Source organism: Streptomyces sp. So13.3, assembly GCF_005860785.2.
GTDB classification, from domain to species: Bacteria; Actinomycetota; Actinomycetes; order Streptomycetales; family Streptomycetaceae; genus Actinacidiphila; species Actinacidiphila fildesensis.
Genome location: NZ_CP048835.1, coordinates 4350072 through 4579073 on the forward strand (window position 1 = coordinate 4350072; position 229002 = coordinate 4579073).

General features: G+C 71.4%; 197 protein-coding genes, 2 tRNA genes, 4 pseudogenes and 1 riboswitch (2 of these 204 running past the window's edge). Of the genes and pseudogenes, 98 read left to right on the top strand and 105 right to left on the bottom strand.

Going from position 1 to position 229002, the window contains the following annotated elements:
- A protein-coding gene (locus C8250_RS19520; RefSeq protein ID WP_138354727.1) for an AlkA N-terminal domain-containing protein crosses the window boundary here: on the top strand, positions 1-925 show its 3' portion. Its footprint begins 557 nt before the window's first position; the window shows 925 of its 1482 coding nt (coding positions 558-1482); its start codon lies beyond the left edge, outside the window; the stop codon is at positions 923-925.
- On the top strand, positions 925-1425 hold the full coding sequence (locus tag C8250_RS19525) for a methylated-DNA--[protein]-cysteine S-methyltransferase (RefSeq protein ID WP_138354728.1): 501 nt from the start codon (positions 925-927) through the stop codon (positions 1423-1425). The genes C8250_RS19520 and C8250_RS19525 overlap by 1 nt, the downstream gene beginning before the upstream one ends.
- A 35-nt stretch (positions 1426-1460) precedes the next feature.
- Here C8250_RS19525 and C8250_RS19530 read toward each other — a convergent pair whose 3' ends face one another.
- Positions 1461-2993, bottom strand: a complete 1533-nt coding sequence (locus C8250_RS19530; protein WP_232485721.1) for a PLP-dependent aminotransferase family protein — start codon at positions 2991-2993, stop codon at positions 1461-1463.
- A 119-nt stretch (positions 2994-3112) separates the two neighbouring features.
- On the opposite strand from C8250_RS19530, the gene C8250_RS19535 reads away from it, so the two are divergent.
- A complete protein-coding gene (locus tag C8250_RS19535; RefSeq protein ID WP_187144906.1) occupies positions 3113-3274 on the top strand; it encodes a hypothetical protein in 162 nt (53 codons plus the stop codon).
- 168 nt (positions 3275-3442) lie between these two features.
- Here the strand turns inward: C8250_RS19535 and C8250_RS19540 are convergent, their stop codons facing one another.
- The 3 genes from C8250_RS19540 to C8250_RS19550 all read right to left on the bottom strand — a co-directional run bounded on the left by C8250_RS19540 (position 3443) and on the right by C8250_RS19550 (position 7341).
- Positions 3443-5695, bottom strand: a complete 2253-nt coding sequence (locus C8250_RS19540; RefSeq protein ID WP_138354729.1) for an MMPL family transporter — start codon at positions 5693-5695, stop codon at positions 3443-3445.
- 167 nt (positions 5696-5862) lie between these two features.
- A complete protein-coding gene (locus tag C8250_RS19545; RefSeq protein WP_138354730.1) occupies positions 5863-6459 on the bottom strand; it encodes a TetR/AcrR family transcriptional regulator in 597 nt (198 codons plus the stop codon).
- A 186-nt stretch (positions 6460-6645) separates the two neighbouring features.
- On the bottom strand, positions 6646-7341 hold the full coding sequence (locus C8250_RS19550; protein WP_138354731.1) for an alpha/beta fold hydrolase: 696 nt from the start codon (positions 7339-7341) through the stop codon (positions 6646-6648).
- A gap of 180 nt (positions 7342-7521) precedes the next feature.
- Here C8250_RS19550 and C8250_RS19555 point away from each other — a divergent pair, with 180 nt between their 5' ends.
- Positions 7522-8556 (top strand): LacI family DNA-binding transcriptional regulator, encoded by a 1035-nt coding sequence (locus C8250_RS19555; protein WP_164294391.1) that lies wholly within the window; start codon positions 7522-7524, stop codon positions 8554-8556.
- 121 nt (positions 8557-8677) lie between these two features.
- On the opposite strand, the gene C8250_RS19560 is transcribed toward C8250_RS19555, so the two are convergent.
- The 7 genes from C8250_RS19560 to galU all read right to left on the bottom strand — a co-directional run bounded on the left by C8250_RS19560 (position 8678) and on the right by galU (position 13905).
- Positions 8678-8751 (bottom strand) — tRNA-Ala (locus tag C8250_RS19560).
- A 71-nt stretch (positions 8752-8822) separates the two neighbouring features.
- Positions 8823-9869, bottom strand: coding sequence for a gephyrin-like molybdotransferase receptor GlpR (glpR, locus tag C8250_RS19565; protein ID WP_138354733.1), 1047 nt, complete (start codon positions 9867-9869; stop codon positions 8823-8825).
- 117 nt (positions 9870-9986) lie between these two features.
- Positions 9987-10607: a GNAT family protein gene (locus C8250_RS19570; RefSeq protein ID WP_187145295.1), complete on the bottom strand. Its 621-nt coding sequence runs from the start codon at positions 10605-10607 to the stop codon at positions 9987-9989.
- Positions 10604-11110, bottom strand: coding sequence for a MogA/MoaB family molybdenum cofactor biosynthesis protein (locus tag C8250_RS19575; RefSeq protein WP_138354734.1), 507 nt, complete (start codon positions 11108-11110; stop codon positions 10604-10606). The genes C8250_RS19570 and C8250_RS19575 overlap by 4 nt, the downstream gene beginning before the upstream one ends.
- Positions 11107-11589 (bottom strand): cyclic pyranopterin monophosphate synthase MoaC, encoded by a 483-nt coding sequence (moaC, locus tag C8250_RS19580; protein ID WP_138354735.1) that lies wholly within the window; start codon positions 11587-11589, stop codon positions 11107-11109. The genes C8250_RS19575 and moaC overlap by 4 nt, the downstream gene beginning before the upstream one ends.
- A 118-nt stretch (positions 11590-11707) precedes the next feature.
- On the bottom strand, positions 11708-12991 hold the full coding sequence (glp, locus tag C8250_RS19585) for a gephyrin-like molybdotransferase Glp (RefSeq protein ID WP_138354736.1): 1284 nt from the start codon (positions 12989-12991) through the stop codon (positions 11708-11710).
- Positions 12992-12996: 5 nt separating this feature from the next.
- Positions 12997-13905, bottom strand: a complete 909-nt coding sequence (gene galU / locus C8250_RS19590) for a UTP--glucose-1-phosphate uridylyltransferase GalU (RefSeq protein ID WP_138354737.1) — start codon at positions 13903-13905, stop codon at positions 12997-12999.
- 81 nt (positions 13906-13986) lie between these two features.
- On the opposite strand from galU, the gene C8250_RS19595 reads away from it, so the two are divergent.
- The gene (locus C8250_RS19595) at positions 13987-14580 is read left to right on the top strand and encodes a 5-formyltetrahydrofolate cyclo-ligase (protein ID WP_138354738.1); all 594 of its coding nucleotides are present in this window, start codon (positions 13987-13989) and stop codon (positions 14578-14580) included.
- Between the two features lie 7 nt (positions 14581-14587).
- Here the strand turns inward: C8250_RS19595 and C8250_RS19600 are convergent, their stop codons facing one another.
- Positions 14588-17290: a penicillin acylase family protein gene (locus C8250_RS19600; protein ID WP_138354739.1), complete on the bottom strand. Its 2703-nt coding sequence runs from the start codon at positions 17288-17290 to the stop codon at positions 14588-14590.
- 215 nt (positions 17291-17505) lie between these two features.
- On the opposite strand from C8250_RS19600, the gene C8250_RS19605 reads away from it, so the two are divergent.
- The 6 genes from C8250_RS19605 (at position 17506) to mscL (ending at position 23200) form a co-directional block, all read left to right on the top strand.
- Positions 17506-18963, top strand: coding sequence for a potassium/proton antiporter (locus C8250_RS19605; RefSeq protein ID WP_232485723.1), 1458 nt, complete (start codon positions 17506-17508; stop codon positions 18961-18963).
- 240 nt (positions 18964-19203) lie between these two features.
- Entirely contained in the window at positions 19204-20499 is a 1296-nt protein-coding gene (locus C8250_RS19610; protein ID WP_244809209.1) for an MFS transporter, read from the top strand.
- Between the two features lie 66 nt (positions 20500-20565).
- Complete coding sequence (locus C8250_RS19615; RefSeq protein WP_138354742.1) at positions 20566-20880, top strand: FmdB family zinc ribbon protein; 315 nt, start codon at positions 20566-20568, stop codon at positions 20878-20880.
- 116 nt (positions 20881-20996) lie between these two features.
- Entirely contained in the window at positions 20997-21845 is an 849-nt protein-coding gene (locus C8250_RS19620) for an S-methyl-5'-thioadenosine phosphorylase (protein WP_138354743.1), read from the top strand.
- 332 nt (positions 21846-22177) lie between these two features.
- Positions 22178-22642: a hypothetical protein gene (locus C8250_RS19625; RefSeq protein WP_307811553.1), complete on the top strand. Its 465-nt coding sequence runs from the start codon at positions 22178-22180 to the stop codon at positions 22640-22642.
- 102 nt (positions 22643-22744) lie between these two features.
- Entirely contained in the window at positions 22745-23200 is a 456-nt protein-coding gene (gene mscL, locus C8250_RS19630; protein ID WP_138354745.1) for a large conductance mechanosensitive channel protein MscL, read from the top strand.
- Between the two features lie 10 nt (positions 23201-23210).
- Here the strand turns inward: mscL and C8250_RS19635 are convergent, their stop codons facing one another.
- Both C8250_RS19635 and C8250_RS19640 read right to left on the bottom strand, forming a co-directional pair.
- Positions 23211-23423 (bottom strand): hypothetical protein, encoded by a 213-nt coding sequence (locus C8250_RS19635; protein WP_138354746.1) that lies wholly within the window; start codon positions 23421-23423, stop codon positions 23211-23213.
- Positions 23424-23501: 78 nt separating this feature from the next.
- A pseudogene (locus C8250_RS19640) lies at positions 23502-23852 on the bottom strand (hypothetical protein).
- 111 nt (positions 23853-23963) lie between these two features.
- On the opposite strand from C8250_RS19640, the gene C8250_RS19645 reads away from it, so the two are divergent.
- Positions 23964-25124, top strand: a complete 1161-nt coding sequence (locus tag C8250_RS19645) for a PLP-dependent cysteine synthase family protein (protein ID WP_138354747.1) — start codon at positions 23964-23966, stop codon at positions 25122-25124.
- A gap of 27 nt (positions 25125-25151) precedes the next feature.
- Here the strand turns inward: C8250_RS19645 and C8250_RS19650 are convergent, their stop codons facing one another.
- Complete coding sequence (locus tag C8250_RS19650; RefSeq protein WP_138354748.1) at positions 25152-25604, bottom strand: group III truncated hemoglobin; 453 nt, start codon at positions 25602-25604, stop codon at positions 25152-25154.
- A 109-nt stretch (positions 25605-25713) separates the two neighbouring features.
- On the opposite strand from C8250_RS19650, the gene C8250_RS19655 reads away from it, so the two are divergent.
- Together C8250_RS19655 and C8250_RS19660 are read left to right on the top strand one after the other, a co-directional pair.
- On the top strand, positions 25714-26889 hold the full coding sequence (locus C8250_RS19655) for a low temperature requirement protein A (RefSeq protein WP_138354749.1): 1176 nt from the start codon (positions 25714-25716) through the stop codon (positions 26887-26889).
- Positions 26890-27027: 138 nt separating this feature from the next.
- Entirely contained in the window at positions 27028-27789 is a 762-nt protein-coding gene (locus C8250_RS19660; protein ID WP_138354750.1) for a VC0807 family protein, read from the top strand.
- 38 nt (positions 27790-27827) lie between these two features.
- Here C8250_RS19660 and C8250_RS19665 read toward each other — a convergent pair whose 3' ends face one another.
- From C8250_RS19665 to C8250_RS19685, 5 genes are all read right to left on the bottom strand, one after another.
- Positions 27828-28622, bottom strand: a complete 795-nt coding sequence (locus C8250_RS19665) for a VIT family protein (protein WP_138354751.1) — start codon at positions 28620-28622, stop codon at positions 27828-27830.
- A 36-nt stretch (positions 28623-28658) separates the two neighbouring features.
- Complete coding sequence (locus C8250_RS19670; RefSeq protein WP_138354752.1) at positions 28659-30719, bottom strand: fructose-specific PTS transporter subunit EIIC; 2061 nt, start codon at positions 30717-30719, stop codon at positions 28659-28661.
- 145 nt (positions 30720-30864) lie between these two features.
- Positions 30865-31809: a 1-phosphofructokinase gene (pfkB, locus tag C8250_RS19675; protein ID WP_138354753.1), complete on the bottom strand. Its 945-nt coding sequence runs from the start codon at positions 31807-31809 to the stop codon at positions 30865-30867.
- On the bottom strand, positions 31806-32567 hold the full coding sequence (locus tag C8250_RS19680) for a DeoR/GlpR family DNA-binding transcription regulator (protein ID WP_138354773.1): 762 nt from the start codon (positions 32565-32567) through the stop codon (positions 31806-31808). The genes pfkB and C8250_RS19680 overlap by 4 nt, the downstream gene beginning before the upstream one ends.
- A gap of 239 nt (positions 32568-32806) precedes the next feature.
- Entirely contained in the window at positions 32807-33802 is a 996-nt protein-coding gene (locus C8250_RS19685; protein ID WP_138354754.1) for a sigma-70 family RNA polymerase sigma factor, read from the bottom strand.
- A 514-nt stretch (positions 33803-34316) separates the two neighbouring features.
- On the opposite strand from C8250_RS19685, the gene C8250_RS19690 reads away from it, so the two are divergent.
- Positions 34317-35486 (top strand): questin oxidase family protein, encoded by a 1170-nt coding sequence (locus C8250_RS19690; RefSeq protein ID WP_138354755.1) that lies wholly within the window; start codon positions 34317-34319, stop codon positions 35484-35486.
- 138 nt (positions 35487-35624) lie between these two features.
- Positions 35625-36248, top strand: coding sequence for a hypothetical protein (locus C8250_RS19695; protein ID WP_164294369.1), 624 nt, complete (start codon positions 35625-35627; stop codon positions 36246-36248).
- Between the two features lie 162 nt (positions 36249-36410).
- On the opposite strand, the gene C8250_RS19700 is transcribed toward C8250_RS19695, so the two are convergent.
- Both C8250_RS19700 and C8250_RS19705 read right to left on the bottom strand, forming a co-directional pair.
- The gene (locus C8250_RS19700; protein WP_138354757.1) at positions 36411-37937 is read right to left on the bottom strand and encodes an MFS transporter; all 1527 of its coding nucleotides are present in this window, start codon (positions 37935-37937) and stop codon (positions 36411-36413) included.
- Between the two features lie 57 nt (positions 37938-37994).
- Positions 37995-38639 carry a TetR/AcrR family transcriptional regulator gene (locus C8250_RS19705; protein ID WP_138354758.1) on the bottom strand — a complete coding sequence of 215 codons (645 nt, stop codon included), beginning with the start codon at positions 38637-38639 and terminating at the stop codon, positions 37995-37997.
- A gap of 225 nt (positions 38640-38864) precedes the next feature.
- Here C8250_RS19705 and C8250_RS19710 point away from each other — a divergent pair, with 225 nt between their 5' ends.
- Positions 38865-39347: a MarR family transcriptional regulator gene (locus C8250_RS19710; protein WP_138354759.1), complete on the top strand. Its 483-nt coding sequence runs from the start codon at positions 38865-38867 to the stop codon at positions 39345-39347.
- Between the two features lie 83 nt (positions 39348-39430).
- Here the strand turns inward: C8250_RS19710 and C8250_RS19715 are convergent, their stop codons facing one another.
- Positions 39431-39847, bottom strand: coding sequence for an organic hydroperoxide resistance protein (locus C8250_RS19715; protein ID WP_138354760.1), 417 nt, complete (start codon positions 39845-39847; stop codon positions 39431-39433).
- A gap of 106 nt (positions 39848-39953) precedes the next feature.
- Here C8250_RS19715 and C8250_RS19720 point away from each other — a divergent pair, with 106 nt between their 5' ends.
- The 5 genes from C8250_RS19720 to C8250_RS19740 all read left to right on the top strand — a co-directional run bounded on the left by C8250_RS19720 (position 39954) and on the right by C8250_RS19740 (position 47860).
- Entirely contained in the window at positions 39954-40439 is a 486-nt protein-coding gene (locus C8250_RS19720; protein ID WP_138354761.1) for a MarR family transcriptional regulator, read from the top strand.
- A 108-nt stretch (positions 40440-40547) separates the two neighbouring features.
- A tRNA-Arg gene (locus C8250_RS19725) sits at positions 40548-40620 on the top strand.
- Positions 40621-40828: 208 nt separating this feature from the next.
- Complete coding sequence (locus tag C8250_RS19730) at positions 40829-43123, top strand: right-handed parallel beta-helix repeat-containing protein (protein WP_138354762.1); 2295 nt, start codon at positions 40829-40831, stop codon at positions 43121-43123.
- Positions 43124-43195: 72 nt separating this feature from the next.
- Positions 43196-45505 carry a right-handed parallel beta-helix repeat-containing protein gene (locus C8250_RS19735; RefSeq protein WP_138354763.1) on the top strand — a complete coding sequence of 770 codons (2310 nt, stop codon included), beginning with the start codon at positions 43196-43198 and terminating at the stop codon, positions 45503-45505.
- 3 nt (positions 45506-45508) lie between these two features.
- Positions 45509-47860 carry a right-handed parallel beta-helix repeat-containing protein gene (locus C8250_RS19740; RefSeq protein ID WP_138354764.1) on the top strand — a complete coding sequence of 784 codons (2352 nt, stop codon included), beginning with the start codon at positions 45509-45511 and terminating at the stop codon, positions 47858-47860.
- A gap of 129 nt (positions 47861-47989) precedes the next feature.
- Here C8250_RS19740 and C8250_RS19745 read toward each other — a convergent pair whose 3' ends face one another.
- From C8250_RS19745 to C8250_RS19760, 4 genes are all read right to left on the bottom strand, one after another.
- Complete coding sequence (locus tag C8250_RS19745) at positions 47990-48424, bottom strand: PRC-barrel domain-containing protein (RefSeq protein WP_138359353.1); 435 nt, start codon at positions 48422-48424, stop codon at positions 47990-47992.
- Complete coding sequence (locus C8250_RS19750; protein ID WP_138359351.1) at positions 48424-49035, bottom strand: PRC-barrel domain-containing protein; 612 nt, start codon at positions 49033-49035, stop codon at positions 48424-48426. Before C8250_RS19750 ends, C8250_RS19745 begins: the two co-directional genes overlap by 1 nt.
- Positions 49032-49187: a hypothetical protein gene (locus tag C8250_RS19755; protein ID WP_187144907.1), complete on the bottom strand. Its 156-nt coding sequence runs from the start codon at positions 49185-49187 to the stop codon at positions 49032-49034. The genes C8250_RS19750 and C8250_RS19755 overlap by 4 nt, the downstream gene beginning before the upstream one ends.
- A 130-nt stretch (positions 49188-49317) precedes the next feature.
- Complete coding sequence (locus C8250_RS19760) at positions 49318-49722, bottom strand: hypothetical protein (protein ID WP_187144908.1); 405 nt, start codon at positions 49720-49722, stop codon at positions 49318-49320.
- Between the two features lie 138 nt (positions 49723-49860).
- On the opposite strand from C8250_RS19760, the gene C8250_RS19765 reads away from it, so the two are divergent.
- Genes C8250_RS19765 through C8250_RS19775 form a run of 3 tightly spaced genes read left to right on the top strand, consistent with a single transcriptional unit; the run spans position 49861 to position 52644 of the window.
- On the top strand, positions 49861-50196 hold the full coding sequence (locus C8250_RS19765; RefSeq protein ID WP_138359349.1) for a heavy-metal-associated domain-containing protein: 336 nt from the start codon (positions 49861-49863) through the stop codon (positions 50194-50196).
- Positions 50193-50339, top strand: coding sequence for a hypothetical protein (locus C8250_RS19770; protein ID WP_164294349.1), 147 nt, complete (start codon positions 50193-50195; stop codon positions 50337-50339). Before C8250_RS19765 ends, C8250_RS19770 begins: the two co-directional genes overlap by 4 nt.
- 58 nt (positions 50340-50397) lie before the next feature.
- Positions 50398-52644 carry a heavy metal translocating P-type ATPase gene (locus tag C8250_RS19775; RefSeq protein WP_187145297.1) on the top strand — a complete coding sequence of 749 codons (2247 nt, stop codon included), beginning with the start codon at positions 50398-50400 and terminating at the stop codon, positions 52642-52644.
- Positions 52645-52706: 62 nt separating this feature from the next.
- On the opposite strand, the gene C8250_RS19780 is transcribed toward C8250_RS19775, so the two are convergent.
- Entirely contained in the window at positions 52707-53120 is a 414-nt protein-coding gene (locus tag C8250_RS19780) for an SsgA family sporulation/cell division regulator (protein WP_138359345.1), read from the bottom strand.
- Between the two features lie 148 nt (positions 53121-53268).
- On the opposite strand from C8250_RS19780, the gene C8250_RS19785 reads away from it, so the two are divergent.
- Both C8250_RS19785 and C8250_RS19790 read left to right on the top strand, forming a co-directional pair.
- Positions 53269-54492 carry a winged helix DNA-binding domain-containing protein gene (locus C8250_RS19785; protein ID WP_138359343.1) on the top strand — a complete coding sequence of 408 codons (1224 nt, stop codon included), beginning with the start codon at positions 53269-53271 and terminating at the stop codon, positions 54490-54492.
- 105 nt (positions 54493-54597) lie between these two features.
- Complete coding sequence (locus tag C8250_RS19790; protein ID WP_138359341.1) at positions 54598-55287, top strand: rhomboid-like protein; 690 nt, start codon at positions 54598-54600, stop codon at positions 55285-55287.
- Here the strand turns inward: C8250_RS19790 and C8250_RS19795 are convergent.
- Complete coding sequence (locus tag C8250_RS19795) at positions 55271-56575, bottom strand: D-alanyl-D-alanine carboxypeptidase (RefSeq protein WP_187144909.1); 1305 nt, start codon at positions 56573-56575, stop codon at positions 55271-55273. The genes C8250_RS19790 and C8250_RS19795 overlap by 17 nt on opposite strands.
- A gap of 1252 nt (positions 56576-57827) precedes the next feature.
- Between C8250_RS19795 and C8250_RS19800 the strand changes: the two genes are divergently transcribed.
- From C8250_RS19800 to C8250_RS19810, 3 genes are all read left to right on the top strand, one after another.
- Positions 57828-58541, top strand: coding sequence for a GPP34 family phosphoprotein (locus C8250_RS19800; protein ID WP_138353593.1), 714 nt, complete (start codon positions 57828-57830; stop codon positions 58539-58541).
- Positions 58542-58932: 391 nt separating this feature from the next.
- The gene (locus C8250_RS19805; protein ID WP_138353592.1) at positions 58933-59790 is read left to right on the top strand and encodes a helix-turn-helix transcriptional regulator; all 858 of its coding nucleotides are present in this window, start codon (positions 58933-58935) and stop codon (positions 59788-59790) included.
- 208 nt (positions 59791-59998) lie between these two features.
- Positions 59999-60208 carry a DUF397 domain-containing protein gene (locus C8250_RS19810; protein ID WP_138353591.1) on the top strand — a complete coding sequence of 70 codons (210 nt, stop codon included), beginning with the start codon at positions 59999-60001 and terminating at the stop codon, positions 60206-60208.
- Positions 60209-60320: 112 nt separating this feature from the next.
- On the opposite strand, the gene C8250_RS19815 is transcribed toward C8250_RS19810, so the two are convergent.
- Entirely contained in the window at positions 60321-61160 is an 840-nt protein-coding gene (locus C8250_RS19815) for a hypothetical protein (protein ID WP_138353590.1), read from the bottom strand.
- A 173-nt stretch (positions 61161-61333) separates the two neighbouring features.
- On the opposite strand from C8250_RS19815, the gene C8250_RS19820 reads away from it, so the two are divergent.
- The 3 genes from C8250_RS19820 (at position 61334) to C8250_RS19830 (ending at position 65592) form a co-directional block, all read left to right on the top strand.
- Positions 61334-62575: a PLP-dependent aminotransferase family protein gene (locus C8250_RS19820; protein WP_138353589.1), complete on the top strand. Its 1242-nt coding sequence runs from the start codon at positions 61334-61336 to the stop codon at positions 62573-62575.
- 266 nt (positions 62576-62841) lie between these two features.
- Complete coding sequence (locus C8250_RS19825; RefSeq protein ID WP_138353588.1) at positions 62842-63624, top strand: SDR family oxidoreductase; 783 nt, start codon at positions 62842-62844, stop codon at positions 63622-63624.
- A 387-nt stretch (positions 63625-64011) separates the two neighbouring features.
- Entirely contained in the window at positions 64012-65592 is a 1581-nt protein-coding gene (locus C8250_RS19830) for a sodium:solute symporter family protein (RefSeq protein ID WP_138353587.1), read from the top strand.
- Positions 65593-65639: 47 nt separating this feature from the next.
- Here the strand turns inward: C8250_RS19830 and C8250_RS19835 are convergent, their stop codons facing one another.
- The 3 genes from C8250_RS19835 to C8250_RS19845 form a co-directional block, all read right to left on the bottom strand.
- Complete coding sequence (locus C8250_RS19835) at positions 65640-66743, bottom strand: ADP-ribosylglycohydrolase family protein (protein WP_138353586.1); 1104 nt, start codon at positions 66741-66743, stop codon at positions 65640-65642.
- 210 nt (positions 66744-66953) lie between these two features.
- Entirely contained in the window at positions 66954-69548 is a 2595-nt protein-coding gene (locus C8250_RS19840) for a bifunctional FO biosynthesis protein CofGH (protein WP_138353585.1), read from the bottom strand.
- Positions 69549-69660: 112 nt separating this feature from the next.
- Complete coding sequence (locus tag C8250_RS19845) at positions 69661-70485, bottom strand: TIGR03619 family F420-dependent LLM class oxidoreductase (protein ID WP_138353584.1); 825 nt, start codon at positions 70483-70485, stop codon at positions 69661-69663.
- A 164-nt stretch (positions 70486-70649) separates the two neighbouring features.
- On the opposite strand from C8250_RS19845, the gene C8250_RS19850 reads away from it, so the two are divergent.
- Entirely contained in the window at positions 70650-72209 is a 1560-nt protein-coding gene (locus tag C8250_RS19850; RefSeq protein ID WP_138353583.1) for a CehA/McbA family metallohydrolase, read from the top strand.
- Between the two features lie 439 nt (positions 72210-72648).
- On the opposite strand, the gene C8250_RS19855 is transcribed toward C8250_RS19850, so the two are convergent.
- The 4 genes from C8250_RS19855 to C8250_RS19870 all read right to left on the bottom strand — a co-directional run bounded on the left by C8250_RS19855 (position 72649) and on the right by C8250_RS19870 (position 77538).
- Positions 72649-74388, bottom strand: a complete 1740-nt coding sequence (locus C8250_RS19855; RefSeq protein ID WP_138353582.1) for a D-aminoacylase — start codon at positions 74386-74388, stop codon at positions 72649-72651.
- Positions 74389-74532: 144 nt separating this feature from the next.
- Entirely contained in the window at positions 74533-75660 is a 1128-nt protein-coding gene (locus C8250_RS19860; RefSeq protein WP_138353581.1) for an LLM class flavin-dependent oxidoreductase, read from the bottom strand.
- A gap of 104 nt (positions 75661-75764) precedes the next feature.
- Positions 75765-76547: a glucose 1-dehydrogenase gene (locus tag C8250_RS19865; RefSeq protein ID WP_138353580.1), complete on the bottom strand. Its 783-nt coding sequence runs from the start codon at positions 76545-76547 to the stop codon at positions 75765-75767.
- Positions 76548-76629: 82 nt separating this feature from the next.
- A complete protein-coding gene (locus C8250_RS19870) occupies positions 76630-77538 on the bottom strand; it encodes a TIGR03619 family F420-dependent LLM class oxidoreductase (RefSeq protein ID WP_232485324.1) in 909 nt (302 codons plus the stop codon).
- Positions 77539-77837: 299 nt separating this feature from the next.
- Between C8250_RS19870 and C8250_RS19875 the strand changes: the two genes are divergently transcribed.
- Positions 77838-79268 carry an FG-GAP and VCBS repeat-containing protein gene (locus C8250_RS19875; RefSeq protein ID WP_187144910.1) on the top strand — a complete coding sequence of 477 codons (1431 nt, stop codon included), beginning with the start codon at positions 77838-77840 and terminating at the stop codon, positions 79266-79268.
- Positions 79269-79331: 63 nt separating this feature from the next.
- Here C8250_RS19875 and C8250_RS19880 read toward each other — a convergent pair whose 3' ends face one another.
- Together C8250_RS19880 and C8250_RS19885 are read right to left on the bottom strand one after the other, a co-directional pair.
- Entirely contained in the window at positions 79332-80549 is a 1218-nt protein-coding gene (locus C8250_RS19880; protein WP_138353577.1) for an amidohydrolase family protein, read from the bottom strand.
- 76 nt (positions 80550-80625) lie between these two features.
- Entirely contained in the window at positions 80626-81291 is a 666-nt protein-coding gene (locus C8250_RS19885; RefSeq protein WP_232485314.1) for an AMP-binding protein, read from the bottom strand.
- Between the two features lie 499 nt (positions 81292-81790).
- Between C8250_RS19885 and C8250_RS19890 the strand changes: the two genes are divergently transcribed.
- Both C8250_RS19890 and C8250_RS19895 read left to right on the top strand, forming a co-directional pair.
- The gene (locus C8250_RS19890) at positions 81791-84721 is read left to right on the top strand and encodes a BTAD domain-containing putative transcriptional regulator (protein ID WP_138353575.1); all 2931 of its coding nucleotides are present in this window, start codon (positions 81791-81793) and stop codon (positions 84719-84721) included.
- Between the two features lie 152 nt (positions 84722-84873).
- On the top strand, positions 84874-85038 hold the full coding sequence (locus C8250_RS19895; protein WP_164294336.1) for a hypothetical protein: 165 nt from the start codon (positions 84874-84876) through the stop codon (positions 85036-85038).
- Positions 85039-85465: 427 nt separating this feature from the next.
- Here C8250_RS19895 and C8250_RS19900 read toward each other — a convergent pair whose 3' ends face one another.
- Positions 85466-87040 (bottom strand): FadD3 family acyl-CoA ligase, encoded by a 1575-nt coding sequence (locus C8250_RS19900; RefSeq protein WP_138353574.1) that lies wholly within the window; start codon positions 87038-87040, stop codon positions 85466-85468.
- Positions 87041-87186: 146 nt separating this feature from the next.
- Here C8250_RS19900 and C8250_RS19905 point away from each other — a divergent pair, with 146 nt between their 5' ends.
- The 3 genes from C8250_RS19905 to C8250_RS19915 are packed head-to-tail and all read left to right on the top strand — an operon-like array spanning position 87187 to position 89607.
- A complete protein-coding gene (locus tag C8250_RS19905; RefSeq protein WP_138353573.1) occupies positions 87187-88338 on the top strand; it encodes a lipid-transfer protein in 1152 nt (383 codons plus the stop codon).
- Between the two features lie 13 nt (positions 88339-88351).
- Positions 88352-88846 (top strand): OB-fold domain-containing protein, encoded by a 495-nt coding sequence (locus C8250_RS19910; protein WP_138353572.1) that lies wholly within the window; start codon positions 88352-88354, stop codon positions 88844-88846.
- On the top strand, positions 88843-89607 hold the full coding sequence (locus C8250_RS19915; RefSeq protein WP_138353571.1) for an enoyl-CoA hydratase/isomerase family protein: 765 nt from the start codon (positions 88843-88845) through the stop codon (positions 89605-89607). Before C8250_RS19910 ends, C8250_RS19915 begins: the two co-directional genes overlap by 4 nt.
- Positions 89608-89626: 19 nt before the next feature.
- On the opposite strand, the gene C8250_RS19920 is transcribed toward C8250_RS19915, so the two are convergent.
- Entirely contained in the window at positions 89627-90226 is a 600-nt protein-coding gene (locus tag C8250_RS19920) for a hypothetical protein (RefSeq protein ID WP_187144912.1), read from the bottom strand.
- Positions 90227-90273: 47 nt separating this feature from the next.
- The gene (locus C8250_RS19925) at positions 90274-90825 is read right to left on the bottom strand and encodes a hypothetical protein (protein ID WP_138353569.1); all 552 of its coding nucleotides are present in this window, start codon (positions 90823-90825) and stop codon (positions 90274-90276) included.
- A gap of 131 nt (positions 90826-90956) precedes the next feature.
- Here C8250_RS19925 and C8250_RS19930 point away from each other — a divergent pair, with 131 nt between their 5' ends.
- A complete protein-coding gene (locus C8250_RS19930; RefSeq protein ID WP_187144913.1) occupies positions 90957-91553 on the top strand; it encodes a hypothetical protein in 597 nt (198 codons plus the stop codon).
- A gap of 157 nt (positions 91554-91710) precedes the next feature.
- On the opposite strand, the gene C8250_RS19935 is transcribed toward C8250_RS19930, so the two are convergent.
- Positions 91711-94218, bottom strand: coding sequence for a serine/threonine-protein kinase (locus C8250_RS19935; RefSeq protein ID WP_138353568.1), 2508 nt, complete (start codon positions 94216-94218; stop codon positions 91711-91713).
- A gap of 674 nt (positions 94219-94892) precedes the next feature.
- On the opposite strand from C8250_RS19935, the gene C8250_RS19940 reads away from it, so the two are divergent.
- Complete coding sequence (locus tag C8250_RS19940) at positions 94893-95540, top strand: TetR family transcriptional regulator (RefSeq protein ID WP_138353567.1); 648 nt, start codon at positions 94893-94895, stop codon at positions 95538-95540.
- A gap of 164 nt (positions 95541-95704) precedes the next feature.
- Here the strand turns inward: C8250_RS19940 and C8250_RS19945 are convergent, their stop codons facing one another.
- Both C8250_RS19945 and C8250_RS19950 read right to left on the bottom strand, forming a co-directional pair.
- A complete protein-coding gene (locus C8250_RS19945; protein ID WP_232485315.1) occupies positions 95705-96211 on the bottom strand; it encodes a nitroreductase family deazaflavin-dependent oxidoreductase in 507 nt (168 codons plus the stop codon).
- Positions 96208-97485, bottom strand: a complete 1278-nt coding sequence (locus C8250_RS19950; protein ID WP_138353566.1) for an acyl-CoA dehydrogenase family protein — start codon at positions 97483-97485, stop codon at positions 96208-96210. The genes C8250_RS19945 and C8250_RS19950 overlap by 4 nt, the downstream gene beginning before the upstream one ends.
- 107 nt (positions 97486-97592) lie before the next feature.
- Between C8250_RS19950 and C8250_RS19955 the strand changes: the two genes are divergently transcribed.
- From C8250_RS19955 to C8250_RS44860, 5 genes and pseudogenes are all read left to right on the top strand, one after another.
- The gene (locus tag C8250_RS19955) at positions 97593-97871 is read left to right on the top strand and encodes a hypothetical protein (protein ID WP_138353565.1); all 279 of its coding nucleotides are present in this window, start codon (positions 97593-97595) and stop codon (positions 97869-97871) included.
- Between the two features lie 88 nt (positions 97872-97959).
- Positions 97960-99129 carry an acetyl-CoA acetyltransferase gene (locus C8250_RS19960; RefSeq protein WP_138353564.1) on the top strand — a complete coding sequence of 390 codons (1170 nt, stop codon included), beginning with the start codon at positions 97960-97962 and terminating at the stop codon, positions 99127-99129.
- 197 nt (positions 99130-99326) lie between these two features.
- Positions 99327-100226, top strand: a complete 900-nt coding sequence (locus C8250_RS19965) for a trypsin-like serine protease (protein WP_244809211.1) — start codon at positions 99327-99329, stop codon at positions 100224-100226.
- A 67-nt stretch (positions 100227-100293) separates the two neighbouring features.
- Positions 100294-100413, top strand: a pseudogene (locus C8250_RS44855) (NADP oxidoreductase); the annotation flags it as partial.
- Between the two features lie 98 nt (positions 100414-100511).
- Positions 100512-100841 carry a hypothetical protein gene (locus tag C8250_RS44860; protein WP_346268808.1) on the top strand — a complete coding sequence of 110 codons (330 nt, stop codon included), beginning with the start codon at positions 100512-100514 and terminating at the stop codon, positions 100839-100841.
- Here C8250_RS44860 and C8250_RS19975 read toward each other — a convergent pair.
- Both C8250_RS19975 and C8250_RS19980 read right to left on the bottom strand, forming a co-directional pair.
- Positions 100835-101314 carry a Zn-ribbon domain-containing OB-fold protein gene (locus tag C8250_RS19975; protein ID WP_138353563.1) on the bottom strand — a complete coding sequence of 160 codons (480 nt, stop codon included), beginning with the start codon at positions 101312-101314 and terminating at the stop codon, positions 100835-100837. The two genes, C8250_RS44860 and C8250_RS19975, sit on opposite strands and share 7 nt — an antisense overlap.
- Positions 101311-101763: a DoxX family protein gene (locus C8250_RS19980; RefSeq protein WP_138353562.1), complete on the bottom strand. Its 453-nt coding sequence runs from the start codon at positions 101761-101763 to the stop codon at positions 101311-101313. The genes C8250_RS19975 and C8250_RS19980 overlap by 4 nt, the downstream gene beginning before the upstream one ends.
- Positions 101764-101947: 184 nt before the next feature.
- Here C8250_RS19980 and C8250_RS19985 point away from each other — a divergent pair.
- The 4 genes and pseudogenes from C8250_RS19985 to C8250_RS20000 all read left to right on the top strand — a co-directional run bounded on the left by C8250_RS19985 (position 101948) and on the right by C8250_RS20000 (position 107452).
- A pseudogene (locus tag C8250_RS19985) lies at positions 101948-103220 on the top strand (NAD(P)/FAD-dependent oxidoreductase).
- A 260-nt stretch (positions 103221-103480) separates the two neighbouring features.
- Entirely contained in the window at positions 103481-105658 is a 2178-nt protein-coding gene (locus tag C8250_RS19990) for an acetate--CoA ligase family protein (protein ID WP_138353560.1), read from the top strand.
- 109 nt (positions 105659-105767) lie between these two features.
- Positions 105768-106613: an enoyl-CoA hydratase-related protein gene (locus C8250_RS19995; RefSeq protein ID WP_138353559.1), complete on the top strand. Its 846-nt coding sequence runs from the start codon at positions 105768-105770 to the stop codon at positions 106611-106613.
- A gap of 206 nt (positions 106614-106819) precedes the next feature.
- Positions 106820-107452 (top strand): flavin reductase family protein, encoded by a 633-nt coding sequence (locus tag C8250_RS20000; protein WP_232485316.1) that lies wholly within the window; start codon positions 106820-106822, stop codon positions 107450-107452.
- 71 nt (positions 107453-107523) lie between these two features.
- On the opposite strand, the gene C8250_RS20005 is transcribed toward C8250_RS20000, so the two are convergent.
- The gene (locus tag C8250_RS20005; protein ID WP_138353600.1) at positions 107524-108816 is read right to left on the bottom strand and encodes an MFS transporter; all 1293 of its coding nucleotides are present in this window, start codon (positions 108814-108816) and stop codon (positions 107524-107526) included.
- A gap of 166 nt (positions 108817-108982) precedes the next feature.
- Between C8250_RS20005 and C8250_RS20010 the strand changes: the two genes are divergently transcribed.
- A complete protein-coding gene (locus tag C8250_RS20010; protein WP_138353558.1) occupies positions 108983-110092 on the top strand; it encodes a helix-turn-helix domain-containing protein in 1110 nt (369 codons plus the stop codon).
- Positions 110093-110202: 110 nt separating this feature from the next.
- Here the strand turns inward: C8250_RS20010 and C8250_RS20015 are convergent, their stop codons facing one another.
- The 4 genes from C8250_RS20015 to C8250_RS20030 are packed head-to-tail and all read right to left on the bottom strand — an operon-like array spanning position 110203 to position 114883.
- Positions 110203-111270: a Zn-dependent alcohol dehydrogenase gene (locus C8250_RS20015; RefSeq protein ID WP_138353557.1), complete on the bottom strand. Its 1068-nt coding sequence runs from the start codon at positions 111268-111270 to the stop codon at positions 110203-110205.
- 32 nt (positions 111271-111302) lie between these two features.
- The gene (locus tag C8250_RS20020) at positions 111303-112781 is read right to left on the bottom strand and encodes an aldehyde dehydrogenase family protein (protein ID WP_138353556.1); all 1479 of its coding nucleotides are present in this window, start codon (positions 112779-112781) and stop codon (positions 111303-111305) included.
- Positions 112778-113920 (bottom strand): acyl-CoA dehydrogenase family protein, encoded by a 1143-nt coding sequence (locus tag C8250_RS20025; RefSeq protein WP_138353555.1) that lies wholly within the window; start codon positions 113918-113920, stop codon positions 112778-112780. Before C8250_RS20025 ends, C8250_RS20020 begins: the two co-directional genes overlap by 4 nt.
- A gap of 54 nt (positions 113921-113974) precedes the next feature.
- Complete coding sequence (locus C8250_RS20030; protein WP_138353554.1) at positions 113975-114883, bottom strand: SDR family oxidoreductase; 909 nt, start codon at positions 114881-114883, stop codon at positions 113975-113977.
- A gap of 90 nt (positions 114884-114973) precedes the next feature.
- On the opposite strand from C8250_RS20030, the gene C8250_RS20035 reads away from it, so the two are divergent.
- Positions 114974-115900 carry a cyclase family protein gene (locus C8250_RS20035; protein ID WP_138353553.1) on the top strand — a complete coding sequence of 309 codons (927 nt, stop codon included), beginning with the start codon at positions 114974-114976 and terminating at the stop codon, positions 115898-115900.
- Positions 115901-116098: 198 nt separating this feature from the next.
- On the opposite strand, the pseudogene C8250_RS20040 reads toward C8250_RS20035, so the two are convergent.
- From C8250_RS20040 to C8250_RS20055, 4 genes and pseudogenes are all read right to left on the bottom strand, one after another.
- Positions 116099-116506 (bottom strand): annotated as a pseudogene (locus C8250_RS20040) (ATP-binding protein); the annotation flags it as partial.
- 374 nt (positions 116507-116880) lie between these two features.
- On the bottom strand, positions 116881-118002 hold the full coding sequence (locus C8250_RS20045) for an acyl-CoA dehydrogenase family protein (RefSeq protein ID WP_138353552.1): 1122 nt from the start codon (positions 118000-118002) through the stop codon (positions 116881-116883).
- 30 nt (positions 118003-118032) lie between these two features.
- The gene (locus tag C8250_RS20050; protein WP_138353551.1) at positions 118033-119199 is read right to left on the bottom strand and encodes an acyl-CoA dehydrogenase; all 1167 of its coding nucleotides are present in this window, start codon (positions 119197-119199) and stop codon (positions 118033-118035) included.
- Between the two features lie 7 nt (positions 119200-119206).
- Positions 119207-120472 carry an amidohydrolase family protein gene (locus C8250_RS20055; protein WP_244809213.1) on the bottom strand — a complete coding sequence of 422 codons (1266 nt, stop codon included), beginning with the start codon at positions 120470-120472 and terminating at the stop codon, positions 119207-119209.
- Between the two features lie 164 nt (positions 120473-120636).
- On the opposite strand from C8250_RS20055, the gene C8250_RS20060 reads away from it, so the two are divergent.
- Positions 120637-122313: an AMP-binding protein gene (locus tag C8250_RS20060; RefSeq protein ID WP_138353550.1), complete on the top strand. Its 1677-nt coding sequence runs from the start codon at positions 120637-120639 to the stop codon at positions 122311-122313.
- A gap of 236 nt (positions 122314-122549) precedes the next feature.
- Positions 122550-123755: a tetratricopeptide repeat protein gene (locus C8250_RS20065; RefSeq protein WP_187144914.1), complete on the top strand. Its 1206-nt coding sequence runs from the start codon at positions 122550-122552 to the stop codon at positions 123753-123755.
- Between the two features lie 76 nt (positions 123756-123831).
- Here C8250_RS20065 and C8250_RS20070 read toward each other — a convergent pair whose 3' ends face one another.
- Entirely contained in the window at positions 123832-124203 is a 372-nt protein-coding gene (locus C8250_RS20070; protein ID WP_138353549.1) for an STAS domain-containing protein, read from the bottom strand.
- Between the two features lie 312 nt (positions 124204-124515).
- On the opposite strand from C8250_RS20070, the gene C8250_RS20075 reads away from it, so the two are divergent.
- Complete coding sequence (locus C8250_RS20075) at positions 124516-125073, top strand: sigma-70 family RNA polymerase sigma factor (RefSeq protein ID WP_138353548.1); 558 nt, start codon at positions 124516-124518, stop codon at positions 125071-125073.
- Entirely contained in the window at positions 125070-126203 is a 1134-nt protein-coding gene (locus C8250_RS20080; RefSeq protein ID WP_138353547.1) for a maleylpyruvate isomerase family mycothiol-dependent enzyme, read from the top strand. Before C8250_RS20075 ends, C8250_RS20080 begins: the two co-directional genes overlap by 4 nt.
- A gap of 24 nt (positions 126204-126227) precedes the next feature.
- Here C8250_RS20080 and C8250_RS20085 read toward each other — a convergent pair whose 3' ends face one another.
- The 4 genes from C8250_RS20085 to C8250_RS20100 all read right to left on the bottom strand — a co-directional run bounded on the left by C8250_RS20085 (position 126228) and on the right by C8250_RS20100 (position 130160).
- The gene (locus tag C8250_RS20085; RefSeq protein ID WP_138353546.1) at positions 126228-127898 is read right to left on the bottom strand and encodes a hypothetical protein; all 1671 of its coding nucleotides are present in this window, start codon (positions 127896-127898) and stop codon (positions 126228-126230) included.
- Between the two features lie 164 nt (positions 127899-128062).
- Entirely contained in the window at positions 128063-129013 is a 951-nt protein-coding gene (locus C8250_RS20090) for a glycosyltransferase family 2 protein (RefSeq protein ID WP_138353545.1), read from the bottom strand.
- Complete coding sequence (locus C8250_RS20095; RefSeq protein ID WP_138353544.1) at positions 129010-129747, bottom strand: glycosyltransferase family 2 protein; 738 nt, start codon at positions 129745-129747, stop codon at positions 129010-129012. Before C8250_RS20095 ends, C8250_RS20090 begins: the two co-directional genes overlap by 4 nt.
- Positions 129744-130160, bottom strand: a complete 417-nt coding sequence (locus C8250_RS20100; protein WP_198357789.1) for a DUF2304 domain-containing protein — start codon at positions 130158-130160, stop codon at positions 129744-129746. Before C8250_RS20100 ends, C8250_RS20095 begins: the two co-directional genes overlap by 4 nt.
- Before the next feature lie 307 nt (positions 130161-130467).
- On the opposite strand from C8250_RS20100, the gene C8250_RS20105 reads away from it, so the two are divergent.
- Positions 130468-131793, top strand: coding sequence for a hypothetical protein (locus C8250_RS20105; protein WP_138353542.1), 1326 nt, complete (start codon positions 130468-130470; stop codon positions 131791-131793).
- Between the two features lie 128 nt (positions 131794-131921).
- Positions 131922-133532 (top strand): N,N-dimethylformamidase beta subunit family domain-containing protein, encoded by a 1611-nt coding sequence (locus C8250_RS20110; RefSeq protein ID WP_138353541.1) that lies wholly within the window; start codon positions 131922-131924, stop codon positions 133530-133532.
- 114 nt (positions 133533-133646) lie between these two features.
- On the opposite strand, the gene rfbD is transcribed toward C8250_RS20110, so the two are convergent.
- The gene (gene rfbD / locus C8250_RS20115) at positions 133647-134564 is read right to left on the bottom strand and encodes a dTDP-4-dehydrorhamnose reductase (RefSeq protein WP_138353540.1); all 918 of its coding nucleotides are present in this window, start codon (positions 134562-134564) and stop codon (positions 133647-133649) included.
- Complete coding sequence (gene rfbB, locus C8250_RS20120; protein WP_138353539.1) at positions 134561-135547, bottom strand: dTDP-glucose 4,6-dehydratase; 987 nt, start codon at positions 135545-135547, stop codon at positions 134561-134563. Before rfbB ends, rfbD begins: the two co-directional genes overlap by 4 nt.
- A 139-nt stretch (positions 135548-135686) precedes the next feature.
- Between rfbB and rfbA the strand changes: the two genes are divergently transcribed.
- Complete coding sequence (gene rfbA / locus C8250_RS20125) at positions 135687-136568, top strand: glucose-1-phosphate thymidylyltransferase RfbA (RefSeq protein ID WP_138353538.1); 882 nt, start codon at positions 135687-135689, stop codon at positions 136566-136568.
- Positions 136565-137167, top strand: coding sequence for a dTDP-4-dehydrorhamnose 3,5-epimerase (gene rfbC / locus C8250_RS20130; RefSeq protein ID WP_138353537.1), 603 nt, complete (start codon positions 136565-136567; stop codon positions 137165-137167). Before rfbA ends, rfbC begins: the two co-directional genes overlap by 4 nt.
- Positions 137168-137202: 35 nt before the next feature.
- Here the strand turns inward: rfbC and purU are convergent, their stop codons facing one another.
- Entirely contained in the window at positions 137203-138060 is an 858-nt protein-coding gene (gene purU, locus C8250_RS20135) for a formyltetrahydrofolate deformylase (RefSeq protein ID WP_244809215.1), read from the bottom strand.
- A 43-nt stretch (positions 138061-138103) separates the two neighbouring features.
- The gene (locus C8250_RS20140; RefSeq protein ID WP_187145299.1) at positions 138104-138550 is read right to left on the bottom strand and encodes a hypothetical protein; all 447 of its coding nucleotides are present in this window, start codon (positions 138548-138550) and stop codon (positions 138104-138106) included.
- 193 nt (positions 138551-138743) lie between these two features.
- Here C8250_RS20140 and C8250_RS20145 point away from each other — a divergent pair, with 193 nt between their 5' ends.
- The gene (locus C8250_RS20145; RefSeq protein ID WP_244809217.1) at positions 138744-139967 is read left to right on the top strand and encodes an ABC transporter substrate-binding protein; all 1224 of its coding nucleotides are present in this window, start codon (positions 138744-138746) and stop codon (positions 139965-139967) included.
- 34 nt (positions 139968-140001) lie between these two features.
- Here C8250_RS20145 and C8250_RS20150 read toward each other — a convergent pair whose 3' ends face one another.
- Positions 140002-141432, bottom strand: a complete 1431-nt coding sequence (locus C8250_RS20150) for a hypothetical protein (protein WP_138353533.1) — start codon at positions 141430-141432, stop codon at positions 140002-140004.
- Positions 141433-141705: 273 nt separating this feature from the next.
- The gene (locus C8250_RS20155) at positions 141706-143088 is read right to left on the bottom strand and encodes a transcriptional regulator (protein WP_138353532.1); all 1383 of its coding nucleotides are present in this window, start codon (positions 143086-143088) and stop codon (positions 141706-141708) included.
- Between the two features lie 282 nt (positions 143089-143370).
- Here C8250_RS20155 and C8250_RS20160 point away from each other — a divergent pair, with 282 nt between their 5' ends.
- The 3 genes from C8250_RS20160 to C8250_RS20170 all read left to right on the top strand — a co-directional run bounded on the left by C8250_RS20160 (position 143371) and on the right by C8250_RS20170 (position 146530).
- A complete protein-coding gene (locus tag C8250_RS20160; protein ID WP_138353531.1) occupies positions 143371-144027 on the top strand; it encodes a bifunctional DNA primase/polymerase in 657 nt (218 codons plus the stop codon).
- Between the two features lie 167 nt (positions 144028-144194).
- Complete coding sequence (locus C8250_RS20165; RefSeq protein ID WP_232485333.1) at positions 144195-144932, top strand: ABC transporter ATP-binding protein; 738 nt, start codon at positions 144195-144197, stop codon at positions 144930-144932.
- Positions 144929-146530 carry a transporter gene (locus C8250_RS20170; protein ID WP_138353529.1) on the top strand — a complete coding sequence of 534 codons (1602 nt, stop codon included), beginning with the start codon at positions 144929-144931 and terminating at the stop codon, positions 146528-146530. Before C8250_RS20165 ends, C8250_RS20170 begins: the two co-directional genes overlap by 4 nt.
- A 72-nt stretch (positions 146531-146602) precedes the next feature.
- Here C8250_RS20170 and C8250_RS20175 read toward each other — a convergent pair whose 3' ends face one another.
- The 10 genes from C8250_RS20175 to C8250_RS20220 all read right to left on the bottom strand — a co-directional run bounded on the left by C8250_RS20175 (position 146603) and on the right by C8250_RS20220 (position 155975).
- A complete protein-coding gene (locus tag C8250_RS20175; RefSeq protein WP_138353528.1) occupies positions 146603-149584 on the bottom strand; it encodes a BTAD domain-containing putative transcriptional regulator in 2982 nt (993 codons plus the stop codon).
- Between the two features lie 55 nt (positions 149585-149639).
- Positions 149640-150098: a pilus assembly protein TadG-related protein gene (locus tag C8250_RS20180; RefSeq protein WP_244809219.1), complete on the bottom strand. Its 459-nt coding sequence runs from the start codon at positions 150096-150098 to the stop codon at positions 149640-149642.
- Positions 150095-150532: a TadE/TadG family type IV pilus assembly protein gene (locus tag C8250_RS20185; protein WP_138353527.1), complete on the bottom strand. Its 438-nt coding sequence runs from the start codon at positions 150530-150532 to the stop codon at positions 150095-150097. The genes C8250_RS20180 and C8250_RS20185 overlap by 4 nt, the downstream gene beginning before the upstream one ends.
- Before the next feature lie 8 nt (positions 150533-150540).
- The gene (locus C8250_RS20190; protein WP_138353526.1) at positions 150541-151020 is read right to left on the bottom strand and encodes a TadE family protein; all 480 of its coding nucleotides are present in this window, start codon (positions 151018-151020) and stop codon (positions 150541-150543) included.
- Positions 151021-151028: 8 nt separating this feature from the next.
- Complete coding sequence (locus C8250_RS20195; RefSeq protein WP_138353525.1) at positions 151029-151277, bottom strand: hypothetical protein; 249 nt, start codon at positions 151275-151277, stop codon at positions 151029-151031.
- Between the two features lie 92 nt (positions 151278-151369).
- A complete protein-coding gene (locus C8250_RS20200; RefSeq protein ID WP_187144915.1) occupies positions 151370-152275 on the bottom strand; it encodes a type II secretion system F family protein in 906 nt (301 codons plus the stop codon).
- Positions 152272-153162 (bottom strand): type II secretion system F family protein, encoded by an 891-nt coding sequence (locus C8250_RS20205; protein WP_138353597.1) that lies wholly within the window; start codon positions 153160-153162, stop codon positions 152272-152274. The genes C8250_RS20200 and C8250_RS20205 overlap by 4 nt, the downstream gene beginning before the upstream one ends.
- A complete protein-coding gene (locus C8250_RS20210; RefSeq protein WP_138353524.1) occupies positions 153162-154469 on the bottom strand; it encodes an ATPase, T2SS/T4P/T4SS family in 1308 nt (435 codons plus the stop codon). The genes C8250_RS20205 and C8250_RS20210 overlap by 1 nt, the downstream gene beginning before the upstream one ends.
- A 13-nt stretch (positions 154470-154482) precedes the next feature.
- Complete coding sequence (locus C8250_RS20215) at positions 154483-155283, bottom strand: hypothetical protein (RefSeq protein WP_138353523.1); 801 nt, start codon at positions 155281-155283, stop codon at positions 154483-154485.
- A gap of 8 nt (positions 155284-155291) precedes the next feature.
- On the bottom strand, positions 155292-155975 hold the full coding sequence (locus C8250_RS20220; protein ID WP_244809221.1) for a hypothetical protein: 684 nt from the start codon (positions 155973-155975) through the stop codon (positions 155292-155294).
- Between the two features lie 398 nt (positions 155976-156373).
- On the opposite strand from C8250_RS20220, the gene C8250_RS20225 reads away from it, so the two are divergent.
- Genes C8250_RS20225 through C8250_RS20235 form a run of 3 tightly spaced genes read left to right on the top strand, consistent with a single transcriptional unit; the run spans position 156374 to position 158822 of the window.
- Positions 156374-157033, top strand: a complete 660-nt coding sequence (locus C8250_RS20225) for a hypothetical protein (RefSeq protein WP_138353521.1) — start codon at positions 156374-156376, stop codon at positions 157031-157033.
- Entirely contained in the window at positions 157018-158043 is a 1026-nt protein-coding gene (locus C8250_RS20230) for a hypothetical protein (protein WP_138353520.1), read from the top strand. Before C8250_RS20225 ends, C8250_RS20230 begins: the two co-directional genes overlap by 16 nt.
- Before the next feature lie 56 nt (positions 158044-158099).
- Complete coding sequence (locus C8250_RS20235) at positions 158100-158822, top strand: hypothetical protein (protein ID WP_244809222.1); 723 nt, start codon at positions 158100-158102, stop codon at positions 158820-158822.
- Positions 158823-158857: 35 nt separating this feature from the next.
- Here C8250_RS20235 and C8250_RS20240 read toward each other — a convergent pair whose 3' ends face one another.
- Positions 158858-159862, bottom strand: coding sequence for a hypothetical protein (locus tag C8250_RS20240; protein WP_138353519.1), 1005 nt, complete (start codon positions 159860-159862; stop codon positions 158858-158860).
- Between the two features lie 181 nt (positions 159863-160043).
- Here C8250_RS20240 and C8250_RS20245 point away from each other — a divergent pair, with 181 nt between their 5' ends.
- The gene (locus C8250_RS20245) at positions 160044-164606 is read left to right on the top strand and encodes an FtsK/SpoIIIE domain-containing protein (RefSeq protein WP_138353518.1); all 4563 of its coding nucleotides are present in this window, start codon (positions 160044-160046) and stop codon (positions 164604-164606) included.
- 80 nt (positions 164607-164686) lie between these two features.
- On the opposite strand, the gene C8250_RS20250 is transcribed toward C8250_RS20245, so the two are convergent.
- A complete protein-coding gene (locus C8250_RS20250) occupies positions 164687-166939 on the bottom strand; it encodes a serine/threonine-protein kinase (protein ID WP_138353517.1) in 2253 nt (750 codons plus the stop codon).
- A 373-nt stretch (positions 166940-167312) separates the two neighbouring features.
- On the opposite strand from C8250_RS20250, the gene C8250_RS20255 reads away from it, so the two are divergent.
- The 4 genes from C8250_RS20255 to C8250_RS20270 all read left to right on the top strand — a co-directional run bounded on the left by C8250_RS20255 (position 167313) and on the right by C8250_RS20270 (position 170640).
- Positions 167313-167612: a hypothetical protein gene (locus C8250_RS20255; RefSeq protein WP_187144916.1), complete on the top strand. Its 300-nt coding sequence runs from the start codon at positions 167313-167315 to the stop codon at positions 167610-167612.
- Positions 167609-168952: a putative T7SS-secreted protein gene (locus C8250_RS20260; RefSeq protein ID WP_138353516.1), complete on the top strand. Its 1344-nt coding sequence runs from the start codon at positions 167609-167611 to the stop codon at positions 168950-168952. The genes C8250_RS20255 and C8250_RS20260 overlap by 4 nt, the downstream gene beginning before the upstream one ends.
- Before the next feature lie 109 nt (positions 168953-169061).
- Positions 169062-169955: a hypothetical protein gene (locus C8250_RS20265; RefSeq protein ID WP_138353515.1), complete on the top strand. Its 894-nt coding sequence runs from the start codon at positions 169062-169064 to the stop codon at positions 169953-169955.
- A gap of 13 nt (positions 169956-169968) precedes the next feature.
- Positions 169969-170640, top strand: a complete 672-nt coding sequence (locus C8250_RS20270; RefSeq protein WP_138353514.1) for a hypothetical protein — start codon at positions 169969-169971, stop codon at positions 170638-170640.
- A 16-nt stretch (positions 170641-170656) separates the two neighbouring features.
- Here C8250_RS20270 and C8250_RS20275 read toward each other — a convergent pair whose 3' ends face one another.
- Together C8250_RS20275 and C8250_RS20280 are read right to left on the bottom strand one after the other, a co-directional pair.
- Entirely contained in the window at positions 170657-171535 is an 879-nt protein-coding gene (locus C8250_RS20275) for an alpha/beta hydrolase (RefSeq protein WP_138353513.1), read from the bottom strand.
- A 312-nt stretch (positions 171536-171847) separates the two neighbouring features.
- On the bottom strand, positions 171848-172540 hold the full coding sequence (locus tag C8250_RS20280) for a metal-dependent transcriptional regulator (protein ID WP_138353512.1): 693 nt from the start codon (positions 172538-172540) through the stop codon (positions 171848-171850).
- A gap of 117 nt (positions 172541-172657) precedes the next feature.
- Between C8250_RS20280 and C8250_RS20285 the strand changes: the two genes are divergently transcribed.
- The gene (locus C8250_RS20285; protein ID WP_138353511.1) at positions 172658-173419 is read left to right on the top strand and encodes an SIS domain-containing protein; all 762 of its coding nucleotides are present in this window, start codon (positions 172658-172660) and stop codon (positions 173417-173419) included.
- A gap of 116 nt (positions 173420-173535) precedes the next feature.
- Here C8250_RS20285 and C8250_RS20290 read toward each other — a convergent pair whose 3' ends face one another.
- Positions 173536-174879 carry a PAS domain-containing protein gene (locus C8250_RS20290; protein ID WP_274599400.1) on the bottom strand — a complete coding sequence of 448 codons (1344 nt, stop codon included), beginning with the start codon at positions 174877-174879 and terminating at the stop codon, positions 173536-173538.
- A gap of 355 nt (positions 174880-175234) precedes the next feature.
- Complete coding sequence (gene pdxH / locus C8250_RS20295) at positions 175235-175876, bottom strand: pyridoxamine 5'-phosphate oxidase (protein WP_187145300.1); 642 nt, start codon at positions 175874-175876, stop codon at positions 175235-175237.
- Between the two features lie 393 nt (positions 175877-176269).
- Here pdxH and C8250_RS20300 point away from each other — a divergent pair, with 393 nt between their 5' ends.
- On the top strand, positions 176270-177370 hold the full coding sequence (locus C8250_RS20300) for a citrate synthase 2 (protein WP_138353509.1): 1101 nt from the start codon (positions 176270-176272) through the stop codon (positions 177368-177370).
- A 139-nt stretch (positions 177371-177509) separates the two neighbouring features.
- Here C8250_RS20300 and C8250_RS20305 read toward each other — a convergent pair whose 3' ends face one another.
- Positions 177510-180392 (bottom strand): FAD-binding and (Fe-S)-binding domain-containing protein, encoded by a 2883-nt coding sequence (locus C8250_RS20305; RefSeq protein ID WP_138353508.1) that lies wholly within the window; start codon positions 180390-180392, stop codon positions 177510-177512.
- A gap of 67 nt (positions 180393-180459) precedes the next feature.
- Between C8250_RS20305 and serC the strand changes: the two genes are divergently transcribed.
- Positions 180460-181578, top strand: a complete 1119-nt coding sequence (gene serC, locus C8250_RS20310; protein ID WP_138353507.1) for a phosphoserine transaminase — start codon at positions 180460-180462, stop codon at positions 181576-181578.
- Between the two features lie 57 nt (positions 181579-181635).
- On the opposite strand, the gene C8250_RS20315 is transcribed toward serC, so the two are convergent.
- Positions 181636-182664: a hypothetical protein gene (locus C8250_RS20315; RefSeq protein ID WP_138353506.1), complete on the bottom strand. Its 1029-nt coding sequence runs from the start codon at positions 182662-182664 to the stop codon at positions 181636-181638.
- A gap of 94 nt (positions 182665-182758) precedes the next feature.
- Between C8250_RS20315 and C8250_RS20320 the strand changes: the two genes are divergently transcribed.
- On the top strand, positions 182759-183430 hold the full coding sequence (locus C8250_RS20320; protein WP_232485338.1) for a GDSL-type esterase/lipase family protein: 672 nt from the start codon (positions 182759-182761) through the stop codon (positions 183428-183430).
- Positions 183431-183513: 83 nt separating this feature from the next.
- Positions 183514-184509, top strand: coding sequence for an aldo/keto reductase (locus C8250_RS20325; RefSeq protein ID WP_138353504.1), 996 nt, complete (start codon positions 183514-183516; stop codon positions 184507-184509).
- Between the two features lie 189 nt (positions 184510-184698).
- Here C8250_RS20325 and thpR read toward each other — a convergent pair whose 3' ends face one another.
- The 3 genes from thpR to C8250_RS20340 form a co-directional block, all read right to left on the bottom strand.
- A complete protein-coding gene (gene thpR / locus C8250_RS20330; RefSeq protein ID WP_138353503.1) occupies positions 184699-185244 on the bottom strand; it encodes an RNA 2',3'-cyclic phosphodiesterase in 546 nt (181 codons plus the stop codon).
- 10 nt (positions 185245-185254) lie between these two features.
- The gene (locus tag C8250_RS20335; RefSeq protein WP_187144918.1) at positions 185255-186538 is read right to left on the bottom strand and encodes an MFS transporter; all 1284 of its coding nucleotides are present in this window, start codon (positions 186536-186538) and stop codon (positions 185255-185257) included.
- Between the two features lie 198 nt (positions 186539-186736).
- Positions 186737-187177, bottom strand: a complete 441-nt coding sequence (locus C8250_RS20340) for a MarR family transcriptional regulator (protein WP_138353501.1) — start codon at positions 187175-187177, stop codon at positions 186737-186739.
- A 101-nt stretch (positions 187178-187278) separates the two neighbouring features.
- Between C8250_RS20340 and C8250_RS20345 the strand changes: the two genes are divergently transcribed.
- A complete protein-coding gene (locus C8250_RS20345) occupies positions 187279-187467 on the top strand; it encodes a ribbon-helix-helix protein, CopG family (protein ID WP_138353500.1) in 189 nt (62 codons plus the stop codon).
- Positions 187468-187538: 71 nt separating this feature from the next.
- Here C8250_RS20345 and C8250_RS20350 read toward each other — a convergent pair whose 3' ends face one another.
- On the bottom strand, positions 187539-188993 hold the full coding sequence (locus C8250_RS20350; RefSeq protein ID WP_138353499.1) for an NCS2 family permease: 1455 nt from the start codon (positions 188991-188993) through the stop codon (positions 187539-187541).
- A gap of 163 nt (positions 188994-189156) precedes the next feature.
- Between C8250_RS20350 and C8250_RS20355 the strand changes: the two genes are divergently transcribed.
- Entirely contained in the window at positions 189157-189441 is a 285-nt protein-coding gene (locus tag C8250_RS20355; RefSeq protein WP_138353498.1) for a DUF2530 domain-containing protein, read from the top strand.
- Positions 189442-189527: 86 nt separating this feature from the next.
- On the top strand, positions 189528-191921 hold the full coding sequence (locus tag C8250_RS20360) for an HAD-IC family P-type ATPase (protein WP_138353497.1): 2394 nt from the start codon (positions 189528-189530) through the stop codon (positions 191919-191921).
- A 48-nt stretch (positions 191922-191969) separates the two neighbouring features.
- Here the strand turns inward: C8250_RS20360 and C8250_RS20365 are convergent, their stop codons facing one another.
- A complete protein-coding gene (locus tag C8250_RS20365; protein WP_164295951.1) occupies positions 191970-192137 on the bottom strand; it encodes a hypothetical protein in 168 nt (55 codons plus the stop codon).
- A 62-nt stretch (positions 192138-192199) separates the two neighbouring features.
- The gene (locus tag C8250_RS20370) at positions 192200-193630 is read right to left on the bottom strand and encodes an MFS transporter (protein ID WP_138353496.1); all 1431 of its coding nucleotides are present in this window, start codon (positions 193628-193630) and stop codon (positions 192200-192202) included.
- A 120-nt stretch (positions 193631-193750) separates the two neighbouring features.
- Here C8250_RS20370 and C8250_RS20375 point away from each other — a divergent pair, with 120 nt between their 5' ends.
- Positions 193751-194215: a MarR family transcriptional regulator gene (locus C8250_RS20375; protein ID WP_138353495.1), complete on the top strand. Its 465-nt coding sequence runs from the start codon at positions 193751-193753 to the stop codon at positions 194213-194215.
- Positions 194216-194237: 22 nt separating this feature from the next.
- On the opposite strand, the gene C8250_RS20380 is transcribed toward C8250_RS20375, so the two are convergent.
- Both C8250_RS20380 and C8250_RS20385 read right to left on the bottom strand, forming a co-directional pair.
- Positions 194238-197414, bottom strand: coding sequence for a molecular chaperone Hsp90 (locus tag C8250_RS20380; protein ID WP_138353494.1), 3177 nt, complete (start codon positions 197412-197414; stop codon positions 194238-194240).
- An 856-nt stretch (positions 197415-198270) separates the two neighbouring features.
- Complete coding sequence (locus tag C8250_RS20385; protein WP_138358926.1) at positions 198271-199164, bottom strand: DUF3027 domain-containing protein; 894 nt, start codon at positions 199162-199164, stop codon at positions 198271-198273.
- Positions 199165-199391: 227 nt separating this feature from the next.
- On the opposite strand from C8250_RS20385, the gene C8250_RS20390 reads away from it, so the two are divergent.
- From C8250_RS20390 to C8250_RS20405, 4 genes are all read left to right on the top strand, one after another.
- Entirely contained in the window at positions 199392-200822 is a 1431-nt protein-coding gene (locus tag C8250_RS20390) for an MFS transporter (protein WP_138358924.1), read from the top strand.
- 143 nt (positions 200823-200965) lie between these two features.
- Positions 200966-201457 carry a hypothetical protein gene (locus tag C8250_RS20395; RefSeq protein WP_138358922.1) on the top strand — a complete coding sequence of 164 codons (492 nt, stop codon included), beginning with the start codon at positions 200966-200968 and terminating at the stop codon, positions 201455-201457.
- Between the two features lie 13 nt (positions 201458-201470).
- Positions 201471-202133: a futalosine hydrolase gene (locus tag C8250_RS20400; RefSeq protein WP_138358920.1), complete on the top strand. Its 663-nt coding sequence runs from the start codon at positions 201471-201473 to the stop codon at positions 202131-202133.
- Between the two features lies 1 nt (position 202134).
- Complete coding sequence (locus tag C8250_RS20405; RefSeq protein WP_138358918.1) at positions 202135-202971, top strand: 1,4-dihydroxy-6-naphthoate synthase; 837 nt, start codon at positions 202135-202137, stop codon at positions 202969-202971.
- Between the two features lie 199 nt (positions 202972-203170).
- Here the strand turns inward: C8250_RS20405 and C8250_RS44480 are convergent, their stop codons facing one another.
- Entirely contained in the window at positions 203171-203554 is a 384-nt protein-coding gene (locus C8250_RS44480) for a cold-shock protein (protein ID WP_138358916.1), read from the bottom strand.
- Positions 203555-203721: 167 nt separating this feature from the next.
- Here C8250_RS44480 and C8250_RS20415 point away from each other — a divergent pair, with 167 nt between their 5' ends.
- Positions 203722-204018: a hypothetical protein gene (locus C8250_RS20415; RefSeq protein ID WP_138358914.1), complete on the top strand. Its 297-nt coding sequence runs from the start codon at positions 203722-203724 to the stop codon at positions 204016-204018.
- Here the strand turns inward: C8250_RS20415 and C8250_RS20420 are convergent.
- Positions 203997-204638, bottom strand: a complete 642-nt coding sequence (locus C8250_RS20420) for a haloacid dehalogenase-like hydrolase (protein WP_138358912.1) — start codon at positions 204636-204638, stop codon at positions 203997-203999. The genes C8250_RS20415 and C8250_RS20420 overlap by 22 nt on opposite strands.
- A gap of 223 nt (positions 204639-204861) precedes the next feature.
- Here C8250_RS20420 and C8250_RS20425 point away from each other — a divergent pair, with 223 nt between their 5' ends.
- Both C8250_RS20425 and C8250_RS20430 read left to right on the top strand, forming a co-directional pair.
- Entirely contained in the window at positions 204862-205734 is an 873-nt protein-coding gene (locus C8250_RS20425) for a hypothetical protein (protein ID WP_187144919.1), read from the top strand.
- 532 nt (positions 205735-206266) lie between these two features.
- Complete coding sequence (locus C8250_RS20430) at positions 206267-208807, top strand: helicase-associated domain-containing protein (RefSeq protein ID WP_138358906.1); 2541 nt, start codon at positions 206267-206269, stop codon at positions 208805-208807.
- Between the two features lie 16 nt (positions 208808-208823).
- On the opposite strand, the gene C8250_RS20435 is transcribed toward C8250_RS20430, so the two are convergent.
- A complete protein-coding gene (locus C8250_RS20435; RefSeq protein WP_187144920.1) occupies positions 208824-209570 on the bottom strand; it encodes a VanZ family protein in 747 nt (248 codons plus the stop codon).
- Positions 209571-209701: 131 nt separating this feature from the next.
- Between C8250_RS20435 and C8250_RS20440 the strand changes: the two genes are divergently transcribed.
- Entirely contained in the window at positions 209702-211342 is a 1641-nt protein-coding gene (locus C8250_RS20440; protein ID WP_138358904.1) for a DNA repair helicase XPB, read from the top strand.
- A gap of 136 nt (positions 211343-211478) precedes the next feature.
- Here C8250_RS20440 and C8250_RS20445 read toward each other — a convergent pair whose 3' ends face one another.
- Positions 211479-212564: a glycosyltransferase 87 family protein gene (locus C8250_RS20445; RefSeq protein WP_138358930.1), complete on the bottom strand. Its 1086-nt coding sequence runs from the start codon at positions 212562-212564 to the stop codon at positions 211479-211481.
- 193 nt (positions 212565-212757) lie between these two features.
- Positions 212758-212928, bottom strand: a complete 171-nt coding sequence (locus tag C8250_RS20450) for a hypothetical protein (RefSeq protein ID WP_187144921.1) — start codon at positions 212926-212928, stop codon at positions 212758-212760.
- 287 nt (positions 212929-213215) lie between these two features.
- Between C8250_RS20450 and C8250_RS20455 the strand changes: the two genes are divergently transcribed.
- The 3 genes from C8250_RS20455 (at position 213216) to C8250_RS20465 (ending at position 218063) form a co-directional block, all read left to right on the top strand.
- Complete coding sequence (locus C8250_RS20455) at positions 213216-215357, top strand: AAA family ATPase (RefSeq protein ID WP_244809226.1); 2142 nt, start codon at positions 213216-213218, stop codon at positions 215355-215357.
- Positions 215358-215473: 116 nt separating this feature from the next.
- Positions 215474-216181 carry a response regulator transcription factor gene (locus C8250_RS20460; RefSeq protein ID WP_138358902.1) on the top strand — a complete coding sequence of 236 codons (708 nt, stop codon included), beginning with the start codon at positions 215474-215476 and terminating at the stop codon, positions 216179-216181.
- The gene (locus C8250_RS20465; protein WP_164295833.1) at positions 216171-218063 is read left to right on the top strand and encodes a HAMP domain-containing sensor histidine kinase; all 1893 of its coding nucleotides are present in this window, start codon (positions 216171-216173) and stop codon (positions 218061-218063) included. Before C8250_RS20460 ends, C8250_RS20465 begins: the two co-directional genes overlap by 11 nt.
- A gap of 396 nt (positions 218064-218459) precedes the next feature.
- Here C8250_RS20465 and C8250_RS20470 read toward each other — a convergent pair whose 3' ends face one another.
- Positions 218460-219176, bottom strand: coding sequence for a copper homeostasis protein CutC (locus C8250_RS20470; protein WP_138355911.1), 717 nt, complete (start codon positions 219174-219176; stop codon positions 218460-218462).
- 60 nt (positions 219177-219236) lie between these two features.
- On the opposite strand from C8250_RS20470, the gene C8250_RS20475 reads away from it, so the two are divergent.
- Positions 219237-219971: a hypothetical protein gene (locus C8250_RS20475; protein ID WP_138355910.1), complete on the top strand. Its 735-nt coding sequence runs from the start codon at positions 219237-219239 to the stop codon at positions 219969-219971.
- 107 nt (positions 219972-220078) lie between these two features.
- Positions 220079-221323, top strand: a complete 1245-nt coding sequence (locus tag C8250_RS20480) for a Cmx/CmrA family chloramphenicol efflux MFS transporter (protein ID WP_138355909.1) — start codon at positions 220079-220081, stop codon at positions 221321-221323.
- Positions 221324-221389: 66 nt separating this feature from the next.
- Here the strand turns inward: C8250_RS20480 and C8250_RS20485 are convergent, their stop codons facing one another.
- Positions 221390-221680 (bottom strand): DUF4031 domain-containing protein, encoded by a 291-nt coding sequence (locus tag C8250_RS20485; protein ID WP_138355908.1) that lies wholly within the window; start codon positions 221678-221680, stop codon positions 221390-221392.
- A 67-nt stretch (positions 221681-221747) separates the two neighbouring features.
- Positions 221748-222092, bottom strand: coding sequence for a hypothetical protein (locus C8250_RS20490; RefSeq protein ID WP_138355907.1), 345 nt, complete (start codon positions 222090-222092; stop codon positions 221748-221750).
- A 141-nt stretch (positions 222093-222233) separates the two neighbouring features.
- Between C8250_RS20490 and C8250_RS20495 the strand changes: the two genes are divergently transcribed.
- Both C8250_RS20495 and murQ read left to right on the top strand, forming a co-directional pair.
- The gene (locus tag C8250_RS20495; RefSeq protein WP_138355924.1) at positions 222234-223130 is read left to right on the top strand and encodes a MurR/RpiR family transcriptional regulator; all 897 of its coding nucleotides are present in this window, start codon (positions 222234-222236) and stop codon (positions 223128-223130) included.
- Between the two features lie 128 nt (positions 223131-223258).
- Positions 223259-224200 (top strand): N-acetylmuramic acid 6-phosphate etherase, encoded by a 942-nt coding sequence (gene murQ, locus C8250_RS20500; RefSeq protein ID WP_138355906.1) that lies wholly within the window; start codon positions 223259-223261, stop codon positions 224198-224200.
- A gap of 147 nt (positions 224201-224347) precedes the next feature.
- Here murQ and groL read toward each other — a convergent pair whose 3' ends face one another.
- The 4 genes from groL to thrC all read right to left on the bottom strand — a co-directional run bounded on the left by groL (position 224348) and on the right by thrC (position 228544).
- Positions 224348-225976: a chaperonin GroEL gene (gene groL, locus C8250_RS20505; protein WP_138355905.1), complete on the bottom strand. Its 1629-nt coding sequence runs from the start codon at positions 225974-225976 to the stop codon at positions 224348-224350.
- A gap of 351 nt (positions 225977-226327) precedes the next feature.
- Complete coding sequence (locus C8250_RS20510) at positions 226328-226531, bottom strand: cold-shock protein (protein ID WP_009339379.1); 204 nt, start codon at positions 226529-226531, stop codon at positions 226328-226330.
- A 418-nt stretch (positions 226532-226949) separates the two neighbouring features.
- Entirely contained in the window at positions 226950-227225 is a 276-nt protein-coding gene (locus tag C8250_RS20515; RefSeq protein WP_138355904.1) for a ubiquitin-like small modifier protein 1, read from the bottom strand.
- Complete coding sequence (gene thrC, locus C8250_RS20520) at positions 227222-228544, bottom strand: threonine synthase (RefSeq protein ID WP_138355903.1); 1323 nt, start codon at positions 228542-228544, stop codon at positions 227222-227224. Before thrC ends, C8250_RS20515 begins: the two co-directional genes overlap by 4 nt.
- Positions 228538-228679: riboswitch (SAM riboswitch) on the bottom strand. Its footprint overlaps the gene before it by 7 nt.
- 195 nt (positions 228680-228874) lie before the next feature.
- Here thrC and C8250_RS20525 point away from each other — a divergent pair.
- On the top strand, positions 228875-229002 hold the start of the coding sequence (locus C8250_RS20525; protein ID WP_138355902.1) for a glucosyl-3-phosphoglycerate synthase. It continues 853 nt past the right edge of the window; 128 of the gene's 981 nt are visible here — the first part of the coding sequence; the start codon lies at positions 228875-228877; its stop codon lies beyond the right edge, outside the window.

Here is a 229002-nt window from a genome sequence, read left to right on the forward strand (position 1 = left end):
CGCCAAGGGCCGCCCGGCCGCCACACCCGGCGAACTGTCGCTGCGGCTGCCCTTCCGGGCCCCGCTGTGCCCGGACAACCTCTTCGGACATCTGGCGGCGACGGCGGTGCCTGGCGTCGAGGAGTGGCGCGACGGCGCGTACCGCCGCACCCTGCGGCTGCCGCACGGCCCCGGCATCGTCAGCCTGCGCCCGCAGCCCGATCACATCGCGTGCCGGCTGCGCCTGACGGACCTGCGCGATCTGGCGCACGCCATCAGCCGCTGCCGGTGGACGCTGGACCTCGACGCGGACCCGGTCGCGGTCGACGCGCAGCTGGGCAAGGACCCGGTGCTGGCACCGCTGGTCGCCAAGGCACCGGGCCGCCGGGTGCCGAGGGTCGCGGACGGGCCGGAGTTCGCGGTGCGCGCGGTGCTCGGCCAGCAGATCTCGACGGCCGCCGCGCGGACGCACGCCGGACGGCTGGTGACGGCGTACGGCGAGCCCGTCGAGGACCCGGCGGGGGGGCTGACCCATCTGTTCCCCGACCCGGCGGCACTGGCCGCCCTCGACCCGGCGGCGCTCGCCATGCCGCGGACCCGCCGCACCACCCTCACCACACTGGTCACCGCCCTGGCCGGTGGCGAACTCGACCTCGACGTCGGCAGCGACTGGCAGCGCGCCCGCGCGCAGCTCTCCGCGCTGCCGGGGTTCGGCCCGTGGACCGTCGAGTCGATCGCGATGCGCGCGCTCGGCGACCCGGACGCGTTCCTGGCGAGCGACCTCGGAATCCGCTTCGCCGCGAAGGAGTTGGGACTGCCCACCACCCCCGCCGCCCTCACCCGCCATGCCGCCGCCTGGGCGCCGTGGCGCGCCTACGCCGTCCAGTACCTGTGGGCGACCGGCGACCACGCCATCAACACCTTCCCCGTGAACGGAGCCGCGTGATGTCCACCCGCACCCACACCGTGACCGATTCCCCCTGCGGCCCGCTGACCCTCGTCGCCCTCGACGGAACCCTCTGCGGCCTGTACATGACGCAGCAGCGGCACCTCCCCGCCGAGGAGACCTTCGGCGACCGCGACGACTCCGCCTTCGGCGCCGTCGAGGAGCAGCTCACCGCCTACTTCGCCGGGGAGCTGACCGACTTCGACGTCCCCTTGACGCTGCTGGGCACTCCGTTCCAGCAGCGCGTCTGGTCCGCCCTGCGGGACATCCCGTACGGCGAGACCCGCTCCTACGGGCAGCTCGCCGACCTCCTCGGCAACGCCGGCGCCTCCCGCGCGGTCGGGCTCGCCAACGGCAAGAACCCGATCGGCATCATCGTCCCCTGCCACCGCGTCGTCGGCGCCGACGGCTCCCTGACCGGCTACGGGGGCGGCCTCGACCGCAAGCGCTACCTCCTCGCCTTCGAGAACGGCACCCACGAGCCGACGGCGCTGTTCTGACCCCGGACGCCCGCCGACTCGGGCGGCGGGGCCGGTCAGGCCATCCAGTGCGGGCGGCTCACCGCCGACGCCAGCGGCCGGCCCGCCGCGTCGTCCATCGCCAGCGCGACCCGCTGGACGGCCTCGTCCAGCGTGCCGCCCGGCAGCGTGAACGGCAGCCGCAGCCGGTGCTCGAACGTCCCCGGCTCCGCGCCGAAGCGTGATCCGCCCTCGATCCGCACCCCGTACCCGGCGGCCCGTTCCGCCAGCGCCGTGGCGACCGGCTCGCCGAGGTCCACCCACAGGGACAGGCCGCCCGGCGGGAGCCGCCAGCTCCACTCGGGGATGTCGCGGACGAGTGCGGCGACCAGCGCGGCACGCCGGTCGCGCGCCTCGGCGACGCGGGCCGCGACGAGTTCGTCCATGCGGCGCAGCAGCGGCAGCGCGACGAGCTGGTCGATCACCGAACCCGCCATGTCCATCGACACCCGGAGGCCGGCGAGTTCCGTCACGAGACGCGGCGTGGCACGCAGCCAGCCGATCCGCAGCCCGCCCCAGTGGCTCTTGCTCATCGAGCCGATGGTGATGACGTGATCGGCGCCGCCGCGTGCCGCGTGGGAGGCGAACGGCGCGGGCGGCGGCACGTCGATCGCGAGGTCGGTGATGGTCTCGTCGGCGACGAGCCACGTCGACGACCGCTGGGTGGCGCGGATCAGTTCGGCCCGCTGTGCGGGCGGCATGAGATTGCCGGTCGGGTTGTGGAAGTCCGGGATCATGTAGGCGAGGCGCGGCACCGCCTGGCGCAGGGTCGCCTCGATGATCTCCATGTCCCAGCCGTCGTCCGAGACGGCGACGGGCACGGTACGCAGCCGCGCGCGGCGGATGGAGTCGAGGGCGTTGGTGTAGGTGGGGTTCTCCACCAGCACCCGGTCGCCGGGACCGCAGAGCATCCCGACGGCCAGCCCCAGCGCCTGGAGGGCGCCGGAGGTGATGAGGATCTGGTCCGGCCGCGTCCTCAGTCCGCGGCGGGTGTACCGGTCGGCGACGGCGGCGCGCAGCTCCGGCAGGCCGTAGGGGTGGTATCCGGGGGTGTTCGCGTGCTGCGCCAGGAGCGGCGCGATCTCGGCGAGCGCGTCGGTCAGCACGTCCGAGGGCAGTCCGCCGACGGCGTTGGAGAGGTCGATCGCGCTCTCCGGCCGGGAGAGCCGGTCGAGTCCGGTGTGCCGGTGGCCTTCCGGAAGCACCGTCCAGGTCCCGGACCCGCGCCGGCTCTGGGCGTAGCCGCTCTCGCGCAGCAGGTCGTAGGCGGCGGTCACGGTGGCGCGGCTCAGCCCGAGGGTCGTCGCGAGCTCGCGTTCCGCGGGCAGTTTGACGCGCAGCGAGATGCGTCCGTCCAGGACGAGGGCGCGGATCGCCTGCGCCAGGCCCCGGTACACGGGCCGGTCCCCGGCCGCGGGACCCGTCAGATCGGGGAGCAGCGCGGCCAACTGCCTGCTGCCCAGCGGTATGCCGGAAGGCGCGTTCGTGGGCGAGCCCGGCGCCGACGCCTGCGGTGTGCCCGCACTCTGGACGGTCCCCATGTCTGCCATGCCAATCTCCCGCGAATGGCCCTGCCCCGCAGGCCAATTCCCCCCAAGAATCGTTCAAGTGGCCCGCCGTGGCAAGGGCGGTACAGGCCCGGAACACGATGACGAGGGGGAATGTCCGGATGTCGAGGATCCTCACCGACAGCTATGAGCGGGAGCTCCAGCACCGGCACGAGCAGCGCAACACCACCGGTACGGGCGGGTCGTTCCCCGGGTCGTTCCGCCGCTGGATCGGCCAGGTCGGCCTCCTGGTGCGGGCCAGGAGACAGCCGCGCGGCACGTAGCCGGCGGCACAGTGCCCGGGGGACACGGGGCTCCGCGGGTACGACACAGGGCCCGGCGATTCGCCGGGCCCTGTCCTGCGCGCCATCCCCCCGTCCCCACGGGGCGGGCGCGTCATGGGGCCGCCGTCGAGCTCTCCGCCAACCGGCGGCCCCAGCTGGTGTGCCGCGTCAGACGCGGCTCGGCTCCGGTGCCCGCTCGGGCGCGGAACCGGCGGCCTGCGCCGCCAGGTTCTTCTGGAGCTGCTCGCCCTCGACATCGACGTTGGGCAGGGCCCGGTCGAGCCAGCGCGGCAGCCACCAGGCGGCCTTGCCGAGCAGGGCGAGGACCGCCGGGACGACGGCCATACGTACCACGAACGCGTCGAACGCGACGGCGATGGCGAGACCGAAGCCCATCATCTTGATCATCGATTCCGACGAGCCGATGAAGCCCGCGAAGACGCTGATCATGATGACCGCGGCCGCGGCGACCACCCGGGCGCCGTGCGTGAAGCCGGTGACGATCGCCTGTCCCGGCTTCTCGCCGTGCACGTACGCCTCACGCATCCGGGTGACGAGGAAGACCTCGTAGTCCATCGCGAGACCGAACACCACACCGATCATGAAGATCGGCATCATGCTCATGATCGGCCCGGTCTGCTCGACCCCGAGCAGGCTCGCGAGCCAGCCCCACTGGAAGACCGCGACGACGGCGCCGAGGGCCGCGACCACCGAGAGCAGGAAGCCGAGGGCCGCCTTCAGCGGTACCAGCACCGAGCGGAAGACCACCATCAGCAGCAGGAACGCCAGGCCGACGACGAGCGCCAGGTACGGCAGCAGCGCGTCGTTGAGCTTCTGCGACACATCGATGTTCATGGCCGTCGTGCCGGTGACCAGCGTCACGGCGCCCGTCTCGGACTTCAGCCCGGCCGCCTGGCCGCGGATGGTGTGGACCAGGTCCTCGGTCTCCAGGCCACTGGGCTTGGACTTCGGGACGACCGTCAGCATCGCGGTGTCGCCGGCCTTGTTGAACGCGGGCTCGGTGACCTTCTCGACGTCTCCCATCCCGGAGATGGTCCGGGAGATCTTGTCGAGAGCGGCCTTCGGGTCGTCGCTGTGCGCGGCGTCCACGGCGATCATCAGCGGGCCGTTGAAGCCGGGGCCGAAGCCGTCCGACAGCAGGTCGTACGCCTTGCGCTGCGTGGTGCTGACGGGCTGCGACCCGTCGTCCGGCAGGCCGAGCTCCAGGCTGGCCGCCGGGATGGCGATCGCGCCCAGGCCGAGCACACCCACCACCAGCACCCAGATCGGGCGGCGCAGGACGAACCTGGCCCAGCGGGTGCCCATGTTGGGCTTCTTCGCGGCGGAACCGGCCCCACCCGTGACGCCGTCGGAGGCGTCGTCCTTGATCCCCTTGAGGCCCTTGCGCACCTTGCGGCCGAGCACCCGGTGCTTGGCGAAGCCGAGCAGCGCCGGGATCAGGGTGAGAGCGATGAGGACCGCGATGGCGACCGTGCCGGCCGCCGCGAGGCCCATCTTGGTGAGCATCGGGATGTTGACGACGGCGAGGCCCGCGAGGGCGATCAGCACCGTGAGGCCCGCGAAGACCACCGCGGATCCGGCGGTGCCCACGGCCCGACCGGCAGCGTCCTCCGGTTCCCGGCCCTCGGTGAGTTCGTGCCGGAAGCGCGAGACGATGAAGAGCGCGTAGTCGATACCGACCGCGAGGCCGATCATCATCGCGAGGGTGGACGTGGAGCTGCCCAGGTCCAGGACGTTGGCGAGCGCGGTGATCGACGAGACACCGATGCCCACGCCGATGAGCGCGGTCAGCAGCGGCAGTCCCGCGGCGACCAGCGACCCGAAGGTGACCAGCAGAACGACCGCGGAGATACCGATACCGATGATCTCGGTGGCGCCGGTCTCGGGCATCGCCTGCAGCGCGTCACCGCCGATCTCGACGGTGAGCCCGGCGTCACGGCCGTGCTGCGCGGCGTCCTTGAGCGCCTCGCGGTCCGCGTCGGTCAGCTCCATCGAGGTGAGCTTGTACTTCACGGACGCGTAGGCGGTGCTGCCGTCCTTGCTGACGGCCTTCGACTCGAAGGGGTCGGCGACGGAGCTGACCTGCTTGCCGGTCTTCAGCTCCTTGACGACGTTCTCGACGGCGGCCTTCGGCGCGCCGACGTCCACCTTCTGCCCACCGGGGGCCGTGAACACCACCCGCGCGGAGGCACCGTTGGCGCTGGCGTCCGGGAAGCGCTGCTCCATCAGGTCGAAAGCCTTCTGGGCCTCCGTGCCGGGTATCGAGAAACTGCTCGACGTGGAAGTGGAGGCCGAGGCGGCGCCGACTCCGGCGAGTACCAGCAGAGCCACCCATGTGAGGGCCACATACCAGCGTCGCCTGAAGGCGAACCGGCCGAGTTTGTAAAGGAAAGTAGCCACGAGTCGCGGCGCTCCCGTCAGGTCGAGGAAAAAAGGGCGTACGGTGCCTGCCCGACGACGAGAGCGGCGTGTCAGGTGGGGCCTTGTTCCGGTGTGATCTTGTGCCGGTGGGGTCTTGTTCCGGTGGATCGGGCGGTGGGATCAGGCGATTGATCCCACCGGTCGGATCAGGTCAGACGCAGGGCGGGGAGTACCACCGCGTCGATGTATCGGAAGGCGAATTCGGGGTCGGGTTCGACTCCCTCGATCAGCGGCCGCCCCATCGCGGCGCCGATCAGCATGTGCGGTACGAAATGCCTGGCGGGTACGTCGGCCGCCAGTTCGCCACGTTCCACGGCACGTTGCAACATGCCGTCGAAGGCGGCCATTTCCGGTTCGATGAGCAGTTGCCGCAACGCCTGGAAGAGGTCCGGATTCTGATGTGCGGCCTGTCCGAGCGCCCGCATCAGTTCGTTGTCCCGCTTCGAGTCGCCCGTCGCGTCATGGCACCGCACCAGTTCGCGCAGGTCGCCCCGCACCGATCCGGTGTCGATGTCCTCGATCCGCACCGGCTTGGTGTGCCGCAGCGCGGTCGCCACCAGTTCGGGCTTGCCCTTCCACTGGCGGTAGAGCGTGGCCTTGCTGGAGCGGGTGCGCGAGGCGATCGCGTCCATGGTGAGCGCCTCGTAGCCCACCTCCCGCAGCATCTCGACCACCGCGGCGTAGAGCTCCTGCTCGCGTTCGGGCGTGAGCCTGGTGCGGCGTGCCGGGGCATCCGTCGACATCCTCGGCCTCCATCCAAACGAAACGGTTTCGTACAGCTGACTCCTAGAGAGTAGAACACCACCCATCGAAACGGAAACGTTTCGATGGGTGGTGTGGGTCACGTTGTCCGGCTTTACGGCCGGCGGACCGCCCCTTACGCCCGGTTTGCCGCCCGCCGCGCCAAGACCGGAGGGACTTCGGACGGCTCAGATCCAGCCGTCCAGCGAACGGAAGAACCCGTCGAAGTCGTCGCGGTGGATGGTGTGGCCGGCGCCCACGACCGTACGGATCCCGAAGCCGCGCTCGCTGAGCAGCCCCGCGTCGTCCGGGCCGATCAGGAAGCTGTTCTCGGCGAGCTGCACGAGCGACGGGACGGCGGGCTTCTGCGGCAGATAGCCGGTCAGCGGCCGGCCGCCCAGGAAGGCGGCGGAGTCGGTGTCCCACAGCGCCAGGGTGGCGAGTTCCACCTCGATGTCCGCCTCCTCCCAGCGCGGGTTCAGGCCGGCGATCTGCTCCCGTGTGGCCCGGGCGAAGTGGACGAAGATCGCCGGGTCGACCTGCTGAGCGGGGTCCGCCGAGGCCCAGGCCGGGTCGGAGTAGACGGCCCGCGCCGGCGCGAGGCGCTCGGCGGCGAGCGACAGCGCCAGCCCGCCCAGCGAGTGCCCGACCGCCAGCTCCGCGCCGCCCGGCAGCGTCTCGACGAGGTCCTCGGCGAACAGCTCGGGGCTGTACTCGCCGCGCGGGCTCTCACCGTGACCGCGCAGGTCCACGGCGATGACGCGGTAGCCCCGGTCCGCGAGCGCGGGACCGACCCGGCGCCAGGTGCGGTGGTCGGACATGATGCCGTGGACCAGGAGCGCGATCCGGTCGCCGGTGCCCCACTCGCGGGTGTTGAGCTTCATGGTGTTGATGCCTCTCCTGCTGTTGGGGTGCTGCCGGACTGCCGGGGGCTCCGACGGAGGGTTCGGTCCCATCTTCGGGCGCGGGGCGGTGACACCTGTCGCATGACACGTGTAACTATATGTGTAGCATCCACCCCGAACTCTCGGCCAGACCGGATCTCTGAAAAGATGCCGAGCGGAATGACACAGTCACCCGAGCCCACGAGCCCCCCGGCCACGCCGACCAGCACCGATGTCGCGCGCCTCGCCGGTGTGTCCCGCGCCACCGTCTCGTACGTCCTGAACGCCCAGGCCGCGGGCCGCGTCAGCACGCGGACCCAGGACCGGGTGCGCGCCGCCGCGGAAGAGCTCGGCTATGTGCCGCACGCCGCAGCCCGCACCCTGCGGGCCGGGCACTCCGGCCTCGTCCTGCTGACCACCCCGGCCACCCCGATCCCCAGGATCGGCGCGCTCTTCGGCGACTTCCTGATGGAACTGCAGGGCGCTCTGCACCAGCTCGGCTACACCAGCGTCTGGCACGGCCCCGTCGCGGGCGCCGGCGAGCAGGCCGCGCGCGCCTGGGCGGAACTGCGCCCGGCCGCCGTCCTCGCCCTGCCGGGCACCGGCCTGACCCCGTCCGCCGTCGAGCTGCTCAAGCGCTCGGGCACCCGCGCCGTGCTCACCCTCGGCATGCAGCCGGTGGCGGGCGCGCACGCCCTGCTCCTCGACCAGGAGATGCTCGGCGCCCGCGCCGGCACCCATCTGCTGGAGCGCGGCCGCCGCCGGATCGGCGTCATCATGCCGACCGAGTCGGGCCTCGACCTCTTCAGCGTTCCCCGCCTCGCCGGCGTCCGGGCGGCCGCCACCCTCGAGACCGGCACCCACGTCGAGCCGCTCACGCTGGACTGCACCGAGGAATCGGCGGCCGAACTCGCCGCCCGCTGGCCCCGGCTCGGCCTCGACTCCCTCTTCGCGTACAACGACGAGTACGCGATGCTCGTGATGCGCGCCTTCCAGGACGCCGGCCTGGCCATCCCCGGCGACCTCGCGATCGTCGGCGCCGACGACCTCCTCCTGGCCCGCCTGCTGCGCCCGCGCCTCACCAGCGTGCACTTCGACACCATCCCCACCGCCCGCATCGTGGGCCTGGTCGACCGCGCCATCCGCGAGCCGGAAACGGCCCCGGAGACCCACCAGTTGACCCGTGTCGTCGTAGCGGCCCGCGACTCCGGCTGACCCCCACCCGCCCCACGAACGCGCCCCACGGACCCGCCCAGCCGCCCCGCAGGACCCCGGAATCACCCCGAACACCAAAAAGCCCCTGGCGGGTTTCCCCGCCAGGGGCTTTGAGCTGCGGTGGACCTGTGGGGATTTGAACCCCAGACCCCCTCGATGCGAACGAGGTGCGCTACCAGACTGCGCCACAGGCCCTTGCAACGAGGAAAACGATAGCACCCTCTCGGGGGTGGTTGTTAACGAGATCCTCGCTGGTCACCGATCGCTCACTCGTTGGCGGCGCGCGGCCGGTCCGGGTCGGCGTACTGGTCGAACAAGGGGGTGCGGGAACGGTCGCGGGAGCGGCGGCCGGTGGTGGGGCGCGGGAGCTCGCGCTGCGGCTCCGGCTCGGGGGCCGCGGCCGGGGCCGGCGTGGCCTGCGGGTGGCCCGGCGTGGTGCCGGAGCGGGCCGAGCTCCAGTTGCCCGGCGCGGTGAAGTCGATGCCGCCCGGGGTGCGGGGCGCGACCGGCGCCGTGACGTACGTGGGCAGCGGCACCGGTACGGGGTCCCAGCCGTCGTCGGGGGCCGCGTGCTGCTCGCGCTGCTGCTGGTCCACCCACTCCGCGTGATCGGTCTGCTCGACCAGGGCCCGCCGGTCCGCGGTGCGCGGCGAGGTGGCGGGCTCGGGCTCGTCGTCGAGGTCCGGCTCGTCGGCCGCCTGGGGGCGCGGGCGGTCGCGCAGCCGCACGGCGGCGTCGGCGGCCCGGCGCTGGTCGATCTTGACCTCGAAGCGGCGGCGCTCCTGGCGGCGCAGATGGCCGATGTAGAGGGTCAGCAGCGCGGCGGGCGCCGCCGGCGCCCACAGGAACGCGAGGCCGCCCACGGCGGCGACGATCGCGCCGACGGTGAAGGCCAGGAAGAGGAGCGTGGTGGTGCGGCGACGGCGCGCGAGGACCTTGGCCCGGGGGTTGTGCACCGGGCCGGGACGCTGCGCCTTCTGATGCGCGGGGACGGGGTGGTGCGCCGGGGCGGACTGCTGGGCCGGAACGGCCGCCGGGGCGGGTTTGATCTCGGTCGCGGGCACGGCGAGGCCCCGGACGTCCACCACGTCGTCGACGGAGTCCGGTGCATCGGCGGGCTGATCGCTCTCATCGCGCGCTTTCGCGACGCGACGCTCCATCCCCGCCCTTCCGGACAGCAGCCGGATGGCGGTGCTGAAGCGTTCCGTCGGACGCGCTTCGTTGAGCTCATCCTGCCTACGGAGCCACATCGGCACCAAGTAGGCAGCCCAGGCCCCGACGATGACTGCGTAGATGAGGCCACTACTGCTCACGGATTACACGGTAGGTGCCACGGAGACACGCCATACGCAATTCCGCACGGTGTGTCGCACGATCTGGCTGATATGCCGAGATTTTTTTGTGATTGGGTTCATTTTCGAACATTTATTTTATTTCTGCGGCGTTCCCGGCCTGGCCTGCCGCCATCGGTTGAGCAGCCCCTCCGGCACTTCCTCCGCCGTCAACGCGAACACCAAGTGGTCACGCCACGCACCGTCGATGTGGAGATAGCGCGGGCGCGGACCCTCTTCGCGAAATCCGAGTTTTTCCACCACCCGTCGACTGGGGGTGTTCTCCGGCCGGATGCACACCTCGACCCGGTGCAGCCCGACATGGCGGAAACAGTGGTCGACGGCGAGCGCGACGGAGGTCGGCATGACGCCGCGTCCGGCGACCGACCGGTCGACCCAGTAGCCGACATGGGCGGAGCACATCGAGCCCCAGGTGACGCCGGCGACGGTCAACTGACCGGCCAGCCGCCCCTGGTACTCGATGACGAAGGGCAGCATGCGGCCCGCGTTCGCCTCCGACCGCAGATGGCGCACCATCTGACGGTACGTGGGGCGCTGGATGACATGGCCGGGCGGCGCGGGCGGCACGGTGGCCTCCCACGGCCGCAGCCAGTCGCGGTTGCGGCGGTTGACCTCGCGCCAGGAGCGCTGGTCGCGCATCCGGATCGGGCGGAGGGTGATGTCACCGTCCACCAGCTCGGCCGGCCAGGACGCGTTCAGCTCGCCCCTCTTTTCTGGCCGGTGGGCCCGGATTGCGGGTGGTCGCCGCCGCGGATCTGGTCGACGGCGTGGACGAGGAGCGGGGCGAGCACGTCCAGGCCGTCCTTGACGCCACCGGTCGAGCCCGGAAGGTTCACCACCAGGGTGCCGCCGGCGACGCCCGCGACGCCACGGGACAGCACCGCGGTGGGCACCTTCTCCCGCCCGGCGGCACGGATCGCCTCGGCGATGCCGGGGATCTCGTAGTCCAGCACCTCGCGGGTGACCTCCGGAGTGCGGTCGGTGGGCGAGATCCCGGTCCCACCGGTGGTCACGACGACGTCGTAGGAGGCCACCACTGCGTCGCGCAGGGCCTGCCCGACGGGCTCCCCGTCCGGGACCACCCGCGGGCCGTCGGTCTCGAAGCCGAGAGCCCGCAGCGCAGCGACGATCAGCGGTCCGCCGCGGTCCTCGTAGACACCCGCGGCGGCGCGGTTCGACGCGGTGACCGCCAGCGCCCTCATGGCCGCTGCCAGTCGCCGGACTTGCCGCCGGTCTTCGTCTCGACCCGCACGTCGGTGATGACGGCGGCCTTGTCCACGGCCTTGACCATGTCGATGACGGTCAGGGCCGCGACGGTGACGGCGGTGAGCGCCTCCATCTCGACCCCGGTGCGGTCGGTGGTCCGCACGGTCGCGGCGATCTCCACGGCCTCGTCGGTGACGGCGAGGTCGAGCGTCACCCCGGACAGCGCGAGCGGATGGCAGAGCGGGATCAGGTCCGGCGTCCGCTTGGCGCCCATGATGCCCGCGATGCGCGCGGTGGCGAGGGCGTCGCCCTTGGGAACGCCCTCACCGCGCAGCAGCTCGATCACGCGCGGGGCGACGAGTACCCGGCCGGTGGCGCGGGCCGTGCGGGCGGTGACGTCCTTGCCGGAGACGTCCACCATCCGGGCCGCACCGGCCTCGTCGATGTGGGTGAGGTGCTCTTGCGCGCTGCTCATCGTTCTCCCGGTCCGGTCCTCTGGGCAGCCACCGTACCGGGAGGGCGGATCAAAAGGGCCGCAGGGCCTTCAACGGGAGGGCCCGGTCGATACCGCACGGGACCTTTTTCACCACGCCCTAGTCCAGCCGGATCACGTCGACCTCCGCGCCCTTCTCCACGGAGGTGGTGTCCTCCGGGACGACGATCAGCGCGTTGGCGTGCGCGAGCGATCTGACCAGGTGGGACGCGGAGCCGCCGACGGGGGTCACCGTGCCGTTCGCGTACTTGCCGCGGAGGAACTGGCGCTTGCCCTCGGGCGACGACTCGATCGCCGTGTCGCAGAGCGCGCGCACGACCTCGCGGTGCACGGCGCCGGCGCCCATCAGCGTGCGGATCGCGGGGCGTACGAAGAGCTCGAAGGAGACATACGCGCTGACCGGGTTGCCGGGCAGGGCCAGCAGCGGGATGCGGTCGGGGCCGATCCGGCCGAAGCCCTGGGGCTTGCCGGGCTGCATGGCGAGCTTGCGGAAGTCGACACGGCTCTCGTCGTCCTCGATCGAGGCGAGCGCCTCCTTGACGACGTCGTACGCGCCGACGCTCACCCCACCGCTGGTGACGATGATGTCGGCCCGGATGAGCTGGTCCTCGATGGTGGCACGCAGTGTCTCGACGTCATCGGCGACGGCGCCCACCCGGTACGCGATGGCGCCCGCGTCCCGCGCGGCGGCGGTCAGCGCGAAGCTGTTGGAGTCATGGATCCGGCCGGGGCTGAGCTCCTCGCCGGGCTGTACGAGCTCGCTGCCGGTCGACATCACCACGACCCGGGGGCGCGGGCGCACCCGGACGCTGCCGCGGCCGATGGCGGCGAGCAGCCCGATCTGCGGCGGGCCGAGGATCGTGCCGGCGGCCAGCGCCAGCTCCCCCGCGGCGACGTCGCTGCCGCGGGCCCTGACGTACTGGCGCGCCTCGACGGGACGGTGGACCCGGACCTCGCCGCTGGCGCCGGCCGGGTCGGAGCTGTGCGACCGCATGGTGGTGGCCGGTCCGCCGCCGGTGCCGGCGTCGGTCCACTCCACGGGGACGACGGCCTCCGCGCCGGGCGGCAGCGGGGCGCCGGTCATGATGCGGGCGGCCTGGCCGGGGCCGACGGTGGGCAGATGGTCGCTGCCCGCCGCGACATCCCCGATGACGGTCAGGACCGCCGGGTGCGCGTCGGTGGCCCCGTCCGTGTCCGCGGTGCGGACCGCGTAGCCGTCCATCGCGCTGTTGTCGAAGGGCGGCAGCGCGACGGGGACGGTGACGTCCTCGACGAGGACGCAGCCCTGGGCGTCGAGGAGTTGCAGCTCGATCGATTCCAGCGGGGACAACTGCCCGAGGATGTTGTCGAGGTGCTCGGAGACAGACCAGATTCGGTCAGCCACGGTGCTCAATCTTGCATCTCCTCAGTCACGTACGAGCGGAGCCAGGTCCGGAAGTCCGGGCCCAGGTCTTCACGTTCGCACGCGAGTCTGACAATGGCACGCAGATAGTCGGCGCGGTCGCCGGTGTCGTAGCGGCGCCCGGTGAAGACCACGCCGTGGACCGGGCCGCCGTCGTCGTCGCGGTGGGACATCTCCCGCAGCGCGTCGGTGAGCTGGATCTCCCCGCCGCGGCCGGGCGGCGTCTTCTTGATCGCGTCGAACACCGCCGGGTCCAGCACGTACCGGCCGATGATCGCGTACGAGGACGGTGCCTCGTTCGTCGCGGGCTTCTCGACCAGGTCCGTCACCCGCACCACGTCGTCCTCGGCGGTGGGCACGATCGCCGCGCAGCCGTACAGGTGGATCTGCGCCGGGTCGACCTCCATCAGCGCGATGACGCTGCCGCCGAACCGCTCCTGGATGTCGATCATGCGTGACAGCAGCGGGTCCCGCGGGTCGATCAGGTCGTCACCCAGCAGCACCGCGAAGGGCTGGTCCCCCACATGCGGCTCCGCGCACAGCACCGCGTGCCCCAGACCCTTCGGGTCCCCCTGTCGCACGTAGTGCATCGTGGCCAGGTCGCTGGACTCCCGCACCCGCGCCAGCCGCGACTCGTCGCCCTTGCGGGTCAGCGCCTCTTCCAGCTCGTAGTTCCGGTCGAAGTGGTCCTCGAGCGCGCGCTTGTTCCGCCCGGTGATCATCAGCACGTCACTGAGGTTCGCCGCCCGCGCCTCCTCCACCACGTACTGGATCGCCGGCTTGTCGACGACCGGCAGCATCTCCTTGGGCGTGGCCTTGGTGGCCGGCAGGAACCGGGTACCGAGACCCGCCGCCGGGATGACGGCCTTGGTGATCCGAGTACGTGCTTGAGTCATGCCGTGCACCATAACCGCTGCGCGTGAGGTGAAGATGAAGTTCCGGTTGATAACGGCTGATAGGCGGCGGTAGTGCGGGGTATGAGCGACAACCACGGCACCAAGGGGGCGCTGCGCGCCGAGTTGCTGGGCGTCCGGCGCGGACGGACGCCGCAGGAGCGCGCGGCGGCGGCCCGCTCGCTGGCCGACCGGGTGGCTGACCTGCCCGAGGTCCGGGCGGCGGGCACCGTCGCCGCCTATGTGTCGATGGGCACGGAACCCGGCACCCGCGACCTGATCGACGCGCTGCGTGCCGCCGGCACCCGTGTGCTGCTTCCCGTACTGATGGCCGATAACGACCTGGACTGGGCGGAGTACGAGGGACCGCAGGCGCTGGAGCGCACGGACCGGGGGCTGTTCGAGCCGACCGGCGCGCGCCTGGGACCCGACGCGGTGACGCGGGCCCGGGTGGTGCTGCTGCCGGGGCTCGCGGTGGACGGGCGCGGGCTGCGGCTGGGCCGCGGCGGGGGCTCGTACGACCGCGTGCTGGCGCGGCTGGAGCGGGCGGGCGGGCGGCCGGCCCTCATGGTGCTGCTCTACGCGAACGAGGTGGTCGCCCGGGTCCCGAGGGAACCGCACGACCACCCCGTGCACTTCGCGGTCACCCCCGAGGGGATCCACCGCTTCACCCCCTGAAAGGGGGTTACGGCGTGAGCGCCATCTTGTCGTCCGTCGCGCCGTCCACCGTGGGTCTGGAGAAGACCCACGGCAGGAGCTCGCCCTTGGCCCACAGCGCCGTCTGGTCGGAGTAGTGCGCGTTGTACGCGTGCCCCGAGGCGCCGGTGAGGTTGATCCAGCGGGACTTGTCGAAGTCGTCGAGGTTGACGATCATGCGCATCGACGGCACCCAGACGACGTCGTAGCCACCGGCCGCGTTCCAGCCCGTCGCGTTGACGGCCGCCTCGCCGCCGCCGAGCTGCCACGGGCCGCGGTTGAGCAGCCACTTCACCACGGCGGGGCCGCCGGTGCCCAGCGTCTGGTTCTTGAGTTCCAGCTTGTGCAGCCGGCCCCAGCTCCAGGTGTCGATGTCCTTGCCGAGCTTGGCGGTCAGCTCGTACCGCGCGTCCTGCATCGCCTGCCGGAGCAGCTGGTCCCGCGTGGTGTGCGCGGACGGCGCCGAGGTCTTGTCGAAGAACGCGGTCGGCGACATCGTCCACCAGGCGTTCTTCTCGTCCGGAAGGATCTTGCGGACCACCTCGAACCAGCGGTCGCCGCCGTCCGGCTGCGCCTGGTCGGCTTCGCGCTCACCGCACTCGTTGACGGTCTCGCTCTTGCCGTTGAGGTCGTCGACCGGGCCCGACCGGTCGACGGCCGGGACGCGCAGGCACTGGTCCTCGGGGCGCAGCTCCTTGGGCAGCTTGTTGCCGAAGGCGAGCTTGAGGGTGTTGCGCCAGACCGCGTTGAAGTAGGCGGCGGCCGCGGAGTCGGCGTCCTGGTTGAAGTCCCAGCCCTCCAGCAGCTGCTGGGCGTCGCGGACGTAGGAGTCCTTGACGTCGACCTTGAGCAGATAGGGCACCAGCAGCTTCGCGATCTCGCTGCTGCTGTCGGACTGCATGGACTGCATGTCGTCCATGGAGACCTTGCCGCCGTCCTTGATCTTGGACGCGATGAGGTCGTTGATGCGCTGGCTGCGGGCGCCGTAGCCCCAGTCCTTGGTCAGCATCGGGCCGTACTTGTCCTCGTCGATCACGGCCTGGTTGGCGGTGACGATGTAGCCGCGCGCCGGGTCCTCCTCCCAGGGCATGGACTTGAACGGGATGTACGTGTCCCAGCGGTAGCGCGAGTCCCAGCCGGGCGCGGGGTAGCGGCCGTCGCCGTTGGCGCGCACCGGGATCCTGCCCGGGGCCTGGTAGCCGATGTGGCCCTGCTTGTCGGCGTAGATCAGGTTCTGTGACGGGACCTCGAAGTCGGCCGCCGCGGCCCGGAACTGGGTGAAGTCCTGCGCCTTGTCGATCTCGAAGACCGCGTCCATGCTCTTGCCGGGGTCGAGTGCGGTCCACCGCAGGGCGACCGCGTAACCGCCGCTGCGGTCCGGGGCGGCGTCCTGGACGGGCGCGCTCTCGCCGACCTTGAGCAGTTCGTCGGAGCGGTCGGAGATGATCGGGCCGTTGTTGGTGGTGCGCACGACGATGTCGCGGTCGGCGCCGCCGGCGACCTTGATGGTCTCCTTGCGGGTCGTGAACGGCTTCTGCTTGCCGTCGTAGAGGTAGCTGTCCGCGGTGACCTTCTCCAGGTACAGGTCGGTCACGTCGGCGCCGAGGTTGGTCATCCCCCAGGCGATGTTCTGGTTGTGGCCGATGACGACACCGGGCATTCCGGAGAACGTGTAGCCGGCCACGTCGAACGGACAGGCCGTGCCGACGCTGCGGCAGTGCAGCCCCATCTGGTACCAGAGGGACGGCATCTGCGGTGCCAGGTGCGGGTCGTTGGCCAGCATCGGCTTGCCGGTGGTCGTGTACTTGCCGGAGACGACCCAGGAGTTGGAGCCGATGCCGTTGCCGGACGGGCCGAGCAGGTTGGGCATCTGGTCGATGATCTCGGAGAGCCCGGAGAGCTGGCTGTTCAGGGCGCCGGCGGCGATCGGGGTACCCCCGGCACCGGCCGGTGTGTACTTCTTGGTGATCGGGTCGAGCTTGCCGCCGTCGACGATCGGCTGGTGCCGCTGGTACGGGTAGCCGGGGTAGAGCGACTCGATCTGGCTGCTGTCGAGCCGGCTCGTCATGAGCGCCCGGTCGATCTCCTCCTGCATGTTGCCGCGCAGGTCCCAGGCCATGGCCTTGAGCCAGGCGACGGAGTCGACCGGGGTCCACTGCTCGGGCTTGTAGTCGTTGGAGAACGACAGGGCCGCGTACTCGACGGACAGGCTCGCACCGCTGTGATCCTTCAGATACGCGTTGACGCCGTCCGAATAGGCCTGCAGGTACTTCTTGGTCGTCGCGTCGAGCTTGGTGTCGTACTCCTTCTGCGCGATGCCGCGCCAGCCGAGCGTGCGGAGGAACGCGTCGGTCTCCACCTGTCCGGAGCCGAACATCTCCGACAGCCGGCCCGCGGTGAGGTGGCGTCGGACGTCCATCTCGTAGAACCGGTCCTGCGCCTGGACGAAGCCCTGGGCCCGGAACAGGTCCTCGGAGGTGTCCGCGTAGATCTGCGGGATGCCGTTGCCGTCACGCTCCACGTCGACCGGCGCGGTCAGGCCCTTGAGTTTCAGCGAACCGGTGGTCTCGGGGAACGAGGCCCGCACGGTGCTGACGCTCCAGTACGACCCGTATCCGATGCCCCCCACCAGCAGGACCACGAACGCGATCACAAAGAGGCGAAGGCGGCGGGACTTCTTCTTGGCGGGCATCTCTGTCCTTCGAGGGGCAGGGTGGACCGGGTGCTCTTGGTGCTGGATTGGTGCTGGAGCAACCATAGGCGCAGCGATCGGGGCACCCCTACGCGGAGTCATCGTTGACCGCGGAAGTTCAAGTACCGGTAAAATGTTAGGCAAGGCAATGAACTTCTCCCTGGCCTTCGAGGAAGGACCGCGCCCTGACTGTCCACCGTCTCAATGAACTCCTGTTGATCGGCGCCCTCGTGCTGCTCATCGCGGTGGTCGCCGTGCGACTGGCGTCCCGCAGCGGCCTGCCCACTCTGCTCATCTACCTCGGCATCGGCGTCGCGATCGGCCAGGACGGCCCGTTCGGCTTCACCTTCGACGACGTCCAGCTGACCCAGGTCCTGGGATATGCGGCACTTGTGGTGATTCTTGCCGAAGGTGGACTCGGCACGAAGTGGCAGGAGATCAAACCGGTGGTGCCCGCCGCCGCCGTGCTCTCGACGTTCGGCCTCATGCTGAGCGTCTTCATCACGGCGGGTGCGGCCCACTATCTGGTGGGGCTGGACTGGCGGCAGGCGCTCATCATCGGAGCGGTGGTGTCGTCCACGGACGCGGCGGCGGTGTTCTCGGTCCTGCGCAACGTGCCGCTGCCGAAACGAATCACCGGAGTTCTGGAAGCGGAATCCGGCTTCAACGACGCCCCGGTCGTCATCCTCGTGGTCGCCTTCTCCACCGCGGGACCCGTCGACCACTGGTACGTGCTCGTCGCGGAGATCGCCATGGAGCTGGCGATCGGCGCCGCGATCGGACTGACGGTCGGCTGGCTCGGCGCCTACGCGTTGCGGCACATCGCCCTGCCCGCCTCCGGCCTCTACCCGATCGCGGTGATGGCCATCGCGGTCTTCGCCTACGCCGCCGGCGCGACGGCGCACGGCTCCGGATTCCTCGCCGTCTACATCGCCTCCCTGATACTGGGCAACGCGAAACTGCCGCACCGGCCGGCCACCCGGGGCTTCGCCGAAGGGCTCGGCTGGATCGCGCAGATCGGCCTCTTCGTCCTGCTCGGACTGCTCGTCACCCCGCACGAACTCGGCGACGACATCCTGCCCGCACTGGTCATCGGCCTGATCCTGACCGCGGTGGCCAGACCGCTGTCGGTGACCGCGAGCCTGGCGCCGTTCAGCATCCCCTGGCGCGAGCAGGCGCTGATGTCCTGGGCCGGGCTGCGCGGCGCCGTGCCCATCGTGCTGGCCACCATCCCGATGGTCGCGGGCGTGCCCAACAGCCGCCGGATATTCAACATCGTCTTCATTCTGGTGATCGTCTACACGCTGGTGCAGGGCCCGACGCTGCCGTGGCTCGCCCGGCGGCTGCGCCTCGGCGTCCGCGACGGGGCGGCCGACCTGGGCATCGAGTCGGCGCCGCTGGAACGGCTGCGCGGCCACCTCCTCTCGGTGTCCATCCCGGAGGAGTCCCGGATGCACGGCGTGGAGGTCAACGAGCTGCGGCTGCCTGCCGGGGCGGCCGTCACGCTCGTCGTACGGGACGGGGCCAGCTTCGTACCGCTGCCGAACACGGTGCTGCGGCGCGGCGACGAGCTGCTGGTCGTCGCCACCGATCCGGTGCGGGACGCGGCGGAGCGGCGGCTGCGCGCGATCGGGAAGGGCGGCAAGCTCGCGAACTGGCTGGGCGAGGGGTGAGCGAGCTGGGGTGAGCGAGGTCTCAGGGGGAAATGGGTGGCACTCGGGGCGAATGGCACTGAGTGCCGCTAAGCTGGGCCGGTACGTCTTGACCACGTACGTGTTGAGTACACAGACCTCTGTCTGACGCAGAGCTGGCGCGACGGGACGACCACAGTCGTCCCGTGTCTTGCGCGAGCGGACAGCTCTCGGCGCCATCCGTGACGGATGCCGCTACCAGACAGCACAAAGGACCAAGCCGTGGCATCCACGGTGAACCAGCCGGACAGCCCCGCCACCAAGCGGCCCGGTTACGGACAACTTCTGCGCACACCCCGCGCCTGGACGTTCCTGCTGCCCGGGTTCGCGGCCCGGCAGCCCTTCGCGATGCTCACCATCGGCATCGTGCTGCTCGTCCAGAACACCACCGGCTCCTACGGCACGGCGGGCGCCGTCGCCGCGGTGACCGGTGTCTCCATGGCGATCTTCGCCCCGCAGAACGGCAAGCTCGCCGACCGTTTCGGACAGAGCGCCGTCCTGTTGCCGGGCGTCCTCGTGCACACGGCCTCCGTCATCCTGCTGACCGTGCTGGCCCTGTCGCACGCCCCCCTGTGGGCGCTGTTCGCGGCCGCCGTGCCGGCCGGCGCCTCGGTGCCGCAGATCGGACCGATGGTCCGGGCCCGCTGGGCGGCCAAGCTGGACGGTTCGCCCCTGATGTCGACCGCCGCGGCCTTCGAGTCCGTGACGGACGAGTTCACCTTCGTCATCGGCCCAGTGCTGGCCACCGCGCTGTGCACGGGAGTGCACCCGGCGGCCGGCCTGATCGCCGAGGCCACCCTCACCCTGGTCGGCGGCCTGTTCTTCGCCGCCCAGCGCAGCACCGCACCGGCGCCCAACAGGACCGTCGACGGCGTCCGCGCGAAGCACACCTCGGCGCTGACCATCCCGGGCGTCAGGGCGCTGGCCGTGGCCTTCCTCGGCATCGGCGCGGTCTTCGGCGGCATGCAGGTCGGCCTGACGTCCTTCACCGAGGAGATCGGCCGCCAGGGCATCGCGGGGCTGCTGTACGGCACCTTCGCGGCGGGCAACATGCTGGCCGGAGTCGTCTGCGGGGCCATCGCCTGGCGCCGCAGCCCGCAGGGCCGGCTGCTGATCGCGTACGCGGCGCTCGCACTGGCCTGCTCCGCGCTGTGGGCCGTGCACTCGGTGCCGCTGCTCGGCGCGCTCGGCCTGCTCATCGGGCTGTGCATCGCCCCCGCCCTGATCACCGGCTACACCCTGGTCGAATCCCTGGTGCCGGCCACCTCCCGCACCGAGGCCTTCACCTGGCTGACCGGCTCGGTCGCGCTCGGCCAGGCCATCGCGGTCACGGCCGCCGGCCAGCTGGCCGACCGGGTCAGCGCGAGCGCCGCCTTCGTGGTGCCGCTGGCCGGTACGGCGCTGGCTCTGGCCACCCTCGTGGCGCTGCGCAAGCGGCTCAAACCACGCTCCGAGGGACGGATCGTCCAGGGTTCGACACGTGGGATGAGTCACCGCGTGCCGGTCACGGTGGACTGACGCGGCGGAATGCTGCACTATTGAATGTCGTTAGCACTCATCGAGTGAGAGTGCCAGGAGGATCAAGTGCCGACGTACCAGTACCAGTGCACCGAGTGCGGCGAGGGCCTCGAGGCGGTGCAGAAGTTCAGCGATGACGCTCTGACCGTTTGCCCGACCTGCAGCGGACGCCTGCGCAAGATCTTCTCGGCGGTCGGGGTCGTGTTCAAGGGTTCCGGTTTCTACCGGACCGACAGCCGTGGCTCGTCCTCGGCGAGCACCCCCGCGGCCAAGAGCAGCTCGGATGCGAAGCCTTCGACGACGTCCGCGCCGTCCTCGGCATCGTCCGGCAGCTCCTCATCCGGTTCGAGCAGCTCTTCCAGCGGGTCTTCCGCAGCCTGATCGCTGTGCACGTGTGAGCCCGCGAGCGAGTCGCAAGGCTTACGCGTCGATGACGGACCCCGCCGATCCAGTCGGCGGGGTCCTCGTCGTATCCGGCCGCCGTTAGGGTGATCCGCATGGTGGAGATGAGCGGTGCGCGAGCCGATATCGGCGTCATTGGCGGGTCCGGTTTCTACTCGTTCCTCGAGGATGTGACCGAGATCACGGTCGAGACCCCCCACGGTCCGCCGAGCGACTCGCTCTTCCTCGGCGAAGTGGCCGGCCGGCGGGTGGCATTCCTGCCGCGGCACGGCCGCAAGCACCACTTGCCGCCGCACAAGATCAACTACCGGGCCAACCTGTGGGCGCTGCGCTCGGTCGGCGCGCGCCAGGTGCTCGGCCCGTGCGCGGTGGGCGGACTGCGCGCGGAGTTCGGCCCCGGCACCCTGCTGGTGCCCGACCAGCTCGTGGACCGCACGAAGTCCCGCGTCCAGACGTACTTCGACGGTGAGGTGCTGCCGGACGGCAGGCAGCCGAACGTCGTGCATGTCTCGCTGGCCGACCCGTACTGCCCGGTGGGCCGCCAGGTCGCGGTGGACACCGCGCGGGCGGGCGGCTGGGACGCGGTCGACGGCGGGACGCTGGTCGTCGTCGAGGGGCCCCGGTTCTCGACCCGGGCGGAGTCCCGGTGGCATGCGGCGCAGGGCTGGTCGGTGGTCGGCATGACCGGGCACCCCGAGGCGATCCTCGCGCGGGAACTCGGGCTCTGCTACACGTCCCTGACGCTGGTGACGGACCTGGACGCGGGCGCCGAGACGGGCGAGGGGGTCTCCCACGAGGAGGTCCTGGAGGTCTTCGCGGCGAACGTCGGCCGGATGCGGACCGTGCTGTTCGACGTGGTCGGCGGGCTGCCGCCGATCGCGGAGCGGAACTGCCTGTGCGTGGACCCGTGGGGCGGCCAGGACCCGGGGATCACGCTGCCGTAGGGCTGTGGAGCTGTGGGTGCGCGGGTTCGCGGATCTGCGGGTTCGGGATTTTCACCCGCGCGGGTGACGGAGTTTTCCACAACTGGTGAGTAATCCACAGGCCCGAGAGGGCCGTCAGCCGGGTGCGGGATCGTAGGGATCCCAGTCGCAGAGATCCCTAAGAGGCGGTGGTCGCCGTGCCCGCATTTCCCAATCCCTCTCCCTCTCCCGCCGCATCCCCTTCTCCTGCTCCCACTCCCCCGGATTCCTACGCGCTCCCGCGCTGCGTCGTGCCGTCCTTCCAGCCGATCCGGGCCGGTGGCGGGCGCGGGCGGATCCGGCTGTGGAGGCCGGTGCACCGCAGGCGCCGGGCCGTGGCCGCGGGGCTGGCGATGGCCGCCGCCGCGCTGGCGGCCTCCGCCCCGCGCGCGGACTCCCAGGCACCACGCGGTGAACCACACGTACCCCCGGCGGCGACTGCCGCACAGGACGCCCGGGGCGCGCGGGCCATAGCATCCGGTCGCGATGCGACAGCAGCTCAGGACGTGCGCGACGCCCCGGACACGGTGCGGGCGCCGGTGCGGATCGCGGACGCGGCGGCGGTGCGGCTGTTACGGCCCGGCGACCGGGTGGACGTGCTGGCCGCCGACCGGGTGGTGGCCGTTGCGGCGCCGGTGGTGTCCGTGCCGGCGGACGGCGGCGAGGCGGCCGGACGCATCGGTGAGGGCGCGCTGATCGTGCTGGCGGTGCCGCGCCGGACGGCTGCTGCGATCATCGGCGCGGCAGCGTCAACTCCCCTGGCGGTGACGCTGTGTTGACTCACTCTTTCGTGTGTACGGATTGGACACCTCACTCCCGGAATGCCATAGGTTGCGGGCCTTGCTGTGCCGTCACCTGTGTGCGGGGAAAGAGAGAATTCAATGAGCGACGAGAAGACCGGGGTCCTGGGCGGCTTCAAGGAATTCCTGATGCGCGGGAACGTGATCGACCTGGCCGTCGCCGTCGTCATCGGTGCCGCGTTCACCAGCGTCGTGAGCTCCGTGGTCAAGGGCGTCATCAATCCCCTGGTCGGTGCGTTCGGCACCAAGGATCTGGAGCACTACCGGTCGTGCCTCAAGGGCCCGTGCGTGGTGAACGACGCGGGCGACGCGGTGAGCGGTATTCCGATCCTGTGGGGCTCGGTGCTCAGCGCGGTCCTCACGTTCGTGATCACTGCCGCGGTGGTCTATTTCCTGATGGTGCTGCCGATGTCCCGCTACCTGGCGAAGAAGGCGGCGCGGGCCCGGCAGGAGGCCGTGGTGCACGCGGAGGCGGAGGCCGCCGAGGTGGCGCTGCTGCGCGAGATCCGCGACGTCATGGTGTCCCAGCGCAGCTGAGCCACCTGGATCAGATGTGGTGCGGGGGCTTCTCGTCGAGGAAGCGGGCGAGGTCGTCGTTCCCGCCGCCCGACGGGCGCTCGCCCCAGCCCCCGTCCGTGTCGTCGGACGACTGCCGGCTGAGCGGGTCGTCGAAGACCAGCGCGGCGGCGGGGTCGCGCCGCGGCTTCCCGGGCCGTGCTTCGGGCCGGGGGTCGGACTCGGGTGCGGGAGCGGTGCTCATGCCTCCAGGGTACGGCCGCGGGCCTGCCGGGCGGCTCCGCGTCCTCGCGCGCACCGGGCCGCCCCGCGCGGTCCTACGTCATCGGTCCTTCGGGCCGAGCAGCCAGATACCGGGCACCACCAGGAAGGACACCCCGAGGAAGCCGGCGCACCACCAGGCGATGGACGTGTCGCCCCGCATCCACTCATTGACGGCGATGGACAGCGCTCACAGCTGGCCGATGACGACCGTGATCGCCGGCGCCGGCCGGGCGGAGAGCTTGGCGGAGCGCTCCGGGTCCTGGTCGGTGCCGGCGCCGGGACCGGGGCCGGTGTGGCGCACCCGGGGGTCGCCGTAGCCGCTGGTCGGGCGGATCCGGGGGGAGCGCTCGCGCACCGGCCGGTTCAGCCGTGGCCGGTCGCTGCCGGGGTGGTAGGGCGCGTTGGCCACCTGATCGTTCCGCGAAGGTCACCGGCCGCGGCGGCCCAACGGCCCCCAAGCGTCAGCGGGGAGAAACCCCAAGCGCCGGTTTGGGACACCCCGCCAGCTATACCTGGGGCCATGGAACTCGACATCGACCGGCGTGACCCGGTGTACCGGAACTGGCTCAAGGACGCCGTCGGCAAGGTGCAGGCCGACGCCAACCGGTCCGCCGACACCCATCTGCTGTCGGTGCCGCTGCCGGCCGAGTGGGGCATCGACCTGTATCTGAAGGACGAGTCGACGCACCCGACCGGCTCGCTCAAGCACCGGCTGGCCCGCTCGCTGTTCCTGTACGGGCTGTGCAACGGCTGGATCCGCCCCGGGAAGCCGGTCATCGAGGCGTCCAGCGGCTCGACGGCGGTCTCCGAGGCGTACTTCGCGAAGCTGATCGGGGTGCCGTTCATCGCCGTGATGGCGAAGAGCACCGTGCGCTCCAAGATCGACCTGATCGAGTTCCACGGCGGCCGATGTCATCTCGTCGACGACCCCTGCGAGGTCTATGAGGTGGCGGTGCGGCTCGCGGCCGAATCGGGCGGCCACTACATGGACCAGTTCACGTACGCCGAGCGCGCCACCGACTGGCGCGGCAACAACAACATCGCCGACTCGATCTTCCGGCAGCTGGCGCTGGAGCGGCACCCCGTACCGGCCTGGATCGTCGCGACCGCCGGCACCGGCGGAACGTCCGCCACCATCGCCCGCTTCGTCCACTACACCCAGCAGGACACCGGGGTCTGTGTCGCCGACCCGGAGAACTCCGCGTTCTTCCCCAGCTGGCAGTCGGACGACCCGGACGTCGTCACCGACCGCGGCTCCCGCATCGAGGGCATCGGCCGCCAGCGGGTGGAGCCGAGCTTCGTCCCCGGGGCGATCGACCGCATGATGCGGGTGCCGGACGCCGCGTCCGTCGCCTGTATCCGCGTGCTGGAACGGCTGCTGGGACGCAAGGCCGGCGCCTCCACCGGCACCGGCCTGTGGGCCGCCTTCCGGATCATCTCCGACATGCGGGCGGCCGGCGAACAGGGCAGCGTGGTGGGGCTGTTGTGCGACCCCGGCGAGCGGTACCTGGAGAAGTACTACTCGGACGAGTGGCTGGCCGCGCAGGGCATCGACATCGCCCCGTTCACCGCGCGGATCGAGCACTTCCTCACGACGGGCGAACTCAGCACCGTCGCGCCCAGCACCGTCGCGCCCAGCACCGTCACGCCCGTCAGCGAGCACGCCGCGCAGGCCGTCTGACGCTCAGCGGGCCGGGGACCGGCGCCGTCAGGCCTCCGTGCGGAGCCGCACGGAGGCGAGCGGCACGAAGCCGGGGCCGGATCCCTCGGTGGAGGCGTCGGTCCCCGACAGCCGGCGCAGCATCGACAGGGCTATCCGTTCGCCCTGCGCCTTGGCGTGGTCCGCGTTGGGGCCCGCGTACAGCCCGTCGACGGAGGCGCGCCACAGCTGGACCCAGCGGCCGAAGTGCTCGGCGGTCATCGGCCGGGTGTCGTGCAGGGCGGCGTGCGGGGCGAAGGCGTTGCCGCTGTAGTCGGCCGTCCGGAGCAGGGCGCGTTCCCAGAAGTCGGTGATCCTGGGGAGGTGGTCCTCGAGGTCGAGGCCCGCGATCTCGGTGAAGTACGGGCCGATCAGCCGGTCGGCGAGCGCCGCCTCGTAGAAGCGGCGCAGCAGCGTGCCGAGGTCGGCGCGGTCGGCGATGTCGGGCTTGGCAGTGACCATGGTCCTTCCAGGGTCCGTGTGGGGCGGACCGGCCGCCAGGGCCGAAAGACCCGGATACGGCAGCGTGCCATGGTGTTCCTCGCGCGGGTTCTGCCGCAAGGTGGCCTCCATGAGCAACCCCGCCGGCGCCGCGTTCCGCCGTATGACCGCCCGCAGCCGTGACGAGGCGCACCGGGCCTCGACCCCGCTCGAGCTCTTTTTCGACCTCTGCTTCGTGGTCGCCGTCGCCCAGGCGGGCGCCCGGCTGGTGCACGCGCTGGCCGCGGGCCATCCCGGCAACGGGGTCGTCGGCTATCTGCTGGTGTTCTTCGGCATCTGGTGGGCCTGGATGAACTTCTCCTGGTTCGCTTCCGCCTACGACACGGACGACGTGCTGTACCGGATCACCACGCTGGTGCAGATCACCGGCGTCCTCATCTTCGCCGCCGGCGTGCCGCGCGCCTTCGACGACAACGACTGGACGATCTCGGTGATCGGCTACTCGGTGATGCGGCTGGCGCTGGCCTCGCAGTGGCTGCGGGCCGCGCGCGGTGAGACCGGTGACGCGCGCAGCTGCGCGCTGCGGTACGCGTTCGGCGTCACCGTCTGCCAGTTCGGGTGGATCGGGCTGCTCTTCCTGCCCGACGGTGCGAAGGTGTGGGCGTTCCTCGGCCTGATCGTCGTCGAGCTGTCGGTGCCGCTGTTCGCCGAGCGCCGCCACCAGACGCCCTGGCACCCGCAGCACATCGCCGAGCGGTACGGCCTGTTCACCATCATCGTGCTCGGCGAGTCGATCGCGGCGGCGACCGTCGCCGTGCAGTCCGCGCTCGACGAGCACGAGGCGGTGGCCGAGCTGCTGCCGATCGCGGGCGGCGGGCTGCTGATCGTCTTCGCGGCCTGGTGGATCTACTTCGCCGTGCCCATCGAGGAGCACCTGGTCTCCAACCGCGAGGCGATCCCCTGGGGTTACGGCCACTACATCGTGTTCGTCTCCGCCGCGGCGATCGGCGCCGGCCTCGAAGTGGCCGTGGAGCAGAGCGTCGGGAAGGCGGAGATCTCGGTACGGGCCGCCTCCGCCGCGGTGACCGTGCCGACCGCCGTCCTGTTCTTCACCGTCTGGCTGCTGCACTCCCGGCACTACAAGAGCGGCCTCGCCCAGCAACTCGTCCTGCCGGTCGCCTCGTTGCTGGTCCTGGCCTGCACGTTCGCCGGGGAATCGGCGGTGCTACTGGCCGGGGTGGTGTCGGCGCTGACCGTCGCGGTCGGGGTCACGCTGGCGCGTCGCAGTGTCTCCCCACAGGTCTGATCAAGGATGGGCAAAGTCCTTCCCACCGCATTCCCACGACCGTACGATCTGCCCCGACGACCAGCCTGACCAGGCAATACGGCGTTACGGCGGCGGGGCGCCACGGCGCCGCGGTGTCACGTCAAGGGGGAGCCGGAAATGATCAAGACGGATACGGCGGGCGGGCCGGGCCGCGGCAGAGCGATGCTGCTGAGCTGGGGCCCGACGGTGCTGTTCAGCATCATCCTGCCGTGGGTCACCTACGGGATGCTGACGGACCACGGTGTCGCGCAGGTTCCCGCACTGCTGATCATCTCCGGCTGGCCGGTGGTGGAGATGGTGGTGTACTTCGCGATCCACCGCCGCCTGGACGAGTTCAGCATCATGATCCTCGGAACGCTGCTGCTGAGCGCGGTCAGCGCGCTGGCCTACAACAGCACCAAGATGGTGTTCATCAAGGACTCGGCGCTGACCGGACTGCTCGGACTGGCCTTCCTGCTCAGCCTGTTCGCGAAGCGGCCGCTGATCTTCTACTTCGGCCGCAAGTTCGCGACCGACGGCACCGACGCGGGCGTCACGGCCTGGAACGGCCTGTGGGACAAGTACGCGGGCTTCCGCGCCACCCAGCGCATGCTGACGGTGGTGTGGGGCGTCACCTTCCTCGTGGAGTCCGGCATCCGCATCGCCCTGACGTACGTGCTCTCCACCGACACGATGGTGGGCGTCTCCGGCGTGCTGCCGTTCGTGTTCACCGCTGGGCTGGTCTTCTACACGATCCGCACCGGCAGGAAGGGCGAGGCCCGGCGGGTGGCCGCGGAAGCGGCGGAGGCCGCGGCGGCTCCGGCCGACGCCCCGGCGGCTCCGGCCGGCTCCGTCGGTCCGGCAGCTCCGGCAGCTCCGGCAGCTCCGGCCGAAGCCTGATGGCCCCGCCACGGGTCTCATCGCATGGGAGAATCGCGTCAGAGACCCGTGGCACCGAGCAGTGATCCGGCCGCGTACGTGACGGCCATCGCCGTCGCCCCGCCCGCCATGTTCCGCAGGACGGCGGGGCGGGCCGGCGCGCTGCCCAGCCGCGCGCTCTCCCACCCGCACAGCGCGAGCGCGATCAGCACCGCCACCACCGTGACGGACAGCCGCAGCGGCGGAGGCAGCAGCACGATCGCCAGCAGGGGCAGGAGCGCCCCCGCGGTGAACGCGGCGAAGCTCGCGGCCGCCGCGTGCCACGGGTTGGTCAGTTCGTCGGGGTTGATGCCGAGCTCGACCCGGGCGTGCGCGCCGAGGGCGTCGCGTTCGGTGAGCTGCTCCGCGACCTCGCGGGCGAGTTCCCGGGTCAGCCCGCGGTCCTCCAGCAGACCGGTGAGCTCGGCGAGTTCCGCCTTCGGCTCGGTGGCCAGCTCCTCGCGCTCCATGGCCAGGGCGGCCTGCTCGGAGTCGCGCTGGGTGCTGACCGAGACGTACTCCCCCGCCGCCATCGACAGGGATCCGGCCAGCAGTCCGGCCAGCCCGGCGGTCAGGATCGCCGAACGGGAGTCGGTGGCCCCGGCCACGCCGACGACCAGCCCGGCCGTCGACACGACTCCGTCGTTGGCGCCCAGCACCCCCGCCCGCAGCCAGTTCAGCCGGCTCGCGAGCCCGCCCGCGTGGTGCGGCTCACCGTGCTCCACCTCGCTGTGCTCCACCTCGCCCTGCTCCACGGGGCCGGCGCCGCCGTCCCGCTCACCGCTGTCCTCGCCGTTCTGCCCGCCGTCACTCATGCCGCGAGGGTCTCATTCCTGACCGCCCGCGGGCGGTCAGGCCGCGACCGGTGTCCTGGCGTCGTCCGGCACCGGCGGCGCCGCCTCGGGCGCGGCGGGCCTGCGCAGCCCCTTCAGCAGGACGACGAGGGCCGCGGTGACGACCGTGCCCGCCGCGACGGCGACCAGGTACAGCCACGGGTTGCCGATCAGCGGCACCACGAAGATGCCGCCGTGCGGGGCGCGCAGCGTGCAGCCGAAGGCCATCGACAGGGCGCCGGTGACCGCGCCGCCGACCATCGCCGACGGGATGACCCGTAGCGGGTCGGCCGCGGCGAACGGGATCGCGCCCTCGGTGATGAACGAAGCGCCGAGCACCCAGGCCGCCTTGCCGTTCTCGCGTTCCGTACGGGTGAAGAGCCGCCCCCGGACGGTCGTCGCCAGCGCCAGGCCCAGCGGCGGCACCATGCCCGCCGCCATCACGCACGCCATGACCTTGAGGCTGCCGTCGTTCGGGTCGGCCAGACCTCCCACGGCGAAGGCGTACGCGACCTTGTTCAGCGGACCACCCATGTCGAAGCACATCATCAGGCCGAGGACGACGCCGAGGATGATCGCGTTCGAGCCCGTCAGGCCGTTCAGCCAGTCGGTGAGCTGCTTCTGGAGCCAGGCGATCGGCTTGCCGACCACCAGGAACATCAGGAAGCCCACCACCGCCGAGGAGATCAGTGGGATCACCACGACCGGCATGATGCCGCGCAGCACCGGTGGGATCGCGATCCGCTGGATCGCCATGACGACGGTGCCCGCGAGCAGACCGGCCACCAGGCCGCCCAGGAAACCCGCGTTGATCGTCAGCGCGATGGCACCGCCGACGATGCCGGGGACCAGCCCCGGCCGGTCCACCATCCCGAACGCGATGTATCCGGCCAGGATCGGGACGAGGAACGTGAACGCGGTGTCGCCGATCTGGAAGAGCAGCGCCGCCCAGCTCGCGCCCTCGTTCCAGAGGAAGTGATCGGTGACGGAGGGCGCGGCGTTGATCTCGTAGCCGCCGATCGCGAAGGCGAGCGCGATCAGCAGCCCGCCGGCGGCGACGAACGGCACCATGTAACTGACGCCGGTCATCAGCCACTTGCGCAGCCGCGTGCCGAAGCCTTCGGCGGACTCGTCGGGTTCGCCGGCCGTTCCGAACGGCGCATCGCTGCCGTCGGCGCCCGCCGGGTGTGCCGCGGCCGTCACCTCGCCGCGTTCCGCCCTGCCGCGCGCCTCGGCGATGAGCTCCGGTGCGCGGCTGATACCCGCCTTCACCCCGACGTCCACCGTCGGCTTCCCCGCGAAGCGCTCCTTGTCGCGGACCTCCACGTCATGGGCGAGGATCACCGCGTCCGCGGCCTCGATCGCCGCCTTCGGCAACTTCTTGAAGCCGGCCGAGCCTTGGGTCTCCACGGTGATCTGCACACCGGCGTCCCGGGCGGCGTTCTCCAGGGACTCCGCCGCCATGTACGTGTGCGCGATGTCCGTCGGGCACGACGTCACCGCCACGACGCGGAACGGCCGCTCCTGCGGAACGCCTTCGGCTGCGGTTTCCGGTGCGGCTTCCGATGCGGTGACGGCCTGGGTGGCCGGGGTGGCCGGCGGTATGACCTCCGGCTCCGCGGTCGCGGGCTCCGCTACCGGCCCGCCCGCGATCAGGGCCGCGGCCGTCGCCGGGTCTTCGGCCGTGCGCAGGGCCGCGGTGAACTCCGGGTCCATGAGGCGGCGGGCGAGGGCCGACAGGATCGTCAGGTGGTCGGTGTCGGCACCGGCCGGTGCCGCGATGAGGAAGACGAGGTCGGCCGGGCCGTCCGGGGCGCCGAAGTCGATACGGGTGGCGCTGCGGCCGAACGCGAGGGTCGGCTCGGCGACATGCGCGCTGCGGCAGTGCGGGATCCCGATGCCGCCGTCGAGACCGGTCGGCATCTGGGCCTCGCGCGCGGCCACATCCGCGAGGAACCCCTCCAGATCGGTGACGCGTCCGGCGGCCACCATCCGCTCGGCGAGCGAACGTGCCGCCGCTTCCTTGCTGTCGGCGGCCAGGTCGAGATCGACCAGCTCCGCGGTGATCATGGCACTCATCGCGCGGCTCCATTGCTCGCGTCCCCGCCCGGCGGGCGGAACGGACTGTGGGTGGAACGGGGTGCTGCGGCCACCGGGCAGGTCGGCTGCCCGGCGCCCGTCATACGGACGCCCGTTATGAAGGCGTCCGTAATGCCGGCGCCCCTCATGCCGGTTCCCGCAGCAGCCGGGAGAGGGGAACGTCCGCGGTCACGGTGACCGCCGACGGGTCGAGATCCGCCGGCGCCGGCATGACGCTGCCCGGCAGCTGCACGGCGGCCGCCCCATGGGCGACGGCCGAGGCGAGGGCCGCCTCCCCGTCGCCGCCCGCGCCGAGGAACCCCGCCAACGAGGCGTCCCCGGCCCCGACGTTGCTGCGGACCACCGCGACCCGCGCCTGCCCGAAGTACGTACCGGAGTCGTCGACGAGCAGCTGGCCGTCCGCGCCGAGGCTGGCCAGCACCGCCCGCGCGCCCAGGGCGCGCAGTTCTCCCGCCGCCTTCACCACGTCGCCGACCGTCGTGAGCGGCCGGCCGACGGCCGCGGCCAGTTCCTCCGCGTTGGGCTTGACGACATCGGGGCGCATCGCGAGCGCGGCGAGCAGCGAGGGACCCGAGGTGTCGAGGGCGACGCGGGCGCCGGCCCGGTGCGCGCGGGCGACGAGTTCGGCGTACCACTCGGGCGGCAGCCCGCGCGGGAGGCTGCCGCAGCAGGCGATCCAGCGGGCGTCGGCGGACCGGGTGCCGACCGCGTCGAGCAGTGCCTCCGACTCGGCGGCGGTGAGCGTGGGTCCGGCCGCGTTGAGCTTGGTCAGGGTCCCGTCCGGCTCGGCGACCGAGACGTTGACCCGGGTCGAGCCGGCGATGCCGACTCCCGCGACCTCGATGCCCTGCTCCCCCAACAGCCGGCCGAGCAGCGCACCTTCGGGACCGCCGATCGGCAGCACGGCGACCGTGCGCCGCCCGGCGGCGGCCACCGCGCGCGAGACGTTGACGCCCTTGCCGCCGGGGTCGACCCGGTCGGCGGTGGCCCGCAGCACGGCCCCGCGCTCGAGCGCGGGGATCTCGTACGTACGGTCCAGGCTCGGATTCGGCGTGACGGTGACGATCATGCGCGTACTACTTCCGTGCCCGCGCTCTCGATCGCGCGGGCTGCTTCGGGGCTGAGTCCCTGGTCGGTGATGAGCAGGTCGACATGGGAGAGGTCTCCGAAGCGTGCGAAGTTCCGCTGTCCGTACTTCGAGGAGTCGGCGAGCAGCACGACGCGCCGCGCGGCGGCGATCATCGCCCGCTTCACGGCGGCTTCGGCGAGGTCGGGGGTGGTGAGCCCGCCCTCGGCGGAGAAGCCGTTCGCGGCGAGGAACAGCACGTCGGCGTGGATCTCGCTGTAGGCGCGCAGCGCCCACGCGTCCACCGCGGCGCGGGTGCGGTGCCGGAGCCGGCCGCCGACGAGGTGCAGGGTGAGGTCCGGGTACTCCGACAGGCGCGCGGCGATCGGCAGGGCGTGCGTCACGACGGTGAGCCGTGAGTCGAGCGGGAGGACGGCGGCGAGCCGGGCCGCGGTGCTGCCCGCGTCCATGACGACGCTGCCCTCGGCGGGCAGTTCGGCCAGCGCGGCGCGCGCGATCCGGTCCTTCTCGTCGGCCGCCGTCGCCTCGCGCTCGGCGAGGTCGGGCTCGAAGTCGAGGCGCCCGGCCGGTATGGCCCCGCCGTGCACGCGCTGGATCAGTCCGGCCCGGTCGAGTGCCTTGAGATCGCGGCGGATCGTCTCCGGCGTGACGTCGAACTCCTCGGCCAGCGAGGGGACGTCGACGCTTCCGAGATCGCGGGCCCGCCGCAGGATCTCTTGCTGCCGCTCCGGGGCGTACATGTGGTTTTGCCTCCGCCTCATGCCCGAGTGTGTTGCTATGCCGTCACCGTACGCACGGTTCGACCGAAAGTAAAAACAAACAGGCATGCGGCGGATTCATTCGGACATAGGCGGGACGTCATGGCCAGGAAGGGGGCGATGGATCCCGGACCGGGTCCGGACATGGCCGAACCCCGGCGCGGGGGGGGGTTGCGCCGAGGTTCGGGTTCAGGGGCGGCGGGGACGGACCCCGCCGCGGGTCAGGCGGCCTCGTACTCCAGGCCCGTGTCGCGGGCCATGCGCTTGAGGTCTGCCAGGGCGTGCTTCTCGATCTGCCGGATGCGCTCACGCGTCAGGCCGTGCTGCTTGCCGACCTCGGTCAGCGTCCGCTCGCGGCCGTCCTCGATACCGTACCGGGACCGGATGATCGAAGCCGTGCGTTCGTCGAGTCGGCCGATGAGCTCTTCGAGCTCCTCTCGGCGCAGCATGACGAGGACGGACTGCTCGGGAGAGGCGGCGGCGCCGTCCTCCACGAGATCCCCGAACTCGGTCTCGCCGTCCGCGTCCACGGACATGTTCAGGCTGACCGGGTCACGGGCCCAGTCGAGCACGTCATGCACGCGGGACGGCGTCGAGTCCAGCTCGGCGGCGATCTCCTCGTGCTCCGGGTCGCGCCCGTGCTCACGGTTGAACTCCCGCTGCACACGCCGGATCCGGCCCAGCTCCTCCACCAGGTGGACGGGGAGCCGGATGGTGCGGGACTGGTCGGCGATGGAGCGCGTGATGGCCTGGCGGATCCACCAGGTCGCGTACGTGGAGAACTTGAAGCCCTTGGCGTAGTCGAACTTCTCGACGGCGCGCACCAGGCCCGCGTTCCCCTCCTGGATGAGGTCGAGCAGCGGAAGACCGCTGCGCGGGTAGCGGCGGGCGACCGCTACGACGAGGCGCAGATTGGAGCGGATGAAGACGTCCTTGGCGCGGTCGCCGATGGCGACCAGCGCCTCCAGCTCCTCGCGATCGGCACCAGCCCCGGCACCTTCGACGAGCTGGGAGTCACCGGAGAGTATGCGCTCGGCGTAGACGCCGGCCTCGATCTCCCGGGACAGTTCGACTTCCTGCGCAGCGTCGAGCAGCGGCGTACGAGCGATCTCGTCGAGGTACATACCGACGAGGTCGCGGTCTGCGGCTTCCCCGCCAACGGCGCGGACGCTGCTGCTCCCGCCTGCGGAACGACGGGCGACGGCACGGGTTGCCATGCGTGCTCCCTTGCGAAGGTTCGGTCGGGTGTCGGTTGGAGCGGGACTCTTGATGCTGCCCTTCGGCTGCCCGCTCTGATCTGGATAACGACTGGAATCCGGACACAATTCCCCTGTCGATCACTGATTTTCGCGATCTTGCAGTATCCTGTGCCGCCACACAGCGAGGCGCAGCGCTGTGGGTGGCCGGGAAGCCCAGGTCAGGGCCGGTCGCGGGGCGATCCGGGGCCTTGGCGGACTTCCACGGCCGCTGTGCCCGTGAGACGCCGCTCACATCCGTGGCCCGTGACCGGCATCCGGTGTCGGCATCCACTGGCACCGTCCGCCGTCACTGTCCGCTGTCGGGTCCCGCGCCCGGGCTTCGCCGCCCGTGGCTGCTCTCCTACCCACAAGACGGCCCGTACCGCATATTGGTTGCCCAAACAGGCGAAGAAGCCCTGAATGACCCTGGTCCCCGGGACCTAGGTCCCCAGCCCGTTACGCCCCAATGGCACCCCGGCCTACCGTCGGCCCCATGGAACCCAGGCGTACGACCGACACGACCGGCGTCCTCGACGAGGCCCTCCAGCGACTGCACTCCACCGGCCCGGAATTCAACGGCTGGCTGACGAACCACGGCCCGATGGCCGTCGAGGCCCTGGTCCGGGGCGGCCACGCCGCCGAGGTCCACCGCTGGCTGGACTACTACCGCACCAAACTGGAGGATCCGCCGCGCCCCACCGAGCCGATCACCGCCGGCGGCTGGCAGGAGGCGCTCGGCGATCCGCGCAGGACCGCCGACTGGACGGAGTACTTCGTCCGCGAGACGAGCGAACGCCCGTGGCGCGACGTGCTGGCGCAGTGGTGGCCGCGGCTGCTTCCCGGGATCGCCGCCGGCGCCACCCATCCGGTGATCCGCGTCGGTCACGCCGTCCGCACCCTGCTCGCCGATGAGGCGGACAGGTCAGGCGCGGCAGGCAGGCCAGGCGGGGCAGGCGGGTCAGGCGGGTCAGGCGGGTCAGGCAGCAACGGGCAAGCGGTCGCGGCCGACGGCCCCCGGCTCGCCGAACTCGCCCACGGGCTCGGTTATTGGGCGGCCCGCAGCCTCCCGACACCCGGCCTCGCGCCGCTGTCCGGCACGGCCGCCCCGGCCGAGGCCCTGGACGGCGTCCCGCCGATAGCCGGCCAGGGGTCGGGGTACCGGGACGGCATCGCCCTGCTCGCCGACACCCCTGGCTGGACGGCGGCCAGCGCCTCGCTCCGCGCGCCCGCCACCCCGGACGAGGCCCGGGACCTGCTCGCCGAGCTGGTCAGGGCGGCCACGTACCGCTACGCCGCCTACGGCCACCAGAACCCGGTCATGCTGGTGCACGCCGCGACAGCGCCCAACGCCGTGCTGCGCACCCTCCCCGCGCTGCCGTCCGAACTGTGGGTGCCGAGCCTGGGCGCGGCCTGGGCGGCCGGCGCGGCCGTGACCGCGCTCTACTCGCCCACCGCGCCCACTCCCGCCGCCGGACTGCCCGAGCCCCCGGCCGGATCCGTGGCCGAGGCCTCCGAGGAACTCTTCGCGCGGGCGGTCCGGCACGGCGACGAGCACACGGTGAAGTTCGCCGACACCGCACTCGACGTGGCCGCCGCCACCGGCAGTACGGTCGCTCTCGTGGCAGCCGTCCGGGCGACCGAGCTGATCGAGCCCGCCCTGTAACGGACCCCACGACCCCAGGACCCCATGCGCGGGCATGGCGGGGGTTCTCCGGAGTCCACTCCGGGCGCCCCCGCCTTTCGTTTACGCTCGACGGCGCCCAGCTCTCGCGCCCGATCAGCTGAACGGAAGCCACCCACCATGCTCGTACGCCGCCTCCTGATCGGATCGGCCGTCCTGGCCGGCACCGTCACCCTCGCCGCCTGCGGTTCCGGGGACGGCGGCGGCACGAAGCCCACTTCTCCCGCCTCCACCCCGGCCTCCGCCACCGCCGCCGCTCCCGTTCCCGTCACCGGCGGCGCGCCCTGGCCCGCGCCCGCGGACGCCTCCGCCCGCGCCAAGGTGGCCGGACTGCCGATGCTGGGCGCCGAGGGCCAGGTGCTGCACATCCACAGCCACGTGGACGTACTGGTCAACGGCAGGTCCCTGGTGGTGCCCGCCGACATCGGCATCGACCTGGAGCAGCAGAAGATCAGCCCACTGCACACCCACGACACGACCGGCATCGTCCACATCGAGTCGCCGGTGCAGGCCGACTTCACCCTCGGCCAGTTCATGACCGAGTGGAACGTGCCGCTCACCAAGGACCGGCTCGGCCCTCTGAGGACCGGCGGCGGCAAGGAGCTGCACGTCTACGTCAACGGCAAGGAGCAGAGCGGCGATCCGGCCGCCGTCAAGCTCACCGCGCACGCGGAGATCGCCATCGTCTACGGCAAGCCCGGCACGGAGGTGCCGTCGGCCTACGCCTTCCCCGCGGGCGTCTGACCGTCGGAGAACCCTTGACGGCGCCCCTTTGACGGCGACCGTTCGACAGCCGACACAGGAAGGGCCCCGCCTCCGGTTGTCCGGAGACGGGGCCCTTCCTGGTTCCGCGTACTGACTTACTGCGTACTACTGACTACTGCTGACCACGGGTGTGGATCCTGATCAGTGAACGATGACCGGGATCGGCAGGCCCTCGGCCATCTCGTCCTCCAGGCTCTGGCCCGAGACCTCGCTGCCGGGGACGCCCGTGTTGATGAACGTCGCCGCGATGAGGGCCGCGAGCACCAGTGCGCCGAAGGCCCACCAGATCGCCGTGGAGAAGCCGTGCACGGCCGCCTCGTTCGCGAAGCCCACCTTGCCGAGCTTCCCGGCGGAGGCCAGGTTGGACGCGGCCCACGTGGTGGTGGCGCTGGCGGCGATGGTGTTCAGCAGCGCGGTGCCGATGGAGCCACCGACCTGCTGCGAGGTGTTGACCATCGCGGAAGCGATTCCGGAGTCGCGCGGCTGGACGCCGTGCGTCGCCAGGCTCATGGCCGGCATGAAGGCCGAACCCATGCCGAGACCCATCAGGACCAGGCCCGGCAGAACGATGCCCGCGTAGTTCGGGGTGGTCGAGATCTGGGTGAGGATCAGCATGCCGACGGAGGCGACCAGGAAGCCCGGTGCCATCAGCATGCGTGGCGGCACACGGAGCATGAGCCGGGTGCCGACCTGCGTGGAACCGACGATCATGCCCGCGACCATGGGCAGGAACGCGAACCCGGACTTCATCGCCGAGTAGCCCAGGATGTTCTGCAGGTAGAACGTCAGGAACAGGAACAGACCGAACATGCCGATGATCGCGATACCGAGCGACAGGTAGACGCCGCCACGGTTGCGGTCGGAGATGACGCGCAGCGGGAGCAGTGGCGCCTTCGCGCGGCTCTCGTAGAACACGAACGCCGCGAGCAGCACGACGGACGCGATCAGCAGGGCGATCGTCTTGGTGGAGCTCCAGCCGTCCTCGGCCGCGACGGTGAAGCCGTAGACCAGGGAGACCAGACCCAGGGTGGAAAGGATCACGCCGGGGATGTCGAGGCGGTTCGGGTTACGCGAACCGGCCGGCTCGTGCACCACCAGGTAGGCGCCGATGGCGGCGACGACCGCGAAGGCGATGTTGACGAAGAGCGTCCAGCGCCAGTTCAGGAACTCGGTGAGGACACCGCCGAGGATCAGACCCACAGCGGCACCGGCACCGGCGATGGCACCGTAGACACCGAACGCCTTGGCACGTTCCTTGGCATCGGTGAACAGCACCGCGAGCAGCGACAGGGCGGCCGGCGCGAGCAGTGCGCCGAACGCACCCTGCAGGGCGCGGGCGCCGAGCAGCATGCCGGTGTTGACGGCCGCGCCACCGATCGCGGAGGCGGCGGCGAAGCCGAGCAGACCGACGATGAAGGCGTTCTTACGGCCGAACAGGTCGGAGATACGGCCACCGAAGAGCAGCAGTCCACCGAACGCGAGGCTGTAGGCCGTGATGACCCACTGCTTGTTGGCGTCGGAGATGCCGAGGTCCGTCTGGGCGGAGGGAAGGGCGATGTTCACGATGGTCGCGTCGAGCACGACCATCAGCTGAGCGATCGCGATGAATATGAGTGCTTTCCAGCGCCGGGGATCCGGCTGCAGTGTCTTGTCGGGCATAGCAGGCATAGCTGTACTCACTAAGGGTGCGGAGGGGCAGGAAATGGGGACGTTTGTGGGAATTCGTCAGCGCTGCTGCTGCAGGTCCTCCAACGTCACGGCGGCGCCCGGTAGCGCCGACCACGCCGGGGCGCGCAGCCCATCGAGGAAGATCTGCAGGTGACGGTGCACGAACCGGTCCATGTCCATGCACGCCTTACCGGGCAGCGGTCGCGTGAGCTGCGTGATCGCAACCATCAGGTCACCGACGGCGATGTCGGTGCGGAGTTGGCCAGAGGTTCGCGCTCTGTCCATTATGTCCTCGATCGAGCGATTCAGCCGGTCACGAGCCGCGAAGATCGCCGGATCGTTCCCGTCGAAGGCCTCGGAGAGCATCGGGCACAGCGCGCCGACCCGGTCCTCCGCCGATTCGAAGACGAAGCGCCGCAGGGCCTCGAAGGCGTCGGGCTCCTGTGCGACCGCGGCCTCGGTCCGCTCGGTGATCCGCGCCATCACCGACAGGACCACCTCCCGGACGAGTTCGGCCCGGTCCGCGAAGTGCCGGTAGAGCGTGGCGTTGCCGACTCCGGCGCGGCGCGCGACCTCGTCCAGCGGGACCTCGGCCCCGTGCTCGACGAAGGCTTCGCGCGCGGCGGCGACGATCCGCTCCCGGTTGCGCGAGGCATCTGCCCGCAACCGGGGGGATCGCGATTTCACGGCGCTGCCGACCACCGGACACTCCTTCTGGCGAAAGGGGAAGGTGAAGCGGGGAATCAGTCCCCGCTTCGCTCTGACACCAGACTAAACGGGGAGATGGTCCCCGGATATTTCGGGTCCCCTGTGTGACCTGCGACACATTCCGGATCAACGTCCGCGACCAGGCGGCGAACGGCCGGTCGCGAGCCGTCCGGAGCGCTTTCCCGCACTTTCATTGAATCTTCAAGAAGTGGACATAGGATGGACAGCATGAAATGGCTGACGGAAGAAGAGCAGGCCTCCTGGCGCGCGTATGTGCACGCCACGACGCTCCTGGAGGACCACCTCGACCGGCAGCTGCAGCGCGACGCCGGCATGCCGCACATGTACTACGCGCTGCTGACCACGCTCTCCGACGCCCCCACCCGCCGGATGCGGATGACCGAACTGGCGCAGCAGACGAAGATCACCCGCTCCCGGCTCTCGCACGCCGTCACCCGGCTGGAGAAGAACGGCTGGATCGCCCGCGAGGACTGCCCCTCCGACCGTCGAGGTCAGATGGCCGTGCTCACCGACGAAGGGTACGCGGTGCTGGTGCGGACCGCGCCAGGACACGTCACGGCCGTCCGCTCGGCGATCTTCGACCGGCTCACCCCCGAGCAGGTCCAGCAGCTGGGCGAGATCTCCCGCATCATCGCCGAGGGCCTGCAACCGGAAGGCGCCGACCTGCCCTGGCTGCGGTGAGCCAAGGCGGATCGGCGCCTGTCGGAAAGCCAGGAGCGGGTCCGTGGGAACCGCTCGGTCATGCAACCGGCTGACTACGCCACCTACTCCACGACGATCTCGACGGTGATGTTCCCGCGGGTCGCCTTCGAGTACGGGCACACACCGTGCGCCTGCTCGACCAGCTTGCGGCCGATCTCGCCCTCCAGCTCCGCGGGCAGCTCCACGCGCAGCGTGACGGCGAGCTCGAAGCCGCCGTTCGCGGCATCGGCGCCTATGCCTACCTCGGCGGTCACCGAAACGTCCTTGGTGTCGACCTTCGCCTCACGCCCCACTAGCCCGAGCGCGCTGGAGAAGCACGCCGCGTAGCCGGCCGCGAAGAGCTGCTCGGGGTTGGTGCCCTTGCCGTTCCCGCCCAGGGCCGGCGGCATGGCCAGCTGCAGGTCCAGCTGACCGTCCGAGCTCACGGCCCGGCCGTCGCGTCCATTGGCCGTGGCCACAGCGGTGTACAGCGCACTCATCGGAACCATCCCTCTCCACACTTCACGGCCCGGTTGCCCCGGGCCGCGCTCAGCACTACTAGAGCACACAACTCAATTGTGCACAACTAAAGGGTACGCTGGTTACATGAGGACGACCGAAACGGCACCCGCCGAATACCTGCGACTGGACAACCAGATCTGCTTCGCGCTGCACGCGGCGTCCAGAGCGTTCGGCAGCCTCTACCGGACGGCGCTGCGCGACCTCGCCCTGACCTACCCCCAGTACCTGGTGATGCTGGTCCTGTGGGAACACGGCGAGCTGCCCGTCAAGAAGATCGGCGAGCATCTGCGCCTCGACTCCGGCACCCTCTCCCCGCTCCTGAAGCGCCTGGAGGCCGCAGGCCTGGTCCAGCGCGAGCGCAGCGCCCTCGACGAGCGCTCGGTCACCGTCCGCCTCACCACCGCGGGCGACGCCCTGCGCGAGCGCGCCCAGCGGGTCCCGGAACAGATCGCGACGGCCACCGGCCTCACCCTCACCGACCTGACCGACCTGCGCACCCGCCTCCACCACCTGACCACCACCCTGGACGCGGCCACCCCGGACCCGGCGGCCGACCCCACCCCCGAGTAACCCGGCCGCCCGACATCGCGGCCGCCCGACATCGCGGCCGTCCGACACCGCGGCCGCCGGGACCCGCCAGCGCCGGGCGCCCCGAATCCGCTAACCTGTCCTCACCCCGCCCCAGTAGCTCAGGGGATAGAGCACAGCTCTCCTAAAGCTGGTGTCGCAGGTTCGAATCCTGCCTGGGGCACACCATCCGCGAGGCCCTCCCGTCAGCACTGACGGGAGGGCCTTTCGCGTGGGCGGCGAAGTGGTCGGGATACCAATGGTGCCTGTGTGAATCGTGTGAAATGATCCGGCTCGGCTGACTGCCGAGGGTGGGGACTCCCGCCGAGTCGGCCGACGGGACATCCCGTTCACGCCCTTGGGGGGGCACTATCAAGACTCGTATCGGCGCCGTGACCGGCGCCGCACTCCTCGCCGCGCTCGCGATCCCTGCCGTAGGGCAGGTCAGCGCGAACGCGGCGACCACCGATCTCTATGTCAACAACGCCGCCGGCGCCCACTGCACGAACGGCGGCACCGGCACGCAGGCCGCACCCTTCTGCACCGTCCAGGCCGCGGCGGACGTCTCGCTGCCGGGCCAGACGGTGCACATCTCGCGGGGTGACTATCCGCAGAAGCTGAAGCTCACCAGGTCCGGCACCGCGGACGCGCCGATCACCTTCGTGCACACGACGGTCGACCGGGACGACTCCGACGACCGGGTGTCCATCGGCAACCCTGACGCTCCGACACCCGAGAACGGGCTGCTGGTCGCGGGGGCTCAGCACATCCGGGTCCAGAACCTGTCCATCACCGGCACCCTCGAGCCGATCCTCTTCGACCACGCGACCGACGTCTCGGTGACCCGGGCGAACACGTGGGGCGGCTATGAGGGCACCGCCGCGGTGCGCGTCAGCACCGGCTCCAGCAAGGTGACCATCGCGGGATCCCAGCTCGGTGGCAGCGACGGCCCCGGCGTCCTGGTCGACGAGGGCGCGACCGGCACGGTCGTCAGCACCAATCAGGTCGACACCCGGATCGTGGCGCTGGGCTCGCCCGGCACCGTCGTCGTCGGCAACACGGTGCAGTCGCACTGCAACGACGGGATCACCCTCGCCGGCGCCTCGACCGACGCGGTTGTCGAGAACAACGTGATCGACACGGGCGACACCGCCGACTACCCGACCAAGCCCTGCAAGGCAGGTGACTCGGACACCGGGCTGACCATCTCGGCGGCGGCAGCGCCGACCGCGAAGGTCGACTACAACGTCATCAGCCCGACCAGCGGCGGCCCGGCCTACGACTGGGCCGGCACGACGTACAAGGACCGGGCCGCCTTCACGACCGCGACCGGCCAGGGCACCCACGACTTCGTCGCCGATCCCACCATGCCGTACGACGGCAAGTCCCCGCAGATCGCCCCCTGGGTGGACTCGGCGGACGAGAACGCGCCCGGCGTCATCGACCTGGACGCCTGGGGCTGGCCGACGCTGGACGACCCGGTCGTGCCGAACACCGGTACCGGAAGCGGATTCCACGACCGCGGCGCGATGGAGTTCCAGAACTTCGGCGGCGTCTACACCCCGGCCGGCCCGACCCGCGTGCTCGACACCCGCGAGGGCGTCGGCACCGGCGGCGTCAAGGCGCCGGTCCACACCGGTTCCTCGGTCGACCTGCAGCTCGCCGGTGTCGCGGGCCTTCCGGCCACCGGCGTCCAGGCGGTGACGCTCAACGTCACCGTGGCCAAGCCCTCCAGCGGCGGATTCCTGACGGTGTTCCCGCACGGCGCGCAGCGCCCGACCGCGTCCAACCTCAACTGGACGCCGGGGACGACCATCGCCAACCTCGTCACGGTCCCCGTGGTCGACGGCAAGGTCTCCTTCTACGCCGGCGGCACCGCGGGCGCCGTCGATGTGATCGCCGACCTGGCCGGCTACTACAGCGCCAAGGGCAGCGTCTTCACCTCGGCAGGCCCGTCCCGGGTGCTCGACACCCGTGACGGCACCGGCACCGGCGGCGTCAAGGCCCCGGTCGCGCAGGGCGGCGCCGTCGACCTCCAGGTGGCCGGCGTCAAGGGCGTACCCGCGCAGGGCGTCACCGCGGTCACCCTGAACGTCACCGTGACGAACCCGGTCGGCGGCGGTTTCCTGACCGTCTACCCGCACGGCCAGGAGCGTCCGACCGCGTCGAACGTCAACTGGACCCCGGGCACGACCATCGCCAACCTCGTCACGGTCCCGGTGATCGACGGCAAGGTCTCGTTCTACGCCGGCGGTCCCACCGGAAGCGTCGACGTGATCGCCGATGTGGCCGGCTACTACAGCGCCAAGGGGTACAACACCTACCGGCCCGTCGGCCCCTGGCGGATCATGGACACCCGCTCCGACCAGTACGAGGAAGGCGAGCTGATCCGCAAGGCGGGGACCGTCGCCCCCGGCGCCACCCTGACCCTGTCGGCGCTGCCCGTTCCCGCCACCTCCGTCGTACTGAACGTCACCGTCACGCAGCCCGCGGCCGGCGGCTTCCTGACGGCCTACCCGGCCGGCGCGCAGCGTCCGCTTGCGTCGAACATCAACTGGACCCCGGGCCAGACGATTCCGAACCAGGTCGTCGTCCCGGTCGGGGCCAACGGCAAGGTCTCGTTCTACAACGGCAGCAAGGGTGCGGTGCACCTGGTGATCGACGTCTTCGGCTACCAGGCCCTCTAGGTCCTGCCGCGCTGATGCGGCCCCACCGCCTCCGGGCGGTGGGGCCGCTTTCGGCACTTCATCTCTTCGCCCATGGGGGGCATCATCAAGACGCGAACAGGCATGCTCAGCGCTGCCGTACTTCTCGGAGCCATCGCACTGCCGGCCGCCGGAGCACCGGGCGCCGCAGCCGTCCCGGCCAACATCTACGTGGACAACGCGGCCGCGGCCCACTGCTCGAACGCCGGCACCGGACTGCAGGACCAGCCGTTCTGCACCGTCCAGGCCGCGGCCGACGCCTCGCTGCCGGGCCAGACGGTGCACATCGCGACGGGGACGTACCCCGAGCAGGTCAGCATCACGAAGTCCGGTACGGCCGCGGCCCCGATCACCTTCACCGGCGATGTCTCCGAGTGGGGATCGATACAGGACGCCGCGATCATCGGCAGCTACGAAGCGACCGGGGGGACGGCGCGGGCGCTGTCCGTCACCAACGCCGAGCACATCAGGATCAAGGACCTCAACTTCGACGCCGTCGACGAAGGCGTGCACGTCGAGGGCTCCAAGGACGTCTCCGTCATCAACGGCACGGTGGCCGGGGCCCAGTCGGTCGCGCTGCGCGTGACCGGAGCGTCCGAGGACGTCACGCTCGGGAAGTTCAACCTCTGGGCCAACTCCGGCGCCGGCGTCGCTGTCGAGGCCGGTGCCCGGCGCACCGTGGTGACCGGGAACAGCCTCAACGCGAACGTCAGGGGCATTTCGGTCACGGACGCGCCGAACACGGTCATCGTGGGCAACTCGGTCTACAGCCACTGCCAGGACGGCATCGTGCTGGCCGGTACGTCGCCGAACGCGACGATCGAGAACAACGTCGTCACGACGGACAACTATTCGGGAACCTCGGACGGCTGCGCCGCGACCACCCGGGTCATGGTCGAGGCCGCATCCGTGCCCGGTACCAAGACCGACTACAACGTCATCAACACGTCCAACGGCGAGCAGGCCTACAACTGGTCGGGTACCAAGTACGCCAACCGTGCGGCGTTCACCACCGCCACCGGACAGGGAGCACGGGACGTCTTCGCCGACCCGACCGTCCCCAACGAGGGCGACCGGCACGCCAAGCCGCTCCCGACGGTCGACTCGGCCGACGAGAACGCCCCGGGGATGCTCACCACCGACGTCTACAGGACAGCCGCGCTCGACGACCCGATCACGCCCAACACGGGTACGGGGTCGGGCTACCGGGACCGCGGTGCGGAGGAGATGGGGAACCTCGGCAGCGTGTACACGCCTGCCGGGCCGACCCGTGTCCTGGACACCCGTGACGGCACCGGCGCTCCCAAGGGGCTGCTGAACTCGTGGATGGACGTTCAGCTGGGCGGCAAGGCCGGCGTCCCGGCGGCCGGGGTCACCGCGGTGACCCTGAACGTCACCGTGACCGGTTCGACCGGCGCGGGCTATCTGAAAGTGTTCGCGGCCGGGACGGGGTCCTTGTCGTCGGTCCTCAACTGGACCGCGGGCGAGACCATCGCGAACCTGGTCACCGTGCCGGTCAGCGAGGACGGCAAGGTCACGTTCGAGTACTTCGGCGCCGGCATGGGCGCCCACGTGATCGCCGACGTGGAGGGCTACTACAGCGCCAAGGGCAGCGTCTTCCATGAGACCAGCCCGGCACGCGCCCTGGACACCCGCGACGGCACCGGCGCCCCCAAGGGCGCCGTCAAGGCCGGCGGCACGGTGAACCTGCAGGTGACGGGCGCCAAGGGCGTACCGGCCAGTGGCGTGACGGCCGTGACCCTGAACGTCACGGTGACCGGCTCCACCGGTCAGGGGTTCCTCACGGTGTATCCGCACGGCCAGGCCCGCCCGACGGCGTCGAACATCAACTGGCCGGCCGGGAAGACCATCGCCAACCTGGTGACGGTCCCGGTCGTGGACGGCAAGGTCGCGCTCTACGTCGCGGGCGGCGGCAACACCACCCAGGTCATCGCCGACGTGGCCGGCTACTTCGACGCCACCGGGCACAACACCTACCGGAGCTACTTCACCGAGCGGCTCATGGACACCCGGGAGCCGACCACCGACGGCTGCACGGACAAGACGCGCCCGGCGTCCGCCATCCCCGCCGGCGGCACCCTCGAAATTACCAACTGCCTGCCCTGGGTCACGGGCCTGACGCTCAACGTCACCGTCACCCAGCCCGGCGCCGGCGGCTTCCTGACGGTGTACCCGTCGGGCCAGGCCCGTCCGCTCGCGTCCAACCTGAACTGGAACGCCGGGGAGACCATCCCCAACGCGGTCGTGGTGAAGGTGGGCAAGGGCGGCAAGGTCGCCTTCTACAACGGCAGCACGAAGCCGATCCACCTCGTGGTCGACCAATTCGGCTACCAGGCGGTCTGAGCCATGCCATACCTTTCAGCTCCTGGAGACCCCATCAAGACACGCGTAGGCGCCCTGACCGGCGCTCTCCTGCTCGGCGCGGTCGCGCTGCCCGCCCTCGGTACCGGGGGCGCGGCGGCGGCCGTCGTGAATCTGTACGTCAACAACGCAGCCGGTGCGCACTGCTCCAACGCCGGTCAGGGCACGCCGGCGCAGCCGTACTGCACCATCTCGGCCGCCGCCGCGAAGGTGCTGCCCGGCGAGACGGTGCATGTCGCCGAGGGCGACTACCCGGAGCAGGTCACCGTCACCCGCTCGGGCACGGCCGAGGCCCCGATCACCTTCACAGGAATGGGCGGGCCCGGCCAGTACCGCGACAACCCCACCACCGTGGGCGGCGGCCTGGGCAGCTCGAAGGCCCATGCGTTCCTGCTCTCCGGTGCGGAGCACATCCGGATTCTTGAGATGACGTTGTCCGCCAAGCAGGAGGCGGTACTGGTCAATGGCGGCTCCGACATCACGATCTCCCGCAACCAGCTCGCGGGCGGCCTGGCGGCGGGTGACGTAGCCAGCTGGCCCACTGTCCGGATCGCGGGGGCCGCATCATCGGTGCGGATCCTCCGGAACAACGAAATAACCAGGGACGGATTCGCCAAGATGGACCCCGGGGTCCAGGGCACGGTCATCGCCGGCAATCTGATCTTCAGCACCCACCTCACCGGCATTGTGGCCGACGCCGCACCCGGCACCGTGATCGTCGCCAACACCATCTCCGCCGGGTGCCAGGACGCGATCGGGCTGGCCGGTGCATCCACCGGCGCGGTCGTCGAGAACAACGTGATCACGCATTCCGACACGGGCGAACAGCCCTGTGCGGGGGGCGGCACGGTCGCCGGTCTGCGCGTGGACACCGCGGCGACGAGCGGTACGAAGGTCGCCTACAACGCCTTCGACTCGAAGGACGACGGTCCCGCCTACAGTTGGGCCGACACGACGTACGACAACGTGTCCGCTTTCACCGCCGCCACGGGCCAGGGCGACCACGACCTCATCGGCGACGTCACGCTGGAGACCTGGGTGGGCGACTCCGGCGGAACGCCTTCCCCGCTCATCGACTCGGCGGACGAGAACGCGCCGGGTATGCCCACCACGGACCGTGTCGGGACCCGCGCCGTCGACGACCCGTGGGTCGCCGACACCGGCACCGGCTCCGGCCACCGGGATCGCGGGGCGATGGAACAGGACAACTTCGGTACGCGCTACACACCGATCGGCCCGGTCCGGGTCCTCGACACCCGTGACGGCACCGGCACCACCGGGGGTACCGTCCCGGCGGGCGGCACCGTCGAACTGCCGGTCGCCGGCCAGCACGGTGTGCCGGCGGACGGCGTCACGGCGGTGACCATGAACGTGACGGTCACCGAGCCGGTCGCGGGCGGCTTCCTCACCGTGTACCCGCACGGTGATGACCGGCCGACGGCGTCGAACCTGAACTGGACCCCGGGCCAGACGATTCCGAACCTGGTGACCGTGCAGGTGAAGGACGGCAAGGTGTCGTTCTACAACGGCAGCGCGGGAACCGTGCACGTGCTCGCCGACCTGCTCGGCTACTTCAGCACCACCGGAAGCGGCTTCACGCCGACCACGCCGTCCCGACTCCTCGACACCCGGTCCGCGGTGGGCGCCCCCAAGGGCCCGCTGGGATCCGGTGCCACGGTTGACCTGCAGGTGGCCGGCGTCAAGGGCATCCCGGCCAGTGGCCTGACCGCAGTGACCTTGAACGTCACCGCGACCGAGCCCAAGAGCGGTGGCTTCCTGACGGTGTACCCGCACGGCACCGACCGTCCGACCGCTTCGAGCCTCAACTGGTCGAAGGGGCAGACGATCCCGAACCTGGTGACCGTTCCGGTCAAGGACGGCAAGGTGTCGTTCTACAACCACAGCGACGGTGTACAGGTGCTCGCGGACGTGACCGGCTACTTCACCGCGTCCGGCGGCGACAAGTTCCACGCCGTAGCACCGCACCGGGTGATCGACACCCGGGCACCGTGGTTCGCGGACGGTGTCGGTGAATGGATACCGGCCGCGCCGGTCGGCGGCCATCAGACCCAGGGCGTCCGGGACGTCGCTTACTCGAACGCTGAGGCAGTGTCCTTGAACGTCACGGTGACACAGGGCACCCAGATCGGCTTCATGACGGTCTACCCGCGGGACTCCGCCCGTCCGACCGTCTCCAACCTGAACTGGACGGCCGGGCAGACCATCGCGAATCAGGTGGTCGTCGCGAACAACGAAGCGGGCATGAACAGCTTCTACAACGCGAGTGCGGGCAGCGTCGAGCTCATCGCCGACCTCAACGGCTACTACGCCCCCTGATCCCCGGGAGCACACCACCGCGGCCCGGTCCCCGCTTCGGCGGGGGCCGGGCCGCGGTGCGTCGCGGGGGGGGGTGCGTCGCGGCGGGCGGGGGTGCGTCGCGGGCGGGGTGCGTCGCGGGCGGGGTGGTCAGGGTTCGCGGAGGATCAGGGCGTAGGGGCCGAGGCCCAGGACGCGTTTGCCGGGGTGGTCGCCGGTCGTGGTGCGGATGGTGAGGAGCGCGCCGGTGTCGGCGTCGAAGTCGACGTCGGAGACGGTGCCGAGGGCCTCGCCGCGTTCGTCGAGGACGCGTTTGCCCGGCAGGGAACGGTGCTTGTCGGCGAGAGGGGCCAGTTCGCCCGAGGGGGTGCCGAGGGTGGCGCCGGAGCGGACGATGACGGCGTCGGGTCCGATGGCGTGGATGTGCTCCCAGACGAGGGTGTCGCCGGAGCCGTCGGTCTTCTTGAGCCGCAGGGCCACGACGGAGGCCGTCGCCGGGTCGACGACGAAACCGTCGACGATGCCGACCGTGCGGGCCTCGGTGGCGCTGACCACCTGGCGGCCGGCCGTTTCCGAGAAGAGCATCAGACCTCCGTCCTGCGGCGGGCGCGGTACGCCTGGACCGCCGCCGCGAACCCGGGAAGGTCGTCGGCGACGAACTCGGCCGCGGCCGCCGGGATGACCAGTGCCTCACCGGAGACCGCGGTGGTCTCGGAGAGCGGGATGAACACCTTGCGCCCCTGCCGGTCGAGGGCGTCCGAGGAGGCGATCTCGTAGCCCACGACGTGGGCCGTGGTGCCCTCGACGACCTCGACGACGACGTCGGAGATCCTGCCCAGGTCGGTGCCACCGTCGGTCAGCACCCGCGAGCCGAGTACGTCGCCGCGGCCGGCGGAGCCGCGTTCCAGGACGTCGGCCCTGCTCTCGAAGACGCTCTCGTCCTTGATCATCACGGCGTCGTGGCCGAGCCCGTGCACCCCCGACCACGGCAGGCTGTGCCGCAGCGGTCCGGAGAGCAGGCCGCGGCCGCTCAGGGTGAAGCCGGCGATCCGGCCGGCCGTGCCGTCGAAGACGAGGTCCTTGACCTGCGCGACAGCCGCACCGGCCAGTGTCACGACCGGCCGCTTGGTGATCTCCGAGGCGAGCATCATCGCGGAAGAGGAAGCGGGCCCGGGCTCGTGCGTCGGCGCGGTCATTTCACGCGTCCCTTCCCGGCCCGCCGGCCGATGGCGCCGCGGCGTACCGCGATCACCCCACCGCTGCGGCGCCGTGCCTGCACGCCCGCCGCCGATCCGGCCAGTACCAGCAGGACCGCCACCACGACGACGATCCAGATCCACCAGTCCATCGCGCACCACTCCCCGCAGAATCGGCAGAATCCGTAGCCCTCTCCTCCCCTTCCCCGATCCCCCTCTCCCACTCGCGGGGAGCGGAGAAGAGGAGGGGAGATGAGGGACCTGGGTGGCGACGACCCGCGGTCAGCTGCCGAGCGCGTGCGGCGCGCGGTGCTTGCGCGGCTGCTGCAGCGGCATCTCCGGGGCGGAGGTCCGCGCCGGGTGGGCGTTGTCGGTGCGCTGCTGCTCGACCCGGGCGGCGAGGGCGTCGCGCTCGGCGGCCGCCACGGCCGCGTCGTTGCGCGCCTCCTTGAGCTTTACCGCCTTGCGGCGGCGCAGCGCGGCGCCTTCGCCCGCCATCAGCAGGCTCAGGCAGCCGACCAGGGCCAGGGCGAGGCCGGCGCAGAAGATGGAGAGCGAGTTCATCGTGATGAGGTCATGGCCCAGCAGGGCGACCGTGTAGTCGGGCCCGCCGCCCAGGTTGCCCGCGATCAATAGTCCCGTGAGTGTTCCGGTCGCGGCGAGCAGCACCAATCCCAGGAACAGCATCCGAGTCACCTCCGGTTGTCGAACGGTGGCCGAACGTGGCCGAATCCGTCGCTGCGGCGCCTACCCGGTGAGCGGCGGGCCTAACGACGCGCGGGGGCCACAGCGGGTCCGGCTTCGCTTAATACCCTGGGGGGGTATATGGTGGTCACCAGTGGACGGCGACAGCCGTCACCGCACGAGACGCATGAGGAGAACGCCATGTCCTGCTGCTCCCCCGAGGGAACCTGCCACACCGACGGCGCGACCGACGAGTCGCAGGCCGCGGGCACCGTCGTGTACTCCGTCTCGGGCATGACCTGCGGCCACTGCGAGTCCGCGGTGACCAAGGAGCTCGCGACCGTCTCCGGCGTGACCGTCGTCAAGGTCGACGTCGCCACCGGGCTGGTCACCCTCGCGTCCGAGCAGCCGCTGGACGACGAGACGATCCGTGCCGCCGTCGACGAGGCGGGCTACGAACTGGTCGGCCGGGCGTGACCGCACCGGTCAGGCTGGGCGGCTATCTGCTGATCCTGCTGGTCGTCCTCGGCGCCGCGTTCGGCCTCGGCCGCGCGGTGCGGGGGGACGGCGGCGGACCGGCCGCCCCGGAACCGCGCCCGGCCTCGCACCAGGGCATGTAGGGCATGTCGGCCCTGTTCGAAGGACCGGCCCTGATCGAAGGAGTGGAGTGAAGTGGCGATGACCACGGCGGCTGCCGGCCGACAGGTGGAGCTGGAGATCGGTGGCATGACCTGCGCCTCCTGCGCGGCACGCATCGAGAAGAAGCTCAACCGGATGGACGGCGTCACCGCGACCGTCAACTACGCGACCGAGAAGGCCAAGGTCAGCTTTGACGGCGGCGTCGCCGTGGACGACCTCATCGCCACCGTCGAGGCGACCGGCTACAGCGCCGTGCTGCCCGCCCCTCCCGCTTCCGCCGGATCCGGTCCCGAGCAGTCCGCGCCCGACGAGCTCACGTCTTTGCGGCAGCGGCTGCTCACCGCGGTCGTGCTGGCCGTGCCGGTGATCGCGATGGCGATGGTGCCGGCGCTGCAGTTCGACAACTGGCAGTGGCTCTCGCTCACGCTCACCGCGCCCGTCGTCGTGTACGCGGCCTGGCCGTTCCACCGGGCCGCCTGGACGAATCTGCGGCACGGTGCCGCGACCATGGACACGCTGATCTCGGTGGGCACGCTCGCCGCGTTCGGCTGGTCGCTGTGGGCGCTCTTCTTCGGCACGGCCGGCATGACCGGGATGAAGCACCCCTTCGAGTTCACGATCTCCCGCGGTGACGGCAGCGGCAACATCTACCTGGAGGCCGCCGCCGGGGTGACCGCGTTCATCCTGGCCGGCCGGTACTTCGAGGCCCGCTCCAAGCGGAAGGCCGGAGCGGCGCTCACGGCGCTGCTGCAGCTGGGGGCCAAGGACGTCGCCGTACTGCGGGACGGACGCGAAGTGCGCGTCCCCACCGGCGAGCTGACGGTCGGTGATCGGTTCGTCGTCCGCCCCGGCGAGAAGATCGCCACCGACGGCACCGTCCGCGAGGGCAACTCCGCCGTCGACGCCTCCATGCTGACGGGCGAGTCCGTACCGGTGGAGGTCGCCCCCGGCGACGGTGTCACCGGCGCCACGGTGAACGCGGGCGGCCGGATCGTGGTCGAAGCCACCCGGGTCGGCGCCGACACCCAACTCGCCCGGATGGCACGGCTCGTCGAGGACGCGCAGAACGGCAAGGCCGCCGTGCAGCGGCTGGCCGACCGGATCTCGGCGGTCTTCGTGCCCGTCGTGATCGCGCTCGCCGTCGCGACCCTCGGCTACTGGCTCGGCGTGGGCGAGGGCGCCTCCGCGGCCTTCACCGCCGCCGTCGCCGTACTGATCATCGCCTGCCCGTGCGCGCTGGGACTGGCGACGCCCACCGCCCTCATGGTCGGTACCGGACGCGGCGCCCAGCTCGGCATCCTCATCAAGGGCCCGGAGGTCCTGGAGTCCACCCGCGCGGTGGACACCATCGTCCTCGACAAGACCGGCACGGTGACCACCGGCGTCATGACGCTCACCGAGGTGCACGTCGCCGAGGGCGAGGACGAGAAGACCGTGCTGCGGCTGGCCGGCGCCCTGGAGCACGCCTCCGAGCACCCCATCGCCCGGGCCGTCGCGACGGCCGCCGAGGAGCGCACGGGCGGCCCGCTGCCGGTGCCCGAGGACTTCGCCAACGTCCCGGGGCTCGGGGTGCAGGGCGTCGTCGAAGGACACGCGGTGCTGGTCGGCCGCGAGAAGCTGCTGACCGAGTGGACCGCGTTCCTGCCCGCGGACCTGGTGGCCGCGAAGGCCGCGGCCGAGGCCAAGGGCCGTACGGCGGTGGCCGTCGGCTGGGACGGGGCGGCCCGCGGGATCCTCGTCGTCGCCGACGCCGTCAAGCCGACGAGCGCGGAGGCCGTGACGCGGCTGCGCGCCCTCGGCCTCACCCCGATGCTGCTGACCGGCGACAACGAGGCGGTGGCGCGGGCGGTGGCCGAGGAGGTCGGGATCGCCGCCGACGATGTCATCGCCGAGGTCATGCCCGAGGACAAACTGGCCGTCATCAAGCGGCTGCAGGCCGAAGGCCGTTCCGTCGCGATGGTCGGCGACGGCGTGAACGACGCCGCCGCGCTCGCCCAGGCCGATCTGGGCCTGGCGATGGGCACCGGGACCGACGCCGCCATCGAGGCGGGCGATCTGACCCTCGTACGGGGCGACCTGCGGGTCGCGGCCGACGCCATCCGGCTGTCGCGCCGGACCCTCGGCACGATCAAGGTGAATCTCTTCTGGGCCTTCGGCTACAACGTGGCCGCCCTGCCGCTCGCCGCGGCCGGGCTGCTCAACCCGATGATCGCGGGCGCCGCCATGGCCTTCTCGTCCGTCTTCGTCGTCGGCAACAGCCTGCGCCTGCGCAGCTTCAAGGCCTGACTTCAAGGCCTGACTTCAGGGCCTGACTTCAGGGCCTGACTTCAGGGCCTGATCCAGCGCGCCTACTCGTCCGCGAGGAGCGCCGCCAGGTCGGCTTCCAGGTCGATGTGGCGGAGCTCGTCGCCGGGCGGGACGGCCGTGTACGAGCGGGTGAGGAAGTCCTGGACGTCCTCGGTGTCGAGCTGGAGCAGGGCGATGCCCTCCGGCGAGGAGAGTTCGATCATCGTCCGCCGCTTCCCGCACGGCCAGACGTGCACGTCGCCCTCGCCCGACGGCATCCGGAGCCCGGCCGCCAGCAGATCGCGGGCGAACGTCCAGGTGACGTCCAGGCCGTCGAGCGTCGCCGATGCCGGGAACGACATCCGCGCGGCCAGCGGGTCGTCGCACTGGTAGATCAGAGTCGCGGCGATGACGCGGTCCCCGGCCGGGGACGCGCAGAGCCGGGCCCGGAGGGTCTGGTCGATGACGGTCAGCATGAGGTGTCCCTCTCCCGCTGGGTAGTGTCCACTCCTCTCCAAGACAGGGAAATCGGGCCGGGGATTACGTGACTTCGGTCCCGATCGCTGTGATGTGCGCCACGTGCCGCTCGGGGCCGCTGTCAGAGGTGCGTGTGAGCATGGGGACATGACGGGCGACGGGGCGGTGCGGCGGATCGGCGGGGACGAGCGGCGGGCGCGGCTGGGGGTGCGGCATCTCCTGGCGCCGGGGCTGCGCGCGAAGTCCGCGGAGCAGGTCACCCGGTCGCTGGTGGCGCTGCACGCGACGGACGCGGCGACGGTCTATCTCTCCACGGCGGCCCGGCTCACCGAGCCCGGCTTCACGGATGTGGAACGGGCGCTGTACGAGGACGGTTCGCTGGTGCGGCTGCTGGCGATGCGGCGGACGATGTTCGTCGTCACTCTGGACTCCGCACCGGTGGTGTACGCGGCGGCGGCCCGCGCGATCGCCGTGAAGGAACGGGCCGGGTTGCTCAAGCACCTCGCGGAGGGCGGCGGCTGGGACGGCGCCTGGCTGTCGGAGGTCGAGGAGGCCGTGGTCGCCGCGCTGGCGGTGCACGGCGAGTCGACCGCCGCGCAGCTGGGCGGGTACGAACCGCGGCTGCGCGAGCAGGTGGTCATCGCGGCCGGAAAACCGTACGAGACCCGGCAGAACGTGGCGAGCCGCATCATCCGGGTGCTCGCGGCGGAGGGCAGGATCACCCGGCGCAGACCGGTGGGGTCGTGGACGAGCAGTCAGTTCCGGTGGGCGGTGGCCGAGCCGCTCTCCGAACCGCCCGCCGCCGAGGCGAAGGCCGCGCTGGCCCGTGACTGGCTGGCGGCGTACGGCCCCGGCACCGAGGCCGACCTCAAGTGGTGGACGGGCTGGACGCTGACGGACGTGCGCAAGGCACTGGCCGCGGTCGGCGCCCAGCAGGTCGCGCTGGACGAGGGCACCGGCTACGTACTCCCCGGCGATGTGGAACCCGCGCCGGCCGCCGCGCCGTGGGCCGCCCTGCTGCCGGGTCTCGACCCGACGCCGATGGGCTGGCAGCAGCGGGGCTGGTTCCTGCCGGACGAACACCGGCCCGCGCTCTTCGACAAGACCGGGAACGTCGGACCGACGGTGTGGTGGGACGGGCAGGTCGTCGGCGGATGGGCGCAGCGCCCGGACGGGGAGATCGTGTGGCGGCTGCTGCCCGGCCCCGGAAAGGGGTCGGGAAAGGGCGCGGGGAAGAGCTCGGGCAAGGGGCCCGGCAAGGAGGCGGTGGCGGCGATCGAGGCCGAGGCGGCTCGGCTCGGCGACTGGCTGGGGGATGTTCGGGTCACCCCGCGGTTCCGTACGCCGCTGGAGCGGAAACTGTCGGCCTGAGCGGACCGCGGGGGCCATGCGTGGCCCGGTGCCTTGCTGCCGTCCGGGGCGCGCCGGGAGTCATCAGAAGCCACTTATCGGACACATTCCGAGCACAATCCGAGCGTGGACACTTCCTGGCGGTCGCGCCTCACGTCGCTCCTGCGCGCCGTACGGTCCTACATCCGGAGCGCCCCCGGCACCTACATCTGGCTGGCCATCCTGTTCGTGACGACCGTCGTCATGCGCCATGTCTCGCCCTCCCAGCTGGACGAGCTGCTCGGCGAGCGGTCGACGAACCTGCACAACCTGTCGGAGGAACCGGTCAGGGCGCTGATCCGGAGCGCGCTGTGGATCAGCGGCGGCGGCTGGCTGTTCTACGCGTTCCTCTACACCGTCTTCCACGCCACCGCCGAGCGCTGGCTCGGCACCCTGCGCTGGCTGACCGTCGTCCTCATCGGCCATGTCGTGGCGACGTACATCAGCGAGGGCGTGCTGCTCTGGGCGATCCACCACGGCCGGGCGCCCGAGACCTCGGTCGACACCCTGGACGTGGGCGTGAGCTACGGCCTGGCGGTCGTCGAGGCCGTCCTGACGTACTTCCTCGTCCTCCGCTGGCGGTTCTTCTACGGCTTCTGCGTCCTGGGCTTCTACGGTCTCGCCCTGGTCCACGGCCGCACGTTCACCGACGTCGGCCACTTCACCGCCGTGCTGCTCGGCTTCGCCTGCTACCCGCTGACACGAGGGCGGCCGGGTCACCTGGACCCGGCCGCCGTCTTCTCCCGTGCCGTCCGGCTGATCAGCCGAGACGGATGAGCTTGTCCCCGAAGGACGGCTCCTTGAGGTCCGACTGCAGTGCCACCGGCACCTTGGTCTCGCCCGTACCGCTGCCGAGGCTCAGCGTGCCGACCTCGGTCCCGGCCTTCGCCGAGTGCGGAACGCCGGACGTGCCGGCCGCCAGCTTCAGATCGGACTTCAGGCCCGACCAGCCGATCGCCGTCAGATCCTTGGTGGCGACCACCGGGGTCTTCCCGCCGAGACCGTCGTCCACATAGCCGACGACGTCGCCCTTCTTCACCACCACGGCCGAGGCGAGCGCGGCGCGCGCGCCCCTGACCAGCGTGTCGCTGGTGGACAGGGCGTACTTCAGCATGTCGTTGGGCGTCGAGCCCTTGCGCTGCTGCAGCACCACACCGAGGATCAGCCGCGGCTTGCCGTCGATGGTCTTCTGCGCCGCCCACATCAGGGCGCCGGCCGCCGGGGTGCTGGAGCCGGTCTTGATGCCGATGACGCCCGGGGTGTCCGTCAGCAGCCCGTTGTTGTTGTAGATCCTGGACACGCCGGGGATGTCGGCGTTCTCCATGGCCACCACGGAGCGGAAGACCTCGTTCTTCATGACCGTCCGCGCCAGCATCAGCTGGTCGACCGCCGTGCTCTTCGTCGTCTCCTCGAACCCGCTCGCCCCGGTGTACGTGGTGTTCTTCATGCCGAGGTCGGTGGCGGCCTTCTGCATCTTGACGACGAAAGCTTCCTGCGTGCCGGAGTCCCAGCGGGCCAGCGCGCGGGCGATGTTGTTGCCGGACGGAATCAGCAGCAGCTCCAGCATCTGCCGCTCGGTGAACTCCTGGCCGAGCTTGACCAGCACCCTGGACTCGTCGACCGACGCCGCCTCGTCCGCGGCGGTCTGGTCGATCTTGATCTTCGGGCCGGTCTCCTTCCCCTTGAGCGGGTGGTCGCGGAGGATCAGGTACGCGGTCATCACCTTCGTGACGCTCGCGATCGGCACCGGGGTCTGCGCGCCGCGCACACCCATGTTCCCGACGCCTTCGACCTCGACGACCGACTGGCCCATCACGGGCCACGGCAGCGACAGCGGACCACCCTGGAAGGTGTACGAGGACGCCGAGGTCAGCGTCAGCGCCGGGGCCGGCAGCGGACGGAGCGACTGCGCGACCGCGACGGCGATCAGCAGCAGCACCACCAGCGGCGTCCAGATCTTGAACCGCCTGACCACCGTCCGCAGCTTCGTCTGGGGCGGCGGCGGAGTGTTCGTCAGCTCCGCCAGCAGCTTCAGCGGCTGCGCGGGCGCCGGCGGCAACGGCATCTGCCGGTGCCCTGCGGGCGCCTCGGGCTGCGCGTCGGGCTGCGCGTCGGGAGCCTGGCTGACGGCCCCGGCGCCGGCTGCCGGGGCCGAAGGGGTCGATGGGGCAGCGGGGGCGGACGGGGCTGCCGGGACGGCGGCTGCAGGGGCGGCCGGGCGCACCGGACGCTCCACCTCCGGCCATGCGAGGGCGTACGGCGACGCTGACTGCTCCTGTGAGACCCGCGGGGCTCCGCGGGGGATTCCGTGCGCGGGGCGGCCGGCACGCCCGCCGGGGCGCTCCTGGCGGCTTTCCACTCCGGCTTGCGGTCGGCAGGCTCGGCGGCGGGCGCGTGGACCGGCCCGGCCACCGGCTCCTGCGCCGGTTCTTCCACCGGTTCTTCCGCCGGCGCCTCCGCGGAAGCATCCCGGGGCTCGTCCTCGGGCTCGGACGCCGGCTCGTCCCGGGGCTCGTCCTCGGGCGTGGCAGGCGCTCGGGGTGCGTCGGACGCTTCGGACGCGTCCTCAGCACCCACCGGCCTTGCGTCCTCGGGCTCGTCGGCCGCCGGCTCCGGTTCCGCAAGCGAATTCTCGGGAGCGTCCACGGCCGGAGAGACGGGCGCATCGGCAGGCGCTGCGTCATCCGTCCCGTCGTGCGCGTCCTCGGGGACCGTAGGTTCCGCGATGGCGTCGTCCGGACCGGGTACGTCGTCCGGCGTATCCGGACCAGTGCCGGATGCAGACGCGCCCGACTGGCGCGGCAGGCTCCCGCGGCCGCTGTCCGCGTCCTCGCCACCGGCCCCGCCGGGGGTTCCGGAGGACACCGGGTGATCTTCAGGACGGGGGTCCGTGCCGGAGCCCGGGTCGTCGGACAGGCCGCCGTGCTCCTCGCGCACGGCTTCAGGCACCACATTCGGCCCACGGAACACCGTCAGCCTCGGATCAAGCGCCTTCTTGTCGGCCGCCACCCCCGACGACTCCTGCTGCTGCTCCCTGCCGGGGGACTCGCCCGCCACGCAGACCTCCTCCACACATCGCGAGGGGCGGTCCCGTGCACGACGCACGACGCCCCATCTCACTCCACCAGTTTCCAGTTCCCGGCCTGGAAGCCCCTAACAGACCCGCCGGAACCATTCGCGGCCCGTCTGCGACACCACCGCTCACCCCCTAGACGAGAACGACATACCAGTCGGTTCCATCCCGAACACTCCAGGCGCTCTCGACAGATGAATGTGAGAGGCGTCACCCTGTCATTCATCCACGCGGGGAGGCATGGATGGGCAAGAGCCGCAGAACGATTCCGGAAGAGCTGTTGCTGCTCGCTCTGGACCCGACGACCGGGACCACAGCGCAGCCGCAGTCGCTCGACCTCGGCCTCGCCGGGGCACAGCTCGTCGAGCTGGCCCTGGCTGGACGGATAGCCCCTGATGGGGATCGTATCGCCGTGGTACACCCACGGCCGACAGGAGATCCGACACTGGACTCCGCGCTCGAGCTGCTGCGCCGTCGTGGCAGTCCGGTTCGCGCTGTCCACTGGATCGGCGGGCCCCGCCTGGGGCTGCGCCAGACGTATCTCGCGCATCTGGAGCGGTGCGGCATGGTGCATGCCGTAGCGGGACAGATGTGCGGGGTGCTGCCGACGACTCGCTACCAGGCGAGCGACAGCGAGGTCAGCCGGGACATCAGAGCCCGGCTCGACAACGCGATCCGCACCGGCGTCCCGCCGGACCCGCGGACCGCGGCTCTCGCTGCCCTCGCCCACGCGGTGGGCCTCGGCAAGCACCTGTATCCGGGGAACGAGGGCCGGTCATCGCGATCGCGCCTGCGGGACCTGATCAGATACGACCCGATGGGCGGTCTCGTCGCGCACGCCGTCATGGACGTGCAGAACGGCGCCGCGGCACAGCCGAAGCGGGCTCCCGTGCAGGGACGGCCCGCGGCGGTGGGGTCGGCCGGGCACAACAGCATGGCCCGGGCCGGAGCGCGATAGCGGCGCCCCGGAGCAGTGCGCGGGGCGAAGTTCGCAGTTCGCGGTACCCGGCAGATGAGCAGCACGCAGACAGCAGGGACGGCAGGCAAGGGCACGGTGTCCGGCGGCAGGGACCGGACACCGAAGGCCCGCCGTCCTCAGCGACCCTCCCCCGGCCCTCGGGCCCGGGGAAATCCAGGGAGCCGCTACGACGCGCGGGGTGGGGCACCGGTCAACGCCGGTCCCCCACCCCGCGCGTTGCGTTTGCGCAGTTCGTACGACCAATCGCCAGCGCGGTGATGACCGGTAGTGGCAGGCTGCTGACCAGCAGTACGCACGCGGTAGGAAAAGCGTCACAAGTGCGGCAGAGAAGAAGTACGAGAAGTAGTCCGGAGCCGGAGGTGCACCACCCGTGGCGGCCAACGTTAATCCCACCGTCAGGCGACGCCGACTTGGATCGGAGTTGCGCAAACTCCGCGAGACCAAGGGGATGACCGCGGAGGAGGTGGCGGCCCGGCTGCTGGTCTCGCAGTCCAAGATCAGCAGGCTGGAGAACGGCCGCCGCAGCATCAGCCAGCGCGATGTCCGCGACCTGTGCGGCGTGTACGGCGTCGAGGACCAGAGAATCGTCGATTCCCTCATGCACATGGCGAAGGAATCCCGTCAGCAGGGCTGGTGGCACGCGTTCGGCGATGTGCCGTACAGCGTCTACATCGGCCTGGAGACCGAAGCGGAATCACTCCGGGTGTACGACTCGCTCGTAGTTCCGGGCCTTCTGCAGACCCGCAACTACGCCGAGGCGGTCATCGAGGGCACGCTGCCCGAGGCCACCCCCGAGCAGGTCGACAAGCGCATCGACATCCGGCTGCGGCGCCAGGAGCGGATCACCGACCCGGCCTCTCCGCTGCGGTTCTGGGTCGTCATGGACGAATCCGCGCTGCGCCGGGTGGTCGGCAGCAAGGACGTCATGCGCGAACAGCTCGAGTACCTCGTGCAGATGGGCTCACAGGCGCACGTCACCGTTCAGGTACTCCCGTACGAAGCCGGCGCACACCCCGGCATGTCGGGAAACTTCGCGATTCTCGAATTCCCGGACGCGACCGATTCCAGTGTGGTGTACATCGAAGGCGTGACCTCCGACCTGTATCTGGAGAAGCCGGTCGATGTCCACGGATACAGCGTGATGTACGAGCATCTCCGTGCACAGGCACTGAGTGCCGAAGCGAGCCGTCAGTTCATCGCGGACGCCGCGAAGGAATACGCGCGCTGAGGCGAGTTGAGGGTCGGCGAACCGTCAACACAGCTCTCCGACCCACCCTGGACTGGGAAAGGCGGGAGAGTACACCCCCGTCGGCTCAATACGGAAGAGTCACATGGAATATGCCATCCGGTCGAGTGAATAGACCCTGCGGTGGGTGATGTTGGCGAGTAGCTTCAGTCGCGTCAGAGCTGCACAACCAGAAAAGCTCGGAGCGATCATGGCAATTCAGCTGGGCAACACCAAGGCGTGGACCAAGTCCTCGCGTTCTCAGGGGAACGGCGCATGCGTGGAGGTGGCCTCACCCACCCTCAGCGCTGTCGCCGTCCGTGACTCCAAGGATCCCTACGGTCCGACCCTCGACTTCTCGCCGGAGTCCTGGGCAGCCTTCGTCACCGACGTCGGCCGGGGTTCGTACGACCTCGACTGACCCGGTGGGAGCAGCAGAACCGATCAGCAGTGCCGAAGAGCCCTCTCGTCCGGCCCGCCGTCCTGGCCGAGAGGGCCCACTGCGGGCCGTGAGAGGCCCGCACCCGGCTCCGCTAGCGGAGCCGGTCCACGTAGGTGTCCGTGCCGGGGACGGTGGGGACGAAGGGCGCTACCAGCTCGACGCGGCCCAGGCCGGAGGCGGCGACCTCGTCGTCCAGGCCGGTGAAATGGGCGTCCCACGCCTCGCGGGGATCCTGTTGCAGGAACCAGAGCAGCGTCAGACGGGTGTCGACCCCCTCGACCTGCTTCACGTACGTCATCCTGTCGCCGGGCAGCGGCGTCGGCTTGAAGATCGTCACCATCGCGGCCGGTGAGCCCGCGAGGCGCTTGGGCAGGTGCCGGGAGCGCAGCCACTCCAGCAGTTCCTCGCGCTGCTCGGCCGATTCGGCGTCGATGACCTCCACGACCAGCCCGGCGTAAGGGTGGTCGAGCGCGTGGAAGTCCCGGGGGCCGGCGGCGCCGTCGCGGTAGACGGTGGCGGAGTGGTCCTGGAAGGCCGTGAAGACATGGGTGCGGTCCTGGTAGACCCGGCCGTCCCGGTTGAGGCGCTTGTTGATGCCGACGGTCCACTTCATGTGGTCGTCGTAGCGGCCGGCGGTGACCCAGTAGGTGGAGATGTAGCAGCCCGCGGTGACGGGCTGGGCGACGGCGGACTTCTCCGGGTAGCGGAGCAGCTGCAGATCGCGGGTGGCGACCCAGCGGCGCCCGGCGTACATCCAGGGCATGGCCATCGCGCCCGCGATGAAGTGATCGTCCTCGTACCACCTGTTGTAGGCGTACTCATGGCCCGGCAGGGGTTCCACCATGGTGATCAGGGCGTGCCCGACCCGCACCCCGTACGGCCCGACGGAGGCCAGCTCCGCGTACACCTCGCTGCGCGTCTCATCTGTCATGCCTACAGGTGTAGCTGACGATACGTCAGATGGGGAGGGGTCGGTCGCGACCGCGCGACGGATCCGGCCGCGCGGGCTTGCCTGCCGAGCGGCACGCCGTCGCGAACCGTGCTCCTGTTTCGTATGTTGGTCAAATAGGTGGACACGCCACCGATTATTCGTAGGCTGCGCGCATGACGCGAATGCATCGAGCGAACCGAGCCGACGTCCCCGCCCTGGCCGCCCGCGCCGCTTCGGTCGGCGCGTCGCCGGTACGCGAGATCCTCGCGCTCACCGCGCGCCCCGAAGTGATCTCCTTCGCGGGCGGACTGCCGGCCCCCGAGCTCTTCGACGCCGAGGGGATCCGCGCCGCCTACGACCAAGTGCTCGCCGAGGCGCCCCAGCGCGTGCTCCAGTACTCCACCACCGAGGGCGACCCGGCGCTGCGCGGCGCCGTCGCCGCCCGGCTCGGGGCGCGCGGGCTCCCGACCGACGCGGACGACCTGCTCGTCACCGCCGGCTCCCAGCAGGGCCTGGCGCTCCTCGCCACCGCGCTGCTGGAGCCGGGCGACACCGTCCTCGTCGAGGACCCCACCTATCTGGCCGCGCTGCAGTGCTTCGGCTTCACGGGGGCGCGGGTGCTGCCGGTGCCGTCCGACGAGGACGGGATCGATCCCGCCGCACTGGAGGAACTCGTCGTCCGCGAGCGGCCGAAACTGCTCTACCTGATCCCGAACTTCCAGAACCCCACCGGGCGTACGCTCCCGCTCGCCCGCCGGCAGGCGGTCGCCGAGGTCGCCGCACGGCACGGGCTGTGGATCGTCGAGGACGACCCGTACGGCGAGCTGCGGTTCGACGGGGAGCCCGTGCCGTGGATCGCCTCCCTGGAGGCGGCCGCCGACCGCACCGTCCTGCTGGGCTCGTTCTCCAAGATCATGGCGCCGGGCATGCGGCTCGGCTGGCTGCGGGCGCCGGAGGCGCTGCGGCGTGCCTGCGTCATCGCCAAGCAGGCCGCGGACCTGCACTCGTCCACCGTCGACCAGGCCGCGGCGGCGCGCTATCTCGCCGACCGCGACCTCGACGCCCATCTCCACCGCGTGCGCGGCGCGTACCGCCTGCGGCGCGACGCCCTGCTGGCCGGCCTGCCGGCCGCGCTCCCGGCGGGCAGCGCCTGGAACCGGCCCGACGGCGGGATGTTCCTGTGGGTCCGGCTGCCGGACGGCTTCGACGCCACCGCCCTGCTGCCGGTCGCCGTCGCGCACGATGTCGCGTACGTCCCCGGTGCCCCCTTCTACGCCGGCCCCGGCGACCCGGCCACCCTGCGCATGTCCTTCACGACGCACACCCCCACCGAGATCACGGAGGGCCTGCGGCGCCTCGCCAATTCCCTGACCGAAACGTCGGCACCTACGGTGCGCCGACCCGTCCGAACGTGAGGTGACCGGGGCCGGCTGGGGGCGCCCCCGGCCGGAGGTTGAGGGGAGGGGTTACTCGAAATGCTGCCGAGCTATTTGTGGGCCGCTGGGGGCGCCCCCGGCCGAAGGTTGGGGGACAGTAAACAGTCGATGTCGAAGCCCCGCCCCGGAGGACCCCGGCACCGGCACCCGCCCGGCGCGAGGGTGGCGTTCTGGTCGACATGGCCCTAACCTGACGATCCGTCAGAACTGCTCGGGTCAGAACTGGAACCGCGCCGGAGGCACGCATGTTGCTGTCAGGAAAGACCGTGGTCGTATCCGGGGTCGGCGCCGGGCTCGGGCAGCGCGTGGCCGTCACCGCCGCGCGCGACGGCGCGAACGTGGTGCTCGGGGCGCGGACCGAGGCGCAGCTCGCGAAAGTGGCGGAGGAGATCGACCCCGAAGGGTCGAAGGTGGCGTGGCTCTCCACCGACATCGCCGAAGGCGACCAGTGCGAGGCGCTCGCGGCGCTGGCGGTCGAGCGGTTCGGCGGGATCGACGCGGTTGTGCATGTCGCCGCCATGGACGGCTACTTCGGCGGTCTGGAGGACGCGGACTTCGCCTCGTGGCAGCGGGTCCTGGACGTCAATCTGCTCGGCACCCTGCGGCTCACCAAGGCGTGCCTGCCGGCACTGAAGGCGCACGGCGGTTCGGTGGTGATCATCGGGACGCAGTCCGCGGTGGCGGCGCCCTCGCAGGTGCGGCAGGCGGCGTACGCGGCGTCCAAGGGCGCTCTGACGTCGGCCATGTACTCGGTGGCGCGCGAGCTGGGCCCGTACCGGATCCGGGTGAACACGGTGCTGCCCGGCTGGATGTGGGGCCCGCCGGTGCAGGCGTTCGTCCAGTTCTCGGCACACACCGAAGGCGTGTCCGAGGACGAGGTGCTGGGCCGGCTCACCGAGCGGATGGCGCTCCCGGAGCTGGCGACGGACGGGGACGTGGCGGAGGCCGCGGTCTTCCTGGCCTCCGACCGGGCTCGTGCGATCACCGGGCAGTCGCTGCTGGTGAACGCCGGCGAGCTGATGCGGTAGCACTCGGCGGCAACGCGGCCCGGCGTCCCTCCAGGACGCGGCGGACACGCAGCGGCAATCGGCGCGACCGGCCCCCTCCTCTCTCTACCGCGCGGGATCCCGTTCCCGCGCGGTACTTCGTCATGCCCCGCAGGACGTCCAGCGAAGTGCCCGCTCATCGTGTGTTCGCGGTCACGGTCACGACAATGCCAAGGAAGGTCAAGAACGAGTAAAATCGTTCGGCTTTCTGATTTCTGTTCAGACTCTTGAACGCGGAGACCCTTGACCGACCGCCCTGACAGGGGGTTCAATCCCGGAAGTCCCCACTCCCGCACGGGGGCACCCGCCGCAGCGAACGTCACAGCGAAGTGCGTTTCACGTTCACAAGGCGGACCCCCTGGAGGGGACATGAACAATCTCGACTGGGCCGTACTCATCGCCTACTTCGGCGTGATGATCGCGATCGGAGTCTGGTCGCACAAGCGCATCGACGATGTCGGCGACTACTTCACCGCCGGCGGCAAGATGCCCTGGTGGCTGGCGGGCATCTCGCACCACATGTCCGGTTACAGCGCGGTGATGTTCACCGGATACGCGGGCATCGCCTACAAGTACGGGGTGACGTCCTACGTCACCTGGTCCTTCCCGATCGCGATCGGGATCGCCATCGGCGCCAACCTGTTCGCGCCCCGGATCAGCCGGCTGCGCTCCCGGCTGCATGTCGCCTCGCCGCTCGAATACCTCAAGAACCGGTACAACCTCACCACCCAGCAGGCGCTCGCCTGGTCCGGTGTGCTGCTGAAGATCGTCGACGTGGGCGCCAAGTGGGCGGCCATCGCGACCCTGCTGTCGGTGTTCACCGGCGTCACGATCACCCAGGGCATCGTCATCACCGGCGCGATCACCGCCGTCTACTGCACCGTCGGCGGTCTGTGGGCCGACGCGCTCACCGAACTGGGGCAGTTCGTCATCCAGCTGCTGGCCGGTCTCGCCATGCTGGTGGCCGCCCTCAGCAAGATCGGCGGCATCAGCGGGATCTGGAACGTCTGGGACGACCCGAAGCTGCAGGGGCACACCAGCGGCACCGCGGGGCCGTACACGCTGATCTTCCTGCTGGCGTATCTGTTCATCAAGACCTTCGAGTACAACGGCGGCATGTGGAACCAGGCCCAGCGCTACATGGCCACCGCCAACGCCAAGGAGGCCGTCCGCTCGGCCCGGCTCTCCGCCGCCCTGTGGTTCATCTGGCCGCTGGTGCTCTTCTTCCCGATGTGGGTCTCCCCGCTGCTGGTGACCGCCAAGAAGCCCGACGGGTCGGACTCGTACGGCCTGATGGTCGAGCAACTGCTGCCGCACGGACTGCTGGGACTGGTCGTCGTCGGCTTCTTCTCGCACACCATGGCCATGTGCTCCTCCGACGCCAACGCCATCGCGGCCGTCGTCACGCGCGACATCGCCCCGGCGTTCTCCAAGACGGCACGGGCCTGGACCCAGCGCGCCGGACTGATCGCCGCGCGGCTCACCACGCTCGCCTTCCTCGGCCTGTCCATGGCGATCGCCACCCAGGTCAACTCGCCCACCTTCAAGGACATCATCACCATCGTCATCAAGTGGGTGGCGGGACTGATGGGGCCGATCGCCATCCCCTTCATGCTCGGCCTGCTGCGACCGTTCCGTAAGTCCGGGCCGACCGCCGCGCTCACCAGCTGGGCGATGGGTCTCCTGGCGTTCTACCTGCTCAACTACCCGGTCAATGACGCGATCGACGGCGGGGTGAACCTGGAGTACCAGATCTCGGTACCGCTCGCCGTCTCGCTCGTCCTGTACATCGTCATCGGCTTCATCAAGCCGGAGGACACCCCGGAGCGGGACGCGCTGCTGGAGAAGATCAACACGGACGGTGGCGGCGACAGCGGTTCCGCCGCGGCCGCGGCCGTCCCGGAGCCGGCCAAGCCGCAGGACACGGCGGCGGTCCCCGCCAACGACTGAGGCGGCGGCTACGAAACGTAAGGGCCGGTCCTCCAGGGGACCGGTCCTTACGCGTTCGGGTAGCGCTCCAGCCAGGACGGTGACGACCCGGCCGGGCCGTGCAGCGCCGGGGCCTGTGTCATCTCCATCGCGAAGTCGTCGGCGAGCTGCAGGATCGTGCCGCGCCCCTCCAGCTCCGCTATCCACGACGGCGGCAGCGCCGTCTCGCCGTGCTGCGCGCCCAGCAGGTTGCCGCAGACCGAACCGGTCGAGTCGCTGTCCCCGCCGTGGTTCACCGCCAGCAGCAGGCCGTGCCGGACGTCCTCGGCGACGAGCGCGCAGTACACGCCGATCGCCAGCGCCTCCTCCGCCGTCCAGCCCTCCCCCAGCGACTCCACGCGCTCCGGTGACGGCATCCCCTGCCGGACGGCGCCCAGCGCCCGCTGCAGGGCGTCCGTGGTCTCCTGGTGGTCGGGGCGCGAGCCGAGCAGCGCCAGCGCGTGCTGCACGGCGCCGTCGAGCGCGTCGCCGCGCGCCAGCCCGTGCACGATGACGGCGAACGCACCCGCGGCCAGCTGCCCGGTGGGGTGGCCGTGGGTCTGCGCCGCGCACTCGACCGCGAGCTGGAACACCAGCCCCGGCTCCCAGCCGACCAGCAGCCCGAACGGCGCCGAGCGCATCACCGTGCCACAGCCCTTGGAGTCGGGGTTCTTCGGATGCTCGACGGTGCCCATCCGGTCGTCTCCGAGCCCGTTCAGGCACGCCCGGCCGGGCGCGCGGCGCGCGTACAGCCACTCCTCGCGCGCCAGCCAGCCGGTGTCCTTGCGGCGCTCGTCGGGCCCCCAGTCGCTCTGGGTGGCCGCCCAGCGCAGATAGGCGCGGTGCACGTCGGTGGGCGGATGCCAGGCGCCGCTGTCGCGCCGCACCTGGGCCCGTATCAAGCCTTCCGTGGTGAAAAGGGTCATCTGGGTGTCGTCGGTGACCGTGCCCCGGCGGCCGAACGCCGGCACGAAGTCCGTGACGCCGTCCGGGCCGTGCTCCGCCCGGATCGCCTTCAGCGAGTCGAACTCGATGCCCGCGCCCAGCGCGTCGCCGATCGCCCCGCCGAGCAGGCAGCCGCGTACGCGGCTGCGGAAATCCTGCTGCTGCGCCCGTCCCCAAACCGCCGTCAAAGCGAGCCCCTTCGGTCAGCAGCTGTCAGTCGCAGCACGATAGTCGACATTGCCGCTCACGTCCCGTGTCCCCGACGGCACAGGGGGTGCACCGGCCAGGGCTCGTCGCACGCCCCCACGGCCCGTCGCACGCCCCCTGTCCGTACGCCGTCCGCCCCCATCACGGATGCCGTCCGTCCCCTCCACCGCCGTCCCCTCCACCGCCGTCCCCTACGCGTCGAGCACCGGCAGCAACTCCGGCAGATGGCCGTCGGAGGCGAGGCCCGCCGCCTGGCGCTCCGCGGAGACCTCGCCGTACAGGGTGGTGCGCTGACGGGCCGGCCGGCCGGCCGATTCCGCGATGGCGACCAGGTCCTGGATCGACCGGTAGGAGCCGTAACTGGAGCCGGCCATCCGGGAGATGGTCTCCTCCATCAACGTGCCGCCCAGGTCGTTCGCCCCGGAGCGCAGCATCTCCGCCGCGCCCTCCGCGCCCAGCTTGACCCAACTCGTCTGGATGTTGGGGATATGGGTGTGCAGCAGCAGCCGGGCCATCGCCGTGACCGCCCGGTTGTCCCGCAGCGTCGGGCCGGGGCGGGCGATACCGGCCAGGTAGACGGGCGCGTTGGTGTGGATGAAGGGCAGCGTCACGAACTCCGTGAAGCCGCCGGTCTCCTGCTGGATCTCGGCGAGCAGCCGCAGATGGCCCAGCCAGTGGTGCGGCTGGTCCACATGCCCGTACATCATCGTGGAGGACGAGCGCAGGCCCAGCGAGTGCGCGGCCTTCACGACCTCCACCCACGTCGCCGTCGGCAGCTTGCCCTTGGTGAGGACCCAGCGCACCTCGTCGTCCAGGATCTCGGCGGCCGTGCCGGGGATCGAGTCGAGCCCGGCCTCCTGGGCCGCCGCCAGCCAGTCGCGGATCGACATGCCCGTACGCGTCGCCCCGTTGGCGACCTCCATCGGCGAGAAGGCGTGCACGTGCATGCCCGGCACGCGCTCCTTCACCGCCCGCGCGATGTCGAAGTACGCGGTGCCCGGCAGGTCCGGGTGGATACCGCCCTGCATGCACACCTCGGTCGCGCCGACCTCCCACGCCTGCTCGGCGCGGTCGGCGACCTGCGACAGGGACAGCGTGTACGCGTCCGCGTCGGTGCGGCGCTGCGCGAAGGCGCAGAACCGGCAGCCGGTGTAGCAGACGTTGGTGAAGTTGATGTTCCTGGTGACGATGTACGTGACCTCGTCGCCGACCGTGTCGCGCCGCACGTCGTCCGCGATCCGGCACAGCGCGTCCAGCGCCGGGCCGTCCGCGTGCAGCAGCGCGAGCGCCTGCTCGTCGGTGAGCTTCGTCGGATCGTCCGCGGCCGTCGCGAGCGCGGACCGTACGTCCCCGTCGACGCGGTCCGGCACCATGCCGGGCGCCGCCTGCTCGCGCAGCGACTCCCAGTCGCCGTACACGTCGTCGAAGTCGTCCCTGCGGTCGCCGGTGCGCCCGGTGGTGTCGATCGTCGCGTGCAGGTCGGTGCGGCCGGTGGCCGTGAACGCCTCGTCCGGCTCCTGCCAGAGCAGCCCGACGGGCTTCGCGTCCTCGTCCGCCAGCGCCGTTTCGGGGTCCGCGAGGGCCCGGACGTGCGGCAGCAGCCGCGGGTCGAGCCACGGCTCGCCGCGCTGGATGAACTCGGGGTAGATCGTGAGCCGCTCGCGCAGCGTGAACCCGGCGGCGGCGGTCCTCTCGGCCAGCTCGTCGATGTTCGGCCACGGGCGCTCGGGGTTGACGTGGTCGGGGGTCAGCGGGGACACCCCGCCCCAGTCGTCGATCCCCGCGTCGATGAATCGCGCGTACTCCCCGTCCACCAGGTTCGGCGGCGCCTGGACGCGGGCCGCCGGGCCGAGGAGCAGCCGGGCGACCGCGATCGCCGCCGCCAGCTCCTCCAGCTCCGCGTCCGGCATGCCGCGCATCGCCGTGTCCGGCTTGGCGCGGAAGTTCTGGATGATCACTTCCTGGATGCCGTGGTACTGGCGGGCGATCTTCCGTATCGCGAACAGTGATTCGGCGCGCTCCGCGTATGTCTCCCCGATCCCGATCAGAATGCCGGTGGTGAACGGGACGTTGGAGCGGCCGGCGTCCTCGAGGACCCGCAGCCGTACGGCCGGGTCCTTGTCGGGCGAGCCGTAGTGCGGGCCGCCGGGCTCGGACCAGAGCCGGGTCGCCGTCGTCTCCAGCATCATGCCCATCGACGGCGCGACCGGCTTGAGACGCTGCAGGTCCTGCCACGACAGAACGCCGGGGTTCAGGTGCGGCAGCAGTCCAGTCTCCTCCAGCACCCGGATCGCCATCGCGCGCACATACGCGAGCGTGTCGTCGTACCCGTGCGCGTCCAGCCACTCCCGCGCCTCGGGCCAGCGCTCCTCCGGACGGTCCCCGAGCGTGAACAGGGCCTCCTTGCAGCCCATTTCCGCGCCCTTGCGCGCGATGTCGAGGACCTCGTCGGGAGACAGGTACATCCCGTGCCCCTCGCGGCGCAGCTTGCCGGGCACCGTCACGAAGGTGCAGTAATGGCACTTGTCACGGCACAGCCGGGTCAGCGGGATGAAGACCTTCCGCGAGTACGTGATCACCCCGGGACGGCCGGCCGTCTCCAGGCCCGCGTCACGCACCCGGGCCGCGGTCGCGGACAGGTCCACCAGGTCGTCACCACGTGCCTGCAGCAGCACCGCCGCCTCGGCGGTGTCCAGCGCGACTCCGTCGCGGGCACGCTTCAGCGCGCGCCGCATGCCGTTGGTAGTGGGGGTCGGCTCCTCGGGGCGGGACAGGCTCATGGTCATCTCCCGAGCATAGGTCGCTGCCCGGCACGCGGGGTCATGGCATTTGCTATGGCGTTGGCCACCCGGGGGGCGGTGTGGGTCGCAGGGACCGCGCGTGGTCGTACGGCGCGGGTCACAGGAACCGCGCGTAGTCGTCCAGCACGCGCAGCACCTCGTCCTCGCCGGCCGGTGGCAGCTGGACCACGCACTCCTCGATGCCCAGCTCACCGAAGTGCGCGAGCTTTCCCTCGGTCGGGCGCACCGCCGACGGAACGATCTGCGGCCCGCCCGGTCCGCGGCCCGCCCCGTCCCATACTTCCCGCAGCCGCGGCAGCGCGTCGGCGAGGCCGCCGCCCCCGATCGGCATCCAGCCGTCCGCGTAGTCCGCGATGTGTCCGAACAGTTTCGGCCCGGCGGCCCCGCCGACCAGCGTCCGCAGCGGACCCACCGGCTTCGGATGGGCCTGGCTCGCCGCCACCGACGCGAACTCCCCCGCGTACGCCGTCGGCTCGGGCGCCCACAGCGCCCGCATCACCCGCATCCGGTCCCGTACGAGATCGCGCCGGCGCGCCCACTCCACTCCGTGGTCCGCCGCCTCCTCCACGTTCCAGCCGAAACCCACCCCGAGCGTGAACCGCCCGCCCGAGAGGTGGTCGAGCGTCGCGATCTGCTTCGCCAGCACGATCGGATCGTGCTGCGCGACCAGCGTGATGGCGGTCCCCAGCGCGATCCGCCGGGTGACCGCCGCGGCGGCCGCGAGCGCGGTGAACGGGTCGAGCGTCCGCCCGTACTCGCGCGGCAGCGGCTCCCCCATCTGCGCCGGCGTGGTCCTGGCCACCGGAATGTGCGTGTGCTCCGGCAGGAACAGCCCGGCGAACCCGCGCTGCTCCAGTTCCTCGGCGAGGCGCACGGGGCCGATGGTCTCGTCGGTCAGGAAGATCGTGGTGTTGATCCGCACGGGCAACCTCCGGTTGAGGGTGGAGTCGAACTTCGTTCAGCTACGTGTGCGTTTGCATGCGATCCGGTCATCCGCCGGCCGCTCGCCGTTCCGGCCTCCGACGCTCCGGAGTAGAACAGTTCGCTGCGGAACCTCCCACCCCTCTCGCCCAGGAGGCACGACGGATGGAACGACGCGAAGTTCTCAAGTTCACAGCGCTCGCGGGAGCCACCGGAGTGTTTACGCTGGCTCCTGTGAGCTTCGCTGGAGCCGAGCCCGCGGGCGCGGGTGCGCAGGACAGCGCCCCCGCGGCCGAGGAGACCCGTACCGTCACCGGGCATCTGCCCACGGGTGTGGCGGACTTCGTCTACCTGCCCGTGAACGTGCCGCACGGCGTCCGTGAGATCGCCGTCTCGTACACCTACGACCGGCCGGCCGTGCCCGTCGGAACCGTCGGCAACGCCTGCGACATCGGCATCTTCGACCAGCACGGCACCGCGCTCGGCGGCAAGGGCTTCCGCGGCTGGTCCGGCGGCGCCCGCACCGCATTCACGATCAGCGCCGAGCAGGCCACGCCGGGGTATCTCGCGGGACCGGTCTCTCCCGGCACCTGGAACGTCGTCCTCGGGCCGTACACCGTCGCCCCACAGGGGCTGGACTACTCCGTCACCATCACCCTGCGCTACGGCCCGCGGGGCACCACCCCGGCGCCCACCTACCCGCCGCAGCACGCCAAGGGGCGCGGCCGCGCCTGGTACCGCGGCGACTGCCATCTGCACACCGTCCACTCCGACGGGCAGCGCACCCCGGCCGAGGTCACCGCCGCCGCGCGCGCCGCCGGACTCGACTTCATCAACACCAGCGAGCACAACACCACGTCCGCGCACTCCGTCTACGGGCCGCTCGCCGGCGACGACCTGCTCGTCCTCACCGGCGAGGAGATCACCACCCGCAACGGCCACTACCTGGCCATCGGCACGGACCCCGGCGTCTGGTTCGACTGGCGCTACCGCGCCCGCGACGACGCGTACGCGCGGTTCGCGCGCAAGATCCGCGGGGCGGGCGGCCTGGTGGTGCCGGCCCATCCGTACGGGATCTTCCCCGCCAGCCAGTGGAAGTTCGGCTACGACCAGGCGGACGCCATCGAGGTCTGGAACGGCCCCTGGGGCCCCGACGACGAGCTCTCCCTCAACACCTGGGACAACCTCCTCACGGCGTCCACCCGCGGCGACGGTCACTGGATCCCCGCCATGGGCAACTCGGACGCCCACCGCGAGCCGCAGGTCGTGGGCCTCCCCCAGACGGTCGTCCTCGCGGACGGCCTTGACCGTGCGGCTCTGCTCGCGGGAATCCGCGCGGGGCGCAGCTGGCTCGCGGAGTCGTCCGACGTCCAGCTCGCTTTCACGGCCACCGGGCCGCATGGGGAGCATGCGGGGATCGGGGAGCGGCTGGTGGTGGGGGCGGAGGACGTCGTGACGGTGCGGCTGGAGGTGTCGGGGGTGCCGGGGGTGCCGGTTGGGGGCGGGGTGTTCGGGGCGCAGGTGCGGTTGATGACGGACGAGGGCCAGATGTTCGCCACGCAGCTTGCTCCCTCCGGGGCGGGTTCCGTTGAGTGGCGGACGACGGCGTCGCTGGCGGCGTACGTCCGGGCGGAGGTGCGGCATCCGGTTACTGACGGTGGGGTGAGTGGGCTTCCGGGGGCGGTTGCTGCGCTGACGAATCCGATGTGGCTGGACGTTCGGTAGGGGTCGGGGGCCGGGCCCTCCGGGGGAGGGGTCCGAAATCGTATATTTACGGGCCTGGCGGCCCACAAATACACGGCAGCATTTCGGACCCCTCCCCCTGCGGCCCCGTCCCCCTCACGTCACAACCGGCGCACTGATGTGGGTGCCGATACACGTGCATCGGGTCCGTCCCCCGCCCCTTCACGTCCGCGGGTGCGGGGGCGGGTGCGCCACCGCCTCCGGATCCCTTGCGCCCGCGTCGAGTCTGCGGGCGGGTGCCGACGCTCGTGCATCTATGCCGGTATCGGGCGGGTGGGTGGGGAAAGCCCGCCGCAGGCGCAACGGCGGGCCAGGTGCCGACGCACATGCATCCGTACCGGCAAAGGGCGGGTGGGTGGGGAACCCGCCGCAGGCGCAACGGTGGGGCGGGCGCCGACGTACCGCACCCCGTCAGTGCCCGTTACACCGTGTGGACGGATGCCGTGTCGCGGCCCGACCGCAACACCGTTCCGGGGACGGCGCCGGTGATTTCGTCGTCTCTGATCGTCTCGACGCCGTTGACCCGTACGGAGACGATGCCGATCGCGCGCGAGTCGAGTCGGGGGCTATTGCCCGGGAGGTCGTGGACGAGGGTGGCGATGCCGGCGTCGATGCGGGTGGGGTCGAAGAGGACGAGGTCGGCGTAGTAGCCCTCGGTCACCCGGCCTCGGCCGCGGAGGCCGAAGAGCTGGGCGGGGTCGTCGGTGAGCATGCGGACGGCCTGTTCCAGGGGGACCAGGCGGCGGCCCCGGAGGCAGTCGCCGAGGAAGCGGGTGGTGTAGGGGGCGCCGCACATGCGGTCGAGGTGGGCGCCCGCGTCGGAGCCGCCGAGCATGACGTCCTCGTGTTCCCAGGTGCGGGCGCGGAGCGCCCAGCTGTCCGGGTCGTTGTCGGTGGGCATCGGCCACAGGACGGTCCGCATGTCGTCGTTGGCGCAGATCTCGACGATGGTCTCGAACGCCTCCTGGCCGCGTTCGGCGGCGATGTCCTTGACGACGCGGCCGCTGACGCCGGTGTTGGCCTCGGAGTAGGTGTCGCCGATGACGTAGCGGCCGAAGTTGGCGAGGCGGCGGAAGACGCCGGCTTCGGGGCTGTTGGCGCTGCGGAGCATTTCGGCGCGGACGGCGGGGTCGCGGAGTTTCGCGATGCGTTCGGGGATGGGGAGGTTGAGGATCTCGCCCCAGCCGGGGATGAGGTTGAGGGCGCAGAACGTGCCGAGGGACATGTTCATGGGCGTGAGGATCGGCATGGTGAGGGCGACGATGCGGCCGCCGGCCTTGCGGGCGCGTTCTGAGGCGGCGAGCTGGCGGGGGACGCGGGCCGGGACGGCGGCGTCGATGGTGAGGACGTTCCAGTTGAGGGGGCGTCCGGCGGCGGCGCTCATGTCGACGAAGAGGTCGATCTCCTCGTCCGCGAACTGGTCGAGGCAGCCGGCGACGATCGCCTCGATCTGGGTGCCCTCGTGTTCGCCGACGGCGCGGGACAGGGCGATGAGTTCGTCGCGGCCGGCGTGCCGGGAGGCGACGGGTCGGCCGTCGCCGTCGGAGTGGGTGGAGGACTGGGTGGTGGACAGTCCCCAGCCGCCGGCGGCCATGGATTCGTGGAAGAGCTGGAGCATCTGCTCCAGCTGCTTCCCGGTCGGCTGTCCGCCGACGGCGTCCGGGCCCATGACGTGCCGGCGGAGCGCGCAGTGGCCGACCATGAAGCCGGCGTTGACGGCGATCCGGCCTTCGAGGGCGTCGAGGTACTCGCCGAAGGAGGACCAGGTCCAGTCGACGCCCTCCTCCAGGGCCTTGAGGGACATGCCCTCGACCTTGGACATCATGCGGCGCGTGTAGTCGGCGTCCTCGGGGCGGGCGGGGTTGAGCGGGGCCAGGGTGAAGCCGCAGTTGCCGCCCGCGATGGTGGTGACGCCGTGGTTCATGGACGGGGTGGCGAAGGGGTCCCAGAACAGCTGGGCGTCGTAGTGGGTGTGGGGGTCGACGAAGCCGGGGGTCAGGACGAGGCCGGTGGCGTCCTCTTCGGTCCTGGCGGGCTCCGTGACGGTGCCGGGTTCGGCGATGGTGGCGATCTTGCCGCCGCGCAGACCGACATCGGCGGTGTACGCGGGGGCTCCCGTGCCGTCCACCACGGTGGCGCCCTTGATCAGGTGGTCAAGCATGGTCGATCTCACCTCTCCGGGTTGTGAAGTCGTGCGGGCGTGGTTGCGCCTCCGGTCCGGACAGGTCGGCAGACCGCTGCCGTATGACGCCCTGTCCCGGCCGGAGGCGCGGGGCGGCGGTCCGGGAAGACGCCGCCCCCGCTTCTACTGGCCCGCCGCCTGGCGGAACCGGGTGGTGCGGTGCACCGGGTCCGTGTCGATCTTCGGGATGACGTGCTCACCGATGAGCTTGATCGTGTTCATCGTGTCCTCGTACGAGATCCCGATCGGCAGCCCGAAGGAGAGCTGGTCGGCGCCGGCCTGCTCCCAGCGCTTGCACTGCGCGGTGACCTCGTCCGGGTCGCCGCAGATCATCAGCTCCTCGGCGATGAGGAGTTCGATGATCTCCTCGCTGTACTCGGGGAGCAGTTCCGGCCACTCGGGGATGCCCTCGGGCCGGGGGAAGGTGTCGTGGTAGCGGAAGACCAGCGACTGCAGCCGGTTGAGGCCGCCCTTGGCGGCGATCTCGACGGCCTTGGCGTGCGTCTCCGCGCAGATGGCGGTGGACGTCACCATGACGTTGTCGTTGACGAAGTCGCCGATCGGCTCGGCCTCCTGGATGCCGTTCTTGTACTGCTCCAGCACCCACTCCATGTCGGAGACCTTCTGGACGCTGAAGCCGAGTACGCCGAGGCCCTTCTTGGCGGCCATCGCGTACGAGGAGGGCGATCCGGCGGCGTACCACATGGCCGGGTGCGACTTCCCGTACGGCTTGGGGAAGATCTTGCGCGGCGGCAGTGACCAGTGCTTCCCCTGGAACCCGACGTACTCGTCCTGGAGCCACATCTTGGGGAACTCGGCGATGGTCTCTTCCCAGATCTCCTTGGTGTGGTTCATGTCGGTGATGCCCGGCATGAACCCCAGGATCTCGTGGCTGCCCGCGCCGCGTCCCGAGCCGAACTCGAACCGGCCCTCGGAGAGGTGGTCGAGCATCGCGACCTTCTCGGCGACCTTCACCGGGTGGTTGACGGGGGCGAGCGGGTTGAAGATGCCGGATCCGAGGTGGATGCGCTCGGTGGCGTGGGCGAGGTAGCCGAGGAAGACCTCGTTCGCCGACAGGTGCGAGTACTCCTCCAGGAAGTGGTGCTCGGAGGCCCAGGCGTACTTGAAGCCGGACTTGTCCGCCTGGATGACGTACTCGGTCTCCTCCAGCAGCACCTTGTGCTCCGCCTGGGGGTCGACCGCGGAGCGCGCGACAGGCACATATCCCTGTACAAAGAGCCCGAATTCCAAGGAGGTTCACCGTCCTAAAGTTTTCTGACACTCCGTCAGATACGAACGACTCTGGCACCGCCTCGGCGGAGCGTCAATAGCTGATGATGTGTCAGATTTAGCGACTAGAAGACCGAGACCCCGGCGAGCCAGCCACCGTCGATCACGAACGGCTGCCCCGTGATGTACGACGAGTCATCGCTGGTCAGGAACAGTGCGAGCTTCGCCACCTCGGCCGGCTGACCGATCCGGCCCAGCGGTACGAGCTTCTTGTAGAACTCGTCCAGCGCGGCCGTGGACTCCGCCGGGTCCGCCTCCGGATCGAGCTGGGAGGGGTTGGACATGGGGGTGTCGATGGCGCCGGGGCACATCGCGTTCACCCGGATCCCCTTGGGCGCGCCCTCCATCGCGGCCACCCGCGTCATCCCGACGATCGCGGCCTTCGTGGCGGCGTACGACGTCAGCAGCGCCATACCGGTCAGCGCGGTGTACGAGGCGGTGTTGACGATCGTGCCGCCGCCGGCCGCCTCGATGGCGGGGATCGCCGCCCGCATCCCGAGGAACGCGCCGACCTGGTTGACCTGCACCACCAGCTGGTACTCCTCCAGCGGGGTGCTCGCCAGCTCGTTGAAGCGCAGGATGCCCGCGTTGTTGACCAGGCCGTCGAGCCGGCCGAAGGCCTCCGTCGTCGCGGCGACGGCCGCCGCCCAGTCCTCCTCGCGGCTCACGTCCAGATGGACGTAGCGGGCGCTGTCCCCTATCTCCTTGGCCAGCGCCTCGCCCTGCTCGTCGAGCACATCCGCGAGGACGACGTTCGCCCCCTCGGCGGCGAACAGCCGCGCCTCCTGCTCGCCCTGCCCGCGCGACGCGCCGGTGATCAGCACCACGCGCCCGTCCAGCTTGCCCATGTGTGTCCCCTTACTCGTTGAGGTGCGGAGCGACCTACTCGTCGAGGTGCGGCGCGACCTACTCGTCGAGGTGCGGCGCGACCTACTCGTCGAGGTGCGGCGCGACATCGGAGGCGAACGCCTCCATCTGCTCGATCAGCTCGGCCCTGCTACGGCTGCGGAACCGGACCTGGATCTGCCCGACCCCCATCGCCCGGTACTCCCGCAGGCTCGCCGCGAGCGCGTCCGGCTTGCCGTGCAGCGTGCGCCGCCCGACCTCCCATGCCGGCGCCCCGACGTACAGCGGCTCGGCGATGGTGCCGATCTCGATCGGCGTGGTGACGCCCGCCTGCTCGCGCAGTTCCCGGATCCGGGCGATCTGCTGGGGCAACTTGTCGCGCGGGTCGCCCTGCGGCAGCCACCCGTCGCCCCGGACGGCGGCCCGGCGCACGGCGGCGGGCGACGACCCGCCGACCCAGATCGGCGGCCCGCCCGGCCGGGCGGGGCGGGGGCGCTGCCCGAGGCCGCTGAAGTCGAAGAACTCCCCGTGGTGCTCGGGGAACTCCTCGGCGAACGCCGCCCGCAGCGCGTCGATCGTCTCGTCCAGCACGGGGCCGCGCCGCGCGAAGTCGGCGCCGACCGCGTCGAACTCCTCCGCCACATGACCCGCCCCGACCCCGAGGATCAGCCGGCCTCCGGAGAGGTGGTCGAGCGTCGCGTACGCCTTGGCGGTGACCAGGGGGTGGCGCAGGCCGACGACGGCGACATGGCTGAGCAGCCGGACGTTCGTCGTGACGGCGGCGAGGTAGGCGAGGGTCGCCACCGGGTCGTACCAGGTGGTGCTCATCGCGTCGGCCAGGCGTCGCGGGATCGCGACGTGGTCGCACGAGGCGATGTAGTCGAACCCGGACCGGTCGGCGGCCCGGGCGATCTCGACGAGGTCGGCGGGGCCGGCCTGTCGTTCCCACGGCTCGGCGTACATCGTGCTCAGCGACTGGACGGGCAGTTGCATCCCGTAACGCACGGCGCGGCTCTCCCTTGGTCGACGGGGCGGGCCTGCGGCCCGGGCTTCGCGGCCCATCGTCGTATCTGACGGTGTGTCAGTAAAGGGGTACGCGGGGTTTTCTGGGCCGGCCTGCCGTCGCCGGTGTCACACAACGACCCGTTGCCCACGTCGTACGACAGGCCGCCGCCCGCGTCGTACGGGCGCCCGGCGCCCGCGTCGTACAACCGTCCGCACCTTTCGGCAGTCGGACACGTAACACCATGACCAGAAGGACCAGTACTCACACCAGACAACAGGAGCACCACATGCGGCACCGGATATCACCCATCGCCGCAGCCGTGCTGCTGGCCGGCATCGCGGGCTGCTCCGGCACCGACGCGCCCACCCCCGTGCACACCCCTCCAGCCGCCAAGGCGGCCGGGGGCCCGCGTGCCGACTTCAACGGCGACGGGTACAACGACCTGGCCGTCCGTGTGAACGGTCTCCGCGTCGAACTGGAGACGAAACCCGGCGCGATCGTGGTGACCTACGGCGGAAAGGACGGGCTGGACGCCGCCCGCAGAACCGTCATCGACCAGGACACCGACGGCATTCCCGACGGACATCTCGACGGCGTCATGACCTACGGCGACCTCGACAACGACGGTTACACCGACCTGGTCTTCAGCGATGTCGTCGTGTGGGGCGGCGCCGACGGCCTGTCCGGCGGCACGGCGTTCGACCTGCCCGGCCAGCCGTCCGACTCCTCGGGCGGAGCCGGCGCCCTGGCGGTCGGCGACTTCAACGGCGACGGGAAGGCCGAACTCGCCGCCTTCATCGGCACCAAGAAGAACCCCCGTATCTCGGTCCTCGCGGGCGGCTTCACCCGCAAGGGGCCCCGCTCCGGCACCTACGACCTCGCATTCTCGTCCGTATTCGCGAACGCCGGCGGGCTGGGCCCGCTGGAGACGCACCTCACGGCGGGCGACCTCACCGGCGACCACATCAGCGACCTGATCGTCGGAACCCGTTGGTACACCGACAACGACAAGCCCCCGGGGAACACCTTCTTCCAGGGTTCCCGGCAGGGCCTGGCCGACGTGGAGGGCAAGGACGTCGCCGCGGGGCATGTCACCGCGATCGGGGACATCGACCTTGACGGCTACGGCGACCTCGCCATCGGCGACTCCTCCAGCCACCAGTTCGACGGACAGGAGAGCCGCGCCGGCTTCGTCACCGTCACCTACGGCAGCAAGGACGGCCCCGGCGACGGCCGCCCCGACCAGGTCATCAGCAAGGACACCCCCGGCCTCCCCGGCCCCCCTCCCCGCGGCCCGTTCGCCGACAGCGTCGCCCTCGGCGACGTCAACGGCGACGGCTTCGCCGACCTCGCCATCGGCGACGGGGCGGAGCCCTTCGGGACGACCATCAACGCCGGGAGGGTCATACTCCTGCGCGGCTCGGCGAAGGGCCTCACCACGGCCGGCGGCCAGTACTTCACCCAGGAGACCCCCGGCATCCCCGGCGACAGTGTCGAGCGGGACCGTTTCGGGGAGCGGCTGACCCTCAGCGACCTCAACAACGACGGCAAGGCCGACCTCACCGTCTGCGGCCCGGAGGACGACAGGAACATGGGATCCGCCTGGATCCTCCCCGGCACCGCCGAGGGCCTGCGCGCCACCGGCACCGTGCGCTTCGGGCCCGCCGACTTCGGCCTGAAGGACAAGCGGGCCTACGGCGGGGACCTCATCGGCTGACCCCCCGCTCTCGCGGTGCTGTGCTCCCCGCCCCCCGGGGAGCACGGCACCGCGAGAGACGGATCAGCCCGCCCAGAGGCCGTCCGGGGTGAGGCCGAGGAGGTCGATCGCGTTGCCGCGGACGATGCGGTCGACGACGTCCGGGGCCAGATGCCCCATCTGCGCCTCGCCGACCTCCTTCGACTTGGGCCACGTGGAGTCGGAGTGCGGGTAGTCCGTCTCGTACAGCACGTTGGGCACGCCGATGGCGTCGAGGTTCTTCAGACCGAAGGCGTCGTCGAAGAAGCACCCGTAGACGTGCTCGGCGAACAGCTCGGACGGCGGCCGGAACACCTTGTCGGCCACGCCGCCCCAGGCCCGGTTCTCCTCCCAGACCACGTTCGCGCGCTCCAGGATGTACGGGATCCAGCCGATCTGGCCCTCCGCGTACATGATCCTGAGGTTCGGGAACCGCTCGAACTTGCCCGACATCAGCCAGTCGACCATCGAGAAGCAGCAGTTGGCGAAGGTGATCGTCGAACCCACCGCGGGCGGCGCGTCCGCCGAGGTGGAGGGCATTTTGCTGGACGAGCCGATGTGCATCGCGATGACGGTGCCGGTCTCGTCGCAGGCCCGCAGGAACGGATCCCACGCGTCGGTGTGGATGGAGGGCAGCCCCAGGTGCGGCGGGATCTCCGAGAAACAGACGGCCCGCACACCGCGCGCCGCATTCCTGCGCACCTCGGCCGCCGCCAGCTCCGCGTCCCAGAGCGGGACGAGGGTGAGCGGTATGAGGCGCCCGTGCGCCTCAGGGCCGCACCACTCCTCCACCATCCAGTCGTTGTACGCCCGCACCCCGAGCAGCCCGAGCTCCCGGTCCTTGGCCTCGGTGAACGTCTGGCCGCAGAACCGCGGGAAGGTCGGGAAGCAGAGCGCGGACTGGACGTGGTTGACGTCCATGTCGACCAGCCGCTCGGGCACGCTGAAGGACCCCGGACGCATCTGCTCGTAGGTGATCACCTCGAGCTTGATCTCGTCGCGGGAGTAACCGACGGCGGTGTCGAGGCGGGTCAGCGGCCGGTGCAGATCCTCGTAGATCCACCAGTCGCCGATCGGCCCGTCATCGCCCGGCTGCCCCATGACGGGGGCGAACTTGCCCCCCATGAAGGTCATTTCCTTCAGGGGGGCGCGGACGACGCGCGGGCCGATGTCGTGGTACTTGGACGGGAGCCGGTCCCGCCAGACGTTGGGGGGCTCAACCGTGTGGTCGTCCACCGAGATGATCTTCGGGAAGGTCTCCATGACGACCACGGTAGCGCCGATCTGACGATCCGTCAGCTAAGTGAACGGCCTTCTGTTCACGGCCCACCCCCGCGCGCTACAACGCCACATGCGTAGGAAGCAGAATCCGCCACACCGCGTCCTCCACCCCGTGCACCGCCGCGATCCACCCCACGTTCTCCTCCTCCGTCCCCAGCCGCACCGCCTGCGCCAGTTCCGCCACCACGTCCGCCAGGTCCCCGTGCCCCATCGCCGGCTCCAGCCGGCCGCCCGCCGGCCCGTCGTCCAGGTAGCGCTGGTAGCCCGGCGCGGTGCGCAGGACGCCCACCGGGCGCCAGCTCTCGGCCAGGCTCCACACCGGCTCACCGCCGACGAGGGTGCCGTCCGCCTCCACCACCTGCGTACGGGACCGGTCCACCGCCAGCGCGGTCCAGCCGTCGCCACCCGTCAGTACCGCGGCCGGCGCGCAGCGCTCGACGCAGCGGGCCACCGCCGATGTCACGCCCGGCGCGGGCAGCACGAGCGGTACCGCCGTCATCCCCGCGTAGAGGCAGCCGAAGAACGCCCCCGCGAGATCGGCCCCTTCGGGGTAGGCGAGCAGCACCCGGCTGCCGGGCGGCAGCAACTGCCCCAGCCGCGCGGCCACCGCCCGCGCCCGGCGGTCCAACTCCCGGTAGCTGCACCCGGCGGTGCCCGCCGTGGCGCCGTCGGGGAACGGCAGCACCGGCACCGACTGCGGTGCCCACGCCGCCCGTCGCCGCAACCACGGTCCGGGCAGCCGGTCGACGGCCGCCAGGCCCCTGGCTCCGCTCCGGGGGCGAGATCCGGACCCCGGACCATGGCCGGAACCCGACCCTGACCCTGAACCCGGTCCTGAACCGCTTCCCGAACCGGATCCGGTCCCGGAACCGGATCCGGACCCACCTCTTGTCACCGCCACCGGTACGCATTGTGAACACATGACTGACCTCTCACCTCCCTCGCACCAGGAAACACACCGGCACCACCGAAATTCACACAGCACAATCCGCGGGCAGACACAGACGGAACCTCAAATTCAGCACAACTTTCCCCGTAACGCCGGGTCGGGCCCCAGCACGGGGTGACCCCGGCCCTCCGACACGGCAAACTGGCACGGGACGGGGGGCTGAGCGATCGGCCCCACCCGTCATGCGGACACTGTTCCGGTACGCGATGAACGATAGATATACGCGCGTCGTGCCGATTGACACCGCATCGGCCGGCACGCCTCAGGGGGCAGCATGGACAGCGCGACAGGGCCCGACCGGGGACTGCGGTTCGCAGTTCTCGGTCCGGTACGGGCATGGCGCGACGACCAGCCGATCGTCACCGGGTCGCCGCAGCAGCGGGCGCTCCTGGCCGCGTTGCTGCTGCGCGGCGGCCGGACCGCGACCGCATCCGAACTCCTCGACGCCCTGTGGGGCGAGACGGCACCCACCACCGCGCTGGCCGCGCTGCGCTCGTACGCGTTCCGGCTGCGCAAGGCGCTCGGCGCCGACGCGCTCGTCACCGAATCCGGCGGCTACGCCCTGCATGTGGCGCCCGACGGGCTGGACTTCGCCGCGGCGGAGCGGCTCGCCGCCGAGGCCGAGAAGGCCCGGGGCGCGGGCGACCCGGTCCGGGCCCGCGAGTTGCTCGCGACGGCGCTGGGCATGTGGAACGGCGAACCGCTGGCCGGACTGCCCGGCCCGTACGCGGAGGCCCAGCGCAACCGGCTGGAGGAGTGGCGGCTCACCGTCACCGAGACCCGCCTGGAGTTGGACCTGGAGCTGGCCGCGCACGCCGAGGCCGTCTCCGAACTGACCGCGCTCTCCGCCGAGCAGCCGCTGCGCGAACGGCTGCGCTGCCTGCTGATGCTCGCGCTCTACCGCAGCGGCCGGCAGGCCGAGGCGCTCGGTGTGTACGCCGACACCCGCCGGCTGCTCGCCGACGAGCTGGGCGTCGACCCCTGCGCCGAGCTCAGCGAACTCCACCAGCGGATCCTGGAGGCCGATCCGGGCCTGGCCGCCCCCGCCGGGCCCGGCGCGCACACCGCCGAGGTGGTCCGGCCGGCCCAGCTTCCCGCGACCGTCGCCGACTTCACCGGCCGCGCCGCCTTCGTCCGGGAACTCGGCGCCCAGCTCACCGAGGCCGACAAGGGCGTCATGGCCGTCTCCGCGCTGGCCGGCATCGGCGGCGTCGGCAAGACCACCCTCGCCGTCCATGTCGCCCACGCCGCCCGCGAGGCCTTCCCCGACGGGCAGCTCTACGTCGATCTGCAGGGCACCGACGCCAGGCCCGCGGAACCCGAAGCCGTCCTCGGCTCGTTCCTGCGGGCGCTGGGCCTGTCCGACAGCGCGATCCCCGACTCGCTCGCGGACCGCGCCGCGCTCTACCGCTCCACCCTGGACGGCCGCCGGGTGCTGGCGCTGCTCGACAACGCCCATGACGCCGCCCAGGTCCGGCCGCTGCTGCCCGGCACGCCCGGCTGCGCCGCGCTGATCACCAGCCGGGTCCGGATGGTCGACCTCGCGGGCGCGCATCTCGTCGACCTGGACGTGATGAGCCCCGAGGAGGCGCTGCAGCTCTTCACCCGGATCGTCGGCGAGGAGCGCGTCACCAGCGAGCGCCAGTCCGCGCTCGACGTCGTCGCCGCCTGCGGTTTCCTGCCGCTCGCCATCCGTATCGCCGCCTCCCGGCTGGCCGCGCGCCGCACCTGGACCGTCGCCGTCCTGGCCCGCAAGCTCGCCGACCAGCGCCGCCGCCTCGACGAACTGCGCGCCGGTGACCTGGCCGTCAAGGCCACCTTCGAACTCGGCTACGGCCAGCTCGAACCGCTCCAGGCCCGCGCGTTCCGCCTGCTGTCGCTGCCCGACGGCCCGGACATCTCGCTGGACGCGGCCGCCGCCGTCCTGGACATGGACCCGTACTCGACCGAGGAACTGCTCGAAGCCCTCGTCGACATCAGCCTCATCGAGTCCGCCGCCCCGGCCCGCTACCGCTTCCACGACCTGCTGCGGCTGTACGCCCGCGAGTGCGCCGACCGCGACGAGACCGACGAGGCCCGCTGCCGGGCGCTGTCCCGTCTGCTCGACTTCTACCTCTCCTCCGCCGCGTGCGCGTACGAGCTGGAGAACCCCGGCGACCGCGTCCTCGACCACCTCGCCCCGACCGAACGGACCGGCCTGGCCTTCGGCACCCGCGAAGAGGCCCTGGAATGGCTCTTCTCCGAGGCCCAGGGCCTGCTCGCCGCCGTGCAGCAGGCCGCCGGCGGCGGCTGCGAGGGCCCGATGCGGCGCGCGGTCGACCTGCTGTGGGCGGCCCAGGATCTGATGGAGTCGGGCGTCTACGCGCGGCAGTACGAGCAGGGTGTGCAGGCGCTGGTGACGACGGCGGGCGACTGCGCCGAGCATCTGGTCGAGGGCCGGGCCCGCGTCCTCCTCGGCCAACTCCACCGGCTGTCCGGACAGTTCGTGGCCGCGGACATGGAGGCGCAGCGCTCCTTCATCCTGGGCATGGCCGCCGAGGACCCGCTGACCCGCAGCTACGCCCTCAACCTGCGCGGCGGGATCGCCCTGCAGGGCCACCGCTTCGACGAGTGCGCCGAGTACCACAGCAATGCGCTGGAAGCGTTCCGCGAGGACGGCAACCGGCACGGCGAGGCCGCCGCGCTCAGCAACCTCTCCCGGGCCCAGCTGGAGCTGGGCGACACCGACGCCGCGGTGTCCGCCACCGAGCAGGTCGTGGCGATCTACCGCGGACTGGGCGCCGGCTTCCGGCTCGGCAACGGCCTGTACGCCATGGGCATCGCCCTCACCACGACCGACCGGCTCGACGAGGCGACCGTCTGCCTGACCGAGGCCCTGGGCATCTTCCACGAAGCGCGGCAGCGGTTCTGGGAGGGCATGACGCTCTTCCGGCTCTCCAAGGTCCACCTGGCGGGCGGCCAGTGGCGCCAGTCCGCGTCCCACGCCGAGCAGGCCCTCGTCATCCTCCGCGAGGTCGGCGGCGAATGGCGCACCGCGAACGCCCTCACTGTCCTGGGGCGAGCCCTCGCCGGCTTCGGCCAGACCATCCGCGCCCGCGCCTGCTGGCACGACGCCCTCGGCATCTTCACGGCGCTCGGATCCCCCGAGGCGGACGAGGTCCGACGGCTCATCGACGACCGGTCGTCCCCCGCCGTTGCCATATAATCGCAGGTCACCTCAATCAACGTGCTCGTTTATCTGTTGATTATCTCGGGATGCCAGGATTCCATTCATTGCACGAGCTACCCACCCGGTGGCGCACGGGGGTCGCCACCGGGTGGGTGCAACACAGGACCGACAAAACCTGGGGAGTCCATATGACCACCGAGATCCCGAAGCCAAAGAACGACGGCGGCACGGTCAAGCCGGACAACTGGCACAACGACAGCACGACGGAGCCCATCCCCGACGTCCTCCTCGCCGACGGTGGCCCCGAGACCAAGCCCGACAACTGGCACAACGACTCCGAGCCCGCCAAGTAACAGGCCGGGCCGGCGAATCGGGCCCCGCCCGCTCGGGGGAGCGCCAGGGGTGACCGGGGGGAACCACAAAGCACGGGGAAGCACGGGGGAACGACGGGGGAACGCTCAGGAGCTCGGGGGAGCTCAGGAGCGAACGGGCTCGGGGGAGCCCATGGTCCGGGGGGACCGCACGGGGGAAGCTCAGGGGTTCGGGGGAACTCAGGAGTGCACGGGGCTCGGGGGAGCCCACTGGTGAACGGGTCCGGGGGGACCCGGCACGAATCCGGAGTCCGGGGGGACTCAGCGGAACGATCGGGACCGCACAGGGGGAACGCGAGAGACCGACCATGGCGTGGAGGGGGCGCCGTGGCCGGTCTCTCTTCCTGTGCGGGACCGGCTCTACCGCCGCGAGGGGAGCGGTCGACGTCCGCTTCGCACTTTTGCCCGGCTACGCGGGCGGCGTCCGCGCCGCCCCCCGCAGCTCCGCCTTCATCACTTTGCCGCTCGCGTTCCGCGGCAGTTCCGTCAGGAAGTTCACTTCCCTCGGGACCTTGTAGTTGGCCATTTCGCGGCGGGACCAGGCGATGAGGTCGTCCGCGGAGAGGGTGGAGTCGCGGCGGCGGATGACGTAGGCCTTGCCCACCTCGCCGAGGCGGGGGTCGGGGATGCCGATGACGGCGGCGTCCGTGACGTCGGGGTGGTGGCGCAGGGCCTGTTCTATCTCGGCGGGGTAGGCGTTGAATCCGCCGACGATGAACATGTCCTTGATGCGGTCGGTGATGCGCAGGTTGCCGTCGGCGTCCATGACGCCGACGTCGCCGGTGTGGAGCCAGCCGTCGGCGTCGATCGCGCGTTCCGTCTCGTCGGGGTCCTCGAAATAGCCGCGCATGACGTTGTAGCCGCGGACCAGGACCTCGCCGGGTTCGCCGGGCCCTGCGGACAGGACGCGTACCTCGGTGTCGGGGATGGCGCGCCCCGATGTGGAGGCGATGACTTCGGCGGGGTCGCCCTGGCGGCACATCGTGACCGTGCCGCCGGCCTCGGTGAGGCCGTACGCCGTCAGGACGGTGGCGATCTTCAGCTCGGAGCGCAGCCGTTCCACGAGTTCGAGCGGGACGACGGCGGCGCCGGTGACGACGAGGCGCAACGCGCTCAGGTCGTGTTTGGCGCGGGCCGGGTGGTCGAGGATCGACTGGTGGAGGGTGGGCGGGCCGGGGAGGACGCTGATGCGTTCCGCGGCGATGTTGGCGAGCGCGGTGTCGACGTTGAAGACGGGCTGCGGCACCATCGTGGCGCCGCGCATGAGGCAGGCGATGATGCCCGCCTTGTAGCCGAAGGTGTGGAAGAACGGGTTGATGATCAGGTAGCGGTCGCCCTCGGTGAGGCCGGCCAGTTCGCTCCAGACGCTGTAGACGCGCAGCGTCTGGGCGTGGCTGATGACGGCGCCCTTGGGGTGGCCCGTGGTCCCGGAGGTGAACGTGATGTCCGAGGGGTCGTCCGGGCGCAGCGAGTCCGCCCGGCGGCGCACCGCCTCGCGGGAGACCGTCCCGCCGCCCGCCAGGAAGTCCCGCCAGGTGCGGTAGCCCTCGGGGGCGGTGTCGGAGAGGACGACGACCTCTTGCAGGTGCGGCAGTTCGGCGTCGGCGCGGCGCAGCGAGGCCACGTAGGACGTGCCGAGGAAGGTGCCGGTGACGAAGAGCAGTCTGGCGCGGGTCCGTTCCAGGACGTAGGCCGCCTCGGCGCCCTTGAAGCGGGTGTTGAGGGGGACGAGGACGCCGCCCGCGGACACGGCGCCGAGCGCCGCGACGATCCAGTCGAGCGTGTTGGGCGCCCAGATGGCGACACGGTCGCCGGCTTCGACGCCCGCCGCGATCGTGGCGGCGGCGGCCCGCTCGACGCGCTCACCCAGCTCCGCGTAGCTGATGCGGGTCCGGCCGTCGACGACCGCCTCGCGGTCGCCGTACTGTCGTACCGCCGCTCGTACCAGCCCCGGGATGCTGCCCCAGTCCAGGTCACCGCGCATGATGCTCCCCTCAACGGGCTTACCGACTGCCTGACCACCGCTACCGGAATACCCGGATACCTCTGACCCACCACTACCTGACTACCCGTCAGATTAGCGGTACCCTGACTGGCTGTCAGCAGTGATGACCATGCCGGGAGGTGTCCGTGAGCGCTGCCCTGAAGGACGCGACAGCGATCGTGGGAATAGGCCAGACCCCGTTCGCCAAGAACCTTGTGGAGTCCGAACGCGCCCTGGCCTGCCGCGCGATCATCGCGGCACTCGACGACGCCGGGATAGCACCCGCCGAGGTCGACGGCTTCGCCTCCTACACGATGGAGGAGACCGACGAGGTCGAGGTGGCGAAGTCCATCGGCGCCGGGGACGTCACCTTCTTCTCCAAGGTCGGGTACGGCGGTGGCGGCTCCTGCGCGACGGTGGCGCACCTCGCGGCGGCCGTCGCCACCGGGCAGGCGACCGTGGGCGTGGCCTGGCGGTCCCGCAAACGCGGCAGCGGCAAGCGCCCCTGGACCAACACCGCGGTCCAGCTCCCCACCCCCGGCCAGTGGACCCGGCCCTTCGGGCTGCTGCGTCCCGCCGACGAGATCGGGATGCTCGCCCGCCGCTACATGCACGAGTTCGGCGCGACCCGCGATCACCTGTTCAACGTCGCCCTCGCCTGCCGTAACCGCGCCAACCAGAACCCGGCCGCGATGATGTATGAGCGCCCGCTGACCCGCGAGATGTACATGACGTCCCGCTGGATCAGTGAACCGCTCTGCCTCTTCGACAACTGCCTGGAGACCGACGGGGCGCTGGCCTGCGTCGTCGTCAGCGCCGAGCGCGCCCGCGACTGCCGCCGCAAGCCCGTCTACGTGCACTCCGCCGCCCAGGGCCTGCCCGCCCAGCACCACGGCATGGTCAACTACTGGAACGACGACCCGCTGACCGGCCCGTCCTGGGCCACCGCGCGCCATCTGTGGAAGAACTCCGACCTCACCCCTGAGGACGTCGATGTCGCCCAGATCTACGACGCGTTCACCCCGCTCATCCCGCTCTCCCTGGAGGGCTACGGCTTCTGCGGCCGCGGCGAGGGCGCCGCGTTCACCGAGGGCGGCGCCCTGGAGATCGGTGGCCGGCTCCCCATCAACACCGGCGGCGGCGGGCTCAGCGAGGCGTACGTCCACGGCTTCAACCTCATCAACGAGGGCGTCAAGCAACTGCGCGGCGACTCCACCGCCCAGGTCCCCGACGCCGCGACCTGCCTGGTCACGGCGGGCGAGGGCGTACCGACATCCGCGCTGCTGCTGCGAAGCTGAGGAGCTGACCGCCATGACCGCCCTGCCCACCGAGCCCGCCAGGACCGTCGAGTCCGCCACCGCCACGACCGGCGACGGCCTGCTGCTGCCCGTGCCCGACGACGACGGCGCGCCCTTCTGGGAGTACGCCCGCCGTGGCGAGCTGCGCGTCCAGGCGTGCGCCGCCTGCGGCGTCCTGCGCTTCCCGCCGCGCCCCTGCTGCCCGCACTGCCAGTCCTTCGACAGCGAGTGGCGGCGGATGAGCGGCCGCGGCCGCATCTGGTCGTACGTCTTCCCGCACCCGCCGCTGCTGCCCGCCTACGCGGAACAGGCGCCGTACAACGCGATCGTCGTGGAGCTGCTGGACGCCCCGCGGATCCGTCTGGTCGGCAACCTCGTCACGTCGGCCGACGCCCCGCTCGACTCCGTCGATCCGTCGAGGCTCCGCATCGGCGCCGGGGTGAAGGTCGCCTTCCACGCGATGGCGGACGGAGTCACCGTGCCGCGCTGGCTGCTGGAGCGGCCATGAGCGTCACCTGTACGTCGAAGGACGGCGTCGCCGTCGTCACCCTGGACCGCCCGCGGCGCCTCAACGCGATCGACCTCGACACCGTCACCGAACTCACCGCCTTGTGGCGGGAGTTCCGGATGACCGACGACGTCCGCGCGATCGTCCTCACCGGCGCCGGCGACAAGGCGTTCTGCACCGGGATCGACCGCTCCGTCGACGTCCCGCAGCCGCCGTCCCCGTATTCCATCGACGATCCGCTGCTGCGCCTCGGCCCCAAGTCCAACGACCTGTGGAAGCCGGTCGTCGCGGCCGTCAACGGCATGGCCTGCGGCGGCGCCTTCTATCTCCTGGGCGAGGCCGAGTTCGTCATCGCCGCCGAGCACGCCACCTTCTTCGACCCGCACACGACGTACGGCATGGTCAGCGCCTACGAGTCCGTCCTCATGGCGCAGCGCATGCCGTACGGCGAGGTCATGCGGATGTCGCTGATGGGCACGGCGGAGCGGGTCGGCGCGCGACGGGCCCACGAGACCGGTCTCGTGTCGGAGGTCGTCCCGGCGGACGAGCTGCTCGACGCGGCCCTGCGCGCCGCCGCCGTCATCGCCTCCTACCCGACGGAAGCGGTCCAGGGCACGGTCCGCGCCGTCTGGTCCGCCCGCGAGGCGGCCCGCGCGCACGCACTGGCGCAGGCCCCGCACCTCATCGCGCTCGGGAACCTGCCGCCGGAACGTCAGGCGGGACTGTTCACGTCGCGCAGCGGAGAGTTCCGGGTGCGCTGACGGTCACCCACCCATGAGCTCAGCTGCGGTTGGCGCTCGCGATGACGCAGTCGGTCCACTCCCCGCTCGCGACGCCCGAGTCGAGCGTCCCGATGGCGTCGACCGTCTTCGTCGAGCGGGCCTTCACCAGGGTGCGGGCCAGGGTGGAGCTGCCGATCTGCACGCCCTGCGCGTTCTTCAGGCGCACCACGGCGGAGAAGTAGTACGACTTGGTGCCCCGGCTGTTGTCGATCCGCAGCTGCGACGTGGGCCGCGCGGCGCTGGAACCGGAGCCGTGGCACTGCACGACGGACACCTGGTCGATCGCGGCCGGCAGCCCCGTCGGACTGGCCGAACCGGAGGACGTCGGCGAGCTGGTGCTCCGGCGGTAGGTGCTGGTGGACTGCGGTCGCGGGCTGTACGTCGAATCAGAAGTGGAACCGGAACTCGAGCCCGAGCCGGAACTGGAACCGGAGCCGGAGTTCGAGCTCGAGGAACTGCTGCTGCTGTGACTACTGCTGCAACCGCCCCCCTTGCTGTGGCTCTTGCTCTTGCTCTTGCTCTTGCTCCCGCTGAAACCGGTGAGCGAAAGAACGACGACGGCGAGTACCGCGACAAGGCGCAGTTGACGGAGCTGCAAGGCTGACCATCCCCAGTGGTTGGCAGGAGCGCGTCAGGCTAGCAGCCTCATCGCCCCGCCCGGAGCGCCGCGATCCGCGGCGCCCGGCTCTTCGGCGAGTCCAGGCTGAAGCTGCGGGCGTCGCCCAACTGGTCACGGACGAATGCCTCCGCCGACGCGACGGCGGCCCGCAGTTCCGCGTCCCGCGGCACCCACGGCTGCCGGACGAGCTCCTGCGCCTCCGTGTCGAACTCCCACAGCCCGACCAGCCGCCCCCGGTCCACGATCATGTGCGCGGGCGAGTCCGACAGGGCGCCCAGCGCCTTCGGCCCGGTGAGGTCCGGGCGCCGCGCGTCCGCCGGATCGACCAGCCGCCCGAAGTCGCGGTGCAGCAGATGGATCCCGTCGATGCCCGCGACCAGCGCGTACGAGGGGTCCTTCGGCACGGTGAACCGCGCGTACTCCGCCGCCGTCCCCTCCGTCCACAGCAGGCCGGGCTCGACCTGCGGTCCCGGCCCGCGCGTGGAGCCCCAGATACGGCCCGGACCCGCCCACGGACCGCGCCCACCCGGTACGCCCCAACGTCCCGGCCGCGTCGTCCGCAGCCACCGACCCGTCAAGACCCTGACGGTGCGACCACCAAGCGCGCGGCTTCCCGATGTCCATGCGGCAGCGTCTGCCCCGCGTGGCGAGCTCACGCCGACCGGCATAGCGTGGGCCACACGGGGGCGCCGAGATTGGACGACGCACGATGATCCGCAACGTCTTCGGGTCCCTCATCGCCCTCATCGGAGCGGCGGCCGCCGTCTGGAGCCCCTTCCGTGCCTGGTACGACGGCCGTCACGGCTCCGAGATCCGCATCGAAGACCTCTTCGACGGGATCACCACCGACCGGGCCGCCGTCATGGGCTCCCTGTTCCTCCCCCTGCTCTTCGCCACCCTGATCACCCTCCTGGGGATCCTGCTGCGCTCCCGGCTCCTCGTCGCCTTCTCCGGTGTCCTGGTCCTCGGCTTCACCATCCTGTGGATGGTCCGCCAGGGACTGGCCGCCGGCTCCCTCACCGCGGGCGGCAACGGCCTCGGCATCGGCGTGGCGAACGCCCTCGGCGGCGGCATCCTGCTCCTGATCGGCGCCGCCACCATGTCCGGCCGCCACCACCCGCACTACGGCACCCCACCGCCCCACCCCATCGACACCGTCGCCCCCGTCGAGCCCGTGGAAACTCCCCCCACCTGGCCGACCCCGCCCGAGACCCCACCCGAACCGGCCGAACCCCCACTCGAGGACACCCGGACAGCAACCTGGATCCCACCGGAGCACCGACCGACACCGGAACGTCCGGACTAGGACGGCAGGGGTTGGAACGCGAGGTGCCCGGGGCCGGAGGGGTGGGGGTTCGAAATGCTGCCGAGCTATTTGTGGGCCGCCAGGCCCGTAAATAGTCGATTTCGAACCGCCGCCCCGCAGGACCCGGGCACCGGAACCACGAACAAACCCGCAACCGCTAAGGCCGCCTCGCAGCAGCGCCCGTTCCCTTCACCGCGTCCAGTGCGTAGACGCAGCGGTCCTTGCTGCACGCGTACACGACCCCGTCCGCCGCCACCGGCGACCCCGTGATCTCGCCGCCCGTTTCGAGCTTCCAGCGCAGCTGGCCGCCCCCGGCGTCCACCGTGTACAGGCAGTGGTCCTTCGAGCCGAAGTGGACGCGTCCGTCCGCCACGACCGGCGATCCGACGATCTCGCCCTGGGCGGCGAAGCGCCACTTCGGATTGCCGGTGACGGCGTCGAGCGTGTAGAGCGCGCTGCCCGCGCCCAGGAGCACGTCGCCGCCGGCGACGAGCACCGGTTCGAGGGACTGCCGGGGCTCCGTGGCGACGCGCCAGCGGTCGCGGCCGGTGTGCGGGTCGAGGGCGTAGACCGTGCCGAGGTGGTCGGCGATGTAGATGCCGCCGCCCGCCGCGCCGGCGCCCGGAACGTGGGCCGGCGGCCCGAACATGACGGCGGGGGCGTCGAAGCGCCAGCGCTCCGCCCCGGACCTGGCGTCGAGGGCGAGGACACGCGTGCCCGCGGTGACGTAGACGATGCCGTCGGCCACGACCGGCCGCGTCGGGACGCTGCCGGTCGCGCCGGGGACGCCGGACGCCCCGACCGGGTAGGACCAGCGCTCGGCGCCGGACCCGGCGTCGATGGCGTAGAAGCGGCCGCCGCCCTGGAAGTAGACGGTGCCGGCGGCGATCGAGGGCCCCGACTCGGGGGACTCGAACTCGGTCTGCGCGCCGCCGCGCTCCCAGCGCAGCAGTCCGCGGTCGGCGTCCCAGGCCTGGACGCCGCCGCCCCGCGTGCCGGTGACGACCGTGCCGTGTTCGGCGCGCAGCGAGTAGATCCAGCCCTCGACGCCGGTGCGCCAGAGGTCGCCGCCGTCGGCCGTGTCGAGGGCGTAGAGGCTCGGTCCGTCGGAGGCGTGGATGCGGCCGTCGGCGACGGCCATCGTCCAGGCGACGTCGCGGGTCTTGAACTGCCGCCGCCCGCTGGCGATGTCGAGCGCGTGCACCTCGAAGGAGGTGACGTACAGGCGCCCGTCGGAGACGACGGGCGTGCCCCACACGTCGTTGGACATACGGAAGCGCCAGGGCCGCCACTCCCCCGGCGGGGCCGGCGGCTGGAGCTGCTGCACGGGGAGCGCGCCGGGCCCGTTGGCCCGGTGGGAGCCACCGCGCCGCACCCAGTCCGTGCCGGGGGCGCCCTCCGGCGGTCGCGCACCGTGGTCGGCGTCCGCGACGCGCAGGCCCGGCCCTATCGGAGCGGAACCGGCCAGCCGGACGGGCCCGTGGGTGTGCGGCTCGGACACGGCACCACCTCGCCCGCCGACCGGCGCGTTCAGACCACCGGCGTTCCGACCACCAGGGTTCGGACCGCCCGCGTTCAGACCACCGGGGCCGTTGTTCAGCCCGCCGGGACCGTTGAAACCGCCGGGACCGTTCAGCCCACCGGCGCCGCCGGGGCCCTGTCGGCCGTCCACACCGTGCCGGCCGTGCCCGACCGGTTCGGGGTCCGGGGTGCGCGGCGGCACGGGAGGCCGTGGCGGCGGTGCGGTGCCGGCGTTGACGGCGACGGCCGGCCGCCCGCTGCGGCGCTGCTCTATCAGCGCGACCGCCCCGGGCGGCAGCCACGCGGACGCCGTACCCGTGTCGTCGCTGCCGGTGGAGAACAGATGCGGGGCGAGCTGGGCCTGGAGCTCCGCGGGCGTGGGCCGCTGGTCGGCTTCCATCCGCATGCAGGACTCGATGAGGGGCCGCAGCTCGCTCGGCAGACCCGCCAGGTCCGGGCCCTCGCGGAGCAGCATGAAGACCGTCTCGACGGGGTTCGCGCCGTGGAAGGGGGCGTGCCCCGTCGCGGCGAACACCAGCGTCGAGCCGAGCGAGAACACGTCGCTGGCGCCGCGCACGCTGCGCGAGTCGCGGGCCTGCTCGGGCGACATGTAGGCGGGGGTGCCGACGGCGACGTTCGTCATGGTCAGCCGGGTGTTGGACACCCCGCTGGCGATACCGAAGTCGATCACCCGGGGCCCGTCCTCGACGACCAGGACGTTGGACGGCTTCATGTCACGGTGCACGAGCCCCGCGCCGTGGATGGACTGCAGCGCCTCGGCGACGCCGGCGGCGAGCCAGCGGACGGCCTGGGCGGGCATCGGCCCGGCCTCGTTGATGATCTCTTCGAGGGAGGGGGCGGGGACGTACGCGGTGGCCAGCCATGGCACGGCCGCGCGCGCGTCCGCGTCCACGACGGCGGCCGTGTAGAAGCCGCTGACCGCGCGGGCCGCCTCGACCTCACGGCTGAAGCGGACCCGGAACAGCTGGTCCTCGGCGAGCTCGGCGCGCACCGTCTTGATCGCGACCCGGCGGCCGGAGGCCGACCTGGCGAGATAGACCAGCCCCATGCCGCCGGCACCGAGCCGGGCCAGCACCTCGAAAGGGCCGATCCGTCGCGGGTCGTGCTGCGTCAGCTGCTCCACCGGTGCCCGTCCCTCCCCGTGGGGTGTTCCCCATATGGAAGCTGATTCTTCCTGGCGGAGGGTCCAGTTGCGAACCCGGGGGCGTAACGACACGACATCTGTCGATTCTGTCGGTACGGACCCCCGGTCCTGACCGCTGTGAACAGAGGGCTGACCGGAGCCGGAAGCGACCCGGAACCGGGCCCGAACCGGGCCGGAACCAGGCCCGAACCAGGCAAAACCCGGGCCGGGGCTCCGTGGGGCGGGCTGTCGCGTCATCCACGGCGGACCGGAGTGCGGCCGGCCGCGAACCGACTCATCAAAGAAGTCGGGACGGCGTGTCGCGGGCCCTGTTCGTCACGCCAAGGACGACGAATACGGCACTTCGGCCACTATTCGAACATATGCGCCCTTCCTGGGCCCCGCAGAGCACTGCCCACAGAAGTTATCCACAGGCTGTTGATAAGATGATTCGCTCGAATGGCGGACCGGGGACAGACCGGAGGCGGACCGGGGACGATCAGGCGCGGCAGCGCCGGGGCCGACCGGAAAGCCTGCCGGACCAACGTCCCCCGCATCGCATCCGACGCCGTCGGGACCGCATTCGACGCAGTCGGGACCGCACCCGGAATCCGGTCGAACCCATTTGCACGAGGCCGAATCGCGCGCTGATCACCCGCCGGTAAACTGACGGCATGACAGGACAAGTTCGCACCGTCGACGGCCGTGTTGCCGGTCGTCGAGGTCAGGCGACGCGGCAGAAGCTGCTCGACTGCCTCGGCGAGATGCTCAGCACCTCGCCGTACCGGGACGTCAAGGTCATTGACGTGGCCCGGATGGCGGGCACCTCCCCCGCAACGTTCTACCAGTACTTCCCCGACGTCGAGGGCGCGGTCCTCGAACTCGCCGAGGAAATGGCCAAGGAAGGAGCGAGCCTCACCGACCTGGTCGCCGGACGCTCCTGGATCGGCAAGTCCGGCGCCCTGGCGGCGGAGGAACTGGTCGACGGCTTCCTCTCCTTCTGGCGGAAGAACGACGCGATTCTGCGCGTCGTCGACCTCGGAGCGGCAGAAGGGGACAAGCGGTTCTACAAGATCCGCATGAAGATCCTCAACGCCGTCACCAACTCGCTCACGGATTCCATCAAGGATCTGCAGAGCAAGGGCAAGGTCGACAAGGAGGTCAGCCCGGCCGCCATGGCCGGCTCACTGGTCGCCATGCTGGCCGCCGTCGCGTCGCACCAGAAGGGGTTCACCAGCTGGGGCGTGAAACAGGCCGAGTTGAAGCCGAACCTCGCACTGCTGGTGCATCTCGGCGTCACCGGAAAGAAGCCCGTCAAGTAACTCATCAGGCCCCAAGCGGCCCTTGGCGCGCTCCTGTTCATGTGTCCATCCGTCCTGCCACGTCACGCCCAACGCGGGCGCCGTCCGGTCCTCGGGGGAGGTAGCCGGTACGGCGCCCGCGTTTTCGTACGTGCGGATGCCATGGCTCGATACGTCGTCGGTGGTCAGTCCGCCGCCGGTTCCTCACCGCGCGGTACGAGACGGAAGAGCCGGATCTGCCGGTCCACGCGTGCCGCGTAGGACGCGTAGGGCGGCCAGAACTTCAGGACCGCCGCCCAGGCCGCCTCGCGCTCGGCCCCTTCGAGGAGCCGGGCGACGACGAGCAGGTCCTTCCCCTTCCAGTTGATCTCCGCATCCGGATGCCTGATCAGATTGCCGGTCCACGCCGGGTGGTCGGTCCGCCCGAAGTTGCTGCCGATGAGGACGAACGTGCCGCCGTCCTCGGGCATGCACGCCAACGGCGTACGGCGCGGCTGCCCGCTCTTCGCGCCGGTCGCCGTCAGGACGACGCCGGGTAGCATCTGGGCGCTGAGCAGCACCTTTCCCTTCGTCAGCCGGTGCACCACCTTGTCCATGGCCGGGACGACGTACGGCGCGACCTTCGCGAAGCCGCGGGTGGACGACACCTTCTGGACGAGTGGCTTCGAACGTTCCATCAGCGTCTTCTTCATGCCGCGCTCCCGGCGGCCGTCGACTCAGCGGCGGGTTCCACGATCGGAGCGGCCGGAGCCGTCGCAACCACGGGAACCACGGGAACCGCCGGCCCGAAGAGCCCCGCCCGGTCCGCGGCGCGGGCGCGCAGCAGGTGTACCGGGCCGAAGAGCAGCTCGTCGGACGCGGCGCGCTTGAAGTACAGGTGCGCGTGGTGCTCCCAGGTGAAGCCGACGCCGCCGTGCAGCTGGATCGCCTCACCCGCGACGGACCGCAGGGCCTCCAGGGCTTGTGCGAGCGCGAGCGGCCCGGCGACCGGCAGGTCGCCCTCGGAGGCGGCGGCCGCCCAGGCGGCGTAGTAGGCGGCGGAGCGCGCCGCCTGGACCTGGACGTAGAGGTCGGCGAGCCGGTGCTTGACCGCCTGGAAGGAGCCGACGGGACGTCCGAACTGCTCTCTGACCTGCACGTACTCCACGGTTGAGGCGAGCGCCTGGTCCGCGGCGCCGACCGCCTCCGCGGCGAGCGCGGCGGCGGCGAGTTCACCTGCCCGGGCGAGCGCGGGCCCCGGGTCGGCCGCTTCGTCGCCGCCGAGCGGCACGGCGGCGACGTCGCGCAGCTCGATGCGGGCCTCGGGGCGGGTCTCGTCGAGCGCGGTGAGGCGGGTGCGTACGACGCCGGCCGCGTCGCCGTCGACGAGGAAGAGCCGGGTGCGGGCGGCCGCGTAGCCGCCCGCGTGGGCGGCGACGAGCAGCAGGCCTGCGCTGTGCCCGCCCAGTACCTGGTCGGCCTGCCCGTAGAGCCGCCAGCCGGCCCCGTCCGGATCCTGGCGGGCCTGGATGCCGCCGGCGCGGCCGCCGCCCGCCCAGCTGCCGTCGTTCGGGCCGGTCAGGCCCAGGGCCGTGCCGAGGCCGCCCGGCAGCGCGAGCGCCACCGTGACGGCGCCGGCGGCGATCCTGGGCAGCAGGTCGGCGCGCTGCTGCTCGGTGCCGAGGTCGGCGATGAGCGGAGCGGCCAGCACCGCGGTGCTGAACAGGGGCGACGGCAGCAGCGTGCGGCCCGCCTCCTCGCAGGCCAGCACCAGTTCGGTCGGCCCGCAACCGGCGCCGCCGTACTCCGTCGGCAGCCCGAGTCCCGGCAGGCCGAGCTGTTCGGCGAGCTGGCGCCACAGGGGCTCGTCGTATCCCGCGGTGGTACCGACCGCGGCCTTGACCTCGTCCGGCCCGCAGCGTTTCTGCAGTACCTCTCGCAGGGTGCGCCGGATCTCGTCCTGCTCCTCGGTGAACGCGGCATCCATCGGCGGGCTCCTCACAGGCTAATCTGACGGTCCGTCATCTTAGGGAGCGGCAGTCCAGATGCACAGGGCCGGGGAGCACCCATTCCCGACCGGGCATGATGTCCGGCATGAGCCAGAACTCCAGCCAGGACGGCAAGACCCCGCGCCCGAAGCCGCAGCGCCCGCGCAGCACCACGCTGCGCTTCCTCTCCCCAGGGCCGGACACGTCGACGACACAGCTCAAGGTCTACATCGCGATCTGGGCCGCGCTGCTGGTCCTGTGGATCAGCGCACAGTTCTGGATGAGCGACATCTCGGGCTTCCAGCGGGTGCTGTACATCCTGCTCGCGCTCGTCGCCCTGACGCAGATGTCCTCGGCGGCCGCCCAGCTGCGCAAGAGGCGCTGAGGCACCACCCCTCCCTATCGCCCCCTCTCGCCGCCCCCTCGCCGCATCCCCTGTTCCGGGCTTCCGAATCTGATGTACCGTCAGATTCATGGCTGCTGCTGCTCGCAAGGTCGCCATCGTCGGCGTGGCGCTGTCCGACTGCGGACGGGTCGACGAGGCCACCCCGTACGCCCTCCACGCCCAGGCCGCCCGCCGGGCGCTGGCCGACTCCGGGCTCGACCGGTCGGTCGTCGACGGCCTCGCCTCGGCCGGTCTCGGGATCCTCGCGCCCGTCGAGGTCGCCGAATACCTCGGCCTGCGCCCCACCTGGGTGGATTCCACCGCCGTCGGCGGCTCCACCTGGGAGGTCATGGCCGCGCACGCCGCCGAGGCGATAGCCGCCGGCCACGCCAACGCCGTCCTGCTCGTCTACGGCTCCACCGCGCGCGCCGACATCAAGGCGAAGCGGCGCACCGCGAACCTCTCCTTCGGCGCCCGCGGCCCGCTGCAGTTCGAGGTCCCGTACGGCCACACCCTGATCTCCAAGTACGCGATGGCCGCGCGCCGCCACATGCACCAGTACGGCACGACGCCGGAGCAGCTCGCCGAGGTCGCCGTGCAGGCCCGCGCCAACGCCGCCCGCAACCCCGACGCGATGTACCGCACCCCGATCACCGTCGACGAGGTGCTGTCCGGGCCGATGATCGCCGACCCGTTCACCAAGCTGCACTGCTGCATCCGCTCCGACGGCGGCGGCGCGGTGCTGCTGGCCGCCGAGGAGTACGTGGCGGACACGGCGAAGACCCCCGTCTGGATCCTCGGCTCGGGCACCTCGGTCTCGCACACCACGATGTCCGAATGGGAGGACTTCACGGTCTCCCCTGCGGCGGTCTCGGGCCGGCTCGCCTTCGAGCGGGCCGGGGTGACCCCCGCCGACATCGACCTCGCCGAGATCTACGACGCCTTCACGTACATGACGCTCGTGACGCTGGAGGACCTCGGTTTCTGCGCCAAGGGCGAGGGCGGCGCCTTCGTCGAGAAGGGCCGGCTCACGATCGACGGCGATCTGCCCGTCAACACCGACGGTGGCGGCCTGTCCGCCTGCCACCCCGGGATGCGCGGTCTGTTCCTGCTCATCGAGGCCGTCCGGCAGCTGCGCGGCGAGGCGGGCGACCGGCAGGTGCGCAAGTCCGGCGGACGGCTGCCACGGCTGGCCGTCGCCTCCGGGACCGGCGGCTGGTTCTGCTCCTCGGGAACGGTGATCCTCGAACGCGGCTAGGGCGTGCGGTGGCCGGGCCGGACGGAGTGGCCGGACCGGGAGCATTTGTCCCGTCGGTCAGGTTGTAGCGTCGGTCGGATTGCCTCGCCGGTCGGAAGAATCATGAAGATCGAAGATCACGAAAGGCCTCTTCGCGGCGGGCGTGAGTACGCTGGCCCGGTCAGTGGATCTACCGGCGGCCCGGAGAGGGGTATCGCGTGGTCAAGCGCTTCGCCCTACCCCTGGCCTGCACGCTCGTGCTGACCGCCGCCGCGCTGTGGACGCCGTGGGCCAGCCCGCAGCCGAGCGCCCGGGAGGGCTGGACGAACCAGGCCGCGGCCCAGTTCTGGACCCCGGAGCGGATGGCGAACGCCATGCCGCAGACCGCTCCGTTCGGGCCGGAGGAGCTGCCCCTCCCCAACGCGAACGTCAGCACCACCATCGCCCCGGCCGGGGCCGCCCGGCACATCAGCGGTATCCCGACCGTCGGCGTGCTCTTCTCCGTCGACGAGTCGGCCGAGGCCCACTTCTGCTCGGCGAGCGTCGTCCACAGCCCGTCCCGCAGCCTCCTGCTGACCGCCGCGCACTGCGAGGCGGGCACGGACGTCGTCTTCGTCCCCGACTACGTCAAGGGCTCGAAGACCCAGCCGTACGGGACCTGGGCCGTCGACCAAGTCTTCACCGACCCGCGGTGGGCGGACTACGACACCGGATCCGACTACGACTTCGCCTTCGCGCGGGTGAAGAAGAACGACCAGGGCCGGAGCATCGAGGACATCACCGGCGCCAACGTCCTGGCCCGGACACCCGGCTGGACCAACAAGGTCACCGTGATCGGCTACCCCGGCGAGGCCTTCGACCCGACGGGCCGGGCGATCAGCTGCACGACGGCCACCTCCCGGCTGTCCGGCCTGCGCCAGCTGCAGATGGACTGCGGCGGCTACTACGACGGCACGTCCGGCAGCCCCTGGCTGCTGGACTTCGACCCGAAGACGAAGACCGGCAAGGTCATCGGCCTGGTGGGCGGCCTGGACGGCGGCGGCCCGGACGACAGCGTCTCGTACAGCCCGCTCTTCGAGGACGCCCTCTTCACGCTCTACCGGACGGCGGGCGGCTGAGGGACCTGCCCGGCGCCCGCCGGCTGGTCGGCCAGGGCCGTCCCGTGTTCCGGCCGGACACGACATCGTGGTCGGGGCGCGCGACGCGGGCAGGGCGGCCGGCCTCGCGGCCCGGCTCGGCGCCCGCGCAGGCACGCTCGCGGACGCCGCCGAGCACGGTGAGACGGTGCTCGCCGCGCTTCCGCACGCCGCGACGAGCGACGTGATCACATCGCTCGCCGACCCGCTCGCGGGACGAGCGGTGATCGCTGCTCGAACCCGATCGTTCCGGGGCCCGACGGCCTCGTGCTCACCACCGACGGCGGCCCGTCCGCGGCCCGCCGGATCGCGGCCGCGGCACCCGGCGCACACGTGGTCAAGGTGTTCAACCTGTGCGCTGCCGGGGTGTGGGCCGCACCCACGGAAGGCCTGGCCGTCCCCCTGTGCGGGGACGACGCGCACGCCCTCGCCCTGGTGCGCACCCTCGTGACCGACCTGCGCGCGGTCCCCCTGGACGCGGGCGGCCTGGACCGTGCCGGCTACCTGGAGGCCACCGCCGCGTTCGTGATCGGCATATGGTTCGCCGGCGGCGACCCACGCACGGTCCTGCCACCCCTGGAACACTCAACTCACTGAGCAGGCAGCGGGGTACCGGAGGCAGGAGATGTATCGGGTGCGGCGGGTGCGAAGACGGCGACGGCCGGAGCGTGGGAACTAGCCCGTGCCTCCGGGTTGGCTTCTTCGGTGCGGAAGCGTACGTGCAGGTCCATGCCGATCCGCAGGGCGGACGCTTCGCAGTCGACGACCTCCGTCATCATCCGCGGGCCCTCGGCGAGATCGACGACGGCGGCGACGTACGGCACCCGGGTGCCGAAGGGCGGCAGGTCGTTGAGGTGGACGACCGACCAGGTGTAGAGCGTGGCGCGGCCGCTCGCCTGCTCCCAGGCGACGTCCTCGCTCCAGCAGGACGGGCAGAACTCGCGCGGATAGTGGTGCGCGGTCCCGCAGGCGGCGCAGCGCCGGATCAACAGCCGGCCGTCGGCGGCGGCCTCCCAGTACGGGCGGGTGAAGGCGTCGATGTCGGGAAGGTCGAAGCGCTGCGCCGTCACAGGAACAGCCCCCACAGGTTGTCGAGCGACCAGGCCTGCCAGCTCATCGCGAAGAGCGCGACGAGCGATATCAGCGCCATCATGGCGTTCTGGCCCTGCTCGGCCCAGTCGTGGATCATCAGGACGAGATAGAGCAGGTTGAGGAGCAGCCCGCCGACGAGCGCCACCGGTGTCAGCAGGCCGACCGTCAGACCCAGCCCGAGCGCCAGCTCGGCGTACACGACGATGTACGCCATCAGCTTGGGCCGTGGCGCGACGACGGTGGTGAAGCCGCCCTGCACAAAGCTCCAGCGGTGTTTGTCCGCGACGCTCTTGGCCCAGGCGATGCCGGTGCCGCGCTCGAACCAGCCCTTCTTGTCCTTGTGCCGCCAGCTCTCCAGCCACCACAGACCGAGGCCTATGCGCAGCACGGCGAGCCATTCGGCTCCGGTGAGCCAGATCGTCTGCATCGTGGGCCTCCCTCTCGAAATCTGACGGTACGTCAGTTCATCGGATGGAGACTGATCCGCGCAAGAGTCCGGCGCCAAACGCTCTCGGATTGATCGCTTCCGGGACTACTCTCACTCCCGCGCCACCTGTCACCTTCCGGTACGTCCCTCCGACAGCCACTCCGCCAGGCCCCGGGAGCACCTCATGGTCGACCACCCCACCTCCTCCGTCCCGCCGGCCTCCCCCGCGCCCGCCGCGGCCACCGCCTCCCCCGACGCGATCGTCATCGGCGCGGGACCCGGCGGCCTCGCCGCCGCGGCGGCGGCGCTGAGCTTGGCGTGGCGTCCGGACGCTCGTACTGGAGCGGTCGGACGCGGTCGCCGCGTCCTGGCGCGGCCACTACGACCGGCTGCATCTGCACACCACGCGACGACTGTCCGGCCTGCCCGGCTTCGCCATCCCGCGCGCGTACGGACGCTGGGTCGGCCGCGACGACGTCATCCGCTACCTGGAGCGCTACACCGCGCACCACCGGATCGACGTCGCCACCGGCATCGAGGTGTCCCGGATCGACCGCGTCGACGGCGCCCACATCGCCGCGGGCAGCCCTGGAGGAGCCGGCGGGCGCGGCGGCAAGGGCAGCGGAACGGGCGGTGGCACGTGGCAGCTGCCCGCCACCGGCGGACGGCTGCTCACCGCCTCCGTCGTCGTGGTCGCCACCGGCACCAACCACGTGCCCCACCTCCCGGACTGGCCCGGCCGCGACAGCTTCTCCGGCGAGCTGCTGCACGCCGCCCACTACCGCAACGCCCAGCCCTACGCGGGCCGCGACGTGCTCGTCGTCGGTGTCGGCAACACCGGCGCCGAGATCGCCGTCGACCTCATCGAAGCAGGCGCCGCCCGCGTGCGGATCGCCGTCCGGACGCCGCCGCACATCCTGCGCCGCACCACGGCCGGCTGGCCCGCCCAGGCCACCGGCATCCTCTGCCGCCGGCTGCCGACCGCGGTCGTCGACCGGGTCGCCCCGTACGTGGAGCGGCTCAGCGTCCCCGACCTGTCCGCCTACGGACTCGCCCGCCCCACCACCGGCCTCTACTCCCGCGTGCGCGACGACGGAGCCATCCCGGTACAGGACGTCGGCCTGATCGACGCGATCCAGGCACGGCGGGTGGAACCCGTCGCCGCCGTGGAGAGCTTCGACGGCGACAAGGTCGTGCTGGCCGACGGTTCGAGCATCGGTCCGGAGGTCGTCATCGCCGCCACGGGATACCGGCGCGGCCTCGAACCCCTCGTCGGCCACCTGGGCGTCCTCGACAGCGACGGCCGCCCCGTCGTGCACGGCCCGCACACCCCGCCGGGCGCTCCCGGCCTCTACTTCACCGGCTTCACCAACCCCATCAGCGGCATGTTCCGCGAACTCGCCATCGACGCCCGGCGTATCGCCCGCGCGGCCGCCCGAACCTCCCGGCGGCCGTGACCGACCGCTGTCCGATCCGTTCTTGTACGTACCCCTTCCTCCCCCGTCCGCCCCGGACCCCGCTCTGGCCGTTTCCGGCCAAAGAAGCCACCGACCGGGTCCGCCGGTGTCCGTTCGCGCGCCCAAAACCCCCTGAATAGCGGCCCAGTTGGCCTCCTTCACATCTTTCACATGCCCGCACTGTTCCTGACACGTCGTCAGTTCAGTAATCTGACTATGCGTCAGTTCTGTATACCTTCGAGCAGGAGCGGGCGAGACCGATGCTTGGATCGACATACAGCACCCGCAGCCCCGGCCCCGGGCCCGCCGCACGCGGCGCGTCCGACACCGACGTCGGTGGCCGTCCGCTGCACAACACCGTCCCGGACCTCGACCGGTTCTTCCGGCCGGAGACCGTGGCGGTGGTCGGCGCGTCCGACACGGAAGGACGGCCGAACACCGGCATCACCAGACAGCTCATCGCCTGGTCGCAGCGGGTCGGGGCCCGGCTCTTCCCGGTCAACCCCGGCCGCGAGACCGTCTTCGACCTGCCCTGCTATGCCTCGGTGACGGATCTGCCGGAGACCGTGGACCTCGCGGTGCTCCTCGTCGGTGACCCCCTTCCCGTCATCGAGCAGTTGGGCGAGGCCAAGGTCCGGTTCGCCGTCGCCTTCGCCTCCGGATTCGCCGAGACCGGTGAGGAGGGCGCCGCCGCGCAGACCCGGCTCGCCGAGGTCGTCGCCGCCTCCGGCATGCGGCTGCTCGGCCCGAACACCAACCTCAACGCCTTCGAGAAGTTCCGCGAGGACCTGACCGGGCCGGCCATCGCGCTGATCACCCAGTCGGGCCACCAGGGCCGGCCCCTCTACACGCTGCAGGAACTGGGCATCCGCATCAGCCACTGGGCACCCACCGGCAACGAGGCGGACCTCGAAACCGCCGACTTCATCTCGTACTTCGCCGAGCAGCCCGAGGTCGGGGCCATCGCCGCGTATGTGGAAGGGCTCAGGGACGGCCGCTCGTTCACCCTCGCCGCCGACCGCGCGGCCCGCAACAAGGTGCCGGTGGTGATGGTGAAGGTCGGCCGCACCGAGACCGGCGCCCGCATGGCCGCCTCCCACACCGGCAAGCTGACCGGCTCCGACGCCGTCGTCGACGCGGCCTTCAAGCAGTTCGGCGTCATCCGCGTCGACGGACTCGACCAGCTCCAGGACACGGCGACCCTGCTCGCCCGGGCCAAGCCGCCCACCGCGGACGGCGTCGTCGTCTATTCCATATCCGGCGGCACCGGAGCCCACTTCTCCGACCTCGCCACCGCCGCCGGACTCGACATCCCGCGCCTGTCCGACGAGAAGCAGACCGAACTCCACCAGTGGATCCCCGACTACCTCAACGTCGCGAACCCCATCGACAACGGCGGTCACCCGGTGGGCGACTGGCGCGGCCGGAAGATCATCGACGCGATCCTCGCCGACCCGTCCGTCGGCGTCCTCATCTGTCCGATCACCGGTCCGTTCCCACCCATGAGCGACAAGCTCGCGCAGGACCTGGCCGACGCGGCGGAGAGCACGGACAAGCTGGTGTGCGTGGTGTGGGGCTCGCCGCTGGGCACCGAGGACGCCTACCGCACCACGCTCCTCGGCTCGTCCCGGCTCGCGACCTTCCGCACCTTCGGCAACTGCATCAGCGCCGTCAAGTCCTATCTCGACCACCACCACTTCGCCGCCGCCTACCGCTCCCCCTTCGACGACGCCCCGCGCACCCGCTCCTCCTCGGCCCGCAAGGCGCAGGCCCTGATGCGCGCGGGCCACCAGCTCAGCGAGCACGCGGCGAAGCAGATGCTGCGCGCGTACGGGATCCGGGTGCCGCGCGAGCAGCTGGTCACCAGCGCGGCCGGATCCGTCCGGGCCGCGGGCCTGGTGGGCTACCCCGTCGTCATGAAGGCGTCCGGCGCGCAGCTCGGCCACAAGACCGAACTCGGCCTGGTCAAGATCGGTCTGACCTCCGCGAGCCAGGTCCGCGACGCCTATCGCGACCTGACCGACATCGCCCGCTACGAGGGCGTGGAACTCGACGGCATCCTCGTCTGCCAGATGGTCGAACGCGGCGTCGAGATGGTCGTCGGCGTCACCCACGACCCCCTCTTCGGCCCGACCGTCACCGTCGGCCTCGGCGGGGTCCTCGTCGAGATCCTCGCCGACGCCGCCGTCCGCGTACCGCCGTTCGGCGAGGACATGGCCCGCGACATGCTCGGCGAACTGCGCGGCCACCGACTGCTCGAAGGGGTCAGGGGGGCGCCCCCGGCCGACGTCGACGCGCTCGTCGACGTCGTCATGCGCGTACAGCGGATGGCGATGGAACTCGGCGGCGATCTCTCCGAACTCGACATCAACCCGCTGATGGTGCTGCCGCGCGGCCAGGGTGCGGTGGCGCTCGACGCACTCGCGGTCTGCCGGTGAGCGGTCTGCCGGTGAGCCGTCTGCCGGTGTCCTGTCTGCCGGTGTCCTGTCTGCCGGTAAGCGGTCCGATCCGCCCTCAGCCCTACGCACAAATAGGAGCCACTCCCCCATGACGCCCACCCCCCGTGAAGATTCCGTCGACCCGATCAGTCCGATCGATCCGGTTGATTCATTGGTACTTCACGCCACTGACAACGGCGTCTCATGGATCACTCTCAACCGCCCAGAAGCGATGAACGCGGTCACCTGGGACCAGCGCGAACGCATCATCGCGCTGCTCGACGCGGCATCCGCCGACCCCGCCGTCCGGGCGGTCGTCATCACCGCCACCGGCCGCGCGTTCTGCGCGGGAGCCGACCTCAGCGGCGGCGCGGCCGCGCCCGGCGAGCGCGTCGCGGGCGATGTCGCCCGGACGATCCGGCGCGGCGCGCAGCGCCTCGTCTCCGCCGTCCTGGACTGCGAGAAGCCGGTGATCGCGGCGGTCAACGGCACCGCGGCCGGCATCGGCGCGCACCTCGCCTTCGCCTGCGACCTCGTCCTCGCCTCCGACCGCGCGAAGTTCATCGAGGTCTTCGTCCGCCGCGGCCTCGTGCCCGACGGAGGCGGGGCGTATCTGCTGCCGCGGCTCATCGGCCCGCAGCGCGCGAAGGAGCTCATGTTCTTCGGCGACGACCTCCCGGCCGCCGCCGCGGAACGCCTCGGTCTCGTCAACCGCGTCGTCCCCGCCGAGGACCTGGAGAAGACCGCCCGCGAATGGGCCGAACGCCTCGCCGCCGGCCCGACCCGTTCCCTGGCCCTGACGAAGCAACTGGTCAACGCCTCACTGGACGCCGACCGTTCGACGGCCTTCGCCGCGGAGGCGGCCGCCCAGGAGATCAACATGACGACGGACGACGCCCAGGAAGGCGTCCGGAGCTTCGTGGAGCGCAGGTCCCCGGAGTTCGGGGGGCGATGACGGCGGGGCGGTCCCCGCGGCGATCGGTATGCACCAGAGCCACCACGTACGCCCCTGACGTCCGGCCGCCCACGCGGAGAGCGCGAGGACCGGCAGCACGTGCAGGACCGCGCCGCTGATCGCGAGGAGTTCGAGAAGAGGGGGCACGATCCGCCGCCGGATCCCTCTTCCCATCTGACGCACCGTCAGGTTCAATGGTCGATGTGATGGGACACGCAGGGATGGCGGCCACCGCCGTCCGGTACCTCAGGTCGGTAGGGGCCGCCACGACGGCGGGGCCCGTGGAACCGCTGCCGCGCCCGGACTTGCGGGCCGTGGGGCCGGACGAACGGGCGCCGGTCGATCCGGCGGTGTTCCGGAAGGTGCTGGGTACGTTCGCGTCCGGGGTGACGATCGTCACCGCTCCCGGGGCGGAGGGCCCGACGGGGTTCGCGTGCCAGTCGTTCGCGTCGCTGTCGCTCGATCCGCCACTGGTCGCGTTCATGGTGGCGCGTACGTCCACGACCTGGCCGAAGATCGCGCGCGCCGGTGTCTTCTGCGTCAACATCCTCAGCGACGAACAGGGCACCCTGTGCCGTGGCTTCGCCGTGAGCGGGGCGGACAAGTTCGCGGGGGTCGACTGGACGCCGGCGCCCGTCACCGGGTCGCCGCGGCTGGCGGGCATACCCGCGTGGATCGACTGCACGATCCACGCGGTGCACACCGGTGGCGACCACTTGATCGTCGTCGGCCGGGTCAACGAACTCGGCTGCGCGGAGCCCGATGACGCGGACGGGACCACGCCCGAGGCCGGGCCACTGCTCTTCTACCGTGGACGTTTCGGCCGGTTCGCCCAGTAGTTGACGTCACCCTGTAGTCAACACAGCGGGTCGAGCCAGGACGCTCGGTTCACGTCGTCGCACGCACCCACTCACGCCGCCGCTATGGCCGGGATTCCCGTCGAGCGCCCCCGCCGGATGACCAGGACCATCAGCGCGGCGACCGCGCACAGCGCGCCCGAGCTGTACCAGACGAGGTCGTACGAGCCGAAGGCGTCCCGCGCGACACCGCCCAGGAAGGCCACGACGGCGGCACCTATCTGGTGTGCGGCCAGGACCCAGCCGAAGACGATGGCGCTGTCGTCGCCGTAGTACTCACGGCAGAGGGCGATGGTCGGCGGGACGGTGGCGACCCAGTCGAGGCCGTAGAAGACGATGAAGACGATCATCGGCGGGTGCACCGTGTTCGCCATCAGCTGGGGCAGGAACATCAACGACAGTCCGCGCATCCCGTAGTAGACGGCGAGCAGCCGGCGCGGCTCGAAGCGGTCGGTGAACCAGCCGGAGGCGATGGTTCCGGCGATGTCGAAGACGCCGATGACGGCGAGCAGTGACGCGGCGGCCGTGACCGGCATGCCGTGGTCGTGGGCGGCCGGTACGAAGTGGGTTCTGATCAGGCCGTTCGTGGAGGCTCCGCAGATCGCGAAGGATCCGGCGAGCAGCCAGAAGGGGCCCGTACGGGCGGCGACGGACAGTGCCTTGAGCGCCCGCCGGGCGGCTCCGCGCACCGGGGCCGGCTTGGCGGTGAACTCCGGCGCCCCGTAGGCCGACAGGCCGACGTCCGCGGGGTGGTCGCGCAGCAGCAGCCAGACGAACGGGACGACGGCGAGCGCCGAGAGGGCGACGGTCGCGGCGGCGGGCCGCCAGCCGTGCTGCTCGACGATCCAGGACAGCAGCGGCAGGAAGACCAGCTGTCCGGCCGCGCCGGCCGCCGTCAGGATGCCGGTCACCAGTCCACGGCGGGTGACGAACCACCGGTTGGCGACGGTGGCGGCGAAGGCGAGCGCCATGCACCCGCTGCCGGTGCCGACGAGGATGCCCCAGCACAGGATCAGCTGCCAGGTCTGCGTCATGAAGATGGTGAGGCCGGCGCCGAGCGCGATGGTGGTGAGCGCGGCGGCGACGACACGGCGGATGCCGAATCGATCCATGAGGGCGGCGGCGAACGGTGCGGTGATCCCGTACAGCACGAGGTTGATGGAGACGGCGAAGCCGATCATGCCGCGTGACCAGCCGAATTCCGCGTGCAAGGGCTCGATCAGCAGACCGGGCAGGGAGGCGAACGCGGCCGCGCCGATGATCGTCACGAAGGTGACGGCCGCTACGAACCAGGCACGGTGAACCCTCGACCGCCGGCCGGGAACGGGCACCGCGCCGGCCGATATCCCGGCGTCCGGCGCCTCGGGGACCGGAACGTCCTGTGCCTCGGAGACCGGGACGTCCTGCGGATTCTGCGTCGGGGCTTGAGGTGTCTGCGTCACACGATCAGCTTCGGGCCTGCTTCAACACTGAACGAGTGGCCGGATGGCCATGATGTGAAAGAATCGGGCCATGACGACTCCGGACCAGGCCGGGAAGCAGCACACCGGAACGCGCACCGGAACGCGCACCGGAACGCGAGAGACGGCGTTCCGGCATCAGGACCGGCACCGGGTGGCGGTCCTGGTCATGCCCGGTGTGATCCCCTTCGAGCTGGGGATCCCCGCCCGGATCTTCGGCGGCGCCCGCACCCAGGAGGGTCGCAACCTCTACGAGGTCGTGACCTGCTCGGCCGTGCCGGGGCTCGTCCAGACCGACGCGGACTTCCCGATCCTCGTCGAGAACGGGCCCGAGGTCCTGGAAGCGGCCGACACCGTCGTCGTCCCCGCCACGCACGAGCTCGACGACATCTACGTCTCGGGCCGGCTGAGCGGCCCGCTGGCCGCCGCCTTCGCGCGCATCAGGCCCGGCACCCGCGTCGTGTCGATCTGCACGGGCAGCTATCTGCTGGCCGCCGCGGGGCTGCTGGACGGTCGGCCCGCCACCACCCACTGGGACAGCGCCGACCACTTCCAGCGGCTCTTTCCGCAGGTCAAGGTCGATCCCGACGTGCTCTACATCGACGACGGCGACATCCTCACCTCGGCCGGCGTCGCCTCCGGAATCGATCTCTGCCTGCACATCGTCCGCCGCGACCACGGAACGGCCATCGCGAACGCCGTCGCCCGCCGCACCGTCGTCCCCCCGCACCGCGACGGCGGCCAGGCGCAGTACATCCAGCGGCCGCTCCCCGAACCGCAGCTGGCCAGCACCACGGCCGCCCGCGCCTGGGCGCTGGGCAGGCTCGACCGGCCGCTCACGCTGCGCGAACTCGCCGAGCGCGAGTCGATGAGCGTACGGACCTTCACCCGGCGGTTCCGTGAGGAGGTGGGGATCAGTCCCGGGCAGTGGCTCGTGCAGCAGCGCGTCGAACGCGCCCGCCATCTGCTGGAGTCCAGCGATCTGAGCGTCGACCAGGTCGCGCACCGGGCCGGATTCGGTACGGCGACCTCCATGCGGCAGCACCTGCACGCGGCGCTGGGCGTCTCACCGTCCGCCTACCGCCGCACCTTCAACGCCAACGCAAACGCAAACGCAAACAACAACGCCACGGCCACACCCGCCGCCGCACCCACCGCCTGAACCGACCGATCCCACCTCCGACCGACCCCACCTCCGACGCCCGGATCGGCAACGACGTCGCCGGGCTGCCGGAAGGTGGGTGACTCCTGGGCTCCCGCCCGTTCGGACCGTCAGAAGGTGAGCACCCCCCGTGCCACCCGGCCGTGGTGGGCGTCGTCGGCGGCCTTCGCGAAGTCCTCGACGGGGTAGGTCTCGGTGACCAGTTCGTCGAGCAGCAGCCTGCCCTGGCGGTAGAGCTCGGCGTAGAGCGCGATGTCGCGCTGTGGGCGGGACGAACCGTAGCGGCAGCCCAGGATGGACTTGTCCAGGTACATGGACGACACCAGGAAGCTCGCTTCGGCGTCGGCCGGCGGAACGCCCAGCAGGACGGCCTGGCCGTGCCGGTCGAGCAGGTCGATGGCCTGGCGGATGAGTTTGACGTTGCCGACGCACTCGAAGGTGTGGTCGGCGCCGGTCGGCAGCAGCTCGCGGACGGCCGCGACGGTGTCGTCCACGGCGGACGCGTCGATGAAGTCGGTGGCGCCGAACTGCCGTGCCACGTCCCCCTTGGCGGGGTTGGCGTCCACGGCGACGATCCGGGTGGCGCCCGCTATCCGGCACCCCTGGAGGACGTTGAGGCCGATTCCGCCGGTGCCGATGACGACGACCGTGTCGCCGCGGTCGACCTTGGCGCGGTTGAGCGCGGCGCCGACGCCCGTCAGGACGCCGCAGCCGATCAGGGCGGCGGACGTGAAGGGGATCTCCTTCGGGATCTTGACCGCCTGGACCGCCTTGACCACGGTCTTCTCCGCGAAGGCCGAGTTCGAGGCGAAGTTGAACAGGTCCTTGCCCTGCCGGGAGAAGGGCCTGCCCGGGTAGCCGATCGCCTTGCGGCACATGGTCGGGCGGCCGCGGTCGCACTGCGCGCACGTGCCGCAGTTGGCGAGGGTCGACAGCGACACGTGGTCGCCGGGTTCGACATGGGTGACCCCGGGGCCGACCGCCTCGACGATGCCGGCGCCCTCGTGGCCGAGGACCACGGGGACGGGGAACGGGATCGTGCCGTCGATGACGGACAGATCGCTGTGGCACAGGCCCGCGGCCTGGATGGCGACCAGCACCTCGCCGGGGCCGGGGCCGCGGACCTCCAGGTCGTCGACCACCTGGGGCTGTGTGCCGTCGAAAATGACGCCTCTCATGAACTGTCCTGTTCCCTCAAGGGCCTTCGGTTTCAGGAAGGCCAGACGACCGATTGGAGTTCGCTGTACGCGTGCAGTCCGAACGAGCCGCCGTCCCGGCCGACCCCGCTCTCCTTGAAGCCGCCGAACGGCGTCTCGGGGTGGCGCTGAACCGTGTTGATGCCGACGTTGCCGCTGCGCAGACGGGCGGCGAGCGCCCAGGCGCGGCCCGCGTCGTCGGAGAAGACGTAGTCGTAGAGCCCGTACGGGGTGCCGTTGGCGATCTCGACGGCCTCGTCCTCGGTGTCGTAGGCGAGGGCGACGACGACCGGGCCGAAGAGTTCCTCCTGGGCGACGGTCATGTCGGGGGTGACGTCGGCGATGAGGGTGGGGGCGACGTAGAAGCCGGGCTTGAGGTCGGGGCGTTCGCCGCCGGTGACGACGCGGGCGCCCTGGGCGCGGGCGCCCGCGATGTACGCCTCGACGCGATCACGCTGGGCGGCGCTGATGAGCGGGCCGACGACGGTCGAGTTATCCACAGGGTCCCCGGTGGTCAGCGCTCCGGCGTACTGTGCAAGGGCAGTGATCACCTGCTCGTACTGGTCGCGGTGGACCAGTACGCGGGTGGGCGCCGTGCAGATCTGACCGCTGTGGAAGGCCCAGGTGGAGGCGACCGCCCCGACCGCCGTCTTGAGGACCGCTCCACCCGATTCCGGCAGGACGATCGCCGCACCCTTGCCGCCGAGTTCCATCAGCGTGCGCTTCAGCGTCCGGCCGGACGCTGAAGCGATCGCCTTCCCGACCGCCGTCGACCCGGTGAAGCTGATCATGTCGACGCCCGGGTGCGCGACGAGTGCCTCGCCCGCCGCCGCACCCGATCCGGCGACCACGTTGAACACGCCGTCGGGCAGGCCCGCCTCCTTGAAGATCTCACCGAGCAGCAGGCAGGTCAGCGGGTCCTGCGGGGCGGGCTTGGCCACCACCGTGTTGCCCATCGCCAGGGCGGGGGCGACCTTTCCCGCGAGGTTGGCGAGCGGGAAGTTGTACGAGGTGACGCAGCCGACGACGCCGACCGGGCGGCGTACGGCGGCGGCGCCGATCAGTCCACCGGGTGCGAGAGGAGAAGCTTTGACGGGTTGTGGAGCGAGCGGGATGACATCGGGCTCGACCGCGCCGCGGGCGTAGCGGCGGAATCGGTCGGCGGCCGGCGGGAGTTGCAGGGCGGAGGCGACGCGCGCGGTGGCGCCGGTCTCGGCCTGGAGGAGGGGGACGAGTTCGGCGGCGCGGGCGGAGATCGCGTCGGCTATCCGGTCGAGGACGGCGGCACGTTCGCGTGGGTCGGTGCGCGACCAGCCGTCGAAGGCGGCGCGGGCCGCCCGGACGGCCGCGTCGACGTCGTCGGCGGTCGCTTCGGGGGCGTGCCCGACGGTTTCCTCGGTGGCCGGATTGATGATCGCGTAGTGGCCCTGGGCGGGTTCGTGCCACTGACCGTTGATCCAGTGCGCGTAGGTCGGGGGTACAGGTCGGCTCATGGCCGCGGCTCCTTCGGGAGGCCGAGCACCCGCTCGGCGATGATGTTGCGCTGGATCTCGTCCGAGCCGCCGTAGATCGTGTCGGCACGGCTGAAGAGGAACATCCGCTGCAGCGTGTCGAGTTCGTAGGGCCGGGACGGGGTCCAGGCGGTGGGGCCGGTGGCGGCCGCCGGGCCCCGGACCGCCATGGCCAGTTCGCCGAGCCGCTGGTGCCAGCCGCCCCAGAGCAGCTTGGCGACGCTGGGGGCGCCGGGCGAGTCGGTGCCCAGGGTGCGCAGGGCGTTCCAGCGCATCGTTCTGAGCTCGGCCCACTGGCAGACGATCCGGGCCCGCAGGACGGGTTCTGTGTCGGCGCCGGTGGTCCGGGCGAGGTCGGTGATCTCGCGCAGTTCCTGCTCGAAGCCGATCTGCTGGACGAGGGTGGACACCCCGCGCTCGTAGCCGAGCAGGGACATGGCGACGGTCCAGCCGCCGCCCTCCGTTCCGACGAGGTGGTCGGCGGACGCGTGTGCCGCGTCGAAGAAGACCTCGTTGAACTCGGCGTCGCCCGACATCTGGCGGATCGGCCGGACCTCGATCCGGCCGGGCTGGTCCATCGGCACCAGCAGGAAGCTGAGGCCGTGGTGCCGGCGGGAGCCGGGTTCGGTGCGGGCCAGGACGAAGCACCAGTCGGCGTCCTGGGCGAGCGACGTCCAGATCTTCTGGCCGGTGATCCGGTAGCCGCCGCCGTCGTCCCGGACCGCCGCGGTGCGGATCCCGGCCAGGTCGGATCCGGCGTCCGGTTCGCTGTAGCCCTGGCACCACAGTTCCTCGCCGCGGGCTATCGAAGGAAGGAAGCGGTCCCGCTGCGCGGGGGTGCCGTGGGCGAGGAGGGTGGGTGCGAGCAGGTTCTCGCCGATGTGGCCGGACCGGCCGGGGGCGCCGGATCTCGCGTACTCCTCACCCCAGACGACCTGCTGGGCGAGGGTCGCCCGGCGGTTGCCGTAGTCCCCGGTCCAGCCGAGCCCTATCCAGCCGGCCGCACCGAGGGTGCGCTCCCAGCCGCGCCCGCCCGCCGGCCACCCGTCACGGTGTTCGGCGAGCCAGGCCCGCGCCTGGGCGCGGAAGGATTCGGCCTCCGGGCCGAACGTAAAGTCCACGGATCCTCCGTCATCGGGCCGATCATGAAGAGCCGGACGGTCGTCAGACACGGCCTAGGCGTTGGGCCGCTCGGCGGCGGCCGCTGCCGCGCGCATCGCCTCCAGTTGTTCGAGCATCGGCATCGGGTCGACGCCGATGGTTCCGGGCAGGACGTCCGCGATGCGTTCCGGCGTCCAGGGCCCGTCGCCCCAGGCCGACCGCAGTTCCCGCGGCTGCGCCCAGACGGCGATCTTCGGTCCGGCGACGGTGTAGACCTGCCCGGTGATGGCGGAGGCGCGCTCGGAGAGCAGGAAGACGACCATGGCGGCCACGTCCTCCGGTTCGCCGATCTCCTTGAGCTCCATGGGCACGTTGGCGGACATGCGGGTGCGGGCGACCGGGGCGACGCAGTTCGCCGTCACCCCGTACTTGTTGAGGCCGAGTGCGGCGCTGCGCACCAGCGAGATGATGCCGCCCTTCGCCGCCGAGTAGTTCGGCTGCGAGACGCTGCCCTGGTGGTTTCCGCTGGTGAAGCCGATCAGGGTGCCGGCTCCCTGCTTGCGCATGACCGCGGACGCGGCCCGGAAGACGGTGAAGGTGCCTTTCAGGTGGGTGGCGATGACCGGGTCCCACTCCTCCTCGGCCATGTTGAAGAGCATCCGTTCGCGCAGGATGCCAGCCACGCACACGACGCCGTCGATGCGCCCGTACGTCTCGACGGCCGTGGTGACGATGCGCGCGCCGCCCGCCATCGTCGACACGTCGTCGGCGACGGCGACGGCTTCACCGCCCGCCGCCTGGATCTCCTTGACGACCGACTCCGCGATCTCGCTCGCCGGTTCGCTCGCGCCGTCGATCGAGACCCCGTAGTCGTTGACCACGACCTTGGCCCCCTCGGCGGCACAGGCGAGCGCGACCGCGCGCCCGATGCCACGCCCGGCACCCGTAACAGCGACGACTTTTCCGGTCAGGAAGTTGCCCACGTCCCGCCCCTTCTCATGGTTTCTGACGGACCGTTAGATTCTAGGAGTGAGTACACACCCCAGCACAAGCCCTACGACCAGGAGGCCGCTGTGACGCTTCCCGCCGAGTTCCACGACATCGCCAAACGGATCAACAACTGGGGGCGGTGGGGCGAGGGCGACGAGATCGGCACGCTGAACCTGATCACCGACGAAGTGGTGCGCATCGCGGCCGGGACCGTACGCAGTGGCCGGCGCGTCCCGCTGGCCCTGCCGCTGCAGCAGGACGGGGTGCAGACCGGCATGATCCCCGGCCGGGTCAACCCGCTGCGCACCATGGTCGCGCTCAACCTGGAGATGTTCGGCCCGGGAACCATCGCCACCAGCGACGACGCCGTCACCATGGGCCTGCAGGCGGCCACCCACTGGGACGGCCTGACCCATGTCTCGCACTCCGGAAAGATCTACAACGGCCGTCCCGCCGACTCCGTCACCGCGCACGGCGGCGCCGCCTTCAGCGGCATCGAGAAGGTGACGACCCTGGTCTCACGCGGCGTGCTGCTCGACGTGGCCGCGGCCCGGAAGCTGGACCGGCTGCCCGGCGACCACGCGGTCACCCCCGAGGACCTGGAGGCGGCCGAGGAGCTGGCGGGGACCACGGTGCGCGCCGGGGACATCGTGCTGGTCCGCACCGGTCAGATGCGCTCCTACCTGGGCGGCGACAAGCACGGCTACGCCTTCCCGTCCCCCGGGTTGTCCATCAGGACGCCCGAGTGGTTCCACGCGCGTGATGTGGCGGCGGTCGCCAACGACACGCTCACCTTCGAGATCTTCCCGCCGGAGATCGAGAACCTCTGGCTGCCGGTGCACGGACTCGATCTCGTGGAAATGGGGATGCTGCAGGGCCAGAACTGGAACCTGGAGGAGTTGTCAGAGGCCTGCACCGAGGCGGGGCGGTACGAGTTCTTCCTGGATGCCACGCCCGAGCCCTTCGTGGGCGGGGCAGGCAGTCCGGTCGCACCGGTCGCAGTGCTCTAGGCGCTTCAGGCTGATCCGCTGCTCGGCGAGGGTCCGGTCGGCGAGGGTCCGGTCGCCGATGGTCCGGTCGGTCAGGGTCCGGTCGGCGAGGGGGGTCCGGTCCGTGAGGGCCAGGGGCCGGTCGGCGGCCCGGTGTCCAGCGCTCTGGCGCTCACCGGGCCGCTGGTCCACGGCCTCCAGACAGGCGATCCGCTCGGCGCGGTCCACCTCGCACCAGATCCGCTTGCCGGCTCCTTCGGGCTGCCAGCCCCACCGGTCGGCCAGCCCGTCCACCAGCTCCAGGCCGCGGCCCCCGGTCTCGTCCCGGTGCGCGTGCCGCGGGGTGGGCGGGCGGGCGCTGGTGTCCGCCACCTCGACCCGGACCGTCGAGTCAGAGGTGCCCGAGGCATCCGAGGTGTCCGGGAAGAGCATCCGCAGCACCGCCGGACAGCCGGTGTGCACGACCGCGTTCGTCACGAGCTCGGAGATCAGCAGAATCAGCGTCTCGGCGAGCGGTTCGTCGGCCCCTATGCCGGAGCCCAGAAGCCGTGAGCGCGCCCATCGCCTGGCCCGGCCCACTTCCGCGGGATCCGCGCCGACCTCGAGCTGAACCTGAAGCACCTGCACCGCTCACACCATCCGAACCGGCGGACACATCGCCTCGCGCCACAGCGGAGTCACCCTACGTGACGTCCATGTAGCACAGCATGATTGACCTACAGTCACCCCAACAAGCGCTTCGGGCATATTCCAGCGCAAAGGAGTACGCGTACCGCATACTGTGCGAAGCACATTTGGGGGCGTGTGGGGAGGATTCGAACATCCAGGCGTCCCAGGCGCGGCGCCCGCCCGGCTCCGCCGGGCGGCGACCACTCGGCGCCTCTGTACCTCTCGCACCCGATGGAGCGTACCCGAGCCGGACGCCGACTCCGGTCCGTCACGAGTAACGCGTAGGACACAACCCGATATCAACGCAGCGTCACTGATCATTCACGCGGCCTTCACTGGAGCAGTTCCCCGGCCAGCTCTTCCTCGTGGCGCTCCGCGTCCCCCCGCCCGGCGGCGAGCACCCAGGACCGCTTGATGTGGAGGTGTACGTCGGCCTCCCAGGTGAAGCCCATCCCTCCGAAGACCTGCAGGCAGTCACGTGCGTTGCGGGAGGCCGCGTCGTCGGCGAGCAGCCGCGCCGCGGCCGTCTCGAAGCCGTCGCCGGACACCGCCGCCGCGTAGACGGCCGTGCGGGCCATCTCCAGCCGTACGAGCATGTCCGCACACAGGTGCTTCACCGCCTGGAACGCCCCGATCGGCCGCCCGAACTGCTCACGTTGCCGGGCGTGTTGCACGGCCATCGCGAGGGTCCTTCCGGCGCTGCCGACCTGCAGGGCCGCGGTCAGCAGCGCGGCTTCCCGCCGCAGCAGGACCGGGTCGGCGCCCGCGAGGACCGGGTCGGCGCCTGCGGAAGCAGCTTCGACGCCCGCGCCACCGTCGAGTGCGCGGGCCGGGGGCAGAACGCTGCCGGGCAGGTGAAGGGGGGTGAGGGGGTCGACGGAACGGATCTCCGCCGCCGGATATCCGTCCGCGGCGAAAAGCCCGACGCCCGTCCCGCCGAGCTCCCCGGACCCGAACTCCTGGGACCCGGGCTCTCCGGCCCCGAGCTCCTGGGACCCGGGCTCCCCCAGCACCAGGACGGCGTCCGCGGCGCCCAGGTGGCCGACCGGGGCGGGCGGCAGCGCCAGGGCCACCAGCAGCTCCCCCGCCGCCGCGCCCGCCGCCACCGGCCCGGTCAGATGGGTCGCCGCCAGATGCGTACCGACCAGCGGCCCCGGCAGCAGGACGCGGCCGGCCTCCTCGAAGACGAGCACGGCCTCGGGCAGCCCGAGGCCCACCCCGCCGTCCGCCTCCGGCAGCCTGAGGGCGAAGAACCCGGCCTCCCCCAGCTCACGCCACAGCACCCGGTCGACCACCGGCGGGCCTCCCACCACGGAGGCACCGCCTGAGCCGGTCTCCAGGGCGTCGCCCGCGTCGACCGCCGCGCGCAGCGCCTCGCGAGGGAACCGCCCGGCGAGCAGCTCCCGCACACCCGTCCGCAATGCCTCTTGATCTTCTGTCGGTTGGAAATCCACGGTCGGCCCCCGCTCCTCGGCCCTCGGCCCTCAGCCCTTCGGGAGGCCGAGGATGCGCTCGGCCACGATGTTCTTCTGGATCTGCGATGTGCCGGCGGCGATCGTGTACGAGAGCGACGACAGCCGCTCCGCCGTCCACGGATGCCCGGTGTCCTGCGCGAGCGGCCCCAGAACCTCGGCGGCCGTGTCGTAGAGCTCCTGCCGGGCGTGCGAGTAGCGCAGCTTGAAGACCGACCCGCCGGTCCCGGGCACGCCCGTGCCGCCCGCCCGCAGCGAGCGCTCCGCCTCGCTGACGTTCCACTGGGTGAGCCGCCACAGGACGGAGAACTCGGCCGCGAGCCGGCCCAGCCCGCGCCGCAGCGCCGGATCGTCCCAGCTGCCGTTGGCCTTGGCGGCGCGCGCGACCTCGCCCAGGACGCGGCGGCAGGCGACGACCTCGCCGACGAAGGCGGTGCCGCGTTCGAAGGAGAGGGTGACCATGGTGACGCGCCAGCCGTCGTTCTCCTCCCCCACCCGGTTCTCGACCGGCACCCGCACCTCGTCGAGGAACATCTCGGCGAACTCCGTCGACCCCGCGAGGGTGCGCAGCGGCCGTACCGTGACGCCCGGGGCGTCCATCGGCATCGCGAGCCAGGAGATGCCGCGGTGCTTGGGCGCCTGCGGATCGGTGCGGACCAGCAGTTCGCACCAGTCCGCGACCTCCGCGTGCGAGGTCCAGATCTTCGAGCCGGTCACCACGTACGCGTCGCCGTCGCGCACCGCGCGGGTCCGCAGCGAGGCCAGGTCGGAGCCGGCGCCGGGTTCGCTGAACCCCTGGCACCACACCTCGTCGCCGCGCAGCACCGGCGGCAGCCAGCGCCGCCGCTGCTCGTCGGTGCCTTCGGCGGCGATGGTGGGCCCGGCGTGCAGCAGCCCGACGAAGTTGGCGCCCACATAGGGCGCGCCCGCCTTCTCCGTCTCCTCCAGGAAGATCAGGTGCTGCACCGGCGTCGCGCCCCGCCCGCCGGCGTCGACCGGCCAGTGCAGGCCCGCGTAGCCCGCGTCGTACAGCATCCGCTGCCAGCCGGCGTCGTACGCACGCCGCCCCGGCCAGTCGCGCGGGTCCGGCCGGGGCGGCAGCTTGGGCAGTACGTCGCCGAGCCAGGACCGCAGTCCGGCCCGGAACTCCTCCTGCTCCGCGGTGTACGTCAGATCCACGCTCGCCTCACCTACCGGATCCGCCGGCCGCGGGCGCGGGCGCGGGCGCGGGGCTCTGCCGTGCGAAGGACGAGAGGTCGAGACCGCGGTCGAAGTCGAGATCGAGCATCCGGATCGCGTTGCCGCGCATGAGCTTGTAGACGGTCTCGTCGTCGAGCCCCTTCATATGGTCCTCGGCGACCGCCTTGGTGTGCGGGAAGGTCGAGTCCACATGCGGGTAGTCCGTCTCGAAGGTCGCGTTGTCGCGGCCGACGACGTCCAGCGACGCGACCCCGTGCTTGTCGCGGAAGAAGCAGCAGAAGATCTGCCGGTAGTAGTACGTCGACGGCGGCTCGGGGATGATGTCGCGCACCCCGCCCCAGGCCCGGTGCTCCTCCCAGACGGTGTCGGCGCGCTCCAGGGCGTACGGGATCCAGCCCATCTGGCCCTCGCTGTAGGCGAGTTTGAGCGTCGGGAACTTGACGAGGACCCCGCTGAAGAGGAAGTCCATCATCGAGGCCATCGCGTTGTTGAAGCTGAGCGCGGCCTGGACGGCGGGCGGCGCGTCCGGGGAGGCGGCGGGCATCTGCGAGGACGAGCCGATGTGCATGTTCACGACCGTGCCGGTCTCCTGGCACACCGCGAAGAAGGGGTCCCAGTAGCCGGAGTGGATGCTCGGCAGGCCCAGGTGCGTCGGGATCTCGCTGAACGTGACGGCCTTGACGCCGCGGGCGGCGTTGCGGCGGATCTCGGCCACGGCCAGGTCGATGTCCCAGAGCGGGATGATGCACAGCGGGATGAGCCGGCCGCCGCTGTCACCGCACCACTCGTCGACCATCCAGTCGTTGTAGGCGCGCACGCAGGCGAGCGCGACCTCCTTGTCGTGCGCCTCGGAGAACGTCTGCCCGCAGAACCGCGGGAAGGTCGGGAAGCAGAGTGACGCCTCGACATGGTTGAGGTCCATGTCCGCCAGGCGTTCCTTCGGGTCCCAGCAGCCGCGGCGCATCTCGGCGCGGGTGATGCCCTCCAGGGTCATGTCGTCGCGGTCGAAGCCGACGGCGGCGATGTTCCGCTTGTACGGGAACTTGAGGTCCTCGTAGATCCACCAGTCGGTGGGCGGTCCGTCCGGGTCCATCGTGATCTGGTACTTCCCGGCGACGTACGCCAGCTCACCGATACCTGCGGTCAGCGGCTTCGGACCGCGGTCGCGGTACTTGGCCGGCAGCCACTTCTCGAAGAGGTGCGCGGGTTCGATGACATGGTCGTCGACGCTGATGATCCTGGGCAGTTCCATCGGCCTCTCCCTGCAGATCTGATGGATCGTCAGATTTAGAGTACGCACGCACGCACGTCGCGTCCATCGGCGTCACACCCCTGGACCGGCGGGGCCGCGCCGCATACGCTGCCGCCAGGATCTGACGCTACGTCAGGTGTGGTGACGGTACGGAGGAGACCGGCATGGACCCGACGCGGGAGAGCGGCACGGCCCCGACGCAGACCGGATCGGCCCCGGCACAGGGGACGGGCACGGCCCCGGCGCAAGGGACCGGCACGGTCGCGGCGCAGGAGACCCCGACCGCCGTCGCAGCGGCCCTCGGTGCATCGTCAACCCTCTGGGCGCTCGCCGCCCGCCGCGCCGAGCTCACCCCCGACGCCCCCGTCCTCCTCGACACCGACGGCCGCCGGATCACCTTCGGCCAGCTGTGCCACCGGGCCGAACGCGTCGCCGCCGGCCTCCACGACCTCGGCGTCCGGCCCGGCAGCCGGTTCGCCTGGCAGCTGCCCACCCGGATCGAGACGGTGCTGCTGACCTTCGCCCTCGCCCGGCTCGGCGCCATGCAGACCCCGCTCATCCCCTTCTACCGGGACCGCGAGGTCGGCTACGCGCTGCGCGAGGCCGGGGCGGAGTTCTTCGCGATACCCGGCGAGTGGCGCGGCTACGACTACGCGGCGATGGCCGACCGCCTCGCGCCGCGGCTGTCCCGGCCGCCGCTCCTGCTCACCACCTACGACCGGCTCCCCGACGGCGATCCGGCCGTGCTGCCGGAACCGCCCGCCGACGGCACCTCGGTCCGCTGGATCTACTGGACCTCCGGCACCACCTCCGACCCCAAGGGCGTGCTGCACACCGACCGCAGCCTCATCGCCGCCGGCGGCTGCCTCGCCCACGCGCTGCGCCTCACCCCCGACGACGTCGGCTCCATGGCCTTCCCCTACGCCCATGTCGCCGGACCCGACTACACCGTGATGCTGCTGCTCTACGGCTTTCCCGCGCTGCTCCTCGAGCACTTCGCGCTGCCCGCCTCGCTCGACGCCTACCGGGAGCACGGCGTCACGGTCGCCGGCGGCAGCACCGTCTTCTACTCGATGTTCCTGGCCGAGCAGCGCAAGGACCCCACCGCCAAGCTCATTCCCGGCCTGCGGCTGCTCGCGGGCGGCGGCGCGCCCATGCCGCCCGAGCTGTACTACGAGGTCACGCGCGAGATGGGCTGCCAACTCACCCACGGCTACGGCATGACCGAGGTCCCCATGATCACCATGGGCGCCCCCGACGACACCCCCGACCACCTCGCGACCACCGAGGGGCGCCCCCCGGCGGCCATGGAGATCCGCATCACGGACTCCGACGGCAAGCCGCTGCCCGCCGGCACCGACGGTGAGGTCAGGCTGCGCGGCGAGGCCGTCTGCCAGGGTTATCTGCACGCCGCCCAGACCGCCGAGGTCTTCGACCCGGACGGCTTCCTCATCACCGGCGACCTCGGCCGGCTCACCCCGGACGGCTATCTCGTCCTCACCGGCCGGCTCAAGGACATCATCATCCGCAAGGGCGAGAACATCTCCGCCCAGGAGATCGAGGACCTGCTCTACGAGCACCCCGCCGTCGCCGACGCGGCCGTCGTCGGACTGCCCGACCCCGAGCGCGGTGAACGGGTCTGCGCCGTCGTGGAACAGCCCGCCGGAGCGCCGCCGATCACTCTCGCGGACATCACCGGATATCTACGGGAGCACGGGCTGTCCGCCCACAAGCTGCCGGAACAACTGGAGATCGTGGACGCCCTGCCGCGCAACGACGTGCTGCGCAAGGTGCTGAAGTTCAAGCTGCGGGAGCGCTTCGGCGGCACCCGCTCCTCCTAGGCCGCGCCCCTCAGGAGACGCGGGACCCAGCAGAAACCAGCGGGAACACCGGGACGACCGGGACCAATGGGGCCACCGGCACCGTAAGGATTAGCGGGCCGTGACAGCCGCGGCCGGGCATGCCGCAACAGCCGCTAGTCTGCGTCTGCTGACCACGTAACTTCCGGGACGCGTCGCCGAGTTGACGCGCGCAGGACGTCCGGCCGCGTGGCGCGACCAGGTCTTGGGAGGCGGACGTGGCGGACGCTACGGACAGTGCGGTTGCGGCGCAGAGCGGTCCGCGGGACCGCCGGCCGGGCCGCGCGCAGGCGCAGGTGCACGCGGCGCGCCGGCTGGGCGAGGCCAGGATCGCGCTGGCCGCGGGCGACGCGGCCGGCGCGGCGGACCGGTTCCGCGCGGCGCTCGCCACCGCCGGGGACCACGAGCTCGCGGACGAGCAGGTCTCGGCCCTGCTCGGGCTGGGCGACTGCGCCCTCGAGAGCGGGGAACTCACCGTCGCCCGCGAGCACTTCGAGGCCGTGGAGAAGCTGCTGGCCGGTGAGCCGCTGCCGCGCCGGGCCGCCGCGATCCGCGGCCGGGCGGTCTCCCATCTGCTCGCGGGTGAACTGCGCTACGCCTGCTACCTGCTGGAGAGCGCGATCGACGGACTGCACGCCGCCGGAACCCAGGACCCGGACGCGCTGCTGCTCCTCCACACCGCCGTCATCGCCCCGTACATGGACATGGGCGCCCACGCCCGCGCCGCCCAGGCCGCCGAGCTCGCCCTCGCACTCGCCCCCAGCGCCACCGATCCCGCACTGGTCGCCGGAATGCACCGCAGTGTGGCCCGCACCCTCATCGCCGAGGGCCGGATCACCGAGGCCGACGCCTCGCTCGCCAAGGCACAGGAGCTGTACCAGCGCCTGGGATTCCGCTCCGACCTGGCTAAATGTCATTGGATGCGCGGGTATGTACACGCCCAGGACGGCAATCTGGAGCACGCGGAACGTGAACTGCGGCTCGCCCGCGACATGCTGGCGGCACAGCAGTCCGTGCTCTTCACCGATCAGGTGGAGGTGGAACTCGCCGACGTGCTGCGCCGGCGCGGCAGTCACACCGAGGCGGGCGAACTGCTCGCCCGGCTGCTCGACCGCATCGGTCCCGAGCGCGGCGCCATCCACGCGGCCGGCGCCCACCGGCTGCTCGGTCTGATCGCGCAGGAGGACGGCGAACTCGACGCCGCCGAGGAGCACTACGTCAACGCCCTGTCCCTGCTGGAACGCGCCGGCGCCGCCGGCGATCTCGCCGACCTCTGCCGGCTGCTGGGCGATCTGCTGCGCAGTACCGGACGGGTCGAGGCCGCCCTGGACGCCTATCGCACCGGCCTCGGCCACCGTGCCGCGATCGGCACCACCACACTGGGCCCGGCTCCGGCGAAGCCCACCAGACCACCGGCGTACTGAGACCGCCCGCGACATCCGGTGCGGACCAGGGCGTGTTGCGAAAGTCCCGCCTGGCCCACGGCGTCTGGCACGCGCCCTAGGCGGATATCGGCCGGGCCGAGTCGTCGGTCGCGGAAGCGAGGTCCGGATAGACGTCGAAGAGGCGGCGGACGCCGAGGGCGGCGAGCACCCGGTTCACATGGGACCCGTCGTCGGCGGCGCCCTGGTCCGGCAGCACGATACGGAGCCGGCCCGCGCACGAACGCATCAGTCGGCGCGCGGCGATCAGCACACCCACTCCGCTGGAGTCGCAGAAGCGCACCTCCGCGAGATCGAGGACCACGCTGCGCCGCCCGTCGGCGACCGCCTCGTGCACGTGCTGGCGAACGGTGGGGGAGGTCAGGAGGTCCATCTCGCCCGTGACGATCACCACGGCCCAGCCGTCCTGCTCGACCTGCGTTACTTCCACTGAGACTCACCTCGCGACGTCGCTGGGAGCAGCCCGGCCACCCTGGCGGTCCGCGGAGGCCCGGAAGGCCGCTCCTCGGGGAATTGCGACAGCGTCATCATGTGAACCCTATGCCCGGAATCCCGCACAGCCGAGCAGTACCGCGGTCACACCCGCATAACACATCGCCAGAAGCGGTCCGATACGGCGGCAGGATGGCGCAAAGGGGCGTACGCCGTCGTAGGTGGCGGTTACATTCGAACTGATGAGGCCGGGTAGGTCCGGCAGGACGACGCGGCCGGCGGAACGCCGGCGGCGAGGGGAGAGGTTCGCATGGCGACACCGGCACCACCCCGCTGGGACCGCAAGATGCAGCAGCGTCTGGCCCGCGGGGAGGAAGCCGCGCTCGGCGAGCTGTACGACCGGTACGCGTCGCTGGTGCACAGCCTCGCCCACCGCGTGCTGGACGACGACGAGGCCGCGAACCACATCACCCGCGAGGTCTTCGGCTTCCTCTGGGAGAACCCCGACGCCTACGACCCGAGGCGCGGCTCGCTGCGCTCCTGGATCGCCGCGCTCACCCAGCGCCGGGCCGTGCAGCGACTGCGCCATGCGGAGAACCGCGGCCGGAGCAGCCAGGACGAGGTCGAGGCGAAGGTCCGCGAGGCCAATACCGCCGCCCGCGCCGACTTCATCGTCACCTCCATGCCGGCCCCGTTGCGCGACGCCCTCGAACTGGCCTACTTCCGGCGGCGCGACTACCGGCAGACCGCCGCCGACCTGGGCGTCACCGAGGACGAGGCCCGGCGCCGGCTGCGCCTGGGCCTGCAGCTGCTGTCCACCGCGATGGCACCCGCCGCGCCCGCGGGTCTCGACGGGTGGCAGCGGTGACCGCCGGGACGACGGGCCCCGGGCCGGACCGCGGACGGCTCCCCCCGTACGACCACAGCACCCTCAAGTCCCTGCTCGGGGCCTGGGCGCTGGCCGCCTGCTCACGCGAGGAGTCGCTCGCGGTCGAGGTGCACCTCACGGACTGCGCGTCCTGCGCGGACGAGGCGCTGCGGCTGCGCGACGCCGTCGGCCTGCTGCACCAGGAGGAGACGCTCGACCTTGATCCGCTGCTGCGGTCCCGGGTGTTGTCGGGTTGTCTCGACCGCCGCCCGGCGCGCATTCCGGTGCCCGAATGGGCGGGTCCGTACGACGCGGAGTCCGCCCGGCTGGACGCGCTGCTGCGCGATCTCGGCGACGGCTACTGGGACGCGCCCGTCGAGCTGCGCTGGTACGAGGACAAGCGGGTGGCCCGTGAGGTCTCCGTCGCGCAGGTCATCGGCCATCTCTGCGCGGTGGACGGCCTGGTCTCGTCCGCGCTCGGGCTGCCCATCGACGAGCTGCCGTTCGATCCGGCGCAGCGCACCGAGAGTTACTGGGCCACGGCGCGGAACGTGCCGGGCGCCCCGTTGCGTGCCCGGTGGCGCGAGCAGAGCCAGACGCTGGTGCGCACGGTGTCCTTCGCCGGGCACGGGACCGCCGGACTGGACGTCGGATACGGCGCGTTCACGCTGCCGCTGCGGGACGCGTTCCTCGACCGGGCCTTCGAGTGCTGGATACACGCCTGGGACATCGCCGAGGCCGTCGACTACCCGTACGACCCTCCGGCGCCGCGCAACCTCAACCGCATGATCGACCTGGCGGCCCGGATGCTGCCCACCGCCATCGCGGGGCGCCGCCGGGCCGGACTCACGGCCTCCCCGGCCCGGCTCACCGCCGCGGGCTCGCCCGGCAGGTCGGTGCATCTGGAGGTCGAGGGCCAGGGCGGGGGGAACTGGTACATCGCCCTGGACTCGCCCGGAGCGCCGGCCACCGCCGAGGAGGCGGTGGCCCATGTCGCGCTCGACAGCGTCGAGTTCTGCCAGCTGGCCGCGGGTCATCTGGAGCCCGAGCGGATAGCGGTGGGCCAGGACGGGGACCGCGACGTCATCCGCGATGTGCTCTTCGCCGCCGCGTCACTGTCGAGGCTGTGACGCGGCGGCAGCTCCCCGCTCCTGCTACTTCTTCAAGTGGTCCAGCCAGGGGTGCTTCCGCGGAACGCACGCCTTCGGGTTGGTGTAGGCCGGGCACTTGCCGTCCAGCTTCGGCGTGATGTGCGCCAGCATCGACCGGTACGCGGGGTACAGCCCGGGCCCCGGCATGTACTTGTTGGCGATGGCGGAACCCGACATCCCGAACAGCAGCAGCAGACAGGCGAGCACCCCGGCGTGCAGCGGCAGACGGGCCCGGAGACCGCTCCTGGCGCCGCCGGCCGTGCCCGCGGGAGCGGACGAAGCAGCCGGTGTCAGCTTGGGGAGCTTGATCCGCTTGAGTCGCTGCACCCCGAGATAGATGGAGAATCCGCACAGCACGAGCAGGCAGTACATGATCTGCCACGACGTGCGCGGCCACAGCTGTACGGCGTTGTCCCGGTACATGTGCGAGGCGTACCACAGGCGCATCACCCAGGCGCTGGCCATGCAGGTGGCGGCGACGATGACCACGGACCGCCTGGCGCCCAGGATGAGCGAGACGCCGAGGCCGATCGCGAGCAGGATGGCGAAGAGCCCGACGCCGCCCAGCTCTCCCAGCGGCGGCCACTGGTCCGGCTTGCCGTTCTGCACCCAGAGCCAGATGGAGAAGTAGCCGGGGTCGGTGTCGGTGTCGACGTACATGTACCGGTCGACGTTGTCCGTCGACATCAGCAGGAGCTTGGAGAGGGTCCAGCCGGCCACGGCCAGGAAGACGAACGCGGTCGAGCCGAGCAGGATCAGCGCCCGCTTCGGGCCGGCCTTCCAGGGGAAGTACGCGAGCGTGAGCACGACCATGCCGGCCGCCGACCAGACGAACCATCCTGAATAGAGCAGGAAGTCCAGGCCGATCAGCAGCCCGAGCCCGGCTCCCACCGCGATCAGGCGCCTCGGTTCGGTGACCGGACTGCGCCGCAGTGCGCTCAGCAGCAGCGCCAGCGCCGGGATGAAGATGAAGAGCGACAGGTTGCCGTAGGGCTTGTACGGGTCGATCAGCGGGAGGGTGGGGACGACACCGATGATCAACGCCCACACCGGGCGCAGTATGGTCCGCCACATCAGATAGGCCAGCGGGCCGATGAGCGCGACGGTGACCAGCGAGAGCGTCTTGAGCGCGTAGCCGGTGTTGCCGTTGTAGAAGAGCTTGGCCCAGGCGGCGAGCAGGTAGATGTACAGCGGCGGGTACCCGGAATCGTCCGGGATGCCGTGCCCGGTGGCCACCGAGTGGGCGTACTTCTGGATGACCGAGGAGTCCGAGATCACACCGTTGATGGGCCACGGGGTGCCGTGCAGCGCCACCGCGACGCCGCCCGCGATCAGCCCGGTGAACAGGCCGGCGGTCGCCGCACAGGCCAGCCGTACCGCCCAGGTGTAGTGGACCGGCCGGCCGAAGCGCTGCACCAGCAGCACGGCGACGACGATCGCGATGGCGATGACCATGAACGGGAGCAGCATGGCGGCGAGGCCGCTGACCTGTCCCGGGCGCTTCATCGGGTTGACGTGGATGGTCGCGCTGTACAGCAGCAGCAGCGCGGCGGCGGTCATGGCCACACCCGCCTCGGCGAGCAGTCCCACCCACCGGCGCCCGCCGGGGGCCGCGGCTTGATCGCCCGGGTCCCTCCGGATCAGATTCCGCGGCCGCCAGTTCAACGTCGTCATCAATGCTCCCGTAACTTGTCGGCCACCCCCCTGGCGGTTGGTGGCCAACGGCTGCCGCACTCGCGTCGATCTAGATCGGGGTCGAGGATATCGGACAGCCTGTCCGCCCCCGCGTCGCCATCGGGCCGGGGACCCGGTCCCCGGCCCCACCTGCCAGGCGTTGGTCAGGCACTGCCGGCGCGGCCACCACCGATGGGCCCGAACGCGTGCCGGAGCATCGCGCGGGTACTTCCCTTCGGTCCGCGGCGGGCCGTGGCCGGCAGCAGGGTGACCGCGTGCAGCCGTGAGGACCAGTACCGGCGCGAGGCCTTCGCGGCACGGTTCCAGCCGTGGGCCGTCAGCCGGTCGGACGTCTCCAGGAAGAACCGCCGCGCCTCGTCGAAGCGGTCCCCCGAGAGGGCCTTCGCGGACGACTCGCTGACGGCATGCCTGCGGTACTGGAAGGCCACGGTGTCCGTGACGACCATGGAGGCCCCGTCGAGCAGCAGGTCGACGACGAGCGCCAGATCCTGGATCACCCCGAGGTCGGCCCGGAAGCGGAACTTGCGCATCGCTTCGGTCCGCCAGCAGATGGAGGGGAAGTAGAGCCAGTTGCCGCGCAGCAGGCTCACGGCCAGGTCCTCGCCGCTGAGCGTGAGGGGGCGCGCGCCCTTCGGCGCGTAGAGCCGGTCCTTGGTGGTGTCCGCCAGGGTCCTGGACGGCCGGCCCTCGCCGTCGATGACATCGACGCCGGGCTGCACCATGGTCGCCTTCGGCTCATGGTCCAGGGCGGCGCGGACGGTGCGCAGATAGTTGGGCAGCAGCAGGTCGTCGCAGCCCATGAGGACGGTGTGCTCGCCCTCCGACAGCTCCACGCACCGGTTGAAGTTCCCGGTCACCCCGAGGTTGTGCTCGTTGCGGAGATAGCGGACGCGGTCGTCGGCGAGGGCGGCGAACCACTCCGGTACGCCCGCCTCCTTGCCGTCGTCGACCACGGTGAGCCGCCAGTCGTCCCCGTCCTGGGCGAGCACGCTGCGGACGGCGTCCTGCATGACGGCGACATCGCCGTAGTACGGCATCAGGATGTGGAAGCGGAGTCCGGCGGAGCCGCCGCCGGACGGATCCTGGTCCGTCATGCCGAGACCATCGTGTGCGGGGCCTGGGACGGCACCCGCCGGATCAGCGCGAGCAGCAGGACCAGGCCCGCGCGGGCCAGGTAGACCATCGCGCGCAGCGGCGAGTGGCTCGGCTTGCCGGTGGTGCGCGGCCGCATCGCGACCGGGACCTGCCGGACGGTGTAGCCGCAGCGGATCGCGCCGACGGTGCTCTCCACCGTGTCGCCGAGGTACTCCACCGGGTACCAGCCGGCGAAGAACTCGATCAGGTCGCGGTTGCAGGCGCGGAAGCCGGAGGTGGCGTCGGTCAGCCGGGTGCCGGCCAGCTTGGACATGACGCCGGACAGCAGCCGCATCGCCCAGCGGCGCGGGCCGCGGGCCTGGTAGTCGCCCTCGCCGCCGAAGCGGGCGCCGACGACCAGGTCGGCGTTGTCGAGCTCGCGCAGCAGGGCCGGCACATAGCTCGGGTCGTGCTGGCCGTCGGCGTCGATCTGGATCGCGACGTCGTAGTTGTACTCCAGCGCGTAGCGGTAGCCCAGCCGCATGGCACCGCCGACGCCGAGGTTGTACGGCAGGCGGGCGACGATCGCGCCCTCCGCCGCGGCGACCTTGGCCGTGCGGTCGGTGGAACCGTCGTCCACGACGAGGATGTCCGCGTCGGGCAGTTCCTTGTTGATCTCACCCAGGGTCGTCGCCAGCCCGGCGTCCTCGTTCCACGCCGGCACGATCACCAGTACCCGTCGGCCATCGATCATGCCCGGGCCTCGCGATCATCCGTAGTGGTGGTGGCAGTGGTGCTGTCGGTGCCCGTGTCGCCGTCGATGACGGGTTTCACCGCGTTGGCCGGCATCGGGTCGGCGGTCTGCGCCAAGTGCGCCCGGATCAGGGCCACTTCCTCGGCCAGGGTGCGCGTCTCGGCTTCGAGACGGCTGGACTCCCAGCTCAGGTGCAGTGTGACGAGCAGCACAAGGACGAAGCCGGCGAAGAGCACCAGGCTCACGCCGGAGGCGACGCCGAGCTTGTTGGCGATCGAGTCGAGCCAGGTCGGGAAGAAACCGAGCGGAGCGATGATCAGGCCGATGAGCAGCCACAGGGCCGCATACTTCTCGCGCAGTTGCTGGCGACGCAACAGCTCGACGATGCATCCGAGCACCGCCAAGCCGGTCACCGAGGTAAGTACGGACAATTGCACGATTCAGCCGTCTTTCCGGTCGGAGTACGAGGCTGCCGCGTCATACCGGCGTCGGCTGACGTCCAGGGAATGACCGGCTACCGGGCAGAGGGCGAAGAAGACGTCCCGCCAACCCGCGACTGGGTGGCGACGTCACACACGCTGCCGGACACGGCGCTCATGGTACCCCTTGGCCACAAGAGCCGAAAGCCGGGTGGACGCCCACGCCCCAGGGTCTCCGGGCCGCTGGGGGAGCCGGTCCGGCGACTACCTGTCATATCCCCCGGGGTATTCTTGCCGCCACATGAAGTCGCCCACAGCACTCCTGCGCACGCTCCCTTCCGGAACCCTTCTCGTCGGGGCCGGGGTGGCGGCGAACGCCGGCGCCTCGTACATCTTCCTGGCCCTGGCCGGCCGGACGCTCGGCCATGACGACATGGCCCAGATCTCCGTCCTGTGGTCGGTGATCGCCTTCGCGGGCATCGGGCTGTTCTTCCCCGTCGAGCAGGAACTGACCCGGGTGGTGGCCGCGCGGACCGCCGCGGGACTGGGCGCCGGGCCCGCCATCCGGCGCGGGATACTCACCGCGACGGCGATGCTGGCCGTGGTCCTGGCGGCGCTCGCCGCGGCCTCCGGTCCGCTGGCGGACCTCCTCTTCAACGGCGACCGGGCGATGGTCGCGGTCCTGGGCGCGGCCTTCGTGGGCTGGGCCGCCCAGCACACCGCGCGCGGCATCCTCGCCGGGTACGGGAACTTCCGCTGGTACGCCGTCCAGCTGACCGCCGACGCGGTGCTGCGGGTGGGCGCCGCGATCACGCTGCTGGCCGTACACGGCTCCTTCCTCGCGTTCGGCCTGGCGATGGCGCTGGCCCCGCTGCCCGCCGTGCTCCTGTGCCTGCCCGCGATGCGCCGGGCGTCCCGGCCGGGACCGGCCGCCGGCGTGGGCGAGATCCACAACGGCTTCGGCGTCCTGGTCGTCTCCACCACGCTGATGCAGGCCGTGGCCAATGCTCCGGTCGTCACCGCCAAGCTCCTCGACCCGGACAACACCCCACTGGTCACCGCCCTGGTCTCGGCGCTGATCCTGGTGCGCGTGCCGCAGTTCCTGGTCAGCTCGATGCAGGCGTCCCTGCTGGTGGAGCTCACCGGCCGGCACACCGCCGGCGACAAGGCCGGCTTCCTGCGCACGCTGCGCGGCAACCTGCTGATGGTGTCGGCGCTCGGCGCCGGCTGGGCGGTCGTCTGCGCGGTGATCGGCCCGGCCCTGAACGAGACGGCCTTCCACGCACCGCCGGCCCTCAGCTCCCTGGACTTCGGTCTGTTGGGTCTCGGCGCGGTCGCCCACCTCGCGGCGATCGTGCTCAGCAGCGGCACCCTGGCCACCGGCGGCCACCGCATACTGTGCGTCGCCTGGACGATCGGGGCCCTCGCCCTGGGGACCGCACCCCTGCTGCCCGGCGGCACGGCGCTGCAGGTCGAACTCTCCTACGCGATCGCCGCCGGCGCCGCCGCCGTCGCTCTGCTGTTCGGGCTGCGCTCCGGACTGCGCCATTTCGACCAGCCGTTCGACGCGAAGACCCGGGCACTGGTCGGGGACGCCGAGGCCCTCGGAACCGTCAAACCCGGGTGACACAGACCACATTCAGGTGGTGAACAGCCGGCAAAGGCCCGGCGAAGTTCACAGTCTTGTCACAGCGACCCGACGATCAGACAGCATCGACAAAGTCGGTTGCCGGACGCATGTACGGTCGCTGGACCATGAATGTGCGCCGTATCATCCTTCTTATGTGCGCCCTCGGCGCCCTCATCGCGATAGCCGTCCCGGCCGTTCCCTACGTCCTGGACCACACCCGCGATGCCGTCGCCGCGTCCGTGCCCGAGTCGGCTACCGGTACCGCCCCGCACAAGGTCGCCGAAGTCGCCCCGCCGCCACGGCAGTCGACCGGCGACTTCTCCGTGTCCAAGGAGAACGCCCTGCCCGGCACCCGTGCCTGGGAGGTGCGGAACCCCGGTCCGCAGAACGCGATCGAGGGATACACCAATCACGTCAGCGTGACGTCCGGTCAGCCGTTCGACCTGTATGTGTCGACCACGGCCAGCAGCTTCGAAGTCCAGGCCTTCCGGATGGGCTACTACGGCGGCAAGCAGGGCCGGCTGGTCTGGTCCTCGAAGTCGGTACGCGGTCAGATACAGCCGCCGGCCAAGGTCGTGCCGGGCATATTCATGGCGACCGCCCCGTGGAAGCCGTCCATGAGCATCGGCACCAAGGGCTGGCCCGAGGGCGACTACCTGCTGAAGCTCACGTCCAGGAAGGGCAACGAGCGGAACGTCCCGATCACCGTCCGCTCGACCTCCACCGCGGGCAAGACGGTGTTCGTCAACGCGACCGCCACCTGGCAGGCCTACAACTCGTGGGGCGGGCACAACATCTACGCGGGCCCTCCCGGCCCGCGTTCCTACGCGGAGCGCTCCCGCAAGGTGAGCTTCGACCGGCCCTACGACCGCGGTGGCAGCGGCCAGTTCCTGTGGCACGAGCTGCCCATGCTGGTCACCGCCGAGAAGCTGGGCCTGCGGATGGCCTACGTCACCTCGTCGGAGCTCGACAACATGCCCGAACTGTTCAAGGGCGCGCGCTCGCTGATATTCCCCAGCCATGACGAGTACTGGTCCTCGGGGATGCGGGACACCGCGACCAAGGCCCGCGACACCGGCATCAACATGGCGTTCTTCGGTGCCAACAACGTCTACCGCCACGTCCGCTTCGAGGCCTCGGCCCTCGGCGACCAGCGCTTCGTGACGTGCTACAAGGACCCGTCCGAGGACCCGATGGTGCTCACCGACCCGAACGAGGCGACGCAGCAGTGGCGGCTGCCGCCGAACCCGCGTCCCGAGAGTGAACTGCTCGGCGTCCAGTACGAATGGCTCGGCGTGACCGCGCCGTACGTCGTCACGGACGCGGACAGCTGGGTCTACGCCGGCACCGGCGCGAAGAACGGGTCGAAGTACCCCGGTCTGGTCGCCGTCGAGTACGACAAGCTGTTCACCGGGCCCGAGGTGCCGCGCCCGATACAGGCCCTCTCCGACTCACCCGTCACGCTGGGCAAGAAGCACAGCTTCTCCAACTCCACCTACTACACGACGCCTTCCGGGGCGGGCGTGTTCTCCAGCGGCACCCTCGGCTGGACCTGCACGGTCAACAACGACCGGTGCTCCTACCGTGTGCCGCAGAGCTCGGTGAAGTTCGCCCGCAAGGTCAGCGAGAACATCCTGACGGCGTTCCAGGCGGGCCCCGCCGGCGCGAAGCACCCGGCGGTCGACAACTACAACACGTACGCCAGGCCGCCCGCCGGCTTCTCCTACGCGCACTGACCCGCCGCGGGCCCTCCGAAGGGTCCGCGCGGGTGCACCGAACACGAAAAGCCCGACCGCAGTGGCGGCCGGGCTTTCGTGCGTCGTACCCGGTGGGCGTGACCGGTGGTGCGGCTACGGCCGCGGTGCGAACGTTCCTGCCGCGACCGCCGCCTTGAGCTCGTCCCGCCAGTCGGCCATCGCCGGGAGCCCGGCGGCGGACCAGCGGTCGTGGCCCAGCACGCTGTAGGCCGGGCGCTGGGCCGGCCGGACGAACTTGTCGGCCGTGGTGGGGCGGATCCGGTCGGGGTCCAGCCCCGACAGCTCGAACGCGGCGCGGGCCAGCTCGTACCAGGTGGCCTGGCCGGAAGCCGTGCCGTGGTACGCGCCGGCCGGGGCGTCGCCCGCGAGCGCGGCGCGGCCCAGCTCGGTGAGCCGGACGGCCAGCGCGCGGGCCCAGGTGGGCTGGCCGAGCTGGTCGTCGACGACGTCGAGCGTCTCGTGGGTGGCCGCCAGCTTCAGCATGGTCGCGACGAAGTTGCGGCCGTGCGCGCCGTACAGCCAGGCGGTGCGGACGGTGTAGCCGCTGTCGGGCAGCAGCTCGGCGACCGCGAGCTCACCGGCGAGCTTGCCGCGGCCGTACGCGTTGACCGGCCCGGTCGGGTCGTCCTCGCGGTACGGCTCCTTGGCGTCGCCGGGGAAGACGTAGTCGGTGGAGACATGGATGAGCAGCGCGCCCGCGGCGGCGCAGGCCGCGGCCAGATGGCGCACCCCGTCGCCGTTGACGACGGTGGCGGCGGCCTCGTCGGCCTCCGCGCCGTCGACGTCCGTCCAGGCTGCCGCGTTGACCACGATCCGGTGACCGCGGACCGCCGCGAGCAGCGCCGCGGGGTCGGTCAGATCCAGGTCGGCCCGGGTGGCGGCGGTGACGGCGGCGGCCGGGTCGGCGGCAAGCGCCGCCACGACCTCCTGGCCGAGCATGCCGCCGGCGCCGGTCACCAGCCAGCGGGTGCTGCCGGCGGCCGGGTCGTCGTTCGTCACGGCATCGCTCATGAAAGCGCCGCCTTGGCCTTCAGCGGCTCCCACCAGGCCCGGTTGTCGCGGTACCAGGCGACGGTGTCGGCGAGGCCCTGGTCGAAGCCGATCTGCGGCTCGTAGCCCAGCTCGGCGCGGGACTTGCTGATGTCCAGGGAGTAGCGCAGGTCGTGGCCCTTGCGGTCCTCGACGTACTCGACCATGTCCCAGCCGGCGCCGCAGGCTTCCAGCAGCCGGCCGGCGAGCTCCTTGTTCGTCAACTCGGTGCCGCCGCCGATGTGATAGACCTCACCGGCCTTGCCGCCCTGCAGCGCGAGCGCGATGCCCCGGCAGTGGTCGGAGACGTGCAGCCAGTCACGGATGTTGCCGCCGTCGCCGTAGAGCGGGACCTTCTTGCCGTCCAGCAGGTTCGTCACGAACAGCGGGATCATCTTCTCGGGGAAGTGATGGTGCCCGTAGTTGTTGGAGCAGCGGGTGACCACCACGTCCATCCCGTGCGTGCGGTGGTAGGCGAGCGCGATCAGGTCGGAGCCCGCCTTCGCCGCGGCGTACGGGGAGTTGGGCGCGAGCGGCCAGTCCTCGGTCCACGAACCTTCACTGATCGAGCCGTACACCTCGTCCGTGGACACGTGCACGAAGCGGCCGATGCCCAGCTTGTGGGCGGCGTCCAGCAGGGTCTGGGTGCCGAGCACGTTCGTGGTGACGAACGCGGCCGCGCCGGTGATCGACCGGTCGACGTGCGACTCCGCGGCGAAGTGCACCACCGCGTCATGGCCGGGCAGGACGGAGGCGACGAAGTCCGCGTCGCAGATGTCGCCGTGCGCGAACCGGTAGCCGGGCAGGTGGGCGACCGGAGCGAGGTTCTCCGGGTTGCCGGCGTAGGTGAGTTTGTCCAGTACGGTGACGGAGGCGGTCTCGAGCCCCGGCATCTCCCCTGACAGGACTGCGCGGACGAACTGCGAGCCGATGAATCCGGCGCCACCGGTAACAAGAATGTTCATGAGTGCCAGAGTCCAGTCAGGCCCCTACTGGGGGGCGGCGTAAGATGGTTTGCTTCGCCGTAACTCTAGCCGTTCCCCGAGTGCAGGGGCGAAGCCGAGCAGTCTTCGGCCGCCTGCCGCCGGAGAAAGTAGAAACAACATGCGTGGTATCCTCCTCGCCGGCGGGACCGGGTCCCGGCTGTGGCCGATCACCAAAGCGGTCTCCAAACAGCTGATGCCGGTCTACGACAAGCCGATGGTCTATTACCCGCTGTCGACGCTCATGATGGCGGGAATTCGCGACATACTGCTCATCACCACCGAGCAGGACCAGGAGCAGTTCCGCCGGCTCCTCGGCGACGGCTCGCAATTCGGTATCAATATCGAATACCGCTCGCAGCCGAATCCCGGTGGAATCGCCCAGGCTTTCCAGATCGGTGCGGACTTCATCGGCGGTGAGCCGGTGGCGCTCATTCTCGGTGACAACATCTTCCACGGCGCGGGCCTCGGGCGGCAATTGCAGGACCACAGCTCCCCCGACGGCGGCGTGATCTTCGCCTACCAGGTGAAGGACCCCACCGCATACGGCGTCGTCGAGTTCGACGAGCACGGCAACGCGCTGTCGATCGAGGAGAAGCCGGAGCGGCCGAAGTCGCGCTTCGCCGTCCCGGGCCTCTACTTCTACGACAGCCAGGTCGTGGACATCACCAACAGCCTGAAGCCCAGCGCGCGCGGCGAACTGGAGATCACCGAGGTCAACGCGACCTACCTGCAGCAGGGCAAGCTCCGGGTCTCCGTACTGGACCGCGGCACCGCCTGGCTGGACACCGGCACCTTCGACTCCCTCGTCCAGGCCTCGGAGTACGTCCGGGTCATCGAGGAGCGGCAGGGGCTGAAGCTCGGCTGCGTCGAGGAGACCGCCTGGCGGATGGGGTTCATCGACTCCGAGCAGCTGCGCAAACTGGCCGAACCGCTGCTGAAGAGCGGCTACGGCGAATACCTCGTCAACACGCTCGCCCTCGAAGAGGACCTCCCGCGATGAACATCCGACCGCTGTCCTTCCACGGCGCCTGGGAGATCACCCCCCAGCAGCACGGCGACCCGCGCGGCCTGTTCCTGGAGTGGTACCGCTTCGACCGGCTGGAGGCCGAGGTCGGGCATCCGATGCGGCTCGCGCAGGCCAACATGTCGGTGTCGTCGAAGGACGTCGTGCGCGGCATCCACTTCGCCGACGTCCCGATGGGCCAGTCCAAGTACGTGACGTGCGTACGCGGCGCGGTGCTCGACGTGGTGGTCGACCTGCGGGTCGGCTCGCCGACCTTCGGCCAGTGGGAGGGCGTCCGGCTGGACGACGTGGACCGCAAGGCCCTCTACATCGCGGAGGGCATGGGCCACGGCTTCTGCGCCCTCAGCGACGACGCCACGCTCTCGTACCTCGTCTCGGACGTCTTCCGTCCCGACAAGGAGCACGGTGTGCACCCGCTCGACCCCGAGCTCGGCATCGACTGGCAGACCGGCGCGCCCCAGCTGTCCGCCCGGGACGCGGCCGCCCCCAGCTTCGCGGAGATGCGGGACGGCGGCCGGCTGCCGGACTTCGACGTCTGCCAGGCCCGCTACAAGGAGCTGGGCGCCGGCGCCTGACCGGACCGGACCGGTACGGCCCGCGGCACCGCACGTCAGGCGAAGACGACCGTGCGGTGCCCGTTGATCAGGACGCGGTGCTCGCTGTGCCACTTCACGGCGCGCGCCAGCGCCTGGCACTCGACGTCACGGCCGATCGCCACGAGCTGCTCGGGGGTGACCTCGTGCCCCACCCGCTCGACCTCCTGCTCGATGATCGGGCCCTCGTCGAGGGCCGCCGTCACGTAGTGCGCGGTCGCGCCGATCAGCTTCACCCCGCGCGCGTGCGCCTGGTGGTAGGGCTTGGCGCCCTTGAAGCTCGGCAGGAACGAGTGGTGGATGTTGATGATCCGGCCGGGCAGCCGCTTGCACAGGTCGTCGGAGATGACCTGCATGTAGCGGGCCAGCACCACCAGGTCCACGCGCTCCGCCTCGACCAGTTCCAGCAGCCGCGCCTCCGCCTGGTCCTTGGTGTCGGCGGTCACCGGGATGTGGTGGAACGGGATGCCGTAGGAGCCGGCGAGCTCCTCGAAGTCCGTGTGGTTGGAGACCACGGCCGCGATCTCGACGGGCAGCGCGCCGATCCGGGTGCGGAACAGCAGATCGTTCAGGCAGTGCCCGAACTTGCTGACCATGAGGACGACCCGCATCTTCTCGTCCGCCGCGTGCAGCTGCCAGTCCATCTGGAAGGCGCTGCCGATCGCCGCGAAGCTCGCGCGCAGTTTGTCCTGGTCCACCGGCGGCTCCGCCGTGAAGTGCACCCGCATGAAGAACAGCCCGGTGTCCTGGTCCCCGAACTGCTGGCTGTCCACGATGTTGCAGCCGGTCATGAAGAGGTAGCTCGACACGGCATGCACGATGCCCTGCTTGTCGGGACAGGACAGCGTCAGCACATATTGCGGTTCGTTCACCACGTCAGCCTCGCACACGCGGCCGCTCGCACGGCGCCGCCGTCCGTCAGGCGGTACGCGTGTAGATCGCCAGGACGTCGAGCGAGCGCGGCGGCGCGTCCACGTCGTCCCCGTCGGCCGTCGCGAGCTTGACGTGCGCCTCACGGGCGGCGCGGACCGCCTCCGGCCAGGCGTGGTGCTCCAGGTAGGTGCTGACCGGCGCGTCCGCGCCCACCTGGTGCAGGATCTTCAGCACCCGGAGCACCGCGACGTCGACGAGCGCGGCCTCCTGCGAGTCGCGGAAGATCGTCCCGACGTATTTCTCGGCGGACCAGTTGTCGAGCCAGGTGTCCTCGACGAGGCGGTAGACGGCGTCGGTGACGTCGCCGAAACCGGGCACCCCGGCGAGCCAGCACTCCTGCTGGAACACCGGGTCGCTGATCATGTGCAGCGCCGAGCGCACATTGCTGCGCCAGCGCCACCAAGGCATGTCATTGAGCGGCATGCCCCCCATCGTGGAGGAGCGGGTACCGCGGCGGGAAGTCTTCTCCGAAGTCTGCACGGTGACCGATCGTACGTTCCCTCGAATCCGCACCTGCAATTCACCTGAACGTGACGCTGCGTTCGCCCACGGTCACCCGCACGTTGAGGGCGGGACGGAAACGTCCATGTTCATGACTGAGCGGCGTTCGCGCAAGGCTGTCCTGTTGGCTGTATCGACGACCTGCGCGGCGCTGATCAGCGGCTGCGGTGCGATCCCGGGGAGCGCGGGGGGCTCCCCGGGACCCGTGGTCGTCATGACCTGGGCGCCGGACGGTACGAAATCGACCAACATGCCAGGAATGCCCGCCATGGCGCAGGCGTTCGCGGCGCACGTCAACGCCTCGGGCGGGCTGAACGGCCGCGACCTCAAGGTCCTCACCTGCAACGACCACAACGACACGGTCGAGGCCGCGAAGTGCGCGCAGCGGGCCCAGGAAGAGGGCGCGGTCGCCGTCATCGGCTCGTACAGCGAGCACGCCAACAGCTTCACCTCCATCCTGGAGTCGGCCGGGATCCCGTACATCGGGGGCTACGGGATAACCCAGGAGGAGTTCCAGAGCCCCATGTCCTATCCCGTCAACGGCGGCCTGCCGGCCCTGCTGACGGGCAGCGGGAAGCAACTGGCGGCCTCCTGCTCCAAGGTCAGCCTGGTGCGGCCGGACACCATCGTCGGCGACCAGTTCCCGCTGTTCCTCGACGCCGGTCTCAAGGCCGGCGGCCGGCCCGCCGCCAACGACCTGCCGACGGCCGACGACTCCACCGAGTACACCGGCGTCGCCCAGCGGGCGGTCGGCAACGCCCACTCCGGCACCTGTGTCTCGGCCGTGCTCGGCGACCGCACGGACACCTTCATCGACTCGCTCCGGCGGCTCGGCAACGAGCTGCCCGACGTGCGGCTCTCCTCGGTGATCGGCAGCATCCAGCAGTCGCTGATCGACAGCACCGGCGGGAGGAACAGCCCGCTGGAGAACGCGTTCGCCACCGGCTGGTACCCGCCGACCTCGGATCCCAAGTGGGACGCGATGAAGGAGGTCGTGAAGAAGTACGCCTTCGGTGACAACCGGATCGACGTCGCCGACCCCGGCGTCCAGACCACCTGGATCGCGTACTCGGTCTTCACCGAGGTCGTCCGGGCGATGGGCGAGGAGGAGGTCAACCCCATGACCCTCAAGCGCGCGCTGGACAAGGCGAACGCCATCTCGACCGGCGGCCTCACCCCGGACCTCGGCTGGCGCAACGAGAACATGCTCCCGGTGCCGGGCCACCCGCGGATGGTGAACGCGAAGGTCGTCTACCAGGTCGTCAAGGACGGCCGGCTGGTCGCCGCCCGCACCGGATTCGTCGACATGGCGGCGACGCTCGGCCGCCAGGTGAGCCAGAACGACTAGCAGCGGGCGCCCGGACCCCGGGCGCCCGCTCGGCTCAGAGCTGGGAGTACTCCCGCTCGGTCAGGTTGTGCTGCTTCGCGATCGCGTTCCAGAGCCGGACGGCCCGCTTCTTCTGCGCCGTAGCGCTGCCGCTCTCGCGGTCGCCCACCGACTTGACGGGGGTGCCCTTCGCGTGGCCGCCCTTGCAGGTCTTGCCGTCGCTGGCCGCCTGGTCCGCCCAGGACGCGTACGCGTTGTCGGCCGCGGCCGACGCCGCCCACGCCTTGTTCAGCGCCTCGGTCAGCTCCGCGTGCTGCGGCAGCTGGCCCACCTGCAGGGCCGCGAGGCGGGTGACGAGCGTGCCGCGCTGGCCGGCCGCCGCGCGCAGGTCGGTCGCCGCCTGGGGCAGGTTCTTGCAGGACTTGATCGACTCCACCGCGCTGACCACGGAGGACCGGCTGCTGCCGCTGTCCTTGAGGAGTGTGTCCAGGGACTTCGCCTGCTTCGTGACGGCGTCGTCGGCGGCTCCGCCCGGCTGCGCGGACGCTCCGGTCGACGAGGATGGTGGCTTGCTCGCCTTGGCCGCGTCCTTGCTGTCGTCGCCGCCCGCGCTGAGCGCGGCGCCCGCGGCCAGCCCGGCCAGGGCGCAGCCGACGACCACGATGCCGATCACCGCGGCCGGGGAGAGCCGGCGGCGCGATCCGCCACCGCCGCCACCGTTCGCACCATTTGCGTGGTTCGCACCGTTCGCTCCGTCGTACGGATCCGCATAGGCCTGAGCGGGCGCCGGAGCCGGCGGCGCTGCCTGGCCCCGGTAGGGCTGCTGACGGGCCGGCTCCGGCCTCGGCTGCTGCCGGGGGCCGTCCTGCCGGTACAGGTGGTCGTAGTCGCCCGAGGGGGCGGACTGCGGCTCGTCGTACGACTGGTCGTACGAGGGCCCCTGCGGCTGGTCGTACGACGGCTCGTCGAAGATCGAGAGCGACAGGTGCCGGGTGGCCTCCGCCTCGCTCTCGGCGGGGTACCCGGCGGGACCGGTCCCCGCCCCGAAGTGCTCGGGCGTGAACGGCTCGGGAGCGAACGGCTCGGCCTTGAACGGGTCCGGGGTGAACGGCTCCGGGGGCGGCGACGAACGCGGATACGGGGGCAGGAACTGGGTGGCGTCCGCCTCCGGCACCGGTGCGGCGGCCGCCTGCGGCGCCGGGGGCATCGCGGGCGGCATCGGCGGCATCGCGGGAGCAGGCGGGGTGGCCTGCGGATACGGCGGGAACATCATCGTCGCGTCCGCCCCCGCGCCGGCCTCGGGCGGCAGCGGCTGCGCGGCGCCCGGCGCCTGGTCCCACGGCTGGCCGCCGGCGGGCCGCACATGGTCGTCGTAATGCTGCGGCGGCTGCTCCGGTGGCAGCACCACACCCCTTCGGGGCTCGGGCGTTCCCGGGTTCTGCCGGTACTGATCGTCCGGCGTCTCGTCGCCGTGTCCGCTGTGCATCGCCGGAACTCCCGCCTTTACCCGTCGTCGGACCCGTCATCGGACTCGACGGCTCACGCTACCGGGTCAGCCTGAGAACCCACCACGCACCCGATCGGGCGAGGGCCGGACAGGGCCGCGTTGACGACGGGGAAGGACCGAATGGCGAGGTATCGGCCGTCTCTTGGGCGGTCGTGCACGGCGATGTCGTTCCGGTAACGATTCCGGCGGGTGGCGATTCCGCCGGTACCGCGTGCGCCGGGGCGGCGCGCACCCCGGGAGGACCGCCGGGCGCTATGCGGCGGCCTCCTGCTCCTGCAGATGGGCGCCGAACTCCCGTACCGCGGGCTCCGCTCCGTACGGTTCCAGGCGGCGGCGGAAGTCGTCCAGATATTCGGCACCGCGATGGGAGCGCAGCCCGGTCAGCAGGGCCACCGCCTCGGTGCCCGTGTGGCAGGCCTGCTCGATCTCGCGCTGCTGCACCTGGGCGTCGGCGAGGAGCAGCAGCCCGATCGCGCGGCGGCGCACCCGCGTCGGGGGGTGGCCCGCGAGGGACTCCTCGGCGCGCCGGGCGGCCGGGGCCGCCTGGCCGAGGTCGCGGTGGCCGTGCGCCAACTCATCGGCCAGATAGGCCTGGTCGAAGTGGGAGATCCAGTCGGGGTCGTCGTCCGGGTTGGAATGTTCCAGCGCGTCGACGGCCTGTCCGGCGACCGACGCGAACGTCCGGGCGTCGCCGAGCAGCGCGTGCCCGCGGGCCTCCGCCGCGTAGAACATCGCCTGCGCGGTGGGGGTGACCTGCCCGCGCGCGCCCTCCTGCGCGGCCCGCGCGAGCTGCGCGATCTCGCGCGGATTGCCGAGCGTCTCGGCGAGATGGCTCATCCCGGCGGCCAGCACGTAGCCGCCGTAGCCGCGGTCGCCCGCCGCCTGCGCGAGCCGCAGCGCCTGGATGTAGTAGCGCTGCGCGAGCCCCGGCTGCCCGGTGTCGACGGCCATGTAGCCGGCGAGTTCGGTCAACCGCGCCACCGCGCCGAAGAGCTGACGGCCGGTCGCCTCGCGGTAGGAGCCCGCCAGCAGCCCCGACACGACGCTGTTGAGGTAGTGCACGACGACCGGCCGCACATGGCCGCTGCCGAAGCGGTGGTCCAGGTCGACGAGCGCCTTCGTCGTGGCCTGCACCGCCTCCACGTCCGCCTTGCCGACCCGCGACCCGCCGGCCCGGGCGACGGCGCCGTCGGTACGGGTGATCAGCCAGTCACGGCTGGGCTCGACGAGGGCCGAGGCGGCCACCGTCGACCCGGTGAGGAAGTCCCGGCGCCCGACGTCGCTGCGCCACAGCTCGCAGACCTGCTCGATCGCACCGAGAACGGTGGGCGCGAAGTGCAGCCCGATGCCGGTGGCGAGGTTCTTGCCGTTGGCCATGCCGATCTCGTCGATGGAGACGGCGCGCCCCAGCTTGCGGCCCAGCGCCTCGGAGATGATGGCCGGCGCCCGGCCGCGCGGCTGCTGGCCTCTCAGCCAGCGGGCGACGGACGTCTTGTCGTACCGCAGGTCGAGGCCGTGCTCGGCCCCGCACATGTTGACCCGGCGGGCCAGGCCGGCGTTGGAGCAGCCGGCTTCCTGGATGAGCGCCTGCAGCCGTTCGTTCGGCTGCCGCGCCACCAGTGGTCGTGCGGCCATGTAGTGCCCCTCCTTCATCGCGGGATCACGGGCCTGTGCCCGTCGTCCCGCTCCCCCTGGTGACCCTGGCGATCTTCGATAAGAGATCAATGCCCAGCACACATGACGTGAATTCACCGTTTTCACGGCATTTCTTCCAGGGCGTACGTCACCGCACCCACCAGGGACTACCCGCATCCTGGGCCGCGTTCCCGCACGCGCCCCCGGCCGTGCACCCGTGCGCCCGCGATGAGCCGCGGCTCCACCCCGTAACCCTTGGTGACCGAGGTAGTTGTGCAGCGCGTGGAAGACACCATCGGAGCCCCCCCGCAGCAGCTCACCGACCAACTGCTCGACACAGCGGTCCGATACGCGGAGGAGCGGCACTGGGACGTGCTGCCCGGCTCCTGGCTGGAGGACGACGGCGGCGGGTCACGCTGCTCGTGCGACTCCCCCGCCTGCCCGGCGCCGGGCGCGCACCCGACCCGCCCCGACTGGGCGACCCAGGCCAGCGGCAGCGCCGTCGCGGTGCGCCGGATGTGGTCCAAGCAGCCGCGGGCGTCGATCCTGCTGCCGACCGGACGCACCTTCGACGCGATCGACGTCCCCGAGGTGGCCGGCTGCCTCGCCCTCGCCCGCATGGAACGGATGGACCTGCCGCTGGGCCCGGTGCTCTGCACCCCCAACCGGCGGCTGATCTTCCTGGTGCTGCCCGGCGCGTCGGTCAAGGTCCCCGACCTGCTGCGCAAGCTGGGCTGGCCGCCCGCCTCCCTGGACCTCCTAGTCCGCGGCGAGGGCGACTTCATCGCGTCCCCGCCCACCCGCACCGGCACCGGCGGCTCCGTGCAGTGGGCGCGCCAGCCCACCGCCCTCAACCGCTGGCTCCCCGACGTCGAGGAACTGCTGAGCCCGCTGGCGTACGCGTGCGGCCGCGAGGCGGCGGCGAGCCGGGCCCGATAGCACCCGCCGGGGCCTGACAGGGCCTGCTCTAGGCTTCCCCGTGGATCAGCGGTCTCCACGGGGAAGGACGGCGCAACGTGCCGAAGACATTCGAGGCGGGTGCACCCGACGAGGGCGCACCGGATCAAGGCGCAGCGGACCAGGGCTACGCGGTCAGCGTCCACAACCTGTGGAAGTCCTTCGGCGAGCAGGTGGCCGTGGCCGGGATCGACCTCGAACTCCCGGCCGGACGGTTCATCGGCCTGGTCGGCCCGAACGGCGCCGGCAAGACCACCACGCTCTCCATGGTCACCGGCCTGCTCCGCCCCGACGACGGCACCGTCCTGATCACCGGCCACGACGTCTGGACCGACCCCGTCGCCGTGAAGTCCCGGATCGGCGTGCTCCCCGAGGGGCTGCGGCTCTTCGAACGTCTGTCGGGCCGCGAACTGCTTGCCTACACCGGCCGGTTGCGCGGTCTGCCCGGCGCCGAGGTCGACAAGCGCGCCGCGCAGCTGCTCGACGTCCTCGACCTCTCCGCCGCGCAGAACAAGCTGGTCGTCGACTACTCGACCGGTATGCGGAAGAAGATCGGACTGGCCGCGGCGCTGCTCCACAACCCCGAAGTGCTCTTCCTGGACGAGCCCTTCGAGGGCGTCGACCCGGTGTCCGCGCAGGTCATCCGCGGTGTCCTGGAGCGCTACACCCGCTCGGGCGCCACCGTCGTGTTCTCCTCGCACGTCATGGAGCTCGTGGAGAGCCTCTGCGACTGGGTCGCGGTGATGGCCGCCGGCCGGATCGTCGCCCAGGGCCCGCTCGCCGACGTACGGGGGGAGGCGTCCTCCCTCCAGGACGCGTTCCTGTCGCTCGTCGGCGCCACCGAACGCGGCGGCCAGGACCTCGACTGGCTGGGCGGCGCACGATGAGCACCCCGGCCACGCACCCGTCGGTCACGCCGGTCTTCATCCGTCTCAAACTCGCCATCATCCGCAACGGACTGCGGCAGTCCACCGGCCGCACCATCGGCTGGATCGTCGGCGTCGTCTTCGCGATGCTGTACGGGCTCGCCATGGGCGTCGGGATGATCGCGCTGCGCCACAGCGAGTACGGGCCGGCGGCCGCCGTCGGGCTGGCCGTCGTCCTCATCATCGGCTGGGCCGTCATGCCGCTGTTCCTCTTCGGCGGCGACGACACCCTCGACCCCACCCGCCTCGCCATGCTGCCGCTGCGCCCGCGGCCGCTGATCTCCGCCCTGCTGATCTCGTCGCTGCTGGGCGTGGGACCGGTCTTCACGGTCATCGTGACGGCGGGCGCGGTGTCCGCGCTGGCGGGCAACGCGGTCTCCATCGTCGTCGCGATCGTCGCCGTCGCGCTGGTACTGCTGCTGTGCGTGGCGCTGTCGCGCGCCGTCGCCGCCGCCAACACCCGTCTGCTCACCAGCCGCAAGGGGCGCGACCTCGCGCTGCTCAGCGGCCTGTTCGTGGCGGTCGGCGCGCAGCTCGTCAACCTCGGCGCCAGCTCGCTCGCCTCGTCCGACGGCCTGGACCGCGTCAAGTCCCTCGCCTCCGTGCTCCGCTGGCTGCCACCCGCCCCCGCGATCGACGCGGTCCGCGCGGCGACCGGGGGCTCCTACGGTCTCGCCGTCCTCGAACTCCTCTACGTCGCGGCCGTCCTGGCCCTGGTGATCCGCTGGTGGCACCACAGCCTGTACCGGCTGATGGTCACCCCCGACGCCTCCACCCTCCAGGCCGCGGAGAAGGAGGCGGGCACCGGCGGCGGCCGGCTCGCCGCGCTGCTGCCCGGCGGCCGCACCGGCACCGTGATGGAACGCCAGTTCCGCTACGCCTGGCGCGATCCGCGCTCCAAGGCGGCCTGGGCGACGGCGCTGGCCGTCGGACTGCTGCTGCCGATCGTGGCCGCCGTCCAGCACGGCAGCATCTACTCGGCGTGCTGGGCCGCCGGGCTCCTCGGCATGCAGATGTACAACCAGTTCGGTGTCGACGGCTCCGCCTTCTGGACGGTCGCCTCCACCATCTCCACCCGCGCCGACGCCCACGCGGAACTGCGCGCCCGCGCACTGGCCCTGTCGACCGTCGCCGTCCCGTACGTCACGATCGTCACCATCGGAGCGGCCCTGCTCCTCGGCCGGCCGGACGCCGTCCCGGAGACCCTGGGGCTGTCCCTCGCCCTCCTGGGCGCCCTCATCGCCGCCGGCGCCTTCGCCAGCGTCCGCTTCCCGTACGCCCTCCCCCAGGACAACCCGTTCGGCAGCTCGGCCCCCGGCCAGGGCGGCCTCGCCGCGATCAGCCTCTTCGGCGGCGGTCTCACCGGCGCGGCCTGCTGTCTCCCGCTCGTCGGCCTGACGATCTACCTCCACGTCGCCGACCACCACGCCTACCTCTGGATCCTGCTGCCGATCGGCGCCCTCTACGCCGTGACCCTGGCCGCGGCATCCCTCCGCTTCACGGCCCCCCGCCTCCTCAACCGCCTCCCGGAGATTTTGACGGCGGTGGCGAAGGGCTGAGCACAGCGAACGCCCGGGCGCGAACGCCCGGGCGCCGGTTGGCCGATCCGCGATTGCTCAGTTGGCGATCGTTCAGTTGGCGATACTGCCGATGCTGCCGCGCCAGGACGGAAGGAGTTCGTCCAGCAGGGCTTCGACGCGGGGCGGCAGGCCGCGGGCCGCGCCGTTGAGGGTGTGGTTGCGGGCCAGGAGGGATTCGGCGGCGGCTTCGAGGCGGGCCGGGTCGCCGGTGGCGTGGGTCGCGTGCAGGAGGGCGAGCCAGAGGCGCTCGTCGGAGCCGGTGACCGCCAGGGCGGTCTGCACGGCGGCGACGGCGGCCTTCGGCTTGCCCGCGTCGAGGTGCAGGCCCGCCAGGGCGAGGGCGACCTCCGCGACGAGGACCGGGTGCTGGGCGTCGACGATCTCGTGGGCGAGCCAGCCGTAGCGGCCCGGGGCGCGGTCCTCCAGGAGGGAGCCGCGGGCCAGCGCGAGGGCGTCGGCCAGCAGCCGGCGGCGGGTCTGCGGATCGTCGGCGCCCGGGCCCTCGGAGGCCGCGTGGTGCAGGGTCTGCAGGACGTCCCAGTCGGAGACGACCGTGCTGGACAGCACGAGGCGGCCGGTGGCGTCGTACGACATCCGCGACGAGCCGTCGGCGTCGGTGCCGAGCCAGTCGCGCAGCCGGTCGATGAGCGCGTCGCGCACGTCGTCGGTGACGCCGCGCGGCCAGAGCGCGGAGGCCAGCACCCGCGGGTGGACGCCCTCACGGTGCAGCAGGAGCAGCGCCAGCGCCTCGTGGAGGAGCAGGCTGCGCCCGGCCTCCGGGGTTTCGAGGCCGATGAGTTCGAACGGGCCGAGGAGGCGGGCGTACACCCCGGGCCGGCCCTGGTCGGTGAGGTCGACCATGAACGGCGGCACGGAGGCGGACGGTTCGCGGTCCGGGTCGGCCGCCGCGAACAGCCCGAGGATCGCCTCGTACTGGGCGGCCGGGAGCAGCTGTGCCTCCAGGTCCAGACCGAGGAGCGGGGCGAGCAGCCGGCCCGCCGAGGTGACCTCGAGCGCCCAGGCGGCGCCCGGCAGGTCGTCCCGGGCCGACGCGACGAGGTAGCCGATGCCCAGCCGGCCGGAGTCGGCGGCGAGTTCGGCGAGCCGGTCGGCCTCCTCCTCGGTGGGCTCGGTGGCGATCAGGACGAGGTGCGGGGAGCGCTGGGTGTGCTGGGCGCTGCCGGTCCGGCCGGTCAGTACGTTGTCCTGTCCTGCGGTCCGCAGCGCGGCGGAGCGCTGCGCGGTCTCGGCGGCCATCGTCTCGATGACCTCGGGGACGTCCGCGAGGTGCCGGATCCTGGCCGGCGCGAGGGCCGTGAGGTCCTCGGCGAAGCCCACAAGCGTCACCGTCATCCGGTCCGACCAGCCGTTGGTGGCGAGTTCGGCGGCGACGGAGGCGAGAACCGCCTCACGGTCGGCGCGGGCTCCGGTCAGCGACACGATGCCGGGCACCGCTTCGAGGTTGAGCATCAGCCGGGCGCCGTCGAGGGTGCCGAGGGCGGCCAGGCCCGGGTACGGGGCGCTGGCGGAGACGTCCGCGTCGGCGGGCAGGTCCGCCCGGTCCAGCCGCCAGAACGTCTGGTCCTGGCCGAGCTGCCACGGCGCGGGCGGCTGGCCCTCGGGCCAGGCCAGCTGGAGGTGCAGCGCCTCGTCGGTGAGCCATGCCGCGTAGACCGTGGGCAGCTTGCCGCCGTCCGAGGCGAGCCGTGCCGATAGGGCGCGCAGCGCGCGGTCGAGGAACGCGACGGTATCGGCGTCCGCGCCGATCCGCAGCGCGTCGGCGGCGTCGGCCTCGGGCCCGTTGGGGGTGCGGGGCGTGCGGACCGCGCCGGCGGTGACCGACTGCCACAGCGCGGTACGGCGGCGCCGCCCCAGCGCGGCGAGCAGCCCGGCCGCCAGCAGCGGGGCGCCGATGAGCGCCTCGGGCAGCCCGAATCCGTGCCCGGAGCCCTGGGATACGGACGGTGCGGCGACGGCCGGCCCGACCGGGGCCTCTTCGGCGTGGGCGGGCTGCTGGGCGGGCTTCTGCGTGGGCGTCTGGGCCGGGGTCTGAACCGGCGTTTGGGCGGGTGTCCGGACAGGTGCGGTGTGCGCCGCGTGAGCCCCTTCGGCCGCCGTGTCCTTGACCCCGCCGCGCTCCGCGTAGTGCTGCACGTCGGGAGCGGGCTTCGGCGCCGCGACGGGCATCTCCACGAGGTCGCCGCCGCGCGCGTCGGCCGGCATCTCCATGATCCAGCCGGGCCGGATCAGGCTCGCCTTGGACAGCTTCGAACCGTCGGGCTGCGCCCGGTCCTTGTTGAGCTGGTAGATCTCGTTGTAGCGGCGGCCGTCGCCGAGGTGGCGTTCGGCTATCTCCCACAGCGAATCGTGGTGCCGGCCCTCGGGCGGCTGGATCCGGTAGAACTTCGTCGCTTCCTTGGCGGCCTCCGCGGCGGCGGCCGCACCCGGCGTCACCGTCGTGGAGGCGGGCCCGCCGCCCTGCTGCTGCGTACCACCGGCCGCGCGCTGCTGGTGCTGCTGCACCTGCCCCGGCGTCTGCTGGGCGGTCACGGCCGGGCCGCCGCGGTGCGGCTGGTCGTGCAGGTTGCCGAGCTGCGCGAGCCCCGGCGTGAGGCTGGCGGCGCTCGCGCCGATCAACAGCAGCGCCGCGATCAACTGGCGCGCCAGCAACTGGCTCGGCCCCGACGCGGGCACCCGCGACGGCATCCCGATCCCGGAGATCGCGGCCTTCGTCTCCACGATCACGCACGCCGCGAACTGCGCCCACGCCAGCCAGACCACGACGGCCAGCACGTTGATGAACGTCTCCGTCGTGATCGGCTCCCGCAGCACCTCCATCGAGTAGGAGTGCGGCAGCGGCGAGCCGACGATCTTCAGCAGCGCGACCGGCACGCCCACCACCAGGACGGCGAGCGCGAGAAACGCCAGGAGCGCCCGGACGACGTCACCGAACGTACGGCGGCGGCGTGGCGGCTGCGGCCGGCCCGGTTGCGCGGGTTGGGCCGGTCGCCGACTGGCGGTCGTGCGTGCCATGGGCTCGTTCCTCTGCCTTCTGCCTTCGGTGGTGCGGTGGATGGACGGCGACGAATCAGCCGGTGGCGATCTCGGCCGCCGCCGTCCCGTGGACCGTGAAGTCCTTGCTGTAGAAGAAACCCGTCAGAGTGGGACTGTAGGTGAGCTGAATCCTCACCTCTACATGCTGGTCGGTGGTCCTGGCCAGGTCGCAGCCGGAGGCGGCGGCGTCCTCGATGCTGAGCCCCGACCGTGCGGCGAAGTCCTTGACCCGGGCGTCGCAGTTCGCGGTGTTGATCCGCGGCGGAGTGCCCGCGGGCGCGTTCCGCAGCGCCTCCACGTCGATGTCCTGGGCCGCGTAACGGGCCGCCTGCTCGGCGATGTCCGCGGCGCGCTCGCGTTTGTGGATGGACAGTCCGCCGTCGACGACGAAGGCGGCGAGCGTCATGAACACCAGGGCGAACATGAGCACCGCCGCGGTGCCGGAGCCGCGATCGTCGCGGGCCGCGGGCCGTCGCGCCGTCAGCCACGTCACGGTGCTGCCCTCCGGTACGGGTCGAGCGGCGAGGCGCTCGTGGCGGTGATGGTGTTCTTGATGTTGAGTCCCAGAACCCCGAAGCCGCGCACGGTGCACGTCACATCGACGGAGAAGAGCCCGCCGGCCTCGAAGCCCTTACTGGTCTTCGTCACGGTGGGGTGGTCGAGGCAGGTGTCCGCCAGATCCGCCTCGGCCGCCGCCTGGGCCTGGCTCATCGCCGTCGTGCCGTCGCGCTGCAGCGAGCCGGCGCGGGCGGCGTCGCGCGCGGCGCTGTCCACCGCGCCCCGGCCGTCGACCAGCTGTCCGAAGGCGACCAGGACGAGAATGAACAGGATCATGACCGGCGCGAGGATCACCACCTCGATGGTGGAGATCCCCTGATCGCCGGAGCGGCCGGCCCGACGGGCCCTGTTCCGCAGCCAACTGCGCATGACCGGCCTCAGCCCCCGATGTCCGGTACGAAGCGCTCGATCGGCCCCTGCGACTGCTCGTTCACCGTGAACGTCATCCCCGGGAAGACCGTCGGCACGGTGGCCGTCACCCGGATCCCCACGGTGTTGTTGGCGGGTCCGGAGGACGTCACCGTCGGGCCTTCCAGCAGATTCGGTCCGAGCTGCGCGATATAGCTCAACGCCGTCGATCTGGCCTTCGCCTCCCAGCCGCCGGGGTTCCCGTCCGCCTCGGCCCGCGCCTTGCGGGCGCCCGCCTGGGCGGCGGCCTGCGCGACATGGTCGGCGAAGTAGAAGAGCCCGAACTGCACGGTCGCGAAGATCATGAAGAAGAGCACCGGGGTCAGGAAGACGAACTCGATCGCGGTCATGCCGCGGTCGCCACCGGAGCCGGTGCGACTGCCCACACCGCTGTCGCCGCGGGCGGCATCGAGCCTGCGGCGTACGAAAGACCCTGATCGGCTGCTCATCACTCCGCTTACTTGCAGGTACCCGTGTCGGTGGTGCCCGAGATGCAGTTGCCGACGTCGGTGGCCTTGCCCTTGAGCGCGTTGTTGATCAGTGCGGCGACCACACCGACGATGGTCACGACCACGGCCGAGATGATGACCCACTCGACGGCGGACGCGCCGCGTGAGGTCTCCTCCGAGCGGGCGTGACGCACCCGCCCCTGAATGAACGTGACGAGGAAATCGATCGCGGGGTGACTGATGGGCAAACGGTTCATGGTTCAAGTCCTCTCGACTCGGTGACTACGTGGATCAGACTCTTCGACATCAGACGATTCACAGGGTCCGGATGGTTCGACGATTCGGCGATTCAGACCTTGAAGACCCGCATCGCCGCCGGAAAGATCAGAAAGACCAGGAAGCCCGCACAGAGCAACAGCTGGGCCACGAGCATGGACTGCGACTTCTCGCCTGCCCCGCCCTCGATCTCGGCAAGCTCCCGGTGCCGCATCGTCTCCGCACGCGAGGCGAGCGACTCGCGCACCTTCGCACCGTCGTCGGCGACCAGCCCCAGCGTCACCGACAGGTCCTTCAGCTCCTCGACCCCCAGCTCGTCGCCGAGCCGCCCCAGGGCGACCCACTGGCTCGTGCCGGTGATCCGCGCGTCCGCGAGGGCGTTGCGGATGCGCAGCAGCGCCCAGCCGTCGCCGATCTCGGCGGCGGCCATGAGCGCCTCGGGCAGACCGCGGCCTCCCGCGAGGTTCATGGAGACCAGGTCGAGGTACGCACCGATGACGCGCCGCAGGTCGCGGCGCTTGTCGACGGCGTCGCGCCGTACTTCCACGTCCGGCAGGAAGAAGAAGAGCCCGCCGAAGAGCAGCGCCATCCAGAGCGGGATGACGGGGTTGCTGCCGACGCCGAGCTGCCAGGCGATCGCGAACAGGAACGGGCCGAAGAACACGCCGACCGCGGACAGCATCACCTTCGTGGCGAGGAAGCTGTCCCAGCTGCGGTCGAGGACGGCGAGGTCCGCCCGCAGCGAGCGCTGTTCCCAGCCCTGCTGCAGGTAGAAGGCCGAAACGCGCTGGCCGAGCCGCCCCTTGAGGTCGGTGGCGCGCGGAGCGGGACCGCTCGACGGCCCCGCCGCGCGCAGCGCGTCGATCTGCGCGACGGTCGCGACCGCACCACGGCGGTTCGGCATCAGCGCCCGGACAAGGGCGAAGATGCCGAGTCCGGCGATGGCGCCGACGGTCACGGTCAGGAAGATGCTGTTCATCGGGCGCCCATCTCCTGTCGCTCGGGTGCGTGCGTCAGGAACCGCTCCGGCGTCTCGATCTTCGACAGATTGCGCAGCCACCAGAACCCGGCAGCGAACAACGCGCACACGACGCCCAGCACCAGCTGGCCGACGGCCGTCCCGTACGGCTCGACGAAGCTCCGGTTGAAGATCGCCAGCCCCAGCACAAAGGTCACCGACACCACGATGACGATCTGCACACTGCGCCGGGTGCTCGCGCGCTGCGCCATGACGCGCTGCCGCATGTCGACCTCCTCGCGGGCCGACTTGGCGAGGGCACCGAGGACCTCGCGCAGACCGGGGCCGCGGAGCCGGGAGTTGAGGATGAGCGCCGCGATGATGATGTCGGCGGAGGCGTCGTTGATCTCGTCGGCGAGGTGCTGCAGCGCGTCCGGGAGGGGCGTACGCGACCGCAGCCGGTCGACGAGCGCCTCCAGGTGGGTGCGCAGCGCCGGGGCGGCGGCCCGCGCCGAGGCGGGGATGGCCTGCTCCAGGCCGACGGCGCCGGCGATGGTGTCACGCAGCGATTCGGTCCAGGCGGCGAGCGCCTCGACGCGCTTCATCGCGGCGCGCTCCTCGGCGGCGCCGCCGAAGAGGCGGTCCCAGGTGAAGACGAGGATGCCGGTGGCGGCGCCCATCACCATCCACCGGGTCAGCGCCAGGACGACGAGTCCGCCGCCGATCGCCAGCGAGCCGCGGGTGGACAGGAAGCGGACGAGTTCGGCGGCACGCTTCCCGTTGTCGTTCGCGGCGCCCGGCTTGGGCGCCCAGCCGCGCAGCGCGACGACGAACAGCGCGATACCGCCGCCGACGGCCGTGCCGGCCAGCAGTCCGTACAGCACGGGCAGGGAGAACACACCGGTCATCATCGCCACACCCCCGAGGGCTGGTAGCCGTTGGCGAGGAGTTCGTCCAGGCAGGACAAGGGCGCGTGCGGGTAGGCCCGCCCGTCCTGGCCCTCCGCGAAGACCTCGCTGGACAGGACGCGGCCGTCGATGCCGTTGACCTCCCGGATGGATGTGACGACACGGCGCAGGGTGCCGCCGCGTTCGAAGTCGTTGCGCCGCTGCACGAAGACGACGAAGTCGATGGCGCCCGCGACGAGCATCTGGGACGCCTCGACGGGCAGCCGCTCCTTCGCCTGGAGGGCGTACGTCGAGATGCGGTTGAAGACCTCGGCGGAGCTGTTGGCGTGGATCGTGGAGAGCGAGCCGTCGTTGCCCTGCGACATCGCGTTGAGCATGGTGACGATCTCGTCGCCGAGGACCTCACCGACGATGACGCGTGAGGGGTTCATACGCAGCGACCGCCGCACCAGCTCGGCCATCGAGATCATGCCCTGGCCCTCGGAGTTGGGCAGCCGCTCCTCGAACGCCACGACGTTCGGGTGCAGTTCGGGGAACTGGTCGAGCCCGAGCTCCAGCGCCCGCTCGACGGTGATCAGACGCTCGGTCGGCCCGATGACGTTGGCGAGCGCGCGCAGCAGCGTCGTCTTCCCGGCGTTGGTGGCGCCCGCGATCATGATGTTCTTGCGGGCGAGCACGGCGGCGCTGAGGAACGAGTGCAGTTCAGGGGTGAGCGTGTTGTTGCCGACCAGGTCGGAGAGGAAGACCTTGCCGAGCCGCGCCCGGCGGATGGAGAGCGCGGGGCGGCGCGTGACGTCCATGACGGCGGACAGACGCGAGCCGTCCGGGAGCCGCAGGTCGAGCTGTGGGTTCGCCGAGTCGAAGGGGCGCGACGACAGGCCCGAGTACGCGCCGAGCACCTGGATGAGCTCGATGAGCTCCTCGTCGGACTCGGCGACGGGGTCGGCGCGCAGTTCCCGGCCGTCCGAGTACCCGACGAACACCTGGTCGCAGCCGTTGATGTCGATGTTCTCGACCTCGGGGTCGTCGAGCAGCGGCTGCAGCCGTCCGACGCCGAACAGCGCGGCGTGCACGGCCGCCGCGTACGCCTCCTCGGCCTCCGCGTTGGGCGGCGTGCGGCCGAGGTTGATCTCGGCGCGCGCGTAGTCCTCCAGGATCTGCGCGATGACGGCGCGGGCGAACTGCCGCTCGTCCTCGGGGGACATCGCGGGCACGCCCGACACCTGGTCGAGGCGGCGCTGCTCGGATATGCGGTCGCCCGCGTCCTGCCGGAACCGCTTGACGAGCTGGTGGTCCATGGCGCTCATCGAAGAACCCCGCTCATCGGAGAACCCCGTACCGGTGCGGCACGTCGGCGGTGATCTGCCGGGCCGAACGGATCAGCAACGACTTGTCGAGACGGCCACGGCGGCGGCCAGCCAGCTGCTCGGCGCCCGCGGGGTCGTGCGCGAGGGTGCCGACGACGCGGGCGGCGATCTGCGAGGCCACGAGCATGTCGTTGACCTGGCTGACGATACGGGCGCTCTGTCCCGGTTCGGCGACCAGCAGCACGCCGATCGGCGGGAACCCGAGCGCGGCCGCGCCGCGCTGCGAACCGTGCAGCTTGGCGGAGAGCGCCGCGGCGCGGTCCCGCACCCTGGCGAGCTGCTCGGGCTCCGTCCGGGACACCAGCAGGACGAGCGCGGCATGCGAGAACAGTTCCAGCGAGGGCGAATCGGCGCCGATCCGGCCGCAGTCGGCGAGCACGTCGGCCGCGCCGTTCGGCGACTCGGCGAGCGTCGCGAACGCCCGGCCCAGCGTCGGCCACAGCCCGACCAGCCCGGCCGCCTGCTCGGAACCGCCGAGCCCGACGACCACATCGAGGCCCCCGGCGAGCGGCTGCGCGTGGTCCCACAGCTGTTCGGCGGCCAGCCCGCGGCGGGCCGTCGCGGCCAGCGACAGCATGCCGGTGTTCGGGTCGAGCACACCGCCGTGCGCGGCCTGGCTGCGGTAGACAAGGTCACCGCCGGACGGGTCCGCCTCGACGAGCAGCGCACGGCGCGGCCAGACGGCGGCGAGGGCGACAGCCGTCGTCGTCACACCGGGCGACCCCTTGTCCGCCGCGATCGCGATAAGTGCCATGGCGGGCCTCAGCCCTTGCTGGCGGGAACGAGCACCAGCGAGACCTCACCGGCGGACGCGGCCAGCGTCAGCGGGCCGGCGTCGCTCTGGTCGACGACGATCGAGTACGCGGTGCCGCTACTGCCGAGCGCGTCGCCTCCGCTCGTCGGTGCGGACTTGACCTTGGCGTTGTTGCTGAGCAGCGTGTTCCCGCCGCCGGAATTGCCGGAGTTGCCGGAGTTGCCGGCAGTGGACTTCGCCGCGTCGTTGCCCACGCGGTAGACGGCGACCGTGTCGCCGACCTTCAGTCCCTCGGGGAACTGCCCGCCCTTGAGGGAGAGTCCGATGATCGCTTTGCCCGCCTTGAGCTGATTGTCCTCACTGCTGAGCATCGCCCCGACAAGAACGGACCCCTTGACGAGGTCGGTAGCGGCCCAGTACTTGGCCAGCAAGCCCTTATCGCTCCACGGTACGTACTTAATATCCGAACCATCGGCGACCATTACTTCGCGGATCGCCGAAGCCGGAATGACCTCTCCCGCCGGCACGGCTTCCGTGATCTCGATCGCCGAAATCCGGTCCCCGGCACGCATGACCAGCACCGTCGCACCCAGCGCCCCAACGAGGATGAGCAGTACGGCGAGCGCGGCCAGCGCGGGCTTCCGTTCCCGCGGCGCGACCGGCAGCCGCTCACCCGTCGGCCCACCCATCATCGGCCCGGGCACAGACGGCCTACCACCACTGCCACCTGCAGCGGAACGTTCCCTGATCTTCACGTCAATGCCCCCGTCGAGCTGGCGTGCTTGGACTCCTGGCTGCGTGGGGAGAGGTCGTCGCGCTCCGGATGGCGACAGCCCGCAGGCCGGTGTCAAGTCACCGCACGCTATCAGCGCCGCATAAACACCCTCAAGGCGCATCGTGTGACGGGAGACTCACGGAAGCGCAACGGAACTGTCCGTGATCATTCAATGATGGACAACTTCCGCCCAGGAATGTGACCCCGCCGTGCGGACCCGGTCACAGAACGGGCAGGGTCCCTATAACCGCTCGGACATCACCGGTAGCGTCGAGCCTCAACGCTCTGTCCGCGCATCACACGGGGGACCCCATCGTGACCCGCAGCACGCCGCCCATCGCCGCCGCTCTCGCCACGGCCACGGCCCTGGCCCTGGCCCTGACCGCCTGCGGCAGCGACGCCAAACCCTCCGACAAAATCTCCGGCGTCCCGACCACCGCCCCAACAACGGCCCCAACCACCCCGAGCGCCTCCGCGCCGGAGCCGGGCGCACCGACCTTCAAGCTGCCGGCCGACGTCAAGGTCAAGATCGACGGCTTCGAGAGCACGGACGCCACGAAGAAGGCGGTGCTGCGGGACACCTCGTACGCGATCACCGCGATCCTTGAGGCGGAGGCGATGGCCAGCGACAAGGAGACCCCGAACTTCAAGCGGTACTTCACGGGGCTCCATGGCGCGGAGTTCGCTGACACGATCATCAAGTACGGCAAGGACGGAAACGTCATCACCGGCTCGTACCGCTACTACAAGCCGACGGCGAGCGTCACCAACGCCAGCTCCGCCACAGCCACTTACTGCGAGGACCAGCGCAACGGGTACGACAAGGACCGGAAGACGGGCAAGGTCAAGAAGAACGCGCCGTCCCCGCAGGACTACTCCCTCTGGTCGTTGGTCCTCGCCAAGGGCACCACGGGCGACTGGCAGGTGTTCAGCTACGACGTGAAGGAAGGCGCGAAGGAATGCCAAAGCTCTTGATCCGTCGCCTCGGTCGGGGTGCGCTGGCGTCAGCGGTCGCAGTCGCCGCCCTGAGCGCCGCCACGGGTCCGGCCTACGCCGGGCGCACGATTCATCCGAAGCCTCCGCAGAGCTCGACCACTGTGCTGAACAAGGACGGTGAAATCGCGTCCCGGGTCGAGACCACCACCAGCCCGGAGGAAACCGGCTCCAAGCCGATCACTTCCTCGGACGCCACCTGGACGCCTCCCCCTTGCTGGTACGAGCCGTTCACGCCCGAGGAATTCGATGCGCTGCTGTTGGCCAAGTACTACAAGGCCGGAGCCGACCATTCGGGAACAGTCTATGACTACTACTACCAAATACGGTCGAAAATGGAGGCCATCCACTACCACAAGGGCGACAAGGGTTCGTGGTTGGTCCTCGTGCGGAACGAGAACCTCCCGCCCGGTTCGGCAGCTCCGTGCAGTTCGACGACTTCCTGGCAGTGGACGGGCCCCGGCACGCCTCCCCCGCCCGGACCTGTCATCACCGCCAAGATGCTCTCCGACGTCGCCTACGGCGCGACCAAATTGTCCTCCCGCCAGGTGACGCTGAGTCCGGCCGCAGGGAATCAGAAGGTCAACCTCGCCACGTACGTGAAGTTCGACCACCCTATTAATCCCGTATGGGCCACCGCCCAGTTGAAGGCGCTGAACCTCGCCGCCACCGTGGTCGCCGTCCCCTCAGCGCTGCACATCGACGCGGGCACGTCCAACGCCGACCCGCAGTCGTGCAACTACAGCTTCACTCCGTCCGGCGCCACGTACCAGGTCGACAGCTCGAGTGCGGCCTGCAACATCACGTACCGCAAGGCAACCACCGGCGGCGCTCCATACACCTTCAAGGCCCAGATCACCTGGAACGTCACCTGGACCCCGACCGCCACGCCTCAGCCCGGTGTGGGCGAGCGCATGAACGACGGCTACTCGACGTCCGAACAGGCCGTCGCCGTCCAGGAGATCGAGGCCGTCGTCAAGCCGACCTCGTAGTCCAGCCGGTCATGGCCGACGCCTCTCGTCGTCGGCCATGACCCGCGAAGGACGGCTTGACCGCCGAACTGCCGAGCACCAACAACAACCTCCTGTCCACGCGTCTTTCGGGGGATCCGATCGTTACCCGCACCACACTGCCCATGACCACCGCCCTCACCCTGGCCACGGCTCTGGTTCTGACTCTGACCGCCTGCGGCGGCGACACCAAGGCCTCCGACAAGGCCACGGCCGCCCCCAGTACCGCCGCCCGGACCACGGCATCGGCGAGCGTCTCGCCGACCCCCTCCGCGGTCCAACGCCCAGTGATCACGCTTCCGAGCGACGTCAAGGACGTCTTCGAAGGAGCCAGGACCGGCGATCCCAAGAAGGACGCGGTCCTGGCCGACAACGCGGAGGCGATCAGGGGGGTGGACGCGGCGATCGTGGCCGGCAAGCCCAGTGCTCCGGCTGTCGGTTTCTACTACGAGGGCGAAGCCGCCGCCGCCGAGAGTGAGTGGATCAAGCGTTTCGCGGACCACGGCCTCAGCATCACGGGGACCGTCCGGTACTACGACCGCAAGGTCACCTTCCGGTCGGACGGCAATGCGTCGCTGGTGTATTGCGGCGACGAGAGCAAGGGCTTCAACAAGGACCGGGCGACCGGAAAGGCCGACGTGACACCGGTCACGAAGAACTCGTACGTCGTCTACAACACCCTGCTCAAGAAGAACAAGCAGGGCATCTGGCAAACCATCAAGGTCCTGTCCCAGAGAGGGGCGGCCCAGTGCCAGCCGTAGGCGGGCCGCGCGCCCGGCACACATGACGCCCGCGCCTAACCGATCGGCACCGCCCGGATATGCGTCGGCGCACAGCCCGCGTACGTGGTCAGTGCCTGGGCGACGTGGCGGATCACGTCGGTCGGGGTGTGGCGGAGTTGGGCCGGGGTGAAGGCCAGGGGGTGGAGGCCGTGGGATGCCAGGTGGTTGCGGCGGTTCATGGTGCGGTGCCAGTCCGCCGGGCTGAGGTGGTACTCGCGGGAGTCGATCTCCAGGACCACGCCGGTGTCCGGCCAGTAGCCGTCGGGGGTGGCGAGGAACGTGCCGTCGGCGAGGAGCAGGGTGGCGTTCCAGAGCGGTTCCGGCAGGCCGCCGGTGCGCAGCACTTCGCGGGCCTGGGCCTCGGAGACGGAGCGGACTCCGGCGAGCAGCTCCTGTATGACGGCGCGGATCGGGGCGATGCCGCGGGCCGAGGTGCCGAGGATCTCCTCGGTGAGCGCTTCGACGGAGCAGCGGCCGCGCTGGACGGCCTCGGCGCAGGCCGCCCGGACCTGCTGGAGGTCGGCTCCGAGCCGGGTGGTGTCCACCAGCGCCCGCGGCAGCGGCGCGGTGGGGAAGCCGGCGACGTTGCGGGGTCTCGGTACGTGGCGGGAGCGCAGGACGGTGACGAAGTCCCGGCTGCCGGGGTACCGGTTGCAGGGGACGAGCACATGCGTTCCCGGCAGGGGCGGTACGTAGCGCAGCCCGAAGAGCCGTAACGCCTCGGGCCCCGTGAGCATCGCGCCGTCGCCCGCGTACAGGAGCGCCGCTCTGGTCCGTTGTCGTGCGGTCGGGGGGCCGTTGTGGAAGAGATAGGTGCGCGGAAGCAGCCGCTGCCAGGGGCCGCCGGGGCGGCAGCGGTGGGCGAGGACTCCGCTTCCCACACCGAGGGCTCGCAGTTGGCGGACGGTCGCGACGCCGTCCTGGCGGAGGTGGGCGAGGGCGTGGCCATCGCGGGGAGAGCTGCGAGCGGTGCGGGCCGTACGGGGACGGGTACGCGGAGAGACTCGGTTCGTGGTCATGTACCGATGATGACTCGTCCCTTTCCTCCCCCGATTCCGCCTGTGGATAACTTTCTGCGAACCGGCCGTCCGACCGCCGTACCAGCGGCGCAGCGCCCTCGCATCCCCGGCGCGGCTGTTCCTGGGACTCGTGGGGCGGATATCGTCCGTATGACCTAGTCGGACCCCCCGGAGGACGATCGTGCGACTGACACTGACCGTGGTGGATCCGCTCGGCGGCAACCGGGCGGATGTCGTGCTGGACGCCGACGCGGCGTCGACCGTGGCCGACATCGCGCGGGAGCTGGACCGACAGGTCGGCGGGGACGGCGCGGCGATCATCTCGATCAGCGGCGGAACGGCCCGGCAGCCGGGATCGCCCGCGTTGTACGTCGACGGGTACGCCGTGGATCCGGCGCGGACCGTGGCGGAGTCCCCGCTGCGCGAGGGCGCGGTCGTGAGCCTCTACGACCCGGCGGGCTGTCTGCCGGGCGAGCCGGCCGGCGTGGTCGAACTGCGGGTGGCGGGCGGGCCGGACGCGGGGGCGGTGCACCGGCTGGGCATCGGCCGGGTGGAGATCGGGCGCGGCACATCGGTCCGGATCCGGATCGAGGACTCGGAACTGGCGGAGCGCGCGGCCGTGCTCTCCGTCGGGATGGGCGGCACGTGCCAGGTCACGATCGACGGCGCCACCCGCGACTGGCCGCTCGGCGAGCAGATCGCGCTCGGCAACTCGCTGCTGGAACTGGGCCCCTACATCCCGCCGAACGCCGCCCTGCACCCGGGCGACGACGGCAGCACCCTCGACTACAACCGGCCGCCGCGCATGCTGCCGCCCGAGCGCACCACGCTCTTCCGGCTGCCGTCGCCCCCCGGGGACATCAACGCCCGGCCGCTGCCGTGGCTGATGGCGCTGATGCCGCTGGTCATGTCCGTGACGATGGCGTTCATGATGCACCGGATGATGTACCTGCTCATGGCGGTCGTCAGTCCGATGGTGATGATCGGCAACTACTTCATGGACAAGAAGAACGGCCGCAAGTCGCACACGAAGACCGTCACGGAGTACCGCGCCCACAAGGAGCGCATCGAGACGGACGCGCAGGAAGCCCTCCAGGCCGAGCGGCAGGACCGGGCCGCCGCGTCCCCCGACCCGGCGACGGTGCTCAACACCGCGACCGGGCCGCGCACCCGGCTCTGGGAACGCCGCCGCAGCGACACCGACCACCTGTTGCTGCGCGTCGGCACCGCGAAGCTCCCGTCGGAGGTCGTGCTGGACGACCCCGAACAGGACGAACACCGCAGGCAGGTCGCCTGGGAGATCGATGACGCACCGGTCGCGGTGGAGCTGCGCCGGCTCGGCGTGGTCGGTTTCGCCGCGCCCGGCGACAGCGTGCGGGCGATGGGCCGGTGGGCGGTGGCACAGGCCGCGGCCCTGCACAGCCCGATGGACGTGCAGTTCTATGTACTGACCGACGCGTCGGGACAGGAGAGCTGGGACTGGGTGCGCTGGCTGCCGCATTCGCGGCCGACCGACGGGCAGGACGCGAGCGCGCTGCTCGGCACGGACGCCGAAACGGTGGCGGCCCGGATCGCCGAGCTGACGTCGATACTCGACGGCCGCCAGAAGGCCAAGCAGAAGGCGGGCAGCGCCTCCAACCATGCCGCGTTCTTCAAGGACCCGGACATCGTGGTGGTCTTCGACGGCTCGCGGCGCCTGCGGTCGCTGCCGGGCGTCGTGGCGCTGCTGCGGGAGGGTCCGGCAGTCGGCATGTACGCGCTGTGCCTGGACTCGGAGGAGCGCTTCCTGCCGGGCGAATGCCAGGCGGTGGTGATCGCGGAGTTCGAGACGCCCGCCCAGAACCCGTCCCCCAACCAGGCCCCGAACCAGAACCGGATCCCGGCCCAGGGACAGGCGCCCGTCGGGCAACCGGCGGCCCAGCAGGGCGGCTTCCCGTCGCTCAACGCCTGGTACGAAGGCAGCCAGGCGTCCACGGCCACCGCCGTGGAGCCGGCCGCCGGCTCGTTCCGGCTGCGCGTGGACCAGAGCGGAGCCGCCCGGCTCCGCAAGGTCCGCCCCGACCTGGTGTCGCCCGCCTGGTGCGCGCGGCTCGCCCGCTGCCTCTCCCCCATCCGCGACATCAGCGGTGACGCGGAGGACTCGGCGATCCCCGGCTCCAGCCGCCTGCTGGACGTACTGGAGCTGGAGCCGCCGACCGGTGACGCGATCGCCGCGCGCTGGCGGCTCAGCCCCATCTCGACCCAGGCGGTGGTCGGGGAGTCCTACGACGGGCCGTTCGCGATCGACATCCGCAAGGACGGGCCGCACGGGCTCATCGCCGGCACGACCGGTTCCGGCAAGTCGGAGCTGCTGCAGACCATCGTCGCGTCGCTCGCCGTCGCGAACACCCCGGAAGCGATGACGTTCGTCCTCATCGACTACAAGGGCGGCTCGGCGTTCAAGGACTGTGTGCAACTCCCGCACACCGTCGGCATGGTGACCGACCTCGACGCGCACCTCGTGGAGCGCGCCCTGGAGTCGCTCGGCGCCGAACTCAAGCGCCGCGAGCACATCCTGGCCGAGGCCGGGGCCAAGGACATCGAGGACTACACGGACCTGATGAAGCGGCAGCCCGGCCTCAAGCCGATGCCGCGGCTCCTCATCGTCATCGACGAGTTCGCCTCGATGGTCCGTGAGCTGCCCGACTTCGTCACCGGTCTGGTCAACATCGCCCAGCGAGGCCGTTCGCTCGGCATTCACCTCATCCTCGCCACCCAGCGCCCCTCCGGCGTCGTCTCCCCCGAGATCCGCGCCAACACCAACCTCCGCATCGCGCTGCGCGTCACCGACGCCAGCGAATCGTCCGACGTCATCGACGCCCCCGACGCCGGCACCATCTCCAAGTCCACACCTGGCCGGGCCTACGTCCGGCTCGGCGCGACCTCGCTCGTGCCGTTCCAGTCCGGACGCGTCGGCGGCCGGCGCCCCGGCGCCGTGGATCCGACGGTCGCGTCCCCCTGGGTGGGCCTGGTCGAGTGGTCGCAGCTCGGCCGACCCGTACCGCGGCGCCCCGCCGGCGCCAAGGGCGAGGAGGACGAGATCACCGACCTGAAGGTGCTGGTCGAGGCGGTCTGCGAAGCCAACGAACGGCTCGGCATCCCGCCCCAGCACAGCCCGTGGCTGCCCGCGCTCCCCGACACCCTCCTCCTCGACGACCTGCCGGTACCCGTCACGACGGGCGCGCTTCCGCCCGCGCCGTACGGCATCGAGGACCTCCCGGCGCTGCAGGCCAGGCGCCCGGTCGCCGTGGACTTCAGCACCTTCGGCCATCTGCTGGTCGCCGGTGCCCCGCGCTCCGGACGCTCCCAGCTGCTGCGCACCATCGCCGGCTCGCTGGCCCGTACGCACAGCGTCCGGGACGTGCACATCTACGGCATCGACTGCGGGAACGGCGCGCTCAACGCGCTGTCCCGGCTGCCGCACTGCGGCGCGGTCGTCGGCCGTGCGCAGACCGAGCGCGCGATCCGGCTGATCGGCCGCCTCAAGGCCGAGATGACCCGCCGCCAGGAGGTGCTGGCCGCCGACGGCTACGCGGACATCGGCGAGCAGCGCGGCGGCGTCCCCGAGGAGGACCAGCTCGCGCACATCGTCGTCCTGCTCGACCGCTGGGAGGGCTGGCTGCCCTCGCTCGGTGAACTCGACCACGGGGCGCTGACCGACGACCTGTTCACGATGCTCCGCGAGGGCGCGAGCGTCGGCATCCACGTGATCATCACCGGCGACCGGACGCTGATGGCGGGCCGGATCGCCACCCTCACCGAGGACAAGATGGCGTTCCGGCTCTCGGACCGCTCCGACTTCTCCCTCATCAGCGTCAACCCCCGCAAGGTCCCGGACGAGATAGCCCCCGGCCGCGCCTACCGCGCCGAGTCCGGCATCGAGACGCAGGTCGCGCTGCTCGTCCCGGACGCGTCGGGGCAGGGCCAGGCCGCCGCGATCACCGCCATCGGGGCGGCTGTCCTGGAGCGGGACGCCGATGTGCCGCGCTCGCGGCGGCCGTTCAAGGTCGACGTGCTGCCGTCGCGGCTGTCGTTCGCCGACGCGTGGGAGATGCGCGACACCGATGCCGCCCGCTCCCCCCTGTGGGGACTGGTCGGCGTCGGCGGCGATGAGATCATGGGCTACGGCCCCGACCTGTCCGACGGCCTGCCGGCGTTCGTCATCGGCGGCCCCGGCAAGTCCGGCCGCAGCACCGTCCTGTTGTCGCTCGCCCGCAGCTACCTCAAGCAGGGCGCCCGCATCATCGTCGTCGCACCGCGGCCGTCGCCGCTGCGCGACCTCGCGGGCACCGAAGGGGTGCTGGGCGTCTTCACCGAGAGCGATCTGTCCGCCGAGGATCTGACCAAGGCGCTGGAAGCGGCGGGCGAGAGCCCGGCAGTCGTCCTCCTCGACGATGCCGAGCTGCTGCGCGACATCGACGCCAAGGACGTCCTGCGCGACATCATCGCGCGCGGCACGGACCTGCGCCGGGCGCTCGTGCTGGCCGGCAGCGAGGAGGACATCTGCTCCGGCTTCTCCGGTTGGCAGGTCGACGCGAAGAAGGCCCGCCGCGGCGCGCTGCTGTCACCGCAGCAGACGATGAGCGGCGAGCTGATCGGCGTCCGCCTCGCCCGCAGCAGCGCCGGCGGCCAGGTCACCCCCGGCCGCGCCCTCCTGCACCTGGGCGACGGCGAACCGCGCACGGTGACGGTGCCGCTCGCCTGACGGCCTCGAGGCCAGGCCGTCCCACCACAGGCGAATCACGCCTGTGGTGGGACGAGCCCATGCGCCCAGGGACAAGCCCGTCAGACGGCGGGAAGCGCGTAGAGCAGGTCCCCGTGGACCACCAGCAGGCGCTTGCCCGCGGCGGTGAGGGTCCAGACGCCGGCGCCACCCTTGTCCTCGGAGAGGCCGTCGTTGGCGCTGTTCCGGTAGATCCAGCGCGGGGCACCGCTCTTGGCGTCGAAGGCGAAAATTCCTCCCTCCTGAAAGTACGACACCCCGTAGACGGAGTCCCCGGCCCGTACGAACTGCAACGGCCCGGTCCCGTCGGTGAGTTCGCGCTGCCAAAGCACGTTCCCGCTCTTCGCGTCGACCGCCCAGACGCCCTTGAGCACCACGGCGCCATACACCACACCGTCGGCGGAGGAGAGCGGGGAGCTGAAGCCGTTCTTGTGCTGTGCGGGTACCGACCAGCGCTCGGCGCCGCTCTTCAGGTCGTAGCCGCGCATGGACTTGCCGCCGATGACGACCTTGTCACCGTGCAGGACCGGCCGATAGGCGGCGTCCTCGCCCACCTTCTTCGTCCACACCTGGTTGCCGTGCGCCACCTCGCGAACCGTCACGTTGTAGTTGTTGTCGGCGTAGACGAGATAGCTGCCGTCGGTCGTCGCCGAGACGTCCCAGTCACCGGCGCCCGGGTCACGTTCCTGCTGCCACAGCATCTTGCGGGTGCCGATGTCGACGGCGGCTACCACCGTCCGGGTCTTGCTGGTCTCGGTGGCGTTGGGATCCTGGATGGTGGCGATGAGATACACGTGCTTGTCGTCGGCGGCGATCGGCTTCGGGTCGGTGAGCCGTCCGCCCAGGTTGCTGCGCCAGACCTCCTTGCCGGTCACCGGGCTGATGCCGACGAAGTCACCGTTTGCCTCAGGGCTTCTGAAGAACAGCAGATCGTGGCCGATCACCAGTTCACGCGAAAGGTCCGCGACCTCCGGGGTGGACCACTTCAGCTCACCAGTGCTGATGTCGTGCGCGATCAGCGGGTTGCCACAGATGATCATCAGATTGCCGTACGCCATGGCCGGGACGCCGTATTGCAGGCTCAGCGATAGGGCCTGCTTGCGCCACAGCGCCTTCGGGCTCATGCCGTTCGCCGGGGTGGTGAACACCGGATCCGGCGTGGGCCCCTTGCTGTTCGTCACCAGGCCGGTCGGATCGACCACCGGGTCCTTACCGCCCTTCCCGCTGTACGCCCACACGGCCCCGCCGCCCGCGGCCGCGACCGCGATGCCGGCGCCGAGCGCGAGGAACCCACGCCGGGAGCGCGCGCCGGAAGCGGCGGCGGGTTCCAGCGCTGTCCGGTCGAGGGTGGTCGGGGTCCGGGGCGTGGGCGCCTCGCCGGGCATCGGGGGCTGCGGCACGGTGGCCGCGCCCGTCCCGTGGGCGGGGGTGTCCAGGTCGAGGATCCGCGAGGCGTGCTGGGCGATGGTCGAGGAGACCGGGCCCGGCAGCCAGTTGTGCAGTACGGAGGCGGCCCCTTCCGGAGCCAGCGCCTCGCTGATCTGCTGCGGCGTCGGCCGCTGCGCCGGGTCCTTCTGCAGACAGGCCAGCACCAACGGCCGTAGCGAAGCGGGCACTTCGGTCAGATTGGGGGTGCCGTGCACCACCTGGTAGAGCAGCGACGCCGCCGTCCCGATCCCGAACGGCTGCTGGCCGGTGGCCGCGTACGCCAGCACCACGCCCAGCGAGAAGACATCGCCCGCCGGCCCGGCCACCTCGCCGACCGCCTGCTCGGGCGGTATGAACCCGGGCGAGCCGACGACCACGCCCGTGCTGGTCATCCGGTCGCCGTCGACGGCCCGCGCGATACCGAAGTCGATCACCCGTGGCCCGTCCGCGGCCAGCAGCACGTTGGACGGCTTCAGATCCCGGTGCACGAGTCCCGCGCCGTGGATCACCACGAGCGCCTCGGCCAGCCCGGCACCCAGCGCGCGCACGGACGCCTCGGGCAGCGGGCCGTGCTGCTCGATCACCTCGTCGAGCGGCGGGCCGAGTACGTACGCGGTCGCCAGCCACGGCAGCCGGCCCTCGGTGTCGGCGTCGACGACAGGCGCCGTATAGGCCCCGGAGACCGCCCGCGCGATCTCGACCTCGTGCCGGAACCGCGCCCGGAACTGCGCGTCCTCGGCCAGTTCGGGACGGACCACCTTCACGGCGACGGTCCGGCCGCCCGGCGACCGGGCGAGATAGACCCGCCCCATGCCACCGGCGCCGAGCCGTCCCAACAGGCGGTACGCCCCTAGGTTCTGCGGGTCTTCCGGCTCCAATGGCTGCATCAACAGCCACCCCCGTCTCCTGTGTACGCATACGTATGGTCGGGTCGCCCCGACGGGGCAGCCTATTGCGCCGGGTTTCGCACCCCGGATGCGGTCCCTTCACCTGTAGGCCCGTCACCTTTGGGCCCGTGCGTAGGGTGGGGAACCATCAGCCGCACCAGTGACGTCCCAGCCGTGTGACGTCGCCCAACGGCGCATGACGAACGGGACACCGTATCCACGCAAGATCTCCATCATTTGGAAGATCAGCCGGAGCGGCCCGGACGGAACAATCGATGAGGACCTCCCGTCCGGCACGTTCTTCAGGACCACGGATGTGACCGTCCGAGAGGTCCGGACCGACCAACGCTCAACGAATGCAACGGGATGAACCATGGGTGATCTGCAGATCAACGGAACCGTGATGGGGGACCTGCGCAGAACGTTCTCCACCATCGCGCAGCGCATGGAGAACGTCAGCCGGACCATGGGCAACGCCAACGGTGAGGGTGTCGGGGCGCCCAAGCTCATCGACGACGTGCACGACTTCGCGGACGAGTGGAAGTACGGCGTCAAGCAGATCGGCGAGCACGCCGACACCGCGGTCCAGATGATCGACCAGATCGGCAAGACCTTCGACGACGCCGATCTCCAGCTCGCCAACTCCCTCAAGCCGGAAGGCACGTGCTCGTGACCCGCAGTTTCCCCCACCTCGGGTTCGATCCGACGCCCGGCGACGTCGAGCAGACCCGGGCGCTGTCCCGGCAACTGGGCGATCTGACGACCGAGTTGACGACGACCGTCAGCGAGTTGCAGCAGATCGAGTGCGGTTACTGGAAGGGCGAGGCGGCCAAGGCCTTCAGCCAGCACATATCCCATGACGTCACCCCGTTGATCAAGAAGGCGCACGACTCCTTCGGCCGCGCCGCCACCGCGATCGGCGGCTGGGCCGAGCAACTGCACGGCTTCCAGGACGAGGCAGCCGCGCTGGAGCGCGAGGCCGCGACCAAGCAGGACACCCTCGACGACGCCAAGCGGGCGCTGGGCTCCAACCCCACCGGGCTCCCGAGCGGCACCGAGACCCCGCACCCCCAGCCCGGCGCCTCCCCCAGCCCCACGGCCGCCGACGAGAACAAGAAGAAGCACAAGGACGTCACCGACGCCGACACCGCCCTGCAGGGCGTCCGGCACCGGGCCGAGGAGCTTCACAACCGCTTCACCCGGGCCGCGCAGTCCGTCAGTCACGACCTCGACAAGGCCGGCGACATGGCGCCCGACAAGCCGGGCCTCTTCCACCGCATGGTCAGCGGCGTCGAGGGCGCCTGGAACGACACGGTCAAGTGGGTCCAGGACCACGCCGACATGATCAAGCTGATCGGTGACCTGCTCGGCGACCTCAGCGGCATCCTCGGCATGCTCGCCATCATCACGGCCCCGTTCGAGCCGCTCGGCGCGATCTTCGCGGGCGCGGCGGTGGCCACCAGCGCCCTCGCCCTGGTGGCGCACCTCGTCGCCAAGGCGGCCGGCGCGGACGTCAGCTGGATGTCCATCGGGCTGGACGCGCTCGGCGCGGTCCCCGGCCTCGGGGCGTTCTCCAAGGGCGTCAAGGTCGCCGACGGCGCCGTGGCGGCCGGCCGCGCGGCCGAACTCGGCGAAGGCTTCCGCGGGGTGACGACCATCGGCCGCAACATCGTCGGTGTCGGCGACCGGGTGGCCGGCGCCGTCAGCTTCACCGTCAAGGGCAAGACGATCGGCCTGTGGGGCCTCAAGAGCGGCGGACTGATCAAGGCCGAGGGCATGATGGGCCGGCTCGGCCTGGTCGCCGAGCAGAACTACGCCAAGGGCCAGTGGCTCGGCACCCGCGGCCTGGATCTCATCAGCAAGGGCAAGTGGGCGATCAACCCGATGTCCGGCCTCGGCCGCGGTATCGACGCCGGGATCAAGATCGCACCGAAGCTATGGTCGGTCCCGCAGCACATCGGTGAGGCGCTGCACCCGGGCGACCGGTTCAACCAGGCGGCCACCGCCCACTGAGGCACCGCCCACCGGGCCGGCGCCCACGGAACCACCGCACCCTGATCCACCGCTCGCCGATCCACCCCACCCTGGTCGGCGGGCACCGAGCACTGAGGACGGCGAGACGATGGACTGGTATCCGGACGCGGGCGAGGCCTCGCTGTTCCGCACCACACTGCGCTTCGCGACCGGGATGGCCCCGCCCGTCTCCGGCTCGCGGTGGTACCGGGACACCGGCCGCCACGACATCCAGCCGGACCTGGTGGCCGCCGGCTGGCCGCCGGGACCGGAGTTCACCGCACGGACGAAGAGCGAGCAGACGACGCGGCGCGCCGGCCGCGCCGCCTGGCTGGGCATTCCGCTGCTGCTCAACCTCATCTCCAACGCGGGCGGCGCGCCGGGCTCGCCCTTCGGCGACGTCGCCCTGCGCGGCGACCCGCATGACCCCGAGAACGAGGTCGAGGACTTCCCCGTCATGTGGGCGGCGCCCGGCACCGTGGCCCGTACGCTGCCGTGGCAGCTCGACCCGTCCCGGCAGGCCAAGGGCTACCGCACCGACGCGGTGGTGACCGACCGCCGGCTGGTCGTTCTCGGCATCACGTCCGTCACAGCCCCGGCGGACGTGCTCTGGGAGGCGCCGCGCGAAAGCATCGCGCGGGCGGAACGCCGGGAGTACGCCGAGACCAAGGCCGACCTGCTGATCACCTTCGCGGACGGATCCTGGGTCCGGATGTCCGCCGGCTCGGCCGACAACGCCGCCAAGGTCGTCCAGCACCTGAACGGCACGGTCCGCACCCTGACCGACGACCAGCTGACCGGCGGCCAGCGCGAGCGCGTCGCCCGTTTCGTGGCCGAACTCCCGCCGAACGCCGAGGCCCCGGCCTTCACCGTGCTCCCGAGCGGCATCGTCCGGGTCGAGGCACGCGTCCCGGCGAAGCTCGGCAAGGGCCTGTTCGAAACCCACACGATCCTGATGGACCACGCGGGCGCGCCCGCGGCACCCCGACCCGGCGACCTGTGAGCGACACGACTCCATGACCATTTCCGATCTCACCCCCTCCATCCCGGCCACCCTCGGCGGACCGGACATACCTCCCATGTGGTTCGTCGTCCCCGACGGCTTCCACCCCCTCCCGATCGCCGCCACCCCGGAGGAACGCGCCGCGGGCGCGGCCGACTTCGTACGGGAGCTGTTCCCCAACGGCGACGACGATCTGTGGACGCCGGCGGCGCTCTTCTACGCGGGACTCGCCGAGCTGATGACCGAAGGCGGCCTGGCCTTCTCGGCGATGGGCCTGTTCGGCATCGACGACGGCGGCATCGCGCACTGCTCGTTCACCGTCTCCGCCGTCGAGTCCGACCATCCGTCGGTCGAGGTCGCCGCGTTGGGACTGCGCGAGATCATGACCCGCGACCCGCTCAACGACGCGCGCTGGCTGGACCTGCCGTGCGGTCCCGCCGTCTCCGCCGTCTCCATGCGGGAGATCACCATCGGCGGCGAGATGACCGCGACCGGCGAGGACGCCTCGCTGCTCACCGGCCAGATCCAGGTCTATGTGCCGTTCCCCACCGGTCCGTTCACCGCCGTCTTCACGCTCGACACGGCAGCTGTGGACTACTGGGGCGAGATCAGCGACATGACGGTCGCGATCCTGCGCACCGTGAGCTTCACACCGCCGGAGGAGCAGGCAGCCGAGGGCGCATAACGCCCACCACCTGCTGTCAGCTCGTTTCGGTGCGCTGTCGCGGTATCGCGGACTCCTCGAGGAAGCGCTCCACCGTCTCGTACCAGGCGGTGGGCTGTTCCCAGTGGACGAGGTGGCCGGCGTCCGGGATCTCGGCGTAGCTGCCGCGGGGCAGGACGCGGACCATCTCCTGGGCCTCGGCACGCCCCAGTTCGCCCTCCAGACCGCGGACGACGAGGGCGGGGCAGCGGACCTGGGTGAGCTCCTCCCAGTGGGCGTCCAGGATCCAGGGGGCCCGGGAGCGGAGCATGTGGCGGCGGGCGAAGACGGGCCGCCAGCCGTCACCACGCTCCTCCATGATCTCGGTGTAGAAATCGCCCCTGGTGGGGCGCGGAGGATCGGCCCAGGGGTCGTCCTCACCGAACCACCTGCGGACGTCGGCGAGGCTGGCGAAGGGCAGTGGCCAGGAGGCGAACCAGGACTCCCACTCGCGCTGGCTGGCCTCCCCGAGGGCGGTGGCGCGCATGTCGCAGACGACGACGGCCCGCACCAGGTCCGGGCGGCGGGCGGCCAGCTGCCAGGCGGTGAGACCGCCCATGGAGTGCCCGACGAGGGTGACGGGAGCGAGGCCGAGCTGCTCCACGGCCGCCTCGGCGTCGGCGAGGTACGCCTCCCGGCTGTACGGGCCCTCGGGCTTGTCGCTGCGCCCGTGGCCGCGCTGGTCCAGGGCGATGGCGCGGTAGCGGGGGGCGAGCCGGCGGGCGGTGCCGGCCCAGTGCGAGGCCCGGCCCATGAGTCCGTGCAGCAGCAGGACCCCGGGTCGGTCGTCGGAGCCGTCCTCCTTGGACTCGGCGGCATAATCCCAGGCGGCGAGCCGGACGGAGCCCGCTCCGGTCACCTCGATACGTCGGATCATGTGCCGCACCCCCTGACGAACTGATCGGGTCTTCCGGCGCCTACGTTATCGAACTTCTATTCGATAAGACGGGCCACGCGCACAACATCGCTCTTTCGAGTGACATCACTCAAGGATTGACCGCCGCAGCCGAGGGGAGATCTCCTGCGGGGCGCGACACGAAGGGGAAGCGGTCGCGCGGAGTACTCGGGAAGCTCGGGGTTCCGGGTCCTCCGAGGGGAGCACCACCAGGGGAGGGACAAGGGGAGGAGGGCCCCGGCGCCATCAGGCGCCGGGGCCCCCGCCCCCTCCCACCAGGACAAACCGCGGGTCCTACCGCTTGGCCACGAAGACGTGCGACGCGACCTCGGCACCCAGCTCGGCGGCCTCGCCGCCACTGCCCACGAGGACCCCGCCCGCGGAGGTCGTCACGCTCACCACCGCGCCCGGCTGCACACCGGCCCGCCGCAGCGTGTACATCAGCTGGGCATCGGTCTGGATCGGCTCGCCGATCCGCTTCACCACGACGCTGGCGCCGGCCGGGCCCGGCGACAGTTCCGCCAGGCTGACCATGCCCTCCTCCAGGAAGGGATCCGCCTCGGCCTTCTCGCCCAGTTCCTCGAGACCCGGGATCGGGTTCCCGTACGGCGACTCGGTCGGGTGCCGCAACAGCTCCAGCACCTTGCGCTCCACCGCCTCGCTCATGACGTGCTCCCAGCGGCAGGCCTCGGCGTGCACCTGCTCCCACTCCAGGCCGATCACGTCGACGAGCAGGCATTCGGCGATCCGGTGCTTGCGCATCACGCGCGTCGCCGTCCGCCGGCCTTCGTCGGTCAGTTCCAGGTGACGGTCACCGGCGACATGCACCAGGCCGTCACGTTCCATGCGCGCCACCGTTTGGCTGACCGTCGGGCCGCTCTGATCGAGCCGCTCGGCGATTCGGGCGCGCATGGGGACCACACCCTCCTCTTCCAGCTCCAGGATGGTGCGGAGATACATCTCCGTCGTGTCGATGAGTCCGGACATGCGCGCCCCTCAATAGCTAGTGCGTGGCCCTGCACCAATTCTGACGCATCCCACCGACAACCGGCCCCGGCGCGGGATTCTTGACAGCGACGGCAGCGTGGCCGCACGGTGATCCGCATGAGTGAGCCCCGCGACGATCTGGCCGGCGAATACTTCGATGCGGCCATCGCCCTTCTCCGGAGGGTACGGGACGAGGAGTCCGCAGGTATCACAGCGGCGGGCAAGGCCATCGCCGACGCCATCGCCAACGGCAACCGGATCTTCGCCTTCGGCGCCGGGCACTCCTCGCTCGCCGCCCAGGACGTCGTCTACCGCGCGGGCGGCCTCGCCCTGGTCAACCTGCTCGCGGTGCCCGGCGTCGTCGGTATCGACGTCATGCCCGCGACCCTGGGCAGCGCCCTGGAACGGGTCGACGGCCTCGCGGGCGCCGTGCTCGACACCAGTCCGGCCAAGCCCGGCGACGTCCTCGTCGTCATCTCGCTGTCCGGACGCAACGCCCTGCCGGTCGAAATGGCGCAGAACGCCCGCGCCCTCGGCCTGACGGTCATCGGCGTCACCTCCGTGGCCTACGCCAAGGAGACCAAGCCCCGGCACGCGTCCGGCACGTTCCTCAAGGACCACTGCGACATCGTGCTCGACTCGAAGATCGCCGTCGGCGACGCGGAGATCGTCCGTGACGACGTCCCGGCCCCCTTCGCCCCCGCCTCGACCGTGGTGACCAGCGCACTCATGCAGGCCGTCGTCGCCACCGCGGTCGCGGAGCTCGCCGCCCGCGGCATCACGCCGCCGCTGCTGCGCTCGGGGAACGTGGACGGCGGCCATGACTGGAACGGCCGCATCTTCGAGGAGTACGGCTCACGGATCTTCTTCCGCCACTGAGCGCGGATCTTCCTCCGCCACCGATCCGCCGCTGAGGCGGCAGGCCGCCGGGCCGTTCGGCCGTCCGGGGCGGCGCCGCCCCGGCACAGCTCTCGGCCCAGCTCTCGGCCCGGCCCTCAGCCCAGTTGCTGCGCCAGGTCCAGCGCCGCGGCCACCCGCACCGCCACGTCCTCCGCGTACGCCGCGTCGGAACGGTCGAAGAGACGGCGCCCCGCGCCCCGCAGGAACGTGACGGCGCCCAGAGTGCGTCCGCGGCTCCGCAGGACCGTGGAGAGGCCGTGGACCGTCCCCTCGGGCCAACGGCGGGCCGCCGCCCACTCGTCGATCCTGGCCCGCGAGGCGGGCTCGGCCGCGGCGAGGGCGCCGAAGCTGGCGCGTACGGTGCCGATCCGCTCCACGGCCTGCAGCACGGGGTGCGCCGCCCCGTACGCCACCGGGATCGTGCCGACCGGGACGGGCAGACACGGCCCCGAGGACCCCTCCGGGGTAGAGGCGGCGCGCACCAGCCGGCCGTCGTCCCCGGCGAGGTCGACCAACGCGTGGTCGGCGAACCCGGCCAGCGCGAAGTCCAGATAGGTGGTCGCGGCCTCCACCGGGTCCTCGCACTCGGACGCCGTACGCCCGGCCCGGTGCAGCTGGTTGTGCCGGAAGCGCAGCAACGATCCTTCTTGCTCCGCGAGTTTGGCCTCCGTCACGTCCAGGAACAGCCACCCGACGCCCAGCGGCACCGGTTCCTCGCCGAGCGGCGACCCGAGGCGCACGAACCCGCTGCGCCAGCAGTGCCGTTTGGCGCCCTCGTCGCCGCGCAGGCTCAGCCACAGCTCGGACGGGACCGGCGGGCTGCCCTCCGCGAGCACGTGCTGCAGCGCCGTCTCCAGCTCCTCCAGGCCCTGCTCCAGCAGATCGCCGAGCGGCCGGCCGAGCAGGGTGTCCCGGCCGGTGCGCAGCAGGCGGGCGGCGTGCGCGTTCACGACGGCGGGCCGCAGGTCCGCGTCGATCAGGACGACACCCCACGAGGCGTCGTCGAAGAGCGCCTCGCTGAGCGCGATGGAGCGTTCCAGGTCGATCTGGGCGTGCACCTCGGAGAAGGCGCAGTAGACCCCGGCGGGGCGGCCGTCCTGACCCTGCACGGCCGCGGACTGGGTGCGGACGAGCACCCGGTGGCCGTCCTTGGTCAGCAGCGCGAACTCGTGCACCTGGCGGCCGGGCGCGTCCATGGCGCCGAGCAGCCTCGTCTGCACGTCGTGCGCGTCGGCGCTACGGGCGGCCCAGCCCGAGAAGCCGCGGCGGCCGACGGCATCGTCCGCCGACCAGCCGAGGATCCGTACGGCTTCGGAATTCCAGTGGGTGATGACACCGTCGCGGTCGAAGGCGCACAGGCCCGCCTCCATACCGTCGAGCAGAGCGGCGAGTAGCTGCTCGTCGCCATCACTGAGCGGCTTCGCATCGAATGGCTGCACGTCGAATCATTCAACCCCGGTGTGACTCAGCCCACACGGCATTTCGATAAATCGGTTGTGCGTCCCGGGGCCGGTTCCTAATGTTGCGGTCACACATGAAGGGAGGTGGTTCGCAGCATGATGTGCAGTCGGACACGTGAGGTGACTGCGGGCTAGTCCCGCGCACCAAGCTCGTCGCGCAGACTCCGTGCACGGGGTCGAGGGGCGGGCCAATCCCACGCAGTCACCCGACCCGCGGGCTCGTCGGACTTGTCCGGCCGGTGCCTGGAGGAAACTCCAGGGAGCAGCCCGCGGGTCGTTTGCGTTGTCGAAAGGCCGCGTGTGCGTTGTCGAAAGGCCGCGTGGCCGCCGGGTTCTACGGCGCCAGCCGTACGACGTTCCAGGAGCCCGTTTCGCTGTTCTCCCCGTCGGCGCGCTCGTAGCGCAGTCGGTCGTGCAGCCGGTTTTCGCGCCCCTGCCAGAATTCCACGCTCCGGGCGCGCACCCGGATGCCTCCCCAGTACGTCGGCACCGGGACGTCGCTGCCCTTCGGGTAGCGCGCCTCCAGCTCCGCGTAGCGCCGTTCCAGCTCCTCCCGGGACTCCACGACCGAGGACTGCGCACTGGCCCACGCGCCCAGCCGCGAACCGTGCGGGCGGCTGCGGAAGTACCGGGCGGTCTCGTCCGTCGAGACGCGTTCGACGGTGCCGGAGACGATGACCTGGCGGGCGATCGGATGCCAGGGGAAGAGCAGCGAGATCTGCGGGTTCTCCACCAGATCGCGGCCCTTGCGGGAGCCGTAGTTCGTGTAGAAGACGAAGCCGCGCGGGTCGAAGCCCTTGAGGAGCACGGTCCGTGAGCTGGGGCGGCCCTCGGCGTCGGCGGTCGAGACGATCATCGCGTTCGGCTCGGTGAGGCCGGCGGTCACGGTGTCCGCGAACCAGCGGGTGAACTGCGAGTACGGGTCCGCGGCCAGCTCGGCCTCGGTGAGACCCTGGGCGCGGTACTGCTCGCGCATGACGGCGGGATCGACATGATGCTGCACCCGGACATCTTGCATCCCCTGGGACCCGTACGTCCCGGCGGTGCGCCACGCGGGCCGTCCTGCCGGGGACCCTGTGGGGTCGGCGCGGTGGTCGGTAGGGGGTTTCCGGGCCGGAAAAGGGCCGGAAACCGGCCGGCCGGGCCGAAGAGTGTGCCGCACCTCACGCTTCCCGTCATGTGCCAGAACCGACAGAATTGCGGGTCGGGCAGCTGTGGCCTCTTGACATCAAGAGATACCGTTTCTGACTCCGGCCTCGGGTCTCCGATGGAGCAGGGTGACCATCACCCGAGCGGGGCATTACCGGAACGGCCGTCCAAGCAGTCGGCCGGCCAAGCACCTGTCGACCACATCACGAGGAGCCGCCTGATGTCCGACTTCGTACCCGGACTCGAAGGAGTAGTCGCGTTCGAGACGGAGATCGCCGAACCTGACAAGGAAGGCGGCTCTCTCCGTTACCGAGGCGTCGACATCGAAGATCTCGTCAGCCATGTCTCATTCGGAAACGTGTGGGGCCTGCTGGTCGACGGCAAGTTCAATCCGGGCCTGCCGCCTGCCGAGCCGTTCCCGATCCCGGTGCACTCCGGCGACATCCGTGTCGACGTCCAGTCGGCGCTCGCCATGCTCGCCCCCGTGTGGGGTCTGAAACCGCTGCTGGACATCGACGTCGACGAGGCCCGTGACGACCTCGCGCGCGCCGCCGTCATGGCGCTCTCCTACGTCGCCCAGTCGGCGCGCGGCCAGGGCCTCGCCATGGTGCCGCAGAAGGAGATCGACAAGGCGCAGACGATCGTCGAGCGCTTCATGATCCGCTGGCGCGGTGAGCCCGACCCGAAGCACGTGGCCGCCGTCGACGCGTACTGGACGTCCGCCGCGGAGCACGGCATGAACGCCTCCACGTTCACCGCCCGCGTCATCGCCTCCACGGGTGCCGACGTGGCCGCGGCCCTGTCCGGCGCCGTCGGCGCCATGTCGGGCCCGCTGCACGGCGGCGCCCCCTCCCGCGTCCTCGGCATGATCGAGGAGATCGAGCGGACCGGTGACGCGAGCGCCTACGTCAAGCGCGCCCTGGACAAGGGCGAGCGCCTGATGGGCTTCGGCCACCGCGTGTACCGCGCCGAGGACCCGCGTGCGCGCGTGCTGCGGCGTACGGCGAAGGAGCTGGGCGCCCCCCGCTTCGAGGTCGCGGAGGCGCTGGAGAAGGCGGCGCTCGCGGAGCTGCACGCGCGGCGCCCCGACCGGGTGCTCGCCACCAACGTGGAGTTCTGGGCGGCGATCGTCCTGGACTTCGCCGAGGTTCCGGCGCACATGTTCACGTCGATGTTCACCTGTGCCCGGACGGCGGGCTGGTCGGCCCACATCCTGGAGCAGAAGCGCACCGGCCGGCTCGTCCGCCCCTCCGCCCGCTACATGGGCCCCGGCCCGCGCGACCCGCGCGAGGTCGACGGCTTCGCGGGCATCGGGCACTGAGTCCACGTCAGGTGCTGCTGAATCGTTGATGCTGTGGCCTGCTCCCACCCTCGTACGGGGTGGGAGCAGGCCACAGTCGTCGGCGGGCCCTGCCGTCCTGACGCCCTGGATTCAGGCGTCCGGCCCCCCTGCCCTTGGTTCAGGCGTCCGGCAGCGCCTCCGCCAGGAGTTCGGCCAGGTGCCGGCCCGGGGTGTCGGCCAGCTCCGCGAGCTGCGTGCGGCAGGAGAACCCGTCCGCCAGAACGGCGGCCCCCGCGGGTGCCTCCCGGACCGCCGGGAGCAGTTGCTCCTCGGCGCAGGCCACCGACACGTCGTAGTGGCCCTGCTCGAAACCGAAGTTGCCGGCCAGACCGCAGCAGCCGCCGGAGGGCGTGCCGGTGAGGCCGGCGCGCTCGCGCAGCCGCCGTTCTGCGGCGTCGCCGAGCACGGCGTGCTGGTGGCAGTGCGTCTGTCCGACGACCGCACGGTCGAGGCGGGGCGGTACCCAGTCGGGGGCCAGCTCCTCCAGCACCTGCGCGAAGGTCCGGACGGAGGCGGCCAGCCGGGCCGCGCGGGGATCGCCGGAGCCGAGCAGTTCCGGCAGGTCGGCGCGGAGCGCCGCCCCACAGCTGGGTTCGAGGACGACGATCGGCAGCCCGGCGTCCAGCGCGGGTGCGAGGGCGTCGACCGTGCGGCGCATGACCGTACGGGCCCGGTCCAGCTGCCCGGTGGACACCCACGTCAGACCGCAGCAGACGGCCTTCGGCGGCAGGACGACCCGCAGGCCGGCTGCCTCCAGCACCTTCACCGCGGCCTGTCCGACCTGCGGCGACAGATAGTTCGTGAAGGTGTCGGGCCACAGCACGACGGTCGTGCCGGGCGCGGTCGTGCCGGGCGCGGTCGTTCCAGCGACGTCCGTCGCGGTCTTGCCCGCCCCGGCCGGGCGGCCGGCCTGCCGGCGGAGGGCGCGGTGGTTCCACCAAGTGCGGAAGGGCTCGTGGGCCAGCGCGGGGATGTGGCGTTGCGGCGCGATGCCGCCGGCGCGCTTGGCCACCCCCGCCAGCGGCCCCCGGGCCAGGGCGTTCAGGACGCGCGCATACGGTGCGGCGGCTCGCAGCCAGACCGGGAGCCATCCCATCGAGTAGTGCGAGCGGGGGCGCAGCCGTCCTGCGTAGTGGTGGTGCAGGAACTCGGCCTTGTACGTCGCCATGTCCACCTCGACCGGGCAGTCGCTGCGGCAGCCCTTGCAGGAAAGGCACAGGTCGAGCGCGTCGCGGACCTCCTCCGACCGCCAGCCGTCCTCGATGATCTCGCCGGCGAGCATCTCGTGCAGCAGCCGGGCGCGGCCGCGCGTGGAGTGCCGCTCCTCCCCCGTCACCCGGTACGACGGGCACATCACGCTGTCCCCGCCGGACGAGGTGGTCGCGGACGTACGGCATTTGCCGACGCCGACGCAGCGCCGGACGGCCGCCGTGAAATCGCCGCCGTCACCCGGATAGGTGAACTCGACATCGACGGGATGCGACGCACGGGACGGCAGCACGCCGAAGCGGAGGTTGCTATCCATAGGAGCGGGGCGGACGAGCATCCCGGGATTCATTCCGCCCGCCGGGTCCCAGAGATCCTTGAAAACTCCAAAGAGAGCCACGAGTTCGGGGCCGTACATCTTCGGCAGGAGTTCCGCCCGCGCCTGGCCGTCGCCATGCTCGCCCGACAGCGAGCCACCGTGGGCGACGACCAGGTCGGCGGTCGCCTCGGAGAAGCGCCGGAAGCGGGCGATGCCCGCCGGCGTCAGCAGGTCGAAGTCGATACGGACATGCACGCAGCCGTCGCCGAAGTGTCCGTACGGGGAGCCGCGCAAGCCGTGCTCGCCCAGCAGCGTCCTGAACTCCCGCAGATACGCGCCGAGCCGGTCCGGTGGCACCGCGCAGTCCTCCCAGCCGGGCCATGCCTCGGTGCCGTCGGGCATCCGGGTCGCGGTCCCCGAGGCGTCCTCGCGGATCCGCCACAGGGCGCGCTGGTCGGCCGGCTCCGAGACGACGGTGTGGTCCCTGGCGCCGTCGGCGGCGGCGTGGCGGCACAGCTCCGAGGCGCGGGCCCGCGCCTCGGCCGCGGTGCCGCCGCCCATCTCCACGAACAGCCAGGCGGCGCCGCGCGGCAGCGACTCCCGGGCGGCGGCGCCCACCAGGTCGGCCGCCATGCCCTCGACGGTCAGCGGGTGGTGGGGCAGCAGCAGGTGCGCGGCTTCGGCGGCGGCGCTCTCGTCCTCGTACCCGAGCACGGCCAGCGCGCGGGCGGCCGGCGGCTCCACCAGCCGTACGGTGGCGCGGGTCAGCACGCCCAGGGTGCCCTCGCTGCCGGTGAAGGCACGCGCCAGATCCCGGCCGTGCTCGGGGAGCAGCCGGTCCAGGGCGTAGCCGGAGATCCGGCGCGGCAGGTCGGGGAAGCCGGTGCGGAGCACGGACAGCCGCTCGTCGGCGAAGGCGGCGGTCCGGTCGTGCAGCGGCCCCGGCAGGCCGCGGCCGAGGGTGGCCCGCTCCCCGCCGTAGGTCAGCACCTCCAGCTCGTGCACGTTGTCGGCGGTCGTCCCCCAGGCGACCGAATGCGAGCCGCACGCGTTGTTGCCGATCATGCCGCCGAGGGTGCAGCGGCTGTGGGTGGACGGATCCGGGCCGAAGGTCAGCCCGTGGCCGGCGGCCGCCGCCCGCAGATCGTCGAGGACCACACCCGGCTGCACGACCGCGGTGCGCGCCTCGGGGTCGATGTGCTCGATCGCCCGCATGTGGCGGGTGAAGTCCAGCACCACTCCGACCCCCGTCGCCTGCCCGGCGATCGAGGTGCCCCCGCCGCGCGGCACCACCGGCACGCCGTACTCGCGGCACACCGCCAGCGCCGCCGCCACGTCGTCCGCGTCGCGGGGCGCCACCACGCCCAGCGGGACCCTCCGGTAGTTCGACGCGTCCATCGTCACCAGCGCCCGCGCCCCCGCGTCGAACGCGACCGTGCCGCGTACCGCCGCCCGCATCGCCTGCTCAAGATCCATACGCCAACCTTGTCTCACCGGGTGGACCAGTAGCGGGACCGGGTTCAGGACGGATTACGCTTCGCCCGTGGCTGATATCCAGATTCCCGCTGACATCAAGCCCGCCGACGGCCGTTTCGGCGCGGGCCCCTCCAAGGTACGGACGGAGGCGGTCGAAGCGCTGGCCGCGACCGGCACGTCCCTGCTCGGCACCTCTCACCGGCAGGCTCCGGTGAAGAACCTGGTGGGCCAGGTCCGTGAAGGTGTCCGGCAGCTGTTCTCCCTGCCCGAGGGCTATGAGGTAGTGCTCGGCAACGGCGGGTCCACCGCGTTCTGGGACATCGCCACCCATGGTCTGATCCGGCAGAAGTCCCAGCATTTGTCGTTCGGCGAGTTCTCCTCCAAGTTCGCGACCGCGGCCAAGCTCGCGCCGTGGCTGGACGACCCGTCGGTCGTCAAGTCCGACCCGGGTACCCACCCGGTGCCGGTCGCCGAGGCCGGTGTGGACGTGTACGCGTTCACGCACAACGAGACCTCGACGGGTGTCGCCGCACCCATCAAGCGCGTACAGGGCGCCGACGCCGGTTCACTCGTCCTGGTGGACGCCACCTCCGGTGCGGGCGGCCTGCCGGTCGACATCACCGAGACGGACGTCTACTACTTCGCCCCGCAGAAGTCCTTCGCGGCGGACGGCGGCCTGTGGCTGGCCGCGTTCTCCCCGGCCGCGCTGGAACGCGCCGCCGAGATCGCCGCGTCCGGCCGGCACATCCCCGCGTTCTTCGACCTGCCGACCGCGATCGACAACTCGACGAAGAACCAGACGTACAACACCCCGGCGCTGTCCACGCTCTTCCTGCTCGCCAACCAGCTCGACTGGATCAACGGCCAGGGCGGCCTGGACTGGGCGGTCGCCCGCACCGCGGACTCCTCGTCGCGGCTGTACGGCTGGGCCGAGAAGTCGTCGTACGCGACGCCGTTCGTGGCCGACCCGGAGCAGCGCTCGCAGGTCATCGGCACCATCGACTTCGACGACGCGATCGACGCCACCCAGATCTCGAAGGCGCTGCGCGCCAACGGCATCGTGGACACCGAGCCGTACCGCAAGCTGGGCCGCAACCAGCTGCGGGTCGCGATGTTCCCGGCGGTCGACCCGGCCGACGTCGAGGCGCTGACGGTCTGCATCGACTACGTCATCGACAAGCTGTAACCGCACCCGCGACGCACGACTGACGAGGGGTCCGGCCGGTGACGGCCGGGCCCCTCGTCAGTCGGGACGGCGGCGAAGGATCCGGCGCAGGCCGGTGGCCGCGACGAAGATCGCGGCGAGCACCGCGAAACCGACGACGGTCACACTGTGGCCGGACGAGCCGTCCTTGGCGGCGTCCGCGGCCGGTCCCTTGCCGCCCGGCCGGCCCGTGCCGGCGGATCCGGTGGCGTCCGGGGCCACGGAGTCCGGCAGGTCCTCGCCGTTGAGCGGCGCCCGCCAGACCTCGCTGTTCTTCCCCTCGCTGCCGTACATCAGCGCTCGGCCGTCCGGGGTGAAGGCCACCGACTCGCCCTGCCGCTGCATCGGCACATCGAGGCTGCCGATCTTCGTCGGGGCGTCGCCGGACCACCGCCAGGCGGTCGCCCAGAAGTAGCCGCGCAGCACCAGCCGGGTGCCGTCGGGCGAGAACGAACCGTCGGTCACCCAGGGCACCTCGGCGATCTTCCGGAAGACGTTCACCCCCTTCGGGCTGAGCTTCTTCGGGCCCGCGTACAGGGCGCCGCCGTCCTCGTTCTTGCTGGCGATGTAGACCCGGCCGGTCTTGGGGTGCACCATCAGCGCCTCCGCGTTCCGCGGGCCGCCCTCGTACTGGACCGTGTAGCGGATGACGTCCACCGTCGTGTTCCCCAGCTGCTTGGGCTCGGCGAACCGGTAGATCCACACATGCGGCCAGGTCCCGCCGAGGTTGTCGCCGATGTCGCCGACGTAGATGTCGCCGTCCGGGCCGATGGAGATCGCCTCCACGTCACGGGGGTCGATGCCGCGCATCGTGACCCTGGCGACGGTCCTGCCGGTCGCGGAGTCCACCGCGTAGACGTACGGGCCGTCGTCGCTGTCGTTGTGGGTCCAGTACACGCCCTTGTGGAGGTGGCTGGCGGCCAGTCCGCTGGACTCGGTGATCCGGGGGTCGCTGATGGTGAACGCGACGGCGGGCCCGCCGTCGGCGACGGCCCCCGGCACCGGTCCGAGAACGGCGAACGCCGCGGCGGCGACTGAGGCGGCGAGGGCGATGCGGGAGCGCGGCATGCCCCCAGCCTGCCATCCCGTCATGTGTCGGGCTTCACGCCGCCGGGCATCGCGGCCGGGGCCGGGTATCCGCGATGATCTCAGCGTGCGTTATATGTTCGTCGGCGATTCCATGACCATCGGCAGCGCGGGCGACTTCACCTGGCGTTACCGCATGTGGCAGCACCTGTGCTCGCTCGGCGAGCCGTTCACGGTGGTCGGCCCGCGCACCGCGCTGCACGACAAGGAGCGCGGCGAGCCCGTCTCGCACGCGTACGCCGACCCGGCCTTCCCGGCGGACGCCCGGCGGCATCTGGCCGGCTGGGGTGAGGGCTGGCTGCACATGGCGCCGCTGATCGGGGACGCGGTGCGCGCGCACCGTCCCGATCTCCTGCTGATCTCGCTCGGTCTGATCGATCTCGGCTTCTACACGACCGCCGAGCAGACCGCGGAGAACCTGCGGAGCTTCGTCGGCGAGGCACGGTCCGCCAATCCGCGGATCCGCATGGTGCTGCTGCCGGTGATACCCAACATCCGGGCCGACCACGATCTCCCCTTCGCCGAGCAGTGCCGGGACCTCAACGTCCGGATGGCCAAGGCCGTCGCCGATCTGGACACCGGCGCCTCTCCCCTGCTGCTCGCGTCCCGGCCGGACGGCTACGAGCTGTTCACCGACACCTACGACGGCACGCACCCCGGTCCCTCCGGCGAACACCGCCTCGCGGCCGCGTTCGCCGACGCGATGCACCAGGCCTGGGGGGTCGGCGGACCGTATGCGGGCCGATAGGCGCGGCGCCCCCTGACACGCCCGTCCCAGCGGGCGGCCACCCCCTTGCTTCGAGCGCACTCGAAGAGCTTGGCTTAGGGGTCATGGAGTACACGCAGCTCGGACGCACGGGTCTCAAAGTCAGCCGCCTGGTGCTCGGCACCATGAACTTCGGTCCCCAGACCGATGAGAACGACAGTCACGCGATCATGGACTCCGCGCTCGGCGCGGGCGTCAACTTCTTCGACACCGCCAATGTGTACGGGTGGGGCGAGAACAAGGGCCGCACCGAGGAGATCGTCGGGTCCTGGTTCGCCAAGGGAGGCGGGCGCCGCGAGAAGACCGTTCTCGCGACGAAGGTCTACGGCAACATGGCCGCCGAGGGTGACGCCTGGCCGAACGCCGACCGGCTCTCCGCCCTCAACATCCGCCGTGCCGCCGACGCGAGCCTGAAGCGGCTCGGTACGGACTACATCGACCTCTACCAGTTCCACCACATCGACCGGAACACGCCCTGGGACGAGATCTGGCAGGCCGTCGACGTCCTCGTGCAGCAGGGCAAGATCCTGTACGCCGGTTCGTCGAACTTCGCCGGCTGGAACATCGCGCAGGCCAACGAGGCGGCCGCCCGTCGCGGTTCGCTGGGCCTGACCAGCGAACAGTGCCTGTACAACCTGGCCGAGCGGCGTGCCGAGATGGAGGTCATCCCGGCGGCGCAGGCGTACGGCCTCGGGGTCATCCCGTGGTCGCCGCTGCACGGCGGGCTGCTCGGCGGGGCGCTCCGCAAGGAGCGCGAGGGCGGCGGCGCGCGCTCGACGTCCGGCCGCAGCGCGGACGCGCTCAAGAGCGCGGCGCAGCGCGACCAGATCCAGGCGTACGAGGACCTGTGCGACAAGCACGACCTGGCGCCCGGTGATGTCGGTCTGGCGTGGCTGCTGACCCGGCCCGGGGTGACCGGGCCGATCGTCGGCCCGCGGACGCAGGCGCAGCTGGACTCGGCGCTCAACGCGGTCGAGCTGAAGCTGTCGGAGGAGTTCCTGTCCGCACTGGACGAGGTCTTCCCCGGCCCGGGGCCGTCCCCGGAAGCCTTCGCCTGGTAGGACCCGGCCAGGCCGGGTCCCGGTGAGAACCGGGGCCCGGCGGGCGGGGCCGGTGGCCGCGGGCGGGCGCGACGGCCTCTCAGCGCAGCAGTGCGCCCGCGACCACCACGACGAGCATCAGGACGAGGGCGGCGGTCACTACACGGGTTCGGGTCTTGGGGTCCACGTGTCGAGGTTAACCGGCCGGGGTCACCGGCCCAGCGGCCAGGTCGCCACCGTCTCGTAGTGGGCGTCCGGCGCCGGGTGGCTGCGCACCAGCGCGAGGGTGTCCGCGGACCACGGCGTACCCAGGAAACCGTCGAGCGCGGCGGCGTACGGGCCGAGGGCCACGCCGCCGCGGCTGCGGGCCAGCGTGAGGTGCGGGGTGTACGCGTGCTCCTGCGCCGGATCGACGCCGGCCTGCCGGGCGGCGCTCTGGACGGAGTCCGCCAGTTCCGCGAGCCGGCCGGTGTCGCCCGCGGCGCCCGCCCACAGCGCCCGCTCGCCGAACCGGCCGCCGCCGGACAGCTGCAGTTCGCAGGGCGCGTACCGCCGCGCGACGGCGGCGAGGCCGTCCCGCAGCGCGGGGAGCGTCCCGTCGGCGACCTCGCCGAGGAAGGCGAGCGTGAAGTGCCATCCGGCGCGTTCGGTCCAGCGCAGCCGGCCGGCTCCGGGGAGCCGGTGGAGCGGGGAGACGGCCAGATCGAGTTCGTCCGCCACCCCGGAGGGCGGCAGGACCGCGGCGAACAGTCTCATGCCGACGGCCTCACGCGGCCGTCACCAGTGGGGCGGCCGCGCCCTCACGGGGCACGAACTCGATCAGCCGGTGGTCTTTTCCCCGGTGCAGGTCCACCTTGAGCCGCAGCCCGCCGACCCGGGCCAGCACCAGGCCGACACCGACCGCCGCGAGCGCCGCGACGAGGCCGCCGGACAGGAACCCGACGCGGGCCCCGTAGGTGTCCGTCACCCAGCCGACGACCGGGCCGCCTATGGGGGTGCCACCGACGAAGACCATCATGTACAGGCTCATGACGCGGCCCCGCATGGCGGGGTCGGAGGCGAGCTGCACCGAGGCGTTGGCCGAGGTGTTGAACGTCATCCCGAAGACGCCGATCGGCAGCAGCAGGAGCGCGAACATCCAGAAGGACGGCGCCACCGCGGCCACCACCTCCAGCGCCCCGAAGGCGAACGCGGCGGCCACCAGCAGCCGCAGCCGGGTCCGTCCGCGGCGGGCCGCGAGCAGCGCGCCGCCGAGCGAGCCCAGCGCGATGATGGTGTTCAGCAGCCCGTAGGTGCTCGCACCGGAGTGGTAGACGTGGTTGACGAAGCCGGTGAGGATGATCGGGAAGTTGAAGCCGAAGGTCCCGATGAACCCGACCAGCACGATCGGCCAGATCAGCTCCGGGCGCCCGGCGACGTAGTGCAGGCCCTCCCGCAGCTGGCCCTTGCCGCGCGGCACCCGCTCGACCTTGTGCAGCTCAGCGGTGCGCATCATCAGCAGGCCGGCGAGCGGGGCGAGGAACGACAGCCCGTTGAGCAGGAATGCCCAGCCGCTGCCGACCGCGGTGATCAGGACACCGGCGACGGCGGGGCCGATCAGCCGGGCGGCCTGGAAGTTCGCGGAGTTCAGCGAGACCGCGTTGCGGATCTCGCCGGGGCCGACCATCTCGACCACGAAGGTCTGCCGGGCCGGGTTGTCGACGACGGTCACCATGCCGAGGGCGAAGGCGATGACGTACACGTGCCAGACCTGGACGTGCCCGCTGAGCGTCAGTGCGGCGAGCAGCAGCCCGAGCCCGCCGAGCGCGGCCTGGGTGCACAGCAGGATCTGCCGCTTGGGGTAACGGTCGGCGATGACACCGCCGAACAGGCCGAAGAGCAGCATCGGCAGGAACTGCAGCGCGGTGGTGATACCCACCGCGAAAGAAGAACCGGTGATGCTGAGCACCAGCCAGTCCTGGGCGATCCGCGACATCCAGGTGCCGGTGTTGGACACCACGGCGCCGGTCGCGAAGAGCCGGTAGTTACGAACCTTGAGCGAGCTGAACATGCCGCACTTCGTGGTCGTATCGGGTTCTTGTCCGGGTGCGGTGTCTGAGCCGGCTGCCGAACTCAATCTAGGTTCGCCTCCCCTGTGTGGCGTTGCGCTTCACTTCTGGTTGTTCCACGTTCTTCTGCACCCGCCGTCCGCCGGTCGGGTATCACTACATCTCGGGTGTCACTGCTTCTCGGAACGTCTCGGGTGTCACTACAGCTGCGCGAGCTTCTCCAGGACCGGCGCGGCGGCACGCAGCACGGCGCGCTCGTCGTCGCTCAGCCCCTCCGTGAGCTGCGCCAGCCACACGTTGCGCTTGCGGCGGCTCTCCTCGAGCATCGCCTCGGCCTGCTCCGTCTGGCTGACGACCACCTGGCGGCGGTCGTCGGGGTGCGGGTCCCGGCGGACGAGGTCCTTGGCCTCCAGCATCGCGACGATGCGCGTCATGGAGGGCGGCTGGACGTGCTCCTTGCGGGCCAGCTCCCCGGGTGTGGCGGAGCCGCAGCGGGCGAGGGTACCCAGCACGGACATCTCGGTCGGGCTGAGCGACTCGTCCACCCGCTGGTGGCGCAGTCGCCGCGACAGTCGCATCACTGCGGAGCGCAGAGAGTTCACTGCGGCGCGGTCGTCCTCGGACAGTTCGGTCACATTCATTAGCGTAGCTCATTACCTAGGCTAAGTAAACCTCACCCATATGAGTGAGTTAGCGCCCGAAAACGACACCTGGAACCACCCCCGGCGGGGACCTTTGGCATATGGCATCGAGAGTGCTCAGCCTGCGTATAGACGCCGACCTGCTGGATCGGCTCCGTGACCACGCCGCCAAATGCGGAACGAGCGTCCAGGACTACGTGGTCCGGACGCTCGTTCGCGACGACTTCGACGAGCGGTTCAAGACCGCCGTCGACGAGACGGAGCGGTTCTACGCCGCTCCGCCGGGGTGAGTGGCACCCCGACACCATCCCGACACCACCCCGACAACACCGGGGCGGTCAGGCCGGGCCCAGGCCGGGCCTCAGGTCAGGCCGAGGGCCGGCATCAGGTAGTAGAAGCCGAAGACCGCCGCGACCACGTACAGGGCCACCGGCACCTCACGGCCGCGCCCCGCGGCCAGCCGCAGCAGGCAGAAGCTGACGAAGCCGATGCCGATGCCGTTGGTGATGGAGTACGTGAACGGCATCATCACCATCGTCAGGAACGCCGGGACGGCGATCGTGAAGTCGTCCCAGTCGATGTCCCGGACGCTGTTCGCCAGGATCAGGAAGCCGACCGCGATCAGCGCGGGAGTGGCGGCCTGGGCCGGGACCATCGTGGCGAGCGGGGTGAAGAACAGCGCGAGCACGAACATCAGCCCGGTGACGATGCTGGCGAGGCCGGTCCTGGCACCCTCGCCGACACCGGCCGTGGACTCCACGAAGCAGGTGTTGGCGGAGCTGGAGGTGGCGCCGCCGAGGGCGGTGGCGATGCCGTCGACCATCAGCACCTTGTTCATGCCGGGCAGGTCGCCCTTCTCGTCCAGCAGGTGCGCCTCGTCGCTGACGCCGAGGATCGTGCCCATCGCGTCGAAGAAGCAGGACAGCAGCACGGTGAAGACGAACAGCACCCCGGTCAGTATCCCGACCTCGCCGAAGCCGCCGAAGAGGCTGACGTTGCCGATGAGTCCGAAGTCCGGGCCGGCCACCGGGTTGCCGGGCCACTCGGGGACGGTCAGCCCCCAGGCCATGCCGGGGATGTCCGCGACCGCGTCGATGATCAGGGCCAGCACCGTCATCGCGACGATGCTGATCAGGATCGCGCCCGGCACCCTGCGGATGATCAGGGCCAGCGTGAGCAGCACGCCCAGGATGAAGACCAGCACCGGCCAGCCGTTGAGGTGGCCGTCCGAGCCCAGCTGCAGCGGGACGGTGGTGTGCGCGGCGTCCGGGATTCGGGTGACGAAGCCCGAGTCGACGAGGCCGATCAGCATGATGAACAGGCCGATGCCGATCGCGATGCCCTTGCGCAGCCCCAGCGGTACCGCGCTCATCACCCGCTCGCGCAGCCCGGTGGCGACCAGCAGCATGATCGCGAAACCGGCCAGGACGACCATGCCCATCGCGTCGGGCCAGCTCATCCTGGGTGCGAGCTGCAGGGCGACGACGGTGTTCACACCGAGGCCGGCCGCGAGCGCGATCGGCACATTGCCGATGACGCCCATCAGGAGGGTGGTGAAGGCGGCGGTCAGCACGGTGGCGGTGACCAGCTGGCCACCGTCCAGGTGGTGGCCGTACTTGTCCACGCCGGAACTGAGGATGATCGGGTTCAGCACGATGATGTAGGCCATCGCGAAGAAGGTGGCGAGCCCGCCCCGGACCTCGCGGGAGACCGACGATCCCCGCTCGGAGATCCGGAAGAAGCGGTCGAGGCCGTTCTTGGGCGGTGCGGGTGACGGGTTCTGGGCGTCGACCGAGGCGGTGGCCGAGGGGGACATGTAGGTCCTCTATTTGTGCGTTCGTACGACTGAAACCAGTCACCGGGGGACCGCTTCAGTATGAACAAACGAGTGATCGAGCGCTATCTCCGCGCGTAGACCCTTGCGGCGACCGGCCGCACCCCACCATGGGGCACCTGCCGGCACCACGTACCCTGACCGCATGAGCAAGTGGAAAGCCACGCACGAGACACCCGAGCCGCTGGAAGCGAACGACATCGCGACCGTCCTCGTCGGCACGGTCGTCTGGTTCGTGCTCTTCATCGGGCAGCTCCCCTTCTACGGCTGGTACGCCGACCACGGCCACGCCTGGTGGATCTGGACCTGCCTCGCCGGCAGCCTGCTCGGCCTCTTCGGCCTCTGGTACGTCCGGAGGCGCAACGCGGCCCTGCAGCGGGAAGCCGCACAGCGCGAAGCCCGGCAGGACGGCCGGAACGTCACCCCGTAGAACATCACCCCATACCCGTCCGAACGGTCACCCGGACCGCTCCGTCCGGCGGGTGAACCGGGCGAACCGCACGTAGCGTCGGTGCCATGACGGATCGCACGGACATCCAGGTCGTTGCCCGCAACGCCGGACTGACCAGCAGTGAGGTCGCCGAGCGGGTGGCCCGGGGCGAGGTGAACGACGTTCCGGTGCGGTCGTCGCGCTCCACCACCGAGATCGTCAAGGCCAACGTCTTCACCCGGTTCAACGCCATCATCGGCGTGCTCTTCCTCGTCATCCTCGTCGTCGGACCGATCCAGGACGGCCTCTTCGGCTTCGTCATCGTCGCCAACACGGCGATCGGCATCATCCAGGAGATGCGCGCCAAGAAGACCCTCGACAGCCTCGCCGTCATCGGCGAGGCCAAGCCCACCGTGCGCCGCGACGGCACGGCCGTCGAGATCCACACCTCCGCGATCGTGCTGGGCGACCTCATCGAGCTGGGCCCGGGCGACAAGGCCGTCGTCGATGGCGAGGTCGTCGAGGCCGAGGGGCTGGAGATCGACGAATCGCTGCTCACCGGTGAGGCCGACCCGGTGCTGAAGAAACCGGGCGACCCCGTCATGTCCGGCAGCTTCGTCGTCGCCGGCGGCGGCGCGTTCACCGCCACCAAGGTCGGCCGGGGGGCCTACGCCGCGCAGCTCGCCGAGGAGGCGTCCCGCTTCACCCTCGTCAACTCCGAACTGCGCAACGGCATCAGCGAGATCCTCAAGTACGTGACGTGGATGATGGTGCCGACCGCGATCGGCCTGATCATCAGCCAGCTCGTGCTCCAGGACCACAACTGGCGCGAGGCGGTGCGCCGTACGGTCGCCGGCATCGTGCCCATGGTCCCCGAGGGACTGGTGCTGCTGACCTCCGTCGCCTTCGCGATCGGCGTCATCCGGCTCGGCCGCAAGCAGTGCCTGGTGCAGGAACTCCCCGCCATCGAGGGCCTGGCGCGGGTCGACGTCGTCTGCCTCGACAAGACCGGCACCCTCACCGAGGGCGGGATGGACGTCACCGGGCTGCGGATGCTCGACGGCGCCACGGAGCCGTACGTCCAGCAGGTGCTCGGCGCGCTCGGCGGCTCCGACCCGCGGCCCAACGCCAGCCTTCAGGCGATCGTCGCCGCCTACCCGGTGACGGTGAAGGACGGGGCCGGAAGCGACGGCTGGCGGTGCACCGAGGCGCTGCCCTTTTCCTCCGCGCGCAAGTACAGCGGCGCCGCCTTCAACGAGCCCGACGGCGACAGCAGCACCTGGCTGCTCGGCGCGCCCGACATCCTGCTGCCCACCGGCCACACCGCCCTCGCCGACATCGACGAACTCAACAACCAGGGCCTGCGGGTGCTGCTGCTCGCGCGCACCGACCGCCGGCTCGACGATCCGGGCGTCGCCACGGACGTCGTCCCGCAGGCGCTGGTCATCCTGGAACAGCGGCTGCGCCCCGACGCCGCCGACACCCTGCGGTACTTCGAGGAACAGGGCGTCCACGCCAAGGTCATCTCCGGCGACAACGCGATCTCGGTCGGCGCGGTCGCCGGCAAGCTCGGGCTGCCCGGCGCGGAGCACCCGGTCGACGCCCGCCAACTGCCCACCGACCGGGACGCGATGGCGGACGTGCTGGAGAACGGCGCGGTCTTCGGCCGGGTCACCCCGCAGCAGAAGCGCGACATGGTCGCCGCGCTCCAGTCCCGGGGCCACAACGTCGCGATGACCGGCGACGGCGTCAATGACGTGCTCGCCCTCAAGGACGCCGACATCGGCGTCTCCATGGGCTCGGGATCCGAGGCGACCCGGGCCGTCGCGCAGATCGTGCTGCTCAACAACAGCTTCGCGACGCTGCCCTCGGTGGTCGCGGAGGGCCGCCGCGTCATCGGGAACATCACGCGGGTGGCGACGCTGTTCCTCACCAAGACCGTCTATTCGGTGCTGCTGGCGCTGCTGGTGGTCTTCTGGCAGGTGCCGTATCCGTTCCTGCCCCGCCATCTGACGCTGCTGTCCACCCTGACCATCGGTGTCCCGGCGTTCTTCCTGGCGCTCGCTCCCAACAAGGAGCGGGCCAAGCCGCACTTCGTACGACGGGTGATGCGGTACTCGGCGCCCGCGGGCGTCATCTGCGGGGTGGCGACGTTCGGCGAGTACCTGCTGGCCCGCCACCACTACACCGGTGACGGGGCGCTGGACGCCGAGACCAGCAACGCGACCCTCACCCTGTTCCTGATCTCCATGTGGGTGCTGGCCATCGTCGCCCGCCCCTACACGCTGTGGCGGGTCTGCCTGGTGCTGGCGATGGGCGCGGGCTTCCTGATCGTGCTGGTCACGCCCTGGCTGCAGAAGTTCTTCGCGCTCAAGCTGGTGGGTACGGAGGGTCCGTGGGTGGCGGTGGGGGTCGCTCTCGCGGCCGGGCTCGTTCTGGAACTGGTCTGGCGAACGCTCCGCGTCCACGACAGCGACTGACGACCCGCCGGGATACCGCGGACACCGGGAACACCCGGGATGCGGCGGTTACTTCACGAACTCGGCGGCGTTCTCCTCGGCCCACACCGCGAAGCTGCGCGCCGGGTGACCGGTCAGCTCCTCGACGGCGGTGGTGAGGTCGACGGGCTTGCCGTCGGTGGAGCGCCAGTAGTCGAGCAGGCCGTCGGCGTAGGCGGCGGGCACGTACTCCGCCATCTCCGCCTTCCAGGCCTCGGGGTGACGGCGTCGAACGTGAAGGGCCGGCCGGTGGTGCGGGATCAGTGGTCGTCGTCGGGCTGGGCGTTGCGCGGCATGAGCCACACGAGGCCGGTGCTGAGGAGCGCGACGCAGGCGACGACGATCAGGCTGTAGGTCATGGCGTGGGCCTCGTCGTCGGAGGCGAGGGTCTTGAAGTAGACCGTGGTGACGACGGCGGCGCCGATGGCGTTGGCGAGCTGCTGGACGGCGCTGAGGGAGCCGCTGGCGCTGCCGGCTTCCTTGGGGTCGATGTCACCGATGGTGACGTCGTAGATGGTGCCGAAGCAGGTGCCCATGCCGAGACCGATGATCAGGATCGGGGTGAGCAGCGACCAGGTGCCGAGGTCGGTGCCGTAGGCGTGGACGAGGGCGAGCAGCCAGCCGGTGCCGATCAGGGTGATCAGCAGGCCGATGAGGACGAGGTTGCGTCCGAGCTTGCCGACGAGCTGGTAGCAGGCGATGGAGGCGACGACGATGCCGGCGGCGACGGGGGCGAGGCCGAGCGCGGCGCGCATCGGGGAGTAGCCCAGACCGTTCTGCAGGAAGAGCGAGAGGACGAACAGCAGTCCGGCGTTGGCGGCGAAGAACACGATGCCGAGGATGAGGCCGGAGGTGAAGCCGCGGTTCTTGAGCAGCGACGGCTGGATGAGCGGGCTGGCGGCGGTGCGCTGGCGGTGGCAGAACAGGCCGAAGAAGACGAGGCCGGCGGCGAGCGAGGCGAACGGGACGAGGTTCCAGCCGTTGGAGGAGCCCTCGATCAGGCCGTAGAGCAGCCCGAGCATGGTGCCGGCGAGCAGGCCGGAGCCGATGCCGTCGACGGCGGTGGTGGAGTCGCCGGTGTCCTTCGGCAGGAGCTTGACGGCGGCGACGATCGCGAAGCCGCCGAGCAGGATGTTGATGAGGAACATGGAGCGCCAGCCGGCGCCGAACAGGTCGGCGTCGATGAGGAAGCCGGCGAGGATCGGGCCGCCGACGGCGGAGATGCCGAGGGTCGGACCGAAGGCGCTGAACGCCTTGCCGATCTGGTCACGCGGGAAGACGGCACCGAGGATGCCGAAGCCCTGCGGGATCAGAAGGGCGCCGAAGGCACCCTGGACGAGGCGGGCGACGATGATCGAGGCGGGACTGAAGGACAGTCCGCAGGCGATGGAGGCGACGGTGAAGCCGGTGAGGCCGACGAGGAAGACGCGGCGGCGGCCGAATTTGTCGCCGAGGCGTCCGCCGACGACGAGGAGCACACCGAGCGCGAGGGCGTAGGCGGCGCCGAGCCACTGGATGAGGGCGGCGCCCCCGTTCAGGTCCTTGCTGATGGTGGGTGCGGCGATGTTGGTGATCGTCGCGTCCAGGAGGTCCAGGACGTCGGCGATGAGGATGACGGCGAGGACGGCCCACCGCCGGTTCGGCGAGACGGCCTCGGCGGCCGTGGCAGGGGAAAGCGTGAGTGTGGACATGAGAGCTGGTCTTTCGGAGAGAAGGGCGCGGCCTGAGCCGCGTAGGATGCAACCGCGGCGATCAGATTGCGCCGCGCAGATGTTGCGTCACGCACATAAATCTGGAGCAAGAAGGACCCGATGTCAAGCCGAAAAGAATTGCTCGCCCGGATCGCCGACGAGAGCCAGCGCCACTACGCCGCCTGGACGGTCTTCAACCAGGCCATGGCCGACCACCTCGGCCTGCACCCCACCGACCTTCAGTGCCTGGGTCTGCTCGGCATGGAGCCGGAGCCGCTGAGCACCGGGCGGATCGCCAAACTGACCGGCCTCACGGCCGGCTCCGCGACCCGGCTCGTCGACCGTCTGGAGAAGGCCGGCCTGGTCGTCAGGACCGCCGACCCCGGCGACCGCAGGCGCGCGCTCGTCGCCCTCGCGCCGGAGGCGCTCACCAGGGTCGGGGAAGCCTGGGACGAGCCCGGCGAGGCCTTCACCGAGATCCTCGACGGGTACAGCGACCGCGAGCTCGACGTCATCGCCGACTTCCTGGGCCGCGCCACCGAAGTGGGGCGGGCCCAGGCGGCCAGACTCAGCTCAGGCCACTGACGGCCTGGTTCGGAGTCACTCCCTAGTCGAACCAGCGGGCGCGGGCCAGTTCCTCCGTGCGGGACGAGTCCTCCAGCAGCGCCGCGAGCTCGAAGCGGCGCTGCCACTGCCCCGCGGCCCACGCCAGCCCGGCCGCGACACCCTCGACGGTCGCGGCGTGCAGGACGCCGTCGACGTAACGCCAGTCCAGCTCCGTGCCGCCCGCCACCACGAGCTCCTCGTGCTCGACGTACGACCGGGGAGCCGTCGGCAGCAGCTCGTGCACGGCCGCCGGGACCTCGTGGGTCTCCCCTTCGGAGACCACCGGCGCGTCGTACGCCTCGCTCAGCCGGCGGACCTGGAACAGCTCCGCCAGATCCCCCGCCCGGTACGGCGGTACCGGCAGCAGCGGCTGCCCGGCGGCCAGCGGCAGCAGGTCCGGGGCGTCCGCGACCAGCGCGTCACCCGCGTCCACGACGCACACCTCGCCGTCGACGACGGCCCGCAGCTCGTCCGGCAGCGTCACCTGCTGAGGGTCGAGCGCGGCCAGCGCCGCGTACAGCCGCAGCAGCTGCGCGGAGGTCACCGGCCGGTCCGGGTCGGCCAGCCGCGCCAGCAGCTCGGCGCCGCCGCCCGGCTCGTCCAGCAGCGCCGACACCGTCGTCCGGACGCCCAGCGCGCGCAGCACCTGCTCGTCCACATCGACATCGGCCTCGTCGTACAGCCCCGCCAGCAGCGGATCGCCCCCGGCGGCCCGCAGACCGACCGGCCGGCGGCCGTCCAGCACGGGGTGGTCGCGCAGCCACCACGCCGAGTACGCACGCACCGACTCGGTCGTACCGTCCGGTAGCAGCACCCGTACGGGCGCGGTGATCGCGTCGCGCAGCGGCGGCCGGGACAGCATGGCCAGCGCCTGCGGCCACGCGTCGTCGTCGACCAGATCCAAATCCCGGACCGCGACGATCTCCGTGGCGACCGGCGGGACATCCGTCTCCGGCAGCCGGTCCAGCACGTCCTCGCACCACACGTCGACGGCGTCCAGCAGGCCGACGTCGTCCGGCTCTGCCCAGTCGCTCTCGCGCGGCTCCAGCTCGTCCGGATCCAGCACCACGTCAGCCGCCCGCACCAGCGCGAACGTCGCCAGCACGCCCACGGCCGTCAGCGGTTGCTCGCCCCAGCGGTCGGCCAGCTCCTGGTCCACGGGGGCGAGTTCGCCCTCCCGCAGCACCTGCTCCAGCGCGCTGCCCGGCAGCACCAGCTCGCCCGCCGGGGCCAGTTCGCCCTCGTCGTCGGGCAGCGCCAGCGCCCCCAGCCACGGCTCGTCGCCCGGCACGAGACCCGCCGCCTTCACCAGCCCGAGCACGACCTCCGCCAGCTCGTCGGCGTCCAGGCCGTCCTCGTCCCAGATCTCCCCCGAATCCAGCGAACCGGCGACGGCCGCCCGCACCTGCGGGGTCGTCAGCACGGCGTTCGGCGTCGCGAACAGCGCGCCCAGCTTCTCCAGCAGCGGATGCACCGCCTCGGGGTCGGCCACCTTCAGCCCCAGCCGGGCCAGCGGCGCGAGGTCCACCCCGCCGTCGGGCAGCGGCAGCAGCACCTGGCGCGGACCGACGACCGTCCGGCCGTCCGCCAACGGCACCGGCAGGCCCGTCAGCCGGTCCGGATCCGTCCCGGCCAGCGCGTCGTACAGCCGGCGCCACCAGACCGCCGGGCGCTCGGCGCCCGCCAGCCGGTCGATCGCGTCGGCCAGCGACAACCGCGCCACACCCAGCGCACGCAGCTCCGGGCGGCGCTCAAGACTCGCCGGCAGCAGCGTCGGGAACACCTCGGCGAGCACACTGACGGCCTCCGCCTGCGCACCCTCCACGACCTCGGCGTCCACCGGCCGCAGCGCCTCGCCCTCGACCACCGGACCGCCGACCCCGCCGTCCCACCGGCCCTCCGCCACCTCGGGCGCGTCGCCGCTCATCGGCACCGCCACCGCCCGCGGCAGGAACGCCGTACGGGGCAAACCGGCCAGCACCTGCCGGCGCAGCTCCGCGTCCAGCTCCCCCTTGCCGAGCGGCCCCGGCACCAGGTCCACGATGCCGGCCCCGACCGGCTGCCAGTCGCGCAGCAGCTCCACATACGTCTCGGCCGCCCGCGCGACCAGGAAGTCCGTCAGCGGACCCGGCGCGGCGTGCCGCCGGCTCGGATCCATCGGGAACGACGCGATCAGCAGCGCCGGCAGGCCCAGCGGCTCGTCCGTCGGCGTCGGGGCGTGCACCACGCCCGCCGTACGCGGCCGGCCCGGCGAACCGTCCCCGTCCACCGGCACCGCCCAGGTCACCGACCACACCGGCCGCAACCGCTCCTCCACCGGCCGGTCCGCCAGCAGCCCCGCCTCCAGCGGACCCGCCGCCGACGCCACCCGCCACCGGGTCGCGGCACCCGCCGCGCTGTCCTCCACGAGGACCGTTCCGTCGTCCTGACGCTGCGTCAAAGTCCTTACGCCGTCCGGCGTGTCGACCACGACCTCGGACAGCCCCGGCAGCGTCAGCAGCAGCGCGTCGTCGATCCCCGCCAGCAGCCGCTCCGCCAGATCCTCCGCGGCACCGTCCCGCAGCGGCAGCAGCACGACCGTGTCGTACCCGTCCGGCGCGGAGCCCTCGGCCGGGAACGGCAGCCGCAGCAGCGGCACATGCCCGTCCCGGCGCCGCAGCTCGTCCGCGAGCCCCGGCGTCTCCGCCGCCAGCGCCCTGGCCTCCGCCAGCGACCACCGCACACCCCCGGAGCGCCCGACCACCGCCGGCTCGTCACTCACCGCCAGCACCGACGCGAACCCCACGCCGAACCGGCCGACGGTGGTCTCCGCGTCCTCCCGCTTCGCCGACGCCCGCAGCGTCGACAACGACTCCACCCCCGCGGCGTCCAGCGGCGCCCCGGTGTTCGCCGCCGCCAGCACGGCGGGGCTGTCGCCCTCCGCCGCGTGCAGCGTCAGCCGCAGGCTGCCCCGCACCCCGGCCCGCACCGCGGCGTCCGCCGCGTTCTGCGCCAGCTCGACGACGAGCCGGTCCCGGTAGCCGCCGAGCGCCAGGTCCTCCTCGGCGTTGGCGTCCTCCCTGAACCGCGCCGCCGACGCCGCCCACGCGTCCAGCACCCCGCGGCGCAGCCGCCCCGTCCCGAAACCATCCGCCGCCGCTGCCCCGCCGGATTCCCGTACCGCCGCTGCGCCGCTCACGTCGGTGTCTCCCTCGCCTCGCGTAATCCCCTGCCTGGGGAAGGTATCGCTTCATGCGCCTCCGGCGGACCTGGCGGGTAGGTCAGCCCCTGCCGACGGGGCGGTGCGGGACGCGGGTCCCGCGACACCGCCACGCCTGCGGCGGGCCGCACCGCCTCCGGCGGGGGGTGCACGTACGCGGCCCCCCCGCGACGCCGTCACGCCTGCGGCGGGCTGTTTCCCACCCACCCGCCCTGTTCGCCTACCGGCCGGGTCAGACGGGCGGGTACCCCGCAGGCCCATTGCGCCTACGGCGGCGGGAAGTGCCGGTACGCGGGTCCCCGCAGCACCGTCACGCCTGCGGCAGGCTGTTTCCCACCCACCCGCCCTGTTTGCCTGCCGGCGGGACCCAGACGGGCGATGGCCCGCGGGCCATCGCGCCTGCGGCGGCGGGGAGTGCCGGTACTCGGACGCCCGCAGCGCCGTCACGCCTGCGGCGGGCTTGCCCCCACCCCCGCCCCTTGCCTGCTGGCCAGGTCCAGACGGGCGGGTGCCCGCAGGCCCGTCGCGGGTACCGGTACGCGGACGCCCGCAGCGCCGTTGCGCCTGCGGCGGACTATCCCCGCCCTCCCCCAACCTTTGCCGTCACGAATGCACGTCACAAACAACAGCCGCGCTCCCGCAGGCCGGCTGTAACGCGAAGGGACCGGGGCCGCCTGGGGGCGCCTCCGGCCGGAGGCTAGGGGAGGGGTTGCTCGAAATGCTGCCGAGCTATTTGTGGGCCGCTGGGGGCACCCCGGCCGGAGGTTGGGGGATCGTCAATAGTCGATTTCGAAGCCCCGGCCCGGAGGGCCCCGGCACCGGAGCCCTCAACGGCCTAGGAGTGACCCAGCTCCTCCGCCGGCGTCGACTCCTCCACCGACCCGTGCCGATCCGGATGCAGCACCAGCGGATCCACCTCATTGATCTCGTCAAGAGTCATCGGCGCCGGCACCGGCGGCTTCGGCATCACCGCCGCCTCCGAGTGCCCCCCGCACCCGTACCCGAGCGACACGACACGCCCGTCCGCCGGCGAGAACTCGTTCGCGCAGATGCCGAACGCCTGCCGCAGCGAGCCCGCGATCGGGACGAAGAAGCCGCAGCTGAGGCAGTTGGCCGGGGCCGCCTGGGCCATCGGCGTCTTGGGGCCGAACTCTTCCTCCCAGCGGTCGGCCGCGGCGTGCAGGCCGAACCGCGAGAGGACACGCCGGCGGCCCATCCCGATTTCCCCGGCGATCGCGCCGATGCTGCCGATCGCGGGAAGCGCGGCCGCAGGGCCGGACAGCTCGGCGTCCTCGGCCTCGACGACGTCGGCGAGCTCCTCCGACACCACGGAGTTCGGCAGCGGCGCGTCCTCGCCGCTCCATCCGGGTTCGAGACGGAGATCGTCGGACTCGGTCGGCAGCAGGTCGCCGGGCCCCATGTCACCCGGCCGGAGCCGCTCGCTCCACGGCACCCACTCGGGGGCCAGGATCGAGTCGTCGCCGGGCAGCAGCACGGTCTCGTCGATGGTGATGTTCTTGGCGCGCGAGGCCCGCGTGAGCGTCGTGGCCCAGCGCCACCCGCGGTACGCGGGTTCCTTGCAGGCGAAATAGTGAGTGACGACGCGGTCGCCCTCGGCGACGACGCCAAGATGCTCGCCGACCGATTGCGGCCCGGCGGCCTCCTCGGTCACAGCCAGCGCGACATCGACCGCCTCGGCGCACAGGCGGTCTGGGGTACGGCTTCGCATCGCAGCACTCACAAGAATCGATTCTCTCCGTTACGCCGTCTCACGTGTGCGCCGCCGGAAGCGGGCGGGGGCCAAAACGGAGCGGACCTGCGGACCGCGTCGACGCTTCTTTCCCTACCCGAACGACCTCGGGCGCACCTGTTGGCACCCATTCTGCGCGATCGCACGCTACCCGTGCGCACCGCGTGCGCAAAGGAGGGGGTGACAGGCAGCTCATTTGGGGCAGGATGGCCTTCGTGGCAAGCGTAGTGACGTCCGGCCCGGGGCCCCTCCGCAGGGCAGGACGCGCCCTGGTGAGCGCGGCGCGGCGGTCCGGTGGGGCCGTGCGCCGCCGCATTCGGCGGTCCACGCACGCCCACGGGGCGGGCGAGTCCGGACTCGCGAAACTGATCGAACTGCACGCGGTGAATTCTGCTGGCGACATGTTGATCACGATCGCTCTCGCCAGCACTGTGTTCTTTTCGGTACCGACCGGCGAGGCGCGCGGCCGGGTGGCGCTCTATCTTCTGGTCACGATGGCGCCATTCGCGTTGCTCGCGCCGGTGATCGGCCCGCTGCTGGACCGGATGACGCACGGCCGCCGGGCCGCCATGGCGATGGCGATGCTGGCGCGGGCGGTGCTCGCCTGGACGATGGCGTCGGTGGTGACGACGGCGGGCCTCGGCCTGTACCCGGCGGCGCTGGGCGTGCTCGTGGCGTCGAAGGCGTACGGCGTGGTGCGCAGCGCCGTCGTACCGAGACTCCTGCCAGGACAGACGACGCTGGTGAAGGCGAATTCGCGGGTCACGCTGGCCGGGCTGCTGGCCACGGCGATCGCGGCGCCGATCGGCGCCGGGCTGCACATGATCGGGCCGCAGTGGCCGCTGTACGGGGCGTTCGTGGTGTTCGCGGGCGGGGCGCTGCTGTCGATGTCGCTGCCGCACAAGGTGGACTCGGCGAAGGGCGAGGCGAAGGCGCGGTTCGCCGAGCTGCGGGCCGCCGACACGGGCGGTGCCGGCGACGGCATCGACACGCCCGGCGCCGGCCTGCCGGGCGACGGGCTGCGCGGGCCAGGACGCAAGCCGGGGCTGCTGGGCGTCGGATCGTCCGTGCTGCACGCGCTGCAGGCCAATTCCGGGCTGCGCGCGCTGTCCGGCTTCCTGACGATGTTCCTGGCCTTCCTGCTGCGCGAGCACCCGTTCAGCGGACTGACGCCGGCGTTCTCGCTGGGCATGGTGGCGGTCGCGGCGGGCGCGGGCAACGCGCTGGGGACCGCGCTCGGGGCGTGGCTGAAGTCCCGCGGCCCGGAGATCATCATCGCGATGGCGTTGATCGGCGCGCTCGCGGCGACGACGGTCGCCGCGCTGATGTACGGCACGGTGACGGTCGCGGCGGTCGCGGCGGTGGCCGGTATCGCCCAGGCGCTGAGCAAGCTGTCGCTGGACGCGCTCATCCAGCGCGACGTCCCCGAAGAGGTCAGGACGTCGGCGTTCGCCCGTTCGGAGACCGCCCTGCAACTGTCATGGGTCGTCGGCGGCGGGCTCGGGATACTGCTGCCGCTGATCGGTTCGCTGGGGATGGCGGTGGCGGCCGGCCTGGTGCTGGTGGGCTTCGTCCTGTCGGTCCGCGGCCTGATGGGCGCGGCCCGCCGCGGAACGGCCCGCCCGCGCGTGGCGTGACGCACCGACGGCCGGACGGCCCGCCGCACGACCTCCCGTGCCACCTCCCGCCGCGCGACCTCCCGCCGCGCGACCTCCCGCGGCGCGACGCCACGCCGTACCCCCGCGCGGCGGGAAGCCGACCGCCCGGTAGCCTCACCTCCATGAGCATTCGCCGCGCTGCCGCCGCCCTCGGTGCCGTGTCCCTCGGGCTGGTCCTCCTCACCGCTTGTGAGAAGCCGACCCCGCTGGCGACCGTGACCGTGGGCACCAAGACCGTGACCACCGAGGCCACTGACAAGTGCTACGCCAAGGGCAAGAAGCTGCCGAGCGCGATCTTCATCGCGTGCCTGAGCGCCGCCCCCAAGCACACGATCAAGGTCAAGCCGGGTGAGAAGATCCGGGTCGGCGTCGACCCGTCCATCGGTGAGAAGGGCTGGCTGATCGCCTCGGGCGTGAACCAGAAGACGGACGTCCTGAAGGACGAGACGTACTGGACGCTCACCGAGTCCGCCGGGATCTTCACGGTCAGCGACCCGCAGACCGGCAGCTCGATGCCGCTCAAGAACGCCACGCTGAACATCGTCGGCAGTTCCGACGCCACTGCCGACAACGTCTTCGGTGTCTGGCAGTTCAAGCTGGAGAAGGCCGCATAGCGGGTCCGCGGAGATGCGTCTGCTGGTGGTGACCGCGGTGGCGGCGGAACGGGATGCCGTGACCGCGGGACTGTGCGCGGCCGCGCACCCCGCGGTGCACTGCGACGTGATCGCCGCAGGAGTCGGCCCGGCCGCCGCGGCGGCCGGCACGGCCACCGCGCTGGCCTCGGCGGACTCCCCGTACGACCTGGTGGTCTCCGCCGGGATCGGCGGCGGCTTCCAGCCCGCCGCTCCCCTGGGGTCGGTGGCCGTCGCGGAGACCATCGTGGCTGCGGACCTGGGCGCGCAGACGCCCGACGGTTTCCTGCCCGTCGCGGAACTGGGCTTCGGAGTGAACGAGCACCGGCCGCCCGCCGCGCTGAGCGCGGCCGTGGCCCGGGCGCTGGGCGCGGTCCACGGACCGGTCCTGACGGTGTCCACGGTGACCGGAAGCGCCGAGCGGGCCGCCGAGCTGGCGGACCGCCATCCCGGTGCCGTCGTCGAGGCGATGGAGGGGTTCGGCGTCGCGGAGGCCGCGGCGGCGCACCGCGTACCCGTGCTGGAGATCCGTACGGTGTCGAATCCGGTGGGCCCGCGCGACCGCGCGGCCTGGCGGATCGGGGCGGCGCTCGCCGCGCTGACCGGGGCTTTCGGGAAACTCCCGGCGGCGCTCGACGGTGAGGACCTGGGGACCTGACATGAAGATCGCGTATTCGCCCTGCCCGAACGACACCTTCGTGTTCCACGCGTGGGCGCACGGCCTGGTGCCGGACGCGCCCGCCCTGGACGTGACGTTCGCGGACATCGACATCACCAACACCCTGGCCGAGCAGGGCGCGGAGTGCGAGTACGACGTGCTGAAGGTGTCGTACGCCGTCCTGCCGTGGGTGCTGGACGAGTACGCGCTGCTGCCGTGCGGCGGCGCCCTGGGCCGCGGCTGCGGCCCGCTGGTGCTGACCCGCGACCCCATGAGCCTGGCCGGGAAGACCGTCGCGGTGCCGAGCGAGCGCTCGACGGCGTATCTGCTGTTCCGGCTGTGGGCGGCGGCCGAAGTGCCGGAGGGTATCGGCAAGGTCGTGGTCATGCCGTTCCACGAGATCATGCCCGCGGTGCGGGACGGCCGGGTCGACGCGGGCCTGGTCATCCACGAGGCGCGTTTCACGTACCAGCAGTACGGGCTGCACAAGCTCGCCGACATGGGCGAGCACTGGGAGGACACCACCGGCCTGCCGATCCCGCTCGGCGCGATCATCGCCAAGCGGTCGCTGGGTGCCGAGCAGCTGAACGCGCTGGCGGACGCGATCCGGACGTCGGTGCGGATGGCGTGGGACGACCCGGCGGCCTCGCGCGACTACGTGCTGGCCCACTCGCAGGAGATGGACCCGGCGGTCGCCGACCAGCACATCGGGCTCTATGTGAACGAGTTCACGGCCGACCTCGGTGAGGACGGCTACGCGGCGGTCCGCGGCCTGCTCACCCGCGCGGCGGCCGAGGGACTGGTACCGCCCCTCGGCCCCGACGCGCTGACGTTCTGACGCCGCGAATCCCCCGCGACCCATAGGGCGTGTTGCGAAAGTCCCGCCTGGCCCACGACGCCCGGCAAGCGCCCTCGCTGCATTGTCGGGCTCGTCCAAGTACGTCCGGTACGAGGACGACCCTCCGCCTTGCGAGCGCACGCACCGGACGCCGTGGACCACGCCCTCCGGGCGAACGGCGCTCCTTTCGCAACACGCCCTAGACGTCCAACTGGTCGGCCACCGCGCGCAGCACGCCCGCGATCTTGTGGCCGTGGGTCTTCTCCGGGTACCGGCCCCGCTGCAGCGAGCGCGCCACCTCCTCCAGGAGCGTGGTGAGGTCCTGGACGATCGGCAGCAGTTCGTCCGGCTTGCGGCGCTGCGCGGCCGCGACGGACGGTGCGGGTTCGAGGAGCGTGACGGAGAGCGCCTGTTCGCCGCGCTGGCCGTTCACCACTCCGAACTCCACACGCTGACCGGGCTTGAGCGCGGCCACCCCGTCGGGCAGCACCGACGAGTGCACGAAGACGTCGCCGCCGTCATCGCGGGAGAGGAAGCCGAAGCCCTTCTCGCTGTTGAACCACTTGACCTTGCCGGTAGGCACGTCCGACCTCGTCCTCATCGCTCGTAAAGCCCCCGAAAGGGCCCTGGATAGCAGTGCGGCAGGCCCGTCCTGACCGGACCTGCTCGTGCTACCAGCCTATTGGCCCGATGGCCCGTGACAAGACGCCGTGGTCCCCCATCTCTCTGGACCCGATCTACCCTGGTCGGGTGACCAACACACCTCACTCCCGGGGGACGACCCCCGCAACGTCCGAAACCCGCGGGGCGGGCGACGTCCTGGTGCGCGTCGGCGCGATCGTCTTCTTCGTGGGCGCCGTGAGCACGCTGGCCACCATGGTTCCGCTGCTCCTCGGCACCGACCCGCTGCCGACGCCCGCGTACTTCGTGTCGATGCTGATGGGCGCCGGTCTGGCGCTCGCGCTCGGCGGGCTGCTGCGCTCCGCCCTCGCGCAGAAGCGCCGGGTCCAGGAGGCCAGGGAGGGTCAGGCGGCCGCCGGCGCGTAGCCGGCGAACCAGGCGGGGAATTCGGTCAGGCTGTCCAGCACCACGTCCGCGCCCGCCGCCCGAAGCTCCGCGGCGTCGCACGGCCCGGTGGCGACGCCGACGGAGAGCGCGCCCGCGACACGGGCGCCGCGCACATCGCCCGTGTGGTCGCCCACATAGATCGAGGCGCCGTATTCGAGCAGCGCCTCCGCCTTGGCCTCGGCCCACAGCCAGCCGCGCACCTCGGCCTCGATGCCCAGGTGGTCCAGGTGCAGCCTGGCGTTGGGCTCGTACTTGGCCGTGACGACGACCGCCCGGCCGCCCGCCGCGCGCACCGCGTCGACGGAGGCACGGGCTCCGGGCAGCGCGGGCGTCGGTGCGATGGCGTAGTCCGGGTAGAGCGCGCGGAAGCGGTCGGCGGTCTCCGCGATGGCGTCGGCCGGGAACCAGTGGGCGAGCTCCTGGTCGAGCGGCGGCCCGAGCCGGGTGACGACCAGCTCCGAGTCGATGAAGACTCCGGTCTCCGCGGACAGCCGGTCGAAGGCAGCCTTGATGCCGGGCCGGGAGTCGATGAGGGTCATGTCGAGGTCGAAGCCGACCGTGATCGTGGGGGTCCCGGGAACATGCGAAGCGGTAGTCATACCGCCATTCTCACCCCGCACCACCTGCACACCGAGCGAACCCCCAGCAGATCGATGTACCACACACCGATCCGCGCCCCGGGCACACACGGCGCGCGGCGCGAGCAGCCCGCGCGGGCCGTCGTACCCGCGCCCCCGCCGGAGGCGTCGGTCTCCCGCCGGCGGGAGCCGTCGCGGTACCTTCAACGGAGCGGTGGAGCCAGCGGTTTGGGCGGTGAGGCGGATGGGTGTCGAGAGCGACCAGCTCGTGTTCGACTACTTGAGCCGGGTCGGTGACCTGGCACAGACGACGCTGCCCGCTGCCCAACGGATGCGGCTCGTGGCGCAGTTGCGCCGCGACATCGACCGGGAGCGGGTCAGCACCTCGGGACCCGGGGCCGGGGACAGTCCGGCGGCCGTGCGGCGGATCCTGGGGCGGCTGGGTTCGCCGGACGAAGTGGTGGAGGCCGCGGCCGGCCGGCCGCAGACACCGTCGGAGCAGCCCGCGTCCTTCCGGAAGGTCCCCCAGCAGCGGGACGACGCACCGGGCGAGCACGACTGGTGGAGCGTCGGAGCCCCGGCCGGGCGCCCGGGGGACGAGCTGACGGGGCTGCCCGGCATGACGGGCGGGGCGCACTTCGACTTCGACCTCGACGAGGAGGACGAAGAGGAGGAGGAAGCCGAGGCGCTCGAAGAGGAAGTGCTGGAAGAGGGCGTCGAGGAGGCCGCGCCACGCCGTCGGCTGCTGCGCCGGCGCCGCATCCGGGAAGTACGGGAACCGCTGGGGCGCGCCAACCCGATGCTGCTGCTGGCCGGCGCCCTGCTCGTGGCCGGTGCGGTGCTGGGCTCGTGGATTCCGCTGGGTCTGGGCTGGCTCGTCGCCTACTTCTCCCGCCGCCTGTCGCGCAACCAGGCGAAGTTCGCGGTCTTCGGCATCCCCGGCATGGCGGCGGCCGGCCTCCTCGTCTGGCTGTGGGGCCGGACCGCGGGCAAATGGGGCGAGCCCGTGCCCCAGGGCACGATGGGCCAGGCACTGCAGGACGGGCTTCCGGTGGTGGTCAGGGTGGCGGCGGTCGGTTCAGCGCTCTACGTCCTCTGGCGAAGCCGCCACATCTGACCTGCGGCCGGCTCCCTTCCAACGACCCGGCCTGCAGATTTCGCCTGCCGGCCGCGGGGTGAGCGTCCGCCCCACGGCGAGGGACAGGCACGCGGGGCGGGGGTGCGGGTACGTCAGCGCCAGCGGCACCGTCACGCCTGCGGCGGGCTTTCCCCCGCCCTCCCCCAACCTTCGGCCGGGGGTGCCCCCACCACCGCCGTCACGAATGCACGCCACAGACACCACCCGCGCTCCCGCAGGGACGTCGGCCCCTGCCGCGCCGTTGCGCCTGCGGCGGACTTCGGGCGCCGGGCCGGACGGACCTGTTGTGACGTGAGGGGGACGGGGCCACAGGGGGAGGGGTCCGAAACGCTGCCGTGTATGTGTGAGCCGCTGGGGGCACCCCCGGCCGAAGGTTGGGGGACCGTAAACATACGATTTCGGACCCCTCCCCCGGAGGACCCGGCCCCCGGCACCACAACCACCCACCCGGGGGGACCGGTAATGTGGGACGGATGACCACCGAGCAGCCCGGCCAGCCCGGCAGCCGACCGTGACCGGCAGCGCACCCCGCACGCTGGCAGAAGATCTGCGGGCCCGCGGCGACGAAGCGCTGGCCACGCTCCTCCGCGCCCGCCCGGACCTGCTCAGTCCGGTTCCGAACGACCTCACGCAGCTCGCGACACGCGCGGCCACCCGCGCCTCCGTCGTCCGCGCCCTGGAGCGTCTCGACCGCTTCACGCTGCAGACCGCAGAAGCCCTCGCCGTCATGCCCGACGGCGGCGCCTACTCCGTGCTCCGCGCCCTGATGACGGGCGACGCCGCCGACAAGGCGACCGACGCGGCCCTCCCGCACGCCGTGGAGAGCCTGCGCGCGCAGGGGCTGGTGTGGGGCGGCGAGGACCGGCTGCGGCTGGTGCGCACCGCCCGCGACCTGCTCGCGCCGTCGGCGTCCGTACCGTCGCCCACCGGCCTGGGCCCGTCCGTCGCGGAAGCGACGTCCGGCATGTCGCCGGCCCGGCTGCAGGAGATCCTCGCCGACGCGGGGCTGCCCGCGACCCACGACCCGATGAGCGCGGTGGCGGCCCTGGCCGATCTGTTCAGCGATCGCAAGCGGATGAAGAAGCTGCTGGCGACGGCGCCGGACGGCGCCACCGGCGCGCTCGGCAAGCTGGCGTGGGGCCCGCCGTACGGCGAGGTCGGCGACGCCATCGCGCCGGTGCGGGCCGCGACCGCGACCACGCCCGTGCAGTGGCTGCTGGCCCGGGGCCTGCTGCTGCCCGCCGGGCAGCACAACGTCGTGCTCCCCCGCGAAGCGGCCCTGCACCTGCGGGCGGGCCGCGCGCACCGCACCGTCGAGCCGGCGCCGCCGGCCGTCACGCCCGTCGAACATTCTCCACAGGCTGTGGACGGCACCGCCGCCGGCCAGGCGTTCAACGCCGTCCGCACCGTCGAGGAACTGCTCAAGGCGTGGGAGACCGGCGGCCCGCCCGTGATGCGGGCCGGCGGTGTCAGCGTCCGCGACCTGAAGCGGGTGGCGACGACGCTGGACGTGTCCGAGACGATGGCCGCGTTCTGGCTGGAACTGACGTACGCGGCGGGCCTGCTGGCCTCGGACGGCGAGCTGGACGAGGCGTACGCGCCGACGCCCGCCTCGGACGACTGGCTCCGGCTGCCCGCGCAGGACCGCTGGACGGTGCTCGCCGTGGCCTGGCTGTCCGCCACCCGCGTCGCGGGCCTGGTCGGCAGCCGGGACTCCAAGGGCCGCGCGCTGTCCGCGCTCGGCCCCGAGCTGGACCGCTCCCTCGCGCCGGAGGTCAGGCGGCGCGTTCTGGAACTGCTCGCCGCGCTCCCCGAGGGAGCCTCCGCCGCCCCCGCGGAACTGCTCGACCGGCTGCGCTGGGACCGGCCGCTGCGCGGCGGCGCGGGGACGGACGCGCTCCGCGCGGAACTGCTGCGCTGGACCGTCACCGAGGCCGAGCTCCTCGGCCTGACCGGCCGTGGCGCCCTGGCCGGACACGCCCGCGCCCTGGTCGAGCCGACCCGGACGGTGCCGCGCCGCCGCACCTCCGCGAACGCGAACACGAACGTCAACGTGGACGTGAACGCGGCCACGAACGCGGCCATCACCCCCGCCGAAGCCGCGGCGGCGGCCGCTGCCGCCGCGAGCCGCCTCGCGCCGCTCCTCCCCGAGCCCCTCAACCACGTGCTGCTGCAGGCGGACCTCACCGCGGTGGCGCCCGGCCCGCTGGAGGCACCGCTCGCGGAGATGATCGGCGTGCTGGCCGACATCGAGTCCAAGGGCGGGGCGACGGTGTACCGGTTCACGCCGGAGTCCGTGCGCCGGGCGCTCGACGCGGGGCGTACGGCCGCCGACCTGCACGCGTTCCTCGCCGAGCACTCACGGACGTCCGTACCGCAGCCGCTCAGCTATCTGATCGACGACGTGGCCCGCCGGCACGGCCGACTGCGTGTCGGCGCGGCCTCCGCGTACCTGCGGTGCGACGACGACGCGCTGCTCAGCGAGCTGCTCGCGGACCGCAGGGCCTCCGGCCTCGGCCTGCGCCGCCTCGCGCCGACCGTGCTCGCCGCCCAGAGCGCGCCGGAGACGCTGCTGGAGCGGCTGCGCGCGATGGGCTTCGCGCCGGCCGCGGAATCCGCCGACGGCGATGTCGTCATCACCCGCGCCGACGCCGTCCGCACCCCGCGGCGGGCCGCGCCCACCCCCGTCACCGACGGACCGCCGGTCCCGGACGGCACACTGCTCGGCGCCGCGGTGAAGGCGATCAGGGCCGGCGACCGGGCCTCCACGGCCGTGCACCGCGAGAGCGTCCCCGCGCCCGCGGCCCGCGGCGGGCTGCCCCGTACCGCCGCGGCGGAGACCCTCGCCACGATGCAGGCCGCCGTACTGACCGGCGACTCGCTCTGGATCGGTTACGTGAACGCGGACGGCGCCGCCAGCCAGCGCGTCATCGGCCCGGTGCGTGTCGAGGGCGGCTTCGTCACCGCCTACGACCACACCGCCGACGAGGTCCGCACGTTCGCCCTGCACCGCATCACCGGCGTATCGGAACTGGCCGACGACCCGGCCTGACACCGAAAATGCCGCGTCAGGCGGCCTCGCGCTTGCGCGGGCGGCGGGCACGACCCTCGCCGTCGGACGGGTCCCGCCGCTGCCACCAGTGGTGGCGTCGCGGATGCAGGGCCCGGCCCAGCCGCCGGCCGAGCAGCAGATAACCGACCAGCGCACCCGTGGTGTTGAGGATGACGTCGTCGACGTCGAAGGCCCGGCCCTCGACGATCGCGCCCTGCGCGGCCTCGACCAGCACCATCACCAGCGCGGTCACCAGCACCACCCGCAGCAGACCCCGGGTCTTCGGGAACAGCACCGGCAGCAGGATCCCGAACGGCACGCCGAGTACCAGGTTGCCGCCGATCTGCTTCACCGTGTCGCGGAACGCCGGCTGGTCGATGTACTGGCGGATGGAGTCGCCCGGCCGCAGATTCGTGTGGATGAGCTTGACCGACGCCGGCGACGGCTGCAGCGTCAGCTTCGCCAGCACCACGGCGAAACCGACCATGAAGACGAAGGCCAGCACCATCACCAGCGCGCGCGTCAGCCCGGCGGCGAACGACCGGGGCTCGCCCGGGTGGTCGCGGGGGTCGCGGGCGGGCCGGGACACCGGCTTCGTCCGCGGCTTCGGCACCCGCTTCGCGGCCGGCTTCCGTGTGTTCTTCCCCACGGGCTTCCACGACGTGGGCTTCCACCGGGCCCCCGCCGCCTTCGACCGCGGCTTGGACGTGCGTTTCGCCTTCAGACGATCGCGGGCCGGCTGGAACAGATCCGTGCGGGTCATGCGTTCCCCCCATTCAGGTCGAGGGGGCGTCTACCCCCTGCCCGCCGTCGTACGCAGCGGGCGCCACTGCCGATGACCGGGATGCGCGACACTGGAGGCTTGCCTCCATCACGAACCGAAGGGTGTGGCACTTGAACAACGGGCCTCTCATCGTCCAGAGCGACAAGACGCTGCTCCTCGAGGTCGACCACGAGCGCGCGGACGCGTGCCGTCGCGCCATCGCCCCGTTCGCGGAGCTGGAGCGTGCCCCCGAGCACATCCACACCTACCGGCTGACCCCGCTCGGCCTGTGGAACGCGCGCGCCGCCGGGCACGACGCGGAGCAGGTCGTGGACGCGCTCGTCGCGTTCTCCCGTTACCCCGTCCCGCACGCGCTGCTCGTCGACGTCGCCGAGACGATGGACCGTTACGGCCGCCTCACCCTCAGCAAGCACCCCGTCCACGGGCTGGTCCTGACCAGCACCGACCGGCCGGTGCTGGAGGAGATCCTCCGCTCGAAGAAGGTCCAGCCGCTGGTCGGCGCCCGGCTCGACCCGGACACCGTCGTCGTGCACCCGTCGGAGCGCGGCCAGATCAAGCAGACGCTGCTGAAGCTGGGCTGGCCCGCCGAGGACCTCGCGGGCTACGTCGACGGCGAGGCGCACCCGATCGAGCTCAAGGAGGACGGCTGGGCGCTGCGCCCGTACCAGCAGCAGGCCGTCGAGGGCTTCTGGCACGGCGGCTCCGGTGTCGTGGTGCTGCCCTGTGGGGCGGGCAAGACGCTGGTCGGAGCCGGTGCCATGGCGACGGCCAAGGCGACGACGTTGATCCTCGTCACCAACACCGTCTCAGCGAGGCAGTGGAAGCACGAGCTGATCAAGCGGACCTCGCTCACCGAGGAGGAGATCGGCGAGTACAGCGGCACCCGCAAGGAGATCCGCCCGGTCACCATCGCCACGTACCAGGTGCTGACGACCAAACGGAAGGGCGTCTACGCGCACCTGGAGCTCTTCGACTCGCGCGACTGGGGCCTGATCGTCTACGACGAGGTGCACCTGCTGCCCGCGCCCGTCTTCAAGTTCACCGCCGACCTGCAGGCGCGGCGCCGGCTGGGCCTGACGGCCACCCTCGTCCGCGAGGACGGCCGCGAGTCCGACGTCTTCTCCCTCATCGGCCCGAAGCGCTTCGACGCGCCCTGGAAGGAGATCGAGGCGCAGGGCTACATCGCGCCGGCCGACTGCGTCGAGGTCCGCGTCAACCTGACCGACACGGAGCGGCTCGCCTACGCGACGGCCGAGCCGGAGGAGAAGTACCGCTACTGCGCGACGACCGCGTCGAAGCGGCGGGTCACGGAGGCGCTGGTCGCGAAGCACGCGGGCGAGCAGACGCTGGTGATCGGGCAGTACATCGACCAGCTGGACGAGCTGGGGGAGCACCTGGACGCTCCGGTGATCAAGGGCGAGACGTCGAACGCCCAGCGCGAGAAGCTTTTCGAGGCCTTTCGGCAGGGGGAGATCAGTGTGCTCGTGGTCTCCAAGGTCGCGAACTTCTCGATCGACCTGCCGGAGGCGACGGTCGCGATCCAGGTCTCCGGCACGTTCGGCTCCCGCCAGGAGGAGGCACAGCGGCTCGGCCGCGTGCTCCGCCCGAAGGCGGACGGTCACGAGGCGCGCTTCTACTCGGTGGTGGCGCGGGACACGATCGACCAGGACTTCGCGGCACACCGGCAGCGGTTCCTGGCGGAGCAGGGATATGCCTACCGGATCATGGACGCGGACGAGCTGCTGACGTAGCGGGCCGCCGGTTCGCGGTTCCGGGGGCCGGGTCCTCCGGGGCGGCGGTTCGAAATCGACTGTTCAGGGCCTGGCGGCCCACCAATAGCTCGGCAGCATTTCGAACCACCACGCCTGCGGCCCCGGCCCCCTCACGTCACAGCCCGGGGGTGGCCGCGCTGGGTCGCCCATTGGCCCGCCGCAGGCATAACGCCGTGCCGGCCAGGAAGGCCAGGCCCAGGAGCGGGTACGGGGATGCCAGGGGTTGTTGCCACCAGGGGAGGTGGAGGTCGAGGTCGCCTTGGTGGGGAGTGAGCCACATACTGCGGCAGGCGAAGGCGGCGGCGGTCGCGAGGACCGCGGCGCGGCGCCAGGGGAGGCCGCGGGTGTGGGCTGCCAGCAGGGCGAGGAGCGGGACGCACCAGACCCAGTGGTGCGACCAGCTGATCGGGGAGACCAGGAGTGCGGTGACGGCCGCGCAGAGCACGCCCCACGCTTCGAGGCCGCGGCGGGCGGCGCACGTGGCGACGGCGAGGCCCGCGGCGGCGGTGAGCGCGGCGGCGGCCACCCAGACGAGGCCGGGGTGCTCGGTGTGCAGGAGCCGGGCGAGCAGGCCCTGGAGGGACTGGTTGTCGATGATCCAGGCCTTGCCGACGCGGTCGGTCTCGTAGAGGCGCGTGGTCCAGAAGTCGACGGAGGCGCCGGGCAGCACGGCGATGCCGAGCAGGACGGTGCCGGCGAAGGCGCAGGCCGCGGTGGTGGCCTCGCGGGTGCGCCCGGTCAGGGCGAGGTAGACGGCGAAGATCGCCGGGGTGAGCTTGATGCCTGCGGCGATCCCGACCGCGAAGCCCTTGCCGCGGGCGCCGTCGGGCCGGGACAGGTCCCACAGGACGAGGACGGCGAGCGCCAGATTGATCTGGCCGTAGACGAACGTCTGGAAGACGGGTTCCAGGCACAGGGCGCCGGCGGGCAGCGCGATCAGCGCGGCCGGGTGGCGGGCGCCGCCGGGGCGGCTCGTGCAGCGCAGCGAAAGGTGGGTCAGGGCGGCGAGCAGCCCGAGGTTGCCGAGGACGAAGCCGCCGCGCAGAGCGCCGAGTGGCAGCCAGGTGGTGGGCACGAAGAGCAGCGCCGCGAAGGGCGGGTAGGTGGCCGGGAGGTTCCACCGGGTGACGCGGAAGCCGTAGAGGTCCTGGCCGGAGGCGACGGCGGCGCCTTCGGCGCGGTAGACGAGCATGTCCGCCATCGGGACCGGATACGTCGAGAAGAAGAGCGCGTATCCGGCGAGGGCCAGCGCGAGGGCCAGCAGGGCTGCCAGGACGAGCAGCAGGCGGCGGGACAGGGCGCGTACGGAGGGTGGCGCCGGGTGCACCTCGCTGAGAGCGGTCACCGCCGCGACGTTAGTGGACCGCCGGGTGGGGGCCGTGCTCCGTCCTGGGTCAGCGGTGCTTGCCCTCGCTGCCCAGGAGGACGACCTCGACGGCGGTCTGCGCGAAGACGCGGACGGCTCGCAGGGTGCTTCCCAGCAGGTGGCGGGGGTGCTCGTGGTGGGTGCCGAGGGCGGTGCTGCCGGCGGCGGAGGGGCCTGGGGTGAAGGTTTCTGTGGTCATGTCCCTACGGTAGGAAATCCGCCGTTTGCAGTACATCGGGCGGAAGTCTGAAGTCTCCCGTGTCACGTACGCCTCTGGGTTGACGTCCGTCCCCTAGGGCGCCCCCGGGGTGAACCCTGAGGGCCCCCGGGGTGCCGCTCCGGTTGCGGGAAAAGCATTCGCGGTGCGGCGGGCGGGAGCGTAAGATCCACCGTCTTGCCGCCTCCCGATGGGAGCGCCGCCGGCCGGACGGAAACCGGTCGGCTTCTCTCTTCTTCCCTGCGTACGCACAAGCCGGAGGCAATGCCGTGCCCCTGCACGACCCCGACCACGCCCAGGACGCGAACCCGCTCCGGGCCGAACAGACCCACCTCGCCGAATCCCGTTCCGCGCTGACCGCGATGCGCGCCGACGTGGAAGCGCTGGACATCTCCGATGTCACCGGCAACTGGGTCAACGCCAAGATCCTCGCCGCCGAGATCGACAACCGGATCAAGGCCCTCGCCGACCTCTCGCACACCCCGCTGTTCTTCGGCCGGCTGGACTACCTGCACGCCCCCGGCGTCGAAATGGGGAGGGGCAGCGCGAAGCGCTCCGATGGAAGGGTGGTGGCGGGAGACGGGCGGGCTGAGGGCGCCGAGGGCGAGCAGTTCTACATCGGCCGCCGCCATGTGCACGACGCCCACGGCGACCCGATGGTCATCGACTGGCGGGCGCCGGTCTCGCAGCCCTTCTACCGGGCCTCGCGCGTCGAGCCGATGGACGTCCGGCTGCGCCGGCGGTTCGGCTACACCGGCGGCGAACTGACCGCGTACGAGGACGAGCACCTCACCGACCCCGCCGAGGCCAGCACCTCCAGCAAGCTGCTGCAGACCGAGATCGAACGACCGCGCGTCGGCCCGATGCGGGACATCGTCGCCACCATCCAGCCGGAGCAGGACGAGATCGTCCGCGCCGGCATCGGCGGCACCGTCTGTGTGCAGGGCGCCCCCGGCACCGGGAAGACCGCCGTGGGCCTGCACCGTGTCGCGTATCTGCTGTACGCGCACCGCGAGCGGCTCGCCCGCACCGGCACCCTCGTCATCGGGCCCAACAAGTCCTTCCTGCAGTACATCGAGCAGGTGCTGCCGGCCCTGGGCGAGCTGCAGGTCAAGCAGGCGACGGTCGACGACCTGGTCGCGCACGTCACGGTGCGCGGCACGGACCCGGCGGAGCGCGCCCGGATCAAGGGCGACGCCCGGATGGCGGAGGTGCTGCGGCGCGCGGTGCGCAGCGGCATCCGGATGCCGAAGGAGCCGATCGTCGTGGTGCGCGGTTCGCGGCGCTGGCGGGTCCCCGCGTACGAACTCGAAGAGCTGGTGCGGGAGCTGATGGAGCGTGACATCCGGTACGGCGCCGCCCACGAGGCACTGCCGCAGCGGATCGCGCACAACATCCTCGTCCGCATGGAGGAGTCCGGGGAGGCGCCGGACGACCGCGTCCAGGACGCGGTGGCCCGCAATCCTGCTGTCAAGGCCGCGGTGAAGGAGGTCTGGCCGAAGGCCGACCCGGCGAAGACGGTGCTGCGGCTGCTGTCCGACGCCGAGTTCCTCGCGGAGTGCGCCGACGGGATCCTGACGCCGGAGGAGCAGGCGACGCTGCTGTGGGAGAAGCCGCCCCGCAGCCTCGCCTCGGCGAAGTGGTCCCCGGCCGACACGGTGCTGATCGACGAGACGCTCGACCTCGTACAGCGCACCCACTCGCTCGGCCACGTGGTGCTCGATGAAGCCCAGGACCTGTCCCCCATGCAGTACCGGGCGGTCGGACGGCGCTGCTCCACCGGTTCCGCGACGGTGCTCGGCGACATCGCGCAGGGCACCACGCCGTGGGCGACCGCCAGCTGGGAGGAAGCCCTCACGCACCTGGGCAAGCCGGGCGCCCCGGTCGAGGAGCTGACCCGCGGCTTCCGTGTGCCGCGCGGCGTGATCGCCTACGCGTCCCTGCTGCTGCCCACGATCGCCCCCGGGCTGGCCCCGGCCACCTCGGTCCGTGAGTCGCCCGGCGACCTCGTGATCCGCCGGACGGGCGCGGAGGAGCTGGACGCGGCCGTTCTCGCGGCCTGCCACGACGCCCTCGCGTACGAGGGCTCCATCGGCCTCATCGCCGCCGACGAGCGCATCGCGGCGCTCGCCGCCGCCCTGGAGTCGGCCGGCCTGCCGTACCTCGCCCCCGGCGAGGAGACCTCGGCGCAGGCCCGGCTCACCCTGGTCCCGGCGACGCTCGCGAAGGGCCTGGAGTACGACTACGTGGTGCTCGACGAGCCCGCCGCCATCGTCTCGGGCGAGCCGGACGAGCGCACCGGGCTGCGCCGCCTCTACGTCGCCCTCACCCGGGCCGTCTCCGGCCTCGCGGTGCTCCACGCGAAGCCGCTGCCGGAGGAGCTGGCCGCTGGGGGCACCTCCCAGCGGTAGCTGGGGGACGAACTAGGCATCCGGCCGGCCTCCACCCTGACCAGCAGATATGAAGAAGTTGTCAGGTCGCGGTCGCGATCGTGTTCGGGCCGCTCGATGCGCTTACGCTCGCCCTCATGTGCGCACACGTGCTGGTGGCCGAGGACGACGAGAAACAGGCCGAGCTGGTCCGCCGCTATCTGCTGCGGGAGGGCCACACGGTCACCGTCGTCCACGACGGGCGCGCCGCCATCGAGGAGGCGCGCCGCCGGGAGCCGGACCTGCTCGTGCTCGACATCCAGATGCCGAGGGTCGACGGGCTGGACGTGGCCCGCGTCCTGCGGGCCGAGTCCGACCTGCCGATCCTGATGCTCACCGCCCGCTCCACCGAGGACGATCTGCTGCTCGGCCTCGACCTGGGCGCCGACGACTACATGACCAAGCCGTACAGCCCCCGCGAGCTGATGGCCCGGATCCGCACCCTGCTGCGGCGCAGCGGCGCCCGCAAGCCGGATGCCACCTCCGACGCCGTACTGCGCGTCGGCGGGCTCACCGTGGACCCGGCGCGGCACGAGGTGACCGTCGACGGCAGACCCGCCGACTGCACCCCCGGCGAGTTCCACATCCTCGCGGCCCTGGCCGCGCTGCCGGGCCGGGTCTTCAGCCGGGCCCAACTCCTGGACCACGTCCACGGGTTCGACCGGTACATCACCACCAGGACGGTGGACGTGCACGTCATGAACCTCCGCAAGAAGATAGAACCGGACCCCCGCCGGCCGCGCTATCTGGTGACGGTCTTCGGCGTCGGCTACAAGCTGACGGACGGCGGGCACGATGGCCCGTGAACCCCGGCCGGCCCGCGGCAAGGTCCCGTTCCGCAGGAGCCTGCTCGGCCGGCTGCTGTTCTCCTTCGTCCTGGTCGCGACCTGTTCGGTCGCCGCCACCACCTGGCTGGCCGTCCAGACGACCTCCGGTTCCATCCAGCAGGAGCAGAGCCGCTATCTGGCCAACGACGCCCTGATCTACGGCAAGCTCGCCGAGTACGCGGCCACCCACGCCAACTGGGACGGCATCGCGCCCACCGTCCGCCAGCTGGCCGCCACCACCCAGCGCCGTATCGCCGTCACCACCCAGGACCGGCGGCCGGTCGCCGACTCCGCACCGGCCGGCTCCCCGCTCCCGCAGACCCAGTCGGCGGCCCTCGACCCGCTGCACGTCGACGCCACCATGGTCCCCGGCGCCACCGCGGGCGACATCGACCCGCGCGCCGTCGGCCCGTTCCGGCTGCTCCCCGCGGAACGCAAGCAGCTGCACGACCTCGCCCGGCGCAGCGTCTCCTGCCTCGCCGACTACATGATCGCCGGCGAGATCGCCGACGGCCCCAGCGGCCGCCCGCACATCAAGGTCGTCGGCGGCGACCCCTCCGACGTGCTGGACGAGTCCTGCAACGGCAGCAGGCTCGCCGCCCCCACCGCCACCGAGAGCTCCGCCCTCGCCGACCTCAACTCCCGTCTCAAGAAGTGCCTCACCACCGAGAACCTGCCACTCCTCGAACTCAACCCCGACCTCACCTGGGGCCGGACGGGCGCCGCAGCTGCCCAGGGGCCCACCCCCGTCCCGACGCCCAGCGCCGTCCGGACGCCCCGGGCCGTTCCGGCCCCCGCCGTCCGCGACCCCAAGGGCGGCGGCATCACCGAACGCAAGACCGCCGACTGCGTCGACACCGCGCGCCGCGACCAGCTCCGCGAATTCGTCGCCCCCGCCGCGTACCTCTTCGTCACGGACCCGAGCGGCGCCACCACCCCCGGCTTCGCCCTCTCCCGCTCCAACACCCTGCGCGTCGCCGGCGTCGCGGCCCTCGTCCTCGCCCTCGCCGCCGCCGTCACCCTCCTGCTCGCCGCCCGCCTCATCCGCCCGCTGCGCGCCCTCACCGACGCCGCCCAGCGCATGCGGGACGGCGACGACTCGGCGCGCGTCACCGTCGCCACCGGCGACGAGATCGGCCGGCTCTCCGCCGCCTTCAACGACATGTCCCAGGAACGCCAGCGCCTCGCCGAACAGCGCAAGGCCATGGTCAGCGACGTCGCCCATGAACTGCGCACCCCGGTCAGCAACATCCGCGGCTGGCTCGAAGCGGTGGAGGACGGCATCGCGGAACCCGACGACGCCCTCAACTCCTCGCTCCTCGAAGAGGCGCTCCAGCTCCAGCACATCATCGACGACCTCCAGGACCTGGCCGCCGCCGACGCCGGGACGCTCCGCGTCCACCCCGAAGCGGTGCGCCTCGGCGACATCCTGGAACAGGTCGCCGCGGCCCACCGCGCCCGCGCCGCCTCGGCCGGCGTCGCCCTCACCGTCACCCCCGGCGACCTCGGCCTCCAGGCCGACCCGGTACGCCTCCGCCAGGCGGTCGGCAACCTCGTCTCGAACGCCATCCGCCACACCCCGCCGGGCGGCAGCGTCTCCCTGCGGGGCTACACCGACGACGACCGCATCGTGATCGACATCACCGACACCGGCACCGGCATCGCCCCCGACGACCTCCCCCACGTCTTCGACCGCTTCTGGCGCGCCGAGAAATCCCGCAACCGCCAAACGGGAGGCAGCGGCCTGGGCCTGGCCATCGTCCGCCAACTGGCCGAATCCCACGGCGGCACCGCGACAGTCGCCTCCGCCGGCCGAGGCCACGGCTCAACGTTCAGCCTCCGGCTGGGCGGCGGGGCCTGAAGCCCGGCCCCCACCGCACCGTTGCGCCTGCGGCGAGCCGCGCCGCCTCCGGCGCGGGTGCGGTTACATCGCCCCCACCGCACCGTTCCGCCTGCGGCGAGCTGTCCCCGCCCTCCCCCAACCTTCGGCCGGGGGTGCCCCCCACTGCCGTCACAAATGCACGTCACCGACACGCGGCTACCCGCGGACCGTTGCGCCTGCAGCCGGGGCATCCCTACCTGAGCGGGTGGCACAGGGTCGAGCGGGGGCTCGGGCTGGAACGCGAGGTGCCCGGGGCCGGAGGGGTGGGGGTTCGAAATGCTGCCGGGCTATTTGTGGGCCGCCAGGCCCTAAATAGTCGATTTCGAACCGCCGCCCCGCAGGACCCGGGCACCGGAACCAAAAAACCAACCCCGCCTAACCCACCGGCACCGGCGCATCCAGCAACGCCCGCCACTCCCTCATCGCACCCACGTCCACAGGGGAAGCCCAGCCCGCAGGGCGAACCGCCCCGCCGACGTGGAACGCGTCGATCCCCGCCGCCCGCAACGCCGGCAGATGCTCCCGGTTCAACCCGCCCCCCACCAGAATCCGCGGCTCGTACCCCGGCTCCGGCTCCGGCTCCGCCGCCGTCCGGGCCGCCTCGGCGACCAGCACCGCGAGGCCGTCGTCGACGCCCTTGGGTGACCCGGCCGTCAGATACGTGTCCAGCCCCGGCAGCCCCGCCAGCTGCAATCGCACCGCGTCGCGGTCCGCCGCGCGGTCGATGGCGCGGTGGAACGTCCACCGGCACCCGTCGATGACGTCGGCGATCGCGTAGACCGCCTCGAGGTCGGCCCCGCCGCGCCCGTCGAGGAAGCCGAGGACGAACTCGTCCGCACCCTCGCGGCGCAGCCCCTCGGCCGCCGCGCAGAGCGCGTCGATGTCGCCGGCGCCGAAGCCGTCGGAGAGCCGCAGCATGACGCGCAGCGGGATGTGCACGGCGGCACGGATGGCGGCGAAGGTCTCGCGGGACGGGGTGAGGCCGTCCGCGGCCATGTCGGTGACCAGCTCGAGGCGGTCGGCGCCGCCGGTCTGGGCCGCTACGGCGTCATCGACGCCGAGGGCGATCACCTCGAAAATTGGTCTAGACATATGACCAAGAGTGCCACAATCGTCACCCCCGCGCGAGCCCTCAGGCGCACAATAGCCACCATGGCTGTCACCCCCGCGACGAAGCACCCGCAGCATGCCGCATTGCTCACCCAATGGTGTGACCTGCTGCGCCGCACCCGGGTCGCCCCGATTTCGGACACTCCCGGCTCCGCCCCCACCGCTGCCCCCACCCCCGCACCCGATGCCGCCTACGGCGAGGACCTGCTCGGCCGGTGGAGCGAGGAGCAGCGGTGGTATCACACCACGGATCACCTGGTCGCCGTACTCGACCACATCGCCGAGCTGGCCGCTTACGCCGACGACCCGGACGCCGTACTGCTCGCGGCCTGGTTCCACGACGCCGTGTACCGCCCGGACCGCTCCGAGAACGAGGAGCGCAGCGCCCGGCTGGCCGAGCGGGCGCTGGCCGAGGCCGGGGTCGACGCCGCGCGCATCGCCGAGGTGGTCCGGCTGGTGCTGCTCACGACCAGCCACGACCCGGCACCCGACGACCGGAACGGCGAGGTCCTGTGTGACGCGGATCTCGCGGTCCTGGCCGGTGAGCCTGCCGCGTACGCCGCCTACGCCGCCGCCGTCCGCCAGGAGTACGGCTTCGTGCCCGACGACGCCTTCCGGTCCGGCCGCGCCGCCGTCCTGCGCCAACTGCTGGATCTGCCCCGGCTCTTCCGCACCCCGGTCGGCCACGAGCGCTGGGAGCACATCGCCCGCCGCAACCTCGGCACCGAGCTGGAACTGCTCCTCGCAACCGGTCCCGCGACCGACCCTGCCACCTGACCGGGCCACCTGACCGGGCCGAGCCTGTCCGGGAATACGCGGGAATACGCAGGTCACCCGAGGCGCTGGTAACTGTTATGCCCTCCGCCGACGCCAGCCGCTCCCGCATGCCCGTAGCCGTCTACGTCCTCGGGCTCAGTGTCTTCGCGCTCGGCACCTCGGAATTCATGCTCTCCGGCCTGCTGCCGCCGATCGCCGACGATCTCGGCGTCAGCATCCCGCAGGCCGGACTGCTGATCTCGGCGTTCGCGATCGGCATGGTCGTCGGGGCTCCGCTGCTCGCCGTGGCCACGCTGCGGCTGCCGCGCCGCACCACCCTGATCGCGCTGATCACGCTCTTCGGCCTGGGGCAGGTCGCGGGCGCCGTGGCGCCGAACTACGCGCTGCTGTTCGCCTCCCGGGTGATCAGCGCGCTCGCCTGCGCGGGCTTCTGGGCGGTCGGCGCGGCCGTCGCGATCTCCATGGTCCCGATGAACGCGCGGGCCCGGGCGATGGCCGTGATGATCGGCGGACTGAGCATCGCGAACGTGCTGGGCGTCCCCGCCGGTGCCTTCCTCGGCGACCAGTTCGGCTGGCGTTCCGCGTTCTGGGCGGTGGCCCTGATGTCGGCGGTGGCGCTCGTCGGCGTGATCGCGCTGATCCCCCGCATACCGATCCCGGACGTCCGCCCCCGGCTCCGCGAGGAGCTGCGCATCTACCGCGACGGCAACGTCTGGCTGGCCGTCGCCATCACGGCGCTCTCCGCGGGCGGTGTGTTCTGCGCCTTCAGCTATCTCGCACCGCTGCTCACGGACGTCGCCGGGCTGCCCGAGGGCTCGGTGCCCGCGATCCTGGGCCTCTTCGGGGTCGGCGCGCTGATCGGCACCGCGATCGGCGGCCGTTTCGCGGACGCCCACCTGTTCGGTGTGATGATCGGCGGCATCTCCGCGTCCACGGTCTTCCTGGGCGCGATGGCGCTCACCGCGCAGAACCAGATCGCCGTGATCGTGCTGTCGTTCCTGCTGGGCCTCTCGGCGTTCTTCACCGCGCCCGCGCTCAACGCCCGCATCTTCAACGTGGCGGGCGCCGCCCCCACCCTCGCCGGCGCCACCACCACGTCCGCCTTCAACCTGGGCAACACCGGTGGGCCCTGGCTCGGCGGCCTCGTCATCAGCGGCGGCTTCGGCTTCGCGGCCACCGCCTGGGCGGGCGCCGCCATGGCCGCGGTCGCCATCGGCCTCGTACTCGTCTCGCTGCGCCGGCACGGCGCGAGCCGCGTCATCGCGAGCCACCCGGTGCCCGCGGTCCCGGCGCCCGCCGAGGTCACCGGCTCGACGCCCGCCGACGTCACCGGCTCGACGCACTCAGGCTGACCGCAACCCACTCAGGAACCCACTCAGGCCGTCCTCGACCCACTCAGGCTGACCTCGACGCACTCATCAGGCCGACGCGGCCGACGCGTCACCCGCCGGCGGGGCCTTGCGGCGGCGCAGCCCCGCGCCGATGAGCCGCCGCACGATCTCCTTGCTGCCGACCTCCACCGCGCCCAGCTCGACGGCCGAGGCGTAGCGAGCGGCCGGAACGTCGTAGTGGTCCCGTTCGAACGCCTTCGGCGGGCAGCCGAGCCGCGCGGCGAACGCGTGCAGCTCCTCGTAGGAGACGTCGCTGACCAGGTGCGACCACATGCGGCCGTGCCCCGGCCAGGTCGGCGGGTCGATGTAGAGCGTCATGAAACCGCCGTCCCCTGGGGCAGAGTCCACGTCCGGGACCGGGCCCCGGTTCGGGAGGGTGTCATCGTCAGCTCAGCCCGCCGACCGGGGCGACGACCGCCCCGGCGGTCTCGCAGACCCAGTGCGGGTCGGGCCCGAGCTCCGGTTCGACGGCGAGCCCGTGCGGCTCCTCGCACAGCGGGCACAGCGGCCAGCGTCCGAAGCGCGCCAGCAGCGCGTCCTGGACGTCCTGGGCGACCAGCCCGGCGACGAACTCGATGCCCGCGGGCCACTGCTCGACCCACCAGCGGCGCTGCGCGACGGCGTTCTCGACCAGGGAGACGACGTCCGGTCCGGCTACGTCCCGGGCGGCGAGGTCGGCGAGGATGAGCGCCCGCGCGCCGTGCAGGGCCTCTTCCAGATCACGATCCATCCGTCCATTCTGCCTCCTGTCCCCTTGACGGCCCCACCGCCTGAAAATATCTTTCAAGATGTGACGTACAGCGTGAAGGAAACTTTCCCCCAGCGCGCACGGCCGTCGCGTGACGCGTCCGCCGCCCCCGCCACGTCCAGAGTGCCCGACAGGAGCCCCGACCCCGGGACGCTGGCGGCCACGGTCCGTACGGTCGGGCCGTCGATGACCCGCTCGATGCAGCGGGTCGCCGAGGCCGTGGCCAACGACCCCGCCGGCTGCGCGCACCTCACCGTGACCGCGCTCGCGCAGCGCACCGGCACCAGCGAGGCCACCGTCGTCCGCACCGCGCGGCTGCTCGGCTATCCCGGCTACCGGGATCTGCGGCTGGCGCTGGCCGCGCTCGCCGCGCAGCAGGCGGCGGGCGTACCGCCCGCCGTGACCGCGGACATCGCCGTGGACGATCCGCTGACCGAGGTGGTGGCGAAGCTGGCGCGCGAGGAGCAGCAGACGCTCGCCGACACCGCCGCTCAGCTCGACGTGGCGCAGCTGGAGGCGGCCGTCGGGGCCCTCGCCGCGGCGCGCCGTATCGAGGTGTTCGGCATCGGCGCGTCCAGCCTGGTGGGCCAGGACCTGGTCCAGAAGCTGCTGCGGATCGGGCTGATCGCGCACGCGCACGGTGACACGCACCTGGCCATCACCAACGCGGTCCAGCTGCGGCAGGGCGATGTGGCGATCGCGATCACGCACTCGGGGAACACCCATGACGTCATCGAGCCGCTGCGGGTGGCCTTCGACCGGGGTGCGACGACGGTGGCGATCACCGGCCGCCCGGACGGCGCGGTCACCCAGTACGCCGATCATGTGCTGACCACGTCCACCTCGCGGGAGAGCGAGCTGCGGCCGGCCGCGATGTCGAGCAGGACCAGTCAGCTCCTCGTGGTGGACTTCCTGTTCATAGGCGTCATGCAACGCACCTACGAGACCGCCGCACCCGCACTGTCCGCCTCGTACGAGGCGCTGGCCCACCGGCACAGTCCGCGCGCCTCCCGCTCCTGACCGGAGCCCCCGTCCAGCACCAGCCCCCGATCCCCCGACCGCTATCCGCACACAGGACGCAGCATCATGCTGTGGCGCGATGACGTGGCGCCATGGCTCACCGCTTCACGTAAGGACGTACGAGCCGCATGTCCCCCTCCACCGACTCCGACTACACCGAGCTGCGCCGGGAGCTGGAGACCCTCACCACCGAGGCGTTCCGGCCCGAGCTCTCCGAGATCGACCGGCTCTCCACCCTGGAGATCGCCCGGACGATGAACGCCGAGGACGCCACCGTCCCGGCCGCGGTCGCCGCACAACTGCCGGCCATCGCCGCGGCCATCGACGACATCGCCGAGCGGATGGCGCGCGGCGGGCGGCTGCTCTACGCCGGGGCGGGCACCGCCGGCCGGCTCGGGGTGCTCGACGCGAGCGAGTGCCCGCCGACGTTCAACACCGAGCCGGGGCAGGTCGTCGGCCTGATCGCGGGCGGGCCGGCCGCGATGGTCACCGCGGTGGAGGGCGCCGAGGACAGCAGGGCGCTGGCCGCCGCCGATCTGGACGCGCTGGCGCTGGGCCCGGACGACACCGTCGTGGGCGTCTCGGCGTCCGGCCGCACCCCGTACGCGATCGGCGCCGTCGAGCACGCCCGCTCGCTGGGGGCGCTCACCGTCGGGCTGTCCTGCAACGCGCACTCGGCGCTCGCGGCGGCCGCCGAGCACGGTATCGAGGTCGTGGTCGGCCCCGAGCTGCTCACCGGCTCGACCCGGCTGAAGTCCGGCACGGCGCAGAAGCTCGTGCTGAACATGCTCTCGACGATCACGATGATCCGGCTCGGCAAGACGTACGGGAACCTGATGGTCGACGTCCGGGCGTCGAACGAGAAGCTGCGGGCGCGGTCGCGCCGGATCGTCGCCCTGGCGACGGGGGCACCGGACGCCGCGATCGAGGCGGCGCTGGCCGCGGCGGACGGCGAGGTCAAGCACGCCATCCTGGCGATCCTGGCCGATGTGGACGCGGCCACGGCGGCCCGGCTGCTGGCGAAGAGCAACGGCCATCTGCGCGCCGCCCTGGAGTCGGCCGGCGCCTGACACCGACTGGTTCCGGCGCCTGACGCCCACCGGATCCGACGTGTAGGGCCTGTCCGGGCACACAACGCCCGAGGGCGGCATCCCCAGCTGGGGATGCCGCCCTCGGTCTTACTACGGGTACCGCTGACCGGAGTTCTGACCAGAAGGTCAGAAGTCCATGTCGCCACCGGGCATGCCGCCACCGGCGCCGGCGCCGGCTCCGGCCTTCTCGGGCTTGTCGGCGATGACGGCTTCCGTGGTGAGGAAGAGCGCGGCGATGGAGGCCGCGTTCTGCAGCGCGGAGCGCGTGACCTTGGCGGGGTCGATGATGCCTTCGGCGATCATGTCGACGTACTCGCCGGTCGCGGCGTTCAGGCCGTGACCGATGGGCAGGTTGCGGACCTTCTCCACAACGACGCCACCTTCGAGGCCACCGTTGACGGCGATCTGCTTCAGCGGGGCCTCGAGGGCCAGCTTCACGATCGCGGCGCCGGTCGCCTCGTCACCTTCGAGCTCGAGCTTCTCGAACGCGACGGCGGCCTGGATGAGAGCGACGCCACCACCGGCGACGATGCCCTCTTCGACGGCGGCCTTCGCGTTGCGAACGGCGTCCTCGATACGGTGCTTGCGCTCCTTGAGCTCAACCTCCGTCGCGGCGCCGGCCTTGATGACGGCCACGCCGCCCGCGAGCTTCGCCAGGCGCTCCTGGAGCTTCTCACGGTCGTAGTCCGAGTCCGAGTTCTCGATCTCGGCACGGATCTGGTTGACGCGACCGGCAACCTGGTCGGCCTCGCCGGATCCGTCCACGATCGTGGTCTCGTCCTTGGTGATGACGACCTTGCGGGCACGGCCGAGCAGGTCGAGACCGGCGTTCTCCAGCTTGAGGCCGACCTCCTCGGAGATGACGGTGCCACCGGTGAGGATGGCGATGTCGCCGAGCATGGCCTTGCGGCGGTCACCGAAGCCCGGAGCCTTGACGGCGACGGACTTGAAGGTGCCACGGATCTTGTTGACGACGAGGGTGGAGAGCGCCTCGCCCTCGACGTCCTCGGCGATGATCAGCAGCGGCTTGCCGGACTGCATGACCTTCTCGAGGAGCGGGAGCAGGTCCTTCACGGACCCGATCTTCGAGTTGACGATCAGGATGTACGGGTCGTCGAGGGACGACTCCATACGCTCCAGATCGGTCGCGAAGTAGGCGGAGATGAAGCCCTTGTCGAAGCGCATGCCCTCGGTGAGCTCAAGCTCGAGCCCGAAGGTCTGCGACTCCTCGACAGTGATGACGCCTTCCTTGCCGACCTTGTCCATCGCCTCGGCGATGAGCTCGCCGATCTGGGTGTCGGCGGCGGAGATGGAGGCCGTAGAAGCGATCTGCTCCTTGGTCTCCACGTCCTTGGCCTGCTCGAGCAGCTGGGCGGAGACGGCCTCGACGGCCTTCTCGATGCCGCGCTTGAGGGCCATCGGGTTGGCGCCCGCGGCTACGTTGCGGAGGCCTTCCTTGACGAGGGCCTGGGCGAGAACGGTCGCGGTCGTCGTGCCGTCACCGGCGACGTCGTCGGTCTTCTTCGCGACTTCCTTGACCAGCTCGGCGCCGATCTTCTCGTACGGGTCCTCGAGCTCGATCTCCTTGGCGATGGAAACACCATCGTTGGTGATCGTGGGGGCGCCCCACTTCTTCTCGAGGACGACGTTGCGGCCCTTCGGGCCGAGGGTGACCTTGACGGCGTCGGCGAGCTGGTTCATCCCGCGCTCGAGGCCGCGCCGAGCTTCCTCGTTGAACGCGATGATCTTGGCCATAGAAGTGGTCCTCCCGGACAGGGGTGGATTTCAGTGGACCGCGTGGCGCCCGCGACGGACGGCCTGCCGATCACCGGGCTCTTCCCGGCGCTCGATCGGGCCTCGCCGACCCGGTCCTTCTGTCACTCTCACTGTCAGAGTGCTAACGCCAATGATTAGCACTCGCCCTAGTCGAGTGCAAGCGACTGTGGACAACTCGGGGTCCCGGAGGGGCGCCGCGCGGCTCCCCGAGCTTCGGCCAGGGGTGCCTCCACGACCGCCGGGACCGGGACGCACGAAGGGCCCGCGCCCCTGTCGGGACACGGACCCTTCGGCGTGAGTGCGTAGCGCCGTCGGCGACGCTCCGGAGCTTCAGCCGGCCAGGCGGACCATGTCCGCCTGCGGCCCCTTCTGACCTTGCGAGATCTCGAACTCGACCCGCTGGCCTTCCTCGAGGGTGCGGTAGCCGTCCATCTGGATCGCGCTGTAGTGGACGAAAACATCCGCACCACCGTCGACCGCGATGAAGCCGTAGCCCTTCTCCGCGTTGAACCACTTGACGGTGCCCTGAGCCATCCCTAACTCCCCTATTGCTGGCCCTATCGCGAATCCGCACTTCGCGGACCCGGGTCAGACCTCACCCCCGCCAAGGTCGGGGGCGTGCGCCGGAACGCGTCGACCGCGGCCGAATGTATCCGTACGGATGCCCTCTGCAACAGGTCAATCCGACGAGAATTCCAGGCACGACTGATCGGAAATACGGGGAGGAACAATAAGGATCCGGGGCAACTCGGACCGGACATACCTCGCCTACACGACAATCATCTCGCGAATTTGGCGATAAATCGTCGAACCGCGTGCGGGGCCGGGCGGGAGTCCACCGCAACTGTACCTCGATTCAACTACCGCCCCACACCCAGATGCCCCGCCCACCACAGGGCGGACGGGGCATGAGGCGGGCATGAGTTCACGCGGGACTGGGTAGGGACGGAGGTCAGCCTCCGGCTACCGCCGGAATGATCGAGACATTCGCGCCGTCCGGAACCGAGGTCTGCAGACCTTCGGAAAAGCGCACGTCGTCGTCATTCACATAGACGTTCACAAAGCGCCGCAGCTTGCCCGTGTCGTCGAGAACGCGCGCCGAAATACCCGTGTGGTTCTTCTCCAGCGACTCAAGGATCTCGGAGAGCGTCGAACCCTCGGCCGGGACTTCCGACTGGCCGCCGGTATAGGTGCGGAGAATGGTCGGAATACGAACAGAAGCACTCATGCGAGGCCAGCCTCTCGGAACGCGGCAAGGGTCGGGCGGATGACGGCGGTCGGGCCGGTGGTCGGAGCGACCGCGTCGAGGGTCTTCAGTCCGTCACCGGTGTTGAGGACGACGGTCTCCAGGGCCGGGTCGAGCTGACCGGTCTCGATGAGCTTCTTCAGCACACCGACCGTCACCCCGCCCGCGGTCTCGGCGAAGATCCCCTCGGTCCGGGCCAGCAGCTTGATCGCGGCCACACACTGCTCGTCGGTGACGTCCTCGACCGCTCCGCCGGTGCGGCGGGCGATGTCGAGCACGTACGGGCCGTCGGCCGGGTTGCCGATCGCCAGCGACTTGGCGATGGTGTCCGGCTTCACCGGGCGCACCACGTCGTGGCCGGCCTTGAAGGCCGCGGAGACCGGGGAGCAGCCCTCGGCCTGCGCACCGTAGATCTTGTAGGGCTTCTCCTCGACCAGCCCGAGCTTGATCAGCTCCTGCAGCCCCTTGTCGATCTTCGTGAGCTGCGATCCGGACGCGATCGGGATGACGATCTGGTCCGGCAGCCGCCAGCCGAGCTGCTCGCAGATCTCGTACGCCAGGGTCTTGGAGCCCTCGCCGTAGTACGGACGCAGGTTGACGTTGACGAAGCCCCAGTCCTCGCCGATCGGGTCGCCGATCAGTTCGGAGCAGAACCGGTTCACATCGTCGTAGTTGCCTTCGATGCCGACCAGCTCGCCGCCGTACACCGCGGCCATGACGACCTTGCCGGCCTCCAGGTCGTGCGGGATGAACACACAGGAGCGGAACCCGGCGCGGGCGGCGGCGGCGCCGACGGCGCCCGCCAGGTTGCCCGTGGAGGAGCAGGAGAGCGTCTTGAGGCCGAAGGTGCGGGCGGCCTCCAGGGCGATGGCGACGACGCGGTCCTTGAAGGAGTGCGTCGGGTTGCCGGAGTCGTCCTTGACGTACAGGCCGCCGGTGACACCCAGCTCACGGGCCAGGTTGTCGGCCTTGACGAGCTTGGTCCAGCCCGGGTTCAGATTGGGCTTGTCGACCACGTCCGCCGGAACGGGCAGCAGCGGCGCGTAGCGCCAGATGTTCGCCGGGCCGGACTCGATCTGCTTGCGCAGGGCTTCCGGGTCACCGGTGGGGAGGTCGTAGGCCACTTCGAGCGGCCCGAAACACTCCTGGCACGCGAAGACCGGTCCGAGCGGAACGCGTTCTCCGCACTCGCGGCAGGAGAGCGCGACGGCGGGTCCGAACGCGGGTCCGGTGTCCGGGGTGGCTTCAGTGGTGTTGTCGATGGTCTGCACAGCCATGACGGCGAGGCCCTTTCTCCTCATCTTCCCCGCGGCGACGATCGCCACGAGACGGAATTGGCACCTTCCCCACCTGGCCTCGCGTCGTCGACGACGAGATGTGGCGGGAGGGTTGCCGGGACTTCTGCGGGCCGTTCCCTCAGTCCCTCTGGATGAGCGCTGTGGCACCGGGCTCTCACCCGGGCATTTGTTTTCCGTGGTGACCCCCGGCATGCGGCGGTCACTCGCGTTGTTCAAGACTGTAACCGACGAGCCGGACACTTGAGATAGTCGTCCGAACCGCGAGACGGGCCACACAGGGTCCCGTCACGGGGTGGATTCCATGCCCAACCGTCACATCAGGGAGTCAAGCACGTGCTGCAAGAGGTGGAGCGCTGGCTCGATCGACGGTCCTGGTCCGCCGCCGACCGGCCCCTCGAGCGGCTGCTCGCGGCCAAGCGTTCCGCGGGCGACCGGGGCACGGTGAGCGTGGTGCTGCCCGC

What these genes read in the sequence shown, in the direction of transcription:
- C8250_RS19655 (WP_138354749.1), top strand. Translation starts at nt 25,714, where the DNA reads ATGAGCAACCCCGCCGGCGCCGCGTTCCGCCGTATGACCGCCCGCAGC.
- rfbD (WP_138353540.1), bottom strand. Translation starts at nt 134,564, where the DNA reads ATGAGCGATGCCGTGACGAACGACGACCCGGCCGCCGGCAGCACCCGC.
- C8250_RS20215 (WP_138353523.1), bottom strand. Translation starts at nt 155,283, where the DNA reads ATGGCACTTATCGCGATCGCGGCGGACAAGGGGTCGCCCGGTGTGACG.
- C8250_RS20420 (WP_138358912.1), bottom strand. Translation starts at nt 204,638, where the DNA reads ATGACTACCGCTTCGCATGTTCCCGGGACCCCCACGATCACGGTCGGC.
- C8250_RS20250 (WP_138353517.1), bottom strand. Translation starts at nt 166,939, where the DNA reads ATGCAGCCATTGGAGCCGGAAGACCCGCAGAACCTAGGGGCGTACCGC.
- C8250_RS19915 (WP_138353571.1), top strand. Translation starts at nt 88,843, where the DNA reads ATGAGCGTCACCTGTACGTCGAAGGACGGCGTCGCCGTCGTCACCCTG.
- C8250_RS19545 (WP_138354730.1), bottom strand. Translation starts at nt 6,459, where the DNA reads ATGTCGACGGATGCCCCGGCACGCCGCACCAGGCTCACGCCCGAACGC.
- C8250_RS20285 (WP_138353511.1), top strand. Translation starts at nt 172,658, where the DNA reads ATGAGTGAGCCCCGCGACGATCTGGCCGGCGAATACTTCGATGCGGCC.
- C8250_RS20185 (WP_138353527.1), bottom strand. Translation starts at nt 150,532, where the DNA reads ATGCGCAGTTGGCTGCGGAACAGGGCCCGTCGGGCCGGCCGCTCCGGC.
- C8250_RS19635 (WP_138354746.1), bottom strand. Translation starts at nt 23,423, where the DNA reads ATGAGCACCGCTCCCGCACCCGAGTCCGACCCCCGGCCCGAAGCACGG.
- C8250_RS20270 (WP_138353514.1), top strand. Translation starts at nt 169,969, where the DNA reads ATGACCATTTCCGATCTCACCCCCTCCATCCCGGCCACCCTCGGCGGA.
- groL (WP_138355905.1), bottom strand. Translation starts at nt 225,976, where the DNA reads ATGGCCAAGATCATCGCGTTCAACGAGGAAGCTCGGCGCGGCCTCGAG.
- C8250_RS19765 (WP_138359349.1), top strand. Translation starts at nt 49,861, where the DNA reads ATGGTGGTCACCAGTGGACGGCGACAGCCGTCACCGCACGAGACGCAT.
- C8250_RS19820 (WP_138353589.1), top strand. Translation starts at nt 61,334, where the DNA reads ATGACGCGAATGCATCGAGCGAACCGAGCCGACGTCCCCGCCCTGGCC.
- C8250_RS19895 (WP_164294336.1), top strand. Translation starts at nt 84,874, where the DNA reads ATGACCACCGAGATCCCGAAGCCAAAGAACGACGGCGGCACGGTCAAG.
- C8250_RS19710 (WP_138354759.1), top strand. Translation starts at nt 38,865, where the DNA reads ATGGACAGCATGAAATGGCTGACGGAAGAAGAGCAGGCCTCCTGGCGC.
- rfbC (WP_138353537.1), top strand. Translation starts at nt 136,565, where the DNA reads ATGAACATCCGACCGCTGTCCTTCCACGGCGCCTGGGAGATCACCCCC.
- C8250_RS20350 (WP_138353499.1), bottom strand. Translation starts at nt 188,993, where the DNA reads ATGTCCCCCTCGGCCACCGCCTCGGTCGACGCCCAGAACCCGTCACCC.
- C8250_RS20345 (WP_138353500.1), top strand. Translation starts at nt 187,279, where the DNA reads ATGGCATCGAGAGTGCTCAGCCTGCGTATAGACGCCGACCTGCTGGAT.
- C8250_RS20405 (WP_138358918.1), top strand. Translation starts at nt 202,135, where the DNA reads ATGAAGATCGCGTATTCGCCCTGCCCGAACGACACCTTCGTGTTCCAC.
- C8250_RS20000 (WP_232485316.1), top strand. Translation starts at nt 106,820, where the DNA reads ATGGGACACGCAGGGATGGCGGCCACCGCCGTCCGGTACCTCAGGTCG.
- C8250_RS19680 (WP_138354773.1), bottom strand. Translation starts at nt 32,567, where the DNA reads ATGTACGCCCCGGAGCGGCAGCAAGAGATCCTGCGGCGGGCCCGCGAT.
- C8250_RS19930 (WP_187144913.1), top strand. Translation starts at nt 90,957, where the DNA reads ATGATCCGCAACGTCTTCGGGTCCCTCATCGCCCTCATCGGAGCGGCG.
- C8250_RS20390 (WP_138358924.1), top strand. Translation starts at nt 199,392, where the DNA reads ATGGCCTTCGTGGCAAGCGTAGTGACGTCCGGCCCGGGGCCCCTCCGC.
- moaC (WP_138354735.1), bottom strand. Translation starts at nt 11,589, where the DNA reads ATGAGCAGCGCGCAAGAGCACCTCACCCACATCGACGAGGCCGGTGCG.
- C8250_RS20485 (WP_138355908.1), bottom strand. Translation starts at nt 221,680, where the DNA reads ATGACGCTCTACATCGACCCGCCGACCTGGCCGGGGCACGGCCGCATG.
- C8250_RS19740 (WP_138354764.1), top strand. Translation starts at nt 45,509, where the DNA reads ATGCCATACCTTTCAGCTCCTGGAGACCCCATCAAGACACGCGTAGGC.
- C8250_RS20300 (WP_138353509.1), top strand. Translation starts at nt 176,270, where the DNA reads ATGTCCGACTTCGTACCCGGACTCGAAGGAGTAGTCGCGTTCGAGACG.
- C8250_RS19620 (WP_138354743.1), top strand. Translation starts at nt 20,997, where the DNA reads ATGGTGGAGATGAGCGGTGCGCGAGCCGATATCGGCGTCATTGGCGGG.
- C8250_RS19760 (WP_187144908.1), bottom strand. Translation starts at nt 49,722, where the DNA reads ATGCTGTTCCTGGGATTGGTGCTGCTCGCCGCGACCGGAACACTCACG.
- C8250_RS20060 (WP_138353550.1), top strand. Translation starts at nt 120,637, where the DNA reads ATGGACCCGACGCGGGAGAGCGGCACGGCCCCGACGCAGACCGGATCG.
- C8250_RS19875 (WP_187144910.1), top strand. Translation starts at nt 77,838, where the DNA reads ATGCGGCACCGGATATCACCCATCGCCGCAGCCGTGCTGCTGGCCGGC.
- C8250_RS20155 (WP_138353532.1), bottom strand. Translation starts at nt 143,088, where the DNA reads ATGGCCGCACGACCACTGGTGGCGCGGCAGCCGAACGAACGGCTGCAG.
- C8250_RS20075 (WP_138353548.1), top strand. Translation starts at nt 124,516, where the DNA reads ATGGCGACACCGGCACCACCCCGCTGGGACCGCAAGATGCAGCAGCGT.
- C8250_RS20275 (WP_138353513.1), bottom strand. Translation starts at nt 171,535, where the DNA reads ATGATCCGACGTATCGAGGTGACCGGAGCGGGCTCCGTCCGGCTCGCC.
- C8250_RS19645 (WP_138354747.1), top strand. Translation starts at nt 23,964, where the DNA reads ATGGAACTCGACATCGACCGGCGTGACCCGGTGTACCGGAACTGGCTC.
- C8250_RS19700 (WP_138354757.1), bottom strand. Translation starts at nt 37,937, where the DNA reads ATGCCTGCTATGCCCGACAAGACACTGCAGCCGGATCCCCGGCGCTGG.
- C8250_RS19525 (WP_138354728.1), top strand. Translation starts at nt 925, where the DNA reads ATGTCCACCCGCACCCACACCGTGACCGATTCCCCCTGCGGCCCGCTG.
- C8250_RS20150 (WP_138353533.1), bottom strand. Translation starts at nt 141,432, where the DNA reads ATGCACAGCGGACACGGCGACGAGACGCCGGACGATCAGTACCGGCAG.
- C8250_RS20400 (WP_138358920.1), top strand. Translation starts at nt 201,471, where the DNA reads ATGCGTCTGCTGGTGGTGACCGCGGTGGCGGCGGAACGGGATGCCGTG.
- C8250_RS19745 (WP_138359353.1), bottom strand. Translation starts at nt 48,424, where the DNA reads ATGCTCTTCTCGGAAACGGCCGGCCGCCAGGTGGTCAGCGCCACCGAG.
- C8250_RS20240 (WP_138353519.1), bottom strand. Translation starts at nt 159,862, where the DNA reads ATGACCACGAACCGAGTCTCTCCGCGTACCCGTCCCCGTACGGCCCGC.
- C8250_RS20385 (WP_138358926.1), bottom strand. Translation starts at nt 199,164, where the DNA reads ATGCGAAGCCGTACCCCAGACCGCCTGTGCGCCGAGGCGGTCGATGTC.
- C8250_RS20320 (WP_232485338.1), top strand. Translation starts at nt 182,759, where the DNA reads ATGTTCGTCGGCGATTCCATGACCATCGGCAGCGCGGGCGACTTCACC.
- C8250_RS20335 (WP_187144918.1), bottom strand. Translation starts at nt 186,538, where the DNA reads ATGTTCAGCTCGCTCAAGGTTCGTAACTACCGGCTCTTCGCGACCGGC.
- C8250_RS20175 (WP_138353528.1), bottom strand. Translation starts at nt 149,584, where the DNA reads ATGGCACGCACGACCGCCAGTCGGCGACCGGCCCAACCCGCGCAACCG.
- C8250_RS20445 (WP_138358930.1), bottom strand. Translation starts at nt 212,564, where the DNA reads ATGGCGGACATGCTCGTCTACCGCGCCGAAGGCGCCGCCGTCGCCTCC.
- pdxH (WP_187145300.1), bottom strand. Translation starts at nt 175,876, where the DNA reads ATGCGCGAGCAGTACCGCGCCCAGGGTCTCACCGAGGCCGAGCTGGCC.
- C8250_RS20375 (WP_138353495.1), top strand. Translation starts at nt 193,751, where the DNA reads ATGTCAAGCCGAAAAGAATTGCTCGCCCGGATCGCCGACGAGAGCCAG.
- galU (WP_138354737.1), bottom strand. Translation starts at nt 13,905, where the DNA reads ATGACTCAAGCACGTACTCGGATCACCAAGGCCGTCATCCCGGCGGCG.
- C8250_RS19980 (WP_138353562.1), bottom strand. Translation starts at nt 101,763, where the DNA reads ATGCAGACGATCTGGCTCACCGGAGCCGAATGGCTCGCCGTGCTGCGC.
- thpR (WP_138353503.1), bottom strand. Translation starts at nt 185,244, where the DNA reads ATGAGACTGTTCGCCGCGGTCCTGCCGCCCTCCGGGGTGGCGGACGAA.
- C8250_RS19865 (WP_138353580.1), bottom strand. Translation starts at nt 76,547, where the DNA reads ATGGGCAAGCTGGACGGGCGCGTGGTGCTGATCACCGGCGCGTCGCGC.
- C8250_RS20425 (WP_187144919.1), top strand. Translation starts at nt 204,862, where the DNA reads ATGGGTGTCGAGAGCGACCAGCTCGTGTTCGACTACTTGAGCCGGGTC.
- C8250_RS19535 (WP_187144906.1), top strand. Translation starts at nt 3,113, where the DNA reads ATGTCGAGGATCCTCACCGACAGCTATGAGCGGGAGCTCCAGCACCGG.
- C8250_RS19775 (WP_187145297.1), top strand. Translation starts at nt 50,398, where the DNA reads ATGACCACGGCGGCTGCCGGCCGACAGGTGGAGCTGGAGATCGGTGGC.
- C8250_RS20140 (WP_187145299.1), bottom strand. Translation starts at nt 138,550, where the DNA reads ATGGGGGGCATGCCGCTCAATGACATGCCTTGGTGGCGCTGGCGCAGC.
- C8250_RS20190 (WP_138353526.1), bottom strand. Translation starts at nt 151,020, where the DNA reads ATGAGCAGCCGATCAGGGTCTTTCGTACGCCGCAGGCTCGATGCCGCC.
- C8250_RS19690 (WP_138354755.1), top strand. Translation starts at nt 34,317, where the DNA reads ATGGAACCCAGGCGTACGACCGACACGACCGGCGTCCTCGACGAGGCC.
- C8250_RS20055 (WP_244809213.1), bottom strand. Translation starts at nt 120,472, where the DNA reads ATGGAACTGCCCAGGATCATCAGCGTCGACGACCATGTCATCGAACCC.
- C8250_RS19940 (WP_138353567.1), top strand. Translation starts at nt 94,893, where the DNA reads ATGACAGGACAAGTTCGCACCGTCGACGGCCGTGTTGCCGGTCGTCGA.
- C8250_RS19945 (WP_232485315.1), bottom strand. Translation starts at nt 96,211, where the DNA reads ATGAAGAAGACGCTGATGGAACGTTCGAAGCCACTCGTCCAGAAGGTG.
- C8250_RS20200 (WP_187144915.1), bottom strand. Translation starts at nt 152,275, where the DNA reads ATGAACAGCATCTTCCTGACCGTGACCGTCGGCGCCATCGCCGGACTC.
- C8250_RS19785 (WP_138359343.1), top strand. Translation starts at nt 53,269, where the DNA reads ATGACGGGCGACGGGGCGGTGCGGCGGATCGGCGGGGACGAGCGGCGG.
- pfkB (WP_138354753.1), bottom strand. Translation starts at nt 31,809, where the DNA reads ATGATCGTCACCGTCACGCCGAATCCGAGCCTGGACCGTACGTACGAG.
- C8250_RS20355 (WP_138353498.1), top strand. Translation starts at nt 189,157, where the DNA reads ATGAGCAAGTGGAAAGCCACGCACGAGACACCCGAGCCGCTGGAAGCG.
- C8250_RS19960 (WP_138353564.1), top strand. Translation starts at nt 97,960, where the DNA reads ATGGCTGCTGCTGCTCGCAAGGTCGCCATCGTCGGCGTGGCGCTGTCC.
- C8250_RS20515 (WP_138355904.1), bottom strand. Translation starts at nt 227,225, where the DNA reads ATGAGTGCTTCTGTTCGTATTCCGACCATTCTCCGCACCTATACCGGC.
- murQ (WP_138355906.1), top strand. Translation starts at nt 223,259, where the DNA reads ATGTCCCCCTCCACCGACTCCGACTACACCGAGCTGCGCCGGGAGCTG.
- C8250_RS20395 (WP_138358922.1), top strand. Translation starts at nt 200,966, where the DNA reads ATGAGCATTCGCCGCGCTGCCGCCGCCCTCGGTGCCGTGTCCCTCGGG.
- C8250_RS19720 (WP_138354761.1), top strand. Translation starts at nt 39,954, where the DNA reads ATGAGGACGACCGAAACGGCACCCGCCGAATACCTGCGACTGGACAAC.
- C8250_RS20210 (WP_138353524.1), bottom strand. Translation starts at nt 154,469, where the DNA reads ATGAGCGCCATGGACCACCAGCTCGTCAAGCGGTTCCGGCAGGACGCG.
- C8250_RS19890 (WP_138353575.1), top strand. Translation starts at nt 81,791, where the DNA reads ATGGACAGCGCGACAGGGCCCGACCGGGGACTGCGGTTCGCAGTTCTC.
- C8250_RS19950 (WP_138353566.1), bottom strand. Translation starts at nt 97,485, where the DNA reads ATGGATGCCGCGTTCACCGAGGAGCAGGACGAGATCCGGCGCACCCTG.
- C8250_RS20095 (WP_138353544.1), bottom strand. Translation starts at nt 129,747, where the DNA reads ATGATCGATGGCCGACGGGTACTGGTGATCGTGCCGGCGTGGAACGAG.
- C8250_RS20265 (WP_138353515.1), top strand. Translation starts at nt 169,062, where the DNA reads ATGGACTGGTATCCGGACGCGGGCGAGGCCTCGCTGTTCCGCACCACA.
- C8250_RS20340 (WP_138353501.1), bottom strand. Translation starts at nt 187,177, where the DNA reads ATGAATGTGACCGAACTGTCCGAGGACGACCGCGCCGCAGTGAACTCT.
- C8250_RS19575 (WP_138354734.1), bottom strand. Translation starts at nt 11,110, where the DNA reads ATGAGGGCGCTGGCGGTCACCGCGTCGAACCGCGCCGCCGCGGGTGTC.
- C8250_RS19735 (WP_138354763.1), top strand. Translation starts at nt 43,196, where the DNA reads ATGGGGGGCATCATCAAGACGCGAACAGGCATGCTCAGCGCTGCCGTA.
- thrC (WP_138355903.1), bottom strand. Translation starts at nt 228,544, where the DNA reads ATGAGGAGAAAGGGCCTCGCCGTCATGGCTGTGCAGACCATCGACAAC.
- C8250_RS19995 (WP_138353559.1), top strand. Translation starts at nt 105,768, where the DNA reads ATGACGCCCACCCCCCGTGAAGATTCCGTCGACCCGATCAGTCCGATC.
- C8250_RS20305 (WP_138353508.1), bottom strand. Translation starts at nt 180,392, where the DNA reads ATGGATCTTGAGCAGGCGATGCGGGCGGCGGTACGCGGCACGGTCGCG.
- rfbA (WP_138353538.1), top strand. Translation starts at nt 135,687, where the DNA reads ATGCGTGGTATCCTCCTCGCCGGCGGGACCGGGTCCCGGCTGTGGCCG.
- C8250_RS19825 (WP_138353588.1), top strand. Translation starts at nt 62,842, where the DNA reads ATGTTGCTGTCAGGAAAGACCGTGGTCGTATCCGGGGTCGGCGCCGGG.
- C8250_RS19715 (WP_138354760.1), bottom strand. Translation starts at nt 39,847, where the DNA reads ATGAGTGCGCTGTACACCGCTGTGGCCACGGCCAATGGACGCGACGGC.
- C8250_RS19780 (WP_138359345.1), bottom strand. Translation starts at nt 53,120, where the DNA reads ATGCTGACCGTCATCGACCAGACCCTCCGGGCCCGGCTCTGCGCGTCC.
- C8250_RS19595 (WP_138354738.1), top strand. Translation starts at nt 13,987, where the DNA reads ATGAGCGACAACCACGGCACCAAGGGGGCGCTGCGCGCCGAGTTGCTG.
- C8250_RS20015 (WP_138353557.1), bottom strand. Translation starts at nt 111,270, where the DNA reads ATGAGAGGCGTCATTTTCGACGGCACACAGCCCCAGGTGGTCGACGAC.
- C8250_RS19955 (WP_138353565.1), top strand. Translation starts at nt 97,593, where the DNA reads ATGAGCCAGAACTCCAGCCAGGACGGCAAGACCCCGCGCCCGAAGCCG.
- C8250_RS19665 (WP_138354751.1), bottom strand. Translation starts at nt 28,622, where the DNA reads ATGAGTGACGGCGGGCAGAACGGCGAGGACAGCGGTGAGCGGGACGGC.
- C8250_RS19870 (WP_232485324.1), bottom strand. Translation starts at nt 77,538, where the DNA reads ATGCAACTGCCCGTCCAGTCGCTGAGCACGATGTACGCCGAGCCGTGG.
- C8250_RS19900 (WP_138353574.1), bottom strand. Translation starts at nt 87,040, where the DNA reads ATGCGCGGTGACCTGGACTGGGGCAGCATCCCGGGGCTGGTACGAGCG.
- C8250_RS20255 (WP_187144916.1), top strand. Translation starts at nt 167,313, where the DNA reads ATGGGTGATCTGCAGATCAACGGAACCGTGATGGGGGACCTGCGCAGA.
- C8250_RS20230 (WP_138353520.1), top strand. Translation starts at nt 157,018, where the DNA reads ATGCCAAAGCTCTTGATCCGTCGCCTCGGTCGGGGTGCGCTGGCGTCA.
- C8250_RS19695 (WP_164294369.1), top strand. Translation starts at nt 35,625, where the DNA reads ATGCTCGTACGCCGCCTCCTGATCGGATCGGCCGTCCTGGCCGGCACC.
- rfbB (WP_138353539.1), bottom strand. Translation starts at nt 135,547, where the DNA reads ATGAACATTCTTGTTACCGGTGGCGCCGGATTCATCGGCTCGCAGTTC.
- C8250_RS19810 (WP_138353591.1), top strand. Translation starts at nt 59,999, where the DNA reads ATGGCAATTCAGCTGGGCAACACCAAGGCGTGGACCAAGTCCTCGCGT.
- C8250_RS19750 (WP_138359351.1), bottom strand. Translation starts at nt 49,035, where the DNA reads ATGACCGCGCCGACGCACGAGCCCGGGCCCGCTTCCTCTTCCGCGATG.
- C8250_RS20480 (WP_138355909.1), top strand. Translation starts at nt 220,079, where the DNA reads ATGCCCGTAGCCGTCTACGTCCTCGGGCTCAGTGTCTTCGCGCTCGGC.
- C8250_RS19530 (WP_232485721.1), bottom strand. Translation starts at nt 2,993, where the DNA reads ATGGCAGACATGGGGACCGTCCAGAGTGCGGGCACACCGCAGGCGTCG.
- mscL (WP_138354745.1), top strand. Translation starts at nt 22,745, where the DNA reads ATGAGCGACGAGAAGACCGGGGTCCTGGGCGGCTTCAAGGAATTCCTG.
- C8250_RS19815 (WP_138353590.1), bottom strand. Translation starts at nt 61,160, where the DNA reads ATGACAGATGAGACGCGCAGCGAGGTGTACGCGGAGCTGGCCTCCGTC.
- C8250_RS20195 (WP_138353525.1), bottom strand. Translation starts at nt 151,277, where the DNA reads ATGAACCGTTTGCCCATCAGTCACCCCGCGATCGATTTCCTCGTCACG.
- C8250_RS19660 (WP_138354750.1), top strand. Translation starts at nt 27,028, where the DNA reads ATGATCAAGACGGATACGGCGGGCGGGCCGGGCCGCGGCAGAGCGATG.
- C8250_RS20105 (WP_138353542.1), top strand. Translation starts at nt 130,468, where the DNA reads ATGAAGTCGCCCACAGCACTCCTGCGCACGCTCCCTTCCGGAACCCTT.
- C8250_RS20490 (WP_138355907.1), bottom strand. Translation starts at nt 222,092, where the DNA reads ATGGATCGTGATCTGGAAGAGGCCCTGCACGGCGCGCGGGCGCTCATC.
- C8250_RS19555 (WP_164294391.1), top strand. Translation starts at nt 7,522, where the DNA reads ATGACACAGTCACCCGAGCCCACGAGCCCCCCGGCCACGCCGACCAGC.
- C8250_RS19670 (WP_138354752.1), bottom strand. Translation starts at nt 30,719, where the DNA reads ATGAGTGCCATGATCACCGCGGAGCTGGTCGATCTCGACCTGGCCGCC.
- C8250_RS20170 (WP_138353529.1), top strand. Translation starts at nt 144,929, where the DNA reads ATGAGCACCCCGGCCACGCACCCGTCGGTCACGCCGGTCTTCATCCGT.
- C8250_RS19840 (WP_138353585.1), bottom strand. Translation starts at nt 69,548, where the DNA reads ATGACCATGAGCCTGTCCCGCCCCGAGGAGCCGACCCCCACTACCAAC.
- C8250_RS20435 (WP_187144920.1), bottom strand. Translation starts at nt 209,570, where the DNA reads ATGACCCGCACGGATCTGTTCCAGCCGGCCCGCGATCGTCTGAAGGCG.
- C8250_RS20280 (WP_138353512.1), bottom strand. Translation starts at nt 172,540, where the DNA reads ATGTCCGGACTCATCGACACGACGGAGATGTATCTCCGCACCATCCTG.
- C8250_RS19600 (WP_138354739.1), bottom strand. Translation starts at nt 17,290, where the DNA reads ATGCCCGCCAAGAAGAAGTCCCGCCGCCTTCGCCTCTTTGTGATCGCG.
- C8250_RS20085 (WP_138353546.1), bottom strand. Translation starts at nt 127,898, where the DNA reads ATGACGACGTTGAACTGGCGGCCGCGGAATCTGATCCGGAGGGACCCG.
- C8250_RS20220 (WP_244809221.1), bottom strand. Translation starts at nt 155,975, where the DNA reads ATGATGGGTGGGCCGACGGGTGAGCGGCTGCCGGTCGCGCCGCGGGAA.
- C8250_RS20470 (WP_138355911.1), bottom strand. Translation starts at nt 219,176, where the DNA reads ATGTCTAGACCAATTTTCGAGGTGATCGCCCTCGGCGTCGATGACGCC.
- C8250_RS20360 (WP_138353497.1), top strand. Translation starts at nt 189,528, where the DNA reads ATGACGGATCGCACGGACATCCAGGTCGTTGCCCGCAACGCCGGACTG.
- C8250_RS20465 (WP_164295833.1), top strand. Translation starts at nt 216,171, where the DNA reads ATGGCCCGTGAACCCCGGCCGGCCCGCGGCAAGGTCCCGTTCCGCAGG.
- C8250_RS19755 (WP_187144907.1), bottom strand. Translation starts at nt 49,187, where the DNA reads ATGGACTGGTGGATCTGGATCGTCGTCGTGGTGGCGGTCCTGCTGGTA.
- C8250_RS19800 (WP_138353593.1), top strand. Translation starts at nt 57,828, where the DNA reads ATGGGCAAGAGCCGCAGAACGATTCCGGAAGAGCTGTTGCTGCTCGCT.
- C8250_RS19650 (WP_138354748.1), bottom strand. Translation starts at nt 25,604, where the DNA reads ATGGTCACTGCCAAGCCCGACATCGCCGACCGCGCCGACCTCGGCACG.
- C8250_RS20365 (WP_164295951.1), bottom strand. Translation starts at nt 192,137, where the DNA reads ATGGCGGAGTACGTGCCCGCCGCCTACGCCGACGGCCTGCTCGACTAC.
- C8250_RS20325 (WP_138353504.1), top strand. Translation starts at nt 183,514, where the DNA reads ATGGAGTACACGCAGCTCGGACGCACGGGTCTCAAAGTCAGCCGCCTG.
- C8250_RS19850 (WP_138353583.1), top strand. Translation starts at nt 70,650, where the DNA reads ATGGAACGACGCGAAGTTCTCAAGTTCACAGCGCTCGCGGGAGCCACC.
- C8250_RS19795 (WP_187144909.1), bottom strand. Translation starts at nt 56,575, where the DNA reads ATGCCGTTGCCGCCGGCGCCCGCGCAGCCGCTGAAGCTGCTGGCGGAG.
- C8250_RS20510 (WP_009339379.1), bottom strand. Translation starts at nt 226,531, where the DNA reads ATGGCTCAGGGCACCGTCAAGTGGTTCAACGCGGAGAAGGGCTACGGC.
- C8250_RS20010 (WP_138353558.1), top strand. Translation starts at nt 108,983, where the DNA reads ATGACGACTCCGGACCAGGCCGGGAAGCAGCACACCGGAACGCGCACC.
- C8250_RS20020 (WP_138353556.1), bottom strand. Translation starts at nt 112,781, where the DNA reads ATGAGCCGACCTGTACCCCCGACCTACGCGCACTGGATCAACGGTCAG.
- C8250_RS19855 (WP_138353582.1), bottom strand. Translation starts at nt 74,388, where the DNA reads ATGCTTGACCACCTGATCAAGGGCGCCACCGTGGTGGACGGCACGGGA.
- C8250_RS20370 (WP_138353496.1), bottom strand. Translation starts at nt 193,630, where the DNA reads ATGTCCACACTCACGCTTTCCCCTGCCACGGCCGCCGAGGCCGTCTCG.
- C8250_RS19880 (WP_138353577.1), bottom strand. Translation starts at nt 80,549, where the DNA reads ATGGAGACCTTCCCGAAGATCATCTCGGTGGACGACCACACGGTTGAG.
- C8250_RS20090 (WP_138353545.1), bottom strand. Translation starts at nt 129,013, where the DNA reads ATGACGGACCAGGATCCGTCCGGCGGCGGCTCCGCCGGACTCCGCTTC.
- C8250_RS20460 (WP_138358902.1), top strand. Translation starts at nt 215,474, where the DNA reads ATGTGCGCACACGTGCTGGTGGCCGAGGACGACGAGAAACAGGCCGAG.
- C8250_RS19685 (WP_138354754.1), bottom strand. Translation starts at nt 33,802, where the DNA reads ATGGCAACCCGTGCCGTCGCCCGTCGTTCCGCAGGCGGGAGCAGCAGC.
- C8250_RS19550 (WP_138354731.1), bottom strand. Translation starts at nt 7,341, where the DNA reads ATGAAGCTCAACACCCGCGAGTGGGGCACCGGCGACCGGATCGCGCTC.
- C8250_RS20205 (WP_138353597.1), bottom strand. Translation starts at nt 153,162, where the DNA reads ATGACCGGTGTGTTCTCCCTGCCCGTGCTGTACGGACTGCTGGCCGGC.
- C8250_RS19910 (WP_138353572.1), top strand. Translation starts at nt 88,352, where the DNA reads ATGACCGCCCTGCCCACCGAGCCCGCCAGGACCGTCGAGTCCGCCACC.
- C8250_RS20475 (WP_138355910.1), top strand. Translation starts at nt 219,237, where the DNA reads ATGGCTGTCACCCCCGCGACGAAGCACCCGCAGCATGCCGCATTGCTC.
- C8250_RS20315 (WP_138353506.1), bottom strand. Translation starts at nt 182,664, where the DNA reads ATGCCGCGCTCCCGCATCGCCCTCGCCGCCTCAGTCGCCGCCGCGGCG.
- C8250_RS20110 (WP_138353541.1), top strand. Translation starts at nt 131,922, where the DNA reads ATGAATGTGCGCCGTATCATCCTTCTTATGTGCGCCCTCGGCGCCCTC.
- C8250_RS19990 (WP_138353560.1), top strand. Translation starts at nt 103,481, where the DNA reads ATGCTTGGATCGACATACAGCACCCGCAGCCCCGGCCCCGGGCCCGCC.
- C8250_RS19830 (WP_138353587.1), top strand. Translation starts at nt 64,012, where the DNA reads ATGAACAATCTCGACTGGGCCGTACTCATCGCCTACTTCGGCGTGATG.
- C8250_RS20450 (WP_187144921.1), bottom strand. Translation starts at nt 212,928, where the DNA reads ATGACCACAGAAACCTTCACCCCAGGCCCCTCCGCCGCCGGCAGCACC.